203 protein-coding genes, 3 tRNA genes and 2 pseudogenes (2 of these 208 cut by a window edge) are annotated in these 227,036 nt (G+C 73.1%); 87 read left to right on the forward strand and 121 right to left on the reverse strand.

Translation table 11 applies throughout. From position 1 onward, the window contains the following. The 4 genes from ACQEU6_RS21675 to ACQEU6_RS21690 all read left to right on the forward strand — a co-directional run. On the forward strand, window positions 1–126 hold the 3' portion of the coding sequence (locus tag ACQEU6_RS21675; protein WP_499334405.1) for a hypothetical protein. The gene continues 1,350 nt to the left of window position 1, outside the view; only the last 126 of its 1,476 coding nucleotides appear in the window; its start codon lies off the left edge, out of view; its stop codon occupies window positions 124–126. Between the two features lie 74 nt (window positions 127–200). Then, the gene (locus ACQEU6_RS21680) at window positions 201–4,001 is read left to right on the forward strand and encodes a hypothetical protein (RefSeq protein WP_499334407.1); all 3,801 of its coding nucleotides are present in this window, start codon (window positions 201–203) and stop codon (window positions 3,999–4,001) included. Continuing rightward, on the forward strand, window positions 3,985–5,304 hold the full coding sequence (locus ACQEU6_RS21685; protein WP_499334409.1) for a ParB N-terminal domain-containing protein: 1,320 nt from the start codon (window positions 3,985–3,987) through the stop codon (window positions 5,302–5,304). The genes ACQEU6_RS21680 and ACQEU6_RS21685 overlap by 17 nt, the downstream gene beginning before the upstream one ends. After that, complete coding sequence (locus tag ACQEU6_RS21690) at window positions 5,301–6,623, forward strand: RCC1-like domain-containing protein (protein WP_499334411.1); 1,323 nt, start codon at window positions 5,301–5,303, stop codon at window positions 6,621–6,623. Before ACQEU6_RS21685 ends, ACQEU6_RS21690 begins: the two co-directional genes overlap by 4 nt. Before the next feature lie 15 nt (window positions 6,624–6,638). Here ACQEU6_RS21690 and ACQEU6_RS21695 read toward each other — a convergent pair whose 3' ends face one another. From ACQEU6_RS21695 to ACQEU6_RS21745, 11 genes are all read right to left on the reverse strand, one after another. After that, window positions 6,639–7,514 (reverse strand): hypothetical protein, encoded by an 876-nt coding sequence (locus tag ACQEU6_RS21695; protein ID WP_499334413.1) that lies wholly within the window; start codon window positions 7,512–7,514, stop codon window positions 6,639–6,641. Between the two features lie 92 nt (window positions 7,515–7,606). Next, entirely contained in the window at window positions 7,607–8,503 is an 897-nt protein-coding gene (locus tag ACQEU6_RS21700) for a glycosyltransferase family 2 protein (protein WP_499334415.1), read from the reverse strand. 110 nt (window positions 8,504–8,613) lie between these two features. After that, a complete protein-coding gene (locus ACQEU6_RS21705) occupies window positions 8,614–9,876 on the reverse strand; it encodes a sulfate adenylyltransferase subunit 1 (RefSeq protein WP_499340295.1) in 1,263 nt (420 codons plus the stop codon). A 62-nt stretch (window positions 9,877–9,938) separates the two neighbouring features. Then, entirely contained in the window at window positions 9,939–10,856 is a 918-nt protein-coding gene (gene cysD, locus ACQEU6_RS21710; RefSeq protein WP_499334417.1) for a sulfate adenylyltransferase subunit CysD, read from the reverse strand. A 126-nt stretch (window positions 10,857–10,982) separates the two neighbouring features. After that, the gene (locus ACQEU6_RS21715) at window positions 10,983–11,927 is read right to left on the reverse strand and encodes a 3'(2'),5'-bisphosphate nucleotidase CysQ (RefSeq protein ID WP_499334418.1); all 945 of its coding nucleotides are present in this window, start codon (window positions 11,925–11,927) and stop codon (window positions 10,983–10,985) included. Window positions 11,928–12,116: 189 nt separating this feature from the next. Beyond that, on the reverse strand, window positions 12,117–13,592 hold the full coding sequence (locus tag ACQEU6_RS21720) for a sugar transferase (protein ID WP_499334420.1): 1,476 nt from the start codon (window positions 13,590–13,592) through the stop codon (window positions 12,117–12,119). A 423-nt stretch (window positions 13,593–14,015) separates the two neighbouring features. Further along, window positions 14,016–14,591, reverse strand: coding sequence for an aminoacyl-tRNA hydrolase (pth, locus tag ACQEU6_RS21725; protein WP_499334422.1), 576 nt, complete (start codon window positions 14,589–14,591; stop codon window positions 14,016–14,018). A 125-nt stretch (window positions 14,592–14,716) separates the two neighbouring features. Continuing rightward, window positions 14,717–15,346 (reverse strand): 50S ribosomal protein L25/general stress protein Ctc, encoded by a 630-nt coding sequence (locus ACQEU6_RS21730; RefSeq protein WP_499334424.1) that lies wholly within the window; start codon window positions 15,344–15,346, stop codon window positions 14,717–14,719. Window positions 15,347–15,633: 287 nt separating this feature from the next. Further along, a complete protein-coding gene (locus ACQEU6_RS21735) occupies window positions 15,634–16,614 on the reverse strand; it encodes a ribose-phosphate diphosphokinase (protein WP_499334425.1) in 981 nt (326 codons plus the stop codon). Window positions 16,615–16,808: 194 nt separating this feature from the next. Next, window positions 16,809–18,254: a bifunctional UDP-N-acetylglucosamine diphosphorylase/glucosamine-1-phosphate N-acetyltransferase GlmU gene (glmU, locus tag ACQEU6_RS21740; protein WP_499334426.1), complete on the reverse strand. Its 1,446-nt coding sequence runs from the start codon at window positions 18,252–18,254 to the stop codon at window positions 16,809–16,811. Between the two features lie 166 nt (window positions 18,255–18,420). Further along, window positions 18,421–18,492: transfer RNA gene (locus ACQEU6_RS21745), tRNA-Gln, on the reverse strand. Between the two features lie 372 nt (window positions 18,493–18,864). Between ACQEU6_RS21745 and ACQEU6_RS21750 the strand changes: the two genes are divergently transcribed. Then, a complete protein-coding gene (locus ACQEU6_RS21750; protein WP_499334427.1) occupies window positions 18,865–19,818 on the forward strand; it encodes an acyl-CoA desaturase in 954 nt (317 codons plus the stop codon). A 17-nt stretch (window positions 19,819–19,835) separates the two neighbouring features. Then, on the forward strand, window positions 19,836–20,618 hold the full coding sequence (locus ACQEU6_RS21755; RefSeq protein WP_499334428.1) for a TetR/AcrR family transcriptional regulator: 783 nt from the start codon (window positions 19,836–19,838) through the stop codon (window positions 20,616–20,618). Here the strand turns inward: ACQEU6_RS21755 and ACQEU6_RS21760 are convergent. Both ACQEU6_RS21760 and ACQEU6_RS21765 read right to left on the reverse strand, forming a co-directional pair. Further along, complete coding sequence (locus ACQEU6_RS21760) at window positions 20,610–20,762, reverse strand: hypothetical protein (RefSeq protein WP_499334429.1); 153 nt, start codon at window positions 20,760–20,762, stop codon at window positions 20,610–20,612. The genes ACQEU6_RS21755 and ACQEU6_RS21760 overlap by 9 nt on opposite strands. A 152-nt stretch (window positions 20,763–20,914) precedes the next feature. Next, window positions 20,915–21,703, reverse strand: coding sequence for a trans-aconitate 2-methyltransferase (locus ACQEU6_RS21765; protein WP_499334431.1), 789 nt, complete (start codon window positions 21,701–21,703; stop codon window positions 20,915–20,917). Between the two features lie 295 nt (window positions 21,704–21,998). On the opposite strand from ACQEU6_RS21765, the gene ACQEU6_RS21770 reads away from it, so the two are divergent. After that, entirely contained in the window at window positions 21,999–22,802 is an 804-nt protein-coding gene (locus tag ACQEU6_RS21770; protein ID WP_499334433.1) for a patatin-like phospholipase family protein, read from the forward strand. A gap of 44 nt (window positions 22,803–22,846) precedes the next feature. Continuing rightward, entirely contained in the window at window positions 22,847–23,335 is a 489-nt protein-coding gene (locus tag ACQEU6_RS21775) for a MarR family winged helix-turn-helix transcriptional regulator (RefSeq protein WP_499334435.1), read from the forward strand. Window positions 23,336–23,569: 234 nt separating this feature from the next. Here the strand turns inward: ACQEU6_RS21775 and ACQEU6_RS21780 are convergent, their stop codons facing one another. The 10 genes from ACQEU6_RS21780 to metG form a co-directional block, all read right to left on the reverse strand. Further along, complete coding sequence (locus tag ACQEU6_RS21780) at window positions 23,570–24,688, reverse strand: amidase (RefSeq protein ID WP_499334437.1); 1,119 nt, start codon at window positions 24,686–24,688, stop codon at window positions 23,570–23,572. Between the two features lie 46 nt (window positions 24,689–24,734). Continuing rightward, entirely contained in the window at window positions 24,735–26,498 is a 1,764-nt protein-coding gene (locus tag ACQEU6_RS21785; protein ID WP_499334439.1) for an ABC-F family ATP-binding cassette domain-containing protein, read from the reverse strand. 61 nt (window positions 26,499–26,559) lie between these two features. Further along, window positions 26,560–26,994: a hypothetical protein gene (locus ACQEU6_RS21790; protein WP_499334440.1), complete on the reverse strand. Its 435-nt coding sequence runs from the start codon at window positions 26,992–26,994 to the stop codon at window positions 26,560–26,562. 87 nt (window positions 26,995–27,081) lie between these two features. Further along, window positions 27,082–27,309: a hypothetical protein gene (locus ACQEU6_RS21795; protein WP_499334442.1), complete on the reverse strand. Its 228-nt coding sequence runs from the start codon at window positions 27,307–27,309 to the stop codon at window positions 27,082–27,084. Window positions 27,310–27,437: 128 nt separating this feature from the next. After that, window positions 27,438–28,367 carry a 4-(cytidine 5'-diphospho)-2-C-methyl-D-erythritol kinase gene (locus ACQEU6_RS21800; protein WP_499334443.1) on the reverse strand — a complete coding sequence of 310 codons (930 nt, stop codon included), beginning with the start codon at window positions 28,365–28,367 and terminating at the stop codon, window positions 27,438–27,440. A 21-nt stretch (window positions 28,368–28,388) separates the two neighbouring features. After that, a complete protein-coding gene (locus ACQEU6_RS21805; RefSeq protein ID WP_499334444.1) occupies window positions 28,389–29,567 on the reverse strand; it encodes a glycoside hydrolase family 26 protein in 1,179 nt (392 codons plus the stop codon). Next, a complete protein-coding gene (rsmA, locus tag ACQEU6_RS21810) occupies window positions 29,564–30,469 on the reverse strand; it encodes a 16S rRNA (adenine(1518)-N(6)/adenine(1519)-N(6))-dimethyltransferase RsmA (RefSeq protein WP_499334446.1) in 906 nt (301 codons plus the stop codon). Before rsmA ends, ACQEU6_RS21805 begins: the two co-directional genes overlap by 4 nt. A gap of 57 nt (window positions 30,470–30,526) precedes the next feature. After that, window positions 30,527–31,351 carry a resuscitation-promoting factor gene (locus ACQEU6_RS21815; RefSeq protein ID WP_499334448.1) on the reverse strand — a complete coding sequence of 275 codons (825 nt, stop codon included), beginning with the start codon at window positions 31,349–31,351 and terminating at the stop codon, window positions 30,527–30,529. Between the two features lie 155 nt (window positions 31,352–31,506). Further along, window positions 31,507–32,328, reverse strand: a complete 822-nt coding sequence (locus ACQEU6_RS21820; RefSeq protein WP_499334450.1) for a TatD family hydrolase — start codon at window positions 32,326–32,328, stop codon at window positions 31,507–31,509. Further along, window positions 32,325–34,121 (reverse strand): methionine--tRNA ligase, encoded by a 1,797-nt coding sequence (gene metG, locus ACQEU6_RS21825; RefSeq protein ID WP_499334452.1) that lies wholly within the window; start codon window positions 34,119–34,121, stop codon window positions 32,325–32,327. Before metG ends, ACQEU6_RS21820 begins: the two co-directional genes overlap by 4 nt. Before the next feature lie 93 nt (window positions 34,122–34,214). On the opposite strand from metG, the gene ACQEU6_RS21830 reads away from it, so the two are divergent. Beyond that, entirely contained in the window at window positions 34,215–35,831 is a 1,617-nt protein-coding gene (locus tag ACQEU6_RS21830) for an ArnT family glycosyltransferase (protein ID WP_499334454.1), read from the forward strand. Between the two features lie 144 nt (window positions 35,832–35,975). On the opposite strand, the gene ACQEU6_RS21835 is transcribed toward ACQEU6_RS21830, so the two are convergent. Beyond that, window positions 35,976–37,823, reverse strand: a complete 1,848-nt coding sequence (locus ACQEU6_RS21835) for a hypothetical protein (protein ID WP_499334455.1) — start codon at window positions 37,821–37,823, stop codon at window positions 35,976–35,978. Window positions 37,824–37,926: 103 nt separating this feature from the next. After that, entirely contained in the window at window positions 37,927–39,333 is a 1,407-nt protein-coding gene (locus ACQEU6_RS21840; RefSeq protein WP_499334457.1) for a glycosyltransferase family 2 protein, read from the reverse strand. A gap of 780 nt (window positions 39,334–40,113) precedes the next feature. Here ACQEU6_RS21840 and ACQEU6_RS21845 point away from each other — a divergent pair. Beyond that, entirely contained in the window at window positions 40,114–41,562 is a 1,449-nt protein-coding gene (locus tag ACQEU6_RS21845) for a hypothetical protein (RefSeq protein WP_499334458.1), read from the forward strand. A 10-nt stretch (window positions 41,563–41,572) separates the two neighbouring features. On the opposite strand, the gene ACQEU6_RS21850 is transcribed toward ACQEU6_RS21845, so the two are convergent. Beyond that, window positions 41,573–41,875 carry a hypothetical protein gene (locus tag ACQEU6_RS21850; RefSeq protein WP_499334460.1) on the reverse strand — a complete coding sequence of 101 codons (303 nt, stop codon included), beginning with the start codon at window positions 41,873–41,875 and terminating at the stop codon, window positions 41,573–41,575. A 137-nt stretch (window positions 41,876–42,012) separates the two neighbouring features. Further along, a complete protein-coding gene (gene rsmI, locus ACQEU6_RS21855) occupies window positions 42,013–42,870 on the reverse strand; it encodes a 16S rRNA (cytidine(1402)-2'-O)-methyltransferase (protein WP_499334462.1) in 858 nt (285 codons plus the stop codon). 85 nt (window positions 42,871–42,955) lie between these two features. Here rsmI and ACQEU6_RS21860 point away from each other — a divergent pair, with 85 nt between their 5' ends. Continuing rightward, the gene (locus ACQEU6_RS21860; RefSeq protein WP_499334463.1) at window positions 42,956–44,734 is read left to right on the forward strand and encodes a dolichyl-phosphate-mannose--protein mannosyltransferase; all 1,779 of its coding nucleotides are present in this window, start codon (window positions 42,956–42,958) and stop codon (window positions 44,732–44,734) included. A 33-nt stretch (window positions 44,735–44,767) separates the two neighbouring features. On the opposite strand, the gene ACQEU6_RS21865 is transcribed toward ACQEU6_RS21860, so the two are convergent. Further along, window positions 44,768–45,976, reverse strand: a complete 1,209-nt coding sequence (locus tag ACQEU6_RS21865) for an MFS transporter (protein ID WP_499334465.1) — start codon at window positions 45,974–45,976, stop codon at window positions 44,768–44,770. Window positions 45,977–46,097: 121 nt separating this feature from the next. Here ACQEU6_RS21865 and ACQEU6_RS21870 point away from each other — a divergent pair, with 121 nt between their 5' ends. The 3 genes from ACQEU6_RS21870 to bla all read left to right on the forward strand — a co-directional run bounded on the left by ACQEU6_RS21870 (window position 46,098) and on the right by bla (window position 49,264). Further along, window positions 46,098–47,111, forward strand: a complete 1,014-nt coding sequence (locus tag ACQEU6_RS21870) for a LacI family DNA-binding transcriptional regulator (protein ID WP_499334466.1) — start codon at window positions 46,098–46,100, stop codon at window positions 47,109–47,111. Window positions 47,112–47,168: 57 nt separating this feature from the next. Then, window positions 47,169–48,203, forward strand: a complete 1,035-nt coding sequence (locus ACQEU6_RS21875) for a magnesium transporter CorA family protein (RefSeq protein WP_499334467.1) — start codon at window positions 47,169–47,171, stop codon at window positions 48,201–48,203. Window positions 48,204–48,310: 107 nt separating this feature from the next. Beyond that, on the forward strand, window positions 48,311–49,264 hold the full coding sequence (bla, locus tag ACQEU6_RS21880; RefSeq protein WP_499334468.1) for a class A beta-lactamase: 954 nt from the start codon (window positions 48,311–48,313) through the stop codon (window positions 49,262–49,264). An 83-nt stretch (window positions 49,265–49,347) separates the two neighbouring features. On the opposite strand, the gene ACQEU6_RS21885 is transcribed toward bla, so the two are convergent. Next, complete coding sequence (locus ACQEU6_RS21885; RefSeq protein ID WP_499334469.1) at window positions 49,348–50,997, reverse strand: penicillin-binding transpeptidase domain-containing protein; 1,650 nt, start codon at window positions 50,995–50,997, stop codon at window positions 49,348–49,350. A 152-nt stretch (window positions 50,998–51,149) separates the two neighbouring features. Between ACQEU6_RS21885 and ACQEU6_RS21890 the strand changes: the two genes are divergently transcribed. From ACQEU6_RS21890 to ACQEU6_RS21900, 3 genes are all read left to right on the forward strand, one after another. After that, entirely contained in the window at window positions 51,150–52,121 is a 972-nt protein-coding gene (locus ACQEU6_RS21890; protein WP_499334470.1) for a LysR family transcriptional regulator, read from the forward strand. Then, window positions 52,118–53,023, forward strand: a complete 906-nt coding sequence (locus tag ACQEU6_RS21895) for a serine hydrolase (RefSeq protein WP_499334472.1) — start codon at window positions 52,118–52,120, stop codon at window positions 53,021–53,023. Before ACQEU6_RS21890 ends, ACQEU6_RS21895 begins: the two co-directional genes overlap by 4 nt. A 100-nt stretch (window positions 53,024–53,123) precedes the next feature. After that, window positions 53,124–55,871 (forward strand): AAA family ATPase, encoded by a 2,748-nt coding sequence (locus ACQEU6_RS21900; protein ID WP_499334474.1) that lies wholly within the window; start codon window positions 53,124–53,126, stop codon window positions 55,869–55,871. Window positions 55,872–56,091: 220 nt separating this feature from the next. Here ACQEU6_RS21900 and ACQEU6_RS21905 read toward each other — a convergent pair whose 3' ends face one another. Beyond that, complete coding sequence (locus ACQEU6_RS21905; RefSeq protein ID WP_499334476.1) at window positions 56,092–57,420, reverse strand: amidase; 1,329 nt, start codon at window positions 57,418–57,420, stop codon at window positions 56,092–56,094. A 541-nt stretch (window positions 57,421–57,961) separates the two neighbouring features. On the opposite strand from ACQEU6_RS21905, the gene ACQEU6_RS21910 reads away from it, so the two are divergent. From ACQEU6_RS21910 to ACQEU6_RS21920, 3 genes are read left to right on the forward strand one after another with little or no spacing between them, the layout of a single operon-like run. After that, complete coding sequence (locus tag ACQEU6_RS21910) at window positions 57,962–60,322, forward strand: phosphoketolase family protein (RefSeq protein WP_499334477.1); 2,361 nt, start codon at window positions 57,962–57,964, stop codon at window positions 60,320–60,322. Next, window positions 60,322–61,416 (forward strand): acetate/propionate family kinase, encoded by a 1,095-nt coding sequence (locus ACQEU6_RS21915; RefSeq protein ID WP_499340297.1) that lies wholly within the window; start codon window positions 60,322–60,324, stop codon window positions 61,414–61,416. Before ACQEU6_RS21910 ends, ACQEU6_RS21915 begins: the two co-directional genes overlap by 1 nt. Before the next feature lie 16 nt (window positions 61,417–61,432). Further along, window positions 61,433–62,665, forward strand: coding sequence for a PP2C family protein-serine/threonine phosphatase (locus ACQEU6_RS21920; protein ID WP_499334479.1), 1,233 nt, complete (start codon window positions 61,433–61,435; stop codon window positions 62,663–62,665). Window positions 62,666–62,679: 14 nt separating this feature from the next. Here ACQEU6_RS21920 and ACQEU6_RS21925 read toward each other — a convergent pair whose 3' ends face one another. After that, the gene (locus ACQEU6_RS21925) at window positions 62,680–63,180 is read right to left on the reverse strand and encodes an Lrp/AsnC family transcriptional regulator (RefSeq protein ID WP_499334481.1); all 501 of its coding nucleotides are present in this window, start codon (window positions 63,178–63,180) and stop codon (window positions 62,680–62,682) included. Window positions 63,181–63,283: 103 nt separating this feature from the next. On the opposite strand from ACQEU6_RS21925, the gene ACQEU6_RS21930 reads away from it, so the two are divergent. After that, the gene (locus ACQEU6_RS21930; RefSeq protein ID WP_499334482.1) at window positions 63,284–66,787 is read left to right on the forward strand and encodes an indolepyruvate ferredoxin oxidoreductase family protein; all 3,504 of its coding nucleotides are present in this window, start codon (window positions 63,284–63,286) and stop codon (window positions 66,785–66,787) included. Here ACQEU6_RS21930 and ACQEU6_RS21935 read toward each other — a convergent pair. Continuing rightward, window positions 66,688–67,242 (reverse strand): hypothetical protein, encoded by a 555-nt coding sequence (locus tag ACQEU6_RS21935; RefSeq protein ID WP_499334484.1) that lies wholly within the window; start codon window positions 67,240–67,242, stop codon window positions 66,688–66,690. The genes ACQEU6_RS21930 and ACQEU6_RS21935 overlap by 100 nt on opposite strands. 215 nt (window positions 67,243–67,457) lie before the next feature. On the opposite strand from ACQEU6_RS21935, the gene ACQEU6_RS21940 reads away from it, so the two are divergent. Beyond that, a complete protein-coding gene (locus tag ACQEU6_RS21940; protein WP_499334485.1) occupies window positions 67,458–68,669 on the forward strand; it encodes a protein kinase family protein in 1,212 nt (403 codons plus the stop codon). A gap of 13 nt (window positions 68,670–68,682) precedes the next feature. Here ACQEU6_RS21940 and ACQEU6_RS21945 read toward each other — a convergent pair whose 3' ends face one another. After that, window positions 68,683–69,891, reverse strand: a complete 1,209-nt coding sequence (locus ACQEU6_RS21945) for an RNA-guided endonuclease InsQ/TnpB family protein (protein ID WP_499334487.1) — start codon at window positions 69,889–69,891, stop codon at window positions 68,683–68,685. Between the two features lie 137 nt (window positions 69,892–70,028). On the opposite strand from ACQEU6_RS21945, the gene ACQEU6_RS21950 reads away from it, so the two are divergent. The 3 genes from ACQEU6_RS21950 to ACQEU6_RS21960 all read left to right on the forward strand — a co-directional run bounded on the left by ACQEU6_RS21950 (window position 70,029) and on the right by ACQEU6_RS21960 (window position 71,515). After that, window positions 70,029–70,568 (forward strand): hypothetical protein, encoded by a 540-nt coding sequence (locus ACQEU6_RS21950; RefSeq protein WP_499334488.1) that lies wholly within the window; start codon window positions 70,029–70,031, stop codon window positions 70,566–70,568. Between the two features lie 117 nt (window positions 70,569–70,685). Then, window positions 70,686–71,291, forward strand: a complete 606-nt coding sequence (locus ACQEU6_RS21955; protein ID WP_499334490.1) for a DUF2975 domain-containing protein — start codon at window positions 70,686–70,688, stop codon at window positions 71,289–71,291. Then, window positions 71,291–71,515 (forward strand): helix-turn-helix domain-containing protein, encoded by a 225-nt coding sequence (locus ACQEU6_RS21960; RefSeq protein WP_499334491.1) that lies wholly within the window; start codon window positions 71,291–71,293, stop codon window positions 71,513–71,515. The genes ACQEU6_RS21955 and ACQEU6_RS21960 overlap by 1 nt, the downstream gene beginning before the upstream one ends. 393 nt (window positions 71,516–71,908) lie before the next feature. Here ACQEU6_RS21960 and ACQEU6_RS21965 read toward each other — a convergent pair whose 3' ends face one another. Next, window positions 71,909–73,345, reverse strand: coding sequence for an MFS transporter (locus tag ACQEU6_RS21965; RefSeq protein ID WP_499334492.1), 1,437 nt, complete (start codon window positions 73,343–73,345; stop codon window positions 71,909–71,911). A 65-nt stretch (window positions 73,346–73,410) separates the two neighbouring features. Between ACQEU6_RS21965 and ACQEU6_RS21970 the strand changes: the two genes are divergently transcribed. Further along, a complete protein-coding gene (locus ACQEU6_RS21970) occupies window positions 73,411–73,917 on the forward strand; it encodes a winged helix-turn-helix transcriptional regulator (protein ID WP_499334494.1) in 507 nt (168 codons plus the stop codon). Between the two features lie 42 nt (window positions 73,918–73,959). On the opposite strand, the gene ACQEU6_RS21975 is transcribed toward ACQEU6_RS21970, so the two are convergent. The 31 genes from ACQEU6_RS21975 to ACQEU6_RS22125 form a co-directional block, all read right to left on the reverse strand. Then, window positions 73,960–74,592, reverse strand: coding sequence for a GTP-binding protein (locus ACQEU6_RS21975; RefSeq protein WP_499334496.1), 633 nt, complete (start codon window positions 74,590–74,592; stop codon window positions 73,960–73,962). Then, window positions 74,573–75,019, reverse strand: coding sequence for a DUF742 domain-containing protein (locus ACQEU6_RS21980; RefSeq protein WP_499334498.1), 447 nt, complete (start codon window positions 75,017–75,019; stop codon window positions 74,573–74,575). Before ACQEU6_RS21980 ends, ACQEU6_RS21975 begins: the two co-directional genes overlap by 20 nt. A gap of 6 nt (window positions 75,020–75,025) precedes the next feature. Beyond that, a complete protein-coding gene (locus ACQEU6_RS21985) occupies window positions 75,026–75,445 on the reverse strand; it encodes a roadblock/LC7 domain-containing protein (RefSeq protein WP_179832628.1) in 420 nt (139 codons plus the stop codon). Continuing rightward, window positions 75,442–78,222 carry a sensor histidine kinase gene (locus ACQEU6_RS21990; RefSeq protein ID WP_499334500.1) on the reverse strand — a complete coding sequence of 927 codons (2,781 nt, stop codon included), beginning with the start codon at window positions 78,220–78,222 and terminating at the stop codon, window positions 75,442–75,444. The genes ACQEU6_RS21985 and ACQEU6_RS21990 overlap by 4 nt, the downstream gene beginning before the upstream one ends. A gap of 85 nt (window positions 78,223–78,307) precedes the next feature. Next, window positions 78,308–78,865 carry a hypothetical protein gene (locus ACQEU6_RS21995; RefSeq protein ID WP_499334502.1) on the reverse strand — a complete coding sequence of 186 codons (558 nt, stop codon included), beginning with the start codon at window positions 78,863–78,865 and terminating at the stop codon, window positions 78,308–78,310. 39 nt (window positions 78,866–78,904) lie between these two features. Beyond that, window positions 78,905–79,447 carry an ATP-binding protein gene (locus tag ACQEU6_RS22000; protein WP_499334503.1) on the reverse strand — a complete coding sequence of 181 codons (543 nt, stop codon included), beginning with the start codon at window positions 79,445–79,447 and terminating at the stop codon, window positions 78,905–78,907. 138 nt (window positions 79,448–79,585) lie between these two features. Beyond that, window positions 79,586–80,167, reverse strand: coding sequence for a PadR family transcriptional regulator (locus ACQEU6_RS22005; protein ID WP_499334505.1), 582 nt, complete (start codon window positions 80,165–80,167; stop codon window positions 79,586–79,588). Between the two features lie 76 nt (window positions 80,168–80,243). Beyond that, window positions 80,244–82,133 (reverse strand): fatty acyl-AMP ligase, encoded by a 1,890-nt coding sequence (locus tag ACQEU6_RS22010; RefSeq protein WP_499334507.1) that lies wholly within the window; start codon window positions 82,131–82,133, stop codon window positions 80,244–80,246. A gap of 5 nt (window positions 82,134–82,138) precedes the next feature. Beyond that, window positions 82,139–84,097, reverse strand: coding sequence for an acyl-CoA dehydrogenase family protein (locus tag ACQEU6_RS22015; RefSeq protein ID WP_499334509.1), 1,959 nt, complete (start codon window positions 84,095–84,097; stop codon window positions 82,139–82,141). A 70-nt stretch (window positions 84,098–84,167) separates the two neighbouring features. Next, window positions 84,168–84,620 carry a nuclear transport factor 2-like protein gene (locus tag ACQEU6_RS22020; RefSeq protein WP_499334511.1) on the reverse strand — a complete coding sequence of 151 codons (453 nt, stop codon included), beginning with the start codon at window positions 84,618–84,620 and terminating at the stop codon, window positions 84,168–84,170. A gap of 29 nt (window positions 84,621–84,649) precedes the next feature. Next, complete coding sequence (locus ACQEU6_RS22025; protein WP_499334512.1) at window positions 84,650–85,510, reverse strand: SGNH/GDSL hydrolase family protein; 861 nt, start codon at window positions 85,508–85,510, stop codon at window positions 84,650–84,652. A 34-nt stretch (window positions 85,511–85,544) separates the two neighbouring features. Further along, window positions 85,545–86,189: an SGNH/GDSL hydrolase family protein gene (locus ACQEU6_RS22030; protein WP_499334513.1), complete on the reverse strand. Its 645-nt coding sequence runs from the start codon at window positions 86,187–86,189 to the stop codon at window positions 85,545–85,547. Further along, window positions 86,189–86,446 (reverse strand): acyl carrier protein, encoded by a 258-nt coding sequence (locus ACQEU6_RS22035; protein WP_179278766.1) that lies wholly within the window; start codon window positions 86,444–86,446, stop codon window positions 86,189–86,191. The genes ACQEU6_RS22030 and ACQEU6_RS22035 overlap by 1 nt, the downstream gene beginning before the upstream one ends. Window positions 86,447–86,910: 464 nt before the next feature. Beyond that, entirely contained in the window at window positions 86,911–87,915 is a 1,005-nt protein-coding gene (locus tag ACQEU6_RS22040; RefSeq protein ID WP_499334515.1) for a sulfotransferase family protein, read from the reverse strand. A 393-nt stretch (window positions 87,916–88,308) separates the two neighbouring features. After that, the gene (locus ACQEU6_RS22045; protein ID WP_499340299.1) at window positions 88,309–88,881 is read right to left on the reverse strand and encodes a LysR substrate-binding domain-containing protein; all 573 of its coding nucleotides are present in this window, start codon (window positions 88,879–88,881) and stop codon (window positions 88,309–88,311) included. A gap of 89 nt (window positions 88,882–88,970) precedes the next feature. Further along, window positions 88,971–90,038: a hydrogenase expression/formation protein HypE gene (hypE, locus tag ACQEU6_RS22050; RefSeq protein WP_499334517.1), complete on the reverse strand. Its 1,068-nt coding sequence runs from the start codon at window positions 90,036–90,038 to the stop codon at window positions 88,971–88,973. Continuing rightward, entirely contained in the window at window positions 90,035–91,213 is a 1,179-nt protein-coding gene (gene hypD, locus ACQEU6_RS22055; RefSeq protein ID WP_499334519.1) for a hydrogenase formation protein HypD, read from the reverse strand. The genes hypE and hypD overlap by 4 nt, the downstream gene beginning before the upstream one ends. Next, window positions 91,213–91,482, reverse strand: coding sequence for a HypC/HybG/HupF family hydrogenase formation chaperone (locus tag ACQEU6_RS22060; protein WP_499334521.1), 270 nt, complete (start codon window positions 91,480–91,482; stop codon window positions 91,213–91,215). Before ACQEU6_RS22060 ends, hypD begins: the two co-directional genes overlap by 1 nt. Next, window positions 91,482–92,120 (reverse strand): D-sedoheptulose-7-phosphate isomerase, encoded by a 639-nt coding sequence (locus ACQEU6_RS22065; RefSeq protein WP_499340301.1) that lies wholly within the window; start codon window positions 92,118–92,120, stop codon window positions 91,482–91,484. The genes ACQEU6_RS22060 and ACQEU6_RS22065 overlap by 1 nt, the downstream gene beginning before the upstream one ends. A gap of 5 nt (window positions 92,121–92,125) precedes the next feature. After that, window positions 92,126–92,332, reverse strand: a complete 207-nt coding sequence (locus ACQEU6_RS22070) for a HypC/HybG/HupF family hydrogenase formation chaperone (protein WP_499334523.1) — start codon at window positions 92,330–92,332, stop codon at window positions 92,126–92,128. Next, window positions 92,329–92,925 (reverse strand): D-sedoheptulose-7-phosphate isomerase, encoded by a 597-nt coding sequence (locus ACQEU6_RS22075; protein WP_499334525.1) that lies wholly within the window; start codon window positions 92,923–92,925, stop codon window positions 92,329–92,331. The genes ACQEU6_RS22070 and ACQEU6_RS22075 overlap by 4 nt, the downstream gene beginning before the upstream one ends. After that, complete coding sequence (locus tag ACQEU6_RS22080) at window positions 92,922–93,422, reverse strand: DUF892 family protein (RefSeq protein ID WP_499334527.1); 501 nt, start codon at window positions 93,420–93,422, stop codon at window positions 92,922–92,924. Before ACQEU6_RS22080 ends, ACQEU6_RS22075 begins: the two co-directional genes overlap by 4 nt. Before the next feature lie 23 nt (window positions 93,423–93,445). Then, window positions 93,446–93,577 (reverse strand): DUF6893 family small protein, encoded by a 132-nt coding sequence (locus tag ACQEU6_RS22085; protein ID WP_499334529.1) that lies wholly within the window; start codon window positions 93,575–93,577, stop codon window positions 93,446–93,448. Then, a complete protein-coding gene (locus ACQEU6_RS22090) occupies window positions 93,574–94,365 on the reverse strand; it encodes a hydrogenase maturation protease (protein WP_499334532.1) in 792 nt (263 codons plus the stop codon). The genes ACQEU6_RS22085 and ACQEU6_RS22090 overlap by 4 nt, the downstream gene beginning before the upstream one ends. Next, entirely contained in the window at window positions 94,362–95,354 is a 993-nt protein-coding gene (locus ACQEU6_RS22095) for a hypothetical protein (protein WP_499334536.1), read from the reverse strand. The genes ACQEU6_RS22090 and ACQEU6_RS22095 overlap by 4 nt, the downstream gene beginning before the upstream one ends. After that, window positions 95,342–96,013 (reverse strand): DUF6084 family protein, encoded by a 672-nt coding sequence (locus ACQEU6_RS22100; protein ID WP_499334539.1) that lies wholly within the window; start codon window positions 96,011–96,013, stop codon window positions 95,342–95,344. The genes ACQEU6_RS22095 and ACQEU6_RS22100 overlap by 13 nt, the downstream gene beginning before the upstream one ends. 125 nt (window positions 96,014–96,138) lie before the next feature. Continuing rightward, window positions 96,139–96,342, reverse strand: coding sequence for a hypothetical protein (locus ACQEU6_RS22105; protein ID WP_499334542.1), 204 nt, complete (start codon window positions 96,340–96,342; stop codon window positions 96,139–96,141). Window positions 96,343–96,352: 10 nt separating this feature from the next. Further along, on the reverse strand, window positions 96,353–96,994 hold the full coding sequence (locus ACQEU6_RS22110; RefSeq protein WP_499334544.1) for a DUF5947 family protein: 642 nt from the start codon (window positions 96,992–96,994) through the stop codon (window positions 96,353–96,355). Further along, on the reverse strand, window positions 96,991–97,482 hold the full coding sequence (locus tag ACQEU6_RS22115; RefSeq protein WP_499334547.1) for a NifU-related iron-sulfur-binding protein: 492 nt from the start codon (window positions 97,480–97,482) through the stop codon (window positions 96,991–96,993). The genes ACQEU6_RS22110 and ACQEU6_RS22115 overlap by 4 nt, the downstream gene beginning before the upstream one ends. Continuing rightward, window positions 97,482–99,287 (reverse strand): nickel-dependent hydrogenase large subunit, encoded by a 1,806-nt coding sequence (locus tag ACQEU6_RS22120; RefSeq protein ID WP_499334549.1) that lies wholly within the window; start codon window positions 99,285–99,287, stop codon window positions 97,482–97,484. The genes ACQEU6_RS22115 and ACQEU6_RS22120 overlap by 1 nt, the downstream gene beginning before the upstream one ends. A 134-nt stretch (window positions 99,288–99,421) precedes the next feature. After that, a complete protein-coding gene (locus ACQEU6_RS22125) occupies window positions 99,422–100,471 on the reverse strand; it encodes an NADH-quinone oxidoreductase subunit B family protein (protein WP_499334552.1) in 1,050 nt (349 codons plus the stop codon). A 182-nt stretch (window positions 100,472–100,653) separates the two neighbouring features. Here ACQEU6_RS22125 and ACQEU6_RS22130 point away from each other — a divergent pair, with 182 nt between their 5' ends. From ACQEU6_RS22130 to ACQEU6_RS22140, 3 genes are read left to right on the forward strand one after another with little or no spacing between them, the layout of a single operon-like run. Then, a complete protein-coding gene (locus ACQEU6_RS22130; protein ID WP_499334555.1) occupies window positions 100,654–100,992 on the forward strand; it encodes a hydrogenase maturation nickel metallochaperone HypA/HybF in 339 nt (112 codons plus the stop codon). Beyond that, a complete protein-coding gene (gene hypB / locus ACQEU6_RS22135; RefSeq protein ID WP_499334556.1) occupies window positions 100,985–101,773 on the forward strand; it encodes a hydrogenase nickel incorporation protein HypB in 789 nt (262 codons plus the stop codon). Before ACQEU6_RS22130 ends, hypB begins: the two co-directional genes overlap by 8 nt. 56 nt (window positions 101,774–101,829) lie before the next feature. Then, window positions 101,830–102,867: an aldo/keto reductase gene (locus ACQEU6_RS22140; protein WP_499334558.1), complete on the forward strand. Its 1,038-nt coding sequence runs from the start codon at window positions 101,830–101,832 to the stop codon at window positions 102,865–102,867. A 48-nt stretch (window positions 102,868–102,915) separates the two neighbouring features. Here ACQEU6_RS22140 and ACQEU6_RS22145 read toward each other — a convergent pair whose 3' ends face one another. Next, entirely contained in the window at window positions 102,916–105,069 is a 2,154-nt protein-coding gene (locus ACQEU6_RS22145; protein WP_499334559.1) for an acyl-CoA dehydrogenase family protein, read from the reverse strand. A 121-nt stretch (window positions 105,070–105,190) separates the two neighbouring features. Beyond that, window positions 105,191–106,195, reverse strand: coding sequence for an oxygenase MpaB family protein (locus ACQEU6_RS22150; RefSeq protein WP_499334562.1), 1,005 nt, complete (start codon window positions 106,193–106,195; stop codon window positions 105,191–105,193). Between the two features lie 109 nt (window positions 106,196–106,304). Here ACQEU6_RS22150 and ACQEU6_RS22155 point away from each other — a divergent pair, with 109 nt between their 5' ends. Beyond that, the gene (locus ACQEU6_RS22155) at window positions 106,305–106,943 is read left to right on the forward strand and encodes a TetR/AcrR family transcriptional regulator (protein ID WP_499334564.1); all 639 of its coding nucleotides are present in this window, start codon (window positions 106,305–106,307) and stop codon (window positions 106,941–106,943) included. Between the two features lie 19 nt (window positions 106,944–106,962). On the opposite strand, the gene ACQEU6_RS22160 is transcribed toward ACQEU6_RS22155, so the two are convergent. Continuing rightward, window positions 106,963–107,376, reverse strand: coding sequence for a MerR family transcriptional regulator (locus ACQEU6_RS22160; RefSeq protein WP_499334566.1), 414 nt, complete (start codon window positions 107,374–107,376; stop codon window positions 106,963–106,965). Window positions 107,377–107,459: 83 nt separating this feature from the next. On the opposite strand from ACQEU6_RS22160, the gene ACQEU6_RS22165 reads away from it, so the two are divergent. Continuing rightward, window positions 107,460–109,067 (forward strand): peptide chain release factor 3, encoded by a 1,608-nt coding sequence (locus ACQEU6_RS22165; protein ID WP_499334567.1) that lies wholly within the window; start codon window positions 107,460–107,462, stop codon window positions 109,065–109,067. 14 nt (window positions 109,068–109,081) lie between these two features. On the opposite strand, the gene ACQEU6_RS22170 is transcribed toward ACQEU6_RS22165, so the two are convergent. Further along, a complete protein-coding gene (locus ACQEU6_RS22170) occupies window positions 109,082–109,711 on the reverse strand; it encodes a TetR/AcrR family transcriptional regulator (RefSeq protein ID WP_499334569.1) in 630 nt (209 codons plus the stop codon). A 107-nt stretch (window positions 109,712–109,818) separates the two neighbouring features. Here ACQEU6_RS22170 and ACQEU6_RS22175 point away from each other — a divergent pair, with 107 nt between their 5' ends. From ACQEU6_RS22175 to ACQEU6_RS22195, 5 genes are all read left to right on the forward strand, one after another. After that, entirely contained in the window at window positions 109,819–111,234 is a 1,416-nt protein-coding gene (locus ACQEU6_RS22175; protein WP_499334572.1) for an MFS transporter, read from the forward strand. 473 nt (window positions 111,235–111,707) lie between these two features. After that, window positions 111,708–112,121 (forward strand): COG4315 family predicted lipoprotein, encoded by a 414-nt coding sequence (locus tag ACQEU6_RS22180; RefSeq protein ID WP_499334574.1) that lies wholly within the window; start codon window positions 111,708–111,710, stop codon window positions 112,119–112,121. Then, window positions 112,108–112,617, forward strand: coding sequence for a COG4315 family predicted lipoprotein (locus ACQEU6_RS22185; RefSeq protein WP_499334576.1), 510 nt, complete (start codon window positions 112,108–112,110; stop codon window positions 112,615–112,617). The genes ACQEU6_RS22180 and ACQEU6_RS22185 overlap by 14 nt, the downstream gene beginning before the upstream one ends. Beyond that, window positions 112,614–113,054: a hypothetical protein gene (locus ACQEU6_RS22190; protein WP_499334579.1), complete on the forward strand. Its 441-nt coding sequence runs from the start codon at window positions 112,614–112,616 to the stop codon at window positions 113,052–113,054. Before ACQEU6_RS22185 ends, ACQEU6_RS22190 begins: the two co-directional genes overlap by 4 nt. Before the next feature lie 283 nt (window positions 113,055–113,337). After that, complete coding sequence (locus ACQEU6_RS22195) at window positions 113,338–114,261, forward strand: DMT family transporter (RefSeq protein ID WP_499334581.1); 924 nt, start codon at window positions 113,338–113,340, stop codon at window positions 114,259–114,261. Between the two features lie 153 nt (window positions 114,262–114,414). Here the strand turns inward: ACQEU6_RS22195 and ACQEU6_RS22200 are convergent, their stop codons facing one another. The 5 genes from ACQEU6_RS22200 to ACQEU6_RS22220 form a co-directional block, all read right to left on the reverse strand. Then, window positions 114,415–115,410, reverse strand: a complete 996-nt coding sequence (locus ACQEU6_RS22200) for a hypothetical protein (protein ID WP_499334583.1) — start codon at window positions 115,408–115,410, stop codon at window positions 114,415–114,417. Between the two features lie 411 nt (window positions 115,411–115,821). Beyond that, window positions 115,822–116,571, reverse strand: coding sequence for an amino acid ABC transporter ATP-binding protein (locus tag ACQEU6_RS22205; protein WP_499334585.1), 750 nt, complete (start codon window positions 116,569–116,571; stop codon window positions 115,822–115,824). Then, entirely contained in the window at window positions 116,568–117,440 is an 873-nt protein-coding gene (locus tag ACQEU6_RS22210; protein WP_499334587.1) for an amino acid ABC transporter permease, read from the reverse strand. Before ACQEU6_RS22210 ends, ACQEU6_RS22205 begins: the two co-directional genes overlap by 4 nt. Further along, window positions 117,437–118,291, reverse strand: a complete 855-nt coding sequence (locus tag ACQEU6_RS22215; protein ID WP_499334589.1) for an ABC transporter substrate-binding protein — start codon at window positions 118,289–118,291, stop codon at window positions 117,437–117,439. Before ACQEU6_RS22215 ends, ACQEU6_RS22210 begins: the two co-directional genes overlap by 4 nt. A gap of 50 nt (window positions 118,292–118,341) precedes the next feature. Continuing rightward, window positions 118,342–119,172 (reverse strand): SAM hydrolase/SAM-dependent halogenase family protein, encoded by an 831-nt coding sequence (locus ACQEU6_RS22220; protein WP_499334591.1) that lies wholly within the window; start codon window positions 119,170–119,172, stop codon window positions 118,342–118,344. Window positions 119,173–119,486: 314 nt separating this feature from the next. Here ACQEU6_RS22220 and ACQEU6_RS22225 point away from each other — a divergent pair, with 314 nt between their 5' ends. After that, a complete protein-coding gene (locus ACQEU6_RS22225; RefSeq protein ID WP_499334593.1) occupies window positions 119,487–120,437 on the forward strand; it encodes a DMT family transporter in 951 nt (316 codons plus the stop codon). 260 nt (window positions 120,438–120,697) lie between these two features. Here the strand turns inward: ACQEU6_RS22225 and ACQEU6_RS22230 are convergent, their stop codons facing one another. Then, on the reverse strand, window positions 120,698–121,117 hold the full coding sequence (locus ACQEU6_RS22230) for a hypothetical protein (protein ID WP_499334595.1): 420 nt from the start codon (window positions 121,115–121,117) through the stop codon (window positions 120,698–120,700). A gap of 113 nt (window positions 121,118–121,230) precedes the next feature. Between ACQEU6_RS22230 and ACQEU6_RS22235 the strand changes: the two genes are divergently transcribed. Both ACQEU6_RS22235 and folP read left to right on the forward strand, forming a co-directional pair. Further along, the gene (locus ACQEU6_RS22235) at window positions 121,231–122,388 is read left to right on the forward strand and encodes a hypothetical protein (protein WP_499334597.1); all 1,158 of its coding nucleotides are present in this window, start codon (window positions 121,231–121,233) and stop codon (window positions 122,386–122,388) included. Window positions 122,389–122,535: 147 nt separating this feature from the next. Beyond that, complete coding sequence (gene folP, locus ACQEU6_RS22240) at window positions 122,536–123,342, forward strand: dihydropteroate synthase (RefSeq protein ID WP_499334599.1); 807 nt, start codon at window positions 122,536–122,538, stop codon at window positions 123,340–123,342. Here folP and ACQEU6_RS22245 read toward each other — a convergent pair. Beyond that, the gene (locus tag ACQEU6_RS22245; protein ID WP_499334601.1) at window positions 123,339–123,995 is read right to left on the reverse strand and encodes a dihydrofolate reductase family protein; all 657 of its coding nucleotides are present in this window, start codon (window positions 123,993–123,995) and stop codon (window positions 123,339–123,341) included. The two genes, folP and ACQEU6_RS22245, sit on opposite strands and share 4 nt — an antisense overlap. A gap of 96 nt (window positions 123,996–124,091) precedes the next feature. Here ACQEU6_RS22245 and ACQEU6_RS22250 point away from each other — a divergent pair, with 96 nt between their 5' ends. Beyond that, complete coding sequence (locus tag ACQEU6_RS22250; protein WP_499334603.1) at window positions 124,092–124,865, forward strand: glycosyltransferase; 774 nt, start codon at window positions 124,092–124,094, stop codon at window positions 124,863–124,865. On the opposite strand, the gene ACQEU6_RS22255 is transcribed toward ACQEU6_RS22250, so the two are convergent. The 5 genes from ACQEU6_RS22255 to nagA all read right to left on the reverse strand — a co-directional run bounded on the left by ACQEU6_RS22255 (window position 124,837) and on the right by nagA (window position 128,053). Beyond that, window positions 124,837–125,229, reverse strand: a complete 393-nt coding sequence (locus ACQEU6_RS22255) for a VOC family protein (RefSeq protein WP_499334604.1) — start codon at window positions 125,227–125,229, stop codon at window positions 124,837–124,839. The two genes, ACQEU6_RS22250 and ACQEU6_RS22255, sit on opposite strands and share 29 nt — an antisense overlap. Before the next feature lie 90 nt (window positions 125,230–125,319). After that, window positions 125,320–125,393: transfer RNA gene (locus tag ACQEU6_RS22260), tRNA-Ala, on the reverse strand. A 47-nt stretch (window positions 125,394–125,440) separates the two neighbouring features. Then, window positions 125,441–125,992, reverse strand: coding sequence for a divisome protein SepX/GlpR (gene sepX / locus ACQEU6_RS22265; protein ID WP_499334607.1), 552 nt, complete (start codon window positions 125,990–125,992; stop codon window positions 125,441–125,443). Window positions 125,993–126,207: 215 nt separating this feature from the next. Next, entirely contained in the window at window positions 126,208–126,837 is a 630-nt protein-coding gene (locus ACQEU6_RS22270; protein ID WP_499340303.1) for a GNAT family N-acetyltransferase, read from the reverse strand. 82 nt (window positions 126,838–126,919) lie between these two features. After that, entirely contained in the window at window positions 126,920–128,053 is a 1,134-nt protein-coding gene (gene nagA / locus ACQEU6_RS22275) for an N-acetylglucosamine-6-phosphate deacetylase (RefSeq protein ID WP_499334610.1), read from the reverse strand. A gap of 95 nt (window positions 128,054–128,148) precedes the next feature. Between nagA and ACQEU6_RS22280 the strand changes: the two genes are divergently transcribed. Beyond that, window positions 128,149–128,982: a DeoR/GlpR family DNA-binding transcription regulator gene (locus tag ACQEU6_RS22280; protein WP_499334612.1), complete on the forward strand. Its 834-nt coding sequence runs from the start codon at window positions 128,149–128,151 to the stop codon at window positions 128,980–128,982. A gap of 15 nt (window positions 128,983–128,997) precedes the next feature. Here the strand turns inward: ACQEU6_RS22280 and ACQEU6_RS22285 are convergent, their stop codons facing one another. From ACQEU6_RS22285 to galU, 4 genes are read right to left on the reverse strand one after another with little or no spacing between them, the layout of a single operon-like run. After that, window positions 128,998–129,471, reverse strand: a complete 474-nt coding sequence (locus ACQEU6_RS22285) for a MogA/MoaB family molybdenum cofactor biosynthesis protein (RefSeq protein WP_499340305.1) — start codon at window positions 129,469–129,471, stop codon at window positions 128,998–129,000. Window positions 129,472–129,479: 8 nt separating this feature from the next. Next, a complete protein-coding gene (gene moaC / locus ACQEU6_RS22290; RefSeq protein WP_499340307.1) occupies window positions 129,480–129,950 on the reverse strand; it encodes a cyclic pyranopterin monophosphate synthase MoaC in 471 nt (156 codons plus the stop codon). A 5-nt stretch (window positions 129,951–129,955) separates the two neighbouring features. Further along, window positions 129,956–131,164 (reverse strand): molybdotransferase-like divisome protein Glp, encoded by a 1,209-nt coding sequence (gene glp, locus ACQEU6_RS22295; protein WP_499340309.1) that lies wholly within the window; start codon window positions 131,162–131,164, stop codon window positions 129,956–129,958. A gap of 26 nt (window positions 131,165–131,190) precedes the next feature. Next, window positions 131,191–132,117, reverse strand: a complete 927-nt coding sequence (gene galU, locus ACQEU6_RS22300) for a UTP--glucose-1-phosphate uridylyltransferase GalU (RefSeq protein WP_499334614.1) — start codon at window positions 132,115–132,117, stop codon at window positions 131,191–131,193. Between the two features lie 34 nt (window positions 132,118–132,151). On the opposite strand from galU, the gene ACQEU6_RS22305 reads away from it, so the two are divergent. From ACQEU6_RS22305 to ACQEU6_RS22320, 4 genes are all read left to right on the forward strand, one after another. Beyond that, window positions 132,152–132,733 (forward strand): 5-formyltetrahydrofolate cyclo-ligase, encoded by a 582-nt coding sequence (locus tag ACQEU6_RS22305; protein ID WP_499334616.1) that lies wholly within the window; start codon window positions 132,152–132,154, stop codon window positions 132,731–132,733. Window positions 132,734–132,826: 93 nt separating this feature from the next. After that, window positions 132,827–133,816, forward strand: a complete 990-nt coding sequence (locus ACQEU6_RS22310; protein WP_499334617.1) for an NAD(P)-dependent oxidoreductase — start codon at window positions 132,827–132,829, stop codon at window positions 133,814–133,816. A gap of 103 nt (window positions 133,817–133,919) precedes the next feature. After that, window positions 133,920–135,404: a potassium/proton antiporter gene (locus ACQEU6_RS22315; protein WP_499334619.1), complete on the forward strand. Its 1,485-nt coding sequence runs from the start codon at window positions 133,920–133,922 to the stop codon at window positions 135,402–135,404. A gap of 167 nt (window positions 135,405–135,571) precedes the next feature. Then, window positions 135,572–135,949, forward strand: coding sequence for an FmdB family zinc ribbon protein (locus ACQEU6_RS22320; protein WP_499334621.1), 378 nt, complete (start codon window positions 135,572–135,574; stop codon window positions 135,947–135,949). Window positions 135,950–136,347: 398 nt separating this feature from the next. On the opposite strand, the gene ACQEU6_RS22325 is transcribed toward ACQEU6_RS22320, so the two are convergent. After that, window positions 136,348–137,547: an IS110 family RNA-guided transposase gene (locus tag ACQEU6_RS22325; RefSeq protein ID WP_499328410.1), complete on the reverse strand. Its 1,200-nt coding sequence runs from the start codon at window positions 137,545–137,547 to the stop codon at window positions 136,348–136,350. A gap of 240 nt (window positions 137,548–137,787) precedes the next feature. On the opposite strand from ACQEU6_RS22325, the gene ACQEU6_RS22330 reads away from it, so the two are divergent. The 4 genes from ACQEU6_RS22330 to mscL all read left to right on the forward strand — a co-directional run bounded on the left by ACQEU6_RS22330 (window position 137,788) and on the right by mscL (window position 142,446). Next, a complete protein-coding gene (locus ACQEU6_RS22330) occupies window positions 137,788–139,914 on the forward strand; it encodes an MMPL family transporter (protein ID WP_499334623.1) in 2,127 nt (708 codons plus the stop codon). A 120-nt stretch (window positions 139,915–140,034) separates the two neighbouring features. Continuing rightward, a complete protein-coding gene (locus ACQEU6_RS22335; protein WP_499334625.1) occupies window positions 140,035–140,862 on the forward strand; it encodes an S-methyl-5'-thioadenosine phosphorylase in 828 nt (275 codons plus the stop codon). Further along, entirely contained in the window at window positions 140,859–141,482 is a 624-nt protein-coding gene (locus tag ACQEU6_RS22340) for an RcpC/CpaB family pilus assembly protein (protein WP_499334628.1), read from the forward strand. The genes ACQEU6_RS22335 and ACQEU6_RS22340 overlap by 4 nt, the downstream gene beginning before the upstream one ends. A gap of 544 nt (window positions 141,483–142,026) precedes the next feature. Continuing rightward, window positions 142,027–142,446: a large conductance mechanosensitive channel protein MscL gene (gene mscL / locus ACQEU6_RS22345; protein ID WP_499334631.1), complete on the forward strand. Its 420-nt coding sequence runs from the start codon at window positions 142,027–142,029 to the stop codon at window positions 142,444–142,446. Window positions 142,447–142,461: 15 nt separating this feature from the next. Here mscL and ACQEU6_RS22350 read toward each other — a convergent pair whose 3' ends face one another. Further along, window positions 142,462–143,496, reverse strand: a complete 1,035-nt coding sequence (locus ACQEU6_RS22350; protein WP_499334632.1) for a D-alanyl-D-alanine carboxypeptidase family protein — start codon at window positions 143,494–143,496, stop codon at window positions 142,462–142,464. An 82-nt stretch (window positions 143,497–143,578) separates the two neighbouring features. Further along, complete coding sequence (locus ACQEU6_RS22355; RefSeq protein ID WP_499334634.1) at window positions 143,579–143,956, reverse strand: hypothetical protein; 378 nt, start codon at window positions 143,954–143,956, stop codon at window positions 143,579–143,581. Window positions 143,957–144,383: 427 nt separating this feature from the next. Between ACQEU6_RS22355 and ACQEU6_RS22360 the strand changes: the two genes are divergently transcribed. From ACQEU6_RS22360 to ACQEU6_RS22370, 3 genes and pseudogenes are all read left to right on the forward strand, one after another. Beyond that, window positions 144,384–144,456: transfer RNA gene (locus ACQEU6_RS22360), tRNA-Arg, on the forward strand. A gap of 540 nt (window positions 144,457–144,996) precedes the next feature. Next, window positions 144,997–145,710, forward strand: a complete 714-nt coding sequence (locus ACQEU6_RS22365; protein WP_499328613.1) for a hypothetical protein — start codon at window positions 144,997–144,999, stop codon at window positions 145,708–145,710. Between the two features lie 115 nt (window positions 145,711–145,825). After that, window positions 145,826–146,938, forward strand: a pseudogene (locus ACQEU6_RS22370) (IS701 family transposase); the annotation flags it as partial. A gap of 341 nt (window positions 146,939–147,279) precedes the next feature. Here ACQEU6_RS22370 and ACQEU6_RS22375 read toward each other — a convergent pair. Further along, on the reverse strand, window positions 147,280–147,519 hold the full coding sequence (locus tag ACQEU6_RS22375; protein ID WP_499334635.1) for a hypothetical protein: 240 nt from the start codon (window positions 147,517–147,519) through the stop codon (window positions 147,280–147,282). Between the two features lie 1,058 nt (window positions 147,520–148,577). Further along, a complete protein-coding gene (locus tag ACQEU6_RS22380) occupies window positions 148,578–149,243 on the reverse strand; it encodes a TetR/AcrR family transcriptional regulator (protein WP_499340310.1) in 666 nt (221 codons plus the stop codon). Window positions 149,244–149,431: 188 nt separating this feature from the next. On the opposite strand from ACQEU6_RS22380, the gene ACQEU6_RS22385 reads away from it, so the two are divergent. Together ACQEU6_RS22385 and ACQEU6_RS22390 are read left to right on the forward strand one after the other, a co-directional pair. Beyond that, the gene (locus ACQEU6_RS22385) at window positions 149,432–150,673 is read left to right on the forward strand and encodes an oxygenase MpaB family protein (RefSeq protein ID WP_499334637.1); all 1,242 of its coding nucleotides are present in this window, start codon (window positions 149,432–149,434) and stop codon (window positions 150,671–150,673) included. A gap of 306 nt (window positions 150,674–150,979) precedes the next feature. Then, window positions 150,980–151,498 (forward strand): GNAT family N-acetyltransferase, encoded by a 519-nt coding sequence (locus tag ACQEU6_RS22390; protein WP_499334639.1) that lies wholly within the window; start codon window positions 150,980–150,982, stop codon window positions 151,496–151,498. 66 nt (window positions 151,499–151,564) lie between these two features. Here ACQEU6_RS22390 and ACQEU6_RS22395 read toward each other — a convergent pair whose 3' ends face one another. Beyond that, window positions 151,565–153,010, reverse strand: a complete 1,446-nt coding sequence (locus ACQEU6_RS22395) for a M1 family metallopeptidase (RefSeq protein ID WP_499334641.1) — start codon at window positions 153,008–153,010, stop codon at window positions 151,565–151,567. 310 nt (window positions 153,011–153,320) lie between these two features. On the opposite strand from ACQEU6_RS22395, the gene ACQEU6_RS22400 reads away from it, so the two are divergent. Continuing rightward, entirely contained in the window at window positions 153,321–153,644 is a 324-nt protein-coding gene (locus ACQEU6_RS22400) for a YchJ family protein (protein ID WP_499334643.1), read from the forward strand. 112 nt (window positions 153,645–153,756) lie between these two features. Then, window positions 153,757–154,410, forward strand: coding sequence for a hypothetical protein (locus tag ACQEU6_RS22405; protein ID WP_499334645.1), 654 nt, complete (start codon window positions 153,757–153,759; stop codon window positions 154,408–154,410). A 188-nt stretch (window positions 154,411–154,598) separates the two neighbouring features. Here ACQEU6_RS22405 and ACQEU6_RS22410 read toward each other — a convergent pair whose 3' ends face one another. Continuing rightward, window positions 154,599–155,870: an MFS transporter gene (locus ACQEU6_RS22410; protein ID WP_499334646.1), complete on the reverse strand. Its 1,272-nt coding sequence runs from the start codon at window positions 155,868–155,870 to the stop codon at window positions 154,599–154,601. A 59-nt stretch (window positions 155,871–155,929) separates the two neighbouring features. On the opposite strand from ACQEU6_RS22410, the gene ACQEU6_RS22415 reads away from it, so the two are divergent. Then, a complete protein-coding gene (locus tag ACQEU6_RS22415) occupies window positions 155,930–157,099 on the forward strand; it encodes an ROK family protein (protein WP_499334648.1) in 1,170 nt (389 codons plus the stop codon). 63 nt (window positions 157,100–157,162) lie between these two features. On the opposite strand, the gene ACQEU6_RS22420 is transcribed toward ACQEU6_RS22415, so the two are convergent. The 8 genes from ACQEU6_RS22420 to ACQEU6_RS22455 form a co-directional block, all read right to left on the reverse strand. Further along, window positions 157,163–157,570 (reverse strand): cupin domain-containing protein, encoded by a 408-nt coding sequence (locus tag ACQEU6_RS22420; RefSeq protein ID WP_499334652.1) that lies wholly within the window; start codon window positions 157,568–157,570, stop codon window positions 157,163–157,165. Next, complete coding sequence (locus ACQEU6_RS22425) at window positions 157,570–158,391, reverse strand: phosphoenolpyruvate hydrolase family protein (RefSeq protein ID WP_499334653.1); 822 nt, start codon at window positions 158,389–158,391, stop codon at window positions 157,570–157,572. The genes ACQEU6_RS22420 and ACQEU6_RS22425 overlap by 1 nt, the downstream gene beginning before the upstream one ends. Then, on the reverse strand, window positions 158,388–159,596 hold the full coding sequence (locus ACQEU6_RS22430) for a Tm-1-like ATP-binding domain-containing protein (RefSeq protein ID WP_499334657.1): 1,209 nt from the start codon (window positions 159,594–159,596) through the stop codon (window positions 158,388–158,390). The genes ACQEU6_RS22425 and ACQEU6_RS22430 overlap by 4 nt, the downstream gene beginning before the upstream one ends. 148 nt (window positions 159,597–159,744) lie before the next feature. Continuing rightward, window positions 159,745–160,437, reverse strand: coding sequence for an ABC transporter ATP-binding protein (locus ACQEU6_RS22435; protein WP_499334658.1), 693 nt, complete (start codon window positions 160,435–160,437; stop codon window positions 159,745–159,747). Continuing rightward, window positions 160,434–161,366 carry an ABC transporter ATP-binding protein gene (locus ACQEU6_RS22440; RefSeq protein ID WP_499334660.1) on the reverse strand — a complete coding sequence of 311 codons (933 nt, stop codon included), beginning with the start codon at window positions 161,364–161,366 and terminating at the stop codon, window positions 160,434–160,436. The genes ACQEU6_RS22435 and ACQEU6_RS22440 overlap by 4 nt, the downstream gene beginning before the upstream one ends. Continuing rightward, a complete protein-coding gene (gene cas5, locus ACQEU6_RS22445) occupies window positions 161,363–163,954 on the reverse strand; it encodes a CRISPR-associated protein Cas5 (RefSeq protein WP_499334663.1) in 2,592 nt (863 codons plus the stop codon). The genes ACQEU6_RS22440 and cas5 overlap by 4 nt, the downstream gene beginning before the upstream one ends. Then, window positions 163,951–167,289 carry an ABC transporter permease gene (locus ACQEU6_RS22450; RefSeq protein ID WP_499334665.1) on the reverse strand — a complete coding sequence of 1,113 codons (3,339 nt, stop codon included), beginning with the start codon at window positions 167,287–167,289 and terminating at the stop codon, window positions 163,951–163,953. The genes cas5 and ACQEU6_RS22450 overlap by 4 nt, the downstream gene beginning before the upstream one ends. A gap of 131 nt (window positions 167,290–167,420) precedes the next feature. After that, window positions 167,421–170,633, reverse strand: a complete 3,213-nt coding sequence (locus ACQEU6_RS22455; protein ID WP_499334667.1) for an AfsR/SARP family transcriptional regulator — start codon at window positions 170,631–170,633, stop codon at window positions 167,421–167,423. Window positions 170,634–170,772: 139 nt separating this feature from the next. Here ACQEU6_RS22455 and ACQEU6_RS22460 point away from each other — a divergent pair, with 139 nt between their 5' ends. Continuing rightward, complete coding sequence (locus ACQEU6_RS22460) at window positions 170,773–171,333, forward strand: dihydrofolate reductase family protein (RefSeq protein ID WP_499334668.1); 561 nt, start codon at window positions 170,773–170,775, stop codon at window positions 171,331–171,333. 30 nt (window positions 171,334–171,363) lie between these two features. Here ACQEU6_RS22460 and ACQEU6_RS22465 read toward each other — a convergent pair whose 3' ends face one another. After that, window positions 171,364–172,269 carry a Sco1979 family transcriptional regulator gene (locus ACQEU6_RS22465; RefSeq protein WP_499334669.1) on the reverse strand — a complete coding sequence of 302 codons (906 nt, stop codon included), beginning with the start codon at window positions 172,267–172,269 and terminating at the stop codon, window positions 171,364–171,366. 367 nt (window positions 172,270–172,636) lie between these two features. On the opposite strand from ACQEU6_RS22465, the gene ACQEU6_RS22470 reads away from it, so the two are divergent. Further along, window positions 172,637–172,990, forward strand: coding sequence for a YciI family protein (locus ACQEU6_RS22470; protein ID WP_258944075.1), 354 nt, complete (start codon window positions 172,637–172,639; stop codon window positions 172,988–172,990). A 189-nt stretch (window positions 172,991–173,179) separates the two neighbouring features. After that, window positions 173,180–174,373: an RNA polymerase sigma factor gene (locus tag ACQEU6_RS22475; protein WP_499340312.1), complete on the forward strand. Its 1,194-nt coding sequence runs from the start codon at window positions 173,180–173,182 to the stop codon at window positions 174,371–174,373. Here ACQEU6_RS22475 and ACQEU6_RS22480 read toward each other — a convergent pair. Continuing rightward, window positions 174,345–175,508, reverse strand: coding sequence for an FAD-dependent monooxygenase (locus tag ACQEU6_RS22480; RefSeq protein ID WP_499334671.1), 1,164 nt, complete (start codon window positions 175,506–175,508; stop codon window positions 174,345–174,347). The two genes, ACQEU6_RS22475 and ACQEU6_RS22480, sit on opposite strands and share 29 nt — an antisense overlap. A gap of 385 nt (window positions 175,509–175,893) precedes the next feature. Between ACQEU6_RS22480 and ACQEU6_RS22485 the strand changes: the two genes are divergently transcribed. After that, window positions 175,894–176,835 carry a threonine/serine dehydratase gene (locus tag ACQEU6_RS22485; protein ID WP_499334672.1) on the forward strand — a complete coding sequence of 314 codons (942 nt, stop codon included), beginning with the start codon at window positions 175,894–175,896 and terminating at the stop codon, window positions 176,833–176,835. A gap of 24 nt (window positions 176,836–176,859) precedes the next feature. On the opposite strand, the gene ACQEU6_RS22490 is transcribed toward ACQEU6_RS22485, so the two are convergent. Both ACQEU6_RS22490 and ACQEU6_RS22495 read right to left on the reverse strand, forming a co-directional pair. After that, window positions 176,860–178,188: a serine hydrolase domain-containing protein gene (locus ACQEU6_RS22490; RefSeq protein WP_499334673.1), complete on the reverse strand. Its 1,329-nt coding sequence runs from the start codon at window positions 178,186–178,188 to the stop codon at window positions 176,860–176,862. A 218-nt stretch (window positions 178,189–178,406) separates the two neighbouring features. Beyond that, window positions 178,407–179,321, reverse strand: coding sequence for an RNA polymerase sigma factor (locus ACQEU6_RS22495; RefSeq protein WP_499334675.1), 915 nt, complete (start codon window positions 179,319–179,321; stop codon window positions 178,407–178,409). Window positions 179,322–179,504: 183 nt separating this feature from the next. On the opposite strand from ACQEU6_RS22495, the gene ACQEU6_RS22500 reads away from it, so the two are divergent. Together ACQEU6_RS22500 and ACQEU6_RS22505 are read left to right on the forward strand one after the other, a co-directional pair. Continuing rightward, on the forward strand, window positions 179,505–180,140 hold the full coding sequence (locus tag ACQEU6_RS22500; protein ID WP_499334676.1) for a TetR/AcrR family transcriptional regulator: 636 nt from the start codon (window positions 179,505–179,507) through the stop codon (window positions 180,138–180,140). Window positions 180,141–180,213: 73 nt separating this feature from the next. After that, window positions 180,214–181,113, forward strand: a complete 900-nt coding sequence (locus ACQEU6_RS22505) for a transposase (RefSeq protein WP_499328793.1) — start codon at window positions 180,214–180,216, stop codon at window positions 181,111–181,113. Window positions 181,114–181,143: 30 nt separating this feature from the next. On the opposite strand, the gene ACQEU6_RS22510 is transcribed toward ACQEU6_RS22505, so the two are convergent. From ACQEU6_RS22510 to ACQEU6_RS22525, 4 genes are all read right to left on the reverse strand, one after another. After that, window positions 181,144–184,524 carry a pyruvate carboxylase gene (locus tag ACQEU6_RS22510; protein WP_499334678.1) on the reverse strand — a complete coding sequence of 1,127 codons (3,381 nt, stop codon included), beginning with the start codon at window positions 184,522–184,524 and terminating at the stop codon, window positions 181,144–181,146. 237 nt (window positions 184,525–184,761) lie between these two features. Continuing rightward, the gene (locus ACQEU6_RS22515) at window positions 184,762–185,502 is read right to left on the reverse strand and encodes a hypothetical protein (RefSeq protein ID WP_499334680.1); all 741 of its coding nucleotides are present in this window, start codon (window positions 185,500–185,502) and stop codon (window positions 184,762–184,764) included. Beyond that, entirely contained in the window at window positions 185,499–185,837 is a 339-nt protein-coding gene (locus tag ACQEU6_RS22520; RefSeq protein WP_499340314.1) for a PadR family transcriptional regulator, read from the reverse strand. Before ACQEU6_RS22520 ends, ACQEU6_RS22515 begins: the two co-directional genes overlap by 4 nt. Window positions 185,838–186,403: 566 nt before the next feature. Beyond that, window positions 186,404–187,042 carry a TetR/AcrR family transcriptional regulator gene (locus ACQEU6_RS22525; protein ID WP_499334682.1) on the reverse strand — a complete coding sequence of 213 codons (639 nt, stop codon included), beginning with the start codon at window positions 187,040–187,042 and terminating at the stop codon, window positions 186,404–186,406. Between the two features lie 154 nt (window positions 187,043–187,196). Between ACQEU6_RS22525 and ACQEU6_RS22530 the strand changes: the two genes are divergently transcribed. Next, entirely contained in the window at window positions 187,197–188,996 is a 1,800-nt protein-coding gene (locus ACQEU6_RS22530) for a serine/threonine protein kinase (protein ID WP_499334683.1), read from the forward strand. Window positions 188,997–189,119: 123 nt separating this feature from the next. Here the strand turns inward: ACQEU6_RS22530 and ACQEU6_RS22535 are convergent, their stop codons facing one another. Further along, a complete protein-coding gene (locus tag ACQEU6_RS22535) occupies window positions 189,120–189,374 on the reverse strand; it encodes a DUF397 domain-containing protein (RefSeq protein WP_396085292.1) in 255 nt (84 codons plus the stop codon). Then, the gene (locus ACQEU6_RS22540; protein WP_179844140.1) at window positions 189,371–190,237 is read right to left on the reverse strand and encodes a Sco1979 family transcriptional regulator; all 867 of its coding nucleotides are present in this window, start codon (window positions 190,235–190,237) and stop codon (window positions 189,371–189,373) included. Before ACQEU6_RS22540 ends, ACQEU6_RS22535 begins: the two co-directional genes overlap by 4 nt. 226 nt (window positions 190,238–190,463) lie before the next feature. Here ACQEU6_RS22540 and ACQEU6_RS22545 point away from each other — a divergent pair, with 226 nt between their 5' ends. The 4 genes from ACQEU6_RS22545 to ACQEU6_RS22560 all read left to right on the forward strand — a co-directional run bounded on the left by ACQEU6_RS22545 (window position 190,464) and on the right by ACQEU6_RS22560 (window position 194,374). Beyond that, a complete protein-coding gene (locus ACQEU6_RS22545) occupies window positions 190,464–191,081 on the forward strand; it encodes an ATP-binding protein (RefSeq protein WP_499334685.1) in 618 nt (205 codons plus the stop codon). A 121-nt stretch (window positions 191,082–191,202) separates the two neighbouring features. Beyond that, window positions 191,203–191,556, forward strand: a complete 354-nt coding sequence (locus ACQEU6_RS22550; RefSeq protein WP_499334687.1) for an STAS domain-containing protein — start codon at window positions 191,203–191,205, stop codon at window positions 191,554–191,556. Window positions 191,557–191,756: 200 nt separating this feature from the next. Beyond that, window positions 191,757–193,013, forward strand: a complete 1,257-nt coding sequence (locus ACQEU6_RS22555) for a M16 family metallopeptidase (RefSeq protein WP_499334688.1) — start codon at window positions 191,757–191,759, stop codon at window positions 193,011–193,013. Next, on the forward strand, window positions 193,010–194,374 hold the full coding sequence (locus ACQEU6_RS22560) for a M16 family metallopeptidase (RefSeq protein WP_499334689.1): 1,365 nt from the start codon (window positions 193,010–193,012) through the stop codon (window positions 194,372–194,374). Before ACQEU6_RS22555 ends, ACQEU6_RS22560 begins: the two co-directional genes overlap by 4 nt. Window positions 194,375–194,502: 128 nt before the next feature. Here the strand turns inward: ACQEU6_RS22560 and ACQEU6_RS22565 are convergent. Next, window positions 194,503–195,078, reverse strand: a pseudogene (locus ACQEU6_RS22565) (IS5 family transposase); the annotation flags it as partial. Between the two features lie 155 nt (window positions 195,079–195,233). Between ACQEU6_RS22565 and ACQEU6_RS22570 the strand changes: the two are divergent. Continuing rightward, on the forward strand, window positions 195,234–196,973 hold the full coding sequence (locus ACQEU6_RS22570; protein WP_499334691.1) for a sporulation protein: 1,740 nt from the start codon (window positions 195,234–195,236) through the stop codon (window positions 196,971–196,973). 131 nt (window positions 196,974–197,104) lie between these two features. Then, a complete protein-coding gene (locus ACQEU6_RS22575) occupies window positions 197,105–197,986 on the forward strand; it encodes a hypothetical protein (RefSeq protein ID WP_499334693.1) in 882 nt (293 codons plus the stop codon). Here ACQEU6_RS22575 and ACQEU6_RS22580 read toward each other — a convergent pair whose 3' ends face one another. The 3 genes from ACQEU6_RS22580 to ACQEU6_RS22590 all read right to left on the reverse strand — a co-directional run bounded on the left by ACQEU6_RS22580 (window position 197,987) and on the right by ACQEU6_RS22590 (window position 202,698). Further along, a complete protein-coding gene (locus tag ACQEU6_RS22580; RefSeq protein ID WP_499334695.1) occupies window positions 197,987–199,255 on the reverse strand; it encodes a hypothetical protein in 1,269 nt (422 codons plus the stop codon). Between the two features lie 39 nt (window positions 199,256–199,294). Further along, window positions 199,295–200,167: a hypothetical protein gene (locus tag ACQEU6_RS22585; protein WP_499334697.1), complete on the reverse strand. Its 873-nt coding sequence runs from the start codon at window positions 200,165–200,167 to the stop codon at window positions 199,295–199,297. Between the two features lie 125 nt (window positions 200,168–200,292). Then, the gene (locus ACQEU6_RS22590; RefSeq protein WP_499334701.1) at window positions 200,293–202,698 is read right to left on the reverse strand and encodes an ATP-binding SpoIIE family protein phosphatase; all 2,406 of its coding nucleotides are present in this window, start codon (window positions 202,696–202,698) and stop codon (window positions 200,293–200,295) included. Window positions 202,699–202,899: 201 nt separating this feature from the next. On the opposite strand from ACQEU6_RS22590, the gene ACQEU6_RS22595 reads away from it, so the two are divergent. The 3 genes from ACQEU6_RS22595 (at window position 202,900) to ACQEU6_RS22605 (ending at window position 207,914) form a co-directional block, all read left to right on the forward strand. Then, entirely contained in the window at window positions 202,900–203,601 is a 702-nt protein-coding gene (locus tag ACQEU6_RS22595; protein WP_499334703.1) for a TetR/AcrR family transcriptional regulator, read from the forward strand. 108 nt (window positions 203,602–203,709) lie between these two features. Beyond that, entirely contained in the window at window positions 203,710–206,880 is a 3,171-nt protein-coding gene (locus ACQEU6_RS22600; protein WP_499334705.1) for a M14 family metallopeptidase, read from the forward strand. A gap of 419 nt (window positions 206,881–207,299) precedes the next feature. Further along, entirely contained in the window at window positions 207,300–207,914 is a 615-nt protein-coding gene (locus ACQEU6_RS22605; RefSeq protein WP_499334706.1) for a sigma-70 family RNA polymerase sigma factor, read from the forward strand. Window positions 207,915–208,344: 430 nt separating this feature from the next. On the opposite strand, the gene ACQEU6_RS22610 is transcribed toward ACQEU6_RS22605, so the two are convergent. Continuing rightward, complete coding sequence (locus ACQEU6_RS22610; protein ID WP_499334708.1) at window positions 208,345–208,812, reverse strand: GtrA family protein; 468 nt, start codon at window positions 208,810–208,812, stop codon at window positions 208,345–208,347. Between the two features lie 187 nt (window positions 208,813–208,999). On the opposite strand from ACQEU6_RS22610, the gene ACQEU6_RS22615 reads away from it, so the two are divergent. The 5 genes from ACQEU6_RS22615 (at window position 209,000) to ACQEU6_RS22635 (ending at window position 213,465) form a co-directional block, all read left to right on the forward strand. Continuing rightward, window positions 209,000–209,374: an SSI family serine proteinase inhibitor gene (locus tag ACQEU6_RS22615; protein ID WP_499334710.1), complete on the forward strand. Its 375-nt coding sequence runs from the start codon at window positions 209,000–209,002 to the stop codon at window positions 209,372–209,374. 116 nt (window positions 209,375–209,490) lie between these two features. Further along, entirely contained in the window at window positions 209,491–209,913 is a 423-nt protein-coding gene (locus ACQEU6_RS22620) for a CBS domain-containing protein (protein WP_499334712.1), read from the forward strand. Between the two features lie 81 nt (window positions 209,914–209,994). Then, window positions 209,995–210,813: an ANTAR domain-containing response regulator gene (locus tag ACQEU6_RS22625; protein WP_499334714.1), complete on the forward strand. Its 819-nt coding sequence runs from the start codon at window positions 209,995–209,997 to the stop codon at window positions 210,811–210,813. 112 nt (window positions 210,814–210,925) lie between these two features. Beyond that, window positions 210,926–212,908: a SpoIIE family protein phosphatase gene (locus ACQEU6_RS22630; protein WP_499334716.1), complete on the forward strand. Its 1,983-nt coding sequence runs from the start codon at window positions 210,926–210,928 to the stop codon at window positions 212,906–212,908. A 50-nt stretch (window positions 212,909–212,958) separates the two neighbouring features. Then, window positions 212,959–213,465, forward strand: a complete 507-nt coding sequence (locus ACQEU6_RS22635) for a DUF6328 family protein (RefSeq protein ID WP_499334718.1) — start codon at window positions 212,959–212,961, stop codon at window positions 213,463–213,465. A gap of 42 nt (window positions 213,466–213,507) precedes the next feature. Here the strand turns inward: ACQEU6_RS22635 and ACQEU6_RS22640 are convergent, their stop codons facing one another. The 3 genes from ACQEU6_RS22640 to proS form a co-directional block, all read right to left on the reverse strand. Next, complete coding sequence (locus tag ACQEU6_RS22640; RefSeq protein WP_499334720.1) at window positions 213,508–213,660, reverse strand: hypothetical protein; 153 nt, start codon at window positions 213,658–213,660, stop codon at window positions 213,508–213,510. Continuing rightward, entirely contained in the window at window positions 213,657–213,863 is a 207-nt protein-coding gene (locus tag ACQEU6_RS22645; RefSeq protein WP_499334722.1) for a hypothetical protein, read from the reverse strand. Before ACQEU6_RS22645 ends, ACQEU6_RS22640 begins: the two co-directional genes overlap by 4 nt. A 315-nt stretch (window positions 213,864–214,178) precedes the next feature. Further along, window positions 214,179–215,627: a proline--tRNA ligase gene (gene proS, locus ACQEU6_RS22650; protein WP_499334723.1), complete on the reverse strand. Its 1,449-nt coding sequence runs from the start codon at window positions 215,625–215,627 to the stop codon at window positions 214,179–214,181. 57 nt (window positions 215,628–215,684) lie between these two features. On the opposite strand from proS, the gene ACQEU6_RS22655 reads away from it, so the two are divergent. After that, window positions 215,685–217,379 carry a proline--tRNA ligase gene (locus ACQEU6_RS22655; RefSeq protein ID WP_499334725.1) on the forward strand — a complete coding sequence of 565 codons (1,695 nt, stop codon included), beginning with the start codon at window positions 215,685–215,687 and terminating at the stop codon, window positions 217,377–217,379. Between the two features lie 75 nt (window positions 217,380–217,454). On the opposite strand, the gene ACQEU6_RS22660 is transcribed toward ACQEU6_RS22655, so the two are convergent. Beyond that, window positions 217,455–217,892, reverse strand: a complete 438-nt coding sequence (locus tag ACQEU6_RS22660) for a hypothetical protein (RefSeq protein ID WP_499334726.1) — start codon at window positions 217,890–217,892, stop codon at window positions 217,455–217,457. Window positions 217,893–218,154: 262 nt separating this feature from the next. On the opposite strand from ACQEU6_RS22660, the gene ACQEU6_RS22665 reads away from it, so the two are divergent. Together ACQEU6_RS22665 and ACQEU6_RS22670 are read left to right on the forward strand one after the other, a co-directional pair. Continuing rightward, entirely contained in the window at window positions 218,155–218,889 is a 735-nt protein-coding gene (locus tag ACQEU6_RS22665; RefSeq protein WP_499334727.1) for a hypothetical protein, read from the forward strand. Between the two features lie 171 nt (window positions 218,890–219,060). After that, the gene (locus tag ACQEU6_RS22670; RefSeq protein WP_499334729.1) at window positions 219,061–220,704 is read left to right on the forward strand and encodes an ABC-F family ATP-binding cassette domain-containing protein; all 1,644 of its coding nucleotides are present in this window, start codon (window positions 219,061–219,063) and stop codon (window positions 220,702–220,704) included. Between the two features lie 39 nt (window positions 220,705–220,743). Here the strand turns inward: ACQEU6_RS22670 and ACQEU6_RS22675 are convergent, their stop codons facing one another. Then, window positions 220,744–221,982: a phospholipase D-like domain-containing protein gene (locus ACQEU6_RS22675; protein WP_499334731.1), complete on the reverse strand. Its 1,239-nt coding sequence runs from the start codon at window positions 221,980–221,982 to the stop codon at window positions 220,744–220,746. A gap of 156 nt (window positions 221,983–222,138) precedes the next feature. Then, the gene (locus ACQEU6_RS22680; protein ID WP_499334732.1) at window positions 222,139–223,182 is read right to left on the reverse strand and encodes a GlxA family transcriptional regulator; all 1,044 of its coding nucleotides are present in this window, start codon (window positions 223,180–223,182) and stop codon (window positions 222,139–222,141) included. A 212-nt stretch (window positions 223,183–223,394) separates the two neighbouring features. Between ACQEU6_RS22680 and ACQEU6_RS22685 the strand changes: the two genes are divergently transcribed. The 6 genes from ACQEU6_RS22685 to ACQEU6_RS22710 form a co-directional block, all read left to right on the forward strand. Then, on the forward strand, window positions 223,395–223,586 hold the full coding sequence (locus tag ACQEU6_RS22685) for a hypothetical protein (protein ID WP_499334734.1): 192 nt from the start codon (window positions 223,395–223,397) through the stop codon (window positions 223,584–223,586). Between the two features lie 184 nt (window positions 223,587–223,770). Then, window positions 223,771–224,742: an NAD-dependent epimerase/dehydratase family protein gene (locus tag ACQEU6_RS22690; RefSeq protein WP_499334736.1), complete on the forward strand. Its 972-nt coding sequence runs from the start codon at window positions 223,771–223,773 to the stop codon at window positions 224,740–224,742. A 26-nt stretch (window positions 224,743–224,768) separates the two neighbouring features. Continuing rightward, window positions 224,769–225,944 (forward strand): glycosyltransferase family 4 protein, encoded by a 1,176-nt coding sequence (locus ACQEU6_RS22695; RefSeq protein ID WP_499334738.1) that lies wholly within the window; start codon window positions 224,769–224,771, stop codon window positions 225,942–225,944. A gap of 257 nt (window positions 225,945–226,201) precedes the next feature. Beyond that, complete coding sequence (locus ACQEU6_RS22700; protein WP_499334739.1) at window positions 226,202–226,684, forward strand: hypothetical protein; 483 nt, start codon at window positions 226,202–226,204, stop codon at window positions 226,682–226,684. Beyond that, the gene (locus ACQEU6_RS22705) at window positions 226,681–227,034 is read left to right on the forward strand and encodes a hypothetical protein (RefSeq protein ID WP_499334741.1); all 354 of its coding nucleotides are present in this window, start codon (window positions 226,681–226,683) and stop codon (window positions 227,032–227,034) included. Before ACQEU6_RS22700 ends, ACQEU6_RS22705 begins: the two co-directional genes overlap by 4 nt. After that, window positions 227,034–227,036, forward strand: the 5' portion of a protein-coding gene (locus ACQEU6_RS22710) for a glycosyltransferase family 4 protein (RefSeq protein WP_499334742.1). 1,113 nt of this gene lie beyond the right edge of the window; the window shows 3 of its 1,116 coding nt (coding positions 1–3); it begins with the start codon at window positions 227,034–227,036; the stop codon falls past the right edge of the window. Before ACQEU6_RS22705 ends, ACQEU6_RS22710 begins: the two co-directional genes overlap by 1 nt.

The raw sequence follows: 227,036 nt of genomic DNA on the forward strand, positions 1-227,036 counted from the left end.
CAGGCCGCCAGGCCCGCGCGCGTGATCGTGCTGACCGCGCCCGTCCTGCGCGGGCCCGCGCCCCCGGCGCCGCGGCGCGCCGCCCACCGGTCCCCGGTCGGGGTCGCCGCTCCTGGACAAGGTTGAGATGAACAGAACCGTCTTCTTGCAACGCGCGGTTAAAGTCGAAATGAACACTCCGCCAAGCACGATTCTGATCGATGAGGGAGATCGTCGTGGGAGCTGACCAGACGGCCGACGCCCAGGGAGGACAGCTGCTCGCCCTGGTCCGGCGCTATCTGGGGGCGCTGATCGGGCTCGCCGTGCTCGGCACCGCGGCAGGCGTCGTCCTGGAGATGGCCGTGCCGCCGCCGTTCAAGGCGACCGCGACCGTGCTGGTCAGCCCGCTGGAAGGCAACCCGTACTCGCCGGAGGGCCGCGGCGACGACCTGGTGAACCTGCAGACGGAGGCGCAGCTGGTCGCCACCGACAGCGTCGCCAAGATCGTCGAGAGGAGGCTCAGGCACGAGGCGGAGGGCGACATCGGGGTCACGGTCCCGCCCAACACCCAGGTCCTCAACCTGACCTACACCGCGAGCAGCTCCGGCAACGCCCGCGCGGGCGCGCAGGCCTTCGCCGACGCCTACCTGGAGTACCGCACGCAGCGCGCGCAGGGCGTGGTGAACAACCAGCTCGCCAAGCTGAAGGCGCAGTCGGCCAGGGTCGAGCGCCTGCTCCAGCGGGCGAACAACGAGCTGGCCGCCTCCTCCGGCTCCCGGCGCTCCACCCTCCAGCAGCGCGTCACCGCCTACACCAACCAGCTCGGCGTCATCGACGAGCAGTCCAACGACATCGCCAGCACCCCCCTCGACCCCGGCCAGGTCATCACCCCGGCGGACGCGCCGGCCGGGCCCGGCATCATGCGGCCCGCGATGTACGGCGCGGGCGGGCTGGTGCTCGGCCTGATCGCCGGACTGGTGATCATGCTGCTGCGGGAGCGGCTCAACCAGCGGCTGCGCAACGCCGAGTCGATCGAGGGGCTCGGCGTCCGGACGCTGTCCACCATCCCCACGGGCGGCCCGTCCGGCGACACGCTGGCCTTGGTCAGCGCGCCCAAGAGCCCGGCCGGCGAGGCGTACCGGCGGCTGCGCGCCGCGGTCGTGGCGACCGCGCCGCAGACCCCGGTGGCGCTGCTGATCAGCAACGCCACCCCGGGGGGCAGCGCCCGCATGGCGAGCGCCAACCTCGCGGTCTCGCTCGCCTTCGCCGGCGCCAAGACCATCATGATCGACGCGACCACCGAGGACGCCGACGTCAGCACCCTGTTCGGCGCGCGGCCCGGCGGCAAGGGGCTGTCGGACACCCTGCTCAGCGGCACGGACCCGGCGACCCTGCTGATCCACACCGACTCGCAGCTGCGGCTGCTGCCCCGCGGCCCGCGCGCCCGCGAGGCCGCGCACCGGTTCAGCGGCCCGCGGATGCGCGAGACCGTCAAGGTCCTGCGCCGCCGCAGCGAGTACCTCATCGTGAACGCGGCGAGCCTGCACGACGCGGACGCGCAGGCCCTGTGCACCTTCGTGGACGCGGTCGTCCTCGTGATCAACCAGGGCGTCACGACCCGCGAGGAGCTGCGGCAGGCGTACGTGGAGGCCGAGCGCGCCGGCGTCACCGTGCTCGGCGCCCTGCTGGAGCCGCCGGAGCCGCGGGGAGGGCGCGCGGCGCGGCAGGGTCCGCCCGCCCGCCAGTCCCGCCCCCGCAGGGCGGCGACCAGCGTCCGCCGCAGGGCGGCGACGTCCGCGGCGGCGCCGAGCCGCGCCTTCCGGAATCGCGTGCCGGCAAGCGCCGCGCCCCGGAGCCGCCGCTCGCGTGGGCCGAGGAGCCGCCGCGCCCGCAGGACGAGCCCGACGACGCCCCGGCCGACTCCCCGTCCCTGGTCACCCAGGCGCTGCCGCAGGTCAAGCAGCCGCCCCGGGGCGAGGCGCGCCCGGCGCCGACCGGGCGGCGCGCCGCACCGCAGCCCGAGCCGCGCCGGCGCCCCCTCCCGCCCGCGCTCGACCCCCCGGCCGGGCCGGGCAAGCCCGTCGCCCCGAGGCCGGTCTCCCCGACGGAGGTCACCCAGGGCACGGGAGCGGTGCGCCCGCGCCCGGCCGCGCCCTCCGACGGCGCCCCCTCCGAGCCGGCCGACGGCGAGACCGAGAACGCGCTGGAATCGGCCGCGACGCGGACGCAGGAGGACATCTCCAAGTTCATGCCGCCGGACCTGCCCGATGACGGCGCGGACGGCGCGCCCCCGGCCAAGCCGAAGGACGGCGCCCCGGACGTCGCGCCCCGCTACGGCAAGAAGCCGCACAAGGCCGGCCGGCATGCCGGCCCCTGAACCCGGCGCGGACACGGCGGACGAAGCGAAGCCGCCCGGCCCGGGCGGGCCGAACCTGAACAGGCTGGCCAGGGGCGGCGCCCTGAACCTCGTCGGCGCCGCCGTCGCGGGCGTCCAGGGCCTCGCGCTCGTCTTCCTCGTCGCGCACCTGTACTCGCAGCGGATCGCGGGCACCTTCTTCGCGGCGACGTCGCTGTTCATCATCCTGCAGGCCGTGTCGGGGCTCGGCACGGACGCGGGCCTGCTGCGCTGGCTGCCCCGCCATCTGGCGCTCGGCGACCGCGCCGCGGCGCGGCGGACGGTGCCGGTGGCGCTCGTCCCGGTCGCGGCGACCGCGCTGGCCGCCGGGCTCGTGCTGGCCCTCGCCGCGCCGTGGACGGCGGGCCACATCGGCGCCGACGACCCCGGCCAGGCCGTCGGCATGGTGCGGGTGCTGGCCCTGTTCCTGCCCCTCGCCGGGGCGCACGACGCGCTGCTCGCGGCCACCCGCGGCCACGGCTCGATGCGGCCGACCGTCCTCGTCGACAAGATCATGCGGCAGACGCTCCAGGTCGCCGGGGTCGTCGCGGCGGCGCTGCTGACCGACGACGCGGTATGGCTCGCGCTGGCGTGGGCGGCCCCCTACCTGCCGTGCCTGGTCGCCGCCCTGCTCTGGTACCTGAAGATCAGCCGCGGCGCCCGCGCCGGGGCGCCGGTCACCGCGGAGCCCGGGGCCCCGTCCGGCTGGCGTCCCCTCGCCGGCGACTTCTGGCGCTTCACGGCGCCGCGCGCGTTCGCGCAGATCTGCCAGACGGCGTTCCAGCGCGCCGACATCGTGCTCGTCGCGGCGCTCAGCTCGCCCCGCGAGGCGGCGATCTACACCGCCGCGACCCGGTTCATCGTGATCAGCCAGCTCGTCACCCAGGCCGTGCAGAACGTCATGCAGCCCGCGGTGAGCCGGCTGATGGCGCTCGCCGACCGCGCGGGCGCGCAGCGGGTGTTCGCGGTGTGCGCGTCCTGGAACCTCGCGCTCGCCTGGCCGGTGCACCTGTCGATCGCGGTCGGCGCGCCGGTGTACGTCGGCTCCTTCGGCGACGGCTACCGCGGGACCGGCGAGGTCGTCACGGTCGTCCTGGCGATGGCGATGCTGGTGGCGACCGCGACCGGCGCCCGCGACGTGATGCTGCTGATGGCGGGCCGCAGCGGGCTCAGCCTGGTCAACCAGAGCGCCGCGCTCGGGGTGAACCTGGTCCTGAACGTGCTGCTCATCCCGCCGTTCGGGATCGCCGGGGCGGCGGTCGCGCGGGCCTGCGGGCTGCTCGTGCGGACGCTGCTGGCCCTGGTCCAGGTCCGCCGGATCCTCGACATGACCCCGGCGAGCGCCGGGCTGTTCTGGGCGGGCGGCTCGGCACTGGTCAGCTTCGCGGCGGTGCCGCTGGCCGTCCGGCTGGCCGCCGGCTCCAGCGAGGCCGCCCTCGCCGGCGGGCTGGTCCCGGGCGCGATGCTGTACCTCGCCCTGCTCTGGGCCGGCCGCGAGCGGCTGTCCCTCACCGCCTTCGCCTCCCTGCTGCCGGGGAGACGCGGCCGCGCCGCACCCGCGGGCGCCGCCGCCTCGCCCGCCACCGAAACGACATCTGCCAGGAGCATGCATGCCCACGGGAATTGACCAAGTGCGCCGTAAGTCCCGCGCGGTGCTGCGCAAGAGCGGGCTCGCCCCGAGCGGCCCGGTGTACGGGCGGCTGGTCGACGCCGGGCGCTCGCTGCCGATCCCGGCCGCGGCGCGCGTCGCGGTGTCCACCGCCGTGCTGCGGCGCCCGTGGAAGGTGCCGGTCCGGTTCGACCGGCTGCTCGTCGGCGCGCAGGGCGGCTGGACGGCCCGCGAGTTCGCCGACCGCACCGACGACCTGCTGTGGCCGTCCACGCCCTTCCTTGACGGCCCGCACGTCGGGCTGCTCCGGCTGGCCGACGAGCAGGCGGACCTGGCCGACGCCGAGATCCTGTCCAGCGCCTACGGCAGGCTCGGACTGCGCTGCATCGAGGCGGGCGGCAACTACTTCGGCGCCACCGACGAGGCCGGCGTCCTCGCGGCCGCCCGCGCCTTCGTCGCCCGGTACCGCGGCGAGGAGGCGCCCGGCGCGGCGCCCCGCCCGCAGCAGAGCGGGCCGCAGGACCCGGTGCTCGTCGCGCCCGTCCGCGGCTCCGACCAGTACCAGATCCTCGACGGCCACCACCGGCTCGCCATCGCGGCGATGAGCGGCGCCGACGGCGCCGACGTGGTCGCCAAGTGGCTGCCGGTCACCACCCCCCTCCAGGACCTCCTGCTGAAGATGAGCTGGCTCGACGGCACCCACGAGCTCTACCAGCCGATCGACGCGCCCGAGCTGAGGACCGGCTGGACGACCGTCCGGCAGTGCACCGACCGGCTCGCGAAGATGGACGCGTTCCTCGGCGAGCGCGGCCTGTCCGGGGGGCGCTACCTGGACGTCGCGAGCTGCTACGGCTGGTTCGTCGCGAACATGGCCGAGCGCGGCTTCGACGCCGAGGGCATCGAGCGCGACCCGCTGGCCGTCCCGCTCGGCAAGGCCGTCTACGGGCTCGCGGACGGCGCCGTCTCCACCGGCGACTGCGTGGAGTTCCTCGGCGGGCGCGACGCCGGCCGCTGGGACGTGGTGTCGTGCTTCAGCCTCCTGCACCACTTCGTCCTCGGCCGCGGCTCGGTGAGCGCCGAGGAGCTGATCCGGCTGCTGGACCGCGCCACCGGCCGGGTGCTGTTCTTCGACACCGGCCAGGACAACGAGGCGTGGTTCGCCGACTCGCTGCGCGGCTGGGACCCCGCCCGCGTCGCCGCCTTCCTGCGGGAGAACACCGGCTTCGACGAGATCGTCGACCTCGGCCCCGACGAGGACGCCCGGCCGCCCTACGAGGACAACTACAGCCGGCACCTGTTCGCCTGCGTCCGCACGGCGTGACCTCGCGCCGCCCGATCGCCGCGCTCGTCGCCCTCCCGGTGCTCCTGGCGGCGGCGGCGTGCGGCGGGTCGGCCGCGCCCGCGAGCGCGCCCCGGCCCTCGCCTCCGCCCGCCGCGGGCTCGGCCGGCGCGGGCGGCACCGTGTGGACGAGCGGTTTCAACGCCGCCGGGCAGCTCGGGCGGGCGGGGGCGGCCGCCGATCCCCGGCTCGGCCCCGTCACCGGCGTCGGCGGGCGGGGGCGGCTCGACCGCGCGGTCGCCGTCGCCGGAGGCGGCCGCCACTCGCTGGCCGTGCTCGACGGCGGGCGGGTCGTGTCGTGGGGAGCGGGCGACGACGGCCAGCTCGGCGACGGCACCACCCGCGACAGCGGCGTCCCCGTCCGCGTCCGCGCACCGGACGGGCGGCCCGGCCGGCTGGACGACGCCGTCGCGGTCGCCGCCAACAACGACTTCTCCATGGCGCTGCGCCGCGACGGCACCGTCGTGACCTGGGGCGCGGGATCGTCCGGGCAGCGCGGCACCGGCAAGCGCACCGCCCCCCTCGTCCCGACGACCGTGCGGGCGCCGGACGGGCGCGGGGCGCTCACCGGCGTGACGGCGATCGCCGCGGACGGGCACACCGAGCTGGTGCTGCGCGGCGACGGGCAGGTGTTCGCGTGGGGCGCCAACGCCCACGGCATGGTCGGCGACGGCACCCGCGAGGACCGGTCCCTCCCCGTGCCGGTGCGCGGCCTGGACGGCGCGGCGCGGCTGGACGGCGTCGTCCGCATCGCGGTCGGCGGCCAGCACGGGCTGGCGCTGCTGCGGGACGGGCGGGTCGCGTCGTGGGGTCACAACGAGCTCGGCCAGCTCGGGGACGGAACGCGCCGGGACCGGCTCACGCCCGCCCTCGTCTCGGGAGTGGGCGGCAAGGGCGTCCTCGACGGCGTCGCCGCGGTCGCCGCCGCGGAGAAGCACAACTACGCGCTCCGCGGGGACGGCAGCATCGTCGCCTGGGGCAACAACACGGCGGGCCAGCTGGGGGACGGCACGGTGAAGCCGCGTACCGCCCCGGTGAACGTCGTCGGGCGCAGCGCGCCGAAGCTGCGCGGCGCCACCCGCGTGTTCGCCGGGGAGGCCTACGGCGCGGCGATCCTGACCGACGGGACGCTGCTCACCTGGGGCGCGGGCGGCAGCGGCCAGCTCGGCTCCGGGAAGAGGGCGCCCCGCAGCCGTCCCGGCACGACGCTGACCGTCGAGGGCGCGGTGCCGGCCCACGCCCTGTCGGTGGGCGTGGGCGAGCGCCACCTGATCCTGCTGCTGAGGCCGGGAGCGCCGTAGCCCTCCCGGAGACCCTCAGGACTCCTTGGGCGGCTCCGGCCTGGCGTCACCGGGCGTGGGGCCGTTCGCCGGGGGCTGGGCCGCGGGAGGCGGAGTCCCGGGCGCCGGAGGCGTCCCAGGCGCCGGAGGCGGTGCCGCGGCGGCGCCCGGCGCCGGGGCGCCGGTCCCGCCGGCGGGAGCCGGAGTCGCGGAGCGGCGGCGCCACAGCAGGAACCCGGCCCCGGCGGCCACCACGACCACCGCGCCGCCCCCGAGCACGTACGGCAGGACCGACCCGTCGTCCTCGGGGGCCTCGTATCCGGTGGCGCGGCCGGTCGGCTGCGACTGGGCGAGCGTGCGCTCGTCCTGCTCCTGCTCCTGCTTCTTCTGGACCGACGCCTCCGGCGCGGGCTTGCCGTTGTTGCCGGGCCTGCCGGACTTCGGCGGGGCGTACTTCGACTCCGGGAGCGTCTGCACGAAGCGCAGCAGCGCCAGGTCGGGCTTGCCCTTGCTGCTCTGCACGGCCCCGTCGTAGATCGTCTTCACCCGGGCGCCCGGCAGCGCCGTGGAGGACACCCGGAGCTGGTCGCCGGCCAGCACCGCGTAGGTGCCCTTGCGCTTCATCAGGCCCGGCAGCTGCCGGAGGACCTGCCCGGGGTCGTTCCCGGGCGGCAGGATCGCGATGAAGACCGCGACGGACCGGCCCTGCGCCGTGCGGAGCAGCTCCTGCGCGCCGTCCGACTGGTAGTACTTGGCGTGGGAGTCGACGTAGTAGCCGCTCTCGCCGATGCCCTCGGCGACCGCGTCGAGGTCGACGCCCGCGAAGGCGGGCGCGGCGGTCATTCCGAACGCCGGCACGAGGGCCAGCGCCAGCGTCCCGGACGCGACGATGCGGCGGGAGAAGTGGTTCACGGAAGAGGCTCCTTCAGCGCTGGAATGGCCATCGACATTACCGGCGCGACTTGGGGAAAGGTGGCCAAAGACGGGGAATCGGCATCGGTCCGTCAAATGCCTCGGCCCCGGGTGTGCAGGGCGAGCAGAACGCGCTTGCCGGAGACGAATCCCGACGCCACCGCCAGCGCGAACGGGACGCGCCGCTCGGCCGGATTCGCCCTGAGCGCGCGGGCCGACCACCGCAGGGCGTCCTTGCGCCGGCCCACGGTCGCGCAGCCGAAGGCGAGCTGCCCGTAGACCCGCCCGGCCGCGCCCGGCTCCCTGCCGATCTCCGGGTAGTGCTCCAGGAACCACTCCAGCGCGGCGACCTTCGTCTCCCACGCCTGCGCGTAGTAGGACGTCAGCCCCCACAGGACCCGGACGTACGGCTCGTCCACGTTCACCACCGGGTGGCGGCGGGCGGCGCGGAGCGCGAGGTCCCAGTCCTCGCCCTGGCTGCCGGGGATCGTCTCGTCCACCATGCCGATCTCGATCAGCGGTTCGCGGCGCGCCACGTAGGTGGAGGAGTGGACGCTCATCATCCGGTCGCGGATCAGGGCGTCGTAGGTGACCCGGTCCGTCCCGGCCAGCCGGGGCAGTTCCCGCCCGTCGAAGTCGATCATGATTCCGGAGCTGCACAGCACGGCGTCCGGCTCGCCCTCCAGCGCCGCCGCCTGCGCGGCGAGCTTGCCGGGCAGCCACAGGTCGTCGTCGTCGCAGAAGGCGACCAGGTCGGTGCCGAGGGCGAGGACCCCGGAGTTGCGCGCGCCCGCGAGGCCCGGCGCCCGGGTGTTGCGGATCACCTCGACGCGGTCCCCCGCCAGGGACGTGTCGGGCTCGGCCCGGTCGAAGACGACGACCGCGCGCACCTCGCCCGCGTAGTCCTGGGCCAGCACCGACTCCAACGCGCGGCGCAGCAGCTCCGGCCGGTTGTGCGTGGGGAGCACGACTCCGACGGATGGGGGCATCCAGGGCCTGCCTTGTCGTAGGGGGTCGGGAGGGACAGGTCGGTCGGGGGGCGCGGCCGGTGGGGGCGCGGACCGGCCGCCGCGGGGCCGGCGGGCCCCGCGGCGCCGGGTCAGCGCGCGCCGGTGATCATGCCGGCGGCGACGGTGTTGTTGGTGGCCTCGTCGATCAGGATGAAGCCGCCGGTGAGGCGGTTGCGGTTGTAGTCGTCGACGAACAGCGGCTGCGTCACCCGCAGCGAGATGCGGCCGATCTCGTTCAGGCCGAGCGAGTCCGCCTGGTCGTCGCGGTGCAGCGTGTTGACGTCCAGCCGGTAGTGCAGCTGCTTCACCATCGCCTTCGCGGTGCGGGTCGTGTGCTTGATGACCAGCTTCGAGCGCGGGGCGAGGGCGCGGTCCGGGGTCATCCAGCAGACCATCGCGTCGATGTCCTGCGCGGCCTCGGGCCGGTTGTTCGGCCGGGCGATCATGTCGCCGCGGGAGATGTCGATGTCGTCGGCGAGGCGCAGCGTCACCGACATCGGCGCGAACGCCTCCTCGACCGGCCCGCCCGGCCCGTCGATGTGGGTGATCGTGGTGGTCAGGCCGGACGGCAGGTGCACCACCTCGTCGCCCGGCTTCAGCACGCCGCCCGCGACCTGGCCCGCGTAGCCGCGGTAGTCGTGCAGGTCGGGGTCCGTGGACGCGTGCGGGCGCACCACGTACTGCACCGGGAACCGCACGTCGATCAGGTTGCGGTCGGAGGCGATGTGCACGTGCTCCAGGTGGTGCAGCAGCGACGAGCCCTCGTACCACGGCATGCTCACGCTGCGCTCGACGACGTTGTCGCCGTGCAGCGCCGAGATCGGGATGAACGTCAGGTCCGTGACCTCCAGCTTGGAGGCGAACGCCGTGAACTCGTCCACGATCCGCTCGTACACGCCCCGGTCGTAGTCGACCAGGTCCATCTTGTTGATCGCCACGACCAGGTGCGGGACCTGAAGGAGCGTGGTGAGGAACGCGTGCCGGCGCGACTGCTCCAGGATGCCCTTCCGGGCGTCCACGAGGATGATCGCCAGGTCGGCGGTGGAGGCGCCGGTCACCATGTTCCGGGTGTACTGGATGTGCCCCGGGGTGTCGGCGATGATGAACTTGCGGCGCGGCGTCGCGAAGTACCGGTACGCCACGTCGATGGTGATGCCCTGCTCCCGCTCGGCCCGCAGGCCGTCGGTCAGCAGCGCCAGGTTCGTGTACTCCTCGCCGCGGTCGGCGCTGGTCTTCTCGACCGACTCCAGCTGGTCCTCGAAGATCGACTTGGAGTCGAACAGCAGCCGGCCGATCAGCGTGGACTTGCCGTCGTCGACGCTTCCGGCGGTGGCGAACCTCAGGAGGTCCATCTGCTTGGCCGGCCGGGTCTCGGCCGGCCGGTCCCCGGCGAGCCGGTCGTTCGCGCTGGCCATCAGAAGTAGCCCTCCTTCTTGCGGTCCTCCATCGCGGCCTCGCTGGTGCGGTCGTCGGCGCGGGTCTGGCCGCGCTCGGTGATCCGCGTGGCCGCGATCTCCTCGATCACCTCGTCGAGCGTCACCGCGTTCGACTTCACCGCGCCCGTGCAGGACGCGTCGCCGACCGTCCGGTACCGGACGGTCGCCGCGAACTCGGGCTCGTCGTCGCCGCGGTTCGCGAAGCCCGTCTCGGCGTCCAGCAGCAGCCCGTCGCGCTCGAACACCTGGCGGGTGTGCGCGAAGTAGATCGGCGGGAGTTCGAGCTCCTCGCGGCGGACGTAGTCCCAGATGTCGAGCTCGGTCCAGTTCGACAGCGGGAACACCCGGACGTGCTCACCCTGCACGATCTTGGTGTTGAACAGGTTCCACAGCTCCGGGCGCTGGTTCTTGGGGTCCCACTGCCCGAACTCGTCCCGGAAGGAGACCACCCGCTCCTTGGCGCGGGCCTTCTCCTCGTCGCGGCGGGCGCCGCCGAACGCCGCGTCGAACTGGTGCTCCTCGATGGCGTCGAGCAGCGGGGTGATCTGGAGCCGGTTCCGGGACGCGCGGCGGCCCTTCTGCTCCACCACCCGGCCGCTGTCGATCGCGTCCTGCACCGACGCCACGAGCAGCCGGACGCCGAGCTCGGCCGCCCGGCGGTCCCGGAACTCGATCACCTCCGGGAAGTTGTGGCCGGTGTCGACGTGCATGACCGGGAACGGGATCGGGGCGGGCCAGAACGCCTTCTGGGCCAGGCGCAGCATGACGATGCTGTCCTTGCCGCCGGAGAACAGCAGCACCGGCCGCTCGAACTCGGCCGCCACCTCCCGGAAGATGTGGATCGACTCGGCTTCGAGGACGTCTAGCTGGGACAGCAGATAATCGCAACGCTGCATGGTCTGGAGCTCTTTCCACGCTGTTCTGGCAGATGCAACCGGTGGCACGGAGACGGGCGCATGCCTTCCCCACCGGGTCGAAACGCCGGCGCGCGCCGTTCAGTCCCGCCCTGGGGGGCGGACTGGTCACGGCAGCGCGCCGCTCACCTCCCGGATGCCGGTCAGCAGCGTTGACGCCGACATGGGATGGCACACCAGGATATCCGGGAGCCGGGGGTCCTCACGGTTGTAGCGCAGCGGCGACCCGTCGACCCGGGACGCGTGCGCCCCGGCGCCGAGCGCCACGGCCGCCGGGGCCGCCGAGTCCCACTCGAACTGGCCGCCCGCGTGGACGTAGGCGTCCACCTCGCCGAGCAGCACCGCGGAGATCTTCGCTCCCGCCGACCCGATCGGCACGAGCTCCACCTCCGGCTCGATCGCCTCCGCCAGCCGCCGGACGAACTCCGGCGGCCGCGTGCGGCTCACGGCGACGCGCAGCTTCCCCGCGTCCGGCGCCGGGACGTGCAGCGGCACCTCGCGGGGCGGCGGCGCCCCGGCGGGCCCGCGCCCGGCCGTGACGGGGTCGGGGTCGGAGAGGTCGGTCCGGACGAGCGAGGCGCCGCCCACCGCGTCCGTGCGGAGCGTCAGGCCCTGGGCCGGCAGCGCGACGGCGCCGGCCGCCAGGCGGCCCGCGCCGGACGCGTCCCGCTCCCACAGCGCCACGTGCACGGCCCAGTCGCGGCGGCCCTCCTCGGAGAACTCGCGGGTCCCGTCCAGGGGGTCGACGATCCACACGCGGGAGGCCGTGAGCCGCTCCGCGTCGGCGGTGTTGCGGGTCGGCGCGCGATCGTCGCCCCGGGACCGCTTCCCGGCGACCGAGGACCGCCCCTCCTCGGACAGGACGGCGTCACCCGGACAGCGCTCGGCCAGCGCCGCCATCAGGTACTCGTGCGCCCGCAGGTCGCCGGTGTCCTTGAGGGCCCCCGCGTCGGCGAAGCCCGTCTCGTCCCGGACGCCCAGCAGCAGCCGTCCCGCCGTCCCGGCGAGCTCGGCCGCGAGCGAATGATCGTCTGCCGCCCCTGCCTCGGTCATCTGAGATCACATTCCCGACTCGACTGGTCTGCTCGGTCTACTTTCTCATGCGGCCCGCACGGGCCACGGGACGAGGTCCCGCTCAACGGCTCGCCCGCCAGTGTTCCGCCGGCGCCGCGCCGCGGGCAGCACGGTGTCGTGTTCTCGCCGGGGCCCGTCGCGGCCCCGCCCGGCCCGGCGGCGGGCCGCTCAGTACGCGCCGGAGCCGCGGAAGACGGCCGACCAGGTCTTCCACATGATCTGCAGGTCCAGCGCGAGGGTCCAGTTGTCCACGTACCGCAGGTCGAGGCGGACCGACTCCTCCCACGACAGGTCCGAGCGGCCGCTCACCTGCCACAGCCCGGTCAGGCCCGGCTTGACCACCAGCCGGCGGTAGACGTCCCCGCCGTACTGGGCCACCTCGTCCGGCAGCGGCGGGCGCGGCCCCACCAGCGACATCTCGCCCCGCAGCACGTTGAACAGCTGCGGCAGCTCGTCCAGCGAGTACCGGCGCAGCCGGCGCCCCACCCGCGTCACCCGCGGGTCCTGCCGGATCTTGAACAGCACCCCGTCGTTGTCGTTGGCGGCCAGCAGCGCCGTCCGGCGCGCCTCGGCGTCGGCGACCATCGTGCGGAACTTCAGCACGGTGAACTCCCGGCCCCCGCGCCCGACGCGCGTCTGCCGGAACAGCACCGGGCCCTCCCCGGACATCTTGATCAGGACGGCGATGAGCAGCAGCAGCGGGCTCAGCGCCACGATCCCGGCGAGCGCCGCCACCCGGTCGACCAGGCCCTTGAGGACCTTGCGGCCGCCGTCCAGCTCCGGGTGCTCCACGTGCAGCAGCGGCAGGCCCGACACCGGGCGGATCGAGATCCGCGGCCCGGTCACGTCCATCAGCGCGGGCGCCACGACCAGCTCGACGTCGTTGCGCTCGATCTGCCATGCCAGCCGGCGCAGCGCCACCCCGTCCATCTCGGGGCACGCCAGCACGGCCACCGAGTCGGCGCCGATCCGGTCGGCGACCGCCGCCGCCTGGCCGAAGTCGCCCAGCACCGGGACGCCCTCCACCTCGGCGACCGCGTCCTCGCCCGCGGCGAGCGCCGGCGGCAGGCACACGGCCACGATGTCCATCCCGTGGTACCGCTTCTTCTGCAGCAGCCGGATCAGGTCGGACACCGACGTCCGGTGCCCGACCGCGACGACCCGGCGCATGCACTCGCCGTGCCACCGCTTCTTGTGCAGCCACTTGCGCAGCCGGTAGCGCGCCAGGAGCGCCAGGAACGTCCCGAGGGGCAGCGCCATGACCACGTAGCCGCGCGCGACGTCGGTCTTGGTGGCGTACGCGCCGATCGCGAGCACCGCCATCAGGATGAACCCGGCGCGCAGCACCCGGTGGAACTCCTCGTACCCGACGCCCACGTACCGCGGCTGGTAGGCGCGGCACAGCATCAGCGCCGGGACCCACACCACCGGCAGGGCCACGGTCAGGACCACGTACGGCGCGTCGAGCTCCGTCGGGACGCCCGGAAACCTGAGCACGAACGCGATCACACCGGCCATCAGCATGCTGGTGAAGTCGAGAACCCGCGCCATCCGCCGGTAGGAGCGGCTCCAGTTCTGCGAGGCCGCGCGCTCGTGCTCATGGCGGATCGATGACTCGGCCTGAACCTTGTCAACGACGGCCATAAATCACTCACCAATCCCCTGTAACGCGCGCCACGTCAGCGCGATTCACACCGAAGACGGCTGAACGTCGCCCGAGGTTCACATTGAACCTGAACCTCGATCGGCCTGCATCTTACGGTCGCTTCGCCGTGGTCACGCGTGGAACGCGCCTATCACTTGGACATCGCGCCCGAACCAGCCCAGGCGCACACGAAAATGACGCCGCATCGCCTTGATCACGGCTGCTCTCCACCCCACGAGGCCGGATCCGGTCACCCGAATGAATGCGCCCGGTCACCCCGGGTGAACGGAATTCGGGGGCACCGTCAGTAATGTCACAGTGACCCGCCCAGAAGGGCTCGAAAAAGGCATGTCGTGGGCGATTGATCCTCTCTGCACAGCGATTCGAACGGTTTTTCCCCGTCCGCCGACCGGCGGATGCGATCAACCGGCGTGGAACGCGTTCTGCGCCGCGGCGAGCCCGCCGGTCAGCAGCGCCTCGACCGCGTCCGCCGCCCGGTCCACTTCGAGGTCGAGCTCCTTGCGCTCCGCCGCGGAGAAGTCCTTCAGCACGAACGCCGCCGCGTCCATCCGCCCCGGAGGCCGCCCCACCCCGAACCGCACGCGCGGATACTCCTTCGAGCCCAGCGACTTGGTGATCGACCGCAGCCCGTTGTGGCCGTTGTCACCGCCGCCCTGCTTCAACCGCACCGCTCCGAAGGGGATGTCCAGCTCGTCGTGGACGGCGACCACCCGCTCCACCGGCACCTTGTAGAAGTCCCGCAGCCCCTTCACGGGGCCGCCCGACTCGTTCATGAAGGAGCGCGGCTTGGCCAGCACCACCCGCGCTCCCGCGAGGCGGCCCTCCAGCACGTCCGCCCGCGCCCGGTGCGACTTGAACCGGCCCCCGGCGCGCGCGGCGAGGACGTCCAGCACCATGAACCCCGCGTTGTGCCGGTTCTTCGCATACGACGGCCCCGGGTTGCCCAGCCCCACCACGAGCCAGAGATCCGCGTCCACCCGCACTCCTCACACGCGAGCACGGCCCCCGCGAGTGCGCGCACCCGCGGGGGCCGTGGAAGTACCCTGCGGCCCGCCGTCCGGCACGGCCGCGCACCGGGCGGCGAGGCCCGGCGGCAGCGCCGTCACTCGGCGGCGGCCTCGCCCTCGCCCTCGGCGGCCTCGCCCTCGGCGGCCGCGGCGGCCTCCGGCTCCGCCTCGGTCGCGCCGGCCGACACGGTCGCGTCGGCGATCTGCAGGACGAGGGCCTCCCCGTCGATCTGCAGCGTGACGCCCGACGGCAGCTTCAGGTCGGCGGCGAGCACCTGGGTCCCGACCGCAAGGCCCTCGATGGTCAGGTCCACGGCCTCGGGGATGTGCGTCGCCTCCGCCTCGACCGACACCTGCACCAGCTCCTGCTGGATGAGGCCGCCCGCGACGACGTCGCCGACCAGGTTGACGGGCAGGTCCACGACGACCTTCTCGCCGCGCTTCACCAGCAGCAGGTCGACGTGCTCCAGGAAGCCCTTGACCGGGTCGCGCTGGACGTCCTTCGGCAGCGCCAGCTCGGCGCCGCCGGAGAGGCCGTCGATGGTCAGCAGCACGTTCGGGGTCTTCAGGGCCAGCATCAGGTCGTGGCCCGGCAGCGCGATGTGCTGCGGGTCGGTGCCGTGACCGTAGAGGACGGCGGGCACCTTGCCGGCCCGGCGGGTGCGCCGCGCGGCACCCTTACCGAACTCGGTGCGCGGCTCGGCGGCAATGCGTACCTCGGACACGGCGAAAACTCCTCGTTGTTGCTTCCACGGCCGTCCGCCATCGGACGTCCGCTACGGACGATGCGTTGCGTTCCTCGCGCGCCGTCGAAGGGCGGGCGCGCTGAAAGATTCGTTTGCGTTCCCCGGGGAGTGCGGCCCCTGCGCGGGCACCGCACTTGAACGTCCTGGGGCATACGCGGTTGCACAAGTCTAGCCCAATACGGCAACGCCCAACGCCAAGGCCCTGCCGTCGCCATGGCCTCCGCCACGGCGACCGGCTCGCGCCGCGCCGCGCCCGAGGCGGAGGTTCAGCTGTGGCCGTCGAACAGGCTCGTGACCGAGCCGTCGGAGAACACCTCGTTGATCGCACGTGCGACCAGCGGCGCGATCGACAGCACGGTGAGCTTGTCGAACTGCTTGTCCTCCGGGATCGGCAGCGTGTTGGTCAGCACGACCTCGGAGATCCGGGAGTTCTTCAGCCGGTCCACCGCCGGGCCCGACAGCACGCCGTGCGTCGCCGCGACGACGACCTTCGTCGCGCCCTGGTCGAACAGGGCGTCCGCCGCCTTCACGATCGTCCCGCCGGTGTCGATCATGTCGTCCACCACGACGCAGGTGCGGCCGGCGACCTCGCCGACCACGTCGAACACCTTGACCTCGTTGGCCACGTCCGGGTCGCGCTTCTTGTGGATGATCGCCATCGGGACGCCGCCCAGCCGGTCGCTCCAGCGCTCGGTGACCCGCACCCGGCCCGCGTCCGGCGCGACCACGGTGACCTGCGAGGTGTCCAGCCGGCTCTCGAAGTGCCTGGCCAGCAGGTCCAGCGCGAACAGGTGGTCCACCGGGCCGTCGAAGAAGCCCTGGATCTGCGCGGTGTGCAGGTCCACGGTGATCAGCCGGTCGGCGCCCGCCGTCTTGAACAGGTCGGCCATCAGCCGCGCCGAGATCGGCTCGCGGCCGCGGTGCTTCTTGTCCTGCCGGGCGTAGCCGAAGAACGGCGCGACCACCGTGATCCGCTTGGCCGACGCGCGCTTCAGCGCGTCCACCATGATCAGCTGCTCCATGATCCACTGATTGATGGGAGCCGTGTGACTCTGGACCACGAAGGCGTCGGAGCCGCGGACCGACTCCAGGAACCGCACGAACGTCTCGCCGTTGGCGAAGTCGTAGGCGGACGTCGGCGTCAGCTCGACCTGGAGGTTGTCGGCTACTTCCCTGGCCAGGTCAGGGTGGGCTCGGCCGGTGAAGAGCATCAGCTTCTTCTGGCCGCTCGTCTTTATCCCACTCACCTCTGACAACTCCCCCTCATTGGAACTGTGCCCTGCATGTGGGTTGTCGTCCCCACCTCCCGCACGCCAAAGACTCGGCGCGCGGGTCGTCTTGTCGTCGAGCCGCTCTCCGGTCGGGCGGCTCTGTGTTGTTCTGGAAGACGCCGTCGTCCTCCACCTCCCCGCCCTGAGGCGGGGCAGTCCTCATCGGCGCGCTAGGGCGCGCTCTCCTCGCCGGCCCTGGCCCTCCGGGCCGCCTCGGCGGCCGGCGTCCCCGGCCGCTTCCGCTCGACCCAGCCCTCGACGTTGCGCTGCCGCCCTCGCGCGACCGCCATCGCCCCGGCCGGGACGTCCTGGATGATCACCGAGCCGGCCGCGGTGTAGGCGCCGTCCCCGATCGTGACCGGCGCCACGATCATGTTGTCGCTGCCGACCTTCACATGCGACCCGATGACGCTGCGGTGCTTCTGCACACCGTCGTAGTTGACGAACACCGAGCTCGCGCCGATGTTGGAGCCGGCGCCGATCTCGGCGTCGCCCACGTAGGTCAGATGCGGCACCTTGGTGCCCTCGCCGATGTCGGCGTTCTTGGTCTCGACGTACGTCCCGACCTTGGCCCCGGCGGCGAGCCGCGTCCCGGGCCGCAGGTAGGCGTAGGGCCCGACCGAGGCCTCCGGCCCGATCTCCGCGCCCGCGCACACCGCGTTGGCCACCGAGGCTCCGGCGCCCACCGTCGTGTCGGTCAGCGTGCAGCCGGGCCCGACCCGGGCGCCCTCGCCCAGGTGCGTCGCCCCGTGCAGCTGCGTCCCCGGGAGGATCTCCGCGTCCGGCTCGGCGGTCACGTGCACGTCGACCCACGTGGAGGCGGGGTCGACGACGGTGACCCCGGCCCGCATGTGCGCTTCGAGGATCCGGTCGTTCAGCTGCCTGCGCGCCTGCGCGAGCTGGACCTTGTCGTTGACGCCCTGGGTCTCCACCCAGTCGGCGGCCAGGTGCGCGCCCGCCCGGTGGCCGTCGCCGCGCAGGATGGCGACCACGTCGGTGAGGTACTCCTCGCCGCCCGCGTTGTCGGTCGTCACCCGCTTCAGCGCGTCCGCCAGGAGCGCGCCGTCGAACGCGTACATCCCGACGTTGATCTCGGTGATCGCGCGCTGCTCCTCGGTGGCGTCCTTGTGCTCGACGATCGCCTCGGCGCTGCCGTCCGCCGCCCGGACCATGCGCCCGTAGCCGGTCGCGTCGGGCATCTCGGTCGTCAGCACGGTGACGGCGTTGCCCTCGTCCTCGTGCGCCCGGACGAGCGCCCGCAGCGTCTCGCCCCGCAGCAGCGGGTGGTCGCCGTTCGTCACGACGACCGTCCCGTCCAGCGCGCCGGTCTGCTCCAGCGCCATCCGCACGGCGTGGCCCGTTCCGCCCTGCCGCTCCTGGACGGCGGACTCGGCGTCCGGGGCGTGCTCGGTGAGATGCCCGACGACCTGCTCGCGCCGGTGCCCGACGACCACGACGAGCCGCTCGGGCTCCAGTTCGCGGGCGGCGGCCAGCACGTGGCCGAGCATGCTGCGCCCGCAGATCTCGTGCAGCACCTTCACGGTACGGGACTTCATCCGGGTGCCCTCGCCTGCGGCGAGGACGATGACGGCGGCCGGGCGGCTCGCGGCACTCACAAGGAGGCTCCTCGGCATCGCGGACGGGAATCGGTCGCGGGCCCGCCCACCTGCGAACTCACCGCACGGCAGGCCGGGGCGAACCCGACACCGGCAGGATACCGCCCACCCCGCTCCTGTCACCCCATCGCCCACCCCGGGCCACCCGATCGGGCATCGCAGACAGCTCCGGCGCAAGGACTCGAACCTTGTCTAAGGGCACCAAAAACCCTTGTGCTGCCGATTACACCACGCCGGATCAGAACAGACGGATCTCCGGACAGAGCCGGGAACCGACCGGCCCCCACGATACCGACACACGCGCGGGAGAGCCCACCTCGAACGGCCATCCGCACGGCCGCGGCCTCCCGGGGACACCATGGTCGTTTTGTCCGGATCGGTTTAGAACGTGCGGTACCGAGCAAGCCAACCACGAGCCGGTCGACCAGGGCGGCCGGCGGCGCACCGGTCTCCACGGAGCGTGGCCACCGGTCTCCCAGTGGCACACGAGAGTTATGTGACCAAAGAGGCAGTTTCCCCCTGATTTTACTGTTCGACTCTGCACAACCTACGGACACGTAGGTTACGTTGGCGTAGGTAGGCTGCCCCGAATCACGGGAAGTGATGACGCATGACGACAGCTCCGGCCATGGATCCACCCCGCCCGCAGCGGCGTCCCGAACTCGCGCCCCAGCAACGCGGCAACGCGGAACGGGCGCTGGTCGCCGCGTTCACCGCGCTGCCCTTCCTGGCACTGTTCGCCGCCGTCCCGCTGGCCTGGGGGCGGTTCCTCGGCTGGACGGACGTCGCGCTCACGGCGGTCTTCTACCTGGTGTCCGCGGGAGGCATCACGGTCGGGTACCACCGGTACTTCACCCACGGGTCCTTCAAGGCCGCGCGCGGCCTGAAGATCTTCCTGGCGCTGGCCGGGAGCCTGGCCATCGAGGGCCCGGTGATCACGTGGGTGGCCGACCACCGGCGGCACCACAAGCACTCGGACAAGGAGTTCGACCCGCACTCGCCGTGGCGGTTCGGCGACGACTGGAAGGCGCTGGCCAAGGGGCTCGCCTGGGCGCACTACGGCTGGCTGTTCGACGCCAACCGGACCTCCAAGCCGCGGTTCGCCAAGGACCTTCTGAACGACCGCGACATCAGGCGCATCCACCTGGCCTTCCCCGGCCTGGTCGCCGTGTCGTTCCTGCTCCCGGCCGTGATCGGCGGCCTGGTCTCCATGTCGTGGACGGGTTTCCTCACCGCGCTGTTCTGGGCCGGGTTCGTCCGGATCACGCTGGTGCACCACGTGACGTGGTCCATCAACTCGATCTGCCACACCTTCGGCAAGGAGGAGTTCGAGGTCCGCGACAAGTCGCGCAACGTGTGGTGGCTGGCCATCCCGTCGCTGGGCGAGTCGTGGCACAACCTGCACCACTCGGACCCGACCTGCGCGCGGCACGGCGTGCTGAAGGGGCAGGTCGACATCAGCGCGCGCATCATCTGGGCGTTCGAGAAGATGCGGCTGGCCCGCGACGTCCGGTGGCCGAACCCCGACCGGCTTGCCGCCAAGCGCACGAAGCAGGCGGTTTGACCGCCACAATTGATCCTGTGACAGATCCCGCTCCCCGGACCCGCAGAAAGCGGATGACCGGCAAGGAACGCCGCGAGCAGCTCCTCGACATCGGCCGGACGCTGTTCGCCGAGCGCGGGCTGGACGGAACCTCGGTGGAGGAGATCGCGTCTGCCGCCGGGGTGTCCAAGCCGGTGGTGTACGAGCACTTCGGCGGCAAGGAGGGGCTCTACGCGGTCGTCGTCGACCGGGAGTTCGAGCGGCTGCTGAGCCTCGTCAAAGACTCGCTGGACTCGGCCGTCCACTACCGGGGCAAGCTGGAGAAGGCGGCGCTGGGGCTGCTGGAGTACATCGAGGAGCACCCCGACGGGTTCCGCATCCTCGTCCGCGACTCGCACGGCGGGACGGGCACGGGCAGCTACGCCAGCCTGCTGAGCGAGATCGCCGGCGAGGTGGAGTACATCCTGGCGCAGGAGTTCGACCGGCACGGGTACGACGACAAGTTCGCGCCGCTGTACGCGCAGAGCCTGGTCGGCATGGTCGCGCTGACGGGCCAGTGGTGGCTGGACGTCCGCAGGCCGCGCCGGGAGGAGGTGGCCGCGCACATCGTGAACCTGGCGTGGAACGGCCTGTCCGGCCTGGAGCCGAGGCCGTCGCTGGACCCGCGCCAGCGCCGCAAGGAGATGGAGCGGCAGGAGAAGCGCGCGGAGAAGGCCGCCGCCAAGGCCGGGCGCGCCGAGGAGAAGGCGGCGGCGAAGGCCGAGAAGGCCCAGCGCCGGGCGCTGCGCGAGTTCGACGAGATCGCCGACCCGTCAGCCTGAGGGCTCCAGGAACTCCAGCCGGTTCCCGGCGGGGTGGCCGAGGAGGCCGCCGTGGAAGGCGCGAGGCCCCTCCTCGACGCCGGGCGGGGCGGCGAGCCGGACGTGGCGGACGCCAGTGATCGTGGTTGCCTCCGGACATGACACCGGCGGCCTTCCGGAGTTCGTCCGGAAGGCCGCCGGCAGGGGTCGCCGGCTCGGGTCGCGAGCCGGGTTCTGCGCGGACGCCGCCCGCCCGTCGGAGAGGGCACACCGCAGGGGAACGAGTCGCTCCCTCCGGCGGACGGGCGGCATCCCGTCTAGGGGGAGGTGGCGATCACGAAGATCCTCCGGAACGGGAAGACGGTGCCGTAGGGGGCGGCGGGGTAGGCGCGCCTGAGCCTCTCCCCGTACTCGGCGAGGAACTCCTCCGCCTCGGCGGGCGAGAGGGCGGTGAGGACGGGCCGCAGCGCGCTCCCCTTCACCCATTCGAGGACGGGGTCCTCGCCGTGGAGGACCTGCGCGTAGGTGGTCTCCCAGGCGTCGACGGCGCAGCCGAGACGCGCCAGGAGGTCCACGTACCCGGCGGCGTCCAGGACGGGGGCGTCGCTTTGCAGGTGGGCGAGCTTGCCGGCCCACCGTTCGGAGCGGCCCATCTCGCGGAGCAGGACGTGGCTGGGCGCGCCGAAGTTGCCGGGCACCTGGAAGGCCAGCCGGCCGCCCGGGGCGAGCGCGCGGATCCAGCGGGGCAGCAGGTCGAGGTGCTCGGGGACCCACTGCAGGACGGCGTTGGAGATCACGAGGTCGAGGGGCCGCCCGGGCTCCCAGGAGGCGACGTCGGCGACGCGGAAGGCGAGCCGCCCCGGGATCTCGTGCGCGCGGGCCGCCGCGATCATCTCCGGCGAGGCGTCGAGGGCGTCGATGACGGCGTCCGGCCAGCGGGCGGCGAGCGTGGCGGTGAGCTCGCCGCTGCCGCAGCCGAGGTCGGCGACGCGGGCGGGCGGGTCGCCGCCGAGCCGTCCGGCGAGTTCGGTGAAGGGCCTGGCGCGCTCGTCGCCGAAGACCCCGTACTGCGCGGGGTCCCACACGGCCGCGGTTTGTCTCGACATCAAGAAACATCATGCCCGGCGCATATCTTGATGTCAAGAGTCTTGGCGGCGAGCCGCATCCGTCAGGCGACCGGTCGCCTGACGGATGCGCCCCTCCCGCCGCGCTCCTAGGCTGTGTTCCACAGTCCCGGCCCGCTTCGCTCGCCTGGCGGCCCGCTACGCGACCGGGCCTGGGCGAACGCGGCATCGCTTCGCGATCCGCCCGGTTCCGCTCGCCTCCGGCATCGCGGCACCGGGCAGCCCACGCGTTCGCGCGCATGGCCGAAGCCACTTCGAAACCCCTGGGAGCACCGGCATGACGGACGGTGAGAACGGATGGGCCCTGGCGCTCGGCCCCGGCGGGCCGGTCGGGACGGCGTGGCTGATCGGGCTGGCGGCGGGGCTGCGCGAGGCGGGCGTGGACCCGGCGGGCGCGGGCCTGGTCGTCGGGACGTCGGCGGGCGCCATCGCCGGCGCGGCGATCACCGCGGGCCGGGACCTCGCGGCGCTGGAGGAGCTGCCGCCGCGCGGCGACCCGCCGCCGCCCGCGGACGGCTCGGTGATGCCGCGGGTGTTCGAGGTGGCCGGCACCCCCGGACTGGAACCCGGCGAGATCAGGCGGCGCATCGGGCGGCTCGCCCTGGACGCCCCGGCGATGCCCGCGGAACGCCACCGGGCGAGCATGCGGTACCTGGTCGGCACGGACACGTGGCCGGGCACCCGGCTGCTGATCACCGGGGTGGACGCCGAGTCGGGCGAGCCGGCGCTGTGGGACGCCTCCAGCGGCGTCCCGCTGTCCCTGGCGGTGGCCGCGAGCAGCGCCGCCCCCGGCTTCGCCGAGCCGGTGCCGATCGGCGGGCGCCGCTACCTGGACGGCGCGTTCGCCGGATGGTCGGCGGCGGAGCTGGCGGAAGGGGCCGGACCGCTCGTCGCGCTGGAGCCGATGCCCCACATGCGCGGCGGCGAAGCCGTCCGGATCCTCCCGGACGCGCGGGCGCTGGACGCGTTCGGACAGAGCCTCGGGGACCGGTCGCGCTGGACGCCCGTCTACCGGGAGGGCCTCCGGCAGGCGCCCGAGGCGGCCGAGCGGATCATCGCCGCGCTGGCCGCCCGACGCTGATCGCGCCCCGTCTTTCTCGATATCAAGACAGGTAGGGTGTCGGCATGCGCGATGAGGTCGACCGGCTTGTCGAGGCGTGGAACACCGAGCGTCCGGACCTGGACGTCCGGCCGCTGCAGGTCCTCAGCCGCGTGTCCCGGCTCGCCCGGCACCTCGACCGCGCCCGGCGCGCCGTCTTCGCCGACCACGGCCTGGAGCCCTGGGAGTTCGACGTGCTCACCGCCCTGCGCCGGGCGGGCGCCCCCTACCGGCTGAGCCCCGGCCGCCTCCTGCACGCGACGCTGGTGACCTCCGGCACCATGACGAACCGCATCGACCGGCTGGCGGCGGCGGGCCTCGTCGAACGGCATCCCGACCCCCAGGACAAGCGCGGCGTGCAGGTCCGCCTCACCGACGCGGGCCTGACCCGCGTCGACGCCGCCTTCGCCGACCTGCTCGGCCGCGAGCAGGCGATCCTGGAAGCCCTCTCCCCCGACCAGCGCGAAGCCCTGGCCGACCTCCTGAGAACCCTCCTCATCCCCTTCGACGCGTGATCTCCCAGGGGGAGCGACCCCCTGGAACCCCCGTCACGAGCCGGGCGATCCTCACGCCACGGTGCGGTTTGCTGTGCCCGTACGGGTTTTCGTCGTGTCGCTGCGGTCGCCCGGCTCGACGGGCATGCGCGTTGCGCTCACTGCACTCGCTCCACGCGCCTGCCCGCGCCGCGGCTCAGGTCGGTCCAAGAGCGTTGGGGCGTGGGGCGTCCAAGAGCGCTGGTGGTGGCTGTTCTAGGGGGTCAGTGCGCTTTCCAGGGTGGCGGCCAGGGTGCAGAGGTGTTCTTCGGAGCCGGCGCGGCCTATGAGCTGGACGGACGTGGGCAGGTGCGAGCCGGGCAGCGGGACGGGCAGGGCGAACGCGGGGAGTCCGGCGACGTTGGCCTGGCCCACCAGCGTGGTGAGGATGAGGTCGGACTCGTCCGCCTCGTCGGGTTCCGGAGGCAGGCACGGGAGGGCCGGCAGGGCGATCGCGGCGTGCCTGGCGAGGATCGCGTCGAGTTCTGCCCTGAGCGCCGTGCGGACGCCGAGCGCCCAGTCGAGCATTCCTGCACCGGACACGTCGATCATCTGCTGGATGCGGCGCGCGATGCGGCCGCTCAGCTTGTCCGGCTCGGCGAGGAGGGGCCCGTTCCGGCGCGGGGCCTCGTCGCTGATGATGACGCCGTTGGCGGTGGCGCCGTGGGCGTAGTGCTCGGCCGTGACGTCGGTGACGGGGCCGAGCCGGCGCAGCGCGTCGTCGACGGCGGCGTCGATCGCCGGGTCCACGCCGTGCACGCGGAGGCGCGCGATGCTCGTGGGCCCGTCGTGGGGAGCGGGCGTGAAGCCCGGTTCGAGCAGGCGCATCCCGAGCACGACGGCGGCGACGTCGCGGCCCATCGGCCCGACGACGTCCAGCGTCGGCGACAGCGGGTACACGCCGTCCAGGGGGACGCGGCCGTTCGTGGTCTTCAGGCCGGCGATGCCGCAGCAGGCGGCGGGGATGCGGATCGACCCGGAGGTGTCGGTCCCGAAGGCGACGTCGGCCTCGCCGGTGGCGACGGCCACGGCGGAACCGCTGGACGAGCCGCCCGGCACCCGCGACGGATCGAGCGGGTTCACCGGCGTGCCCGACCAGGGGTTGACGCCGTCCGCGGCCATGCACAGCTCGTTCAGGTTGGTCTTCCCGGCGATCCGGGCGCCCTGGGCGCGGGCCGACGCGACGACGGGCGCGTCCGCGGCGGCGGGCCCGGCGCGCTCGGCGACGGCCCGGCAGCCCGCGGTCGTGGGCAGCCCGGCGACGTCGATCGCGTCCTTGACGGCGAGGCGCGGGCCGTCGCCCGGCCCGTCCGTCCTGATGATCCAGGTCGTCAACAAGGGATGATGCCCGCGGCGCCCGGGGACCGCCAGGGGCGTCCCGCTAACCGAGATCCTCGGCGAGCATGAGCCACTCCTCCTCGACGCCGGCGGCCTCCGCCTGGATCTCCTTGAGCCGGGCGTCCAACTCCTGGAGCTTGGCGTAGTCGGTGGCGTGCGCGGCGAGCTGCTCGTGGAGGGCGGCCTGCTGCGCGGCGAGCTTCTCCAGGCGGCGTTCGAGGCGGTCGAGCTCCTTGCGGGCCTTCCAGTCCTGGCCGCCCACCTTGGGCTTGGGGGGCGCCGGGGCGGGCTCGTCCCGGACGGAGCCGGGCTTGGGCGCGGTCCCGGCGGCGCGGCGTTCGAGGTACTCGTCGACGCCGCCGGGCAGCATCGACACGCGGCCGTCGCCGAGCAGCGCGACGACGTGGTCGGTGATGCGCTCCAGGAAGTACCGGTCGTGGCTGACGACGACGAGGGTTCCGGGCCAGCCGTCCAGGAGGTCCTCGACCTCGGTGAGGGTCTCGATGTCGAGGTCGTTCGTGGGCTCGTCCAGGAGGAGGACGTTGGGTTCGCCCATCAGGAGGCGCAGCAGTTGCAGGCGGCGGCGCTCACCGCCGGACAGGTCGCCGACGGGCGTCCACTGCCGGTCGCCCGCGAAGCCGAGCCGTTCGAGGAGCTGGCTCGCGGTCCATTCGCGCTTGCCGACCGTGATGCGGCGGCGGATCTCCTCGACCGACTCCAGGACGCGCCGGGCCGGGTCGAGGTCTTCCAGGTTCTGCGACAGGTGCGCGAGCTGGACGGTCTTGCCCTGCACCACCGTCCCGGAGGCCGCCTGGACGGAGCCGTCGAGGAGGCGCAGCAGGGTGCTCTTGCCGCTGCCGTTGACGCCGACGAGACCGACCCGGTCGCCCGGGCCGAGGCGCCACGTCATGCGCCGGAACAGCTCGCGGTCGCCGAGGCGGACGCCGACGTCCTCGATGTCGTAGACGGTCTTGCCGAGCCGCGCGGTCGCGAACCGGGTCAGCTCGACCGCGTCGCGCGCCGGCGGCTCGTCGGCGATGAGGGCCTGCGCGGCGTCCACCCGGAACTTGGGCTTGGACGTGCGGGCCTGCGGGCCGCGGCGCAGCCACGCCAGCTCCTTGCGGAGCAGGTTCTGCCGCTTGGCCTCGGTGGCGGCGGCGATGCGGGAGCGCTCGGCCTTGGCGAGGACGTAGGCGGAGTAGCCGCCCTCGTAGCGTTCGACGCGGCCGTCGACGACCTCCCACGTCCGGTCGGTGACCTCGTCGAGGAACCAGCGGTCGTGGGTGACGACGAGCAGCGCGACCTTACGGCCCCTGAGGTGCCGGGCCAGCCAGTCGATCGCCTCGATGTCGAGGTGGTTGGTGGGCTCGTCCAGCAGGATCAGGTCGGACTCGGGGACCAGGAGCCGGGCCAGCGCGACGCGGCGGCGCTCCCCGCCGGACATGCCGGCCAGCGGGGCGTCCAGGTCCAGGTCGGCGAGCAGGCCGCCGAGGATCTCGCGGGCGCGGACGTCGCCCGCCCACTCGTGCTCGGCGCGGTCGCCCAGCACCACGGACCGGACGGTCGCGCCCTCCGGGAACTCGTCCCGCTGGGTCAGGTAGCCGAGCCGGATCCCGCGCGCGTGGGTGACGCGCCCGTCGTCGGGTTCGGTCTCCCTGGCGAGGACGGACACGAGGGTGCTCTTGCCGCCGCCGTTGCGGCCGACGACGCCGACGCGGTCGCCCTCGTCCAGGCCGAGGGACACGGCGTCGAGCAGCGGTTTGGGCCCGTAGGCCTTGGCGACGTTCTCAAGATTGATCAGATTCACGGCGCCTTCAAGCGTAGGGCCCCGCGCGCACCGCTCGCACGGCGGCGCCCTGCCCGGACGATCAGTTCGGCGGCGGCGGGCCGCCCTCGGATCCTGGCTGACCGGGCTGACCGTACTGACCCGGCTGACCGTACTGACCGGGCTGGCCGTATTGGCCCGGCTGTCCGTACTGACCGGGCTGGCCGTATTGGCCGGGCTGGCCGTATTGGCCGGGCTGGCCGTACTGGCCGAGCTGGCCGTACTGGCCCGGCTGGCCGTACTGGCCCGGCTGGCCGTACTGGCCGGGCTGACCATACTGCTCCGGCTGGCCGTACTGGCCCGGTTGGCCGTACTGGCCCGGTTGGCCGGGCTGCGGCGGGTAGGGGGCGCCGGGCGGCCTGTACGCCGTGCCCTGGCCCCCGGACTTCGACGACTTCGCGGCGAGAACGACCACCAGGGCCACGACGCCCGCGACGACGAGCAGGAAAAGGATCACCAGGAGCAGCAGGATCGTCATGCCGTGGTCCGTTTCGCTCATGTCCGCCGATCTCGGAAGGGGCGAACCGGTGGGTCGGGACGGCCGCGTCCCGGCCGCGCGGCGAGCCTACTGCCCGCCCGCCTCGCCCGGCACCACGGAGCCGGGCGCCACGGGGCCCGGCACGGCGGGGCCCGGGGCGGCCGGGCCCGGCAGGGCGGCGCCGGCCGCGGCGGCGGCGACGACCTTGTCAGGGGCGTTGCGGCGGAGGTCCCGGTCGCGCCGCACCGCCAGCAGGATGAGCGTCGCCATCACGGCGATCGCCACGAGGCCCAGCATCCCGGACAGATACGTCATCGCTCCACCTCGCCGGTCGGGTCAGTCCCGGAGGAACCGGTGTCACGCATAGAAGACGCGCTCCGCTACCCCGGGGTTCGCTTGTGTGACGATGGCAGCTACCGGGACAGGACGATCCCACCGCCGCGTCAGACGAGTGTGGCCCCGGGGACCGGTCCGTGCGCCCGGACGATCTGCTCCGCGACGCCCGCGGAGTGCAGCGCGTCCGCGAGACCCGCGGCGTCCTCGTCGGTCTCGGCGAGGAACGCGCAGGTGGGGCCGGAGCCGGAGACGAGCGCCCCGATCGCGCCGAACTCGCGGCCGGTGTCGAGCGTGCGGCGCAGCGACGGGCGCAGCGAGAGCGCGGCGGGCTCCAGGTCGTTGGACAGCGCGGCGCCGAGGGCCTTGGCGTCCCCCGTGGCGAGCGCGGTCATCAGCGCCTCGGACACGGCCGGCCAGGCGGCCGCCTCCCCCGCCTCCAGGCGGAGCCGGTCGCACTCGCCGTAGACGGCGGGCGTGGACAGGCCGCCGTCGGCGGTGGCGAACACCCAGTGGAAGGTGCCGCGGGCGAGGGCGGGGGTGAGCCGCTCGCCGCGCCCGACGCCGACGGCCGTCCCGCCGAGGACGGCGAACGGGACGTCGCTGCCGAGGTCCCCGCCGAGTTCCATCAGGTCGTCGCGGGTGAGGACGGGCTCCTCCCGGTCGTCCCAGAGCCGGGCGCAGGCGACGAGCGCGGCGGCGGCGTCGGCGCTGCCGCCCGCCATGCCGCCCGCGACCGGGATCGCCTTGCGGATCGAGAGCCGCACGGCCGTCTCGACGCCGAGGCGCGCGGCGACGAGCCGGGCCGCCCGGGCGGCGAGGTTGTCCTCGCCGGTGGGGACGCCGCCGATCGCGACGCGCGCGTGCGGGGCTGCGCGGACCTCCACCGCGAGCCGCTCGGCGGGCTCGGCCGTCACCTCGTCGAACAGGGACACGGCGTGGAACACGTTGACGAGGTCGTGGTAACCGTCGTCGCGGATCGGCCCGACGCCCAACTGGAGGTTCACCTTGGCGGGGACCCGCACCGTCACTGCGCTCACTCGCGAAACCCTACGGGACCCTCAGCCGCCGCTTGTGACGGGGAGGTTGCGGGGGTTGAAGTACGGGGTCGTGGCGAGCTCGCGCAGCGCCGAGGTCGCGTGCCTGTCGCCGGTCACCGAGTAGGAGCGGCGCTTGTCGCGGGCGTTGGCCGCCTGCTCGTCGGAGTCGAAGTACACGACGGCCTTGACCTGCGGGTCCTGGAGGGTCGTGGCGGCCTCGCGGAGCCACTCGGCGCGGCGCGGGCCGTAGGACTTCGGCACCCCGAACTCGGCGATCATGATGGGCTTGTGCCGCCCCCGCGCCCACTCCGTGAACAGCTTCAGCGCCTCCGACAGGTCGCGGTAGTCGTAGTCGGCCCCGGGCTGGGCGTCGGCGCAGATCCAGTCGACCTGGTCGTCGCCCGGGTAGTACGAGCCCGCGTTCGCGCCGCTGAAGCCGCGGGCGGTGGGGCACCACACCCAGGCGACGTTGTCGACGTTCTCCCGCTTGAAGATCTCCCGCAGGTGCTTCCACGCGGCGACGAAGTCGGCCGCCGAGTGGACGCGCTTCTGGCCGGACGACTTGTCCATGTCCCGCGACCAGCGCAGGAACACGGGCTGGCCGAGGGCCTTCACCGCGCGGGCGCGCTTGGCGATCATTTCGTCGTGCTCACCCTGGACGATCTCGCGGGTGTCGCCGCCGTCCCAGGTCAGCAGCAGGTAGCGGTTCCCGTCCGCGACGGACTTCTCCAGCCCGCCGGGGAATTCGCTCTTCCAGCCGCGGTAGCTCTGCACGATGTCGAGCCGGCGGCCGAGCTTCTGCTCGAAGCCCACCACGGACGCCATGCCGGGCTTGCCCGCCTCCTTCCCGGAGGGCGACTCGGACGGCGAGCCGGACGGCGAGCCCGAGTCCGATGGCGAGTCCGAGTCCGATGGCGAGTCCGACGGCGACGCCGAGGCGGACGGGGACGGCGGCCCGCCCTCCGACGGGACCCACGCCCCGAAGTAGGCCCCCTGGGCCGGCGGGACCGGCGCCACGCCCGCCCGGGCCGTCGTGGTGATCTTGGGGGCCGCGCCGGCGCCGCCCCCGCACCCCGCCGCGACCGTGGCGATCACTCCCGCCATCGCGAGCAGCGCCGTCCCCACGATCGGCACCCGGGTCCGCGCCGCCCGCGAACGCGCCTTCACATCGACCTCCGGCTCGTACTGATGCTGGCTCATCCCCCGTGGGAGGCCCTGGTCTCGGGGTATCGATCGCGATCACCCCGGCGAGAAGGACCATACTCGGCAATCCGGGCAAATGCGGTCACGTCCAGCGCTTCGCCCCGGGTCCGCGGGTCCACGCCCGCGGCGCGCAGCGCCTCCTCGGCGGCGGCCGCCGACCCGGCCCAGCCCGCGAGCGCCGCGCGCAGCGTCTTGCGGCGCTGCGCGAACGCGGCGTCGACCACGGCGAACACCTCGCGCCGGGACGCCCCGGTCGGCGGCGGGTCGCGGCGGGTGAACGCCACGAGCCCGGAGTCGACGTTCGGCGCGGGCCAGAACACCGCGCGCCCGACGGGCCCGGCCCGCCGGGCGTCCCCGTACCAGGCGAGCTTCACCGACGGCACCCCGTAGATCTTGGAGCCGGGCGCGGCGACCATCCGGTCGGCGACCTCGGCCTGCACCATCACCAGCGCGGACCGCAGCGACGGCAGCGTGGCCAGCAGGTGCAGCACGACGGGGACGGCGACGTTGTAGGGCAGGTTCGCCACGAGCGCCGTCGGCGCCGGCCCCGGCACCTCCGTGATCCTCATCGCGTCGGCGCGCACGACCTCCAGGCGCCCCGCGAGGTCCGGCTCGCGGGCGGCGGCGGTGGCCGGCAGCTCGGCGGCGAGCACCGGGTCGATCTCCACGGCGACGACCCGCCGGGCCCGCGGCAGCAGCGCCAGCGTGAGCGACCCCAGCCCGGGACCCACCTCGATGACGACGTCATCGGGGTCCAGTTCGGCGGCCCGGACGATCCGCCGGACGGTGTTGGCGTCGATGACGAAGTTCTGCCCGAGCGTCTTGGTCGGCCTGATGCCGAGCCGCCCGGCCAGCTCCCGCACGTCCGCCGGCCCGAGCAGGCCCCTGGTGTCCCCCATGCGTCAAGTCTCTCCTGTCATCGCGCGGGCCCGTCCCCCCGGCCCCGCGGGCGCCGGTCAGGAGAACAGGAACTTCCCGCAGTTGGGCCACTGCCCCTGCCACCGGCCGTTCACCCGCTTGTAGAGCAGCTGGGCCCGGAAGGTCTGCTCGGCCGAGCCGGCGTCCGACGGCCTGCCCGAGCCGCCGACCGACGCCCACGACGCCAGGGAGAACTGGTAGAGACCGTAGTACCCGGCCGAGTTCACGGCCTTCGGGTTGTTGTGCGACTCGCAGTTGGCGAGGCCGTGCCAGTTCAGCCGCGTCACCGAGCCGGAGTTCGCCGCCTTCGGCCCCACCGCGATGATCTGCGCGACGGGCTTGCGCTTCACCTTCCGCGCGAGGACCTTCGTGACCTTGCGGCCCTTGCGGCGGACGTAGGCCACCTTGAGGAGCGTGACGCCGGGACGGCCCTTGCGCAGCTCCTTCTCGCTCCACGGCGGGACGGACGAGCTCTTCTTGCGGACGGTCGGCGCGGACGTCTTCACGACCTTGGTCACCGGCTCCGACAGCAACCGCACGATCTTGATGACGTCCCCGGCGGGCTTGTCGGCGGCGGGCTCGACCAGGTCGTGCGGGCCGAGCGCGATCTTCGCCTGCTCCAGCACCTGGCCGACGGTCGTGCCGGTCGTCATGGCCTCGGTCTTCTTCGCGTCGACCACGATGACGACCTTGCGCGGCGCGGGGGCGCTGGTGCGCGGCGCGTCCGCGACGGCGCCGTTCTTCGGGGCCGCCGATCCGCCGTCGCCGCCGCACGCCGAGGCGAGCAGCGCGGCCGCCAGCAGGACGGCGAGGGGCGCGGTCGCGCGGGGCGCGCGGGCGCACGGCGCGGATGGGGAAGGCACGGGGGATTCCTCCAGGGAGCCGGGCTCGGGGGACGCCCGTCCAACGGCCAGAGATTAGAGCCCCCCGCCCGTCTCCGCCACCGCAACACCACTACTCGCCCCATTTGCCCGATATGCACGCAACGGGGTCCGCGCCGCGGGCCGGCCCGCGCGGATCACCAGGGGCCGAAGGCGCGCTCCCCGTTCGCGGCGATCGCGGCGCACAGCTCCGCCAGGTCCACGCCCTTGACCTCCGCCATCGCCCGGACGGTGTGCGGGATCAGGTACGAGGCGTTCGGCTTGCCGCGGTGCGGGATCGGCGTCAGGAACGGCGCGTCGGTCTCCACGAGCAGCAGGTCGAGCGGCGCCGCGCGCAGCGCGTCCCGCAGGGGCTCGGCGTTCTTGAACGTGACGTTCCCGGCGAAGCTCATCAGGTAGCCGCGCTCGGCGCAGACCCGCGCCATGGCGGCGTCGCCCGAGTAGCAGTGGAACACCACCGTGCCGGGCGCGCCCTCCTCCTCCAGGATCGCCAGCACGTCGTCGTGCGCCTCCCGGTCGTGGACGACCAGGGCCTTGCCGGTGGTCTTGGCGATGTCGACGTGGGCGCGGAAGGAGCGGTGCTGGTCCTCCTTCGGCGCCCAGTCGCGGTAGTAGTCCAGGCCCGTCTCGCCGATCGCGCGGACCTTCGGGTGCGCGGCCAGCCGGGCGACGTCGGCCAGGACGGCGTCGCTGATGCCCGTCGTCTCGTTCGGGTGGATCGCGACCGCGGCGTACACGTCGTCGAACCCGCCGGCGGCCTCCACCGCGAACCGGGAGGACGGCAGGTCGCAGCCGATCGTGACGATCCGCGCGATGCCCGCCGCCCTCGCCGCCCTCAGCTGCTCGTCCACCGGCGTCTCGACGATGTCGAGATGGCAGTGGCTGTCGAAGACGTCGACGGGCAGGCGCTCGGGCAGCGGGGGGTAGGAACGGGACGCCTGCCCGTCCTCCTCCGTCACGCCTTCTTCTCCAGCCGGGCGAGCTCCTCGTCCACCACGGACGTCTCCAGCTTCTTGAACAGGGGCACCGGCTTGGCCAGCGGGACGCCCGGCTTGATCGGCACGGACTCCCAGCGGGCCTCGGTCTCGTAGTCGCCGGTGAGGACGCGGTAGTCGGGGCCGCCCTCCTCCGACACCGTCTCCAGCCGGGGCATGCCGCTCCACACGCCCTGCCCGCCCAGCATCTCGTAGACCTTCTGCGAGGAGTTCGGCAGGAACGGCGTCAGCAGCGTCTTGGCGTCGTCCACGACCTGCAGCGCGGTGTGCAGGATCGACTTGACGCGCTCGGGGTCGTCCTTCAGCTTCCAGGGCGCCTGGTCCGACAGGTACTTGTTGGCGTCGCGGACGACGTCCAGCGCCTCGGTGATCGAGTTCTTGAACCGCGACCGCCCCAGCTCGGCGCCCACCGCCCCGAACGCGGCGCGGCTGCGCTCCAGCAGCGCCCGGTCGGCGTCGGTGAGGTCGCCCGCCTCGGGGACCGCGCCGAAGTTCTTCGCCGCCATGTTCACCGAGCGGTTCACGAGGTTGCCCCACGCCGCCACCAGCTCGTCGTTGTTGCGGCGGACGAACTCGGACCACGTGAAGTCGGTGTCCTGGTTCTCGGGGCCGGCGACCGCGACGTAGTAGCGCAGCGCGTCCACGTCGTAGCGCTCCAGGAAGTCCTTCACGTAGATGACCACCTGGCGGGACGAGGAGAACTTGCGGCCCTCCATCGTCAGGAACTCCGACGAGACGACCTCCGTCGGGACGTTCAGCGCGCCCAGGGACCCGGGCGTGCCGCCCTTGTCGCCCTGGCCGCCGTAGCCGAGCAGCATCGCCGGCCAGATCTCGGCGTGGAAGACGATGTTGTCCTTGCCCATGAAGTAGTAGGACAGGGCCTCCGGGTCCTGCCACCAGGCGCGCCACGCCTCGGGGTCGCCGGAGCGCCGCGCCCACTCCACCGACGCGGAGAAGTAGCCGACGACGGCGTCGAACCACACGTAGAGCTTCTTGGCCGGGTTGTCGCGCCAGCCGTCCAGCGGGATGGGCACGCCCCAGTCGAGGTCGCGGCTGATCGCCCGCGGCTGCATGTCGTCCAGCAGGTTCAGCGCGAACTTGAGCACGTTCGGCCGCCATTGGCCCTGCTTGCCGCGCAGGTACCGGCCGAGGACCTCGGTGAACGCGGGCAGGTCGAGCATGAAGTGCTCGGTCTCGGTGAACTTCGGCGTCTCGCCGTTGATCCGCGACACCGGGTTGATCAGATCGATCGGGTCGAGCTGGTTGCCGCAGTTGTCGCACTGGTCGCCGCGCGCCCCGTCGTACCCGCAGATGGGGCAGGTGCCCTCGATGTAGCGGTCCGGGAGGGTCCGGCCGGTGGACGGCGAGATCGCGCCCATCGTCTTGGTCGGGAAGATGTAGCCGTTGTCGTACAGGCCCTTGAAGACCTCCTGCACGACCGCGTAGTGGTTCAGCGTCGTGGTCCGCGTGAACAGGTCGTAGGACATCCCGAGGCCGTGCAGGTCCTCGGCGATCACGGAGCTGTAGCGGTCGGCCAGCTCGCGGGCCGTCACGCCCTCGTGGTCGGCCTGCACCTGGATGGGGGTGCCGTGCTCGTCGGTGCCGCTGACCATCAGGACCTTGCTGCCCGCCATCCGCTGGTAGCGGCTGAACATGTCGGCGGGCAGCGCGAAACCGGAGACGTGCCCGATGTGACGGGGCCCGTTGGCGTACGGCCATGCGGGCGCGGTCAAGATATGACGGCTTGACGAGGACATGGAATCAAGGGTAGTCGCGTCACGGGGGCCGCGGCACGCGAGTAACCTGGCTCGGCGTCACAGCACGGACCAGCGGAGGCGGGAACCCAAGGCATGGCCCAGACCACGTCCGACCAGGCGGTCGCCCGGGAAGCCGGCGACGCGGGGCCGGAGACGCCCTCCCCGACCTCCCGCCTGCTGGGCCGAGTGCGGCGGATCCGGCGGGTGGTGTGGCTGTCGCTGCTGGTCGCGGCGTCCGCGGTGCTGGCCCAATGGGTGACCATGACACCGCCGCTGTACTTCGACCCGTACTACGTCTGGCTCGCCGCCCGCGACTGGCCGCACATCCCGCTCACCCAGTGGCCGTTCGACGAGGTCCCCCACCAGGTCACCCGGATCGGGCTGGTGCTCCCGGCGCGGCTCGTCCAGGAGGTCCTCGGGGACGGCCAGGCCGCCTACTTCACCGTCGCCGCCCTCGGCGGCGCCGCCTTCTTCGTCGGGACGTACCTGGTCGTCCGGTCCCTGTTCGGGGACGTGGCGGGCCTGGCGTCCGCGGCGGTCATGCTGGTCCACCCGTTCTTCACCATGACCAACCCGTTCGGCCACGAGATCACCTGGTCGACCGGGGTGATGCTGCCGGACATGCCGGGCGCCGGGCTGTTCACCCTCGGGATGGCGGGGCTCGTCGTCGCGAGCCGCAGGACCGGCCGTGCGCAGACGCGGATGCTGCTGGCCGCCGGGGTGCTCCTCGGCGCGTCGTTCCTCGTCCGGGAGTTCCTGGCCTTCCTCTTCCTCGCCATCCCCGCCTACCTGGCGCTGCTGCGGATCCCGTGGCGCCGCAACGTCACGGTCGGCGCGCCGATGCTGGCGATCCTGCTGCTCAACCTCCTCCACAACCAGCTGGTGTGGGGCAGCCCGCTCGCCGGGCTCATGTCGGCGGCCGAGCACGGCGGCCAGTCCCGCGACTACGTCACCCGCTCGCTCGCCGCGCGGTCGTTCCTGCGCGCGATGCACGAGTGGAACCCGCTCGGCCTCGTCTTCACCGCGGCGCTGGCCCTCACGATCGCCGGCTGGGCGCTCACCCGCGACCGGCGGCTCGCGCTGGTCCTGGTGTGGTTCTTCACGCTGGCGGTGCCGCTGACGCTGTTCTCCGGCGTCCTCGACCCGAACGACATCTCGCTGCGCGCCTGGCTCCAGCGGTACTGGTTCGCGGTGCTGCCCGCGCTGCTCGCCGGCGGCTCCGGCTCGCTGATCCTGATGTTCCGGATGCTGCCGTCCGGCCTGGTGTCGCGGCTGCGGCTGCGGACGGTCGTGGCGCCCGTCCTGGCGGTCGCGCTCGGCGCGACGTACGCGGTGGCGGCCGTCCGCGCCGTCCCGGAACTGCCGCGCGACAAGGCGTGGAGCGAGCTGCGCGGCTACCTCGGCGGCCACCGCGACATCACGCTGATCTGCGCCGACCGGCGGCTCGCGCAGACCCTCACCTTCTACACGCGCGACGTGTGGGGCCGCCCGGTCTGGCGCGGCGAGATCCGCGACTTCCCCCACTACCTGCCGGTCCCCCGCAACGCGACGGAGGGGCCGATGCTCTACACCCGCTGGCGCGGCATGGAGTCGCAGATCGGCGGCGGCTGGCGCCCCGACCCCGCCCAGGGCTGGACGCTCATGTGGCGCTCATCGGACGGGGTGCTCCAGCTCTGGAATCCCCCCGCCGGAGCAGCCGGGAGCCAGTAGGGCCTGTTTCGAAGTGGCTTCGGCCATGCGCGCGAACGCGTGGGCTGCCTGGTGGAGCGAAGCCGGAGGCGAGCGGAACCGGGCAGATCGCGAAGCGATGCCGCGTTCACCCAGGCCCGGTCACGTAGCGAGCCGCAAGGCGAGCTACGTGGGCCGGGACTTCGAAACACGGGCCCAGGCGACCCAGTCGCCCTCGGCGGTGCGGCGGCTGGCGACGACGCGCCAGCCGGGCGGGGCGCCCTTCGGCCACGACGCGGCGGGAGGAGCGTTCTTCGGCCAGGCCAGGACGACCATGTCGGCGTCCTGCGGTGGAGCGGTCCAGCGCGCGTCGAACACGCTGCCGTCGCTCCACCAGGCCCAGTAGTACTGGGAGAGCCGGATCGTCCACCAGATGTTCCAGTCGACGGCGATGGACCGCTGCCTCGTCAGGTCCACGGTGCCCCGCAGGTCGGTGTAGGCCGTTTCGGCGCGCACCAGCGGCTGCGCGATGCGTTCGGTCGCGGTGACGCACATGGCGAGCGCGACGGCGGCCAGCAGGCCCGCCAGCAGCAGCGGGCCGTTCGAGCGGCGCGGCCGCGGCAGGACGGCCGCCGCCGACAGCGCGAGCAGCAGCAGCCCGGCCGACGTGGCGCGCCAGAGGTGGAACGCCGTCCAGTCCCAGGTCAGGAGCGACGTCTCCGGGAAGTCGTAGGCCGTGTAGGTGTACCGGGTGAGCAGATCGCCCGCGTACCACTGGACGACGCACGCCGCGACGACCGTCAGCACGGCCGCCGCGCCCGCCGCCCAGAGCAGCGTCCGCCGCGAGGCGCGCGTCAGGACGGCGACGCCCACCGCGAACAGCGCCGGGGTGACGCTGGCCAGGTAGCGGCCGTACACGTAGTTGCCGATGCGGTACTCGACCGGCAGGGCCGCCGACGTGGCGAACGCGATGCCCGCCACGAGCGCGGCGACGGCGAGCGCCAGGGCCCGCACCGGCCCCGGGGTCGCGCGGCGGACGGCGAGGAACCCGACGGCGACGAGGCCGAGCGCCGCCACGCCGCCGGTAGCGACGGACTGGTACCAGACCTGGCCGGTGCCGAGCGAGAGCATCCAGCCCCACCCGTCCGGCGTGGTGAGGCGCTTCACGACGTTGCCGCCGAGGTCGTTGTCGCCCTGCGGGTACATGTGCGGCAGCAGCGACCGGTTCAGCAGCATCCCCGCGGCCGTCGCGGCGGCGAGGGCGAGCGTGGCGGCGGACACGGCGCGCCAGGACCGCCACCGGAGCACCAGCGCGGCGCCGAGCAGAGCGGCGTGCACGATCAGCAGGATCGCGCCGCGGGTGTGGCAGGCGTAGGCGTAGGCGACCAGCAGCGACGCGCCCGTCCCGGCCAGCGTCAGCCGGACGGACGAGCGGCGCCCGGCCGGGGGCGGGGCGGTCAGCCAGGTGTGCGCCAGGAGCAGCCAGCCGACCACGAGCACCGGCAGGATCGCGTCGGTCAGCACGAACCCGGAGTAGAACAGCACGCCCGGCAGCAGCGCCGTGACGTGCGCGAAGACGTACGACCAGCGCCGCCGCACCGCCAGCCGGCGCAGCAGCAGGTAGGCCAGCGGCAGCATCGCCGCGCTGACCAGCGCGTTGATCGCCAGGGCGGCCCGGTACACCCCGACCGGGCCCTCGCCGACCCAGAAGGCCGGCGTCAGCAGCAGCGGGTAGCCGCCGCGGTACACCGTCCCGAACGACATGTCGGCGTCGGGCCCGCCGGTCAGGACGCGGGCGGCGAACAGGTACCCGGACTCGTCCGGCGTCGCCACCGGCACCGTCTGGCCCGAGGCGAGCCAGAGGCGCACGGCGACCTGCGCGACCCAGCCGAGCGCGAACAGCCAGGCCCAGCGGCGGCGGTCGGCGCGCGGCGGTCCGGCGGCCGGGCCCGCCGGGAAGGCCGGCGGGCGGGCGGCGGCGCCTCCGGTCGGCGTGTCCGGGCGAGCGGCGCCCTGCGGAGTGTGCGTGTTCACCGGCGCGCGTCGCGCCGGGCGCGGGCTGCCGGGGGAAGAGGATCCATCGACGGTCAAGCCTGTCACAGTGCGGGCGGGGCGCCTGAGCCCGGCCCGGAGACGCTCAGCGACCGTCCTCGTCGCCGTCCTCGGACGCGGACGCGCCCGCCTTGGAGGCGGGGACCTTCTCGCGCCCGGCCGCGGTCGCGCCGGACTCCACGTCGGCCTTCACTCCGGCCTTCGCATCGGTCCCGATGTCGGTCTCGATGTCGGTCTCGGCCGCCTTCGCGGCGCGCTCGGCCTTCTCGGCCTCGTCCCTGGCGACCTTCTGCGCGGCGGCGTCGACGACGCCCGCGGCCTCCTCGGTCGGGTCCGTGAGCGGCGGGTGCTGGCGGCGGCGGATGCCGAGGATGCTGACGAACAGCGAGGCGAAGATGGCCTGGAAGCTCATCACCAGGGCGGTCGCGGCCGGGACGACGATGCGCAGGGAGTGCCGCGGGTCCAGCTCACCGAAGCTGTTCACCCGCCAGTGCAGCAGGGACGCGACGAGGCCGCCGAGGCCGGCGACCGCGAGCAGCCCGCCGAGCAGCAGGCCGCGCTCCAGGCTCCACCAGTCGATGACCTTCTGCACCCGGCGGTCGTGCGGGAGGAAGCCCTCCTGCATCGCGTAGACCTTCGTCAGCAGCGCGAACAGCACCGCCTGGAAGCCGATCACCAGCGCGGCGGAGGCGCCGACCAGCGTGTCGACGTCGAAGGCGATCTCCCCGACCGTCACCGGGCCGGTCGACAGCGCGATCCCGGCGACCAGGCCGAGCATCATGAAGACCAGGCCGGGGATGAGGAAGAGCCAGCGGGGGCTGTAGAGCATGAGGAAGCGCAGGTGGCGCCAGCCGTCGCGCCAGGTGTTGAGGTGCGGGGCGCGGGTCCGGCCGTCCGGCGACAGCGTGGTCGGCACCTCGCGGATGTCGTAGCCCTGCAGGGTGGCCTTGACGACCATCTCGCTGGCGAACTCCATGCCGCCGGTCTGGAGGCCGAGCCGCAGGATCGCGTCCTTGTCGAAGGCGCGCAGCCCGCAGTGGAAGTCGCCGATCTTGCTGCCGAAGAACAGCCGGCCGACGAAGCTGAGCACCGGGTTGCCGAGGTAGCGGTGCAGCGGCGGCATGGCGCCCTCGGCGATGCCGCCCTTGAACCGGTTGCCCATGACCAGGTCGGCGCCGTCGCGCAGCTCGTCCAGGAACGGGCCGAGGGTGGCGAAGTCGTAGGAGTCGTCGGCGTCGCCCATCGCGACGTACCGGCCGCGCGCGGACCGGATCCCGCCCATCAGGGCGTTGCCGTAGCCCTTGTCGACCACCGGCACGACGCGGGCGCCCGCGTCACGGGCCAGCTGCTGGCTGCCGTCGGTGCTGCCGTTGTCGGCGATGACCACCTCGCCGTCGATGCCGCTGTCCTCGAAGAAACCGATGGTCTTGCGGACGCAGGTCTCGACCGTCTCGGCCTCGTTCAGACATGGCATCACTACGGAGAGTTCCACGCGATCTCCTTCATTACCCCTGGTGGCGTCGTTACCCTTGGTGACCCTGTTACACCTGCTGACCGTCTGCGGCGTTTTCCACTAATCTCTGTTGTTCCGCGTGTTGTTCATCGGGACGGCCCGTCGGCGTTCATGATGCCCGCCGAGGGCGGGGCATGATGGCCGCTCTCGTCAAGAGCACCCGTATCGTGTTGCCCACTTGCAACCGGAAAACCCTATCCGGCACCGTCGCGGGCGGCATGTTAGGACGTCAAGCATACGGGCACGGCGGCCCGGAAAGGGTGGGCTGCTGTGACGCGCGCCGCACGACGCAGTGCCGTGAACGAACGTAGTGCCCTGGGCCGACGCAATGCCACCGGACCGGCGGCAGGACATCGAAGGGAAGGTGCGGCAGTGGCGGGGGAAACGCCGCGGGGCACCGCGCTCGACGGCTCGGCGCAGGGCGCGACCGCCCTCGCGACGGCGGCCGCGTCCGCCGCGGCGCCGGCCGCACCGGACGCCCGGGGAGACACGCCCGGGGACGCCGCGACCGTCCCGGATTCGGCCAAGTCTTCTTCAGGCACCGGCAACGCCGGGCTCGATTCCGGTACAAACAGCCCGAAATCCGGCATAACGGTCGCGGATGGCCGTGAGGCCATTAAGGACGGGCCGGAAACCGGAACGGCAACGCGTCCGGAATCGGCGGACACGCCGGACGACACGCCCGGAGAGAGTGCGGAGCCGGGCCGCGGGCGCGGACGCGGACTGTGGACGCTGGCGCGCCGCAACCCGGTCTTCAGTGTGATCATTGCCATAGCGGCGCTGCTCCGCCTGGTGGCGATGCTCGGCTACCAGCCGGTGATGTTCTTCAACGACAGCTTCGACTACCTGAACGTCGCGATGGACCCGTACCCGCACCCGCTGCGGCCCGACGGGTACTCGTTCCTGCTGCTCGTCCTCAGGCCGTTCCACAGCTTCGCGCTCGTCGCCGGGCTCCAGCACCTCATGGGCCTGGCCATGGGCGTGATGATCTACGCGCTGCTGCGGCGCCGGTTCGGGCTGCCCGGCTGGGGCGCCGCGCTCGCGGCGGCGCCGGTCCTGCTGGACGCCTACCAGCTCCAGCTCGAACACCTGGTGCTGTCGGACACGACGTTCACCTTCCTGGTGATGTGCGCGGTCACGCTGCTGCTGTGGCGCGACCAGCCGTCCTGGAAGATCGCCGCGGGGGTCGGGCTGATCGTCGGGATGGCGTGGCTGACCCGCTCGGTCGGGATGCCGGTGCTCCTCGGCGTGCTGGCGTACATGCTGGTCCGCCGCAGCGGCTGGCGGCTCATGGCCGTGACGCTGGTCGCCTGCCTGCTGCCGGTGCTGGGCTACATGGGCTGGTACAAGGCCGAGAGCGACAAGTTCGCGATCACCGAGAGCAACGGGATCTTCCTCTACGCCCGGGTCTACAAGTTCGCGGACTGCCACCGGATGGACGACCTGCCGGTCAGCGAGTACCCGCTGTGCACCGAGCCCGCGAACCGGCTGCCGAACTCGCAGGACGGCATCTGGAACGCGCGCTCCCCCCTCAACCGCTACACCGGCACGCGGTTCAGCCCCGAGAACAACAAGCTCGGCAACGACTTCGCCAAGCGGGCGATCACCGCCCAGCCGCTCGACTACGCGCGTGTCGTCGCGCACGACTTCTTCCGCGTCTTCCAGTGGAAGCGCACGGTGTTCCCCGACCCGGCGACGTACTCGCAGTACGAGTTCGAGAACAAGAGCAGGCCGCTGCCCGACTGGCACATGCCCGGCGGCGGGACGGCCGCCCAGGACGCGCGCGGCTACGAGCACGGCAACGCCCGCACGCAGGTCGTCGAGCCGTTCGCCGGGGCCGCCCGCGGCTACCAGGACGTCTTCTACCTGCGCGGCACCATGGTCGGCGGCATCCTGCTCCTCGGCCTGGCCGGGCTCGTCCCGCTGTGGCGCCGGTTCGGCGGCGAGGCCCTGCTGCCCTGGACGCTCGCCACCGGGCTGCTGCTCGCGCCCGCGGCCACCGCCGAGTTCGACTACCGGTACGTGCTGCCCGCCGTCCCGCTCGCGGCGCTCGCCGCCGGGCTGGCGTTCAGGCCCGAGGCCCGCGCGACGGCCGCCGGCTGGACGCGCCGCCTCACCGGCCGCGGCAAGGGCGGGGCGACCCCGCCGGCCGAGCCGGCCGAGCCGGTGACGCAGGACGCCCCTGGGGCCACCCGCGTCACCGCCTGACCCTCCCGCGCTACCAGGCGTGCATGCGCCGGAGGTGGAACACCATCGCCACGTCGCTGCCGCTGCGGGCGACCGGCACCTCGTCCTTCCGGCCGTGCGTCGCCGACAGCGCCTTGACGTTCTGGCTGCCGCAGGCGGGGCAGGACCGGTCCATCCAGGGCGTCGTGCAGGGCTGGCCCTGCCGCTCGTAGACGACGGCCGCGTTCCCGTGCCCGTCACCGGAGTGCCGGACGTGGAACTCCTCGTCCCAGGACCCCGCACAACTCAGACATTCGAAGACCCACACCTCGTGGCTCGTCCATGCCTCATGCACGGCACTCACCCCCTCACAGACCATCTTTCGCGCGTCACTTCGGCGCCCCTGGTCTGCTTCACTCGGATGCCCCGGCCGGAGGCCACCGGATCAGTTATGCCCAGGAGGAGCCGTTTGGACCGCTCTGGGGGCGGTGACTATTTCCTGGCCTTGACAACGGCGTCGTAGACGAGGCGCTTCTGGGCGCCGTTCTCCCGGGCGACCTCCGCGATGGCCTGCTTGCGGGGCGTCCCGGCGGCCTCCCGCGCGGCGACCGCCGCCGCCAGCTCCGCCGGGTCCGTCAGCCCCCGCGGCTCGGGCGCCCCGCCGACCACCACCGTGATCTCGCCGAGGACGCCGTCCCCCGCCCAGGCGGCGAGTTCGCCGAGCGTCCCCCGGCGGACCTCCTCGTAGGTCTTGGTCAGCTCGCGGCACACCGCGGCGGGACGGTCCGCGCCGAACGCCTCCGCCATCGCCGCGAGGGTGGCGGGCAGCCGGCGCGGCGACTCGAAGAACACCGTCGTGCGGGGCTCGGCCGCGAGCGACTCCAGGCGGCGGGCGCGCTCGCCCGGCCGGCGCGGCGGGAACCCCTCGAAGCAGAACCGGTCGGTGGGCAGCCCCGACACCGCCAGCGCGGTCGTGACGGCGGACGGCCCGGGCAGCACCGTGACCGGGACGCCCTCGGCGACGGCGGCGCGCACCAGCCGGTACCCGGGGTCCGACACGCCCGGCATTCCGGCGTCGGTGACGACCAGCACGTCCCGTCCGGCGAGCAGGTCCGCCACGAGGCCCGCGGCCCGCTCCCGCTCGTTCACGTCGTTGTAGGACACGACGCGCGCGGTCACCTCGACGCCGAGATCGCCCGCCAGCCGCCGCAGCCGCCGCGTGTCCTCCGCGGCGATGACCGGCGTCTCCGCGAGGGCGGCCCGCAACCGGGCCGATGCGTCCTCCGGCCTCCCGATCGGCGCCGCCGCGAGCCGCAGCGTTCCCGTCCCCGCCTCCATCACGGCCCCCATCCCGCTCGTCCCGTCACGCGGCTCATTGTCCCAGGAGAGGGGCCAAGGTCCTGAAGGAGGCGGGAAGTGCAAATAAACTCGCAGGATGTCGACGACGGATCTGGCTCCGGTCCCGGCCACGGCGTCCCGGCGCAGGCCCCCTCCGCTGCGGGAATGGCTCGCGCCGGCGATCCCCGGCAGCGCGCTGCTGTCCTGGCTGGGCCCGCTGCTGGTCACCGCGCTCGCCGCGTACCTGCGGTTCGACCGGCTGGGCACGCCGAGGGCGGTGGTGTTCGACGAGACCTACTACGCCAAGGACGCGCTCGCCCTGCTGCGGTTCGGCTGGGAGCACAACACCGTCGAGAACGCCGACAAGATGCTCATCGCCGACCCGGACGCCCATATCTGGGGCAGCGGGCCCGCGTTCGTCGCGCATCCGCCGTTCGGCAAGTGGATGATCGCGATCGGCGAGTGGATGTTCGGCGCGACGCCGTTCGGATGGCGGTTCATGCCCGCCCTGGTCGGGACGCTGTCGGTGCTGATCCTGTGCCGCCTCGCCCGCCGGATGACCGGCTCGACGCTGCTCGGCTGCGCCGCCGGGCTGCTGCTGGCGCTGGACGGCCTGGCGTTCGTGACCAGCCGGGCCGCGCTGCTGGACGTCTTCGTGATGTTCTGGGTCCTCGCCGGGTTCGCCTGCCTGGTGAACGACCGGGACCGGTCCCGCCGCGAGCTCGCCGAGCGGATCGAGCAGGGCCGGACCTCGGTGTACGGGCCGTTCCTCGCGCACGGCTGGCGGTGGGGCGCGGGCGTCTGCCTCGGCCTCGCCTGCGCCACCAAGTGGACGGGGGTCTTCTACGTCGCCGCGTTCGGGCTCATGACCGTCCTGTGGGACTACGGCGCCCGCCGCGCCGCCGGGGTGCGGGCCCCCTTCCAGGGGATGATGCTGCTGGAGGCCGTCCCCGCGTTCGTGCAGATCGTCGTGGCGGGGCTCGTCGCGTACCTGGCGACCTGGTGGGGGTGGATCTTCAGGCCGGGCGGCTGGGGGCGCGGCGAGGTCTCCGGCAACCCGCTGTGGCGGCCGTTCGAGGCGATGCCGAAGCTGTGGCGCTACCACTCGGAGATGCTCGGCTTCCACACCGGCCTGGACGCCAAGCACCCCTACCAGTCGTGGCCCTGGGACTGGCCGATCCTGCGCCGTCCGGTCGCGTTCTTCTACACCGAGCCGAAGGGCGCGTGCGGCGGCACGGCCCGCTGCTCGCGCGAGATCCTCGGAATCGGCACGCCCGCTCTGTGGTGGGGGGCGCTGGTCGCGCTGGTCGTGGTCGCGTTCATCTGGCTGATCCTGCGGGACTGGCGGGCCGGGGCGATCCTGCTCGGCTTCCTCGCGGGGTGGCTGACCTGGTTCCCGTCGGCGTTCGCCGACCGCACGATGTTCCTGTTCTACGCGACGCCGCTGATCCCGTTCATGGTGCTGGCGGTCGTCCTGGTGCTGGGATACCTGATAGGGCCCGCGTCCGCCGCGGCGGGCGCGCACGCGGCGCGTCCCGGCGAGAACGGCTACGGCGCGTCGCCCGCCCTCCTCGGCGAGCAGGCCCCGGCACCGGCCTACGGCGGGCAGGCGGCCGCGTATGACGACCAGGCCCCGTACGAAGGGGACGCGCCGTACGAAGGGGACGCGCCGTACGGCGAGCACGGGGCGCACGCGCCGCCGGCGCCCGTCCAGTCCCCGGCCGCCGGGGCCCGGCGGCTGGTCGGCGCCGCCGCCGCGGGGGCCTTCCTGCTGGTGGTGCTGGCCAACTTCGCGTACTTCCATCCGATCCTGTCGGCGCAGACGATCACCTACGACGACTGGCAGGCGCGGATGTGGTTCTCCCGCTGGGTCTGATCCGCGGCGGGACCGTCACAGCCGGGCGGACCGTCACAGCCGGGCGGGGGCGTCCGCGGTGACCGCGGGCCGCGCGGCGGGGCGCAGCGTCCGCGCGCCGAGCAGGCACAGGGCCAGGGCGAGCACGCCCCCGGCCCCGGCGCCCGCGAACGCGCCGGGCACGCCCGCGGCGTCCTGCCCGACGCCGGAGACGAACGAGCCGAGGGAGCTGCCCGCGCCGATCGCCGCGACGATCCAGGCGAACGCCTCGGTGACGGTCCCGGCCGGGGCGAGCCGGTCGACGAGGGTGAAGCTGCACGCCAGCACGGGCGCGAGGAACACGCCGGAGACGAACGCGAGCACCGACATGGCGGGCAGGCCCGGCGCGAGGACGAGCGGGAGGTACCCGGCGGCGAGCGCGGCCAGCAGCCAGGGCAGCCGCCGGTGCGGGGCGCCCGCCCACGAGCGGGCGCCGTAGGCGATCCCGCCGGTGAGGGCGCCGCCCGCCATGCAGGCCAGCAGCAGCCCGGAGGCGAGGTCGCGGCCGAGGTCCTCGGCGTAGGCGACGACGGCGACGGAGTAGACGCCGAGCGCGATCCCGGCGCAGGTGAGCGACAGCAGCAGGACCCGCAGGCCGGGCGAGCGCAGCGGCCCGGCCCAGTCGGAGGCGCGCGGCCGGCCCCGCCAGCGGCGGGACGGCCCGGACAGCGCGACCACCAGCGTCCCGGCGATGCCGAGGGCGCCGGTGATCAGCAGCGCGGTCTCGGTGTTCACGACCGCCGCGGCGACGACGAGCAGCGGTCCGACGGTGAACAGCAGCTCCTGCGCCGCGGCGTCGAGCGCGTAGGCGGCGTCGACCTGCTCCGGGCCGTCCAGGACGTCGGGCCACAGGGCGCGCAGCCCGGCTTCGAGCGGCGGGGTGGCGAACCCGGCGGCGAAGACGGCGGCGGCGGCCGCCGGGAGCGGGGCCGCGCCGACGGCGGCGAGCAGGGCGAACCCGGCCGCGGAGGCGCAGGCGGCGGGCAGCAGGACGCGGGGCTGGCCGAACCGGTCCATGGCGCGGCCGAGCACGGGCTGCCCGGCGGCGGTGGAGAGGCCGAGGACCGCGGCGAGGGTGCCGGCGAGCGGGTAGCCGCCGCCGTCGGCGCGGATGTGCAGGACGACGGCGAGCATGCCCATCCCGTTGGGCAGCCGGCCGAGGAGGGTGCCGCCGAGCAGCAGTCCCGCGTACGGCCTCCGCAGGAAGACGACATAGCCGCGCATCGATGGCCCCCGGGTCCCGTCTCAATTGTCAGTCATACGTATTACCTCCGTCATACGTACCACTTCCGGGTCCTCCCGTTCTAGTCTGATTCGTGTTGAACCATCCGCCAGGGAGGCGCAGGTGCCGGCGATCAGCCGCCCCACCGGCAGGGACGTGGCTCAGGAGGCCGGGGTCTCGCAGTCCACGGTCTCGCTCGTGCTGGGCGGCAAGTGGAGCGGGCGCGTCTCCCCCGCGACCGCGCGCAGCGTGCGGGGCGCCGCCGAGCGTCTCGGCTACCGGCCCAACCAGGCGGCCCGGAACCTGCGGCTCGGGACGACGCGCACCGTCCTGCTGATGGTGCCGACCCTGACCGCGCCGTTCTTCGGCCCCGTCTACACGGGCGCCGCGCGGGTCGCGGCCCGGCACGGCTTCGGCGTCGTGGTCTCGACCTGGCCGGACGGCGCGGCGGGCCCCGCCGACGGCCCGTTCGCGGCGCCGGACGAGGCGATCGACGGAGTCCTCGCGTCCTCGACGGCCGCGGAGGCGCTCGGCGAGTTCGGCGAGACCCCCGTGGTGATGCTGGACAGCGGGCCGTCCGGCCCGTACGGCGCACCCGTCCCCACGGTCGACTTCGGCGTGGCCGACGGGATGCGGGCCGTCGCGGCGCACCTGGCGGGCCTCGGCCACCGCCGGATCGGGCACGTGGCCGCCGCCCTGGACCAGTGGACGTTCCACGCCCGCGCGGACGCCCTCGCCGGGGTCGTCGCGGGCCTGCCGGGCGGCGTCCTGACCCGCGCCGGCTGCGCGATCGACGTCGCCTCGGCCAAGGACGCCGCCACCCGGCTGCTCTCCGGCCCCGCCCCGCCGACCGCGCTGGTCTGCGACGACGACCTCATCGCGGCGGGCGCGTACAAGGCCGCCCGCGCGCTGGGCCTGGACGTCCCGTCCGACGTGTCGGTCACCGGCTTCGACGACGTGCTGCTGGCGACGGCGCTGGAACCCGAGCTGACGACCGTCCGGCTGCCGGCCGAGGAACTGGGCGCGCAGGGCATGACGGCGCTCCTCGACCTCCTCGACGGCCGCCGCCCGTCCCCCCGTGTCCTGCCCGGCGCGTTCGTCGTCCGCGGCTCGACGGCGCCCCCGCGCGCCCGGTGACCCGCCCGGCACGCCCCGTCTCCTCATTTCCCGGGAAAGCAGGGGTATAAGGTGCGCATGGGATCCCATCCGTCCGAGACCGACAGCGAAGAGGATCCGGGCAACCGGATCGGCACGGCGCCGCCCCGGACGCGGGCCTGGCGCGGCGGCGCGATCGAGGCCGAGGGCTTCCCCGTCGCGCGCCTGAGCGACTACCTGGAGCGCCCGGACGTCGTCGTCTGGCTCGACCTGTGCGCGCCCCGGGGCGGGGACCTGCACGTGGTCGGCGACGAGCTCGGCCTCGATCCCGTCGCCGTCGAGGACGCGGTGTCCCGGCACGAGCGGGCGAAGCTCGACCGCTACCAGGGGTACGCGTTCCTCAACGTCTACGTCCCGGTGGTGACCGGCGGCGAGCTGGCGATGCACGAGGTGTCGGCGTTCCTCAGCGAGCGGGCCCTCGTCACGGTGCGGCAGGACGACGGGTTCGACGTCGACGCGCTGATCAAGCGCTGGGACCAGACCCCGCACGCCGGGCTCGACGAGCCGAGCGCCGCGTTCCTGCTCTACGGGCTGCTCGACCTGGTCGTCGACCTGCAACTGGCGGCCGTCCAGGCGCTCGACGACGAGGCCGACGCGGTCGAGGACCTCGTCTTCGACGACGCGTTCCCGGTCAAGGAGATCCAGCGGCGCAGCTACCGGCTGCGCAAGAACCTGACCGCGCTGCGGCGGGTCGCGCTGCCGATGCGGGAGGTGCTCAACACGCTGCTGCGGCGCGACCTGGGGATCGTCCCGCCGGCGCTCGTCCCCTACTTCCAGGACGTCTACGACCACACCCTGCGCGTCGGGGAGTCGACCGACGGCCTGCGCGACCTCGTCGCCGACCTGCTGGAGACGCGGCTGGCGCTGCAGGGCAACCGGATGAACGAGGTGATGAAGAAGGTCACCAGCTGGGCGGCGATCATCGCGGTGCCGACCGCCGTCACCGGGTTCTACGGGCAGAACGTCCCCTATCCCGGGTTCTCCCAGCATTCGGGATTCATCGCCAGCACGGTCATCGTCGTCGCCTGCAGCGTCTCCCTCTACGTGATCTTCAAGATCCGCGACTGGCTCTGACCGCGGCGTCCGGCGAGGTCAGGACACCGCGATATGCGTGCGCATATCGAAACGCGCGCCATATCAATATTGGACATGGCGTTGGCGGCTCTGGTCTGCTCTCCCGCATGACGACCCACAGCATCCGCGACCGGCGGCTCGGCGCCGCCGCCCTCGCCCTGACGACGATCGCCGGCCTCGCCGGCTGCGGGTCCGGGGCGGACCCGGACGTGCGCAGCGCGGCGCCGCGCGGCGCCGCGTCCACGATCGCCGTCGATCCCGCGCAGGCGAAGGTCACCCGGCAGATCGGCCGTCTCGAAGCGACCCGCCACGCGCGCATCGGCGCCTTCGCGCTCGACACCGGCACCGGGCGCACCGTCTCCCACCGGCCGGACGAGCGGTTCGCGTTCGCCTCCACGTTCAAGGCGATGGCGTGCGGCGCCGTGCTGCGCAAGGCCCGGCGGTCCGACCCCGGCCTGCTCGACCGGGTGATCCACTACACGAAGGACGACCTGGTCGAGTACTCCCCCGTCACCGAGAAGCACGTGGACACCGGCATGACCGTCGCCGACCTGTGCCACGCCGCCATCACCCAGAGCGACAACACGGCCGGGAACCTCGTGCTGAGGCGGATCGGCGGGCCCGCCGGGCTCACCGCCTTCTTCCGCTCGCTCGGCGACACGGTGAGCCGCGGCGACCGCTGGGAGACCGACCTCAACGTCTGGAAGCCGGGCGAGCCCCGCGACACCACCGCGCCGCGTCCGTGGGCGGGGAACCTGCGGGCCCTCACCACGGGCGGCGCGCTGGTCCCGGCCGACCGCAGGCGGCTGGTCGGCTGGATGAAGGCGACCGTCACCGGCGACAGGCGCATCCGCGCCGGACTCCCCGAGAACTGGACGGTCGGCGACAAGACCGGCACCGGCGGGACCTACGGCACCGCGAACGACATCGCGATCGCCTGGCCGCCGTCCGGCGCCCCGCTGGTCATCGTGATCACCACGAACCGGCTCACCCCCGAGGCCGAGGCCGACGACGGGGCCGTCGCCCAGACCACCCGCATCCTGGCCGGCGCCCTCCGCTGAGCGCCCTCCGGCACGGCGGCCGCCCCCGGTTCCGGACGTCCACGCGTCCGGCGCCGGGGGCGGCGCGCGTCCCGCCCGCCGGCTCAGAGGGCCCTGAGGAACTTCGCGGCGATGGGGGCGGCGGCCTCGGCGCCGGTCCCGCCGCCCTCGACGATCACGGCGAAGGCGACGTCCTTGCGGTATCCGATGAACCAGGCGTGGGTCGGCGGGTTGTCGCCCTCGCCGAACTCCGCGGTGCCGGTCTTGCCCGCCGTGCCGGACGGGAAGTCGACGCCGGACGCGGTGCCCTCGCTCACGACGGCCGGCATGAGCGCGTGCAGCGCCTTCTCGACGGCGGGCTCCAGCGGCTTCGGCCGCTCGGGACTCCGGCCTCCGGCGTCGGCGGCCTGCGCGGCGAGGGAGGCCTCGACCAGGCGGGGCGAGCGCCAGGTGCCGTCGGCCGCGGCCGCGGCGACGCTCGCCATGTTGAGCGGGCTGGTCAGCACCTGGCCCTGCCCGAAGGACGCGGCGGCGAAGGCGGTGTCGTCCTTGTTGTCGGGGAACGCGGCGCGGGTGGCGGGCAGCCCCGCGATGATCGGGGAGTTGAACCCGAACTGGGCGGCGACCTGGGCGAGCCGCTTCTCGCCGAGCTTGTCCACGGCGAGGCGTGCGAACGTGGTGTTGCAGGAGTGCGCGAACGCCTCGCGGAGCGGGACCGTCCCGAAGTCCTCGTGCTTGTAGTTGTGGAACGACCGGCCGCCGACCGAGGTCGTCGCCGGGCAGGCGACGTTCGTCGCCGGGGACATGCCGCCCGCGACGAGCGCGGCCGCCGTGACGACCTTGAACGTCGAGCCGGGCGGGTACTGGCCCATCAGCGCGCGGTTGTAGCCGCCGGGCTGGTTCGCCACGGCGAGGATCTCCCCGGTGGACGGGCGCAGCGCCACCATGGACGCCGGCTTGCCCGCCCCGGCGACCGCCTGCCCGGCGGCGGCCTGCGCCTTCGGGTCGATGGTCGTCTTCACCGGCTCGCCCTCGGCGCCGCCGTACCGCTGCAGCGTCTTCACCGCGACGCCCTCGGCGTCCACGATCTGCACGGCGAGCGCGGGCTTGCCGGACAGCCGGCGCTCGTACTGCTTCTGCAGGCCGTCGGCCCCCGCCGGGTCGCCCTTGCGGTACGGGGCGCCGAGCTTGCCCGCCGCCTCGGCGGACACGGGGCCGACCTGACCGGCGAGCTGCCGGGCGGACCCGGACGGCGAGGACGCGAGGTCGCTGCCGTCCGCCGCGAGGACGGCGGCGCGGTCGGGCCAGGCGCGCGACGCGCGCAGCCGCTGCCCCTCCTTGAGCTCGGGGTACATGACCTGCGGCGACCAGCGGACGCGCCACTCGCCGTCCTTCTTGACCATCGGCAGCGACCCCTCGTACCTCCACGTCCGGTCACCGGCCAGCGTCAGCTCGGCGCTGTAGGCGCCGCCGACCGCGTCGCCCTTCGGGCGCCCCACGGAGGCGACCGTGTAGCGCTGCCTGACGACGCCGAGGTCGTCCCGCATCCGGGTGAACCGCGACTCGAAGTCGGCGGGCGGGGCGTCGGTCAGCCTCTTCATCGCGGCGGGATCGCCGCCGCTCCAGGCCGCGAGGTAGCGCCTCGCGGCGTCCCTCGGATCGTCACCGTCGCGCAGGAACCACACCGCCCCCGCCCCCACGATCACGACCGCCGCCACGACCGCGGCGACGGCGAGCACACGGGATCGGCGCATCGTCGAACTCCTTCCCCCTGGTAGGCCACCGGCCGGACGGCCCGCGGAGGGCACGGATGACCGGTGGAGGCACCAGAACACCAGGCGTCGCCCGAAAAGTCCAAGATTGATATCGATTCAGATGAATATCCGATTTGATATTATCGCTGGTCGTGAACCTGGTCGGGCATCTGCGGTGCTTCGTCGTCGTGGCCGAGGAACTGCACTTCGGCCGCGCGGCCGAGCGTCTCGGCATGGCGCAGCCGCCGCTGAGCCAGCGTATCCAGCGGCTGGAGAAGGAGCTCGGCGTGCGGTTGTTCGACCGGTCCAGCCGGCGGGTGCGGCTCACCGCGCCGGGCGGCCTCCTGCTGGAGGAGGCCCGTGACATCCTCACCCGCGTGGACCGCATCTACTCCGTCGCCGAGCGGGCCCGGCTCGGCGAGGTCGGGACGGTGCGCGCGGGCCTGCCGAGCGACCTCGGCGGCCGGGTCGTCGCCGCGCTGATCGCCGCGTTCCGGGAGCGCCGCCCGGACCTGCGGCTCGACCTGCGCGAGACGGGCACCGACCAGCAGATCCGCGCGCTCGCCGAGGGCGCGCTGGACGCCGGGGTGGTGCGGCACCCGTGCGACGCCCGCGGCCTGGAGCTCGGCCCGATGCTGGCGCAGCCCCTCGGCGTGCTGCTGCCCGCCGGCGACCCCGCGGCGCGGCCGGGCGCGCCCCCGGAGGTGCACCTGGCCGACCTCGGCGCCCGCGAGGTCGTCGTCCCGCCGCGCGAGGAGGCGCCCGGCGCCCACGACGAGGTGCTCGCGGCCTGCCGCCGGCACGGGTACGCGCCCGCGGCCGTCCACGAGGCACGGCATCCGGGGTTCGCGCTCGGGCTCGTCCTCGCGGGGACGGCCGTGGCGCTCGTCCCGCGCGCCGACGACACCGGCGGGGCGGTGTGGCGGCCGCTGGCGGGCGAGCCGCTCGCCTGGCGGACGTCGTGCGCCTGGCGGCGGGCGCGCGATCCGGAGCACGCCCGCGCCATCGCGGACTTCACCGCCGTCGCGACCGGGGTCCTGCGCGGCGAGGCCGGCATGACCCCGCTCGACCGCGCCCCCGCCCGCCGGGTCGTCCCGCGCCCGTCCTCCGGGTTCCTGGCATGAGCGGGGCGCCCGTCAGGAGGGCGGGTGCGGCCGAGCGGATCGAGGCGGCGTTCCGGTCCGCGGGCGTCACCGGGTTCCTGCACGTCGCCGACATGGACACCGGGCTGGACGTCGCGGTCGGCGCCGACGAGCCGGTGGTGCTCGCTTCGGTGTTCAAGGTGCCGCTGCTCGTCGCGTTCCACCGGCAGGCCGTCCGGGGCGTGCTGGACCCGGCCGAGCAGGTCACGCTGCGCCCGGACGACCGCACCGCCGGACCGACCGGCGTGTCGGCGCTGCTGGACGAGGTCCGCATGTCGCTGCGCGACCTCACCTGCCTGATGATCACTGTCAGCGACAACGCCGCCGCCGACGTCGTGATGGACCGGGTCGGCCTGGACGCGGTGAACGCGACGGCCGCCGACCTCGGCCTCCGCCGCACCGTCATCGAGGGCGACGGCCGCGACCTGCACGAGAGCCTGCTCGCCGACGCCGGGGCCGGCAGCGTCGCCGAGGTGTGGGCGCGCCTGGACGAGCCGGGCGTCCAGGGCCGGCTGCGCGCCCTCGACCCGCTGCGCACGAGCCGCAGCACGCCCCGCGACATGACCCGGCTGCTGTCGATGATCTGGCGGGACGAGGCCGCCCCGCCCGCCGAGTCGGCGGCGATGCGCCGCCTGTTCGGCCTCCAGGTCTGGCCGCACCGCCTGTCGTCCGGGTTCCCCTACGACGACGTCGTCGTCAGCGGCAAGACCGGCACCCTGCCGACCCTGCGCAACGAGGTGGGCGCGGTCGAGTACCCCGACGGGGCCCGCTACGCGGTGGCGGTCTTCACCAGGTCGACGCTTCCCGTGGCCGTCCTCCCGGAGGCCGACGCGGTCATCGGGACCGCCGCGCGGATCGCCGTGGAGTCGCTTCGCCGCCCTTGAGTGTGCGTGCGGCCGTCGAGTGCGGGGACACGGACGCCCCAGCACTCGCTTTGAAAACATAAGCTGTACCCCTGTTTTGGACGTTCTTGGGGAGTGTTCGTTGCGGCTGCCGGAGCATCTGGAGCTACTGCTCACCGACGAGCCGGTGCTCGACGTCTACTCGCACGGCCCGTGGCGCGTCCCGGACGGGCTGTTCGAGGAGATCTCGGCGCGGATCGACGGGCTGGCGGCCGACCCGCGGGCCGTGGAGCTGACCACCGACGAGCACAAGCTGCTGACGCTGCCCGCGTCGCTCGTCACCGCGGAGATCTTCGGCATGCTCGCGTTCCTGCCGGGCGGCGGCGCGATCAAGGCGGGCTCGTGGTCGCAGCTCCCGGAGCGGCTGCTGCACCGGCACCTGGTCAACCCCGGGCCGCTCAGCACCCGCATGACCCGCTGGGACGCGCCGGGCGGCCGGTGGCGGCCCCCGGTGGACTGGCTCATCGAGGCGCCCGACCGGGCGCTGGCGATCGAGCTGGCCCGCGACTGCCTGTCGGTGCTGGAGGGCATCGAGCCCCTGGAGGAGCGCCGCAAGGCGCTGCTGCGCCTCTACGACGACCCGCCCGTCTGCGACGTGAACCTGCCCAAGACCGAGCTGCGCGAGCACTGGCACGCGCACGCCGGCGACGACATCGTCGCGGCGGTGCCCGAACTGCTCGGCCCGGTCGGCTACCTGGAGTGGGTCTGCGCCGGTCTGCTCGCCTCCTTCGAGCACCTGACGGAGGCGGCGCCGCGCGAGGAGACCGCCGAGGTCCACCTGGCCCAGTTGCTGCTCCAGGGCAGCATGGAGCAGGTCCCCGCCGAACTCGCGGTCGCGCTCGGCGAGGACCGGTACGGCGAGCTGCTCCAGCGGTTCACCGCGGAGCGGCGCGGGTTCAAGGCGGGCGCGTGGCAGGAGCGGACCCGGGCGTGGCTCGTCCGGGCGCTCGTCGCGGGCGCCGCCGACGCGTGCCGCGGCTGGCTCGACATGGCGATGCGGTTCATCGCGATCGTGCAGGGCCTGCCGGGCGACCCGTGGTTCCCGAAGGCCGAGTGGATCCCGGTCGGCCAGTTCCAGACCGACCTGCGCCGCCTGTACGCGCCGCGCCGCCGCGTCGTGAACCCGCTCACCGAGACGCTGAAGAGCGTTCCCGCCGCCGGCGCCGCGCCGGGGGCGGCCGCGGGCGGGCGGGCGGAGATCGCCACGTCGCTGGTCGAGCAGCCCGAGGTGACCGCGGCGCTGGCCGAGCTGACCCGCGGCAGCGCGCCCGTCCGGCTGCTGATCAGCGGGCCGGACGGCACCGGCAAGCGCGACGCCGCGCAGGAGCTCGGCAAGGCGCTGGCGCTCGGCCGCGACCCGCACTGGGTCACCGACAACCTTTTCGCCGGGCAGCGGCTGTCGGACGCCGTCGCCAAGCTGCACGCCGACGCCCGCGACTGCGCCGGCGACCGGCTGCTGATCATCGAGGGCCTGGACGGGATCGTCGCCGACCCCGGCAACGGCGAGGCGCTGGCCGCCGAGCTGCACCGGCTCCTCGCCGTCCACCCGGACCTGAACCTGGTGGCGCTGTGCGACGCCGGCGGCGAGGAGCGGATCCGCGAGGTCAACCCCGTCCTGCCGCAGCGGTTCCGGATCGCCCGCACCGCGCCGTTCACGGCGGCGGGCCACGCCGAGCTGTTCCGCCGCGCGCTGGACGCCCGCGGCGCCCGCGGCACCCGTCCGGCGATCGAGGCGGCGGGCGCGCTGCTGGCCGCGACCCCGCCGACGCAGACGCTCCGCAACGCGCGCCTCGCGCCGCACCTCGCCGACCAGGTCGTCGCCGCCGCACGGGCCCGGCTCGACGCCGACGCGGCGGGCGGCACGCCGGTCGTCCGCAAGCAGGACGTCCCGGCCGCGCTCGACACCGCGCAGGCCGCCGGGGACCCGCTGGCCGAGCTGCGCGAGCTGACGGGCCTGGAGACCGTCAAGCACGAGATCGCGCTGCTCGTCGCGGGCACGCACGCGGCGCGGCTGCGCAGCGAGTCGGGCCTGCGGATCACCCCGCCGACCCGGCACATGGTGTTCACCGGCAACCCGGGCACCGGCAAGACGATGGTCGCCCGGCTGCTCGGCCGCATCTACAAGCGGCTCGGCGTCCTGTCGTCCGGGCACCTGGTGGAGGCGTCCCGCGCCCACCTCGTCGGCGAGTACATCGGGCAGACCGCGCCCCGCACCCGCCGCCTGGTGGAGCGCGCGGTCGGCGGCGTCCTGTTCATCGACGAGGCGTACACGCTGACGCAGTCGCCGCTGAAGGGCGACTACGGGCACGAGGCGATCGCCGAGCTGGTCAAGCTGATGGAGGACCACCGCGACGACCTCGTCGTGATCGTCGCCGGCTACCAGCAGGAGATGGCCGAGTTCCTCGCCGCCAACCCCGGCCTGGACTCCCGGTTCCCCAAGCAGATCCACTTCCCCGACTACGACGACGACGAGCTGATCACGGTGTTCGGCCAGCTCGCCGCCGCCGACGGCTTCGAGCTGGCGGGCGGCACCGAGGACGTCCTGCGCTCGATGCTGCGCCGCGCGCCCCGCGGCCCGTCCTTCGGCAACGGCCGCCTGATGCGCAACATGCTGGACGTGGCCGTCGCGAACCAGGCCGACCGCGTCGCCTCCGCCGCCGTCGCCCTCACGAAGGAGCCGGCGGGCGGGAAGGGCCTCGGCCGGGGCCGGGGCCGGGGCCGGGGCGGCGACCAGGCTCCCCCCACGCGGGAGGAGCTGGTCACACTGACCGCCGACGACCTGCCCCCGCTGCTGGACCACCCCGAGGAGTTCTTCGGCCTCTACCTGTAGGCAAGGCCCCGGCCCACTTCGCTCGCCTGGCGGCTGTGTATTCGAAGTCCCGGCCCACTTCGCTCGCCTGGCGGCTCGCTACGTGACCTGGCCTTGGCGAACGCGGCATCGCTTCGCGATCTGCCCGGCTCCGCGCGCCTTCGGCTTCGCTGCACCGGGCAGGTCACGCGTTCGCGCGCGTGGCCGAGGCCGTTCGAGACAGGCCCAGGCGCGGCCCGGGTCAGGGGGCGAGGTGCTCGGCGGCGGTGAACAGGAGGCTCTCCGCGCCGCGGCGGGTGACGAGTTGGGCTCCGATCGGCAGTTCGCCGCCCCCGCCGTCCGCCGGGACGGTTCCGGCGGGGACGGACAGGGCGGGCAGTCCCAGCACGTTCCACGGCGAGGTGAGGCTGACCAGCAGCGCGGTGAGCGGGCCGAGCCCGACCTCGGTCGCGCCGATCCGGGGCGCGGGGATCGGCATGGTGGGCATGGCCAGCAGGTCGTAGCGGTCCAGCAGCCCGGCGATCTCCTCCGCGTACCGGTCCCGCTCGCGCAGCGCCCGGACGAGCCGCCAGCCCGGCATCCGGCCCGCGTCCTCCAGGCGGGCGAGCGTCGCCGGCTGGTACGCGCCGGGCGCCTCGGCGACCCGCTCGGCGTGCACGTCGTACGCCTCGCTGTACTCGATCGCCAGGAACACCTGCCGCAGCCCGGCGAAGTCGATCCGCTCGGAGGGCGCGTCCGGGAACAGGGCGCGCACGCGGCGCTCCACCTCGGGGTCGCACGCCGGCGGCTCGATCCAGGCGACGCGCCCGTAGGGCGCGCCGCCGGACGGGCCGCCGCCGGACGGGCCGCCCAGAAGGGAGGGGACGGCCTCTGCCGGCCCGGTCAGCGCGTGGTAGGCGACGCGGCAGTCGTCCGCGGTGGCGGCGAGGACGCCCACGTGGTCGAGCGAGCGCGACAGGGGGAACACGCCGCCGGCCGGGATGGCGCCGTGCGGCGGCTTGAACCCGGCGATCCCGCAGAACGCCGACGGGATGCGCACCGACCCGCCCGTGTCGGTGCCGAGGGCGAGCGGGACCATGCCCGCGGCGACCGCGACGGCGCTTCCGCTGCTGGATCCGCCGGACATCCGGTCCCGGTCGTGGGGGTTGCGCACCGCCCCGTTCACCGACACGTCGCCGCTGCCGCCGAACGCGAACTCGTGCGTCCCGGTCTTGCCGACGATCACGGCGCCCGCCTCCCTCAGCATCGTCACGCAGGCCGCGTCGGCCTCGGCGACGTGCCCGGTGAAGTGGCCGGACCCCATGCCGGTGGGCAGCCCGGCGACGTCGATGATGTCCTTCACCGCGACCGGGACGCCGTGCAGCGGGCCCCGGTCGACACCGGACGCCAGCTCCTCGTCGGCCCGCCGGGCGGCGGCCTCGGCGCCCTCGTCGTCCAGGGTCACGAAGGCGTTCAGGTCCTTGTCGACCGACTCCAGGGCCCGCGCGACCAGGCCCCGCGCCGACTCCCGGCCCGCGCGCAGATCGCGCCCGATCCCGGTCAGCGTCCGTCCGGTGAAGAACCCGCCCATTCCGCCTCCTTGCCGCTTACCTGTGCTGATCTGCGTAGCATCTCAGACCGCCGCGGCCCCCTCCGCCCGCCCGTCGCCCCTTTCGTCGTGCACAATGTGGCGATCTGTCACCGACAGGTCGCTCACCGTCAACCGTTCGGCGCAGATTGCCCGCCGCTCGTCGACCCCACTCCCGGAAGCGCGAACCTACGCGCGGGTAGGCGGCAGGCTTCCAGCACCCCGAGGTGACGCTCCCGCCGGTTCGCTGGGGGGCGGGGCGGAGGCCGCGCGCCGTCGCGCCGGCATACCGCCCCTGTAACCGGAGACCGTCGCACCGAGGTTGGGGGGACGAGGTCACGGCCGGGCGCCGTGGCCTCGTTGTCGCCACGGGCTCGTGGTTCTCGCGGGCTCGTCTTCGCGGGCTCGTCGCCGCGGGGTCGTCCCGGGACGTTCGGCCCTAGGCCCGTGGGCGCAGGGCTGGTGGGCTCTCGGTGACGGTTGAGAACCCCGTTCGCGGGGACGGGATGTCCTCACGGCGGTCGAGAGAACCCGGAGGACGCGCATGACCCGGTCGGGCACCCTGAGCGATGACGAAGTCCAGCAGATCAACGCGTACTGGAGAGCCGCCAACTACCTGTCCGTGGGGCAGATCTACCTCCTGGACAACCCGCTGCTCCGCGAGCCGCTCGAACCGGGCGACCTCAAGCCGCGGCTGCTCGGGCACTGGGGCACCACCCCCGGACTGAACTTCTGCTACGCCCACCTCAACCGCGTGATCAGAGCCCGCGACCTCGACATGATCTACGTCATGGGCCCGGGGCACGGCGGGCCCGCGGCGGTCGCGAACGCCTGGCTCGAAGGCACCTACAGCGAGGTCTACCCGGACGTGTCGCAGGACGAGGCCGGCATGCGGCGGCTGTTCCGGCAGTTCTCCTTCCCCGGCGGCATCCCGAGCCACGTCGCGCCGGAGACCCCCGGCTCCGTCCACGAGGGCGGCGAGCTGGGCTACTCCCTCGCCCACGCCTTCGGGGCCGCCTTCGACAACCCCGGCCTCGTGGTCGCGTGCGTCGTCGGGGACGGCGAGGCGGAGACGGGCCCGCTGGCGGCGAGCTGGCACTCCACCAAGTTCCTCGACCCGGTGCGGGACGGCGCCGTCCTGCCGGTCCTGCACCTCAACGGCTACAAGATCGCGAACCCGACGGTGCTGGCGCGCATCCCCGAGGAGGAGCTCGTCCAGCTCCTGGACGGGTACGGCTACCGGCCGCTCCTGGTGAGCGGGGACGAGCCCGCGTCCATGCACCGCAAGATGGCCGCCGCCCTCGACCAGGCCCTCGACGAGATCGCCGACATCCAGCGCGCCGCCCGCGAGGGCCGGGCGTCGCAGCGGCGCCGCTGGCCCATGATCGTCCTGCGGTCCCCCAAGGGCTGGACGGGCCCGAAGGAGGTGGACGGCCTCCCCGTCGAGAACACCTGGCGGTCCCACCAGGTGCCGCTCTCCGGAGTGCGCGAGGACGCCGGGCACCGCGCGCAACTGGAGGAGTGGCTGCGCTCCTACCGGCCGGAGGAGCTGTTCGACGGGACGGGCCGCCCGGCGGCCGGGCTCCGGGCCCTCGCGCCCGCGGGCGACCGGCGGATGAGCGCGAACCCGCACGCCAACGGCGGGCTGCTGCTGAAGCCGCTCGCGCTGCCCGACTTCCGCGACTACGCCGTCGAGGTCGGCAAGCCCGGCACCACCACGACCGAGCCGACCCGGCGGCTCGGCGCGTTCCTGCGCGACGTCGTGCGGGCCAACCCGTCCAACTTCCGGATCATGGGCGCGGACGAGACGGCGTCCAACCGGCTCGGGGACGTCTTCCAGGCCACCGACCGCGTCTTCGAGGGCGACCTGCTGCCGACCGACGAGCACCAGGCCCGGTCCGGCCAGGTGATGGAGGTGCTGAGCGAGCACCTGTGCCAGGGCTGGCTGGAGGGCTACCTGCTCACCGGGCGGCACGGGCTGTTCAACAGCTACGAGGCGTTCGTGCACATCGTGGACGCCATGTTCAACCAGCACGCGAAGTGGCTGAAGGTCACCCGCGGCCTGCCGTGGCGGCGCCCGATCGCCTCGCTGAACTACCTGCTGTCCTCGCACGTGTGGCGGCAGGACCACAACGGCTTCACCCACCAGGACCCCGGCTTCCTCGACGTCGTGCTGAACAAGAAGCCGGAGATCGTCCGCGTGTACCTGCCGCCGGACGCCAACACCCTGCTGTCGGTCGGCGACCACTGCCTGCGCTCCCGCGACTACGTCAACGTCGTCGTCGCGGGGAAGCAGCCCGCCCTGAACTGGCTGCCGATGGACGCCGCGATCGCGCACTGCACCCGCGGCATCGGCATCTGGGAGTGGGCCTCCACCGACGGCGGCGCCGACCCCGACGTCGTCCTCGCCTGCGCGGGCGACATCCCGACGCTGGAGACGCTCGCGGCCGCCGACCTGCTCCGGCAGCTGTTCCCCGAGCTGCGCGTCCGGGTCGTCAACGTCGTCGACCTGATGCGGCTCCAGCCGTCCAGCGAGCACCCGCACGGCCTGACGGACCGCGAGTTCGACACCCTGTTCACCACCGACAAGCCCGTCATCTTCGCCTTCCACGGCTACCCGTACCTCATCCACCGGCTCACCTACCGGCGCACGGGGCACGGCAACCTGCACGTCCGCGGCTACAAGGAGGAGGGGACGACGACCACGCCGTTCGACATGGTCATGCTGAACGACCTCGACCGGTTCCACCTCGTCATGGACGTCGTCGACCGCGTCCCGTCCCTCGGCGCACGCGTCGCCCACGTCCGGCAGCGGATGGCCGACCAGCGCCTCTTCCTGCGCTCCTACACGCGCGAGCACGGCGAGGACGCCCCCGAGGTGCGCGACTGGACGTGGCCGTACTGATGCGGGTCCTGACGGTCAACCCCGGGTCGAGCAGCCTGAAGGTGAGCCTGCTCGACGCCGACGACACGGTCCTCGCCGCGGAGTCCGGCGAGGGCCACGAGATGGCCGGGCTGGCCGCGAGGCTGCCCCGGCCGGACGCCGTCGGCGTCCGGTTCGTCCACGGCGGTACCGACTTCACCGAGCCGGTGCGCGTCGACGGGAAGGTCACCGGGCGGCTCCGCGAGCTCGCCGACCTCGCGCCGCTGCACCAGCCCGCCTCCCTGCACGCCCTGGCCGAGATCACCGGTGCGCTGCCGGGGGTCCCGGCCGTGGCGTGCTTCGACACCGCCTTCCACGCCACCCTGCCGGACGCGGCCGCGACCTACGCGCTCCCCCGGGAGTGGCGCGAGCGGTTCGGGCTGCGCCGCTACGGCTTCCACGGCCTGTCGTTCTCCTACGCCGCGCGGCGCGCCCGGGAGATGATCGGCGGCGGCCCGGCCGCGCGGCGGATGGTGGTGTGCCACCTCGGCGCCGGCGCGTCCCTGTGCGCCGTGGCCGAGGGCCGGTCGGTCGACACCACCATGGGGTTCACGCCCCTCGAAGGGCTGGTCATGGCGTCGCGGGCGGGCAGCATCGACCCCGGCATCCCGCTCTGGCTGATCAAGCACGGCGTCCCGGCGGCGGAGGTGAACGGCGCGCTCGAACGCGACTCCGGGCTGCGCGGGCTGACCGGAACCGGCGACATGCGCCTCGTCCGCGAGCGGGCCGCCGGGCACGACCGGGACGCCCTCGCCGCCCTGGACGTCTACCACCACCGCCTCCGCGCCTGCGCCGCCGCCATGACCGCCTCCCTCGGCGGCCTCGACGCCCTCGTCTTCACCGGCGGGATCGGCGAGCACGATCCGGCGGTCCGCATGCGGCTGGCCGAGGACCTCGCCCACCTCGGGACCTCCGTCGATCCGGACCGCAACGCGGCCGCGGACGGCGACACCGACGTCACCGCCGCCGGCGCCGCCGTCCGGACGCTCGTGGTGACGGCCCGCGAGGACCTGGAGATCGCCACCGGTGTCCGCGGATGCCTGCGGCGCGATGCCCCGGCCGACGCCGCGGGGTAGTACATAAGGTGTGAAGGTGGAGTACACGGCGGGCGCTTCGGAGGGCGCGATCCGCAGGCTGGCGAACATCCAGGCGATCACCGATGAAGCGCTCGGCGCCAAGGACGTGGACGAGCTGCTCGACACCCTCCTCGACCGCGTGCGCGCCGTCCTCGGGGTCGACACCGCCGTGGTCCTCCTCCTGGACCGGGAGGAGCGGCTCCTCGTGGCGACGGCCGCGAAGGGCCTTGAGGAGGAGGTCGCCCAGGCCGCCCGCGTCCCGGTGGGCGAGGGGTTCGCCGGGCGCGTGGCCGCCGAACGGCGGCCGGTCTACGTCCCGGACGTGCGCGACGCCGGCGTGTTCAACCCGCTGCTCGTCGAGCGGGGCCTGCACTCGCTGCTCGGCGTTCCGCTCATCGGCGGCGGGAGGCTGGTCGGCGTCATGCACGTCGGCACGCTCACCCACCGCCGGTTCGCCGCCGAGGAGACCGAGTTCCTCCAGCTCGCGGCCTCCCGCGCGGCCCTGGCGGTGCAGTCCCTGCTCAGCCACGCCGAACGCGCGGGCGCGCTGGAACTGCAGCGCAGCCTCATCCCCACCGCGCCCCCGGAGGTCCCCGGGCTCGAACTGGCCGCCCGCTACCGTCCCGGCAAGGCGATCGTCGGCGGGGACTGGTACGACGTGTTCACGCTCCCCTCGGGAGAGGTCGGCATCGTCATGGGGGACGTGGCGGGCAACGGGCTCCCGGCGGCCGTCGTGATGGGCCGGATGCGCAGCGCGCTGCGCGCCTACGCGCTGGACAACGACGACCCGGCCGAGGTGCTCCGCAAGCTCAACCGGAAGATGCTGCACTTCGAACCCGAGGCGACGGCGACCGTCCTCTACGCGGTCCTCGATCCCGCGGAGGGCCGGGTCCGGGTGTCGTCGGCCGGACACCCTCCGCCGGTCCTCGCGCTGCCGGACGGCCCCGTCGAGTCGGTGGGCATGAAGTTCGACGTCCTGATCGGCCTCGGCGAGAACGTCCCCCGGCGGACCACGACCCTCGACCTCCCCTCCGGCGCCCTGCTCTGCTTCTACACCGACGGGCTGATCGAGCGGCGGGACCACTCGATCCTGCACGGGATCGCGCGGCTGTGCGAGGCCGCCTACGCGGGCCCTCCCGAGGCGGTCGGCGCGGCGGTGATGTCGGCGCTGATCGGCCGCGAGGCGGCCCCGGACGACGTCGCGCTCCTGCTCGCCCGCCGCGTCGCCGAGGAGCCCGGGAACGGCTGACGCGGGGCGGGGGGTCAGCCGGCCGGTTTGCGGGAGGCGGCCCGGGCGCGTTTCTCCTCGTCCTCCAGGAGGGGGCCGACGCGGAACGGGACCTGGTGGGTCAGGACGATCGAGGTGGTGCTGCGGCGGACGCCGGGGCAGGCCAGGATCGAGTCGATGACCTCGTGGAGCTGCTTGCCGTTGGGGGCGACCGCGCGGACGAGGAGGTCGCCCTGGCCGGTGATCCCGAGGACCTCCAGCACGCGCGGGATCGCGGAGAGCGCGACGGCGGCCTCGCGCAGCCGGCCCTGGGCCACCTCCAGGGTGACGAAGGCCGTCAGCTCGAAGCCGATGGCGCCGAGGTCGACCTCGCGGCCGCGGTGGCCGATGACGCCCTCGCGTTCGAGGCGCTCCACCCGGGCGTGCGCGGTGTTGCGGGCGATGCCGAGCTTGGCGGCCAGTTCCGTGACGCCGATCCGGGGCTGGTCGACGAGGCGGCGCAGGATCTGCAGATCGAGGAGAGTGGTACGGGTCACAACGCTCAGCTCCGGCGGGTAACTCTGTTCTGACTTGAGCAATCCGCTCAATTATCGCTCAGCCATCTTGCACTCCGCTCAGCGAGGACGGCTCAATGCAAGCATGAGCACCACCGTTTCTTCCTCCCCCCTCCGCGACCGGCTCGAACTGGAGCGCGGCCGGATCGCGATCGGCGGGGTGCACGCCCTCGTCCGGCTGCTCCTGGAGCAGCGGCGCGCGGACGCGCGGCGGGGGTGGCGGACCGCCGGGTTCGTGTCCGGGTACCGCGGATCCCCCCTCGGCGGCCTCGACCAGCAGCTGGCGCGCGACGCGAAGCTGCTGGACGGCCACGACATCCGGTTCGTGCCGGGCGTGAACGAGGAGCTGGCGGCGACGGCCGTGTACGGGTCGCAGCTCGCCGAGCACCTGCCGGGTCCCCGGTTCGAGGGCGTGTTCGGGCTCTGGTACGGCAAGGCGCCCGGGGTGGACCGGTCGCTGGACGCGTTCAAGCACGCGAACTGGCTCGGCACGTCGGAGCGCGGCGGGGTGCTCGCCGTGGTGGGCGACGACCCGTCCGCGAAGTCGTCCACGCTGCCGTCGGCGACGGAGGGCGCGCTCGCGGAGGCGTTCATGCCGGTGCTGGTGCCCGCGTCGGTGGGCGACGTGCTGCGCCTCGGGCGGCACGGCTTCGAGATGTCCCGGTTCAGCGGGGCGTGGACCGGGTTCAAGCTCGTGACGGACGTCGCCGACTCCCACGAGATCGTGGACGTCGAGCCGGTGCCGGATCCGGTGTACCCGGAGTTCGCGTGGCGCGGGCGGCCGTGGAAGCCGACGCGCAAGCCGGGCGTGGACCTCCAGGGCACGACCGCTCTCGAAACCGAGGTGCTCCAGGGCCGTCTGGAGGCGGCGACGGCCTACGCCGCGGCCAACGGCCTCGACCGGATCGAGGGCGCCGCGGGCGACGCGGCCGTCGGGCTGGTCGCCGCGGGCCGAGCCTACGTGGAGCTCCGCGAGGCGCTCGACCGCCTGGGACTGGACGACGCGGCCCTGGCCCGCCGGGGAGTCCGGCTCCTGCGCCTCGCCATGATCTACCCGCTGGACGCGGACCGGATCCGGGAGTTCGCCCGCGGCCTGCGCGAGATCGTCGTCGTGGAGGAGAAGCGGGCGTTCGTCGAGTCGCGGATCCGGGACGTCCTGTACGACCTGGCGGAGCGCCCCGCCGTGTACGGCAAGAACGGCCCGGACGGCGCCGGCCTCGTCCCGCTGGACGGGGGCCTGGACGCCGACCGGCTCGTCAGGGCCCTCGCCAGGCTCCTCGCGGACCGCGTCGGGGAGGAGCACGTGGACCTGCGCGACGCGGTGCTGAAGCCCCGCACGCCGCAGATCAACCTGCTCGCCCCCGCGCGCACCCCCTACTTCTGCTCGGGCTGCCCCCACAACCGGTCGACGGTCGTCCCGGACGGGTCGGTCGCGGCGAGCGGCATCGGCTGCCACGTGATGACGGTGTTCACCGACCGCGGCATCGGCACCACGCAGATGGGCGGCGAGGGCGCGATGTGGGTGGGCGCGGCGCCTTTCTCCGACACTCCGCACATGTTCCAGAACCTCGGCGACGGGACGTTCTTCCACTCCGGCAGCCTCGCGGTCCGGCAGGCCGTCGCGGCCGGCACCGGCATCACATTCAAGATCCTCTACAACGCGGCCGTGGCGATGACCGGCGGGCAGGACGCCGACGGCGGCTCCGACCCGGCGGCGATCACCCGGATGCTGCACGCCGAGGGCGTCGCGAAGATCGTGGTGGTGGCGGACGACCCGTCCCGCTACCCGCGCGGGACGGACTGGGCGCCCGGCGTCCGGGTCCGGCACCGCGACGACCTCGACGCCGTCCAGCGGGAGCTGCGCGAGATCCCGGGCGTCACCGTGCTGCTGTACGACCAGGCGTGCGCGGCCGAGACGCGGCGCAAGCGCAAGCGCGGCCTCGTCCCCGACCCGCAGACCCGGGTCCTGATCAACGAGGCCGTCTGCGAGGGGTGCGGCGACTGCGGCGCCAAGTCCAACTGCCTCAGCGTGGAGCCGGTCGAGACCGAGTTCGGCCGCAAGACCCAGATCAACCAGACGTCCTGCAACAAGGACTACTCCTGCGTGGACGGCGACTGCCCCTCGTTCGTCACCGTCCTGCCCGGCGGGAAGCCCGAGGCCGCGCGGACTCTGCCGCCGATCGGCGAGCTGGAGGAGCCCGGGACGCGGCCCGAGTCGGCGGACGTGCTGCTCGTCGGCATCGGCGGAACCGGCGTCGTGACGGTCAACCAGGTGCTGGCCACGGCGGCCCTCGTCGACGGCCGCCACGCCCGCGCGCTCGACCAGACCGGGCTCAGCCAGAAGGCCGGCGCGGTCGTGTCGCACCTGCGCATCGGGACCGCCGACCGGGACCGTCCGGGCATGGTCGGCGCGGGCGGCGCCGACGCCTACCTCGTGTTCGACTCGCTGGCCGGGTCGGCGGAGGCCAACCTGCGCCGCTGCGCGCCGGACCGGACCGCCGCGGTCGTGTCGACCAGCGAGGTGCCGACCGGGCGGATGATCGTGGACACCTCGGCGTCGCTGCCGCCGAGCGCGACGCTGGTCAAGCGGATCGCCGAGCGCACCCGGGCGGACCGGCTGGTCGCGCTGGACGCCCTCGCGCTCGCCGAGAACTGGTTCGGGGCCACGACCACGGCCAACTTCGTGGTGGTCGGCGCCGCCTACCAGGCGGGGCTGCTGCCGCTGTCGGCGAAGGCGATCGAGGAGGCCCTCACGCTGAACGGCGTGCAGGTGGAGGCGAACATCCAGGCGTTCCGCGCCGGGCGCCGCCTCGTGCTCGAACCCGAAGGCCGCGACGACGCCGCGGCGCCGGCCGCGCAGGTCGCGCCGCGCCCGCTGGACGCGACCGCGTCGGCCGCGATGGACCTGGTCGACGCGTCCGGCGCGGACGGCGAACTGGCCCGCGTCCTGCGGATCCGCGTGCCCGACCTCGCCGCGTACCAGAACCTGGCGCTCGCCCGGCGGTACCTAGACGCGGTCATGCGCGTCGCCCGGGCCGAGGAGTCGGCGGGCGCGGGCGGGCGGCGCCTCGCGGTCGCCGTGGCCCGCAACCTGTACAAGCTGATGGCCTACAAGGACGAGTACGAGGTGGCGCGCCTGCACCTGGACCCGGAGCTCGCCCGGCGCGTCGAGGAGCAGTTCGGGCCCGGCTCCACGGTCGCGTACATGCTGCACCCGCCGCTGCTGCGGGCCGTCGGGGTGGACCGGAAGATCGCCCTCGGCCGGACGGCCCGCCCCGCGTTCCGCGCGCTGCGCGCGATGCGGCGGCTGCGCGGCACCCCGCTCGACCCGTTCGGCGCCACCGCGCAGCGGCGCGCCGAGCGCCGCCTCGTCACCGGGTACGTCGCGGTCGTGAACGAGCTGGTGGCCGGGCTGGACGCGGGCGCCGCCGGGGACGGCCGGCACGAGGCCGCCGTCCGCATCGCCGAGCTGCCGGACATGATCCGCGGTTACGAGGACGTCAAGACCGCGAACGTCGCCCGGTACGAGGAGAGCCTGCGCGAGCTGCTCGCCGCGTGGCGGGCCGAGCGGTCGCCGAGCCCGGTGTGACGCTCAGGTGATCGCGCCGGCCACCGCCCGGTCGGCGCGATCACCACCGGCTCCAGCGCGAGCGGCTTGGCCGGCGGGCCCGGCGCGGGCCGGCTCGCGTAGCACCGCTCGACGGAGATCTTGAGCGTCGCCGATTCCTCTCCGAGGAGCCCGCGAAAGGTGTCGCCGCCGTTCAGGGTGATTTCGAGTTCGACGTCGCGGTCCGCGTAATCGGCACTTGTCCCGGACGGCGGACGGGCCTCGGCGGGAAACGGCGCGGGACGATTCTCCAGCCGCGCCAGAACGGCCGCGGCCGGCGACGAGAGCGTGAGGGAAAGCGCGAGGAAACAGCACACCGACCAGGCCGCCGCGAGCGGCGGGACCGCCGCGACGCCCTGGTCCAGGAAGCGGTGCGGGCCGGGCAGCACGGCCTGTCCCAGCATGCCCGGCAGGATCGACGTCACCGTCGTGACCACCGATCAGATCCTGTCAGTTGGACCGGGGAATCTCAATAACAGGACGACTGACTTCCGGTCCAATTGCCGTCCCTTTTCGAAGCCCTTCGAAAAGTCCCCGCCGCGCACCGCCGCCGCCGCGGGCGGGCCGCTCGAACCCGCCGGGCCGGCGGCGCGTACCTCCTGGCGAGCCGGGGACCGCGCCCGGCACCGGAGTGCGACGAAGGTGACGTCCAGTGGAAACGGGCCTGCGGCTGACGGAGCGCTACCGCCTCGTGGAACGCCTCGACCGCGGCGGGACGCTGGAGGTCTGGCGCGCCTGGGACGAGCTGCTGGGCCGTCCCGTCGCGGTCAAGGTCCTGACGCTCGCGGGCGCCGGTCCGCAGCGGGACTTCCGGCAGGGCGTGAACCGCGCCGCCGGGCTCTCCCACGCCGCGCTGGAGACGGTCTTCGACAGCGACCGGACCCGCGACGCGTCCGGGCGGCTCGCGTCCTTCGTCGTGACCGAGTTCCTGGCCGGCGAGTCCCTCGCCGACCGGCTGCGGCGCGGGCCGCTCGCCGCGCCGGAGGCGGCCGCCGTGTGCGGCCAGATCGCCGGGGCGCTGGAGGCCGCGCACGCCGCGGGCGTGACGCACGGCGGTCTCGGGCCGGAGAGGGTCGTGCTCGCCCACGGCGACGCCGGCCTCGACGTGAAGGTCGTCGACACCGGCATCGGCGGCATCGTCCGCGCGCCGGCGGGCGGCGACGCCGAGACCACCGGCACCAAGGCCGCCGACGTGCGCGCCCTCGGCGCCGTCATCGCCGGCTGCCTCGCTCCGGGGACGTCGGAGGACCTGTCCGCGCTCGCCGCCCGCTGCACGGGCCCGGACGTCCCGTCCGCCGCCGAGGTCGCCGCCCTCCTCGGCCGTGACGAGGGGCCGCCGAACGCCGTCTCCATCGCCGGGGGCACGGCCCCGCCCGGCGGTCTCCGGACCCGCGCCCTGCCCCCGCCCCCGCCGCCCCCACCGGCGCGCCGCGGGAGCACCCGCCTCGCCGCGCTGGCCCTGGTCGTGGCCATCCCGGTCACGGCCGCCGCGGCGGTCCTGCTGTCGGCGCCGCGATCCCCGGTCGCCGTTCCGGCCCCGGCGCGGACGAGCGCCGCACCGCCCGCCCCGGCTCCCTGGACGCCGCCCCCGGCGACGGCCTCCCGCGCGACCGACGCGCTGGGGCGGCTGCGCCCCATCGTCAGCCGCGGCTACGCCGCCGGGGAGATCCGCTCCGACGTCGCGATCGACCTCGACAACGTCATCACGAACCTGGAGAACGACCTCACCGCCGACCGGAACGTCGACGTCGGCGGCCGGATCGCCGAACTGCGCGACAAGATCGTCACGCGGCGGAGGGAGCGCGGCCTGTCCCCCGGGCTCGCCGACGAACTGAACCGCGTCCTCGCCACCGTCCAGGCTTGACTTCCTCTCCCGCCTAAAGGCGGGCGATTCCAGCGGTCGCCCGCTGGGTTTCCTGCTTCACCGACGACCGCCCCGTCCGGGAGGAGTCCCGTTGAGGTCTTGCACCGTCTCCACAGGCGGTCACCGCCAGCCCGGCGGCCAGGATGTTGCGCGCGGCGTTCACGTCGCGGTCATGCACGGCGCCGCACTCGCACGTCCACTCCCGGACGTTCAGCGGCAGCGTCCTGAGGACCGTGCCGCAGGTCCCGCACAGCTTGGTGGAGGGGAACCAGCGGTCGACCACCACGAGTTCGCGGCCGTACCAGGCGCACTTGTACTCCAGCATCGCGCGCAGTTCTGCCCACGCCGCATCGGAGATGGCGCGGGCGAGCCTGCCGTTCTTCACGAGGTTGCGGACTGCGAGGTCCTCGATCACGACCGTTTGGTTCTCACGGACGAGACGCGTCGACAGCTTGTGCAGGAAGTCGCGGCGCCGGTCGGCGATCCGCGCGTGCACGCGGGCGACCTTGCGGCGGGCCTTGTCCCGGTTCGCCGAACCTGGGGTCTTACGCGACAGGTTCCGCTGCGCCCTGGCCAGGCAGACGCGGTCGCGGCGCTCGGGCCGGGGACTGGCGATCTTCTCCCCGGACGACAGGACCACCAGCGAAGTGAGCCCGGCGTCGACCCCGACCGCCCTGTCCGTGGCGGGGGCCGCAAGGATGGTGTCCTGGCACAGCAGGGAGACGAACCAGCGTCCGGCGCCGTCGCGGGAGACGGTCACCGTGGTCGGCTCGGCCCCCTGGGGAAGCGGACGCGACCAGCGGATATCCAGGGGTTCGGTCATTTTGGCCAGTGTGAGGTGACCGTCGCGCCAGGTGAAGGCACTGCGGGTGTACTCGGCCGAGGCACGGGACCTTTTGCGCGACTTGTAGCGCGGGTAGGCGGCCCGCTTGGCGAAGAAGTTGGTGAACGCGGTCTGCAGATGGCGCAGCGCCTGCTGCAGAGGGACGCAGGACACCTCGGTGAGGAAGGCCAGCTCTTCGATCTTCTTCCACTGCGTCAGCAAGGCCGACGACTGCGAGTAGGAAATGCGGCGCCGCTCGCTGGCCCAAGCTTGGGTGCGTTCCTCCAGCGCCTTGTTGTACACCAGCCGGACGCACCCGAACGTGCGCGACAGCTCAGCCGCCTGCTCACCGGTCGGGTAGAAGCGGTACTTGAACGCCCGCCTGACCTGCCGCGCCATGCCCCTCAACCTATCGGCTCGGGTGCGAGCGGAGACACCGAATCACCCCGGAGGCGACTCGCCTCTCCCTGCCCTGTTCGGCAGAAACTTCGTTTCTTCCCCGGCCGGAAGGCCGGGGCATCCACGCAGTGGAACCGATGACGGAGCGGGAGGCCGCGAAGTGGCGGCGCGAGGACCTGCCCCGCGCGCCGCACGCCGCCCGCTTCCCCTGGCTCGCGCTGGCCGGCGTCGCCGCCACGATCGCGGCGGCGACCGTGCTGGTCCTCGGGATCGGCGACACCCTCTCCAGCCGGGACGATTCCGCCGACCGGCTGCTCCCGCTCCAGGCGGCGTCCCCGCCCACGCCGCCTCCGCCCGAGCCGTCCAGCCCGGAGCCGCCCTGGCCACCGCCCGTATCGACCGCCCCCGAACCGCCCCCGCCGCAGACGCCGAGCGTGGAGGAGGTCCTGGTGAGGCTGCGGTACGCCGTGGACGAGGGGGTGGCCGCCGGGGACGTCCGCGACGACGTCGGCCTCGACCTCGGCAACGTGATCGAGCGGATGCTCGACCACGGGGAGCGGAGCCGCGCGGACGTCGCCTCGCTGCGACACAAGATCGCCACGCGCGCCCGCGAGGGCGCCATCACCGGCGGCCGCGCCGAGCGGCTCCGCATGATCCTCGACGGCGCGGTCCCCTGACCGCTTCTCCTCGGCGCCCACGGGCGCCCGGCCGCGAGCCGGGGCCGGGGACTTGACGACATATCGTTTATCGTTATTATCGAAAAACGATATGCCACACCCCCCAAGGAGACACCCATGACCCCGGCGACGCGCTGGACCCGGATCGACAGCCATGTCCTGGAACTGGTCATCGGCCTCGGCCTGCTGCTGGTCGGGCTCTTCCAGGCCCTCTTCCCGATCCTCGGCGTGACCGGGCCCTTCCCGCCGATCGACACCCGCGACGTCGGCCTTCGTTCCACCGCTCAGGTGCCGGACCTCGCCTCCGGCGGGACGACCCTGCGCGGCACCCGCCACGCCGAACTGGCCGTCCACGACCCCGGGCTGGCGGACCGCCTGCTGCTCGCCGCCCCCGAGATCGCCCGCGCCGCGCTGATCCTCGTGATCCTGTCGATCCTGATGCGGATGGCCGCGACGCTCCGCACCGGCGACGTCTTCGTCCCGGCGAACGTCCGGCGCCTCTTCGCGATCTCCATCGCCGTCCTGCTGCTCGGCACCGCCGCCCCCGCCCTCGACATGCTCACCACGAACGCGCTGGTCGGGGGGACCCCGCTCGAAGGCGCGGTCGAGATCGGCTTCACGGTGCAGGCCTCCACCATCCTGCTGGCGGTCCTGGTCGCCGCGCTGGCCGGGGCGTTCGGGCACGGCGCCCGCCTGCGCGCCGACACCGAGGGGCTGGTCTGATGCCGCCCGAGGACCCCCACCAGATCACCGTCCACCTGGACGCGATCCTCGCCGACCGGGGCATCACCCTGGTCGAGCTGGCCGAACGCGTGGGCGTGACCCCCGTGAACCTCTCCATCCTGAAGAACGGCCGCGCCAAAGCGATCCGCTTCACCACTCTGAGCGCCCTCTGCCGCGAGCTCGATTGCCAGCCCGGCGACATCCTCTCCCGAGCCGAGGAATGACGGCGACAAAGCGCACCCATAGGACGCGAAGACCGCAACCGTGGGACGCGAAGACCGCAACCGTCGGACGCAACGACCGCAACCGTGGGGCGCAACGACCCCAGCCACCACAGCAACCACCAACAAGCCAAACAATCGCGATTGCGAGCGAAGCCGGGTTCGAGCCTGCGAGAACCTGATCGCCGAGTGAGCCGCCAGGCGAACCGAGGCGATGCAGCAATCGCACGTGCTTTTTGGGGCGGTCGGCGCCCCCAAGGCGCCGACCGCCCCAAAAAACACAATAAATACAGCAGGCACCTCTCCGGATGAGGTGCCTGCTGTGCGGGGTACGGGCGAACCGGGCCTCGCGGTCCGGGTCAAGGCTTCGCCCGTTTCCCGTGTCAAGGAGGGGTGTCAGGCGCGGGCGATCACTTCCGTTTCTGGCTCGGGGACAGGACGGGACGGCCGGAGCCGGCGCGGGGTCATGCCAAGGGCGGCGATCGCAGCGATCACCATGAACGCGCCGACCATCAGCCAGGCGTGGACGTAGGCGGTGTGAGCGTCGGTGTAGCCGCGCGGGGTGCCGAGGACCGCGACGGCGAGGCTGACGCCGAGCACGGCGCCGATCTGCCGGCTCATGTTCACCACGGCGCTGCCCGTCGCGTAGCGGTGGGGCGGCAGCTCGACCGCGGCGGCGGACAGGATGGTGGGCAGGGCGAGCCCGACGCCCGTCCCGCCGACGAGCCAGCCCGGCAGCATCTCGGCGGCGTAGGCCGGCGCCGGGCCCAGGCTCATCGCGATCATGACGACGCCGAACGCGCACAGCGTGCACCCGACGGCGGTGATCAGCCCGACCGGGACGCGCGCGGCGAGGCGTCCGGCGATGAGCGCCATCACGGGGACCATGAGGGGGCCGGGCGCGACGGCGAGCCCGGTGCGGATCGGCGAGTAGTGCCAGACCTGCTGCATCCACAGCACGCCGAGCAGCAGGTTGGCGGCGAACGCGACGGTGAACAGCAGCACCGCGGCGTTGGACCAGAAGAAGGTGCGGACGGCCAGCAGCGCGGGCTCGATGACCGGCGCGGGGTGGCGCAGGGAGCGCAGCCAGAACCAGGCGAGGCCGAGCAGCGCGGCGGCGACGACCATGACGGTCCGCTCGCCCGGCCAGGCGTTGATCTTCACCACGCCGAGCGCCAGCGCCGCGATCGACGCGGTCGCCACGGCGGTGCCGACCGGGTCGGGGACGCGGGCCGTCACGCCCTCGCGCGAGTCGGGGACGAGGCGGGCCGCGAGCAGCACCGCCGCGATCCCGATGGGGACGTTGACCTCGAACACCCAGCGCCAGGAGGCGTCCACCAGGACGCCGCCGACCGCCGGCCCGGCCGCGGCGGCGATCGCCGAGGCCGCCGACCAGATCCGCACCGCGCCGCCGCGCCGCTCCGCCGGGAACGCCGACAGCAGCAGCCCGAGGCTGGTGGGGATGAGCGCCGCGGCGCCCGCGGCCTGCACGACGCGGAAGGCGACGAGCCACCACAGCGACGGGGCGGCGGCGCACGCCTGCGAGGCGAGGGTGAAGACGGTCAGGCCGAGCAGGAGGCCCGCCTTGCGTCCGTAGCGGTCGGCGAGCCGGCCGAGCGGTACCAGCAGGGCGGCGAACACGATCGCGTAGCCGTTGAGCACCCACGACAGGTCGGCCATCGACTCCCCGGCGAAGTCGCGGCCGATGTCGGTGAACGCCACGTTGACGATGAACAGGTCGAGGCCCGCCATGAAGGAGGCGACGGAGAGCACCGCGAGCACCGGTCCCCTGCGGACCCGGCCCGCGCCGCGCACCTGACTTTGTTCCACCATAGTCAGGGAGGCTAGCGAGCCCCCTGACTTTGGTCAAGCAAAGTCAGCAGGTTTATAGTGGAAGGGTGACAATCTCACTGGAAGGGCACTTCGCCGACCGCGACGCCTGGTCGATGCAGAACTGCCCGGTCGCGAGGACGCTCGCCGCGCTCGGCCCGCCGTCGGCGGTGCTGGTGCTCAGCGAGGCCTTCTTCGGGACGAACCGTTTCGGCGACTTCGTGCGCAACCTCGGCATGACCGAGTCGGCCGTCACCGCCCGGCTGCGCCACCTCGTCGACGCCGGCCTGCTCACCAGGGAGCCCTACCAGGAGCCGGGGCAGCGCACGCGGTACGAGTACCACCTGACGAAGATGGGCCTGGACCTCGCGCCCACCCTCGTCAGCCTCATGGAGTGGGGCGAGACCTACCTGCCCCACGAGGAGGGGCGCCAGGTCATGCTGACGCACGCCCGCTGCGGCGAGCGCGTGACGGCGCAGGTCAGATGCGCGGACGGCCACGACGTCGCGGTCGACGAGATCGTGATGGGCCCGCCGGGCGCGGCGGACGAGGACCAGGGGGCCGGCGGGGGCTGACGGGCGGCGGCGGGTCCTGCGCCGGCCGCGGGGCCCGCCCGGTCACGCGTGCCGGGTGCCGCCCGCGAGCCGCAGCGCGTGCTCGACCAGCGAGACGAGCACCTGCTTCGCCGACACCGTCCGGCGGGCGTCGCACAGCAGGACGGGGACGTGGGGGTCGATGTCCAGGGCCGTGCGGATCTCGGGCGCCTCGTACCGGTCGGCGTCGTCGAAGCAGTTGACGGCGACGACGAACGGCGTGCCCTTGCGCTCGAAGTAGTCGATCGAGGCGAAGCTCGCCATCAGCCGGCGCGTGTCGGCGAGCACGACCGCGCCGAGCGCGCCGCGCGACAACTCGTTCCACATGAACCAGAACCGCTCCTGCCCGGGCGTCCCGAACAGGTAGATGGCGACGCCGTCGCGCAGCGTGATGCGGCCGAAGTCCATCGCCACCGTCGTGGTGGTCTTGGCGGCCACGCCGTCGAGGTCGTCGACGCCGACGCTCACGTCGGTCAGCGCCTCCTCGGTGCGCAGCGGGCGGATCTCGCTGACCGCGCCGACCAGCGTCGTCTTCCCGACGCCGAACCCTCCGGCGACGAGGATCTTCAGCGCGACGCGCGGGCCGTCCGCCCGGTCGTCGGGCTCGTCCGGTTCCACGGCTGCGGGGGGCGGGGCGTCAGAGCGCGCGGAGTTCATCGAGCACCCTCCTGAGCAGGTTCGGGTCGTTGTGCGGCTGGAGCGCGGTCGCCACCGGGCCGAACGGCCCGGACGGGGACGGCGCCGGGGACCATCGCTGGACTTCCAGGAGGCCGGAGTCGAGCAGGTCGCCGGCCAGCACCCGGATCACCCCGAACGGCAGGCTCAGGTCCGAGGCGAGGTCGGCGAGGGCGTGCGGTCGCCGGCACAGCGCCAGCAGCCGGCGCTGCTGGCGCGAGAGCCGGCCGGGCTCGGGCGGCGGCCGCCCGGTCGCGACGAGGATCGCCACGATGTCGAGCGGCTCGCCGTTCGGCCGGGTGCGGCCGCGCGTCACCGCGTAGGGCCGGACGATCGGCCCGGCGGCGGCGTCGAGCCACCGTTCCCTGCCGGGACCCCGGGGAGCACCGGGCCCGTCACTGGGGTCCATCGCGGGTCACCGGTGTCCGGGTCCGGGCGCGCCCTGCCTGAGTCCGGTGGACAGCTGCCTGCCGACCCTCTTGACCAGCATCGTCATCTCGTAGGCGACGAGGCCCGCGTTGGCGCCGACCTCGCTGAGCAGCGCGAGGCAGCTGTTGGCCCCGGCCGGGACGACGAAGAACAGGCCCTTGTCCATCTCGACGAGCGTCTGCCGGATCTCGCCGGAGTCCAGTTGCGGCCGCGCCCCGACGGCGAGGCTGTGGAACCCGGCGGCGAGGGCCGCGAGGTACTCGGAGTCCTCGCGCGCGACGCCGCGCGACATGCCCATGACGAGCCCGTCCCGGGACAGCACGACCACCTTCCGGATCTGCGGGACCCGGTCGACCAGGTCGTCGAGGAGGAAGTTCAGCTCGGCGGCCACTCCCTGATACGTCATGTTCTTCCCTCCATGCCGTCCGCGGGTCCTTCCGGCGCCTCGTCCTCGTCCCGGCCGCGCAGCCAGCCCGCCTGCAGCGACGCGAACAGGTCCCGGGACGCCTCCGCCGACCGCTCCTCCCAGGCGGCGACGGCGTCGCCGGTGGCGGCGGGTTCTTCTCCGTACGGGCCGGTCTCCTCGTGGGGACCGGTGTCTTCGTAGGCGCCGGCGTCGCGCAGCTGCGGCGCGAGGCTCCCGCCGCGCACCCGGCGCGGCAGCGGGGCCCGCCCGCCGCCGGCCACCCGCGCGTCCCCGAACGGCGCGCCGCCGAACGGGGACTCGCCGAACTGTGTCTCACCGAACTGGGTCTCACCGAACTGGGTCTCCCCGAACGAGGCGGGCGCCGCGTACCGGCCGGCCTCCCCGCCGTAGGAACCGCCGCCGTAGCCGGGCGCGCGGGGTCCGGCGGCCCGGAACGGCCGCCGGGCGTCGGTCGGCGGCGGCGGCGGGCCGTGCGGCGGTGGGGTCGCGAACGACGTCGGGGTCTGGTCACCGTCGTCGAACCCCACCGCCGCGCTCTGGTCCGGCTTCTCCTCGCTCGTCCACTCGGGGAGGGTCGCCGGCGTCTCCGGCGGCGCCGCTTCACCGGCCGGCCACACGGTGTCGGGCACCGCCCTGTTGGGCGCCGTGTCGGTCGACGCCAGGTCCTGGACGGGCGCGATGTCGTACACCGGCGCGTTGAGCGTCGCGGTGGACGACGGCGCCGGAGGCGTGGGCCAGGCGCGCGTCGACCCGTTCACCGCAGCCGCGCCCCGCGGCTGGACGGAGCCGGCCTGGGCCCCGCCGTCCTCGTCCTCGGGCTGGTCGACGTCCACGATCAGCCGGCGCGGGATCAGCACGACGGCGCTGACGCCTCCGTACAGGGACGGCTGGAGCGCGACCCTGATGCCGTGCCGGCCGGCGAGCCGGCCGACGACGAACAGCCCGAGCCGGTCGGTGACGGCCAGGTCGAACTCCGGCGGCCGCGCCAGCCGCAGGTTCAGCGCGTCCAGCTCGGACTGGTCGAGCCCGATGCCGCGGTCGATGATGTCGACGGCGAACCCGTTGGCGCCCATCTCGCCGCGGACGAGCACCTCGGTCGGCGCGGGCGAGAACACCGTGGCGTTCTCGATCAGCTCGGCGAGCAGGTGGATGATGTCGGCGACGGCCTCGCCGATCACCGCGGCCTGCCCGGACACCACGACGATCTCGACACGCGTGTAGTCCTCGACCTCGGCGACCGCGGCGCGCAGCACGTCCTCGACGTGCACCGGCCGGCTCCAGCCCCGCCCCGGGGACGTCCCGGACAGGATGACCAGGCCCTCGGCGTGCCGGCGCATGCGGGTGGTGAGGTGGTCGAGGCGGAACAGGTCCTCCAGCACCTTGGGGTCGGAGGCGTCGCGCTCCATCTCGTCCAGCATCCGCAGCTGGCGGTGCAGCAGCGACTGGCTGCGCCACGCGACGTTGAGGAACACGCGGCTGATGCCCTGCCGCAGGTAGGACTCCCGCACGGCGGTCTCGATCGCGGTGTGCTGGACCTTGGTGAAGGCGTCGCCGACGCGGGCGACCTCCCGGGATCTGCCGATGACGAGCGGCGGCGCCTCCGCGTCCACGTCCACCTCCTCGCCGCGCCGCAGCCGGGCGACGACGCCGGGCAGCCGGTCCTCGGCGAGCCTCAGCGCGGCGCGCTGGAGCCCCCGCAGCTCCCGCGAGAGGCTCCGCGCGGCCAGCAGCGACAGCACGATCGACGCGATCACCGCGAGCAGCCCGAAGCCGCCCGCCAGGACGAGCCGCATGATGATCCGCTCACCGATCGGCTTGGCCATCTCGTTGAGCGCGAGGCTCGCCTCGGTGACCTTCTGCGCCCACGCCTGCGACAGCAGCTGCGTGGTGGCCTGCCAGTCCGCCGCCTCGGGCGGCAGCCGGTCGCCGCGCGCGTTGACGATCGCGTCCTCGGCCGCCCGGTACCGCTGGAACTCGGCGGACGCGGCGAGCCTGCCGAGCGGCCCGCGGATCCGCTGGTTGAGGTCGGCGAGCCCGGCATCGAACTCGCGCCGCCCCTCCGCGGCCCACTGGACGAACGCGGTGTGCTCGGCGGGGGTGAGCCGCCCGTTGCGCGCCATCGCCGCGGTGACGAGCGAGTCCTCCCGGAGCATGTAGGCGCGGGCGTTGCCGATGCCGATCAGCGCCCGGCCCTGGGTGAAGATGGCGACGTCGTTGACGGTCACCAGGCCGTCGAAGACCTTGATGACCTGGTCGAGCAGGACGCTGTAGGAGTTGATGACCTCCAGCGGCTGGACCCGGCCCGAGTCGACCCTCGCGCGCAGCTGCGGCAGCCGGTCCAGCGCCCTGACCGCGTCGGCGAGCCGCCGCTTGGTCTCCGGCTGGGCCGCGTCCCTCGCCTCGGGCGACAGCGCGGTCGAGCGGAACGCCTTGTCCACGGCGCTCACCCGGGCGCGCTGGCCGCCCAGCTTCTGCCGGTCCGCGGCGTCGCGCGTGCTGAGCGCGACGACGCTGAGGGAACGCTCCGCCTGGAGCTGGTTCACCAGGTAGATGCCGGGAAGGCCGACCTTCTCGTAGGTGGTGGAGAAGTCGTACTTGTCGAACGCGTCGCCGAGCGTGATGTTCGCGGCGAACGCCCACAGGGTGATGAGGGACACCAGCGGGACCAGCAGCAGCGCCGTGATCCGCAACCGGATGGGACGCCTGCGCCTGGGCCTGCGGCCGGACGCGTCGTCGCGGGGTGTTCTGCGGGACATCGAGATCACTACCTCTAGCCGGGTGCGGGCCGCGTGTTCCGGCCCGTGTGTCGGAGGTGGCCCGTTCGTCTGGGGGGGTGCGGGGTCAGGGGTGGGCCTCGTCCAGGGCCGCGCGGGCGACCAGGCCGCGCAGCCGACTGGTGATCATGGCGACGGCCTGGGCGTGCCCGCGCAGGGCCTTGTCCCGCGCGGTGTACTGCCCGATGTCGGCGTGCATCGCGTGGTCGGACACGATCGTCTGCCACAGCAGCGGCCTTCCGTTCGCCGCGATGCCGAGATCGATCACGGTGAACCAGGTCGAGACGACCACGACGACGGCCCCGACGCGGATGACGTCCTGCGCGAGCAGGCGTCCCCGCACGTCGAGCAGCAGCCGCTGGGCCTCCTCGGCCGTGGCGCGCCTCCCGTCCTCCCGGTAGAAGTCGGGGGGACGGCGGGGATCGGCGGGCCGCCGGCCGGCGGCCTCGCCCGGGGGCCGGTGGTCACCGGGCCCCGGGTCGGCGGGCCTCCGGTCGACCGGCCCCCGGTCGGCGGTCCGCCGGTCGGCGGGCCGCGGCTCGACGGGGCTCTGTCCAGCGGTCCCCCGGCCGGGGGACCGCTGATCGGCGGGCCGCCTGTCGGCGGGCATGGCGTCAGCAGGCATGGCATCTCCCATCGCCTTACCGGGGTGCGCGGGAGACGCTCAGCGGCCGGGGCGCTCGTCCCGCGGCCAGGCGCGCACCTCGCACCAGACCGCCTTGCCGGAGGCGGTGTGGTCGGTGCCGTGCCCGTCGGCCATGACCGCGACGAGGAACCAGCCGCGCCCCGTCTCCTCCATGAGGTCGACCGGCCGCGCCGTCGGGACGGCGGCGCTCTGGTCGTGCACCTCGATGCGGAGCCGGGTGCCGGCGCGCAGCAGCCGCAGGCACAGCGCGGCGCCGGCGACCGGCGCGTGCCGGACGGCGTTGGTGACCAGTTCGGACACCAGGACCTCGGCGTCGTCGGCGATGTGCCCGATGCCGGACGCGGTGCTGACGGACCTGCTGAAGCGCCGCGCCGCCGGCACGGACTCCCGCTCGGCGGGCAGCGTCAGCTCGCCCAGCAGGACCGCCGGGGGCTCGTCGAGGCCCCGCAGCCCGTTCGGCGCCGCGCCGTTCGGTTCCGCGACCTGCGCCGCGGCGGTGGTCAGGTGGCTCGGGAGTGGTGTGCTAGGGAGTTCGATGGTGTGGTGGTCGCCCGACATCATGAACGCCTCCTTGACTAAGGCGTGCCGCCCGATTCCAGCCCGGCCGGGGTGCGAGGCTGAGGTGGGCGTGGGGGGTTGGTGCCGGTGCCGCCGCTGTCCGGGCAGGCGGTGGCACGGCGTGCGAGGGACGCGGCCGCCTCATGGCGGGGCGCTCCCCTCGGACTGGGTGCCCGCCCGGGCGCGCAGCAGCCGGGCGGTGCTGGTGAACCACGCGTAGTTCTCCTGCTCGAAGCGTCGTCCGCGCAGGCACGTGAGGTAGGGCCCGAGAGGGGTCCCGGTGCGCAGGAAGGACTCCTCGTCCAGATCGCCGCGCAGGTGCTTGAGAGTGCGTTCGAAGACCTCGACCTTGGCCGCCGAGGCCACCGCCCGGTCTTCCAGTTGCGCGATGACGGAGTCGGCGCAGATGTGGTCCACGGCCTGGACCATGACGAGCAGGTTCTCGCGGATGATGCCTGGCTTGGCAGGGGTCACGGCGAACCGTTCGAGCTCGTCGACGCCGGCCTGGGTGACGGTGTACACGCGCTTGTTGGGACGGTCGTGCTGGATGATCTGCCGCCCGCTGATCAGACCTTCCGTCTCCAACCTCGACAGCTCCGAGTAGAGCTGCTGCGGTACGGCGTGCCAGAAGTTGGAGACCGACAAATCGAAGATCTTTGCCAGCTGGTAGCCGCTGTACTCGCCGTCGAGCAGCGCCGCCAGCACAGCGTGACGTAGCGCCATCGGCCTTCTCTCCCCGCCTTGACTCAGGGTGATGCCCGACGTTAGCAGACAACGACATGATTAGTCATCATGTTGACTAGGATTGGTCAGCGTCAATTCGCGCGCACGCCGCCCGGAGGCCGGCGACGCCCGGTTCGAGATCGGCCGCGAGCTCGTTGATCTTTCCGGCCAGGAACGCCTCGCGGGTCAGCCGGCGCTGCATCTTCCCGCTGGTCGTCCGCCTGACCGAGCCCCGCGCGGCCAGCACGACGCTGACGGCGGGCAGCTCGAAGGTGCGGGCGACCCGGGCCTTGACGGCGGCGGCCACCTCCTCCAGGGGCGTCCCGGCGGCGGCGCGGGTACTGATCTCCTGGACGATGACGACCTGCTCCCGGCTCGCGTCGACGGCCTCGCCGCCGCCGGGCGGGCCCGGGCCGAGGTCGGGGTCGGGGTCGGGGTCGAGGTCGGGGTCGATGGCGGCGTCGATCGCGAAGGCGGCGCCGAGCAGGGCGGCCGGATGGGATGCACGTGCCACTTCTTCGATGTCGTGCGCGTGGATGTTGCGGCCGTTGACGATGATCAGGTCCTTGATCCGCCCGGTGACGTAGAGCTCGCCGTCGGCGGTGAAGCCGAGGTCGCCCGTGCGCAGGAACGGGCCCTCGCCCGCGGACGTGCGGGCCCGGAACGTCGCCTCGGTTTGCTCGGGGCTGTCCCAGTAGCCGCGGGCGACGCTCCCGCCCCGCACCCAGATCTCCCCCACGCGCCGCTCCGGCCGCTCGGCGCGGGTCTCGGGGTCGACGACGCGGACGTCGAGGGTGACGGGACGGCCGCTGCTGACGAGCCGCCTGACCCCGCCGCGAGCAGGGGCCCCGGCCGCAACCGCGGCCTCGGCGGCGGGGACGGCCTCGTTCCGCGCGAGGGCCCCGGCGTCGAAGTCGCGGACGACGGGGCCGCCGCCGAGGGGCGCGCCCGTGATGAGCAGGGTCGTCTCGGCCATCCCGTAGCACGGCATCCACATCGAGGGCCGGAACCCGACCGGGGAGAGCCGCTCGGCCAGCGCCTCCAGCGTCGCGGCCCGCACGGGCTCGGCGCCGTTCTTCACGACGGTCAGCGACGACAGGTCCAGCCCCTCCAGCTGCCGGTCGGTGACGCGACGCAGCACCAGCTCGTACCCGAAGTTGGGCGCCACGGTGATGGTCCCCCGGTACCGGGTGATCAGTTCCAGCCACAGCACGGGGCGCTTGATGAACGTGATCGGCGAGGTGAACACGTACCGGCAGCCGAGGTAGAGCGGCTGGAGGAACTGACCGACCAGGCCCATGTCGTGGTAGTGCGGCACCCAGCCGACGCCGACCGTGGCGTGCGACCCCTCGATGCGGCGCCTGATCTCCTCGCCGTTGGCCAGCAGGTTGCCGTGGGTGACCATGACGCCCTTCGGCTCGCTGGTCGACCCGGAGGTGTACTGGAGGAACGCGACGGTGTCCGGCCCGGAGCGCGGAGGGGACCAGTCGCCGGCGTCGGCGTCCTTGCCCGCCTGGGTGTCGAGGCAGTGGACGCGCCCCTTCAGCCCGGCGGCCGACAGCCACGCGTCGAGGGTGTCGCGGTGCGCGGTGTCGGTGAGGATCAGCGCGACGTCGGCGTCCTCGATGATCCGGCGGGTGCGGCCGAAGCGGCCCGCGTCCAGGTCCGGAAGCGGGGCCGGGACGGCGATGACGCGCGCGTACAGGCAGCCGAGGAACGCCGCCAGGAACTCCAGCCCCTCCGGGTAGAGCAGCAGGACGGCCCGGTCCCGCAGGCCGCGCGCCTCCAGGCGGCAGCCGAGCGCGCGGGCCTTGCGGTCCAGGTCGGCGAAGCCGAGCACGTTCTCCTTGTACCTGCGTCCCGGTTCCTCGCTGATGAAGGTGAAGGAGCGGGTGTCGCCGTGCGTCCGGATGTTCTTCCGGACGAGCGACACGAAGTCTCTCGTCGTCTCCGGTGGCCCGGTCATGGGTGTCACCCGTCCTCTGCGGAGATGAGCAGCGAGGGTGGGAGCGGGGAGAGGGAGAGCAGGGAGAACCAGGGCCGGTCGCCCGTGCCGCGGAACATCGCCTCCTCCAGCGGCGGGAGGAAGTCCTCGGACAGGACGGTGTCGGGCTGCGCCCGCTGGAGCAGCCGCTGGAGGCACAGGACGAGCCACTGGCCGTCCTCGAACGCCCCGCCGAACACCTGCCGGTTGTGGAGCCAGGTGAGCATGCACGACGCCATCGCGTGCAGCTCGCAGTACCGCCTGGCCCGTGTCAGCGCCGCCACCGAGGAGGTGTCGCCCTCGTTCGCGCGGATCCCCTCCTCGATCCGGGCGCGCAGGGTCCCGATGGCGGACAGCAGGTCCTTCAGCTCGGCCGCGACACCGGGCGCGGCGTGCGCGTTCGCCGCCGCCAGGACCTCCTCGGAGATCTCCTCGAACCGCTGGCCGACCTCGTCGCGCCCCTCGTTGGTGAGCTGGAGCAGGCGTCCGTCGGGTTCCCAGGCGGGCGGCGTCCGCGTCCAGCAGAACAGGTCGGCGAGCAGCTCGTCCTCGCGGCCCGTCTCCTCCTGCGGGTCGATCAGGAAGGGCAGCTGGCCGGCGACGTTGGCGAGGTTCACGTGCGTGGTGCCCTCGAAGATGCTCGCGATCGCGTGGTCGCGCTGGAGCTTCTGGAACACCCCGTGCGCCACGCCCTCGCGCAGGTAGCCTCGGGCGGCGAGTACGGTCCCGATGCTGGCCACGACCTCCTCGCCGAGGACGGGCACGAAGTACTTCACGATCGAGGACCACAGGCTGAGCCGTCCGGGCGCGACCGTCAGGCAGCGCGCCACCGGGATCGCCACGCACTCGGCGATCAGGAGGTCCAGGTGCGCCTTGACCAGATGGTCGCGGATCACCGGGATCCGGTAGATGTCCGAGCCGTACAGGGTGCGCTGGCGCGCGTACTCCATCCCGATGCGCACCACCGCGTCCATCGTGCCGACCGACAGCGCCGCGATCGCGGTCCGGGTGATCTGCAGGGTCTTCAGCGTCTGGACGAGCCCGGAGCCGCGCCGCCCGATCACCCGCTCGGCGGGGAGCCGCGCCCCGGAGAACGCGACGCCGGACAGGTCGTGGCCGCGCAGCCCGACCGTCCGGACGGGCGGCAGCGTCGACCACGCCGCCGGCTCCAGCTCCCGCTTGTCCACGAGGATGAGGGAGAAGTCGCGCGGCCCCGTCCTGGCGTAGGTGGTGACGAAGCGTCCGCGGGTGGCGTTGCCGACCGGCCATTTCACACCGGTCAGCACCAGCTCGTCCCCCTGGATGTCGGCCTCCGACTCCGACGCCATCACGTCGCTGCCGTGGTCGGCCTCGGAGACGCCGAAGCAGGCCAGGTCGCCGCGCAGCACCCCGTCCGCCACGGTCCTGCGCTGCCACGCGTCGCCCCACAGCCAGACCGGGTTGACCGCCAGCAACCCGGACCCGTACATGACCGCGACGGTGACGCTGCGGCGGGAGATGCCGCGGGTGACGAAGAACAGCTCCTCCAGCGTCGTCAGGCGCCCGCCCAGCCCGCTCGGCACCAGGTACTTCGGGAAGCCCCACGCCCGGACGGCGTCCACCGCGCCCGGGGGGAGCTCGTCGCGCTCCTCCGCCTCCACGATGGCCTTGTAGGAGAAGGGCCCGGCCTCGTCGTCCATCGGGTCGCCGAGGTAGCCGTCGAGGTCGGCGGCGATCCGGTGCGCCGGCGCCAGCCTCGCGCGCGGGTGCCGTCCGGGCGCGGAACCCTCGGAGGCGGTTCGCCCGGTCGCGGGGCTCTCGGCGGTGGAGCCCCCCGTGGGGGGATTCTCGGAATGGCCAGGGTGAACGGAATGCGCGGGATGGACGGAACTCTCAGCGTGGGCCCCGGGGGCGGAGTGACCGGGGCGGACGGGGTGCACGGGGTGTGCGGGGACCTTGCTATCCATTTCCTTCGACTCCCTTGTGTGGGTCGCGCCTTCCGGTTCGCGGGCCGCGACTCCTGTGCGGGTCGGCTCCCTATGGCTGCGCGGTGTCGCCGGACGGGCCCCCCGCGTCGTCGGCGTTCGTCGGATCCTCCATGCGCCTGCCGACCACCCGGGCGAGCGTCATCGCCGCTGGCAGCGGGCGGACCATGACGGTCAGGCCGGTGACGAGCCCGGTGTCGCCGAACCTGAGCAGGTCCAGCCCCTGGACGTCCTTGCCCAGCACCCGGGCGCTGAAGATCAGCGCCTGTGCCGGGGGTCCTGCGCCGTTCGTCCCGCCCAGGGGGACGCCCACCAGCTCGTCGGTGTAGTGGAAGTCCTCGAAGACCTCCAGCAGGACGCCGAGCAGGGCGGCGACGGCGTCGCGCCCCAGGTAGGGCTTCACCATCACCGGGCTGCGGAACTCGATGCCGGGGTCCAGGGCACCGGTGATGGCGGCGAGGTCCTTGGCCTCCACCGCCGATCGGAACGTTCCGGGAACCGTCATCCGAGCTGCTCCCTTCGCTTGCCGTACGGTCAGTCGGCCGTCCTCGGCGGGACGGCTCCGGCGGGGGGCGAATCCTCTGGCGGGCCGCCGGGTCCGGCGGCGGGAGCGGCGGCGGGTCCGGCGGCAGGTCCGGCGGCGGTGGCGGGGAAGGCGGCGCGGGCGAGGTCGCGCGCCCAGTGCCGGTAGCCCGCGGCCGACGGGTGGAAGCCGTCGGACGCGAAGAGCCGCCGGTCGCGGGCCATCGCCTCGTCCATGGGAGCGTGGACGGCCCCGCCCGCGACGGCCGCGTCCCGCGTGATCCGGTCCATGGCGCGCGCCCGCGCGCCGAGGACCGAGCGCAGCGGCCGCGGCAGGGCCGGGAACCGGTGCACGGGCGGCATCCCGGCGACGAGCACGGTCGCCTCCGGGAACCGGCCGCGCAGCAGGGCGACGAGCTCGGTCACGTCCGCCGCCCACCGGCGCAGCGGGCGCCGCCTGAGCAGGTCGTTGATGCCCGTGGTGACGACCACCAGGTTCGGCGCGGAGCCGTTCGCGGGCGGGACGAGCCCGCCGATGATGCGCCGGGCCGTCGCGCCGTTCTGCCCGGAGACCGACCAGGCCACGCTGCGCCGCAGCCGCTCGCCCAGCTCCTCCGCCAGGAAGCCGGGCAGCGCCTCGGCGTGCCGGGACGCGCCGACGCCCACGGCGGTGGACTCGCCGATCACCACGACCCGGAAGGCCGCGGCCCGCCCGGGGTCGGCGCCGGCGACGAAGCCCTGCTCGTCCCCGGTGGCCGGGTCCAGCCGCGGTGTCCGCCGCACCGTCCGCCATGCCTGCACGACCAGTACGGGAGCGAGGAACAGCAGCATCGGCGAACGGAACGCACGGGCGACGGAATGTGCTCTTTTCATCAGTCTCCCAGACTGCTGGAACGGCCCCCGGTAGTCATTTCACCCGCTCGCCGAGCAGGCTCGCCGCGATCTGCCCCATCACCTCCGCGACATAGGCGTGCCCATCCGGGTTCAGATGGATTCCGTCGGCGCTCCACATCGCGGGGTCGGCGACCCTCGCCACCGTTTCCGACTCGGGGAAGGCCATTCCGAAATCGCGCGACACCCGGTCGAGTTCGGCGTTGAAATCGTGAATGCGCTGCACCGTGCGTTTCTTGCGGAACTGCGACATCGGCGTGATGTCCAGCAGCGGCGGCCGCGGGACCGGGATCGCGAGGACGACCGCGCCGCGCCCGCGGGCCCAGCCGAACAGCTCCGCCAGCCGGCGCGCCGCGGGCTCCCGCTCGAAGCCGCGCAGCGCGTCGTTCATGCCGCAGCCGAGCACGACCAGCCGCGGCGACAGCTCGCGCACGGCGGGCAGCTGGTCGCGGACGACGTCCTCGACCGTCGCCCCCGGGTCGGAGGCGTTGAGCATCCCCTCGCGGGGAATTCCCAGGTGAAGGGCCAGTCGTCCGGCCCAGCCGAGCCACCCGCCGGCCGGGTCCGGATCGTCCTGGCCCTCGGCCACGCTGTCGCCGAGCACCACCATGGCGGGCCCGGCGGCGCCGTCGCCGCCCGCCTCAGGCGGCCGGCCGGCCATCACGCGACGAGGTCGAGCAGGTAGTCGGTGAGGTCGGCCACCGTCTCCCGGCGCCGCGCCTCGGCCACGTCGACCTCCACCTGCAGGTGGTCCTCGATGTCGCTGATGATGCTGATCGCGTACACCGAGTCGACCCCGTAACGGGCGAGTTCGACCCCGGGATCGATGTTTTCCACAGGCCTGTCGAGGTAGAAGGCGATCTTGTCAAGAAGCCACGATTGCAGCTCGTCGTGGGAAATTATTTCCGATCGGGCCACCGCAACTCCTCCTTATGTCAGAGGATCATCGAAACAATCGCGATTGGTAACGGAAGACGAGCAACACGCAAGATACAGCCAAATGGTTGGCGTGTCTCGATCCGGGTGTGAACGATCGGACACGGAGGTGTCTCCGTCCTGTAAACCCAGTCAGTGGTACGGTAAAAACGGCGATAAGTTACTTACCAGTAACCACTTCCGATAAGGGCCCAACGCACGCGGGCCGGGCACGCCGTCCCCCCGCGCCCCACCGATACGTCCTCCCCCGCGGGACTCGCGGCGGCACGCTACCTGCGCCGTTCCACAGTCAGCCCCGTCCGGGCACGTCCCGGCGCCGGCCGCGAACCGGGCACGTTCCAGGAGAGTTTCGGACAACCCTTCGGCCGGGTGCCGCGCCGCCCGGCCGAGATCGCCTTACCCGAAGGCAAGGTTCATCTATCTCTTCAGTCGCGGCCCTCAGTCTGTCAGGCCACGCTTACAGGACCGTTCAGCCACGAGACGACGGGGTTGGGCTCGCGCTCCTCCGCGAGCCGCTCGCGGACGGCCCGCGCGTGCCGCGCCCGCCAGCGGTGCGCCGCGAGCCGGTGGAAATTGACGAGCGGCGCCGCCGCCGGACGCGCCCCCTCCGTGATCGCGTAGCCGTGGTGCCGCAGCCGGGACGCCAGCACGTGCTGGACGAGGTCCGCCTCCCACCCCTCCAGGCGGTCGCGCCAGGCGCCGACGTGGCGGCCGTTGACGGCCTCGTGCGTGCCCAGGTGCCACTTGCGCGTGGACGGCACCGTCCGCCGCGCGTGCCGGTACGCCGTCGTCATCGCGGGGTCGTACTCCTCGCCGAGGAACGCGCACAGCCCCGTCAGGGCGTCCTCGGGCTCGGCGACCAGGTCCTCGTAGCGGAACTCGTAGAAGGTGTCCGGGCCAAGGCCGGCCCTCAGGCGAGCGCCCGTGTCGACCGCCTCCCGCCACGTCAGCGCGGCGGCGCAGATGTCGCCGTCGAACCACGGCATCCGCGTCAGGGAGCTCACCGCGTCCCGGCCGTCCCTGACGAGATGGACGAACTGGGCGTCGGGGAACATCCGCCGGAGCATCGGCACCCGGCGGAAGTAGCTCGGCCGCTTGTCCCCCCAGCGCGGCTTGCCGTGCCGGCCCGCGTAGGCGCGGAACACGGCGGCGATCGCCGACCCGAGCGTCGGCGGCCCCTGCGCGATCTCCTCGACCACCGCGGCGGCGTCCAGCCGCAGCACGCCGAACTTGGTGCCCTCGCCGCCGGTGATCCATTCGGCCAGCGCGCGGCGGTTCTCCGGCAGCTCCAGGTCCCCGAACCGGTGCCGGATGTCGTAGGAAACGTGCACGAACCGCGTCTCCGAGGGAAACGCGATGTGCCGGTGCGAATGCAGCATCTGCTGGAGCAGCGTCGTCCCCGAGCGCGGGCATCCGAGCACGAAGACGGGCCTGCACGACTCCCCTGTCATGGCCCGCGAACGTACCCGCGGCCTCTGGGACGAAGCTCAAACGAACCTCAACAGAGCCTGAAAACCACAGGTCACAACAATCCCACAGGTCTCGGAGGCCCCGGGCGCCCCGCTCGGTCGGACTCGCTTCGCCCGGCGCCGGCGGCGTGTCGCCCCCGGCGTCGACCCGGCCCGCTCGTTTACCCGGAGGCCGGACGCACCCCTAGTCGTTGAACGTTCGAGTGCTTTCAATGGACCGAAGGGCGGTATCGCGTCGTCCGGTAGATGTCGTGGGCGCCGCCGTCGCCGAGCACCGACGCCCTTCCTGAGTAATGCTCGATGGACGGATTCCCCGTCCGCCGATAGAGCGGCGAGATATGCGCCGCCCGCAGGGGCGGGCGCTTCCCGAGTGGCTCACGGCCCGGCGTCCGCCGGCGCCCCGTCCTTTTCCCCCGGCGACGTTTCCGGCGCCGCACCGCGAGGTGGCGCGGTCGCCGCCGGAACGTCCGGTGTCTCCAGAAAGGCGCCGGCGGCCGGAGACGGCCCCAGGCGGCTCCAGACCAGGTGCTCGACCCGGGCGGGCGGATCACGGAGTTCGACGACGCGCAGGTCGGCGAGCCCGGTGACGAAGGCCGCGGGCAGCATGCCGATGCCGAGACCCAGCCGGACCAGCCGCACCACGAGGTCCGGGGTCGTCACCTCGAAGGCGACGTCACGTCCGATCCCGGCCGCGGCGAACGCCTCGTCCGCGAGCCGGCGCAGGCCGACGTCCGCCGCGTCGGCCAGCGGGTGCCCGGGGGCGACCACCGCCACCAACTCGCCGTGCGCCAGGACGCGGCCGTGCACGCCCTTCGGCCGGGCGCTGCGCGGCAGCCCGAGGAACGCGACGTCCAGCGTTCCCTGCCGCACCCGCTCGGCCAGTTCCGCGCTCCCGCCGACGCGCAGCGTGACCCGCACCCGCGGATGGCGGACGTGGAAGTCCCTCAGCGCGTCAGAGCGTCCTCTGGTTCGGCGCGGCGCTGACGGCGGCGTCGCTGCTCGTCACGCTCGCCGGCGTCCGGCGGGGCCGCCCGGCGTCAGCAGATCCGCGGTAGCGGGTCGCCGACCAGGAGGTCGACGATGCGGGTGCCGCCGAAGGCCGTCTTCAGCAGCACGAGCCCGGACGGGTCGTCGGTCACGCGGCCGATGACGGCGGCCTCCTCGCCCAGCGGGTGCGCCCGCAGCGCCGCCAGCGCGGCCGGCTCGCACTCGGGCGCGACCACGACCACGGCGCGGCCCTCGCACGCGACGTACATCGGGTCGATTCCGAGCAGCTCGCACGCGCCCCGGACGGCGGGCCGCACCGGGATCGCGTCCTCCTCCACCACCACCGCCGTCCCGGCGTCCGACGCCAGCTCGTTGAGGACGGTCGCCACGCCGCCCCGCGTCGCGTCCCGCATCCGGCGCAGGCCGCCCGGGCACGCGTCGGCGAGGTCGGCGAGCAGGCAGGTCAGCGGCGCGGTGTCCGACACGACGTCGGCCTCCAGCTCCAGCTCGCCGCGCGCCAGCATGATCGTGACGCCGTGCTCGCCGATCGGCCCCGTCACCAGCACCGCGTCCCCGGGGCGGATCTCCCCCGTGAGCCGGGACCGCACGACCCCGACGCCGGCCGTCGTGACGAAGCAGCCGTCGGCCTTCCCGCGCTCGACGACCTTGGTGTCGCCGGTGACGATGTCGACGCCCGCCGCGTCCGCCGCGCGCCGCATCGACTCGGTGACGCGCCGCAGGTCGGCGACGGGGAAGCCCTCTTCGAGGATGAACCCGGCCGACAGGTGCAGCGGCCTCGCGCCGCAGACGGCGAGGTCGTTGACCGTCCCGTTGACGGCCAGGTCGCCGATGTCCCCGCCGGGGAAGAACAGCGGCGACACGACGTGGCAGTCGGTGGTGAAGGCGAGGTCGGCGCCGTTCACCATGAACCGCGCCGAGTCGTCCATCCGGTCCAGGAGCGGGTTGGCGAACGCCTCCCGGAACACCGCCTCGACCAGCGTGCGGGTGGCCTTGCCGCCCGCACCGTGCGCGAGCGTGATCGTGTCCTCGCGGAGCCTGGCCTTGCGGGCCCGCGCGCGCTCGATGCGCTCCAGCACCTGCTCCTCGCGGACGGTCATCGCACCGTCTCCCCCACCCGTCCGGCGTCCCGCGCCGGATCCGCCCCGCCGGCCCGGCCGACCTCGCTGATCCGCTCGCGGGTGAAGCGGCCGAAGTTGTAGTACGCGGCGCACGCGCCCTCGGACGAGACCATGCACGTCCCGATCGGCGTCTCCGGCGTGCAGGCCGTCCCGAAGACCTTGCACTCCCACGGTTTCAGCACGCCCTTGAGCACCTCGCCGCACTGGCACGCCTTCGGATCGGCGACCCGCCCGCCCGGGATGTCGAAGACGCGCTCGGCGTCGAAGGCGGCGTACTCCTCCCTCATCCGGAGCGCGGAGTGCGAGATGAAGCCGAGGCCGCGCCACTCGAAGTACGGCCGCGGCTCCATGACCCTGGAGATCGCCTCCAGCGCCCGGGGATTGCCGTCCCACGGGACGACCCGGCCGTACTGGTTCTCGACCTCCGAGCGGCCCCCGGCGAGCTGGGCCAGCAGCATGTGCACCGACTGCAGGATGTCCAGCGGCTCGAACCCCGCGACGACCAGCGGTTTCCCGTAGTCGTCCGTGATGAACCCGTAGGGCCGGCAGCCGATCACGGTCGACACGTGGCCCGGACCGAGGAAGCCGTCCAGGCGCAGGTCCGGCGAGTCCAGGATCGCCTTGATCGCCGGAAGGATCGTCACGTGGTTGCAGAACACCGAGAAGTTCCCGACCCCCGCCGCGGCCGCCCGCAGCACCGTCATGGCGGTGGACGGCGCGGTCGTCTCGAACCCGATCCCCATGAACACCACGCGCCGCGACGGGTTCCGCTCGGCGATCTTCAGCGCGTCCAGCGGCGAGTACACCATCCGGATGTCGGCGCCGGCGGCCTTGGCGTCCAGGAACGCCCCCCGCCCGCCCGGCACCCGCATCATGTCCCCGAACGACGTCATGATGACGTCCGGCTGCGACGCGATGTGGATCGCGTCGTCCACCCGGCCCATCGGGATCACGCACACCGGGCAGCCCGGCCCGTGCACGAGCGAGACGCTCTCCGGCAGGTAGTCCTCCAGGCCGTGCTTGTAGATGGTGTGGGTATGGCCGCCGCACACCTCCATGAACTGGTAGTTCCGCCCGGGCTCGCACAGCGCGGCGATCGAGGCGGCGAGCGCCCGCGCCCGCTCCGCGTCCCGGTACTCGTCGACGAAGCGCATCAGTCGATCCTCGATTCCCGCAGCGCGTCGATCTCGTCGTCGTAGGCCTCGCCGAGGCCCTCCAGCAGCGCCAGCGTCGCCCTCGCCTCGTCCTCGTCGATCTTGGACATGGCGAACCCGACGTGGATGAGCACCCAGTCGCCGGCGGCGAGCCGCTCCCCGTCGAGCAGGGCGATGTTCACCGCCCGCCGGACGCCGGTCACGTCCACCTTCGCCACCGGGCGGTCCGCCATGATCTCCACGATCTCGCCCGGTATCGCCAGGCACATCAGAAAGCCTCCCCCGCCAGTTCGAGCTGCGTCAGTTCCCAGAGCGCGTGGTAGATCGTCGTCTGCGCCTCCTGGACGCGGTGCACCGACGACGACGGCACGGTGAACAGGTGGTGCAGGCCCGGCGTCTCCGCCATTTGCCCCCCGGTGTATCCGGCGAGCCCGACCACCGTCATCCCGCGCCGCGCCGCCTCCCGCAGCGCGGCGATCAGGTTGTCGGAGTTCCCGCTGGTGGACAGCGCCAGCGCGATGTCGCCCGGACGCCCGAACGCGGCGAGCTGCCGCGCGAACACCACCTCGAACCCGATGTCGTTGGACAGCGCGGTGACCACGGCGACGTCGGTCGTCAGCGCCAGCGCCGGCAGCGGCCGCGCGGACCCGCCCGGGTTGAGGAACAGCGCGGCGACGTCCTGCGCGTCCGTCGAGCTGCCGCCGTTGCCGAACGCGAAAAGCCGGCCGCCGGAGCGGAACGCGCCCGCCATCCGCGCGGCGCACGCCGCGAGCTCCTCGCCGTACCGCTCCAGGACGGCCTCGCGCAACCGGACGATCTCCTCCGCCTTCTCGCGGGTCGAGCTGCGCACGTCCTCCAGCAGGGTGTCCAGCCCCGAGCCGCCCGCGTACAGGAAGGGGTAGAGCATGTCGGTCACGTCGTCACGACCCCGATCGCCTCCTTGGCGTGGACGAGCACGGTGTCGCCGACCCCGGCGTCCACCAGCGCCACGCTGACCCGTTCGAGCCGCCCGCCGCCGACGTCGACGTCCGCGAGGCCGTCGCCGAGCAGCCGCGCGACGACGACCGGGACGGCCTCGTCCGCGCAGGTCACGCAGTGGTCGCCGGCGCACCCGGTCACGCGGTCACCTCCTGGCCGAGCACGCCCGGCTGCTCCAGGAACACGTGTACCAGCTCCCACAGCACGTGGTACGCGGTGACGTGCACCTCCTTCACGACGCGCGGGTCGCCGGAAGGCACGGTGACCAGGTGGTCGACCGTCCCGGCGAGCGCTCCCCCGTCGCCGCCCGCCAGCGCGACCGTCAGCATGCCGCGGTCCCGGGCGGACTCCATGCCGCGCAGCACGCTGCGGCAGCGGCCGTCCGGCGAGATCCCGAACGCGATGTCGTCCGGGCCGCCGAAGCAGCGGACCTGGTGGGCGAACACGTCGTCGAAGCCCGCGCCGGCGCAGACGCCGGTGAGCGTCGCGACGTCGCCGGTGAGCGACAGCGCGGGCAGCGCCCGCTTGCCGACGATCACCGGGTGCACGAACTCGACCGCGACGTGCTGGGCGTCGGTCGCGGCGGCGCCGGTCCCGAAGGTGAGCAGGCGCCCCCCGCCGTGGAACCGGGCCGCCATCGCGTGGCAGGCCGCCGCGATGGCGCCGGCCTCCTCGGCGAGCGCGGCGCCCGGCTCCGCCCGGCGGCGGAACACCTCCGCCACGGCGGCGGTCACCGGCCGGCCCCCGCGGGCGGCGGGGCGTGCAGCGACATGTCCACGGCGAGGTCCCAGCGGTCCGACAGCTCGTGCGACATCGCGTGGGCGTCCTCGCACATCGCCGCCGCGACGGCCGCCGTCTCGCCGTCCCCGGCGCGGTCGGCGACCCGCCGCAGCGTCTCGCCCGCCGCGATCTGCAGGTGGACGGCGACGTAGGCGTCCCGCATGTGCTTGACGGGGTCGCGGTGGCCGCGGCCGAGACCGCCCTCCAGGACGGACGCGAGCAGCGTCCCGGCGTCGCGCGCGATGCTCGGGGACGCCCCGTGCGCGTGCAGCCGCGCCTCGACCGCCCTCGTGTACGCCCGCGACCGCTCGGCGTAGTGGCCGAGCGGCCGGCACAGCTCCGGCTCGTCGGCCGCCGCGGTGAGCATCTCGCTCAGCGCGGCCTCGGCGTGCTCCTGGAGCGCGTGCGCGTCCTTCAGGTGGCCGACGAGCCGCCGCTCGATCGTCGTCATGAGCGTGCGCTCCGCGTCTCCGGTCACATCGACTCGGCTTTGAGGTACCGGCGCAGCGCCGGCATCTCCTTGACGAGCATCGCGATCGCGCCGACCGCGACCAGTCCGATCACCAGCCGGGCGACGCCCGAGCCGGCGCAGATTCCCTTCCTCATCCCCCCGCTCCCTCCTGTGCGAGTTCCCGCGTGAATTCCTCCGCCAGCAGCCGCTCGACCAGCGCGGCGGCCTCCTCGACCGCCGCGCCGACCGGCGCGCTGAGCCTCATCTCCCAGGTGGCGTCCGTGGTCCGCGCCGACGGCTCGCACGCGACGAGCAGGATGCGCGGCGGGACCGGGCCGTTGTCCCGGGCCAGCCGCAGCACCTGCGCGGGGTCGAGGCCGTGCGCGTCGACGGCGACGCCGCCGAAGTCGTCCGGGCCGGGCTCGACCAGCGTCACGGTGCCGGGGGCGTGGCCGCGCTCGGCCGCGTCGACCAGGACCGCGGCCGCGTAGCCGTCGCCGAGCGCGTACATGAGGTCGATGCCGCGGATGCCGAAGTCGACGACGTCCACGCCGCGCGGCAGCGAGCGGGTCGCCAGCCGCCGGACGACCTCCACGCCGAACCCGTCGTCGCCGTGGAAGACGTTCCCGATCCCCGCGACGAGCACCCTCCGGGACGGCGCCTCCCCGGGCAGCGGCTCGACCTCGTCCGGGCGGACGAAGAAGCGGTGCCCGAGCTGGTTGTAGGGGCCGAGGTCGCGGCCCGGGTCGTCGTCCAAAGCGACGACCAGGTGCACCCCGCCCTCCATGTCCTCCTCGACGCGCTCGACGACGGCGGTGCGCCCGACGAGCGCCAGGTCGAAGATGTCCGCGCCCCCGCGGGGACGCAGCCGGACCCGGCTCCCCGGAGCCGTCTCCCGCCCGCCCGCGCCCGCGTCCTGCCCGCTCACGTCGTCCCCGGTCACCAGACGTCCCTCCGCGGATCCCTCAATGTGCCGTGCAGCGCGAGCAGTTCCCCGTGCGACAGGGCGCCGCACCGCTCCAGGATCCGCCGCGCCTTCGGGTCGGTCGCCGCCACCTCGCGCCGCTCGTCCTCGGTGAGGCTGAGCACGCTGAGGATCAGCAGCTGGTCGATCTCCGTGCCGTCGAACAGGTCGCCCGGGCTCTCCGGCGCCACCTGCGGCCAGTCGTAGAGGACGATCGGCGCCGCGAGGACGGTGTCGCGGCTGCCCGGCTCCCCCGCGAGGACCGGCCACAGCCCGTCCCTTCCGCACGCGGCCGCCGCCTCCGCGAGCGGCTCCGGCGGATCCGTGAGCGACACGAACGCGCCGCCGCCGGTGCGCGCCACGACGTGCGCGCACAGCATCCCGGCGCGGACGGCGTCCTCGCGCTCCTCGGCGGCGCCGGTGTTGACGACCTCCGCGCGCAGCCGCACCACGCCGTCCGCGACGGGCACGGCCGAGATCTCGACCCGCCCGTCCACCCGCTCCCACGACCGGACGAACCGCACGCCGCCGCCGCTGCACGACGCCTTGCCGTCCACCGGCTCCTCTTCGGCGCCCCCGGCCACCTCGACCGGGACGCGGACGGGAGCGCCCACGAGGCGCTCGACCGCGATCGGGCCGCTGGTGAGCTCGCGTTCGCGGGCCTCCTGCCAGGTGAGGTAGGTCTCGCCCCCGGCACTGATCTCGTCCACGGGACTGTCGCCGTGCATCACCTGGCGGTGCACCGCGTGCAGGAACCGCAGCGTGACCTCGACGTGGGCCCCGGGCCCGGCTTCGAGGAGGAACTCGGCGTGGACCCTCCAGCGGTCGCCGTCGCGTTCGGCGTAGCCGCGCGGGTAGACGCCCCCGATCGTCCAGCGCTGCCGGTTCTTCAAGGCGGACCGGCGGTACGGCCAGAGGAGGTACCCCTCGTAGAGGACGGTGTCCGCGATCGCCCTCAAGCGGTCCACTCTTCCTCCTCGCGTCGCTTCTCCGCCTGGCGCAGCAGTTCGTCGACCGTGTCGTCGAACGAGGAGTGCGCGCGGCGGGCCCGGTAGGCCGACAGGCGGCCGAAGCAGTCGTCGTCCAGCCGCAGCCAGCGGGCGGTGCCGTAGTAGCGGCCCATCAGGTCCCGCCACACCTGGAGGGGCAGGTCGCCGGTGACCTCGTGGTGCCACGGGATCTGCCCGGTGCGCAGCGCGCCGTCCTCCCCGGGGTAGAAGACCGTGCCGTTGAAGGCCAGGTCGAGCGGGACGTCGCCGCCGCCGAGCGCGTGCAGGTAACGGTCGGCCGCGACCTGCATGTCGTGCCCGCACGGCAGGGAGAGCGCCGCCTCCGTCCCGCCGCGGAACGTCGGCACGGTCGCGCCGACGCGCGCCCAGGTCAGGCCGCGCAGCGACCGGTCCCACATCTCCGGCGGGCCGAACACCCCGGCGAGACGGTCGCGCTCGGCGTCGTCGTAGCCGCGGCGCGCCGCCGCGATCGTCACCGTCGTCGTGAGCAGGACGCACTGGACGGGTCCGCCGTCCAGCCGCCGCAGCCCGATCCGCAGGCTCAGCGTCGGCGTCGCCGCGAACGCCTCCGGCTCGATGCCGAGCAGGTCGAGCCCGAGCTCCGGTGTCCCGGTCATGCCCTGCCTCCGCTCATGCTCTGCTCCTTCGAGGGGGGACGACCCCCCACGCCCCCCGGTTCGCCGCGCTCATGCTCTGCTCCTTCGAGGGGGGACGACCCCCCACGCCCCCCGGTTCGCTGCGCTCATGCCGGTGACAGATTCGGCATGGAGTCGAGGATCGGTCCGTGACCGTCCGGGTTGATCCCCGTCGAGCGGGCCGCGGTGGACGTGCCGTCGGGCAGGTGCCCGACCTGCTTGTCGTAGTTGCCCGTCGCGTTGCCCTCCCGGACGCCCTTCGTGTGCGCGGGCTTGTCGGGAGTGACGTCGGGCTTCCCCACTCTGATCATCGTGATCCCCTCATCTCGCCGGCGGCCGCCCGGGCCGCCCCAACTCGGTGAAGAACGCGCCGATGTGATGCCAGACCGCGTCGCCGCCGGTGAAGCCCGTCCAGTGCTCGCGCAGCAGGGCGGTGAGGCGGTAGCAGTCGTCGACCGGGAGGATCCAGTGCTCGGCCGCGTCCCGCGCCCGGTGCACGACGAGCGCCTCCACGTCCGGGCGCAGCTCCGCCAGGACGGGGTTGGCCTCGGCCAGGCGCCGCCAGCTCGCGGCGTGGACGGCCGCGTGCAGCGCCCCCGCCGGACTCGGATAGCGGGCGGTCACCTCGCCCGTGTCCGAGACGGAGAAGAAGGCCAGGTCGACCGGGACGCCGAGGGCGGACCACAGCGGGCCGTCCAGGCGGAACCCGGTCAGCTCGCGCCGCCGGTCCGGGACGAGCCGGTAGTGCCGCCCGCCCGCCGCCTGGCCGTCGAACAGGACGGCGCACGCCCCGCACGCGCACAGCAGCTCGCCCTTCTCCAGGTCGAGCAGGTGCCGGTGCGCGTCGTGCACCGGTTCGGCGCACAGCTCGCACCGCTCCACGGCCCCGGCCGGCGGCGGCGCCGGTCGCGGCGGAGCCGAGGCCAGCGCGGCCAGCCTCGGTGTGGAGAGCTGCGGCGTCATGCGCGGCTCCGCACCTGGTCCAGGGTGATCAGCACCTTCTCCGGCGCGGGCGCCTCGACCTCGACGTCGACGCGCTCCAGTTCCGGCGCCGCGGCGAGGGCCGCCCGCTTCACGGCGTCCAGCACCGGGCGGGGCGGGGCGGCGCGCCCCTCGGCCGCCGCCCTCAGGCGCACCGCGTTTCCGTCGACCCCGGTCAGCTCCACGGACGTGCGGTGCTTGGCCAGGAACCCCTCCAGCGCGGCGAGGGCCCTCCGGACCCGCGCCTCCGGCGTCTCGGGGTGCAGGCCGTGCATCGCCAGCATGTGGCAGACCAGCTCGTCCCCGGCCAGCTTCGCGGCGTCCGCGGAGAGCCGCACGATCCGGTCCAGGGCCTCCCCGTACAGCTCCACCAGCGCCTGGACGGCCTGGTGCGCCCCGGGGTCGAGCCCGTCGAGCAGCCCTTCGAGGCGCAGGACGTGCTCGCGGACGCGCTCGTCGTCCCAGCCCATCACTGGCCTTCCTGTGCGCCGAACATCGGGGAGTGCCGCTTCTGGACCGTCCGGCCGTTGCCGACGTACATGTGCACGCCGCACGGCAGGCACGGGTCGAAGCTGCGGACCGTCCGCATGATGTCGATGCCCTTGAAGTCGTCCGGGCCGTTCTCCTCGAAGATCGGCTGCCCCTGGACGGCGTCCTCGTAGGGGCCGGGCGTGCCGTAGGAGTCGCGCGGGCTGGCGTTCCACGGCGTCGGCGGGTAGGGGTGGTAGTTGGCGATCTTGCCGTCGCGGATGACGAGGTGGTGCGACAGCACGCCGCGGACCGCCTCGTGGAAGCCGCAGCCGATCGCCTCGTCCGGGACGTCGAAGTCGGTGAACACCTTCGTCCGCCCGGACCGGACCTCGTCGAGGGCCTTCTCCGCGAAGTGCAGCGCCATCCCCGCCGCGTAGGCGATGAAGTAGGCGCGGGCCCGGTCGCGCTCGATGGTGTTGGCGTACTGCGGCGGCTTCCACTCCAGGTTGACCTCCGGCATGCCGGGGGTCTTCGGCAGGTCGATCTGGACGCTGTGCCCGGTGGAGCGGACGTACGGGGTGTCCACCTCGCCGGCGAGCGCGGTCGCCCACAGCCGGGCGAGCGGACCGCCTCCGGTGTCGAGCGCGAGGTGGTCGCCGCTCTCGGGGTGGCGCCAGCGCGGGCTCATCACCCAGCTGTACTTGCCGCCGTCGAGGTCGCGCTTCTGCGGGTTCGGCAGCGTGGTCTGGTTCCACGGGTGCCGCTGGTCGATCGGGTTGCCGAGCGGGTCCTCCTTGACGAAGGTCTCCTCGTTGGCCCAGTCGTCGTAGTAGGAGCTGCCGAGCAGGATCCGCATGCCGAGGTTGATGTCGACCAGGTCCGTCGTGACGAGCTGCCCGTCCACGACGACGCCCGGGGTGACGTAGGCGGCCCGCCCCCACTCCGACATGTGCCGGTAGTCGTAGTCGCACACGTCGGGGTTCTGGAAGGCGCCCCAGCAGCCGAGCAGCGTCCGCCGCCGGCCCACCTGGTCGTAGCCGGGCAGCGCCTCCAGGAAGAAGTCGAAGATGTCGTCGTTCATCGCGACGGCCCGCTTGACGAAGTCGAGGCAGCGCGTCAGCCGGACGAGGTAGTCGGTGAACACCTGCGGCGTCGCGACCGTCCCCACGCCGCCCGGGTACAGCGTGGACGGGTGGACGTGGCGCCCCTCCATCAGGCAGATCATCTCGCGGGTGATGCGGCTGAGCTGGAGGGCCTCCTTGTAGACCGAGCCCTCGAACGGGTTGAACGCCGTCATGATGTCGGCGATCTTGCGGAACCCGTGGACGGAGCCGCGCGGCGCGTCGGTGTTCTTGGCCGTGGCGAGCAGGCCCGGGTTCGTCTCGGCGACCATCCGCTCGCAGAAGTCGACGAAGACCAGGTTGTCCTGGAAGAGCGTGTGGTCGAACATGTACTCGGCGGCCTCGCCGAGGTTGATGATCCACTCGGCGAGCGGCGGCGGCTTGATCCCGTACGCCATGTTCTGGGCGTAGATCGAGCAGACCGCGTGGTTGTCGCCGCAGATGCCGCAGATCCGGCTGGTGATGAAGTGCGCGTCGCGGGGGTCCTTGCCCTTCATGAACACGCTGTAGCCGCGGAAGATGGACGAGGTGCTCCGGCACTCGGCCACCTGCCCGTTCGCAAAGTCGATCTTGGTGTAGATGCCGAGGTTGCCGACGATCCGGGTGATCGGGTCGAACGCCACCTCGACGAGCCCCGTCTGCGCGGCCGCCCGTTCGCCCCGCGTCCGCGTCCCCTGCTTCATGACTCGCCCCGCTTCATCGCTCGCCCCTGTTCCATCGCCCGGCCGCCGTCCGTCGGCGCGGCCGTCCTGCGCTCGTGTCGTTCCTGGTCAGGCCGTGCCGCGCCGGCGGGTCCGCCCGCCGGCGCGGTCCTCGCTCACTGGTGCGGCCAGCGGGGCCGGTAGCCGCTGGTCAGCCTCTCCCGGTTGTGGCGCCACTTCGGCTCCCGGTTCGCGCTCTTGTTGGTGATCGACCGCATTTTCCGGATGAACGGCCCATAAGACCGCAGCAGCGTCGTGGAGAGGCTCGCCCCCGGCGGCTCGTCCATGAACGGCATGAACTTGTCCGGGAAGCCGGGCATCGTGCAGCCGATGCAGATTCCACCCACGTTGGGGCAGCCGCCGACGCCGTCCATCCAGCCGCGCTTGGTGACGTTGCAGTTCACGACCGGGCCCCAGCAGCCGACCTTCACCTGGCACTTCGGCGAGTTGTAGTCGCGCGCGAAGTCGGCCTGCTCGTAGTAGGCGGCGCGGTCGCATCCCTCGTGGACGGTCTTGCCGAACAGCCACGTCGGGCGCAGCTTGTCGTCCAGCGGGATGACCGGCGCCTGCCCGGCCGCCTGGTGCAGCACCCAGAGCAGCGTCTCCATGAAGTTGTCCGGCTGCACGGGGCAGCCCGGCACGTTCACGATCGGCAGCCCGCCCGCGGAGCGGAAGTCCCAGCCGAGGTAGTCGGCGAGGCCCATGCAGCCGGTCGGGTTGCCCGCCATGGCGTGGATGCCGCCGTAGGCCGCGCACGTGCCGATCGCCACGACCGCCCACGCCTTCGGCGCGAGCCGGTCGATCCACTCGTTCACCGTGATCGGCTCGCCGGTCTCGGGGTCGTTGCCCATCGACGTCCAGTAGCCGTCCCCGTTGATGTTCTCGTTGGGGATCGACCCCTCGACGACGAGGACGAAGGGCGCCAGCTCGCCGCGCGCGGCCTGCCGGAACGCCTCCATGAACTCGTCGCCGTTCTCGTAGGCGAGCACCTTGTTGTGCAGGTGGACCTTCGGCAGGCCCGGTATCGCGCCGAGGACGACGTCCTCGATGCTCGGCAGCGAGGCCGCGGTCACCGAGACCGTGTCCCCGTCGCAGCTCATTCCCTCGGAGGTCCACAGAATGTGGATCTCCTCCGTCAGCGGTTCCGCCGGAGCGGCGCTCGTCATCGCTTCCCCCCTCGGCCGGCAGAGGTCATCACCCCATGCGGTTGCCCCGCGGGAACGGCGCGAAACACCGCCCGAAAAGCCCCTCAAGCCGTTTCCCCGATTCGGTAAACACACCGTTTGAGCTGGGAAGATCGAGGGCAGCAGAACGGCGCTGGGACAATGGAAGCGGGCCGGGAGGGCGCGTGCACGAATTGGCCGTGACGGAGAGTGTCATCGCGGCAATTTCTACCCAATTGCCCGATTCGCGGGTGGTGGTGGTCCACCTCGAAATAGGGAGACTTTCCGGAGTCATGCCGGACGCGGTGCGTTTCTGCTTCGAACTGGCCGGCGAGGGGACGTGCGTCGAGGGCGCGCGCCTCGACATCACCGAGCCGGAGGGCGTCGGCGACTGCACCGCCTGCGGGGCCTCGTTCCCCGCGCGCGATCCGCTGGCGCTGTGCCCGTGCGGCAGCGCCGACGTGGTGATCAGCGGCGGCGCCGACCTGACGATCAAAGCGGTGGAGGTCCTCGACGATGTGTGAGACCTGCGGCTGCGACGGCGGGGACGCCGCGCGCCTGACGACCCTGACGGCCCCGGGGGACGGCCCCGGGCACCCCGCCGGGCACGTTCACGTCCACGAGCCCGTCCACGGGCACGGGCACGAGGACGGGCACGTCATGACGCTGGGCCAGAAGGTGCTGGCCCGCAACGACGACCTGGCCGGCCGGAACCGGGCGTGGCTCGCCGAACGCGGCATCGCCGCGCTCAACGTGATGAGCTCCCCCGGCTCGGGGAAGACGACGCTGCTGGAGCGCACCGTCGCCGACCTGAGCCCGGACCGCCCCGTCTCGGTGATCGAGGGCGACCAGGAGACGCTGCTGGACGCGCGGCGCCTCGCCGCCGCCGGGGCCCGGACCGTCCAGGTCAACACGGGCGCCGGCTGCCACCTCGACGCCGCGATGGTGGCCGGCGCGCTGGCCGCGCTGGCGCCGCCGGACGGCTCCACGGTGTTCGTCGAGAACGTCGGCAACCTCGTCTGCCCGGCGCTGTTCGACCTCGGCGAGCGGGCCCGCGTGGTGCTCATGTCGGTCACCGAGGGCGACGACAAGCCGCTGAAGTACCCGCACATGTTCCGCGGCGCCGACGTCCTGCTGCTCAACAAGACCGACCTGCTGCCGCACGTCGACTTCGACGTGGACGCCTGCCGGGACGCGGCCCGCCGGCTGTGCCCCGGGCTGCGCGTCCTGCCCGTCTCGGCGACCCGCGGCGACGGCCTGGACGCCTGGTACGACTGGCTCGACGAGGCGACGGCCGGGCCTTGACCTGGAGCGCGCTCCAGCACCTAGCGTTCTGCGCGAGCGACTGACGAGGAGCACGCATGCAGTACCGCAAGCTCGGCCGTACCGGCGTCGAGGTCAGCACCCAGACCCTCGGCGCGATGATGTTCGGCGCCGTCGGCAACCCCGACCACGCCGAGTCCGAGCGCATCATCCACCGGGCGCTGGACGCCGGGATCAACTTCATCGACACCGCCGACATGTACTCGGCCGGTGAGAGCGAGGAGATCGTCGGGAAGGCCCTCCAGGGCCGCCGGGACGACGTCGTCCTCGCCTCCAAGTTCTTCTTCCCGCTCGGCGAGGAGCGCAACGCGCGGGGCGGCTCGCGGCGGTACATCGTCCGCGCCGTGGAGGCCAGTCTGCGCCGCCTCGGCACCGACCGCATCGACCTGTACCAGATGCACCGCCGCGACTGGGGAACCGACCTGGAGGAGACCCTCGACGCCCTGACCGACCTCGTCCGCCAGGGCAAGGTCCTCTACGTCGGGTCGTCGTCCTTCCCCGCCGACTGGATCATCGAGGCGCAGTGGGCCGCCGAGCGCCGGGGCGGCGTCCGGTTCGTCTGCGAGCAGCCGCAGTACTCGATCTTCTCGCGGTCGATCGAGGAGTCGATGCTGCCCGCGGCGCGACGGCACGGCATGGGCGTCATCCCGTGGAGCCCGCTCGCCGGCGGCTGGCTCACCGGCAAGTACCGGCGCGACGAGCAGGCCCCCGCGGGCTCGCGCTTCGCGCCCTCGGACGACTCGCCGTGGGCGGGCCGCACCGTCGACACCGACCCCAGCGCCTCGGCCCGCTACGACGCCGTGGAGCGCCTCACCAAGATCGCCGAGGGGGCGGGCCTGTCGCTGACCCACCTGGCCCTCGGGTTCGTGGCCGAGCACCCGGCCATCACCTCGACGATCATCGGGCCGAAGACGATGGCGCAGCTGGAGGACCTGCTCGGCGCCGCCGACGTGCGGCTCGACGCCGCCACCCTCGACGCCGTCGACGAGGTCGTCCCGCCGGGCACCGACATGGCCGGCATCCGGCACGGGACCGGCAACCCGTCCCTGGACGCGGACCACCGCCGCCGGTCCTGAGCCGGCGGCCGTGACCCGGGCGCGGTCGCGCCGGGGCCCGGGCCGCCCCTACCGGATCAGCGGGTCGCGCGGCAGGCCGAGGATGCGCTCGGCGATCTGGTTGCGGGTGATCTCGGAGGTGCCGCCCGCGATGGACATGCCGCGCGACCCGAGGCGCATCAGCCCCGCGAACTGGCCGAGGCCCTCGGTGAACGCGGTCTCGGGACCGGCGAACTCGGCGAGCAGCGCGGCGGTGGCGTGGCCGTGCTCGGCGAGGACGAGCTTGGTGATGTTGCCCTCGGGGCCCGGCTCGCCGCCCGCGACCGCGCGCTCGGCGGACCGCAGGTTGAGCAGGCGCAGGGCCTGCTCCTCGGCGGCGTACGCGCCGACGCGCTCGGCCGCCGCCGGGACGCGGTCGCCGCGCTCGGCGTAGAGCCGGAACACGTCGGGGCCCGGCGGGCCGCCGACGCCGCCGCCGATGCTGACCCGCTCGTTGCCGAGGGTGGCGCGGGCGACCGTCCACCCCCGGTCGGGCTCTCCGACGACGTCGGCGTCGGGGACGAAGACGTCGGAGAAGAACACCTCGTTGAAGTCGGAGGTGCCGGTCGTCTGGCGCAGCGGCCGGACCTCCACGCCGGGGTGGTGCATGTCGACGACGACCATCGTGACGCCGGAGTGCTTCGGCGCGTCGGGGTCGGTGCGGACGGTGGCGAAGCCCCACCGGCAGTACTGGGCGCCGCTCGTCCACACCTTCTGGCCGTTGACGAGCCAGCCGCCGTCCACCTTGACGGCGCGGGTCCTGACGGCGGCCGCGTCCGACCCGGCTTCGGGCTCGCTGAACAGCTGGCACCAGACCTCCTCGCCGGTCAGCGCCGGGCGCACCCACCGGTCGACCTGGTCCTGCGTGCCGTGCTGGACGAGCGTGAGGATCACCCAGCCGGTGATGCCGAGCTGGGGGCGCTTCACGCCCGCCGCGCGGAACTCGTCCTCGATGACCAGTTGCAGCCCGGCGCTCGCCTCCAGGCCCCAGGGGCGCGGCCAGTGCGGCTGCACGTAGCCGGTCTCGATGAGCCTCTCGCGCTGCTCGGCCGCGGGCAGCGCGGCGATCTCCCGGGCCAGCCCGCGGATCTCCGCGCGCCGCGCCTCGGCCTCGGGCGGCAGGTCCAGGCTCGCCTCCCGGACGGCCCCGGCCGCCCCCAGCCGGGTCACGTCCCGCTCCGCGGCGTGCGGGCCGGCGACGGCCTCCAGCGTCGCGGCCCGGCGCAGCAGCAGGTGCGCGTCGTGCTCCCAGGTGAAGCCGATGCCGCCGTGCACCTGGATGTTCAGGCCCGCGTTGGAGGTGAAGGCGGGCAGGGCGAGCGCCGCCGCCACGGCCGCGGCCAGCTCGAACTGGTCGGACGGGCCGGACGCCGCCCGGGCCGCGTCCCACACCGCGGCGGTGGCCAGCTCGGCGGCGACGAGCATGTTCGCGCAGTGGTGCTTGACGGCCTGGAACGTCGCGATCGGCCACCCGAACTGCTGCCGCACCTTGGCGTAGGCGGTGGCGGCGTCGACGCATTCCAGCGCGCCGCCGACCGCCTCGGCGGACAGCAGCGTCCGGGCGGCGGCGGTCGCGTGCGCGCGGGCCCCGGCGAGGACCTCCACGGCCGCGCCGTCCAGCCGCACGCGCGCGGAGCGGCGGGACGGGTCCAGGTTGCCGGGCACCTCGACCGCGACGCCCGGCGCGCCGGTCCGCACGACGACCATGTCGTCGCCGGCGGGCAGGACGAGCAGTTCCGCGAGGCCGCCGCCGAGGACGACGCCGGCGTCCCCGGTGGCGGCGCCGCCGGTGACGGTGACCGCGCCGTCCAGCCCGAGGGCCGCCGGCGTCGCGCCCGACGCGAGGCCCGGCAGGAGCCGGGCCCGCTGCTCCCCGTCCCCCGACGCGGCGACCGCGGCGGACGCGATCATCGTCGGGAGCATCGGGCCGGGCGCGGCGGCGCGGCCGAGTTCCTCGGCGACCACGACCAGCTCCGGCAGGCCCGCTCCGCCGCCGCCGCCGTGCTCCTCGGGAAGGTGCAGCCCGAGCAGTCCCAGCGCGGCGAACTCCGCCCAGAAGGCGGGCAGGGCCTCCTTGTCGGCGTCCAGCAGGGCGCGGTTCGCCGCCCGCGCCTCCTGGTCCCGCAGGAACGAGCGCGCCGTCCGTGCCAGCTCGCGGTGTTCGTCGCTGATGGCGATCGCCATGGCCCCTCCAAGCTTCCGTCCCGGCCAGAACACCAGAATGTCATTCGGTTACCGTCCGGGGCGAGGGGGGAGACCCGATCGGTCCTCCCCGTGCGCCCCCCCGATCAACCGGCGGCACGGGTCAGGCGGTGGCCTCCACCTCCGCGCGCGACAGCACCGGATCCGGCGCGTCCGGCGCGGTGGAGGCGACCGGGGCCGACACGCCCGCCGCGACCCGCTCCCGCGCCTGGCGGAACTCCGGCAGCGGGCCGGTCGCGTCGTGCAGGGCGTTGAGGACGGCCCACAGCGTCGTCCGGCGCAGCCGCAGCGCCACCGGGTTGGGCGGCTGGTAGAGGGCGAGCTTGCGCGCCCACTCCGGCAGCATGTCGCGGGCCGCCCAGTCCATGAACGGGCTGCCGGGCTCCCACGGCCTGGTCTTGCTGTCGCGCAGGTTGGGCCCCGTCCCGAACGCCTTGATCGGGGTGATCGCGAGGCGCGGCAGATAGGACTCCAGGCACTCGGCGACCTCCGCCTTGGTGGCGGGCAGGTCCGTCCCGCCGAGGGCCTCGCCGACGCGGACGAACTCGCGGTAGTAGCGCTCCAGGCCGTCGCCCTTGAGCGGGCGGCGGTGGTAGCGCTCGTGCGCGGTCGCCAGCCCCCACACCACGGTCGCGTAGTTCCAGCGCAGCCACTCGGGGTCGTCGGCGTCGTACGCCAGCCCGTCCGGGCGGGTGCCCTTCACCGTGTGGTGCATGGCGCGGACGGTCCGGGCGAGGCGCTCGGCCGTCGCGGTCGAGCCGTAGGCCGTCCCGATGAAGAACGAGAGGGAGTGCCCGAGCCGCACGGCCGCGCCCTCGGGGTCGATGCCGCCGGTCGGGACGCCGTCGACGCGCTCGGGGATGCGGGAGTGGTCGTAGGCCATCCAGCTGATGCTCGGGTCCAGGCCCTCGATGTAGGCGGCCCCGACCAGCCCGAGCAGCAGCGTCGGCAGGTGCGAGTGGACGTACCAGACCGCGCTGCCGGGCCCGAACCAGCCGGGGTCCCCCTCCGGACCCGCGAACTCCAGCCCGCGGAAGAACCTGGAGCGGATCTCGGCGTCGAAGGCCCGCTCGAACCGCGCCGCGATGATGTTGGTCCTCGATGGCATGCCGCACTCCCGGCCAATTCTGGTGACAACTGTATCCAGAGTAAGTGTATGGGTACACCCGTGTCCAGACTTCGGGGAGCCCGCGGCCCGCCGGGGTAGGGTGGCCGGCATGGCGAGCACGCGCACGGCCGCGTCCACGCGGTGGGCCGGCGTCCCCGCGAGCCGGCGCCGCGACGAGCGGCGCGCCATGCTCGTCCGGGCCGCGTTCCGGCTGTTCGGCGAGGAGGGCGAGGCCGCCCTCACCGTCCGCGCCGTGTGCCGCGAGGCCGAGCTGCACACGCGCTACTTCTACGAGAACTTCACCGGCACCGGCGAGCTGCTCGCCGCCGTCTACGACCGGGAGGCCGCCGCCCTCGGCGAGGTCCTGGCCCGCGCCCTGGACGAGGCGGGCCCCCACCCGGGCGTCCGCACCCGCGCCGGCATCCGCGGCGTGCTGAGCTTCATCAGCGACGACCCCCGCCGGGGACGCGTCCTGTTCGCCGAGGCGCACGGCAACGAGGTGCTGGCCGAGCGCCGCCGCGCCGCGCAGACCGCCCTGCTGGAGGGCGTCCTCGCGATGAGCCGCGCCGAGAGCCCGCCGCTCCCCGTCGTCGTCGCCGCGACGATGTTCACCGGCGCGATGACCGAGCTCGCCCAGCAGTGGGCCGACGGACGCCTGGGCGGCGACCTCGACGCCGTCGTCGACAGCGCGGTCGAACTCTCCCTCGCGCTGCACGCCACGGCCGCTCCCCGCCTCTCCGGCGGGTAGCGGCGCCGGCGCGGTCCCGTCAGGCGTGCCGGCGCAGTTCCGCCGAGAGCTCGGTGGAGAACCGCTCGGCGTCCGACAGCCGCGTGCGGATCTTGTCGCAGCGCTCCTCGACCAGGGAGCGGTAGAGGGCCAGGCGCCCGGTGAGCTCGGCGCGCACCGCGTCGCCGCCGTCGCCGCCGTCGCCGCCGTCGCCGGAGCGGAGCCGGTCCAGGACGGTCAGCAGGTCGCGCATCTCCTCAAGGGTGAAGTCGAGCGGCTTCATCCGCTTGATGACCAGCAGGCGCGCGACGTCCTCGTCGGTGTAGAGGCGGAATCCCCCCTGGGAGCGCGCCGTGGGGAGCGCGAGGCCGACCTCCTCGTAGTGGCGGATGGTGCGCAGGCTCAGTCCGGTCCGGTCCGCGACCTCGCCGATCTGCATGTGCCTGCCGCCCATCGGGCTCCTTCCCACCTCACCGGTCAACCTACTCTTACGTGAGGTTAGAGTATGCGGGGACGGTCGTCGGAGAGGGGAGCGCGGTGAGCGCCGGAATCGGCACGGCGGAGGACGTTGCGGCGGAGGCGGCGCGGCGCCGGACGTTCGCGGTCATCAGCCACCCGGACGCGGGCAAGTCCACGCTGACCGAGGCCCTGGCCCTGCACGCGCAGGCGATCGAGCAGGCGGGCGCGGTGCACGGCAAGGCCGGCCGGCGGGGCGTGCGGTCGGACTGGATGGACATGGAGCGCTCGCGCGGCATCTCCATCACCTCCTCGGTGCTGCGGTTCGAGTTCGGCGACGCCCTGCTGAACCTGCTCGACACCCCGGGCCACGCGGACTTCTCCGAGGACACCTACCGCGTGCTCGCCGCCGTCGACGGGGCGATCATGCTGCTGGACTCGGCCAAGGGCCTGGAGGCGCAGACGCTCAAGCTGTTCGACGTGTGCCGCCACCGCGGCATCCCCGTCATCACGTTCGTCAACAAGTGGGACCGGCCGGGCCGCGAGCCGCTGGAACTGCTGGACGAGGTCGAGCAGCGCATCGGCCTGCACCCGGCGCCGCTGAACTGGCCGGTCGGGATCGCCGGCGACTTCCGCGGCCTGATCGACCGCGCCGACGGCGCCTACACCCGGTTCCGGCGCACCCCCGGCGGCGCCACCCGCGCGGCCGCCGAACGCGTCCCGGCCGAGCGGGCCGCCGCCGAGGAGGGCCCGGCCTGGGCGACCGCGAACGAGGAACTGGCGCTGCTGGAGGAGATCGGCGCCGTCCTCGACATGGACGCCTTCGCCGCCGGCTCCTGCACCCCCGTCCTGTTCGGCGCCGCGCTGCCCAACTTCGGCGTGAGCGCGCTGCTGGAGACCGTCCGCCGCCTGGCGCCCGCGCCGTCCGCCCGCACCGACGCCGGCGGGCACGCGCGCCCGGTGACGGCGCCGTTCTCCGGGCAGGTGTTCAAGGTGCAGGCGGGCATGGACCGGGCGCACCGCGACCGGCTGGCCTTCATCCGGGTCTGCTCGGGCCGGTTCGAGCGCGGCGCGACCCTCACGCACGCCCCGACCGGGCGTCCGCTGGCGACCAAGTACGCCCAGACCGTCTTCGGCCGCGACCGCTCCACCCTGGACGCCGCCTACCCCGGGGACGTGATCGGCCTGCCCAACGCCTCGGGCCTGACCGTCGGCGACACCCTCTACGTCAAGACCCCCGTGACCTTCCCGCCGATCCCGGCGTTCGCCCCCGAGTACTTCATGGTGGCGCGGGTCAAGGACAACAGCCGGGCCAAGCAGTTCCGCCGCGGCATCGACCAGCTCGACGGCGAGGGCGTCGTGCAGGTGCTGCGCAGCGACCTGCGCGGCGACCAGGCCCCCGTCCTGGCCGCGGTCGGCCCGCTCCAGTTCGACGTGTTCACCGCGCGGATGGCCGACGAGTTCGGCGCGCCGGTCGAGCTGTCCCGCCTCGACTACACGACGGCCCGCATCACCGACAAGGAGTCCGCCGAGACGCTCGACGGTCGCCGCGGCGTCGAGGTGCTCACCCGCACCCTCGACGGGTCCCACGTCGCGGTCTTCGTCGACAAGTGGCGGGTGCGCGCCATCGAACGCGAACACCCCGGCCTCACCCTCACCCCCATGCTCGCCGCGGGGGTCCCCGACTGACCTCCGGCGCGGCGCTACCCGCGTCCGGGAGGCGCCGGGTAGAGGGCGGCGATCGCGGAGACGACGCGGTCGCGCGCCGCCTCCGGCGCGATGATCCCGATCAGGACGTAGTAGGCCAGGCCCTCGGCGAGCGCGACCAGGTCGACCCCCGCGCCGCCCGGCTCCACCCGCCCCGGCAGGAGCCCGGCCTCCCGGTCCCGGCGCAGAAGCCCGGCGACCTGCCCGTGGAAGCGCTCGTAGTCCGCCCGCATGCGCCGCGCGATCCCGTCGTCGGTGAGGGCCAGGGCGGTGAAGGACTGGCGGACGCGCATGTGCGCCCGCGTCTCGGCGTCGTGGGCGATGAGCTCGGTCAGGACGGCGGTGAGCACCGCGCGCGGCGCGGCGCCTTCGAGGTCCTCGCCCACGAGTGACCTGATGCGGGCGCTGCTCAGCTCGTTGCCGCGCTCGAACGCGGCCTCGACGAGCTCGCGCCTGGTGGGGAAGTAGTGCTGGACGCGTCCCGCCGACACCCCCGCCCGCGCCGCGACCTCGGTCAGCGACACGGCCGGCAGCCCGCGCTCGGCGACGACCGCCAGCACCGCGTCGGCGATCTCCCGCCGCCGCACCTCGTGCCGCGCCCCCGGCCCGCGGGTCCGCCGCTCCATCGCCTCACCTTTTCAATGTGGACACATCGAATTGACGTCCCAGTCTAGCCGACCTAGCCTGACGCCGAGCAGAACAATGCGGTCACATTGATTTGGTGGGAGTCGGCATGGCACGAGCCCGACCGGAGGACGTCCTCACGACCTCCGTGACCCCGGCCGCGTCCCGGGTGATCCTCTCCCTGGCCTGCGCCGCCCAGTTCATGGTCGTGCTGGACGTCTCCGTGGTGAACGTCGCGCTGCCCTCGATCCGGGCATCGCTGGGCTTCACGGCCGGCAGCCTCCCGTGGGTCGCGGGCGCCTACTCCCTCGCCTTCGCCGGGTTCCTGCTGCCGGGCGGCCGCCTGGCCGACCTCTACGGGACGGGACGCGTCTTCGCCGCCGGCCTCGTCCTGTTCGCCGTCCCCAGCCTGGCCGGCGGGCTCGCGACCGCCCCGGCCCCGCTGATCGCGGCGCGCGCGGCGCAGGGTCTCGGCGCCGCCGTCCTCGCTCCGGCGACGCTGACCGTCCTCACCACCACGTTTCCCGAGGGCCCCCGGCGCACCCGCGCCCTCGCCGTCTGGACGGCGGTGAGCCTGGCGGGCGGCGCGGCGGGCAACCTCGTCGGCGGCGTCCTCACGCAGTCGCTGTCCTGGCGCTGGATCCTGCTGATCAACGTCCCGGTCGGCACGGCCGCGCTCGCCCTGACCGGCCGCGTTCCGCGGCCGCCCCGCAGGGCCGGGCACGCCGCGCGCCTCGACCTGCCGGGCGCCGCGTCGGTCACCGCGGGGCTCGCCATGCTCGCCTACGGCGTCATGCAGGCCGAACCGCGCGGCTGGGACGATCCCGTGACCGTGGCCGTCCTCGCCGGCGCGGTCCTCCTGCTCGGCGCCTTCGTCCTCATCGAGACCCGGCTGGCCCGCGACCCGCTGATCCCACCGCGGCTGCTCCGCCTGCGGGCCGTCTCCGCCGGCAACGCGATCATGCTGCCGGCCGGCGCCTGCTTCCAGGTGCCGATGTGGTACTTCCTGACCCTCTACATGCAGGACGTCCTGCACTACACCGCGCTCCAGACCGGCCTCGGGTTCCTCCCCCACACCCTGCTCACGATGGCCGTCGGCCTGCGCGTCACGCCGTGGCTCATGAAGCGCGCCGACGACCGGGCCCTCGTCATCGCCGGCGCCCTGGTCGCCGCCGCCGGCTTCCTCTGGCAGAGCCGCGTCCCCGCCGACGGCGACTACCTCTCCGCCGTGCTCGGCCCGGCGGTCCTGGTCTCCCTCGGTGCCGGGCTGCTGAACACCCCCCTGACCGCCACCGTCACCTCGGGCGTCTCCCGAAGCGACGCCGGCGCGGCCTCCGGCCTGACGAACACCGCCAAGCAGGTCGGCGGCACCCTCGGCCTGGCCGCCCTCACCGCCGCCACCGCGCCGTCCGCGGCCGACCCCTGCGGCGACGCCTTCCTGATCATGTCGATCACGCTGCTGGCCGTCGCCGCCGCCTCCCTGGCCCTCCCGCGCAGGCGCGACGCCGCCGGACCCGGCGCGTGAGCCGTCGATCCGCGCCCCCAATGCCCGGGCAGCGGGACGCCAATCGCCTCGGCCGCCGTTTCCCCCGCCGCCATGGGCATGCCAATGGTCGTTCAGCAGGGGAAAAGACCAGCTCATGGCGCAGGTAAGGGCAGTTCGCTCCCCCAGCGCGCCGGGTATGCGCCGCCAAAGGGAGGTGACCGGCCCGTCCGGCACCTCGCTCCGAAAGGAGGGCACGCATGTTCAGGAAGAATCCGGCCGACGTCCGTTCCCCCGCACAGGCCGCGGTCCAGCGGCGCCGTCGAGCGCGAACCGCGGTCCCGCTGGCCGCCTGCGCGGCCGCCGCAGCCGCGGCCGCGGTCGCCGGGTGCGGCACCGGGGCGAGCGGCTCCAGTTCGACGACGTCGCCCACGGCTCCGACGACGTCACCCCCGACCTCGGCCCCTACCTCCACCGGCAGTCCTACGGGCGGCGCCGGCGGAGGCGCCGGCGGCATGATCAAGACGGCGAGCGTGGGGCAGCTGGGACAGATCGTGGTCGACGGCCAGTCCCGGACGGTGTACATGTTCCAGAAGGACACGGGGACCACCTCGACCTGCTCCGGGTCGTGCGCGGCGGTGTGGCCGGCCGTCACGACCAGCGGGAAGCCCCAGGCCGGTTCGGGAGTGAACGCGTCGAAGCTGGGCACCACCACGCGGAGCGACGGCACGACCGAGGTCACCTACGCCGGGCATCCTCTGTACTACTACGCGCCTGACGGCACCACGAGCGGCAGCGCGAAGGGACAGGGGCTCAACCAGTTCGGCGCCAAGTGGTACGTGCTGTCCCCGTCCGGCACTCCGGTGACGAAGCAGGCGTCGCCGTCGCCGTCGCCGTCGCCGACGGGTGGCGGTGGTGGCGGTTACTGAGACGCGCCGTCCCCACCGGACGGCGCGCTACGGCAGGGGGCTGCTCGCCGCTTCGCTGGCGGCGTCGGCCCTCGCCGGCTGCTCGACCGCGACCAACTCGCAGGATCCCGGCCGGACGCAGATCCGGTCGGCCGAGACGCCGCGCCTCGGGCAGATCCTGGTGAACCAGAAGGGGCGAACGCTGTACCTGTTCGTCGCCGACCCGCCGAACCGGTCGACCTGCTCGGGGGCATGCGCGAGCATCTGGCCGCCGGTGACCACCCAGGGCGTCCCGACCACGGCCGGAGGCGCCCAGCAGTCGCAGATCAGCACGATCAACCGCTCCGACGGCCCCCCGCAGATCGTCTACGGGGGCCACCCGCTGTACTACTTCCAGGCCGACACCGGACCCGGCGACACCCACGGCCAGGCCCTCACCCAGTTCGGCGCCGAATGGTACGCCGTCTCACCTCAGGGCCAGCAGGTCCAGAGCGGAACGAGCGCGGGAGCGCCATGAACAACATGCTGCGCTATCTGGGCGTGCTGCTGCTGTTCGGCATCGGCGGCGTCCATCTCTACGAGTACCTCGCGGACCACTACCGCGTCATCCCGATCATCGGCGTGCTGTTCCTGCTCAACTTCATCGGCGCGGTGCTGCTGGGGCTCTCCCTGGCCGTCCCGTTGGGGTCCCTGCCCGGCGTCGCGTCCGTGCCGGTCGCCGGCCGCGCGCCGCACGCTTTCGTGGCGCTCGGCGCGATCGTGTTCTCGCTGGGCACCCTCGCCGGCCTTCTGATCAGCGAGCAGAGCGCCCTGTTCGGCTTCCACGAGTACGGCTACCGAACCACCGTCTACCTCGCGCTCGGCCTGGAATCCGGCGTCGTCGTCGTGCTCACCGCCTACCTGGCCCTCGAAAGGCCGGCGATGGCGAACCGTGCGCCGAGGGGCGCCCGGTGACGCTCCGTGCCGGTGGGCCGCACGCGCTGTTCGAGCGCGGGGGGGGTAGATTGAGGGCGCAACCAACAAACTGAAGAGCCGTCCCGGCTTTTGAGTTGCTCCGCGAATGCGGGTGCGACGAGGAGCCGGGGCGACGATCTCGGGATCCTTCGCGCGCCCCGCGAACCAAGGGGATCTCGTGAATCGACGAACAGGGCGCCTGCGAGGTTTTGTCGCAGGGCCCCACAAGAATATGGGATCGCCGCCAGGCGATCCCCGTACCAGTGACAGGAAAGTGCTCGCGATGGCCGTGGCGGCCAATGCGGCGGGCGCGATCAACGGCTACTTCCTGGTGGCCGTCGGCGTGACCGAACATGTCGGGCCGGTGACGACGGCCTTCGTCTTCGTCCTCGCCGGCACATCGGTCTTCTGGCTCGTGTACCGGCCGTCGGTGCGGAGCCCCTGGCCCGTCTGGAAGCAGGCCGTCCAACTGGGCACCGCCCTGGGAACGAACCACGTGGCTTTCCAGTTCGTCCTGCGGTGGGTCCGGCTGCAGGTCATGGAGTCGCTGGCGTTCCTGTTCACTGCGACTTTCATGCTCGGCGCTGATGTCGTCCGAGACGTCCGACGGAAGACCTACTCGACCGTTCTGTGGCCGATCGCGGCGGGGCTGGGCATCTGGGCCCTGACGCGGGATACGGTCGAGGGCGCGGGCGAAGGGGTCTTCTCGGACGCCGTCCCGCGAATCCGCGTGGTGGATCTGCAGATTCCCGGCTGGGTTCTGGGGGTGGGCGCGCTGGCCGTCACGGCGGCCACCTACGCCTTCGCCCAGAAACGCCTGGAAATTCTCGACGTGGAGATCAAGGGAAAGGCCAACACCCTTTCCGGATTTCCCACGCTCGCCATCCTCGCGGTCACCGCGTGGACCATGGAGGGCGGTTGGAAGGGCATGACCGCCGACTACTGGCCCTACCTGCTGTACTGCGTGGCGAGCGGCCTGTTCGGCGCGCTCTGCGGCGGCATCGTCCGGGTGAAGGCCTACGAGCGGGGGCTCCGGGCGTCCACGGACGCGATGCTCCTGCCGCTGCGGACCCTCCTCGGAACCTCGGTGGGGATGCTCGTGGCGGGAGTGGCCCCCGGCCCTTCGGGACTGGGGGCGATCGGCCTGATCCTCGCCGCCTCCTACGGGGCCGCGAAGATCCAGAGCCGGAAGTCCGGCTCTGACTGATCCGACGGCGGGGAGGCTCACCTCCCCGCCGTTCGCGCGCCCGGCCGCAGCCGGAACGACGATGGGGAGGGGCCGCGGCCCCTCCCCACTGGTGGTGCTTGCTCCGGGCGGGCCGCGGCGCGTGCGCCGCGGCCCGCTCGGCCGGTGTGCCCGTCAGGCGGGCTCGTCCCCGACCTCGAAGGTGGAGCCGTCGCTCGACGGCACCAGCTTCGGGATCGGGCGCTTGCAGGCGACGATCGCGGCTATCACGACCACGACCATCCCGCCCCAGCCCCAGGCATCGGGGATCTGCTCCTCGCCCAGCAGACCGATGCTGGCGCCCGCGAGGCCGATCAGGCACGCGATCGGGCTGTCGAACAGGTAGAGCAGGCTCGACAGCGACAACGAGAGCTTGTCGGCCACCCAGGCGCCCATGAGCGTCGGCAGCGCGAAGGACAGGATGCCCGCGACGGAGCCGAGGCCGAGCACCTTCCACGACAACTCGGAGAACCCGCCTCCGAGCGGGACGCTCATCCCCCACACCGCGAGGGCGGTGAAGGGAATCGCGACCAGGTCGGCCACCGCCAGGATCCTGAGCCGCTCCACCTTCGAGTAGCTCACGTCGTAGAGGCAGCTGAGGTAGTTCCAGAAGCTCCAGGCCCCGAGAAGGCCGATGGCGATCCCGAAGAGCATCTCCCAGCGGAAGTGCCCGAACTCGGCCCAGGGCTTGTTGAGAACCGTCACGGCCGCGAACGCGACCACGCGAACCGCGACGTTCAGAGCCGCGAGCCGAAGGACCCTCTTCGTCATCCTCTCGCGATGGCGCCAGATCTTCCACAGGTTGCTGCAGTTGATGCACAGCGGACCCGCCGCGGACATCGTGACGATGGCCCCGAGTCCCACGGTCTGGATGCCGTAGGGGTACAGCGCGTTGAGGATCAGGATCCCCGCCCCGAGGCGAGCGACGACCCAGCGGTCGTGGGTCGTGAGCGACCGCAGGGGAAGGGGCCTTCGCGTCAGGCAGACCACGACGGCACCGAAGACGACGCCACCGACCACGGAGGTGACGAGCCCGCTGGCGAGCGGATCCTCCACAGCGTTGAAGCCCCAGCCGATCCCTTGAATCGTGATTTCCAGCAGTACGAAACAGCAGAGGCCGAATACCAGCACTGCCTCTCTCCTTTGTGACGACCTCCGCCCTGAGGACGGAGGTGGCTGTGATCCCGTGGACCACGGCGTGCTCTGGCCGATCGGGCCAGGACACGCCGGGATTCCGCAGAATCCGGACATGCCCCGGCGTGATGGCCGGAACAGTGATGACCGTGTGGAGAAAGCCGGCAGGCGCAGCGCGGCCGGCGAAGAGACGACGCAGATCACACGACCCGCGCGGGCTGGTGCCGATGCCTCCGATGGGCATTGGAACGGGGCGTCACCGCCGGGGGAGAAGAACGTCTCCGAGGCGGGCCGGCCCGGGGGCGTGAACGCGAAAAGGCGGCACCCTCGTTCACACGAGGGTGCCGCCTGATGCGGGATGGCGGCCGGGCGCCCGGATCCGCCGCGCCCGTTCCGGGCGCCGCCCGGTCAGAGCCGGCGCGACTCCAGGACGCGGCTGAGGAACTCGCGGGTGCGCGGCTCGGTGGGCTCCTCGAAGATCTGCTCGGCCGGGCCGCGCTCCAGCAGGACGCCGTCGTGCAGGAAGCAGACGGTGTCGGCGATGTCGCGGGCGAACCCCATCTCGTGCGTCGCCAGGACCATGGTCATGCCGGAGTCCTTGAGCTCCCGGATGATGCCCATGACCTCGGTGACGAGTTCGGGGTCGAGCGCGGAGGTCACCTCGTCCAGCAGGAGCAGGCTCGGCCGGGTGGCCATGGCCCGGATGATCGCGACGCGCTGCTGCTGCCCGCCCGACAGCCGGTCGGGGTACTCGCCGGCCTTGTCCGCCAGGCCGAACCGCTTGAGCAGCTCGTGCGCCTGTTCGGTGGCCTCCGCCTTCGCCCGCTTGTGGACGCGGAGAGGGGCGAGGGTGATGTTGTCCAGCACCGACATGTGCGGGAACAGGTTGTAGGACTGGAACACCATCCCGATCCGCTTGCGGACCTCGTCGGGGTCCGCGCCGGGGTCGGTGATGTCGTCGTCCTCCAGGAAGATCGCGCCGTCGTCGACGGTCTCCAGGACGTTCACGCACCGCAGCAGCGTCGACTTGCCCGAACCGGACGCGCCGATGAGGCAGACCACCTCGTGCGGCGCGACGTCCAGGTCGACGCCGCGCAGCACGGGATGGGCGTGGTAGGTCTTCCAGACGCCCTCGATGCGCAGCAGCGGGGTGCTCATCGGCCGCCTCCGGGAGCGCGGCGGCGTTCGGCGCGCGCCGCGAGATGGTCGGTGAACCGGGCCATCGGCACCGTCAGCGCGACGAACAGCACCGCCGTGGCCAGGTAGGGGGTGTAGTTGAAGGTGTCGGCCGAGTGGATCTGCGCCTGCCGCAGCGCCTCCAGCGGTCCGAGCACCGCGACCAGCGCGGTGTCCTTCTGCAGCGAGGCGAAGTCGTTGAGCAGCGGCGGGACGACCCGGCGCACCGCCTGCGGCAGGACCACGTACCGCAGGCTCTGCCCCTTGCTGAGGCCCAGCGAGCGGGCCGCGGCGCGCTGGCTGGGGTGGATGGAGTCGATGCCCGCCCGGAACACCTCCGCGACGTACGCCCCGTAGGAGAGGACGAGCGCGAACCCGCCCAGCACCGCCGGGCTTTCGGGGACGCCCTGCAACCGCAGCGCCGGGAGCCCGAACCCGACCAGGTACACCAGCAGGATCGTCGGGATGCCGCGGAACACGTCGGTGTAGGCGACGGCCAGCGCCCGCAGCGGGAACAGCAGCGGGGTCCGCAGCCCCCGCGCGAGCGCGACCAGCAGTCCCAGCACCAGGATCGCCACTTCGGCGATCAGGAAGATCCGCACGTTCAGCCAGAAGCCGCTCAGCACGTCCGGGAACGCGCCGGTGAGCTCGCCCCAGTTGAAGAACGTCTCGCGGACGCGCGGCCAGCCCGGCGACCCGACCACCACGACCAGCGCGACCGCGACGCACAGCACCGTCGACGCGGCGGCCACCGACCCGGACCGGACGTCGGCCCGGCGCCGGCGCCGCTCCCGTTCGATCTGCCGCTCGCTCTTGACCCAGGCGGTCTGCCCGCTTGCCTGCGCGGTCACTTCAGGACGGGGGCGCCGGCCGACGCGGTCAGCCACTGCTGCTGGATCTTCTCCAGCTCACCGGAGGACTTCAGCTGCCCGATCGCCTGGTCGAGGCAGCCGGCGAGCCCGCTGCCCCGCTCCATGAGCAGCCCGAAGTGCTCGGCGGAGCCGCCCTGCGACTGCGGCAGCTGACCGACGATCTTGGAGTCGTCGATCTGCGCGGCGGTGACGTAGAAGGCGGTCGGCAGGTCGAGCACCAGCACGTCCACCTGCTTGTTCTTCAGCGCGTTCACCGCGTCGATCTGCGTGTTGAAGATCTTCGGCTCGTCGCCGGGCTTGATCTGGTTCTTCACCGCCTGCAGCGCCGTCGTCCCGACCTGGACCGCGATGCGCGCCTTGCCCAGCTCCGCGACGGACTTCGCGTCCGCGAACTTGCCGTCCTTGAGCGTCACGACGCCCTGCCGCACGTCGTAGTAGCCGGCGCTGAACGCCACCGCCTTCTCGCGCGCGGGGGTGACCGAGATCTGGTTGATGTCGAAGTCGAAGGTCTTGGGCCCCGGCGCGTACGACGACTCGAACGACTGGGTCTTCCACACCACCTGGTCCTTGGCGAAGCCGAGCTTGCCGGCGACCGCGTAGGCGACGGCGCCCTCGAAGCCCTGCCCGTTGGACGGGTCGTCGTCCTTGAACCACGGTTCGAACGCCGGCTTGTCGGTCGCGACGGTGAGCTTGCCGGGCGACTTCAGCGGCAGCTTGTCCTTGGCGCAGGAGGCGGGGCTCTTGCTCGCCGAGGCGCCCGAGTCCTCATCCTGAGGAGCGCATGCGCTGACGGCGAGGGCTAGCGCGGCGGCGCCGGCGAGCGTTGCCACGAGGGGACGGCGGATCACGGGAGATGCCTCCGGCGGTGAGGGTTTACGGATCATGGATGCGGCACCGCGCGCAGGGTGAGGGTCCGCGCGCCTGCCAGGCCGAGTACTTCGACGGCGCGCCCCTGGTTGACACCCAGGGCGAGCCATCCGGACGAGTCGGTCCACAGCAGCGGCTCCCCGACCGCCACGCTGCCGAAGGTGCGCTGGAACGGGACGCGGACCGTCCGGGACGGTCCGTCTGCAACGTTCCATCGCACGTCAAGGGGGGTGCCGGGCTCCAGCGTCCCGAACGCCGCCGCCAGGTCGCCGGGCTCCGCGCCCAGCACCTGGCTGCCGAACCGGTCGGTGTACAGCACGGGAACGGTCAGCTCGCCCGGCCGGACCACCGTGGGCGGGACGTCCAGCGGAAGCGGGTCGACGGCCGCACCGAGGTCGGCCGCGTCCGCGCCCGCCGCGACGTGCGCGGCGGCGGGAGCGAAGACGTCGCGCCCGTGGAACGAGGTCGAGACCCGCGGCAGCCGGTAGGTCGGGTTCTCCAGCGCGTACGCCCCGGTGATCCCGCCCAGCGCCTCCGCCGCCGGCACCAGCAGCCCGTTGTCCGGCCCGACCAGCACGTCGCCGCGCCCGGTCGCGATCGCCAGGGGCCGGCGCGACGTCCCGACCCCCGGGTCCACGATCCCGACGTGCACGCCCACCGGCAGGTACGGCAGCGCCTGCCGCAGCAGCATCGCCCCCTCCCGCACGTCGAACGGCGTGATCTCGTCGCTGAGCACCAGCACGTTCGCGTCCGGGGCGATCCCGTACACCACCCCCGCGCAGATCGCCGTGTACGCCGCTCCGAAGTCGGTCGCCAGGCTGACGAACGGACGACTCTGCGGCATGGGCGACCTCATGAAACGAAAGGGATGCGTGGTACAGGAGTGGAAATCCTACCAAGTCGATAGATTAGCCAGCCCCGCCGCCCCTGTCCGGCAAGCGCCGATCACCGTCCCACGATGCGAGACGGCCGTCTTGCCGTCTCGCTCACAACCGTCCGGCACTCGCCGCGCATCCTCGCCTCCGTCTCCGGAACCGGACGATGTGATGGCGATAACAGTTGTCATTTTCAGTAACGCCGACACGGTCCGTACCGCAGGCGGAAGCCGCCTGCCTCCCGGTTCTCCGGGAGAAGAACCAAACGAAAGGTCGTTGCCTCATGTCCAAAGTGAGGTTGATCGGACGGAAGACGTTCCTGGGGGTCGGTGTCGGCCTGCTGGGACTGCTGTTCTGTGTCACCGGAGACGCCTTCTCCGCGCTGGGCGCCGAAGACCAGGAGCGATTCCCCTTCGCCCCCGGTGCGCTCGGGGCGATCTTCGGCGGGCTGTTCCTCGCGGGCTACGCCGCCGTCCTGTTCGCGCGGGACGTGCGGTCGTCCAAGGACAACAGCGCCGCCAAGGAGTTCCGGAGGGTGCGCGCCTCGGCCAAGTCGGTCCTCTGGCCGATCGTGTGCCTGGGGATCTCCGGAATCTTCTACCTGCCGCTGCTGGTCGCCGCGAGTCAGCGGATCAGCAGCTTCCCCACGGTGATCGCGATCGCGTTCTGCGGCCCGCTGAGCGTGGCGGTCTGGGGAGCGGTCCGCGAGGCCCGCCTGCTCGCGGCGTTCTGGCCCGTCCTGGCCCTCGCGGGTCTGTGGATCATGTCGCTGCAGGAGGAGGCGCACGCCGACCTGCTCGGCTACGTCTTCGCCGCCGCGGCCGCGGTCTGCTTCGCCGTGAACGTCAGTGCGGTCGAGAAGCTGGAGGACCGGGGAGCCGAGACGATCGGACTGGCCCTGGCCGGCCTGCTCACCATCCCGGGCGCGGCCTGCTGGCTGGTGGCGGGGGGCCTGGACTGGTTCCAGCCCCGGATCCTCCTGCTGGCCACGCTGACCGGCCTGTTCACTGCGTGCGTGGCTCCGGTCCTGGAGGCGCGTTCCATCGGCTTCCTGGGCAAGGAGAAGTTCGGCGTCCTCGCCGCCGGTGAGCCGATCATGAGCCTGCCGGTCGGACTGCTGCTGCTCGGGGAGGTCCCCGGCTGGTTCATGGCGGTCGGCATGGTGGCCATCGTGGTGGCCATCGTGGCGAACACCGTCGAACTGGACAGGCTGCTCCTGCGCCGTCGGCGGTAGCACGGCCGACGACTCGGAGCCGGCAGACGGCCGCCGGGCCCACCCAGGGCCCAGGGCGGCCGAACCGCCGGGCGGCGCGCGAACCGCGCCGCCCGGCAGCACCGCGGGGCCCGACGGCCCCGCACCCACGGTGGGGAGGCACAGCCTCCCCACCGTTCTGCTTTCCGGGATGCACCCCGGCGGCGTCCTCGTCCGCAGCCTCGACACGTGCGAGGAGAAGGCGCGGTCCCCGACGCGCTTCTCGGTCGCCTCACAGGCGGCTAGTCCTTGCCCGGCGCGGCCGTGTGGTGCGGGTGGCCGTGGGTGCGCCGCTCTTCCTTGAGCCGAGCCTCGTGGAGGTGCCGCCTGCCGGCGGTCAACGCCTCTCGCACACGCGACTCGTAGCGTTTGAGCGGCTCGTAGTAGGTTCCCTCGTACTCCTCGACCGCCTGGAAGCTCCAGCGGTCCGGGAGGACGTTGCGGCCGACGAGTTCGCGCGACAGTTCGTCGGCGAGGTCCCGGTGCCCGGCCTCGGCGAGCAACTCGGCCGCGTCGCCCAGTTCGAAGTCCGCCTTGCCGGTGAGCTGGTGCCACGAGTAGAGGTGACCTCTGGCGCGCTCGACGCTCTCCAGGGCCTCGCTCAGCTTGCCCACGGCTCGCACGGTCGCCTCGTCGGGCTCGGGACTGCTGCCAGCGATCATGCGGCCTTACCTTCCCCTCCGACCTCCGATGATGCGCTCCAGGGTGCCTCCGCGCTGACCGGCGGCCTAGACTGCTGGGCCGGTTCAGGTCGCTTCGGACGGCAAGGGGTCTCATGGAGAACGGCGTCCCGCCTCAACGGCAGAGCCCGGAGAGCGACCGGCTCTCGGAGCGCATGGGGGCGGCGTCAGACGCGGAGAAGGCGTCGATCCTTGTCGACCACTTCGCGGCGGCCACCGCCGGCCCCCTGTCGGCATGGGTGGACGACTTCGTCTCCCGGGTCGAGGAGTTCGGGCTTCCCGTGCAGCAGATCCGGCGGGCCGCCACAGACCTCGCCTGGCTGGCTCGGAAGAACGGTCAGGGCTACCTGGACGAGGCCGACCGGGCGCGCATCCTGGCGGCGGGCAACACGCGTACCGCCCGGCTGTGCCTGGCCTACATCCATGGCCAGCGGTTGCGCTTCGACTTCAAGTTCGCGCAGATCCACCGGCTTTGTGTCGACTGGCTGGCGGAATTCGAAGATGACGCTCTCGTACGGAGCCTCGCGGCCTTCGCCGCGCTCGGCACGCGCGCCACGAACGGGCTCGGCATGTTCCGGCGGGCGGTCGACGCCCCCGACGCGGACGACAAGACCAACCAGGTGCTCCTCACGGGCATCAATTTCGCCGATCACTTGCCGGAGCAGCCGCAGATGATGCTGGATCTGTCCGACGAGATGATGGCGCGCGGCCAGGAAAACTCCATCGTCTATTACCGGCGCGCGACGGCATATCGGAAGCTGGGCCGTTTCGACGACGGGCTCCACGAGATAGACCGCGCGATAGACGCCCTCGGCCCCGGCGATGTTCTGGTGCACGAGCAGTTCACGCAAGAGCGTCGCTCGATCATTCTGGCCCAGGATCTGCAGAATCAGATCGAACGCAACACCCAGGCCGTCGCGGACTCCATCGCCGCCCAGGTGGACGAGAGGATCGCGGCGGCCTCGGCCGAACTCGAACAACGGCTCGACGAGGCATCGCTGAGGCTCACGCAGCGTATCGACGTGGCGCAGGAGATGGTCTCGTCCGGCCTGCTCAAGATGGTGGAGATACTCGGCCTCTTCGTCGCTCTCGTCGGTTTCGTCGCCGGGTCCGGGGCCATAGTGATCAAGTCGCACGGCCTCCAGGAGCGGGCGCTCTCCATGCTCCTGGTGGTCGGCGGGGCTTTGGTCTTCTTCTCCCTCCTGCGGCTCGTCACAACCGTGGGGCGGCGGCGGCCGCGAGCGGAGAGGTAGCCGACCGGCGCCTTGCTATGCTGACGCCCAAGTTCAACTTAGGCGGCCAATGTGAGCGAAAAGAACGCTATCTACTACCCTGAGATTATCTGCCCCGAACGGACGATCGGGCGGCGCACGTTTGATTTCTCGCGGCAGGTCGCCGTGATGGCGATAATCAACCGCACCCCCGATTCATTCCACGACCGGGGCCGCACCTTCGCCCTCGACAAGGCATTGGACGCGGCAGAGAACGCGCTCGCCCACGGGGCCGACTGGCTGGACATCGGCGGCGTCCCCTTCGCTCCCGGGCCCGCCGTGGGCATCGAGGAGGAGATCGACCGCGTGGTGCCGGTCATCGAGGGGGCCCGCTCCCGCACGGACGCGGTGATCTCCGTCGAGACGTACCGGCCCGAGGTCGCCCGCGCCGCCTTCGCCGCCGGCGCCGACGTCCTGAACAACACGAGCGGACTCCACGACCCCGCCCTCGCCGACGTGGTCGCGGAGGCCGGCGCGACCCTCATCATCACGCACAGCCTCGCCGACCCGCGGACCCCCTACCCCCGGCCGCGGTACGACGACGTCGTCACCGAGGTCGCCGAGTTCCTTCGCCGGCGGGTCGCCCTGGCCGGGAAGCGCGGCGTGCCGGCCGACCGGATCATCATCGATCCCGGGCACGACCTGAACAAGAACACCCGCCACTCGCTCGAACTGACCCGCCGCCTCCCGGAGATCGCAGAGCTCGGCCACCCGCTTCTCGTCGCGGTCTCGAACAAGGACTTCATCGGCGAGACCCTGGAACGGGACCAGCAGGACCGTGTCGAGGGCACCCTCGCCACGCTCGTCGTCTCCATCCTGGGCGGCGCACGCATCGTGCGGGTCCACGACGTCGCGGAGGCGAGGCAGGCGGTGAACATGGTCGAGAGCATCCTCGGCTGGCGTCCGCCCGCCTACGTGCGCCACAACGTCGTCTAGCGCTGGGCCATGCGGTACCGCAGGTAGAGATAGCCCTCGTCCTGGATCGCGTGGCACAGCTCCATGCGCTGCAGATCGATGACCGGCCCGTCGAGAACGCGGGCGGCGTCGCCCGCGGTGATGACCGGGCTCAACGTCAGGCACAGCTCGTGCAGCCAGCCCGCGGCCGCGATCTGCGCGAGCACGACCGGGCCTCCCTCGCAGAGCTGGCGCCGGTGACCCTGGTCGGCCAGCTGCCGCAACGCCGCGCCCATGTCCGTGGATTCGGCGCCGCAGACCATGACCTCAGCGTGCTTCTCGGCTTCGCGCAGACGCCCGGCCGGCGCGGCGCCGCACGTGATGACGACCGGCGGCACGGGCGCCTCGGCGAACAGCGGCCCGTCGAAGTCGAGCCGCAGGCTCCGCGACACGATCGCCAGCTTCGACGCCACCGCCGGATACTCCCCGTACTCCCGGACGGTCGTGGCGCCCATGATCACGACGTCGGCCAGCGTCCTGAGCCGCCGCATCAGCGCCCAGTCCCCCGCGTACCCGAGCGCACTGGTGCTCCCCCGGTACTGGATCCCCCCGTCGAGCGACGCGATCATGTTCGCCCGCAGCCACGGCGCCGTCTCCGGATAGGCGTACCGCTCAAGCATCGCGCTCACGTCCATCCGAGCACTGTAGAGGCTGCCGTCTCCCCGCCCCCGCCCCGGACCATGTGATGATCGGGGCCGTGCGTCCGGTCCCCGCGCATGAACAGGAGTGCCATGCCGCTGATCTCGATCATCACCGCCGTACGGGAGCCGATCCCCGGCTACCTGCGGCAGGCCGCCGCCGCCGTCGCGGCGCAGCGCCTCCCGCCCGGCTGGGACCTGGAATGGCTCGTCCAGGAGGACGGGGGCGCACCGGCGGCCGGCGACCTGTGCCCGGGTGCGCTCTACGAGGCGAACGGAGCCCAGCTCGGCACAGGGACGACCCGCAACTTCGCCCTGAGCCGGGCACGCGGCGAGCTGGTCGCGGTGCTCGACTACGACGACGTCCTCCTCCCCGACGGCCTCGCGACGCTCATCCCCGCCTTCGACGAGCACCCCGGCATCGGCTGGACGATCGGCCAGGCGGACGACCTGATCGACGGACAACGCGTGCGCTACCCCCTGGCCTACCCCTGCGGCATGGTGCCCGCGGGCACGATCGGCCGCCTGTACGAGGAAACGGGCCTATGCCAAGCGGCCTGCGCCGGCCTCGTGGCCCCCACCGACCTGGTCCGCGCCTTCGGCGGCTGGGGGGCACTTCCCCGCGCCCAGGACGTGGCCCTCTTCATAGCACTCAGCGAAGTCTTCGACGGCTACCAGGAACCCTCCGTGACCTGGCTCTACCGAAAGCACCCAGACCAGAGCACCCACCCCACCAAACCCGATACCTGGGGCGAGCACCAGGACCGCTTCATCCGCCACCGCCTCAACGCCGTCCGCGCCGGCAACCTGCTCACTCCCGCCGCCGCCGCGGGCCTGGTCACCGGTGGCAGACGACCTCCAGAGTGACGCCGTCGAAGCCCTCCCAGAACGTGGCGTAGTAGGCGGGCCCGTACTGAGGGAACGCCTGGGGCTCGTACAGCACGTTCGCACCACGCTCGACCGCCCACTCATGCAGGCGATCCACGTCCTGGCGGGTCTCCACCATGAACGCCAGGTGCTGGAGGCCTGAGCGATGGCGAGAGTAGTCGCCCTCCTCCAGCGCGGGATAGAAGAAGAGGTACGTCCCGGGCTTGCCGCCCGCAGGACGGTAGGAGAACTCCTCCTCGGTGGCGAAAAAGCTCTCGAAGCCCACCAGGGGCATGAACTCGTCGTAGTACGCCCTGGCACGCGCAAGGTCCCCGACGTTGACGCCAATATGACCGAGAGGCATCCAGCGATCATAGGCAGCAGCCCCAGACCACGCCCGGCAAAAGAAAAGCCGCTTACCTGCGCTAACGCTGGTGAGCGGCTTCATCCTGGGTGGAGCTGAGGGGATTTGAACCCCTGACCCCCTCGATGCGAACGAGGTGCGCTACCGGACTGCGCCACAGCCCCGAGGACTCCGTAAGGTTAGCAAACATCGGGGAGTGCTCGCGCACCCGTTATTCGCCCACGGCGCGGCGGTCGTCGGCGTACTGGTCGAAGACCTCGTCGGGGGTGACGAGCTCGATGACCTCGGCGGTTTCGGCGGCCTCGGCGGCCTCGGCGGCGCGGCGGGCCTCCAGGGCACGGGCGCGGGCCGCGGCGCGGGCCTGGACGGCGGCGCGGCGGCGGGCGGTGTCCATGCCCACGGCGACGCGCAGGAGCGCCAGGTGGCCGGACAGGAGCAGGACCGGGGGCGCGACGATCCACCAGGGCACGAGGCCGGAGGCGGCGACCGCCGCGGAGGTGAGGAGCAGCGCGGCGAGGCCGGAGGTGCGGCGGCGGCGCCGGGCGATGACCGTGGCGCGGCTCACCGGGCGGCGCGGTGCGGGGCTCTCCTCATCGCGGAGGGGCTCCTCGACGTCTCCGTCGTCCTCGGCGGCGGGCTCGTCGGGACGTTTGTGGAGGAGGCGGGAGATTCCCGTGGTCTCGGTGTCGCGGCGCAGCCACATGGGTACCAGGACGACGGCCCAGACGGCGACGATCGCGAGGTAAAGGACGGCGCTGCTCATCGGCCCCACCGTTCCAGGGCACGCTCGCCAGGCGGGCCGACTTTCGGCGCGCGAACGTGCAATGGGAGCAGGGTCACGCCCCGCACGGTACGAGGGGCTGTCAGAGGTTGACGAGCATAAGGGGCGGTGTGTCGCGAGATCGATCTCGCCGTTACTCTCCGTTTGCCGGGACTTCTCGATCGCAGGATTCTTACGGCGGGAAAGTCATGGGCCGCTCAGGTGCGCCGGGGAAATGCCTGTTTCCGGTCTGCCAGCCAGCGGGCGCGCAGGCCACCGGGCACGTCCTCGACGGTGAGGGCGTAGCAGATGTGGTCGCGCCAGGCTCCGTCGATGTGCAGATGGCGGCGCCGAATTCCCTCTTCGCGGAATCCGAGTTTTTCGACGACGCGACGGCTCGCCGTGTTCTCCGGCCGGATATTCGCTTCGAGGCGGTGCAGGCCGACGGTGAAGAAACAGTGGTCGACGGCGAGGGCGACGGCGGTGGGAATGACGCCGCGGCCGGCGACGCGCCTGTCGACCCAGTAGCCGATCTGCGCGGACCGCGCCGAACCCCAGACGATCGCGCCGATGGTGAGCTGACCGGCGAAATCGCTCTCGTGGGTGACGACCCAGGGGAGGGCGAGGCCGTGGCGGGCCTCGCGGCGCATGGTGTGGACCATGCTGATGTACGGCCCGAGACCGCTGCGGAACAGCGGCGTCTCCGGGTTGGTGGGCTCCCAGGGGCGAAGCCAGTCGGCGTTGCGGACCCGCAGATCGCGCCAGACGGCGGCGTCGCGGTGCCGCAGCGGGCGCAGCCCGACAGGGCCCTCGGTCAGGGTGACCGGCCATCCCCGCAAACGTTCCACGGTTCCATGATTCCCTGGTCGGATGTCCGAACGCCATATTGTCCCCGAGAAATCGGGCACGCGGGACGTTCGGCCACGGCCGTCACACGCGCCGGCCGCGCTTCATCACCCAGTCGACGCGCAGGTCGGCGTCCAGGACGACCAGGTCGGCGTCCTTTCCGGGCTCCAGTGACCCGACGCGGGCGTCGATGCCGAGGGCGCGCGCCGGGACGAGGGACGCGGCCGCGGCGGCGCGCTCGATCGGCAGGCCGACGTCGGCGACGGCGCGGCGGAACGCGTCCGCCATGGTGATCGTGCTGCCCGCGATGGACGTCCCGCCCGCGAGGGTGGCGCGGCCGTCGCGGACCTCGACGTCCATCACGCCGAGGCGGTAGTCGCCGTCGCCCATCCCGGCGGCGGCCATCGCGTCGGTGATGAGCGCGGCGCGGGGCGTGGCGGCGAACACCAGGCGCGCCACGGCGGGCTCCACGTGGACGCCGTCGTTGATCAGCTCCACGGTGACCCGGGGGTCGTTCAGGGCGGCGGCGACGGGCCCGCCCTCGCGGTGGTGCAGCGGGCGCATCGCGTTGAACAGGTGCGTCGCGACGCGCGCGCCCGCGTCGAACGCCGCCCGCGCGGCCTCGCCGGTGCCGTCGGTGTGGCCGACGGCCGCGATCACGCCCGCGTCCGCCGCCTCCCGGACGAGGTCGAGGGCGCCCGGCAGCTCGGGCGCGAGGGTGATCATGCGGACGTGCCCGCGGCCGAGGCGGACGAGGCGGCGGAACTCGGCGGGGTCCGGGTCGCGCAGCAGGGCCGGGTCGTGCGCGCCGCAGCGCGTGCGGGCCAGGTAGGGGCCCTCCAGGTGGACGCCCGCGATCACGCCGTCGGCGGCGAGGCCGGCCAGGCCCTCGACGGCGCCGGCCAGTTCCTCCGGGTCTCCGGTGACGAGGCTCGCCATCGTGGTGGTGGTGCCGTGCGCGAGGTGGAAGGAGGCGGCCCGGTGCGCCTCGTCCGGGCGGCCGAGCTGGTAGGAGGCGCCCGCGCCGCCGTGGACGTGCATGTCGACGAAGCCGGGCACGACGTGCCGCCCGGCGAGGTCGATCACTTCGGCGCCGGGGCCGGGGCCGGCCGCGAGCGTGCCGCCGGCGATGTGGAGGGCGCCGTCGCGGACACCGTCCGGGAGGACGATCCGCGCGTTGGTCAAGGAAACGGCGCCGTCATCGCCCGGCTTCGCCATGGAATCCCCTTCATGCACGCATATGATCGATGCTGATTGTTCCATGGCCGCAACGCTCAGGTAAGTCCAGGGGCGCGCACGGCTAGAATCCGCGGATGACCACCTCCCCGGACTCCCGTCCACCCGCAGGAAAGGGGGCCGGTGTGACCCGGCACGAGCGCTGGAACGCGCTGCTCGAACTGCTCGCGGACGCCGGGCGGCTGACCGTCGAGGAGGCGTCCCTGCGCATGGGGGTGTCGGCCGCGACGATCCGCCGCGACTTCGACCAGCTCGCGCAGCAGCAGATGCTGACCCGCACCCGCGGCGGCGCCGTCGCGCAGAGCGTCAGCTACGACCTGCCGCTGCGGTACAAGGCGGCGCGGAACGCGTCGGAGAAGCAGCGGATCGCGGCGGCGACCGCGGAGCTGGCCGAACCGGGGTCGATCATCGGGCTGAACGGCGGGACGACGACCTCGGAGGTCGCCCGGGTGCTCGCCACGCGCGCCGACCTGCACGCCGAGGGGCCGACCCCGGCGATCACGATCGTGACGAACGCGCTGAACATCGGCAACGAGCTGGCCGTCCGGCCGCATGTGAAGATCGTCCTGACGGGCGGGGTGCCGCGGCCGCAGTCCTACGAGCTGACCGGGCCGCTCGCCACCGGCGTCTTCGACCACGTGACGCTGGACGTCGCGGTCCTCGGGGTGAACGGGCTGACCGCGCGGCACGGCGCGACCTGCCACAACGAGGGCGAGGCGGTCGTGAACCGGCTGATGGCCGAGCGCGCCGACCGGGTGGTCGTGGTGGCGGACGGCTCCAAGATCGGCCACCGCGCGTTCGCCCGCATCTGCGGCACCGACGAGATCGACGTCCTGGTGACGGACGCGACGGCGCCCGAGTCCGACCTCGCCGCCTTCGCCGAGGCCGGCGTCCGCGTCATCCGGGCGTAGCCGGCCCGGCGCGGGCTAGGCCGGCGGGCGGGGGTGGTCGCCGCCGTTGATCTGGTCGATCGCGTGGGGCAGGACACGGGCGAGGACGGCCATGCCGTCGCGGACGCCGCCGGTGGAGCCGGGCAGGTTGACGATGAGCGTGCGGCCGGCGAGGCCGGCGAGGCCCCGCGAAAGGATCGCGGCGGGGACCTTCTCGCGGCCCTCCAGCCGGATCGCCTCGGCGATGCCCGGGACCTCCCGTTCGATGACCGGCCGGGTCATCTCGGGGGTCTGGTCGGTCGGGGTGAGGCCGGTCCCGCCGGAGGTGACGACGACGTCGTAGCCGGCGGCGACCGCGTCGCGCAGGACGCCGGTGACCGGTTCGCCGTCCGGGACGACCACGGGGCCGTCCACCTGGCAGCCGAGGTCCTCCAGCAGCTCGACCAGCACCGGGCCGGACCTGTCCGCGTAGACGCCCGCCGCGGCGCGGTTGGAGACGGTGACCGCCATCGCCCTGATCACCGGCGCCACACCCCGGTCTTGCCGCCGGTCTTCTCCTCGACCCGGACGTCGGTGATCACGGCGGCGGGGTCGACGGCCTTCACCATGTCGACCAGCGCGAGCGCGGCGACGGCGACGGAGGTGAGCGCCTCCATCTCCACGCCGGTGCGGTCGGCGGTGCGGGTGACGGCCGTGATCGCGACGCCGTCGTCGTCGACGGCGAGGTCGACGGTGACGCCGTGCAGCGCGATCGGGTGGCACAGCGGGACGAGGTCGGGGACGCGCTTGGCCCCCATGATCCCGGCGATGCGGGCGACGGACAGGGCGTCGCCCTTGGGGATGTCGCCCGCGCGCAGGAGAGCGATGCATTCAGGCGAAAGGCGGACGAACCCCGTCGCCGTCGCCGTCCGGGACGAGACGTCCTTCGACGACACGTCGACCATGCGGGCCGACCCCTCGTCGTCCAGATGGGTGAACTCGGACCCCATGGCGCTCATGACGGCAACCTCATGACCTCGACGTGCGAACCGGCGGGCATGGCTTCGACGTCCTCCGGGATCTCGATGAGCGCGTTCGCGGACGACAGGGACCCGAGCTGGTGCGAGCCCTGAACGCCCGCCGCGGTGACCGTGTAGAAGCCGCGGGTGAACGAGAGCCTGCCCCGCAGGAAGTGGCGGATCCCCGCGGGGGACTTGATGTCCTCGGCGACGACGGCGCTCACGGTGGGGAACGGTTCGGGCGGCAGCCCCTGCATGACGCGTAGGGCGGGACGGACGAACACCTGGAACGACACGTACGCGCTCACGGGATTGCCGGGAAGGGTGAAGACGGGAGTGCCTTCCAGGAGGCCGAACCCCTGTGGCTTGCCTGGACGCATCCGCACCTTGTGGAAGCCCACGGTCCCGGTTCCGGTGAGCACTTCCTTGACGACGTCCCTGGTGCCCATGGAGACGCCCCCGGTGGTGACGATGGCGTCGGCCCGGACGAGCTGGTCGTGGAGCATCTCCAAGACCTTGGCGGGTTCGTCCTGCACGGTGGCCTGCCGGAAACCCGTTCCGCCCGCCTCGACCACGGCGGCGGTGAGCATGAAGCTGTTGGACTCCCAGATCTGGCCGGGCGCCAGGGCGGCGCCGGGCTCGCGCAGTTCGTCGCCCGTGGAGACGACCACGATGCGCGGTTTCGGTCGGACGGTCACCCGGGACCGTCCGACCGCGGCGAGCATGCCGATCTGCGGGGCCGCGAGCCGGGTGCCGGCTTCGAGGACGACCTGCCCGGCGAGCACGTCCTCGCCCGCCCGGCGGATGTAGTTGCCCGGCGGGGCGGCGCGCGAGATCCGGACGGTGGCGTTGCCGCCGTCCGTCCACTCGACGGGGATGACGGCGTCGGCGCCGGCCGGCAGGGGCGCGCCCGTCATGATCCGGGCGGTCAGGCCCGGCCGGATCGCCGACACGCCGGAGTCGCCCGCGACGATGTCGCCGACGACGGGCAGCGCGACGGGCCCCGCCTCGGTGGCCTCCGCGATGTCGGCCGCGACGACGGCGTAGCCGTCCATCGCGGAGTTGTCGAACGGCGGCAGCGGGACCGGCGCCGACACGGACTCGGCGAGCACCGTGCCCTGCGCCTCCAGGAGCGCGAGGTCGAGCGGCGGCAGCGGCGCCACGCTGCCGAGGATCTCCGTCAGATGCTCGTCGACCGTTCTCATAGCCACGGCCCCAGTCTGGCGCGTCGTCACGAATCCGCTGTGTCGCCCACGCCGTCCTGCGTCCGGACGAATTCCCGCAGCCACGGGAGGAACTCCGGCGCCAGGTCGGGCCGTTCCGCCGCGAACTGGACGACCGTCCGCAGGTACTCCAGCTTGTTGCCGGTGTCGTAGCGGCGGCCCCGGAACTTGACCCCGTAGACGCCGCCGCCCTGGTCGGCGGGCATGTCGGCGAGGGTGCGCAGCGCGTCGGTCAGCTGGATCTCGCCGCCGCGGCCGGGCGGGGTCTTCTCCAGGACGTCGAACACCGCGGGGTCGCAGACGTAGCGGCCGATGATGATCCAGTTGCTGGGGGCCTCCTCGGCGGCGGGCTTCTCCACGAGGTCGGAGATGCGGACGACGTCGTCCTCGTCCGTCGCCTCGATGGCCGCGCACCCGTACGCCGACACCTGGTCGGGCTCGACCTCCATCAGCGCGACGACGCTGCCGCCGTGCTGGCCGCGCACCTCGATCATGCGCTGCAGCAGCTGGTCGCGGGCGTCGATCATGTCGTCGCCGAGCAGCACCGCGAACGGCTCGCGGCCGACGTGCTGGCGGGCGCAGTGCACCGCGTGCCCGAGGCCGCGCGGCTCGCCCTGCCGGACGTAGTGCATGATCGCCAGATCGCTGGACTCGTGCACGGCCTCCAGGCGCTCGTCGTCGCCCTTGGCGCGCAGGGCCTCCTCCAGCTCGTACGCTCGGTCGAAGTGGTCCTCGATGGAGCGCTTGCTGCGTCCGGTGACCATCAGGACGTCGGTCAGCCCGGCGTCGACCGCCTCCTCGACGACGTACTGGATCGCCGGTTTGTCGACGATGGGCAGCATTTCCTTGGGAGTCGCCTTGGTCGCGGGCAAGAATCGGGTACCGAGGCCGGCCGCCGGGACGACCGCTTTGAGCACTGGTGCAATGTCGGCCATATACACGACCCTAGCCATCCACGAGGACCACAGCGTGCACCCCATCGCCACGAAGACAGCCCTCCGGGCCGAACTGCTCGCACGACGTGCGGCGATGCCGCCCGAGACGCGCTCCGGCGCGGCGCGCCCCCTCCGGGACGCGCTGCTGTCGGTCCCGGAGGTGGAGATGGCCGGGACCATCGCGGCATATATCTCCATAGGCGACGAGCCGGACACCCGGAGCCTGCTGTTCGCGCTGTGGAAGCGCGGGACGTACGTGCTGGTCCCCCGGCTGCTCCCGGACGGCGACCTCGACTGGGCGTCCTACGAGGGGCCCGACTCGCTCGTCCCCGGGGCCCGCGGGTGCCTGGAGTCGTCCGAGCCGCCGCGCGGCCCCGGCGCGGTGGCCAGCGCCGACGTCGTGCTGGTGCCCGCGGTGGCGGTCGACCGGACCGGCCTGCGCCTCGGCCGCGGCGGCGGCTCCTACGACCGGGCGCTCGCGCGGGTGGGCCCGGCGATCCTGACCGCGGCGCTGCTGTACGACGGGGAGCTGCTGGACGGCGTGCCGGGCGAGCCGCACGACCAGCGCGTCCGGGCGGCGGTGACGCCGTCCGAGGGGCTGGTCCGGCTGGGCTGACCTGCCCGCCGGCGAGGTCCTCCTCGTAGAGTGAGGAGGCCGAAGATCGTGGATGGGGGGACGCGGTCGAGCACGCCTGACGGGAGGTACGAGATGACGGCGCCGTGGCGGATCCTTTCCCTGCCCCCGATCGCTGACGAGATCGTCCGGGGGTTGTTCGCGCCGCTGGGGGACGCCGCCGAGGTGGCGTTCCCGAAGACCAGGGACCGGGCGGGCCTGCTCGCCGCGCTCGCCGGCGCCGACCTGGTGATCGGCGACTTCGCCGGCCGGCTGGCTCTGGACGCCGGGGCCGTGGCGGCGGCGGGGCGGGTGTCGTTCGTCCAGATGCCCGCGGTCGGGGTCGACAGCATCGACGTCGCCGCGTGGGCCGCCGCGGGCGTGCCGGTGGCGAACGCGGCGGGCTTCAACGCGCGCGGAGTCGCCGAGTGGGCGGTCGGCGCGGCGTTCGCGCTGTGCCGCAACCTGGCGCGGGGCGACCGGGCCGTCCGCGCGGGCGGATGGCCGCAGATGGAGATGGCGGCGCTCGGCCCGCGCGAGATCCACACGCAGCGGGTCGGCGTGGCCGGGTTCGGCGCGATCGGCGCCGAGGCGGCGCGCCTGTTCGCGGCCCTGGGCTGCCCCGTCTCGTACTGGACGAGGCGGCGGCGTCCCGAGGCGGCGGCGACGTACCGGGAGCTGGACGACCTCGTGGCGACGTCCGACGTCCTCGTCCTCGCCCTGCCGCTGACGGAGGAGACAAGGGGGCTGATCGGTCCGGAGCGTCTCGCCCTGCTGCCGGACAGGGCGCTGCTGGTGAACGTGGCCCGCGGCGGCATCGCGCCCGACGACGCCGTCCTCGCCGCGCTGGAATCGGGACGTCTCGCCGGGGCGGCCCTGGACGTGTTCGAGCAGGAGCCCCTCCCGGAGGAGCACCCGCTGCGTTCGCGCGAGGACGTCCTGCTGTCGCCGCACACGGCGGGGGCGTCGGTCCAGTCGCAGCTGAACCTGCTCGGGACGGTGCGCGACAACGTCACCGCGGCCGTGCAGGGACGAGACGTACAGAACGTAGTGAACGGGCTCAAACCGCAGGTCATCCGGCGATAGCGGCCATCTCAGACACGCCATCCCTCAACTGTAAATATGCGATTCGCCCGTGAATCTGTAGGATTCCTAAACGATCAACTTTGACGACCCCGAAGGGTGGGATGTGCACCTCGACATCTGGCTACTCCTCGGGGCCGTGCTCGTACTCAGCGCCATCATCGCGGTCCGGCTGTCGCACAAGGCAGGCCTTCCCACGCTGCTGGCGTACATGGGCCTCGGCCTTCTCATCGGCGAGTCCGGCCCCCTCCACATCCGGTTCGACAACGCGGAGCTGGCCGAGACGCTCGGCCTCGCGGCCCTCGTGCTCATCCTCGCCGAGGGCGGCGTCACCACCAGCTGGCGGCGCGTGCGGCCCTCGGTGCCGGCCGCGCTCAGCGTCTCCACCCTCGGCACCCTGATCAGCATCGTCGTCGTGGCGCTCGCCGCCATGTGGCTCGTCGGCATGGAGTGGCGCCCGGCGTTCCTGCTCGCCGCCGTCCTCGCCCCCACCGACGCGGCCGCGGTGTTCTCGGTGCTGCGGCGGCTGCCCCTGCCGTCCCGGCTGACCGGCCTGCTGGAGGCCGAGTCCGGCTTCAACGACGCCCCCGTCGTGATCATCGTGGTGACGCTCAGCGCCCACACCGCCGCCCCCAACATGGCCGAACTGCTCGGCGTCATGGTCTACGAGCTGGTCGCGGGCGGCATCGTCGGCGTCGCCATCGGCTGGCTGGGCGCGCAGGCGCTGCGGCGCGTCGCGCTGCCCGCGTCCGGCCTCTACCCCATCGCCGTCCTGTCGCTGTCCATCGGCTCCTACGGCGCCGCCTCCCTGATGCACGCCAGCGGGTTCCTCGCCGTCTACGTCAGCGCCCTCGTCCTCGGGAACGCGCGGCTGCCGCACCGGCCCGCCACCCGGGGCTTCGCCGAGGGCGTCGGATGGCTCGCGCAGATCGGCCTGTTCGTGATGCTGGGCCTGCTGGCCGACCCCGGCGACCTCCCGGGCCAGATCCTGCCGGCGCTCATCATCGGCTTCATCCTGCTGCTGGTGGCCCGCCCCCTGTCGGTCGTGATCTCCACGATCGGGTTCCGGCTGTCGTGGGGCGAGAAGCTGTTCGCGTCGTGGGCGGGGCTGCGGGGCGCCGTCCCGATCGTCCTGGCCACCATCCCGATGGTCGCGGACGTGGAGCACGCCGACCGGCTCTTCGCGATCGTCTTCAACATCGTCGTCGTGTTCACCCTGCTCCAGGGGCCGACGCTGCCGCTGGCCTCGCGGCTGTGCGGCCTGACGAGCGACGAGCAGACCCGCGAGCTGGACGTCGAGGCCGCGCCGCTGGAGGAGCTGCACGCCGACCTGCTGGAGGTGCGGATCCCCGCCGACTCGATGCTGAGCGGGGTGGAGATCTTCGAGCTGCGGCTGCCGCCCGGCGCCTCCATCACCCTCGTCGTGCGGGACGGCGCGAGCTTCGTGCCCGAGCCCACCACGCCGCTCCAGGCGGGCGACACGCTGCTGGTCGTGACCACCGCCGAGGTGCGCGAGGCCACCGAGCGCAGGCTGCGCGCGGTCAGCCGCAAGGGCAGGCTGGCGGGCTGGTTCGGCGAGAAGGGCCAGTGACCCGGGATCCGGGGCGCGCCGGGACCTCGCGGCGCGCGCGGGTCCCGCAGGACGCCGCCGGGGAACATCCCGGGGGCGAATCCTGTTCGACGCATGGGTACCATTAGCAGTCGTCTAGAGTGAGTGCCAGTCCGGCCTGTGCCGGGTTGAGTCAGCGAGGAGGAACCGTGCCGACGTATCAGTACGTTTGCACCGAGTGCGGCGAGCCTCTAGAGGTCGTGCAGAAGTTCAGCGACGACGCGCTGACCGACTGCCCGGCGTGCAGCGGCAGGCTCCGCAAGGTCTTCTCCGCCGCGGGGATCATCTTCAAGGGCTCGGGCTTCTACCGCACCGACAGCCGCGGCTCCGGCAAGTCGCCCTCGACCGCGGGGGCCTCGTCCAACGGCTCGTCGAACGGGTCGTCCGGCGGCTCCTCCGGGGACTCGGGCGGTTCCTCGGGCGACTCCGCCAAGTCGGACTCGTCCGCGAAGTCCTCCGACTCGTCGTCGTCCTCGACCGGCAAGTCGTCGACCGGCAAGTCGTCGTCCTCCGAAAAGGTCGCCTGACCTTCTAGGCATCTCCGCAGCGCACCGGGGGATCCGGCCGGGTCCCCCGGCTTTCGTCATGCCCGGAAGCCGTCGCCTACATCTCCAGGCGTAGGCGGCGGCTTTCGTTTGCCTCGAAAGACGTAGCGCAGGTCCGTCCCAACGCCGGAGGCGCGGCCGCATCCCTTTCGCGACCATGGAGGAGACAGGGAGCGCCCCCCGGCCCGGAGGACCCCTCCCGTCGCACGGCCCGATTGCCCGAAGCGACGCTTCCCTGATTTCGCGATATTACTTGACACCTCTCGCTCAACGAGAGACTCTGACGGCGAACGCGACATATCTCGATTTTCGCCCGGTGCACACAGGAGAGGATTCCCAATGAGGTTGTCAACCCGACGCCGTAACCGATCGTGAGCGGTTCAGGCTGCTGTGGTCAGTTTCAGGGTGGGTGCAGCCATGTAGACGCGTCCGTCTCTGAGCATCGCCCACAGCACGTTGACTCTGCGGCGGGCCAACGCGAGCACGGCCTGGATGTGCTTCTTGCCCTCGGCCCTCTTGCGCTCGTAGAACGCTTTGGAGGCGGGACAGCAGCGGATGCTGACCATGGCGGACATGTAGAACACTCGCAGCAGGCGGCGGCTGTAGCGCCGGGGCCGGCGCAGGTTGCCGCTGATCTTGCCCGAGTCCCGGGGTACCGGCGCGAGTCCCGAGACACCGGCCAGCCGGTCCGCGCTGCCGAACGCGGCCATGTCGCCGCCGGTGGCGGCGATGAACTCCGCGCCCAGGAGGGGGCCGATGCCGGGCAGGCTGGTGATCACCGCGGCGTGTTCGTGCTCGCGAAACCGGGCCTGGATGGCCGCGTCGGTCTCGGCGAGTTCGGCATCCAGGGCGATCACCTCCTCGGCCAGGCGCTCGACCACGGCGGCGGCGGTCTTCTCGCCCGTGACCGTGGTGTGCTGGGCCTGGGCGGCCTCGATCGCGGCCAGGGCCACGCGGGCAGGGTTGCGGACCTTGCGGGCCCGCAGCCATGTCTCCAGCCGGGCCTGGCCGATCTTGCGCAGCGAGGTGGGGGTGCGGTAGCCGGTGAGCAGTGTCAGGGCGGCCTTGCTGTTGCTGTAGTCGAAGGCGCGCTCCAGGGCGGGAAAGTAGCCCAGGAGCTGGTCGCGCAGCCGGTTGATGGTCCGGGTGCGATCGCAGGCCAGGTCGGTACGGCGGCCGGTGAGGATGCGCAGGTCCGTGGCGATCTCGTCGAAGGACGCGATCGGGTGCAGGTCCCGGCGCATGCGGGCCTGGTCGGCGATGATGAAGGCGTCCTTTGCGTCGGTCTTGCCGCCGCCCCGGTAGGCGCCGGAGGCGTGGTGGACGGTGCGCCCCGGGATGTAGACCAGGTCCTGGCCGTGGCCGAGCAGCAGGGTGATGAGCAGGGCCCCTCCACCGCTGTTGAGGTCGATCGCCCACCGCAGGTCTTCACCCAAGGCGTTGGCCTCGGCGATGAGGCCCAGGATCTCGGCTTCGTCGTTGACCACCTTCCTGGACAGCAGCCGGTTGCCGTCGGGGTCGATCACGGTGCAGTGGTGGTGGGTCTTACCCGCGTCCACACCTGCCCAAATGCGTGGCATCGGGCTCCTCCGTCGTCGCAGCTCACATGGGGGTCCCGCAGACGACCGCGCCGTCGTGTCCTTACACAGCGATCTGTTCGCGCATCCCAATCAGCGGTCGGGTCGTCTTGGAGCGCCAGGCGGCCAATCCTCTCAAGCCACCCAGGTGGCAAACCCATGAAAGCCATACCTGGCGCTCCCGGGGTCCTCCCAACCCTACGGACGGTCAGGAACGAACACCCAGGAAGAAGGTAAGGAACCATGAGCGCACCTAGCCCGGCTCCCCCGAGGCCGCGGACACACCGCCTGGCCGGACTGATCGCCGGACGGCGCACCAAGTGGGCCGTCCTGGCCCTGTGGGTCGTCCTGCTGGCCGCTCTCGGCCCCCTCGCCGGCAAGCTCGGCGACGTCGAGAAGAACGACGCGGCGTCCTGGCTGCCCGCCGGAGCCGAGTCCACCCGGGTCGTGGAACTGGAGGAGCGGTTCCGCAAGGACGAGACGATGCTCGCCGTCGTCGTCTACGAGCGGTCCGGCGGGATCACCGCGCAGGACAAGGCCAAGGCCGAGTCCGACGTGGCCGCCTTCCAGAAGCTGCCCGGCGCGCAGAAGGCGCAGGGGCCGTTCCCGTCCAAGGACGGCAAGGCCCTGCAGACCCTCGTGCCCCTGACGGACGAGGACCTCACCGCCGCCGTCGACCAGGCGCGCGACCTCGCCGAGCGCGGACCCCCCGGACTGGCCTCGCACGTCACCGGCCCCGCCGGCGGCGGCGCCGACCAGTTCGAGGTCTTCCAGAGCCTGGACGGCTTCCTGCTCATGGCCGCCGGTCTCGTCGTCATCGTCCTGCTGCTGTTCATCTACCGCAGCCCCGTCCTGTGGTTCGTCCCCGTGCTGAGCGCCGTGTTCGCCCTGGGGCTCGCCCAGTCGACCGTGTATCTGCTCGCCAAGTACGCGGACCTCACCGTCAACGGCCAGAGCGCCGGCATCCTCACCGTCCTCGTCTTCGGTGTCGCCACCGACTACGCCCTGCTGCTCGTCGCCCGCTACAGGGAGGAACTCCACCGGCACGAGGACCGGCACGAGGCCATGGCCTACGCGCTGCACCGCGCCGCGCCCGCCGTCATCGCCTCCGCCGCCACCGTGGCCGTCGGCCTGCTGTGCCTGCTGCTCGCCGACATGAACTCCACCGCCGGCATGGGCCCGGTGGCCGCCGCGGGCGTCCTCACCGCGCTCGCCGCCATGACGACCCTCCTGCCCGCCCTCCTGGTCATCTGCGGCCGCTGGCTGTTCTGGCCGCTGATCCCCCGCTACGACGCCAAGTACCTCAAGCCCGAGGCGTACGAGGCCGAGCACGGCGTCTGGAGCCGCGTGGCAGGGATGGTCGGCAAGCGCCCGCGCGCGCTCTGGGCCGTGACCATGCTGGGCCTCATCGTCCTCACGCTCGGACTGGGCTCGCTCAAGGCGGACGGCCTGTCCGACGCCGGCCAGTTCACCGGCAAGCCCGACTCGGTGAAGGGCTCCGAGGTCCTCGCACGGCACTACGCCGCCGGTTCGGGCTCCCCGGCCCTCGTCATCGGCAGGGCCCCGGCGTCCGACCAGATCGCCCAGGCCGTGGGCCGGACGCGAGGCGTCGCCGAGGTCAGCGCCCCCGTCACGGTGGGCGGCCTGGTCAAGTACGAGGCGACGCTGAAGGACTCCGCCGACAGCGCCGCCGCGCGCGCGACCATCGACCGGCTGCGGACCGCGGTGCACGCCGTTCCGTCCGCGGACGCCAAGGTCGGCGGAACGACCGCGACCTACCTGGACATCAAACGCGCCTCCACCCGCGACAACAAGGTCATCATCCCGATCGTGCTGGCCGTGGTCCTGCTCATCCTCATCGCGCTGCTGCGCGCCGTCGTCGCGCCGCTGCTGATGATGGGCACCGTGGTGCTGTCGTTCCTCGCCTCGCTCGGCGCCTGCGCGGTGATCTTCGAGCACGTCTTCGGGTTCGAGGGCACCGACTCCGGCTTCCCGCTGCTGGCCTTCATCTTCCTGGTCGCGCTGGGGGTCGACTACAACATCTTCCTGATGCACCGCGTCCGGGAGGAGTCGCAGGCCCTCGGCACGCGGCGCGGCATCCAGCGCGGCCTCACCGTCACCGGCGGTGTGATCACCTCGGCCGGGCTCGTCCTCGCGGCCACCTTCGCGTCCATGGTCACGCTGCCGCTGGTGTTCATGGTCGAGATGGGCTTCGCGGTCGCGTTCGGCGTCCTGCTCGACACCCTCGTCGTCCGGTCCCTGCTGCTGCCAGCCCTGTCGTACGACATCGGTCGGCGGATCTGGACGCCGGGACGGCTCGCGAAGGAGGCGCCCGCCTCGCCGCCCAAGGTCCTGGACCCGGTCGGCTGACGTCGGAGAACGCCAGAAGGGCCCGGCTCCGGCCGGGCCCTTCACCGTGCGGGGCGGGAGTTATCCACAATCGGTGGACGGTCTGCCGGGGACGGCGCCCGGGTGGCTAGTGTCGGCGGCATGTCCACTTCGGCTTCCGCGTCCCAGCCCACCGCCGAGATCGGGGTCATCGGCGGCTCCGGGTTCTACTCGTTCCTCGACGACGTCGAGGAGGTGCGGGTCGACACCCCCTACGGCCCGCCCAGCGACCCCATCGCCGTCGGCGAGCTGGCGGGCCGCCGCGTCGCCTTCGTCCCCCGGCACGGCCGCGACCACCGCTTCCCCCCGCACAAGATCCCCTACCGGGCCAACCTGTGGGCGCTGCGGTCCCTCGGCGTCCGCCAGGTGCTGGCGCCGTGCGCGGTCGGCTCCCTCGCCCCCGACCTCGGGCCCGGCACCCTGGCCGTCCCCGACCAGCTCGCCGACCGGACGTCCGGGCGCGACCAGACCTACTACGACCAGGGCGCCGCCGTCCACGTCTCGTTCTCCGACCCGTACTGCCCGACGGGCCGCCGCGCCGCCGTCGAGTCGGCGCGCGCCTCCGGCTGGGAGCCGGTCGACCGCGGCACGCTCGTCGTCATCGAGGGCCCCCGCTTCTCGACCCGGGCCGAGTCCCGCTGGTTCGCCTCCCAAGGGTGGACGCTGATCGGCATGACCGGCCACCCGGAGGCCGTCCTCGCCCGCGAGCTGGCGCTCTGCTACACCTCGCTCTGCCTCGTCACCGACCTCGACGCGGGCATCGAGGAGGGCGAGGGCGTCACGATGGAGGAGGTCCTGCGCGTCTTCGGCGAGAACATCGACCGGCTCCGCGGCGTCGTCGCCGACGTCGTCAAGGCGCTGCCCACCGAGCGCACCTGCGCCTGCTCCACCGCCCTCGACGGCATCAAGCTCCCCCTGGAGCTGCCGTGAGCGGCCGCTTATCCCGCCTGCGGCGGCCGCTGGCGGCGCTGTTCGCCGCGGCCGCCGCGGGGCTGGCTCTCCTGGCGCTGCGTCCCGGCCCGCCGCCGTCCGTCCGCGTCCTCGCCGCCGCCCGCGACCTGCCCGGCGGAACGCCCCTCGCCCCTTCCGACCTGCGCCGCCTCGACCTGCCGCCGTCCGCCGTGCCGGCGGGGGCGCTCCGCGCGGGCGGCGCCGGCCGCGTCCTCGCCGGCCCCATGCGCCGCGGCGAACCCCTCACCGACGCCCGCGTCGTCGGCGCCGGGCTCCTGCGCGGCTACGGCCCCGGCACGGTCGCCGCACCGGTCCGCCTCGCCGACGCGGGCGCCGCCCGCCTCGTCCACCCCGGCGACCGCGTCGACGTCCTGGCCGTCCCCTCCGGGGCCACCCCCGCCAACGGCCCGCCCAACACCCGCCCCCACTGGGACGCCGCCCGCGTGGTGGTCTCCGAGGTACCGGTCATAGCGATCCCACCCCCCGACGAAAACGACCCCAGCGACGGCGCCCTGATCGTCCTGGCGACCGACCACCCCCAAGCACTAGCCCTGGCCGCGGCCGCCACGCCCCTAGCCGTAACGATCACAGCCCCCTGAGACCCGCCAAACCCGCCACCCCAACCACCAAGCCCCGCCCACGGCCGGAGCGCGCCTGCTGCCGCCGTGTCGCAGCCCAACCTGGCGTTCGGCGGCGAACCGGCGGCACCCCAGACCCGCACGACCCTCGCAGCACCTAGAGCGGCAGAGGCACCGCGCAGGGCCTGAGCAGAAGCGCCGCGCAGGGCACTGAGCAGAGGCATTGGGCAGGACGCGGGGCAGAGGCACCGCGCAGGACGCCGGGCAGGAGCATTGGGCAGGACGCCGGACAGAGGCACCGCTCAGGACCCGGGCTGAGGCGGCAGACGGAGTCATCAGACAGAGGCGCCAGGCAGGACGCCGGACACACAGGAACCGGGCGGGACGCCGGACAGAGGCGTACGCAGGGCGCGCGGGAGAGGTGTCGGGCGGGGTGTTGGGCAGGGGGTTGACCAGGGGTGGGAGATGTCGGCTTTGCGAATCGTGGATGACTTCATTACGATCCGTAACCGTTTCAGGCGCCCCGACAGCCAGGGGCGCGACCCCCGACACCACTGGAGCAGGCATGGGCGGATTCAAGAAGTTCCTCTTCCGGGGGAACCTGGTCGAACTCGCGGTGGCGTTCGTCGTCGGAGCGGCGTTCGCCGGGCTCGTGAAGGACTTCGCGAATTCCTTCATCACCCCGTTGATCGCGCTCATCGGCGGCAAGCCCGACTACACGCGCCTCGCCGTCACGATCGACGGGACGACGTTCCCGTACGGGGTCTTCGTGACCTCGGCGATCGCCTTCCTCATCACGGCCCTGATCGTCTACTTCCTGGTCGTGCTCCCGACGACCAAGCTGATCGAGCGGATGGACCGCGGCAAGGAGGCCACCGAGCGCGAGTGCCCGCAGTGCCTCAGCGACATCCCGCTGAAGGCCCGCCGCTGCCGCTACTGCACCGCGGAGGTCGTCCCCGCCAACGAGGTGCCGTCCTCCCGCTGAGCCGGGCGGCCCGGCTCACCCGTCCTCCGTCCCGAACTCCCAGTGCCAGGGCTCGAACGGGTTGCTGTAGGCCCAGGCCGGGTGGATCCATCCGTACTTCCCGGCGTGGGCCTCCATCCAGTTGAACTGGACGGAACCCGAGCTCTGCACACCACCGCACAGGTCCAGCGCCTGCCCCTTGCCGTGGTTGCTCGTCCCGGGGACGGCGGCGAAGCCGGGCCGCTGCGCGTAGACGCGATGCTGCTCGGACAGGCTCCGGTAGGCGTCCGTCACGCACATGTCGCGGCCGAAACTGCGCTTGTACGCCTCGTTCAGCTTGTAGAAGGCGAGCGCCGCGTCCGCCCGCAGCATGTGCCCGTTCTTCTGCGGCAGCGGGCACAGGTACTTCGACGGGATGAGCCCGTTCGGGAACTTCTTCGCGTCCCCCGCCAAGGACTTGTCACACCCGAGTTCGAGCCGCTTCTGCCGCGTCACCGCCAGCTTGTCGAGCATCGCGTTGAGCTGCTTGGTCAGCTGCGCCGACCGGCTCTTCAGCGCGTCCAGCTCCTGCTGGAGGCGGGTCTGCGCGACCGCGTTGCGCGACTGCAGCTCCTGCGCCGTCGAGGCGAGCCGCTTCCGCCGGTCCTGCAGCTCGTCGGCACGGTCCACAAGCGCCTGCTGCGACTTCGCCATCAGCGTCACGTCCGCCGTCGACCGCAGCGCCGTGCTCGGGTCGCCGCCCCCGAAGATCGACATCGAGCCGGCCGCACCGCTCTGCTGGTAGGAGCTGTTCGCGAGCCTGGCCAGCGGCTCGCGGATGCGGTTCAGGTCGGCCTCCGCCCCCGCGAGGTCCTTCAGGGTGGCGCGCAGCTTCACCTGCGACCCGGCGAGATCTTTCTTCCGGGTCTCCATCTGCTTCGTGGCCTTCTCCAGCTCGGTGCGCGCCTTCGATGCCTCGCGGCGCAGCGACTCGAGCGAGTCGGCCCCGGCCGCTTTCGCGGCGCCGTGCGGTGAGAGCGTCGTCACCACCAGGAAGACCGCGGTCAGCGCCGCCGACCGGGGGTTCGGCACGGTGGTTTTCCTCCTGATGCCCAAAAGCGGAACAGCGCGAGAACGCTACTACAGGTTCTACGATTACCTGTCCGTAACCGGTTCAGCGACTTCGGTGATGTTCGCACCACCGGCGCATCCACCAGACGTCCTCCCAGCCCGCGGGGCACGGCCGGCGTCCGCGCACGGTCGGGGAAGGCGCGGGAGCGGGCGTCGCCTTCCGCGGCGTCACCACCGGCCTGGGCGCCCGCTTCGGCGGCTTGGTCGCCACCTGCGGCTCCGCCTCCGGCGGCACGTACGCCCCGAACGTCGGCTCGCCCGCCGGCGCCGCGCTCCGCGCGGGCGTGCCCGCCGACTCCGGCCTCTCCCGGGCCGGCTGGTCCCGCAGCCCGAACGCGATCACGGAAGCCACCAGCACGGGCACCGCGAACGCCGCGGCGACGACCGCGATCCTCCTGCCGCGCGAAGACTCCCCGCCCACGAAGCCCTCAAAGCCCTCAGTGCTCCCGGCGCTCCCAACGCTCTCGACGTTCTCGGCGCCCACCGCGTTCTCAACGCTCTGGGAGCCCACCGCGCTCTGGGGGCCCGACGCACCCTCAGCACTCCCGGCGCCCACCGCGCTCTCAGTGCCCTCTGGGCCCTCTGGGCCCGCCGAGCCCTCGACGCCCTCAGTGCTCCCCGCGCCTACCGCGTCTTCGGGGCCCACCGCGCTCTCGGCGTCCTCGGCGCCCCGGTCCTTCGGCTGCCCACGATGCCGTCCCGTCACGGAACGGAAGCGTACCCACACCGCCCCCGCCCGGCCTAGGGCCCGGCGCGCATAACGGCGCGCTTAACGGGGAGCGCCCACCGCTCCCCTTCCCCTACCCTGTAGGTGCCGTCCGCTACGCTCTACGCGCGAGCGACGACACGCCTCCGTAGCTCAGGGGATAGAGCACCGCTCTCCTAAAGCGGGTGCCGCAGGTTCGAATCCTGCCGGAGGCGCCTACCCGGCCCATACGAAGGCCTTTGACCGGCAGGGATTCCGGTCAAAGGCCTTTGTCGTCCGCGCGGAAGGGCGCGGCTCGGCGAGGTTCGCCGCCCTCACGACGTGCCCGCGCGGCGCCTCTCGGCCGTCCTGCCCGATGGCGAGGTTCCGACGTCGAGCGGTCACCTCCCGAATCGAAAAAAGCGGTCCTTCTCCCGGAGGAGAAGGACCGCTTTGCAAGAAGACGCGCCAAAGCAGGACGGCGCGCCTCAAGTAGAAATCGACTCAGCCTGAGACTGGCGCTCGGCCGAGCCGATGAGGGTGTTGCGTCGGGCGCCGGTTCACACCGGGGCCGAAGGAGCCGGACGCCAGGCCGGCACCTTCTTCTTGATCATCCTAACGATGAGTCCGCGCAGGCCGGGGGCCTAGTAGGGCAGCCGCACTTGGTGATCTCGGTTCGGTGACGGAGCCGGATGTGAGGCGGCCACCTCTGTGATCAAGACGGTGTGCCCGCTAGCCTGATCCATCGCGGACCGGACCCTGAGATCCTGAGACATATGCCCCTGGAGAACGTGAACCTCGACTGGGCGCTCGCCGAGTTGAGGGCCCCGACCAGCAAGGACTCTTATCTGCGCGCGTTCGGCATCCTGCTGCACAGTGAGTACGTGAGCGAAGCCCTGGACGAATACCAGGACGCGGTGACGCGCAGTCGGTTTGCCGGGGGGAATCCGCTTGAGCCGTTCGCCGACGAGGTGCTTGTCGCCGCGCGGGGTATGCTCCGCCGCCTTCCGGCATCCAGCGAGGAGGGTGTCGACCACGTGCATGCCCTGCGTGCGATGATGAACCTGGCCGGGGCCGAGGACGCGGACCTGATCGCTGACGCTCTCGAAGGCGCCACTGACGTGAACGTGCGGGAAGCGGGTATCTTCGCGGCCTCCGCCGCGTTGCAGGACGGGCCCGTACCGAATCCGCGGCTGCTGGCGGTGGTCGGCGGCATGGTTTTCGATGAGACGCTCGACATCGCAGAGCGGTGTGACGCGCTTTCGGCTCTGAACGGGGTCGAGGCACCGGAGGTCGACGACCTGCTTGTCCGCGCGACCGAGTCGGACGAGTTGGAACTTCAGATCGGGGCCGCGCTTCACCTCGTTCTGCCGAGCCGGATCCAGGTCCACCGGGAGCGGGTGGAGCGTCTCGTGGCGTCCTGGCCGTCCACCACGGGCGGTTACGCCGACATCGTGCGCGAGTACCTCGCGGGCTTCCACACCGAATAGTCGGGCAGCCGCACTTGGCGATCTCGGTTCGGTGACGGAGCCGGACGTGAGACGGCCACCGCTGTGATCATGAAGATGTGCATGGACGACATGACCGGCGGAGGCCGTGACCGTAATGGAGATCGACCCGGCCGGGTGGGTACGGCGGCTGGATGAGCTGTTCGGCGAGGTGGTGGCCCCGGCGGTGTTCCGGCGGGAGCCCAGGTTGCGGGCCCGGGCGTATGTGCTGGGATTGCTGAGCGGGCTGGAGCATAAGAACGGGTGGTCGCTGGCGGAGTTCGCCGGGGACTCCACGCCGGATGGGATGCAGCGGTTGTTGAACGCTGCGGTGTGGGATGCCGATCGGGTGCGGGACGCGCTGCGTCGCGTGGTGGCCCGGCGGATCGGCTCGGCCGATGGGGTGCTGGCGGTCGATGACACCGGGTTTGAGAAGACCGGCCGCCGGTCGGCGGGGGTGCAGCGGCAGTACACCGGCACCGCGGGGAAGATCACCAACTGTCAGATCGGGGTGTTCTGCTCCTATGTCGATCCGGGCCGGCATCGGGTGCTGATCGACCGGGAGTTGTATGTGCCCAAGTCCTGGTATGCCGCCCCGGATCGGCTGGCCGATGCCGGAGTGGACGATGACCTGCGGTTTTCGACCAAGCCGGAGCTGGCGTGGGTGATGATCGAACGTGCCGCCGACGACCCGCTCTTCCTGTTCGGCTGGGTGACAGGGGACGAGGCCTACGGTGACAACGGGCCGCTGCGCACCAAGCTGGAGCGCCGCGGGCTGAACTACGTCATGGCGGTGTCGTGCGATCACCACCTCACCCTGGCCACCGGCAAGATGCGGGCCGATCATCTGGCCGCGGACCTGGCCGCCGACGCGTGGCAGCGGTACTCGTGCGGACCAGGTTCCAAGGGCGAAAGGTGGTACGACTGGGCCTGGATCCACCTGGACGAGCACCATCAACTGCTGGTGCGCCGCAGCGTGTCCGACCCCTCCGAGCTGGCCTTCTACCGCTGCTACAGCACCGGGCCGGTGACATTGGGCGAGCTGGTGCGGGTGGCCGGATCCAGGTGGAGCATCGAGGAATGTTTTCAGGCGACCAAGAACGAGGTCGGCCTCGATCACTACCAGGTCCGCAAGCGCCTGGCCTGGTATCGGCACATCACGCTGGCCATGGTCGCACATGCTCATCTGGCCCTCACCGCGGCGGCGGCGCAGGAAACCGAGCCGCCGCCCGGCCCTGATCCTGGTCTCGGCACCGAAACGGGCACTGACCAGGGCGAGCACGAGCTCGCCACACAGGGGGCCGGCAGCCTGTGGACAACGAAACGCCCCTCCGAATCCGCGTGACGAATCGCTCACCGTCGATCACCTCGGAGACGACGAGCTGATCCCGCTCACCGTCAACGAGATCCGCCGCCTGCACGCTCTGGCCCACCAACCCCAGCACTCCTGGAATCACCATCTGCGCTGGTCACACTGGCGACGCCGCCACCAACTCCGCGCCCGCCGATGCCATTACCGGCGACAACGAACCCGAGATCACTAACTGCGGCTGCCCTACTAGGGCGCGGTCGTCACACTCGCCACGCGACCGTGGAGGACCACTCGGTGAGCTCCACCAGGATGTACTCCCTCACGATGTAGCCCACCACCGTGTACTCCACGATGGTGATCCGCAGCACGGTGATGCGCAGCACGGTCACCCGCACCACGACGGTCGTCACCACGCTGACCCGCACCACGATGAACTCCGCCACGAAGACGCGCATCGTGATGATGTCCAGCACGGGGATCCGCACCACGGCGAACTCCACCCTTATCGACTCCACCAAGGTGACGTCGACCCTGGTGACTTCGACCTCCGTGAGACGAACCTGGCGGTGGTTCACGGGGCGGCGGCGGTTACCGTTCGAGATCATAAGATCACAGCCTTTCGGGGCTTTGGTCACGGACTGCACAAGGCAGAGGTCCTACCGAGCAGGACCTGATCAAGACCGTACGACGCCCGCGTCGAAAGGCAACCCGAGACGCCGATGCGATCTGAGTCACATTGCCTCCGGTGCGGCGACCAAAGACCACCGGGTGAACGTCCAAGCACAGAACAGAGAGAAGGGCCCGGCCGGTGCCGTTCTCCGAGCCAGGGCCCATTGACGTCCTGGCCGCCAAGGAGTGGTTCCGGGGAACACTTCGCCTTCCAGGACGGCCGAGCCTCGCCAAAGTGCGCAGCAAGTCTGATCCTCGGTCACCGGCTTCGTCATCGTCCTTGCCCCGAAACATCAGAAAGGCCGGTCAGGGCGTGAACACACCGAACGGCCTCCGACTGAAAAGTGCCCGGACCGTCTCCAAGCCCCACCGTCCCGGGGCACTCGTGGCCGCGAGCCTGCCGCAAGCCGACCTCAGCTTGCGTGCGGCGATTCGGCCGATTTCTCGACGAACGCCACTCTCGCCGTGTCGTCCTCACGCATATCGGCGCGCTCGTCTCCCACGCGGCGTCGTACGTGTCGCGGGGCCGGCGCCACAGCGTCCCGACCAGCCTCTGACGTGAACCGGAAAGGACCTCGGCGTTCAGGATGGACTACGAAATGACCGTCCCCTCAGGCCTTGCCGTTCAACTCAGCCACCATTACAGATACTTCTGTTCTGGTTACTTATTCGCGAACTCTTTACAAATGTCGCGATCTAGTCGTGGCGTTCGGCGTCAACCTCTCACCATAAACCGCCCTTCAGGGCGCGGAGCGCAAGCCGATCCGCCTTGGTGGCGTCGTCAAGCTCTTCCAAGACGGCGAGAAAAGGACCGGCGGCGGTTTTGGCGGTACGCGACGGTCGACCGCGGCCGCGCCGTCACCGGGTCCTGAGAGTCGGGTCCGGCCGGTCAGGGACGGTCGAGACGGGGCTCCCTCGGTTCCAGCATGGGGACGAGGAAGCGGCGGGCCAGGGCGGCCAGCTGGTCGTCGTCGTCGAGGTCGATGACGTGGCTGGGGACCGCCAGGAGGGAACCGGATATCCGGACCATCATCTCGGCGACGAAGTCGGTGTCCAGGTCGCCCGACACGTTGCCCGCGCGCTGCTCGCGGCGGAGCTGGTCGGCGACGAACCGCCGCACGGTGGCGAGGGTCCGGCCTCCGTCACCGGTCAGGGAGGGCAGGAGCAGGTCCGGCTCCGTGGCGATCAGACCGCCGATCAGCGGGTTGCCGCGGATGGCGCGCAGCGAGCTCACGAAACCGAGGACCACCCGGTCGGCGGCCGTCTCGGCCCGCTGGATGTCGATGAGGAACCGGTCGAAGTAGCGCCGGAACTCCCGCCGCACCACCTGTTCCACCAGGGCGTCCTTCGTCGCGAAGCGCCGGTAGACGGTGATCCGCGAGACGCCCGCCCGCCGGGCCACGTCGTCCATCGTGGAGCGCTGGATGCCCATCCGGCAGAACTGCGCGTACGCCGCGTCGAGGACGCGCGAACGGGTCTCGTCCACGTCGTCGACCTGCTCGACCGCCTCGACGTACACGCTTTCGAGCAGCGACACCGAGTCCGGCGACGCCATGAGGAACGACAACACAGGTTCCACGATCCCCTCCCGAGACACCGATTCTGCCCGAATCGTCCATGTACGTCACGAAGGGTCTTGTGACCTACGCCACAGTGTGCTCTCATGAAGCGAGACCCTGATACACAGAAGCACGTTATGTTTCATCGTACCAGGAGTCGCCGTCGGCCCGAGGAGGGAGAGGCATGGAACAACCCAGCAGGCGCAACGTGCTGATGACGGGCGGGGTGCTCGGGGCGCTCGGCGCGCTGAGCGTCGCGACGCCCGCGCAGGCCAGGCCGCTGTGGACGTGGTCGCCCAAGGGTTCGGTCGTGGGCGCCGGGAAGGGCGTCGACCCGCGGTGGGCCTGGGACGAGGAGGCCGACCCGCTGGTCGCCTCGCTCATCGACCGGGGCGACGTCCCCACGGTCAACAAGCTGCTCAAGGGCTGGACCAAGAACGGCCAGGCGCTGCCGGCCGGGCTGCCGGCGGACCTGAAGGCGTTCATCGAGAAGGCCCGCCAACTGCCGTCCTGGGCCGACCAGACGAAACTCGCCACCGCGTTCAAGTTCAACCAGAAGCGGGGCACCTACCTCGGCGTCAGCTACGGCTTCGCCAGCGGGATGATGAGCACGGTCATCCCGCACGAGGCGCGCGCGGTGTACTACTCCAAGGGCGGCGCGGACATGAAGGACCGCATCACCAAGACCGCCAAGCTCGGCTACGACGTCGGCACCCGGAACGCCTTCCTGCCCGACGGCGAGATGATCGTCACCTGCGTCAAGACGCGGCTGGCGCACGCGGGCGTCCGCCATCTGCTGCCCCAGTCCCCGAGCTGGGACGAGGTCGCCGACGAGCAGATCCCGATCAGCCAGGCCGACATGATGGTCACCTGGCACAGCCTGCCCACGACGGTCATGAAGCAGCTCACCAGGTGGAAGGTGCCGATCCCCGCCGACGAGTCCGCGGCGTTCCTGCACTCCTGGCAGCTGACCGCGCACATGCTGGGCATCCTGGACGAGTACATCCCCAACTCCTGGGACGAGGCCAACGCCCAGGCCGCACAGGTCCTCGACCCGGTCCTCGCCCCCACCCCCGAGGGCGTCAAGCTCGCCGACATCCTGCTCCACCTCGGCGTCACCATCGACGGCGGCATCCTCACCACGCACATCCTCGGGGCGCTCACCCGCTACATGCTCGGCGACCAGATCTGCGGCTGGCTGCAGATCCCGCGGGAACCGGTGTGGGACCCGGTCTTCTCGGCCTTCTGGCCGACGTTCGTCGCCATCAAGGAGGGCCTGCTCAAGATCACGGACGCTCCCCCCGGCCTGCTGCAGGTCTACTGGGCCTTCGACGAGATCATCCGTCTGGGGACCCTGCTCTTCCTGTCCGGGGGCGACCTCCCGATCAGCATCCAGATCCCCACCGCCAACAACCCGAACACCTGATCACGCCGGTCCCACCCCACGGACTCCCGAAAGGACGCGCGCGCCCCGCCCCCGACGCCGGAGGCGCCAGGCAGAACCGGGCTCGGAATCCACCGATTCCGAGCCCGCGGCGTTCCCGCCCTGCCGGGAGGGGCGAAGACGGCCCGCCGCGAGCCGGCCGCAGGCCGCGGACGGTCCGCCGCACGGGAAAGGTAATGGCCGGGGGCGGCGCCGTTACCGGCAGAGGGGGCGCTTCTTGCGGATTTGTGGAGTGGTTGTGGCGTTTAGTTTTAAATGGCGGGTATTGGCATCTGGCACACTGGGGGTGTGACGGCTACTGATCTGCTGATCCGGCTGGCACGTCCGGATGATGCGTCCGCCCTGGTGGAATTGCAGCACATTCTGGACAGCGAGACGGAGTTCATGCTTCTGGAGCCCGGCGAGCGGGAGCCGGACCTCGAACCGCTGAAGCTGCGCCTCGCCGCCCGTGCCGAGGGGCGCGACCTGTCGTACCTGGTCGTGGCGCTGGAGGGGCCCGCGGCGGTGGGCTACGTCGACGTGTCGGTGCTCCCCTTCGCCCGGGCCCGCCGCACCGGCTACGTCGTGGCCGGGGTGCGTTCCGGCCATGGCGGACGGGGGCTGGGCGGCTCGCTCATGCGGGCGGCGGTACAGGAGGCGCGGACGCGCGGGATGCGACGTCTGGAATTGACCGTTATGGAGCAAAATCGCCGTGCTCTTTCGCTTTACCTGAAATCTGGTTTCCAGGTGGAAGGGCTCCGGCGGGCGGCGCTGGAGGTCCAAGGGCACCGGATCGACGAGTACTACATGGGCCTGCTGCTGGACTGAGCCGAGCGAGAACGACGTCCGCACACCCGGGTGCCGGCGGGCGGGTCGCCGGCCCCCGGGCCGGGGTCACCAGGTGGTGGGCTTGGCGGGGCTGTGGAGCCAGACCTTGAAGAAGGCGTCCAGGTCCTGGCCGGAGACGCTCTCCGCCAGGCGCTCGAACTCGCCCGTGCTGCCGTTGCCGTACCGCCTGTCCGCCACCCAGGTGCGGACGAGGCGCAGGAACGGCCCGTCACCGATCTTGTGGCGGAGGGCCTGCAGGGTCATCGCCCCGCGGAAGTAGATCGCGCGGTGGAACAGCTGGTCGCGGGTCGGGTCGGCGACGACGACCTCCCAGAACGGGGGCCGGTCCGGCTGGATCGGCGGCGGGTCGTCGTAGGACTGCTGGAACGACAGCTGCGCGGGCTGGCCGCCGTGCTTCTCCGCCCAGTACCACTCGACCCACTTCGCGAAGCCCTCGTTCAGCCAGACGTCCTTCCAGTCGCGGACCGAGACGCTGTCGCCGAACCACTGGTGGCTGATCTCGTGCGCCACGCCCTTCTCGACGGGCGGGCTCTGGTAGGTGGGGCGGGTCTGGGTCTCCAGCGCGTTCTCGAGGTTGAGCGGCGGGACGTTGTCGTTCTCGACGATGGAACCGGTGCTGGTGAACGGGTAGTCGCCGAAGTAGCCGGCCAGCTCGTCGGTCACCCGCGTGGTGAGGCGCGGGGTGCTGAGCGCGCCGGGGTCGGAGGCGATCTCCGGGTCGACCGCGTCGAGCTGCGGGACGCCCTTGGGGGTGGTCGTCGTCGAGACGTCGAACCGTCCGATCGAGTTGGTCACCAGGTAGGTCGCCATGGGACGGTCGTCCCGCCACAGGAAGGTGTCCTTCCCGTGGGAGGTCCACTGCCGGACGAGGCGGCCGTTGCCGATCGCCTTGAGGCCGTGGGGCACGGTCGTCTCCAGCGTGACCAGCGCCTTGTCGCGCGGGTGGTCGTTCGCCGGGAACCAGGTGGACGCCCCGTCGGGCTCGCCCATGACCGTCGCGCCGTCCCTGGTCGGCAGGAATCCGTACGGGAGGTCGAAGAGGACCGGGCCGCCGAGGGGGCGGGGCACCCCGTCGTAGCGGACGGTGACGGTGAAGGCGCCGCCCTTCCGCAGCCCCCGGGGCGGGGTGATCTCCAGCTCGCGCTCGCCGGTGCGGGCGAACGTCGCGTCGCGGCCGTTCACGCGCACCGACCGCACGTTCATCTTGGAGAAGTCGAGGTTGAACCGGGAGAGGTTCTGGGTGGCGGTGGCCCTGATGGTGGTCGTGCCGGTGAGCTCGTCGGTGCCGGGGTCGTAGGCGGTCTTGAGGTGGTACCGGGCGACGTCGTATCCGCCGTTGCCGAGATCGGGGAAATAGGGGTCGCCGAGGCCGGGGGCGCCGGGCGTGTACCGGACGTCGGCGGCCGCGGCCGGCGCGAACAGCGCGAGCGTCACGGCGCCGGCCGCCGCGACCGCCGCCGGCCGCCGCCGGGCGGATCTGAGAGTCGCCATCGAGTCCCTCTCCATCGATGTCGGACGATCGCCTCACCGGCGATCGAACATGATCATTAACGTGCCCGCCAAAGAGGTCGGTCAAGCCTGACAAAACGATCTTGTCGGGCGGACCGGGCCTCCGGACGCCACGTCCAGGCGAGGCGTCCGGTCAGGGCTTGCGGGCGAGAGGCGTCGATCTCGGGTGGACGCTGTGCGGACATGGCGCTCATCGGCGCCGCGCGGTCACCGCCGAGCAGGGCAGAATCGCAGGGTGACGAAAAGATGTCCGTGCGGGGCAGGCCCCCGGTACCGGGACTGTTGCGGGCCGTTGCACCGAGGTGAGGACAGGGCCGCGACGGCCGTCCAGTTGATGCGGTCGCGGTTCAGCGCGTTCGCGGTGGAGGACGAGGCGTACCTGCTCGCGACCTGGCATCCGGCGACCCGGCCGGAGCGGATCGGGTTCGAGGACGGCGCGCGCTGGACGCGGCTGGAGATCGTCCGCACCGAGGGCGGCGGGCCGGACGACGACCGGGGCCTCGTGGAGTTCCGCGCCCATTACCTGACGGGGACGAAACCCGGAGAACTGCACGAGGTCAGCCGGTTCGTGCGGGATGACGATGCGTGGGTCTACGTGCGGGGCAAAGTGAGCTGACGCTCCGCCGCACGGGCGAGCTGCATCGCCCGTTTGGGGGAAGAACGGCCCCGGTGAGCGCTGAGAACGTGTGGATGCGGACGATGGACGTCCGCGGAAAAGGGGAATCCACATGTCACGGAAAAGGCGAGCCGTGGTCGCCGGAATGGCCTTGCTCTGCGCGGCCGGAGCGGTCGGGACCGGCAGCGCGATGGCGCAGGACAAGGGACCGCCCCCGAAGGAGTCCCACGTGACCGGGGACGCGTGGGTGAAGTATCCGGGCGACCCCGAGTACCCGTACCGGCGGTTCATCGTGGACGCGCACGGCGGGCCCTGGAAGTTCGTCGACGGCAAGATGGTCATGGGAGCGGCGCGCGGGACGGTCGAGTTCGACCACTACTCGCCCGACGAGCCCGGCGGGCCGTCCAAGCACCACTGGGGCTCGATCAAGGTCGACTACGTGATGGCGTCCGGACCGTTCGCGGTCGTGTCGGGAATCCGGCAGGACGACGAGCACGGCATCCCGCCGAACCAGAAGCGCGCGAACCTGACGTTCTACCAGTCGCCGCGCGGCCACAAGTTCGACCGGATGGGATTCTCCTGGGGAGTCGTCTACGCGCAGTGCCACCAGATGGGAGAAGGCCCGGCGCCGTTCAGCACCAACAGCTCCGGCCCGTTCGGGAAATGGCTGAAGGGCTACACGGTGAAGGACGCGCCCCTGCAGATCCCGGCCGGCGACTTCCAGCCACCGGACAACCCCGCCGACTGCTCCTTCGCCGACGACTAGCCAGGCACCTGGAGAACCGCCTCAACGCCGCCCTCGACACCCGTCCAAGCCCCCAAGCCCCCAGCCCCCAAGCCCCGGGCACTCCGCCACGGAACACCACCGGGGCCGAGACACTTCGCCAACGCAGCGCACAACGTCCTCGGCGAGCACCGCCGCGTTGTTCGCCTGGTCGGGCTTGGGTGGGGCGGTCACGTGGGCGTGCCTTGCGCGGCGGTCGTTCTGAGGCGGTGGCCGCAGCGGGCCAGCAGCACGAGCAGCAGGACGGGCGCGACGAACACGGCGGCGCGCAGGGTGGTGAGGTCGGCGAGCGCCCCGAGCAGGAGCGGGGCGACGCCGACCGCAACCCCGGACGCGAGCGCGCACCGCGCCGCGGCCCGCACCGGCTCGGACGGCCGCGCGGCGAGCGCCTGTCCAAGGATCACCGGATAGAGCAACGCCACCCCGAGCCCGGTCACCACCAGTCCGGCGACCGCGACCGGCGCGGGCGACGCCCACAGCACCGCGAACCCGCCGGCTCCGACGGCCGCCGTGACGGCGAGGAGCCGGTCCGGCCGTCCCCCGCGCCGCACGACCGGCCCCGCGACCGCACGCCCGACGGCCATCCCGAGGACGAATCCCGCCGACAGCGTGGCCGCGCTCCCCGGCCCCAGCCCCTTCACGCTCCCGAGGAAGTCCGCCGCCCAGAAGACCATGCAGAACTCCACCCCCACGGCCAGTACGAGATCAACCCACCGTCCCCAGAACCCCACCCCGGACGCACCCTCACTCGAAGCGGCCTCCACGGGAGCGGTGGTGGTGGGAGCGGCGTCAGTCGAGGCGGCGGGAGCGGCGGTGGGAGCGGCGGCGAGAACGGGGGTGGGGGTGGCCGGCGGGAGAGGGGTGGTGGGGACGGGGGCGGGAGATCGGTGTGGGCGGGTCAGCAGGAGGAGGGCGGCGGCCAGGAGGGGTGGGACGACGAAGGCGGTGCGCCAGCCGAGGTCGTGGGCCAGGGCGGCGCCGATGAGGATCGGGGAGAGGACGGACGCGGCGCTGGAGACCGCGTTGGCCTCGCCGATTTGGATCGTTCCATCACCCGGGTGCGCGGCACGCAGGGCCGCCGGGACGAGTTGGACGAGGCCCGCTCCGCCGAGGCCGAGGACCAGGGCGCCGGCGGCGGTGTCCAGGCGTCCGCCGGACGCGGCCAGGAGAGCCGCGCCACCGACGAGGGCGGTCAGGGCCACCGGGATCGCGCAGCGCCCGAGCCGGGCCGCCAGGCGGTGCCCGACCAGACCGACGATCACCAGCCCGAGCGCGAAGGCGGACGGATAGAGGGCGGCCTCGGCGCGGGGCAGCCCGCGCTCCTCCCGCAACTGGGGCAGGATCGCGCCGAGTGCGGTGAGCAGGTATCCGAGGCATCCCAAGGCGGCGTACAGCGCGAGCGTTCCCGCCGCCCGGGCCGGGGCCGTGTCGGCGGGCCTCATCGCGCCTCCCCATTAAACTCGTAGGTCGAGGATAAATCGGGCACGCCAGGATGTCACCCATGGAGCCGATGACCGCGCACTCCGCGCGCGCCCTGCGCAGCCAGGGGGCGCTGGCCGTGCTCCGCTACGTCCACGCGAACCCGTCCGCGAAGCGCGCGGACGCGGCGCGCGCGCTGGGGCTGAGCAGCGGGTCCGCCGCCGAGATCACGAGCCGGTTGAAGGCGTCCCGTCTGGTCGACGAGGAGGCCCCCGCCCTGACCGGCGGGCGCGGCCGCCCCTCCCCGGCGCTCGTGCCCCACCGCGACGGACCGCTGGTGTGCGTCGTCGACATCAGCCACGAGCGGTGGCGGGTGGCCTGCGTGGAACTGGGCGGCCGCGTCGTCACGCAGGAGGCGGGCGGCCATTCCGGCACCCCGGACATCCTCGGGACGCTCCGCGACCGTGTGTCCGCCCTGCACGCCCGCCACGGCGGCCGGCTCCGCGCGGTGTCCGCCTGCGTCGCGGGCACGGTCAGCGGGACCGCGATCGTCCAGGCGTCGGGCATGGGCTGGCGCGACGTCGACCTCGAACCGCTCCGGCCGCCCCGGGTCCCCCTGCTCGTCGGCAACGACGCCTCGCTCGCCGGGCTGGCGGAGGCGAGGCGCGGAGCGGGCGCGGGCGCGCGGGTCGTCCTGCACCTGACGGTCGAGGTGGGGGTCGGCGGCATCCTCGTCGTGGACGGACGGCCGGTGGACGGCGCCACGGGCGCGGGCGGCGAGTTCGGCCACATGCCGTTCGGCGACCCGTCGCTCCACTGCCCCTGCGGCGCCCGCGGCTGCTGGGACCTGGAGGTCGACGGCCGCGCCATGGCCCGCGCGCTCGGCCGTCCCGCCCCGCGCGACCCGCGCACGGCGGCCGGCGACGTGGTCGCCGCCGCGGCGTCCGACCCGGCGGCCCTCTCGGCCGTCGGCGCCGCCGCGCACGCGCTGGGACGGGGGATCGGCGCCCTCGCCAACGCCCTCGACCCCGGCGTCGTCACGCTCTCCGGCCTGGCCACCGACCTGGCCGCGACAGCGCCCACGGCCCTGGAGACCGGCTACACCACCGCCCTGATGCGCCACCGCCGCGCGGCGCCGCCGCCCATCCTGCCCTCGACGCTCGGCGCGCAGGGCCCCCTGACCGGAGCCGCGGACGCCGCCTTCGACGCCCTCCTCACCGAGGAGGGCCTGGCCGCCTGGCCCCGCCCCTGAGCCCCTGAGCCCCTGAAACCCCTCAAGCCCCGGCCGATGACTCGTGGGCGGGGTCGGCGGGGGTCAGGCGGGGCGCCATTCGGGGATGGCGCCCGGTTCGTGGAGGCAGTGGTCGGGGGCGGCTTCCAGGGCCTTCTCCTCGCCGCCGGGGGTGTAGGTGACGATCAGGCGCAGGGGGCGCCACGTCATGTTGTGGGTGGAGTGCCAGACGCCCTTCGGGATGTGGACGGCGTCGCCCTCGCGGATCAGGAAGGGCTCGCCGTCGTCCACCATCTGCGCGGCCTCGCCGGAGATCACGTAGATGACCTCCTCGGCGTCCGGATGGTGGTGGCGGGCGTGGCCCTTGCCGGGGTTGACGATCACCTCGCCGAGCGTGCTGCCCGCCCCGGGCACCGCGGACGGGGTGACGAACCATTTGATCGACCCCCAGTCGAAGGTCGCGGTCGCCACGTCACCGGGGTTCCTCAGCATCAGATCTCCAGGTTCTTGAAGGCCGCGACCTGCGCGGTGATGGCCTTCTCGGTCGGAAGGCGCTCGACGGAGGAGGCGCCGAAGAAGCCGACGACGCCCTCCGTCCGGGACAGGACGTAGGCGGCGTCGTCCGGTTCGGCGATGGGGCCGCCGTGGCACAGCACGAGGACGTCGGGACGGGCGGCGGCCGCGGCGTCGCGCATGGCCTGGACGCGCTCGACCGCCTCGTCCAGGGTGAGGGCCGTCCCGGCGCCGATGCTGCCCTTGGTGGTGAGGCCGACGTGCGGGACGAGGACGTCGGCGCCGGCCTCGGCCATCGCCCGCGCCTGGTCCTCGTCGAAGACGTAGGGGGCGGTGACGAGGCCGCGCTCGCGGGCGAGCCGCACCATCTCGATCTCCAGGTCGTACCCCATGCCGGTCTCTTCGAGGTTCTGCCGGAAGACGCCGTCGTAGAGGCCGACCGTCGGGAAGTTCTGCACGCCGGCGAAGCCCATGGCCTTGAGCCGGTCGAGGAAGACCGGCATCACGCGGAACGGGTCGGTGCCGCACACCCCGGCCAGGACGGGCGTGTCCCGGACGACGGGCAGCACCTCCGACGCCATCTCCACCACGATCTGGTTGGCGTCCCCGTAGGGCAGCAGGCCGGCCAGCGACCCGCGCCCGGCCATCCGGTAGCGGCCGGAGTTGTAGATGATGATCAGGTCGACGCCGCCCTCCTCGGCGCACTTGGCGGACAGCCCGGTGCCCGCCCCCGCGCCGATGACGGGCCTGCCCTCCTCGACGGCGCTCCGCAGCCGGAACAGGACGGTCTCGCGGTTCACCGCGCGCCCTCCGAGATCAGCCGGTGCAGCCGGTCGGCCATCGCCCGGCCGAACTCCGGATCGTTGATGTGCAGGTCGAGCATTTCCGTCTCCGTCGACTCCGCCGCCTCCTCCAGCGCCATGAAGCACGCCACGTCCGCCACCGGATCGTGGAACGGCATGCCGGGGGCGTCCAGCGCCGACACACCCTTGAGCGGGACGAACAGCACGGTCGGGCCGGTGGCGGCGGCCAGCTTGGACGCCATCCTGCGTCCCAGCTCGCCCATCTCCTCCGCCGTCGTCCGCATGAGCGTGACCGTGGGGTTGTGGACGTACAGCAGGCGCTCCCCGAACCGCTCGGGGACGGTGGCGCGCGGCCCGAAGTTGACCATGTCGAGGGCGCCGGGCGCCACGACCTGCGGGACGCCGTGGCGTCCGGCCGCCGTGAGGCGGTCGGGTCCCGCCGACAGGACGCCGCCCACGAGGTCGTCGGCCAGCTCGGTGGTGGTCAGGTCGAGCACACCGGCCAGCAGACCGCTCTCCACGAGCCCCTCCAGGGCCCGCCCCCCGGCGCCCGTCGCGTGGAAGACGAGCACCTCGTAGCCCAGTTCGCCCAGCCGTTCCCGGGCGGCGTCCACCGCCGGGGTCGTGACCCCGAACATGGACGCCCCGACGAGGGGCCGCTCGTCCACCGCGGGTTCCGGGACGGCGTGCGCCTTCGCCATCCCGGCCGCCGCGGCGGCGGCGTTCCCGAGGATGAGCCGCGACAGCCGGTTCACGCCCGCGATGTCGACGACGCTGTAGGTGATCGTGACGTCCTTGGCGCCCACGTAGGGCGCGACGTCCCCCGACGCCATCGTCGACACGATCAGTTTGGGCAGCCCGATGGGCAGGTCGCGGACGGCCCGCGCCGCGATCGACGATCCGCCGCTCCCGCCGACGGCGAGCACGGCGTCCACCCGGTCCAGCGCGGCGAGGACGACCGCCGCGCCCTCCCCCATCGCCGCGACGGCCGCGCCCCGGTCGCCCGCTTCCCGCAGGGCCGGAAGCGAGGCGCCCCCGGCCTGCGCGACGTCCTCGGCGGAGACGTCGGCCTCCACGTCGGACGGTCCCACGCCCACGTCCACCAGGACGGTGTCGCAGCCCAGCTCGCGGACCCGGTCGCGGAGCCATGCGTACTCCGCGCCCTTGGTGTCGAGCGTCCCCACCAGTACGACGGTCGCCATCGAACCTCCTGTTCCCCCGATACCGATTCCCCCGACGATCACCTCGCAAGCCTGTCCGCCAGGTGACCGGCACGCTCGTTGGAACGGGACAATTCGGACGCGCCCCAGGCCCGCGTCCACACGACCGGGGCGACGGCGCCGGGTGACGTCAGGCGGGGACGGACGCCTCGGTGACGGCGCCGTCCTCCAGGGTCAGGACGCGGTCGGCCTCCGCGAGGAGGGTCTGGTCGTGGGTCGCCACCAGGACGGTCACGCCCTCGCTGGAGACGACCGCCCGGAGCAGCGGCATGATGGCGGCGGCGGTCTCGGAGTCGAGCTGGCCCGTGGGCTCGTCGGCGAGGAGCAGGCGGGGGCGGTTGGCGAGGGCGCGGGCGATCGCCACGCGCTGGCGCTGGCCGCCGGAGAGCTCGTAGGGGCGCTGCAGCGCGTGGTCGGCCAGGCCGACGAGGCCGAGCAGGACGCGGACGCGCTCGTCCCGCTCGGCGTGCGGCGTGCGGACGAGGCGCAGCGGGACCTCGACGTTCTCGGCGGCCGACAGGACGGGGATCAGGCCGTGCGACTGGAACACGTAGCCGATGTCGTCGCGGCGCAGGGCGAGGAGGTCGTCCTCGGAGAGCGCGCCGACGTCGCGCCCGTCGACGTGGACGGTGCCGCCGTCGGGGCTGTCCAGGCCGCCGATCAGGTTGAGGAGCGTCGTCTTGCCGGAGCCCGAGCGGCCCCGCACGGCGACGAGCTCGCCGGGCGCGATCGTGAAGGACGCCCCGCGCAGGGCCGGAACCTCGATCCTGCCCGTCCGGAAGGTCCGGACCAGCCCCTCCACGGCCACCATCGGCGCGGTCATTCGCTCTCCTCCCGGTCGGGCCAGACGCCGACGTGGTCGTTCTCCAGGGCGAGGCGGACGCGGTCGCGCATGCCCAGGGCCTGGGTGAAGCCCTGGGGAAGCTGGACGCGGCCGACGCGGTCGAGGAGGGCGTGCTCCTCGACGACGCGGGTCCCGTCGTCCCCGGACCGGCGGCGGACCTCGACGCTGGTGCGGCCGTCGCGGATGCCGATGGTCCGGTCGACGCGCTCGGACACCTGCGCGTCGTGGGTGACGACCACGACGGTGGTGCCGAGCTCCTCGTTGACGCGGCGGAGGGAGGCGAACACCTTGGCGGCGGTGCCGGTGTCGAGCTCGCCGGTCGGCTCGTCGGCCAGCACGACCTGGGGTTCGTTGGCGACGGCCACGGCGATCGCCATGCGCTGCTGCTGGCCGCCGGACAGCTCCCCCGGGCGGCGGTCCGCGCAGTCGCCGACGTCCAGCATGCCGAGCAGCTCGGCGGCGCGGGTGGCGCGCTCGCGGCGCGACCGCCCGGCGAACTTCATGGGCAGCTCGACGTTCTGCGCGGCGGTCAGGTACGGCAGGAGGTTGCGGGACGTCTGCTGCCAGATGAACCCGACCTTCTCGCGCCGGAACTCCAGCCGCTCCTTGGACGCCATGGTCAGCAGGTCCGAGCCGGCGACGCGGGCGACGCCGGCGGTCGGCACGTCCAGGCCGGACAGGATGTTCAGCAGCGTCGACTTCCCCGAGCCGGACGCGCCCACGATGGCGACGAGCTCGCCGGGGTCGACGAGCAGGTCGAGTCCCTGGAGGGCGACGACCTCGACGCCGTCGGTCTTGTAGATGCGCACCAGGTTGTCGCAGACGATGTGGGCGCCCTCGCCGTAGACGGGGCCGCGCTCGGCGGCGCGGCGCTCCAGCTCGGCGAGGTCGGTCGTTTCGGTCATCATTCCCCCGTTCTCAGGGCGTTGCCGGGGTCGGTGTCGAAGGCGCGGTCGACCGCGACGGCGGCGGCGGCCGCCAGCAGCAGCGCGGCGAGCAGGCCGAGCAGCGCCGGCACTCCCGGGACGTGGGCGGTGACGGCGAAGCCGCCGGTGTAGGGGCGCAGGTCCACGACGGGCCCGGTGATCTCCGGCAGCAGGAGGCCGAGGACCCATCCGGCGCCGACCGCGCAGAGCAGGACGGGCGCGAGCTCGACGAGGGCGAGGCGGCGGCTCTGCCGGCGGCTCAGCCCGAGGGCGCGCAGGTGGGCGACCGTCCGGCCGCGGGCGCGGGCGCCCACGACGAGCATGAGCAGGACGGCGAGCATCCCGAACACGCCGCCGGCGAGGGCGCCGTTCCGGAAGGCGTCGTGGACGACCGGCACCAGCGGCTGTTCCGTCATGTCCCGCAGCACCCGCTGCCGCAGCACGACATCGCTCCCCGGGGCCGCGGCGCGCAGCGCCTTGGCGTCGATGTCGCCGCCGGTCACGAAGACCTGCGACGGGAAGCCCGTCGCGGTGGCGACCATCCGGTAGGGGACGATCACGAAGGCGCTGTTCTTCTCCTGGCCGGGGAAGCGCACGATCTGGGTGGACGGCCTGACGGTCACCGGGTCCATGCCCGCGCGGCCGAGCGTCACGGTGCCGGTGCTCGACGAGCCCAGCAGGGTGCGGGAGGCGAGGGGCGACACCAGCACGCCCGTGTCGGTGTCCGGGATGCCGGGCACGTCGGGCGCGAGCCTGCGGTAGGCGTCGAGGTCCACGCCGACCACGGTCAGGGGCGCCTGGTCGGTCGCGGACGAGGCCCGCGCGATGACCCGGACCCGGACGGCGCCGGTGACGCCGCGCACCGCGCGGATGCGGCGGAGCCCCGCCTCGTCCAGCGACCCGGCGTCGACGCGGGCGTCGCCGCCGGTCTCGGCCCACGAGGCGCGCTCCTGCCCGGCCCGCAGCCCCCTGTCCACGGTGGAGGTGAAGCCGGCGATGGTGGCGGCCAGCAGCAGGACGGCCAGCGGCAGCGCCCCGACGAGGTTCTGCCGGGACGCGCGGGCGAGGCCGATGAACGCGACGGCCCCGGTCCGCCGCCGCAGCAGCGGCCCGGCGGCCCGCAGCAGGTACGGGTAGGCCCGCAGGACGAGCACGCCGAGCGCCGCGCCGAGCAGGGCGGGGACGGCGGCGACCAGCGGATCGGTCCCGGCGGAGGCGCCGCGCCCGCGCAGCAGCACGACGCCGATCACGGCGAGCACCACCAGCAGGCCGTCCAGGACGAGCCGCCGCCGCGACGGGCGCGCCGCGACGAGGTCGTCGCGGCGGTCGGTGACCGAGCCGAGTCCGCCGCCGCGCTCCCGCAGGACCATGGCCGCCGGGACGCCCAGCACGGCCGCGACGAGCAGCCCGATCGCGTACAGCGAGGCGGCCTGCGGCGGGCCGGCGTCCAGGAGCCGTCCCGCCGCGTACCCGAGCGCGGCGGGCGGGACGACGGCGAGCGCGGTCAGTCCCAGGGCGGGCACGGCGATCTGGCGCAGCGAGGCGCCGCGGGCCCGCATCACGCCGAGGACCGGCCGGAGCCGCTCGCCGAGGAGCCCGGCGGCGAGCAGCAGCAGCCCGGCGGCGACGGCGACGAGGCCGCCGAAGGCCAGGCCGACGACGGACTGGGCGGTGTGGAGCCGTCCGGCGAACTCCTTCAGCTGCACGTCGAGGGGGGTGGAGACCTCGCAGGGGAAGATGTCGGCGCGCCCCTTGACGGCGGAGCGGAAGGCGTCGAGGTCGTCGGCCATGGCGCGGCCCTGGGCGGCGCTGACCGCGCCGTCGCGCACCGGGAACCGCCAGTCGTAGTTCAGCTTCAGGCCCGGGTCGCGCGTGAGGCGCGCGTACCCGGCGGGGTCGATCAGCGCCGTGCCCGCGTCGACCTCCAGGGTCGAGTTCGGGGGGAGCGTGATGATCTCGACGGTCGGGTGCAGGATCCGGGCGCGCGGCGCCCAGAACGGGTCGGCGGCGTTCACCGGCACGTAGAGGCCGCTGAGGCGGACGGTCCTGGAGCCGACCTCGATACGGTCGCCGATCTTGTAGCCGAGCCGGTCGGCGTAGGCCTTGGCGACCACCACGTTCATGTCGCCGCTCGTCTGGCCCGGCTTGTTCTCGGGGAAGCCGCCGGAGACGACGCGGATGCGCCGCCACGCGCCCGGTTCCCAGCCCAGGTACAGGAACCTCGGACGGGAGAAGGTCCCCGCGACCCTGGCGGCGGGCGAGGTGACCGAGGCCTCGGGCTCGCCGGTGACCTCGCTGAGGGACCGGGGCATCAGCTCCCGCCAGGTGAGGGCGTTGCCGTTCAGGGCCGCGTCGCCGGGGACGGCGGCGAAGGCGGCGGGGCCGCCCGCGGTGCCCTTCACGCGGACGGCGGCCCCGGGCCCGGCGGCCGCGGCCGCGGCGCGGTCGTATCCGGCGGTGGTCCGGGACGGGACGACGACGGCGAGCAGCGCCGACACCAGCGTCAGCACGGCCAGCGCGGTGAGCGGCGCCCACTGCGCGCGGGCGAGCCGCATCCCGGCACCTCTCATCGGTCCTCCCCCACGCGCAGGCCGGCGCCGAGATCCCGGCGCCGAAGCGTCCGGACGACGGGCGCGAGCACGAGCCCGAGCACCGCCGCCACCCCTCCGAGGACGGCCAGCACCACGGGCCACTGGACGACCAGCCCGGCGGGCGGGTACGGCTCGGCGGCCTGCACGCTCAGCACGATGTGCGGGACGACGAGCCGCGCCACGACCAGGCCGAGGACGGTCCCGCCGAGCAGCCCGAGCCCGACCAGGTAGGCCTGCTCGATCGCGAGCATCCCGGCGACCTGGCGGGGCGGCACGCCGAGCGCCCGGAGCACCGCGAACTCGCGGTACCGCTCGCCGGCGGTCACCGCCGCGTTCACCACGAACGCGATGACCGCGAACGCCAGCGCCGCGGCGAAGCCGATGACGAGCGCGCCCTGGAGCGCCGCGCCGAGCGGGGCGTCGCGGAGCCGGGAGCGCGTCTCGACGCGGTCGGCCGCGACCTCTCCCCAGGCGGGATGCCGGGCGAGGTCCCGGACGGCCGGGCCGGTGCGGCCGTCCCGCGCCGACGCCCACCACTCCCGGGGCGTGATCGTGTCGCCCGCGGCGCCCTCTGCGGCGAGCCGTGACTGGGTGAGGGTGGGCAGGTCGACCAGGACGGCCGGCAGGCCGGGCGCCACGCTCGGCAGCGCGGGCGCGATGCCCGCGACCTTGACGGGCTGGTCGCCGTCGAGGGTGTTCACGGTGACGGTGCCGCCGACGCCGACCTTGGCGCGACCCGCCATCTCCTTGGTGATGACGCCCGGCACGACCGGCAGCAGCTCGGTGTTCCGCCCGTCGTGCGAGGGCGGGTGGGGCGTGCCGAGCACCGCGTGGACGGCCGTGCCCGTCGCGTAGCCGTAGAAGCCCTGGCGGTCCGGGGCGGGCGACGAGGGGATCGTCAGCGTCGCCAGGGCGTCCTTCGCGGCGGAGACGCTCACCTTGATCGGGTGCTCGGGGTCCTGAGGTCTGGCGAAGGCGTCCCAGCGGCTCTGCGCGGGCCGCGCTGCCGGGCCGGTGCCCTCGCCCCTGACGCTCCGCAGCTCCAGTTCGAGCCTGCCCGAGATCTTGTTGTCGTCGTAGGCGAAGTGGAGGCCGCGGATCGTCAGGGGGTAGGACGGCACACCGTCCTCACCGGCGAGCTGGGCGGTGTCCAGGGCCAGGGTGTGCGCGTCGCCGTCCGCGTCGAGGCCGGGCAGGGTCACCTGCCGGGTCAGGCCGCGCGCGTCCACGACGGTCACCGCGAACCTGTAGCCGTCGCCGAACGGCGGCACGTAGTCGGGGGGCACTTCGGCGTCCGGGCCGGTGCGGCTGAGGCGCATGTCGAACAGCAGCCGCTTCGGCTCGCCGGGGACGGTCAGCGCCGGGACGGCCGGACGGGCCCGCGCCAGCTCGTCCAGCCGCAGGTCGCCGCGCAGGCCGGGAGAGACGCGCAGGAGCGGGGCGATCGCCCTGGCGTCCACGCCGAGCAGCGCGGCGGGTTCGGTGCCGAGGTCGGCGTCCATGCGCAGGACCCCGGTCGCGGCCGAGACGCCGGGCAGCGCCGCGAACCGTCCGGCGCGCCCGAGCGGTTCCGGGCCGCCCTCCCGGGACGAGGCGGACAGCCGCAGGTCGGCTCCGCTCTGGAAGTCGGCCTGGTCGGTCTGCGACCGCCGCCAGGTCGCCATCGTCGTGACCGACAGCACCCCGACGGCCATCGCCATCACCAGCAGCAGGACCGGGCCGGTGTAGCGGAGCTGGCGCCGCCCGACCTGCCGGGTGCCGAGGACGGCCACGAGCCCGCGCCTGCGGGTCGCGACCCGCTCGGCCGCGCGGGAGACGACCGGCACGAGGCGGAGCAGGAGCACCCCGCCGGCGAGCAGGGCCAGGGCGGGGCCGGACACGATGAACGGGTCGATGCCGCCCGTGCCGCCGCCGGAGGCGCCCGCGCCGTCCGCCCCGTACCGGGTGAGCTGCCAGATCGCGAGCCCGGCGACGAGCAGCAGGGCGAGGTCGGTGCCCGAGCCGCGCAGGCCGCCGCGGCCCTGCCGCCCGATGCCGGCCTGGGCCTCCACGAACGTCCGGTTCGCGCCCCGCAGCGTCGGGACCGTCAGGACGACGGCGCAGGCCAGCGCCGCCGGCACCGAGACGGTCCACAGCGGCAGGAGCGGCCCGGCGTCCAGCCGCAGCCCCGAGTCCCGCACCGCGGGCGCATGCCCGGCCAGGCGCAGCAGCGGACCGGCGAGCAGCGGGCCGAGCACCGCGGCGGGCAGCACGATCAGCAGGCCCTCGACGAGGCCGAGCCGGGCGAGCTGGCGCATGCCGAGGCCGCGGGTGCGCAGCAGCGCGACCTCGCCGCGCCGGTGGTCGGCGAGCAGCCGCGCGACCAGCAGCCACGCGCACCCGGCCAGCAGGATCAGCTGGATCACGGGGATGAGCATCGTGGACCGCGCCACCTGGAGGGCGGTGCGCAGCTGCGCGGTCAGGTCGGGCAGGTCCGTCGCGACGCTGAACCGCGTCCCGTGGCCGGCCTTCCTGAAGGCGTCGCCGCCGCCGGCGACCCGGTCGCCGAGGGGGCCGAGCTCACCGGGCTCGACGCCGCGCAGGTCCGGCATGACGGTGAAGCGGGCCTCGGAGCCCGTGCCGGTGAACCGGGCGGCGAACACCTCGGGCGGCACCACGAACGGCCCGTAGCTCGTGTAGTCGAGCCGTTCGACGCCGGTCGTGACGAGCTTGTCGTCCTGCCAGAAGTAGTTCCGCGGGTCGGGGACCTCGAAGAGCCCGACGACGCGCACCTTCACGACCGACTTCTTGTCGACGCGGCCGTGCAGCGTGAGGACGTCGTCCACGCCGGCGTGCATCGCGCGGGCGGCGGCGCCGGGCAGGGCCGCCTCGACCTCGCCGGAGCCCGTGCCGGAGGTCGCGGCGGGCCAGCGTCCCCCGGTGAGCCGCGCGTGCTTCTCGATCCCGGTGTAGGTCTCGAACGCCGTCAGGTCGGGGTGGTCGCTCTTCTCCTGGCCCGGGAGCGTGTAGGAGTCGCTGCGGACGCTCATCGAGACCGCCAGCGGGACGTCCCGGTAGATCTGCTTGAGCGTCCGGTCGACCTGCCCCTGCACCTCGGTGAGGCCGTTGGCCGGGACGTGCGTGCCGAGCCGCGTCCCGACGGACTCGAAGGTCGCGTCGGCCAGCGTGCGGCGCAGGCCCTCCCGCGTCACCGACCCGGTGTAGCCGACCAGCGCCGCGAGGACGGTCGTTGCGAACAGCGCGGTCGCGCAGGCGGCCAGCACCAGCGTCCGGTCGCCGCTGATCCGGCTGAGCACCAACCCCCGTCGTCCCACGAGGGGTCATGATCACCCTAGGTGAGGGGGGTCCACAAGGGGTCGTGATGATTCCGCGACCATTCGCAACCTTCTTGCAATAAGGGCGAATCACCAGATAGCCCCCTCCTCGGGAGGCGCCGCCGCCCGTCCTACCGGTCCGCCCACACGGACGCGCCCTCCGGAGGGACGGCCTCGGCGCGGCGCAGGATCTCCACCGGATCGAGGCCGGCGCCGGCGGCGAACGCGTCCGGACCGGCCGCGTCCCCGATCCGCGCGACGGCCCGGTCGACGTCGTCCTGCTCGACGGGCCCGGGCGGCACCCCGGCGGCCTCCCGGACCGCCGCCGCCTTCCCGAGCGCCTCCGCCGCGTCCCGGCGCCGTCCGCCGAGGGCCAGCGCGCAGGCCAGGCCCTCCAGGGCGCCCGCGAGGTCGCGCGGCGCGGCCAGCCTGATCGCGACGGCGAGCGCGTCCCGCTGGTACCGCACGGCGGACGCGGCGTCGCCCCGCGCCTCCGCCGCGCGCCCCAGCCCGGTCTGGATCATCGGCAGGTACAGGGGCGGGAACTCCTCCGGCGGGGCCGCGGCCAGCAGGGGCCGCAGCCTGTCCTCGGCGTCACCCGGCCGCCCCTCGCGTTCCGCCGCCAGCCCGAGGCCGATGTCGGCGAACATGACCGCGGGCGCGAACCCCTGCTCCACGGCGACCCGGCGCGCCCGCCCGAACAGCCGCCGCGCGGACGTCTGGTCGCGGCGCAGGTAGGCGACCCAGCCGCGCCACGCCATCCGCATGGCGACGTCCGGCCACATCCGCAGCTCCTCGGCCATCCGCTGCGCGTCGTGCTGGAGCCGCTCGGCCCGGTCGTAGTCGCCGGTCAGTTCCGCCAGACCGCCGAGCCACTCCACCGCCTGGAGGCGTCCCCAGCGGTCGCCGACCTCGGCGAACAGCGCGGCGGCCCGTTCGGCGTCGCGCTCCAGCGCGGCGGGATCGCCGCGGGCGTGGGCGTGCATGGCGCGCTGGGCGAGCGCCGCCGCCTCGCCCCACCGGTCGCCGGACGCGCGGAACCCCGCGAGCGCCTCCTCCAGCCTCGCGGCGCCCGCGCCGGTGTCGTCCAGTTCGGCGCGGGCGAACGTCAGGAACCAGCGCGCCCACGCCTTCAGCCGGTCGTCGCCGGTGGCGTCGACGAGGGCGAGGGCCTCGTCGCGGCGGGCCTTCCAGTCGCCGGGGGCGCCCTTGAGCACGGCCAGCCCCGCCCGCCACGCGAGCGCGCGGGCCCGGACGTCCGGCGACCCGCCGTCCCGCGCGAGGGCCGCCTCCAGCGACCGCAGCGCCTCGGTCAGCCGTCCGCGCAGGAACCAGTACCAGGCGAGCGCGTTGACCAGCCGCAACGCCTCGTCCGCCGACCCGGCGGCGTCGAGCGCGGCCCGCAGGTTCGCCGATTCGACGTCCAGCGTCGCCAGCCACCGCGCCTGCTCGGATCCGGTGAGACGGCCCGCCGCGCGCTCGGCCAGAGCCCGGTAGTGGCGGCTGTGCGCGGCCGCCGCGCGCCGCGTCTCCCCGGCCTCCGCCAGCCGCTCGGCCGCGTAGGCGGCGACGGATTCCAGCAGCCGGTACCGGGGGCCCTCGCCGGGACGCTCCGTCATCACGACCAGCGAGCGGTCGACCAGCCGGACCAGGACGTCGAGGACCTCCGCGTCCGGGACGTCCCCGCCCGCGCACACCGCCTCGGCCGAGCCGGCCGTGCAGCCGTCGGCGTGCACCGACAGCCGGCGCAGCACCGCGCGCTCCGGCCCGCCCAGCAGGTCCCAGCTCCAGTCGATCGTCGCGGTGAGCGTGCGCTGCCGGGCCGGGGCGCCGCGGTGCCCGGACGACAGCAACCGGAACCGGTCGTCGATCCGCTCGACGAGCCCCTCGACCCCGAGCGTCCGCACCCGGGTCGCGGCGAGCTCCAGGGCGAGCGGGATGCCGTCCAGCCTGCGGCACAGCTCCCCGACCCGCACGGCCGTGTCCCCGTCCAGCCGGAACCCCCGCGACGCCGCCCGCGCCCGCTCGGCGAACAGCCGGACCGCGCTCGACGCGGCCGGGTCGTCGCCGCGGCCCGGCACGTCCAGCGGCGGGACGGCCCACACGACCTCGCCCGGCAGGCCGAGCGGCTCCCGGCTCGTCGCCAGCACGCGCACGCCGGGCACCCCGCGCAGCAGCCGGTCCGCCAGCTCGGCGGCCTGCTCGACCACGTGCTCGCAGTTGTCCAGGACGAGCAGCAGCCTGCGGGCGCCGAGCGCCGCCGCCAGCCGGTCGAGCGCCGCGGCGGGCGCGCCCGGCGCGTCCCGGATGTCGAGGATCGCCGTCACGACCTCCGCGAGGTCGGGCACGGTCGAGCGCTCCAGCCCCGCCAGCTCCGCCATCCACACCCCGTCGCCGAACGCGTCCGCGAGCCCGGCCGCCGTCTCGATCGCCAGGCGCGTCTTGCCCACCCCGCCCGGTCCGGTCAGCGTGACCAGCCGGTCGGCGCCGATCCGCGCCCGGATCTCCCGGACGGCGCCGTCCCGGCCGATCAGCCCGGTCGCCGGGACGGGCAGGTTCGACCGCGGGCGCCGCGGCGCCGGGGCCGCGGGCCCGTCCAGCCCGGGGTCCTGCCGCAGGACGGCCCGCTGGAGCGCGGCCAGCTCGGAGCCGGGGTCCAGGCCCAGCTCGTCGGCGAGCAGCACCCGGTACCTCTCGTAGCCCTCCAGCGCCTCGTTCTGCCGTCCGGACCGGTAGAGGGCCCGCATGTGCGCGGCCCTCAGCCGCTCGCGCAGCGGGTGACGCTCGACGGCGCCGGCGAGCTCGCCCGCCAGGGCGCCGTGCTCGCCGAGCACCAGCCGCACCTCGGCGTGCTCCTCCAGCGCGGTCAGCCGCAGCTCTTCGAGCCTCGCCGCCGCCGCGCGCGTGAACTCCTCGTCCCGGAAGTCGGCGAGCGCGGTCCCGCGCCACCGCCCGAGCGCCTCGGCCAGCAGCGCCGCCCTCTCCTTCGGCTCCGCCGCGCCGCGCGCCCGCTCGACCAGCGCCTCGAAGCACCGGGCGTCCACCCGCTCGTCGGCGGCGCCCAGCAGGTATCCGGCCGGGCGCGACTCCACCAGCGCCCGCGCTCCCGACTCGGCGTCCTCCAGGACGCGGCGCAGCTGCGACACCTTCGCCGACAGCGCCCCCATCGGGTTCCCGGGCGGCGCGTCGCCCCACAGGTCGTCGATCAGCCGGTCGGCGGGGACCGGACGCCCCTCGTGCACGAGCAGGTCCGCCAGCAGCGCCCGCACCTTCAACCCCGGCACGGGGACGAGCCCGCCGTCGTCGGTCCAGACCGCGAGCGGCCCGAGCAGCCCGAATCGCATCTTTCGACCCTAATGCGAACTCGCGCCCCGGCACGTCGGGGCGGCTGCGGGAAAGGAAGCGTAAGGATGCGGTAAACGCTCTCGGGCAGAGTGGTCCCACCGCGCCGGAAGGCGAACGATCACACCGACGGAGGAGACCATGCGCAAGATCATCAACTCGACGTACGTGTCGCTCGACGGCGTCATCGAGAACCCGCAGAACTGGACCTCGGCCTACTTCCAGGACGAGGCCGCCGCCTACGCCAGGGAGCTGCTGTTCTCCTGCGGCGCCGTGCTGATGGGGCGCAAGACGTTCGACGGGTTCTCGCAGGCGTGGCCGGCCATGGAGGAGGCCACCGGCGACTTCGGCGTCCGGATGAACACCCTGCCCCACTACGTCGTGTCCGACTCGCTGCGCAAGCCCGGCTGGGGCGACACGACCGCGATCCGGCGGGCGGACGCCGTCGCCGAGATCACCAGGCTGAGGGAGCGGGACGGCCAGGACATCCTGCAGTACGGCTTCGGCCCGGTGACGCGGACGCTCATCGAGCACGGCCTGCTGGACGAGCTGCGCCTGTGGATCCACCCGGTGCTGGTCGGCCCCCGCGAGACCGGCGAGCTGCTGAACGCCGACGCGTTCTCGTCCGCGTTCGAGCTCGCCGGCACCGAGGTCTTCAAGACCGGCGTCATCATCGCCACCTACGTGCCCGCCGCGCGTTAGGGCCGCCCGCCGCGCGGCCCCGCGCGGCGGCTAGCCGAGCCGGGCCAGGGCCTCGCGAAGGATCGCGGGGGTGCGGTCCGGGGGCTCGGCCTGGACGCCGATGCGGTTCAGGGCGTCGCGGTAGCGGGCGATGTCGGACGCCCGGTCCGGGTAGAGCGCGCAGGTGAGGTGCTCCAGGTAGACCACGTCGGGCAGCTCCGGCTCGGCGAACCGCAGCAGCGTCATCGGGCCGCCCTCCGCCGTGTGCCCGCCCGAGGCGAACGGGACGATCTGCACGGTGACGTTCGGCCGCGCCGCCATCTCGACCAGGTGCTCGATCTGGGCGCGCATCGTGGCGGGGCCGCCGACGGTCCGGCGGAGCGTCGCCTCGTCCAGCACCGCCCACAGCCGCAGCGGATTCGGGCGCTCGAACACGCGGCGGCGGCGCATCCGCAGCTCCACCCGCCGCTCGATCTCCTCGGGCTCCGCCTCCGTACAGCGGGCCGCGATGAGGGCGCGGGCGTAGTCCCTGGTCTGCAGCAGCTCCGGGATGTCCTGGACCTCGTACACGCGGACGAGCACCGCGCCCTGCTCCAGCCCGAGATAGGGCTCGAACCAGGACGGGACCACGTCGCCGAACGGCTGCCACCAGCCCGGCGCGCTGGCGTGCTCGGCCAGCTCCAGCAGCGGCCCGCGCAGCGACGGGTCGGTCACGCCGTAGAGGGTCAGCAGGTCGGCGACGTCGCGCTCCTTGAAGCCGACGCGGCCCAGCTCCATCCGGCTGATCTTGGAGTGCGAGCCGCGGATCTCGTATCCGGCGGCCTCGGTGGACAGGCCGGCGGCCTCCCGGTAGCGGCGCAGCTGCGCGCCGACCAGCATCCGCAGCACCGTCGGGCCCGCCGTCCGGTGGTCCTGGGCGACCCGCGCGGGACCGCCCGCGGGCTCGGCGGCGCTCATGGGGCCCCGCACTTCGCGGCGCGACACCGCTCGCGCGCCGCCGGGCCTCCCGCCCCCGGCGCGGACGGCCCACCGGACACCGGTGCCGGAACTCCCATGGGACGTCCTCCTCGACGCGCGAAAAAACTTTCCACCGGATGAAGTTACTCGTTGGAGACTCACTTGCCCACTAGTCCGGAATGTCCTCTTCGATGGACATCTCGGCGGACGCTCGGGAGAATCCGGCTCGATTCCCCCATGACCTGGCACGATACGAGGCAGAAAAATTCTTTGGAAGATTTCGGCCAGGGATGTCGATCCGGTCACACCCTCTTCGACGCGTTCGTGAGCGGCCGGGAGGGACCGGCCGGTGAACGGAGGAGACGACATGCGGTTCCTGATGATGACGACGGACGACGGTTCCGCCCCCGCCGGGCCGCCGGACGAGAAGCTGCAGACGGAGATGGGCAGGTTCATCGAGGAGATGTCCCGGAGCGGGGTGCTGCTCGCGACCGGCGGGCTGGAGCCCGGCGGCACCCGGATCAAGTCGTCCGGCGGGAAGGTCACCGTCCTCGACGGCCCGTTCGCCGAGGCGAAGGAGACGGTCGTCGGGTTCGCGCTCATCGAGGTGGGCACCCGCGAGGAGGCGATCGAGCTGTCCAAGCGGTTCTGGGCGATCGTCGGCGACGGCGAGGGCGTCATCCAGCAGGTCTTCGGGCCGGAGGACATCCCCGGCGCGTGAGCCCGCCGCGCCCGGCGGGCGTGCCGCTGAGCTTGCGCGGCGGCCGGTGCGGGTGCTCTCATCGGCAGCGTGACGGCAACGGACGAGCCCGGGGCGCGGGAGGCGCCCGCGCGGGGCACCGGCGTGCACGCGACCGTCGACGCGGTGTGGCGGCTGGAGGCCGCGCGCATCATCGCCGGTCTCGCCCGCATGGTGCACGACATCGGGCTCGCCGAGGAACTCGCGCAGGACGCGCTGGTCGCCGCGCTCGAACAGTGGCCCGAGTCGGGCGTCCCGGATAACCCGGGCGCCTGGCTCATGGCCGTCGGCAAGCGCCGCGCCGTCGACCGGATCCGGCGGCTGCGGCGGCTCGACGACAAGATCGAGGAGATGGGCCGCGACCTGGAGACCCAGGCGCCGCCCGAGGAGTTCGACGTCCCGGACGACGACCGCATCGAGGACGACGTCCTCCGGCTGGTCTTCACCGCCTGCCACCCCGTGCTGTCCGCGCAGGCGCGGGTCGCGCTGACGCTGCGCATGCTCGGCGGCCTCACCACCGAGGAGATCGCGCACGCGTTCCTCGTCCCCGAGGCCACCGTGGCGCAGCGGATCGTCCGGGCGAAACGGACGCTGTCGGAGGCGAACGTCCCGTTCGAGGTGCCCCAGGGGCCGGGCCGCGCGGCCCGGCTGGCCTCCGTCCTGGAGGTCGTCTACCTCGTCTTCAACGAGGGCTACGCCGCCAGCGCGGGCGACGCGTGGGTGCGGGCGGACCTGTGCCGCGAGGCGCTGCGCCTCGGCCGCATCCTCGCCGAGCTGGCCCCCGGCGAACCCGAGGTGCACGGGCTCGCCGCGCTGATGGAGATCCAGGCGTCCCGCACCCGGGCGCGCACCGGGCCGTCCGGGGAGCCCGTCCCGCTCCCGGAGCAGGACCGCGGCCGGTGGGACCGCCTCCTCATCCACCGCGGGTTCGAGGCGCTGCTGCGCGCGAAGAAGATCGGCGAGCCGCCCGGCCCCTACGTCCTGCAGGCCGCGATCGCCGCCTGCCACGCGCAGGCGCTCACCGCCGAGGACACCGACTGGGCGCGGATCGCCGCCCTCTACGAGATCCTCGCCCGCGTCGCGCCGTCCCCCGTCGTGGAGCTGAACCGGGCCGTGGCGGTCGGCATGGCGGACGGCCCCGAGAAGGGCCTGGAGCTCGCCGACGCGCTGGTGGACGAGCCCGTCCTGCGCGGCTACCACCTGCTGCCGAGCGTCCGCGGCGACCTGCTCGCCCGCCTCGGCCGCCGGGAGGAGGCCCGGGCGCAGTTCGAGCGCGCCGCGGAACTCACCCGCAACGCGCCCGAACGCAGGGTCCTGCTGGACCGCGCCGCCTCGCTCAGTAGTCCCGCACCGCGAACGAGCTGACGATCTCCCCGAAGTCCTGGAAGTCGACGACCTCGGTCTCGGCGCCCGTCTCGGCGTTGCGCTGCGCCTCCACCCGCGCCTTGTTGGTCAGCGCCAGCTCCTGGTTGGCGGCGACGTACCCGCGCAGCTCCTTCTCGTAGTTCGCGAACGCGGCGCGGTGGTCGCCGCCCGCCGCCTTCAGCTCCCCGGCCAGCACGTACGCGCCGACCATGGCCATGCTCGTGCCCTGCCCGGACAGCGGCGACCCGCAGTAGCCCGCGTCGCCGAGCAGGACGACCCGCCCCTTCGACCAGGAGTCCATGTGGATCTGCGCCATCGAGTCGAAGTGGAAGTCGGGCGCGTCCCACATGGTCTCCAGCAGCTCGGGCAGCACCCAGCCGCCGCCGGCCAGCGCGTCCGCCATGATCTTCTTCTGCGCGGCGGTGTCGCGGTGGTCGTACTCGATCGGCCGCTCGGACTCGAACCCCAGGTAGACGCGGACCTCGTCGTTGCCGCGGACGCTCATCACGCCGCCGCCCCAGCTGCTGCCCGGCACCTGGTGGAACACCTGCCAGCGGTCCAGGCCGAGGAAGTTCGGGGCCGTCCACACCGACAGGTAGGTGCCGAGGTGGGTGAGGTAGTCCTTCTCCGGCCCGAACACCAGCCGGCGGGTGTTGGAATGCGCGCCGTCCGCGCCGACGACCAGGTCGAACGTGCGGATCAGCCCGCTCTGGAAGATCACCCGGACGCCGTCCTCATCCTGCTCCAGCCCGGCGATCGAGTCGCCGTACAGGTACTCGACGCCGTCGCCGGCCGCGTCCGCCAGGATCATGGACAGGTCGTCCCGCAGGATCTCCACGTCGGCGCTGCTCAGGTCGCCGCCGGTGACCGTGTACTCCTCGCTGCGGTACAGCTCGTTGCCGTCCCCGTCCACCATGGACATGCCACGCATCTCGACACGCTGCTCGCGGATCCGGTCGAGGACGCCCATCCGCTCGGCGACCTCCAGCGCCGGACCGCGCACGTCGATCGCCTGCCCGCCGGCCCGCGGCCCGGGCGCCGCCTCCACGACCGTCACGCCGAACCCGTACTGCCGCAGCCAGTACGCCAGCGCGGGGCCGCCGATGCTCGCACCCGAGATGAGGACGTTCTTCATGGGGACCTCCCTAGTCGGGCGGGACGTGTTTCCCGCGCCGAGCAAGAGACTCGCCGCCCTCGCTGACCAAACCCGCACGAGTCGCTGACCGGCGTCCGGAGCGCAGCGGAGGACGCCGGTCAGCAGCCCCTGCCGGGGGGGTTGGGGGGTCGCCCCCCAACCGTGACCCAGCCCGGCGTCCGGAGCGCAGCGGAGGACACCGGTCAGCAGCCCCTGCCGGGGGGGTTGGGGGGTCGCCCCCCAACCGTGACCCAGCCCGGCGTCCGGAGCGCAGCGGAGGACACCGGTCAGCAGCCCCTGCCGGGCGGGGTGGGGGCGGGGGTGGTCCTATCGGGGGTCATGTCCCAAACTGGGTTGGGTGCTGATGGCTCGGAAGGGGAGACCTGTGGTCGATCGCTCGGACGTCCAGGCCGCGGCGGAGCGTGTCGCGGGCCATGTCCGCCGCACGCCGGTGGTCGAGGTCGAGCCGGGGCCGCTCGCGCCCGCCGGGCGGATGTGGCTGAAGCTCGAACTGACGCAGCACACGGGGTCGTTCAAGGCGCGCGGCGCGTTCAACCACATCCTGGCCGCGCGGGAGGAGGGGCGGCTCCCGGAGACCGGGGTCGTCGCGGCGTCCGGCGGGAACGCGGGGCTGGCCTTCGCGTACGCGGCGGCGCGGGCGGGCGTCCCGGCCGAGGTGTACGTGCCGGAGACGGCGCCCGCGGTGAAGGTCGCGCGGCTGCGGGCCCTCGGCGCCGCGGTCGTGCGGGTCGGCACCCGGTACGCCGAGGCGCAGGACGCCGCCGTCAAACGCGCCGCCGACACCGGCGCGCTGTTCTGCCACGCCTACGACCTGCCGGAGGTGTGCGCGGGCCAGGGCACGCTCGGCCTGGAGATCCTGGAGCAGACCGGCGGCGAGGCCGACACGGTCCTGCTGGCGGTCGGCGGCGGCGGGCTGATGGCGGGCGTCGCCGCCGCGGTCGAAGGGCGGGCGCGCGTCGTCGGCGTCGAGCCCGTGACGATCCCGACCCTCGAACGCGCCCTGCACGCCGGACGCCCCGTGGACGTGGACGTGTCGGGGGTCGCCGCGGACTCCCTCGGCGCGACCCGGCTGGGTGAGATCGCGTTCGCGGTCGCGTCCCGGACCGGGGTGCGCCCCGTGCTGGTCACCGACGAGGCGATCGTCGAGGCCCGCCGGTTCGTGTGGGAGGAGTACCGCCTGGTCGTCGAGCACGGCACGGCCGCCGCCGTGGCCGCGCTCCGCGGCGGCGCCTACCGGCCGTCCCCCGGGGAGCGGGTCGTGGTCGTCCTGTGCGGCGCCAACACCGACCCGTCCGACCTGGCCTGACGCCCGTCGCCGATCAGCCGCGGCTCATCCGGAGGCGCGCAGGGCCTGGAGCGGCAGCAGCCGCACCTGCGCCGCGGGACGGGCCGTGCCGGTCGCGGGCCGGCTGCCGCACAGGGCCTCCACCACGTGCGCGGCCAGCGCGTTGTCGATCGGGTGCGGGACGGGCGTGCCGCCGGCGCTGAGCTGCTGGTACTTCGTCAGGTTGAAGGCCAGCGAGATCTGCCGCTCGCCCCCGGCCGACGACAGCGACTGGGTCCCGGCGCCGAAGACCGCGCCGTCGTGGCCCCAGAACGTCCCGCACGGCAGGTCGACGGAGTAGAGCCCGAGACCGTAGTTCATCAGGACGTTGCCGTCCGCGTCCTTCACCGGGACGGTCCGCTGCATCTGCGCCAGAGCGTCCGGTCCGATGAGGTCGCCGCTGAGGAGCCCGCGGTAGAAGCGGTTGAGATCGTCCGTGGTGGACACCAGCGCGCCCGCCGTCCAGGCCCAGCTCATGTCGATGGTGCTGTAGTCGCGGGGCGGCTTCACATGCTGGTACAGCGACTCGTACATCCGCGGGTGCGGGCCCGCGATCCAGGGCGAGGACGGGAAGTAGGTGTGCTTCAGCCCGGCCTTGCGGATGACGTTCCGGGTGATGTACCGCTCCGCCTTGGTCCCGGTCACCTTCTCCAGGATTTCCCCAGCGATGACGTAGTTGGTGTTGGAGTACGACCAGCGCTCGCCCGGCTCTCCCGTGCGCGGCGCCCGCAGCCCCCAGGCGAGGAGCTGCGCGGGACGGACGTCGCGGAACCGGTACTCGTCCAGGCTGCCGGCCGACAGCTCCCGTAGTGAGGGGAACGCCGGGAAGATGTAGTCGCCGATGCCGCTCGTGTGGTCGAGCAGCATCCGTACGGTCGTCTGCTCGCCGTAGCGGCCGGGGATGAGGCCGGGCAGGTAGCGGGCGACCGGGGCGTCGAGATCGACGCGGCCCCGCTCCACCTGCTGGAGGATCGCGGCGGCGACGAACGACTTGGTGACGCTGCCGATCCGCTGGCGCATGTCCGGGGTCACCGGCCGCCCCGTGCGCACGTCCGCGACGCCGGCCGCGCCGCCCCACGTCGTGCGGCCGTCCCGGACCGCGGAGAAGAGCCCGTACATCCCGGCGTCGTGCGTGGCGTCCAGGGTGGCCCGCAGCTTCGCGGGATCGAACGGGACGGTGGGCGGCAGCGCCGTGGCGATCGCGGAGGGGCCGACGTCCGGCCCGGCCGCCGCGGCCGTGACCTGCGCCGTCGCCATGGTCAGCACGAGCGCCGCGCCTGCGGCCGCCCCCCTGAGGATGCCGCGCCCCGCCAGCCGTCCCAGCCCTCTGGACATCGTTCCCGTCTCTTCCGCGCCGACCGCGTTCCCGAAGGAGCCTTTTCTAGATCATCTACCCTCTCATCCCTGGGCGGAAAGCGGTCCGGCAGCCACCAATACGGAGCGGTCGCGACACCTCCGACTGCACGGTCGCGGCCGGAGGGCGGTCGGGCATCGACGCGGCGGCCGGGCGGCCCGGCTTCCCCGCGGGAGGCGCGCGGGGGCCGGGCGGCGGGTCAGCCGAGCAGGTCCGCGAGGGTCTCGCGGCGGGACGGGTGGCGCAGCTTGTGCATGCCCTTGGACTCGATCTGCCGGATGCGCTCGCGCGTCACCCCGTAGACCTTGCCGACCTCCTCCAGGGTCTTGGGCTCGCCGCCCGACAGCCCGAACCGCAGCGAGATCACGCCGGCCTCGCGCTCGGTGAGCGTCTCCAGGACGGCGTCGAGCCGCCCGCGCAGCATCGAGGTCGCCACGACGTCGGCGGGGTCGCCGCCGTCGGGGTCCTCGATGACGTCGGCGAGCTCGCCGTCGCCGTCCTCGCCGAGCGGGGTGTGCAGCGACAGCGGCTCGCGGGCCTGCCGCCGCAGCCACTCGACCTTCTCGGGCGTGACGTCGAGCTCGACGGCCAGCTCCTGCGAGTTCGGCTCGCGGCCGAGGTCCTGCATCATCCGCCGCCGGACGCGCGTCATCCGGTTGAGCACCTCGACGACGTGCACCGGGATGCGGATGGTGCGGCTCTGGTCGGCCAGCGCGCGGCTGATCGCCTGCTTGATCCACCAGACGGCGTAGGTGGAGAACTTCAGGCCGCGGCGGTACTCGAACTTCTCCACGGCGCGGATCAGTCCGAGGTTGCCCTCCTGCACGAGGTCGTTCAGGGGGAGGCCGTGGCCCATGTAGCGCTTGGCGAGCGACACGACGAGGCGCAGGTTCGCCTCGACCATGTGCTCCTTGGCGCGGGCGCCGTCGTCGGCGATCCACTCCAGGTCCTGCTTGTCCTGGAGGCTCAGTTCGTCGCCCAGGGTGATGAGGCGCTCTCGGGCGAACAGGCCGGCCTCGATGCGCTTGGCCAGGTCGACCTCCTGCTCGGCGGTGAGCAGCGCGGTGCGCCCGATGCGGGACAGGTAGTCCTTCATCGGGTCGACGAGGTTCACGGTGGAGCGGGGGGATGCGCTCGGCGCGTGGCTGGCGTTCAGGGCGATGTCCTTTGCTCGTCCGGCGGCCGGGAGGGAACGGTCACCCGATCTCGGTACCCGTCCGGCCCGGGGGCCAAACTTAGATCCGACCTAAATATGTGTCAAGTACGAACTTAGGTCGAATTATGAGAGGATGGCGGCATGGGACTGCGGGAGTTGAAGAAGCAGCAGACGCGCCAGAGCATCTCGAACCAGGCGACCCGCCTGTTCCTGCGGCACGGCTTCGACCGGGTGACGATCGCCGACGTCGCGGCGGCGGCCCAGGTGGCGAAGATGACCGTCACCAACTACTTCCCCCGGAAGGAGGACCTGGCGCTCGACCTGCACGAGGTCTTCGTGGCCTCGCTGGCGCGCACGGTCGCCGAGCGGGCGCCCGGCGAGTCGGCGGCGGCCGCCCTGCGCCGGGGCTTCCTGGAGGCCGCCCGGCGGCACGACGCCGTGATCGGCTTCTCCGGCCCCGCCTTCGCCCGGATGATCACCGAGAGCCCGGCCCTGGTGGCGCGGCTCCGCGAGTTCCACGAGGAGCGCGAGGACGCCCTCGCCGCCGTCCTCGCCGAGGAGACCGGCGCGGGCCCGGGCGACGTCCTCCCCCGCCTCGTCGCCGCGCAGCTCGGCGGCGTCCACCGCGTCCTGTTCCAGGAGGCCCTGCGCCGGAACGTGCGGGGAGAGTCCCACGAACAGATCGAGGCGGCCCTCACGGAGTCCGCGAAGACCGCCTTCGACCTGCTCGAACCCTCCCTTGGCGGCTACGCGGCGCGGCCGGCGCCCGAGGGGTAGAGCGCGGCCTAGATCGTTGATGGGGGTTTGCTGAACCGCTGCGGGCATGACGAAGGGCGCCCATGATCAGTGTGTGAAGACAAACCTGGACGCCCTTCTGACCGCACTCTACGTCCATCTGGACGATCACGTCCTGCGGTCGGCCGACCGCACCCGCAGACGCGGCCCCGACCGCACCCTCAACGACGCTGAACTGGTGTGCGTCGCTGTGGCCCAGGTCCTGCTCGGCTGCGATTCCGAGCGGCGGTGGCTGCGGACCGCGCCCGGCAGGATCGGGCACCTGTTCCCGCGGCTGCCCGGTCAGTCCGAGTACAACCGGCACCTGCGCGATGCCGCGCCCGCTCTGTTCGCCGCTTCGATGTGGCTGGTCCGCCAGACGCCCTCCTGGCAGGAGCGGCTGCGGCTGATGGACGGCACTCCGCTGCGCTGCGGCGCCTCACGCACCACCGTGCACCGCTCGGCCCTGGGCGAGATCGCCGGCTACGGCATGGACAAGTCCCACCACGCCTTCTACTGGGGCGCCAAACTGATGCTGATCACCACCGCCGAAGGCGCGGTGTGCTCCTTCAGCCTGGCCCACCCCAAAGAGCTGGACGAACGCAAACAGGCCGTGCACCTGCTGCACGTCCAGCAGGCCGCGCCGGGACCGTGCCCGATCGTGTGCGACAAGGGATTCGCCGGAGCCGGGGTGGAAAAGGCCGCCGCCGACCTGGGCCATATCCTGATCCGCCCCGTCCGCGACGACGAGCCCGAACCCGCCGTGAAGGTGTTCCCCAGCTGGCTGCGCCAGCGTATCGAGGCGGTGATCTGGACACTGAAGAACCAACTCGGGCTGGAACGCCACGCCGCCCGCACCACCGAAGGCCTGTGGACGCGCCTGTGCCAGCGCATCTGCGCCCTCAACGCCGCGATCTGGCACAACTGGCTCATCGACGCCCCAACCAAGCGATCACTTACCGCCTACGACCACTAACCAGAGCACTCAACAACCCCCATCAACGATCTAGGCGCCGTCCCGGATGACCAGGAGGAGGTCGCCGGCCTGGACGGGCGTCGCCTCGGGGACGGCCAGCCGGGCGACGGCGCCCGCGACCGGCGCGGTGATCGCGGCCTCCATCTTCATGGCCTCGATGGTGGCGACCACGTCCCCCGCCGCGACCTCGTCGCCCTTGGCCACCCGCAGCGTCACCGAGCCGTCGAACGGGGCGGCGACGTGACCGGGTTCGGCCGGATCGGCGCGCTCGACCGGCGGCGCATCGGACTTGACGGACTTGTCGCGGACGGAGAGTGTCCGGAGCTGGCCGTTCACCGAGCAGATGACCTGCCGGACCCCCGCCTCGTCGACGTCGCCGACGGCCTCCAGCCCGGCCAGGACGCGGACGCCGGGTTCGAGGTCGAACGCGACCTCGTGGCCCGCGCGGAGCCCGTACAGGAACGGGCCGGTCGGCAGGACGGAGATGTCGCCGTAGGCGGCGCGCGCCTCGCGGTAGTCCTTGGCAGGTCCTGGGAAGAGCAGACGGTCGAGCGTGTCGCGAACCTCTGGACCGGCCAGGGCCTTCTCTTCGGCGCCGTCCAGTTCGGCTCGGGCGGGCGTGTACTGGCGCCCCGCGAGGGCCTTGGTGCGGAACGGCTCGGGCCAGCCGCCGGGCGGGTCGCCCAGTTCGCCGCTCAGGAACCCGATGACGCTGTCGGGGATGTCGTAGCGGTCCGGGTTCTCGGCGAAGTCGTCCGGGTCGGCGCCCGCCGCGACGAGGTGCAGGGCCAGGTCGCCGACGACCTTGCTGGACGGGGTGACCTTCACGAGCCGCCCGAGGATCGCGTCGGCGGCGGCGTAGAGGCGCTCGATCTCCTCGAAGCGGTCGCCGAGGCCGAGGGCGACGGCCTGCTGCCGCAGGTTGGACAGCTGCCCGCCCGGGATCTCGTGCCGGTAGACGCGTCCGGTCGGCGACGGGAGCCCCATCTCGAACGGCGCGTAGAGCTTCCGGACGGCCTCCCAGTAGGGCTCCATGACGGTGAGCGCGTCCAGGTCGATCCCGGTGGCGTGCTCGGTGAAGTCGGTCGCGGCCACGATCGCCTGGAGCGGCGGCTGGCTCGTGGTGCCCGAGAGCGGCGCGGCGGCGCCGTCGACGGCGTCGACGCCCGCTTCGATGGCGGCGATGTAGGTGCCGATCTGCCCGCCGGCCGTGTCGTGGGTGTGCAGGTGGACGGGCAGGTCGAACCGCTCGCGGAGGGCCCCGACGAGGGTGCGCGCCGCGGGCGCCCGGAGCAGGCCGGCCATGTCCTTGACGCAGAGGATGTGGACCCCCGCGTTGACGAGTTCTTCCGCCAGCCGCAGGTAGTGGTCGAGGGTGTAGAGCCGTTCGCCCGGAGAGGACAGGTCGCCGGTGTAGCAGAGCGTGCCCTCGACCAGCGCATGGGTCTGGAGGGCCGCGTCGATGGCCGGCCGCATGCGGTCCACGTCGTTCAGGGCGTCGAACACACGGAAGATGTCGACTCCCGTACTGGCGGCCTCCTTGACGAAGGCCCGAGCCACCGAGTCGGGGTACGGCGTGTAGCCGACGGTGTTGCGACCGCGCAGAAGCATCTGGATGCACAGGTTGGGGGCGGCCTCGCGGATCGCGGCCAGCCTGTCCCAGGGCGACTCGCCCAGGAACCGGAGCGCGACGTCGTACGTTGCCCCGCCCCATGCCTCGACAGAAAGCAGCTGCGGCGTCATCCGGGCGAGGTAGGGCGCGGCTGACAGCAGGTCGTAGGTGCGTACTCGCGTGGCCAGGAGCGACTGATGCGCGTCGCGGAACGTCGTGTCTGTGACGGCCAGGGCGTCCTGGTTACGGAGCTGCTCGGCGAACGCGCGCGCGCCGAGCGCCAGCAGCCGGTCGCGCGACCCCTCGGGGAACGGCCCGTCGAGGTCGAGCGGCGGCAGTTTCGTCGCCGGGTCCAGGTCGGTGGGCGCCTCGCCGTGCGGCTTGTTGACCGTGACGTCCGCCAGGTACCGGACGAGCCGCGTCGCGCGGTCTCCGCTGGAACGGGCCGTGAGCAGCTCGGGATGGTCCGCGATGTAGGACGTGGTGACGCCGCCCGCGCGGAAGTCGGGCTCCTCCAGCAGCGCCTGGAGGAACGGGATGTTCGACGCGACGCCCCTGATGCGGAACTCGGCGACGGCCCGGTGCGCCCGCCGCACCGCGTCCTCGAACGTCCGTCCGCGGCACGTCAGCTTCACCAGCAGCGAGTCGAAGTGCGGCGACACGATCGCGCCGCCGTAGGCCGTGCCGGTGTCGAGCCGCACCCCGGCGCCGCCCGGCGACCGGTACGCCGAGATCTTCCCGGTGTCGGGGCGGAATCCGTTCGCCGGGTCCTCGGTCGTGATGCGGCACTGCACGGCGAACCCGCTCACGCCGACCTCGTCCTGCGCGATGCCGAGGTCGGCGAGCGTCTCGCCGCCCGCGATGCGCAGCTGGCTCTGCACCAGGTCGATGCCCGTGACCTCTTCGGTGACGGTGTGCTCGACCTGGATGCGGGGGTTCATCTCGATGAACACGTGCTCGCCTCGGTCGTTCACAAGGAACTCGACCGTTCCCGCGTTCTCGTAGCCGATCTCTTGGGCGAACCTGACCGCGTCGTCGCAGAGCCGCCGGGCCGCCTCGGGGTCCAGCCCGGGCGCGGGCGCGATCTCGACGACCTTCTGGTGGCGGCGCTGCACCGAGCAGTCGCGCTCGCGCAGGTGGACGATGTGCCCGGCGCCGTCCGCGAGGATCTGCACCTCGATGTGGCGGGGGCGGTCCACCGCCTGCTCCAGGAACACCGTGGCGTCGCCGAACGCGCTCTCGGCCTCGCGGCGCGCCGTGTCCACGGCGGCCTCCAGGTCCTCGCGGTGGTCGACGCGGCGCAGCCCGCGCCCGCCGCCACCCGCCGCGGCCTTCACGAACAGCGGGAAGCCGACCTCGTCGGCCGCCTCCAGCTCCCGTCCCGGCGCGGGCGTCGCCGAGCGCAGCACCGGCAGCCCCGCGCGCCGCGCCGCCGCGACCGCCTCGATCTTGTTGCCCGCCAGGCTCAGCACCCGCGACGGCGGGCCGACGAACTTGATCCCGTCGCGCTCGCAGGCCGCCGCCAGCTCGGGGCTCTCCGACAGGAACCCGTACCCGGGGTAGACCGCGTCGGCGCCGACCCGCAGGGCCGTCTCCACGATCCCGTCCACGTCCAGGTAGGCGCGGACGGGGTGGCCGTGCTGCCCGATCTCGTACGCCTCGTCCGCCTTCTGCCGGTGCAGGGACAGGCGGTCCTCGTGCGCGTACACGGCGACGCTGGCGATGCCGAGTTCGTACGCCGCGCGGAAGGCCCGCACGGCGATCTCACCACGGTTGGCGACGAGCAGCTTACTGATCACGTGTTCTCCCAGGAGTGGTTCGGGCGCGTCCGGCCGCGCCCGACGGCCTCCTGGGCTCCACGCTGAGCCGCTCACGGCGGGACGAACCCGCGGGCGAACCGGATCCTGGGATACCTACCCAGTGAGGCGGTTCGGACGGCCTCGCCCGGCAGGGAGAACAAAGGGACAGATGATACGTAAAGTGAAAAGAGGGGAAAATTTTCCCCCATCCTGGCGCGTGCCTCCCGACGGGCCCGCTCAGGAGGCGCGGCGGCGGTGATCGAGCCAGACGCGGCCCGCGACCAGGGCCAACACGATCAGGGCGCCCATGAGGAAGCCGGTGAGGAGGCCGGTGAGCGAGCCGTCCGGGGCGAAGGCGGCGCAGGCGACGCAGACGGCGGCGACGAAGAGGCCGTAGCCGGCGATGAAGGCGTAGAAGCGCCTGCTCCAGAAGTTCCGGCCGGACGGCGTCCGGGGGACGGCGTGCAGTTCCGCCTCGGGGCCGACGGAGGCCGCCTTGGGCCGCTTGAAGTACTCGAAGCAGATCCAGGTGCCGCAGGGCTCCCAGCCGTCCGGCGCGAGTCGGCCGGTGACGGCGTTGCGGCGGCCTGGCAGGACGGTCTCGCGGCGATACTCCCAGCGCTGCGGGTCGTCCGGGTCGCGGCGGCTGACGAAGCGGCCCGTGTTGTCGACCCGTTCCACCTCCCAGCCCTCGTCGCCGTAGCGGTTGAGGACGTCGCGCTCGTGGAAGGCGTCGGCCCTCCATTTCCAGGTCTCGCCCGCGTCCGGCGGGACGGGTCCGCCGGGGACGTCCGCCCTCGCCTCGTCCGGGGCGACCTGGGAGGCGAAGTCGGCGGGCGCGCCGAACTCCTGCACCGGGTCGGTGCCGGACTCGGCCGCGAAGGCGGCGAGGTCGTCGACGGTGCGGGACACCTCGTCCTCGGGGAGGCCGCGGGCGCGCAGCCGCTCCGCCAGTTCGTCGAAATAGGGGTTCGTCATCGTCCCGCTCCATCGGTGAGCATCGTGCGCACGGACTCGTCGAAGTCGAGCCACAGGCCGCTCTGCTCGGCGAGCGTCACGCGGCCGACGTCGGTGAGGTGGTAGTAGCGGCGCCCCGGGCCCCGGTCGGCCGCGCGGAACTCCGCGGAGACCAGCCCGGCCTCTTCGAGGCGGTTGAGGACCGGATACAGGGTGCCGCCCTTGATCTGCCCGAGGCCCGCGTCGGCGAGCCTCTTGGCGATCTCGTAGCCGTAGCTCTCGCCCCCGGTCAGGCTGGCGAGGACCAGCAGGTCGAGGACGCCCTTGAGCCAGCTGGCGCGGCGGTCGGCGGGCACGGCGGTCACCTCCTGCGGCGGATCGGCGGGCGGGCCGCGCTGTCAGGCCTGACGGTCATCGTTCGTCACCTCTACTTAGTTTGCCCAGCGAGCTAAACCGTACGGCAACCTAGTTAGATATGCAACCTAGATGGCGGACACGAGCCTCCGGGCGCGGTCCGGATCCGGTCACCCGCCAAACGGAACGATCACTCGGAATAGCCGGAAGGATCTTGCGGTTGCAACTACCGTGCGAGAGCCCGCCAGCCGGGTAGCACCCATGTCAGCGACCTACGGAGGTGAACCGTGCCGAGCAGCATCCCCAGCACCCGTTCCACCAGTGAGCGCAAACACGTGAGAACCACGTCGCTCCGCGCCCTCGCGGTCGCCGCGCAGCTGGAACGCAACCATGCCCCGGAGGGTCCACCGGGCAACGCGAAGGGCCGGGCGGAGACCCGCCGCCGTCGGCGGACACCCGACCCGGCCTGACACGCTTCAGCCCGGCCGCACCTCCGGTCAGGCATGAGAAAGCCCCCCGCGATGCGGGGGGCTTTCGTGTTCCCGCGCCTGGCCGGCCCCAGGTCCGGCTAGGCGCGGGCCATGTCGAAGAACTTGTGGACGGTGGCACGCGTGCGCTCCGTACCGACGCTCTCCACCATCGCCGTCAGGTGCTCCGCGCCGAGGACGGCCAGGAGCGCGTGCGCGCCCGCTTCGCCGTCCGGAGCGGCGTCCCCGCACTGGTCGAGCAGGATCGTCAGGTGCCGATGCCAGAAGCCGTAGGCGCCGATCCGGTAGCGAGCCCCCGGCGAGGCGGTCTCGGACATGCGCACCAGCGAAAGATGGTCGAGCGCGTAGCCGAGATAGGCGTCGGCGAAGGCGCGCAGGCGTTCGGACGGAGGCACGACCGTGCCGCCGTCGCCCGGCCCCAGCGGAGACGGGCCGGACAGGATCGCGTCCTGGAGCTCGCGTTCACGCTCGTTCAGGAGCGCCACGGCGAGGCCCGCCTTGTCGCCGAAACGGCGGAAGAGCGTGCCCTTGCCGACGCCGGCCTCGGCGGCCACGGCGTCCATCGAGACCGCCTCCACCCCGTGCCGGGCGAAGAGCGCCGCGGCGGCGTCCAGCACCTTCACGCGGTTGCGGGCGGCGTCGGCGCGCTCCTTGGGCGGCGGCGTCCGCATCAACTCCAGATCGACGCGCTTCCCCCCGGACGGGCGACGGTCCATCATCGCTTCCTCCCCTGACGTACAACCGGACTATAGTCCTATTAAGTGGCCGCGGCCACCACCCCTTGATCAGCTGCTTTGCCGACCGAATACCCTCGTTGGCCATAGTCTTGCGGAACGGTTCTGGGACGAAGCGGAACAACGGGGAGCGAGTGGTGTGACGGACAGGACGATGCCGGATGCCCATCCACTGGAGTCAGGGGACCCGGATGAGCTCGGCGGATACGAGATCCTAGGCCGCCTCGGCGAGGGCGGGCAGGGCGCCGTCTTCCTGGGGCGTCCGCGCGGCCGGGCCAGGACCGACCGCCCCGACGACCACGTCGCGATCAAGTTGCTGCACGGCAGGCTCGCCGGGGACGAGTCCGCCCGCGCGCGCTTTGTCCGCGAACTGGAGGTCGCCAAGCGCGTCGCGCGCTTCTGCACCGCGCAGGTCCTGGACGCCGACGTGGCGGGCGACCAGCCCTACATCGTCAGCGAATACGTGCCCGGGCTGTCGCTGTTCCACATCGTGCGCGCGGAAGGCCCGCGGACGGGCGGCGCCCTGGAGCGGCTCGCGGTAGGCACCCTCACCGCGCTCACGGCGATCCACCAGGCCGGGATCGTGCACCGCGACTTCAAACCCCGCAACGTCATGATGGGCCCGGACGGCCCGCGCGTCATCGACTTCGGCGTGGCGCGCGCGCTGGGCGCCGCCGGTGAGACGCAGAACGTCGGCACTCCTGCCTACATGGCCCCGGAGCACTTCACCGGCGACCAGGTCGGCCCCGCGGCGGACATGTTCGCCTGGGGCACGACCATGGCGTTCGCCGCCACGGGACGTCCCGCGTTCGGCAACGACGAGATGGCCGCGGTCATGAAGCGGATCCTGACGGGCGAGCCGGATCTGGGCGACCTGCCCAGCCCGATGCGCGAACTCGTCCTCGCGTGCATGTCCAAGGACTCCGCTCAGCGCCCGACCGCTCGCGAGGCCCAGGAGCGGCTGGTCGGCGCGGCCAGCGGCCTGCCCTCGATCGTGTCCTCCGTCCCGCCGCTGCCCGCCGTCCCCAGGCTGCCCGCCGTCCCCGGGCTCCCCGCCGAGATCCCCGCTCCCCCGCGCGCGTCCGCGCCGCCTCCCGAGCACGCCACGGACCCGTCCGGCATCGGTCACGGCACGGCTCCGCAGCCGCGTCCGTTCGCCGAGGAGACGCCGCCTCCACCCGGCCACGCCCACGGCGCGCCCGGGCTGCCTCCGCCCGGTCCTCCTGCGCCGCCCCACGGCGATGTGTCAGACGGCAAGGGGCGCGGGCGCCTCGCAATACCGATCGCGGCGGCCGCGGCGGTGGCCCTGGTCATCGCGGGCGGCGCCGCGTGGGCCGCGACAAGGCCGAGCGGCGACAAGGGCCGTTCGGTCTCGGCGTCCGACGAGAACCACGGCGTGGGGGGCGACTCGGGCTCCGCGAACGGCGCGGCAGGCGGCCCCCAGAACCCGGCGAAGCCGAAACCAGGGCAGCCGAAGCCTGGAAAGAGCGGGGCCTCCGCGACCCCCAGTACGCCCCAGAAACCGGGGTCGCCGCAGCAGCCCGGTGGATCATCGACCCCCACGAGAGGCACTGGCGGGGGCACGGGCAACTCCACGCCCCCCAAGGAGCCGCCCAACAAGTACACGCCGCAGTCCGCGTGCAACAGCGGCGGCAAGGGAAGCGGGTACTACGTGCTGCGCTCCATGGGCGTGTCCGGCGGCACCGCCTACCTGCTCTACAGCAACTCGACCAAGTACAACTGCGCCGTCACCATCAAGTCCAAGCACGTCGGCACGAAGTCGCAGGTCTCCGCCTGGGTCCAGAAGAAGGGCGCGGGCACCGTCAGCGACAGCGGCTCGTTCGCCTGGTACGCGGGGCCGGTCTATGTGAGCGCGCCTGGGGCGTGCGTCCGCTTCGGCGGCAACGGCAGCACCGCCCCCTACGGCAACTGCGGCTGACTCTCCGGGGTCCCTGGGCCGGAACGAACAAGGCCACCCTCGCGCCTGGGGGGTGGCCTGTGTCTCCTGCGGAGGTCGGGTCGACGTTCGGAAAGCACCGGTGCCGACCCGGCCGCTGCTGGATCAGTTACGGGAGGCGATGAGATGGTCGAAGTCGCCGTCCTTGGCTCCAAGGATGAGCGCTTCTATCTCGGGGCGGGTGTAGATGAGGGCCGGGCCCTCGGGATGGCGGGAGTTGCGCATCGCCACCTGCCCACCGGGCAGTTCGGCGATTTCGACACAGTTCCCCTGGGAGTTGCTTCTCCGGGACTTCAGCCATCGTGCTCCGAGGAGCTCGGCGGCCGGCATCCCGTTGTCGTAATCGGTCTGGAGCATCATGTCTCTCTGAGAAGATCACCGAGAAGCTCGACGGTGCGCTCCGGGGTCGCACTGTCGACACACAGGCGTTCCATCGCCTGCAGGTAGGTGTCGACGTCGTCGCGCTTGTCCAGGTACATCGCGCCGGTGAGGTTCTCGACGTAAACCACGTCCGGCAGATCCTGCTCGGGAAAGCGCAGGATCGTGAAGGCGCCCCCCTCGGCCGCGTGGCCTCCGAACCTGAACGGCATGATCTGGATGGTGACGTTGGGCAGCTTCGACATCTCGATGAGGTGCTCGAACTGGCCCCGCATCACCTCAGGTCCGCCGATGGGGCGCCGCAGCGCCCCCTCGTCCACCACGGCCCACAGGCGCGGGGCCTCCGCGCCCGTGAGGCGTTCCTGACGCTGCAGGCGCAGCTCCACGCGCTGGTCGATCTCGTGTTCGGCGGCCCCGGCGTTGCCCAGGCGAATCACCGCACGCGCATACCCCTCCGACTGCAGAAGTCCCGGGACGAACTGCAGCTCATAGGTGCGGATCAGCGCCGCCGACTCCTCCAGACCCACATAGGTCTGGAACCAGCCGGGCAACACGTCGTTGTACCGGTGCCACCAACCGGGGGTGTTGGCCTCCCGCGCAAGCTGCAGCAGCGCCTCGCGTTCCGTCTTGTCGCCGACGCCGTACAACGTGAGCAGGTCGTCCACGTCTCGTTCTTTGAAGCTGACCCTGCCGAGCTCAAGACGGCTGATCTTCGACTCCGACGCGCGGATGACGTAGCCGGCGTCCTGACGGGTCACGCCCTTCTGCTCGCGCAGACGGCGAAGCTGCGACCCGAGCAGGATCCGACGAACCGTCGACCCGCTTCCCGGCGTCTCTGGAGTCACGCCCAACCTCCCGGCTATTCGGCGGACAGCGAACCTAGTGTGCCACTGGCCTCAGCGTCCTGCGGTTACCTCCGATCTCCCTCGTGCGATCCGCGCCGCCCCACACCCTCACGGCACGGATGCACGTGCATTGGGCCTTGCATTCGCACGCTACGATGCGCAGGATAACGCACGAGACTTCCGAGCCACGGCTGCACAACGAGATCACTCTGCGGGGTCCGGTGGAATGACGTCACGCCACGCGCACGACGACACGCGTTGGGAGCTCGGCCCTCTCGCGGGGCCGGACGACCCACGGGCCCGTGCTGGGCACTCGACGCCCGTCCCTGAGTCCTTCGACCTGCCTCCGCGTCTGGACAGGGCCGTCACGGCGCTGACGGATCTGCGCGGGTCCACCGTCTCGTTCACCGTCGAACCCGATCCGGAATCGGTCACCGAGGCCCGGCACTTCGCGGTCTCCAGGCTCGCCGACTGGAGCCTGTCCGAACTCGTCGACGACGTCGGCCTCGTCGTCTCCGAGCTCGTCACGAACGCGCTGCGACACAGCGGGAGGACGGCCGGCGGGCGGCCGGGTCACGACGTGCACCGCGAGGGCGTGTACGGCGACCCGGCCGACCCGCTCGGCTCCGCGCCGTCGGCCATCCGGCTCCGCCTCGGGCACGAGTCGCAGTGGCTGCTCTGCGGGATCATGGACGCCAGCCGGACGGCGCCCCGCCGCAAGGAACCCGACTACATCGCCGAGACCGGGCGCGGCCTGCATCTCGTCGAGTCGTTCAGCGTCCGGTGGGGGTGGCGCACCCTCGCGCACGGAAAGGTCGTCTGGGCCCTCTTCCGGTCCCCCTGACGGACGCGACCGGCTCGACGGGCGTAACAACGCGCGACCGGGGTAACAATTGAGTTCCCCCCGCGAGGCCCTAGAACTTCCTCCAGGGTTGGACGAGACGAGGGGCCAGAGAGGAGCACCGGTGGACTTCGCCGTCGAACATCGCGTCGAGAAGGGCCTCACGGTCGTCAAGATCAGCGGTGAGATCGACGTCTTCACCAGCCCCCGCCTGCGCGAGGCCCTGCTCGAGATCATCGACAACGGCGGCGAGCACCTGGTCATCGACCTCGGCGAGGTGACGTTCCTGGACTCCACCGGGCTCGGCGTGCTCGTCGGGATCTACCACCGGCTGCGGGCGCGGGACGGATCGATGTCGTTCATGGGCGTCAACGACCGGGTGCGGCGCGTCTTCCACGTCACCCAGCTCACCAAGATCTTCGTGCTGCACCGGTCGCTGGAGGACGCGATCGCCGCGCACGAGTCCGCGGCGACCTGAGCCCCGCGCTCCCGGAACCCCCTCCTCACGTCCCGCTTCGCCCGCCCCCGCACCTCGGCCGGAGCGAGTTGTCCACAGTTTCCGCCGACGCTCCCCCCACCGGGCGCACCCGGTACGGTGAGACCGAGATCAAGCCCGCCGCCTGGGAAGCCTCCCGACGCGCGGTGCTGGCCGGCCCATCGAACGGACGGGAGCGCTCCGTGGCAGAACAGCCGCTGCATGAGCACACGCTCGGCAATGGCCTGCGCGTGGTGGTCTGCGAAGACCACGTCGTACCACTGGCCGCCGTGAACATCTGGTACGGAGTGGGCTCGCGGCATGAGCGGTCCGGCCGCACCGGCCTCGCGCACCTCTTCGAGCACCTGATGTTCCAGGGCTCGGCGAACGTCGCCGAGGGCGAGCACGCCGCGCTGATGGAGAGCGCCGGCGCCGCCTTCAACGCCAGCACGGCCTTCGAGCGCACCAACTACTACGAGACGGTGCCGGTCAGCCACCTGGAGCTCGCCCTCTGGCTGGAGGCCGACCGGATGGGCACGCTCCCGGCCGCGCTGACCCAGGCCAACCTCGACAACCAGCGCGACGTGGTGAAGAACGAGCGGCGCCAGCGCTACGACAACCAGCCCTACGGGACGGCCTTCGAGCGCCTGTGCGCGCTGACGTTCCCGACAGGCCACCCCTACGCGCACACACCCATCGGCTCCATGGAAGACCTGGACGCCACCACCCTCGACGACTGCGCCGACTTCTTCGCCACCTGGTACGCGCCGGGCAACGCCGTCCTGTCCGTCGTGGGCGACGTCGACCCGGAGAAGACCCTGGAGGCGGTCGAGCGCTACTTCGGCGGCCTGCCGTCCGGGCCGGAGCAGCCCGCCGCGCGCCCCGGCGAGCTCGGGCCGCTGACCGGCGTCCGCGGCGAGAGCGTCGACGAGGAGGTCCCCTCCCCCGCCTACTTCGCGATGTTCCCGCTCCCCGCCGACGGCGGCGACGACATCGAGGCCGCCGAGCTCGCGGTCGAGATCCTCGGCGGCGGCTCCGGCTCCCGCCTCTACGACCGCATGGTGCGGCGCGACCAGATCGCGACCGAGGTGTGGGCCGGGGTCACGCGCCTCGCGTCCGGGCAGTCCCTGGCGATCGTGGACGCCGTCGGCCCGGACCCCGAGAAGATCGCGGCCGTGCTGGACGAGGAGCTCGAACGGTTCGCCGCGCACGGCCCCGACGCCGACGAGACCGCCCGCGCCACCGCCCAGGCCGAGCGCGGCTTCCTGGAGCGGACCGAGACGGTGACGGGCCTCGCCGACGCGCTGTCGCAGAACGCGACGCAGTTCGACGACCCGGCCCGGGTCTTCACCGCCCCGGGCCGCGCCGCCGCGGTCACCGGCGACGCGATCAAGGAGATGGCGGGCCGCTGGCTGGCCCCCGGCGCCCGCACCGTCCTGACCTACGGAGGCACCTCGTGAGCAGCGGCCTTGCACTGCAGCCTCGTCCCGTCCCCGGGCCCGTCCCGGCCTGGGCGTTCCCGGCCGGCACCCCGGGCCGCGTCCCGGCCGGGCCCGCGACTCTGCGCTGCGACCTGCCCGGCCGCCGGCTCGCCGCCGTCCGCCTCGTCCTGCACGCGGGGGCCGGCCGCGAGCCGTCCGGCCTCGACGGCGTCGCGACGCTGGCCTCCCGCGCCCTGCTGGAGGGCACCGAGCCCGGCGGCGGCACCGCGCTCACCGCCGCGTTCGAGCGGCTCGGCGCCAGCCTCTACGCGCACGCCGACCTGACCGCCCTGCGCATCGCGCTGGACGTCCCGACCACGCGGCTCGGCGCGGCCCTGGAGCTGTTCTCCTCGGTGGTCCGCCGCCCGGCCCTCGACGACGCCGACGTGCGGCGCCTCGTCCGCGAGCGCCTGGAGGAGATCGCCCAGGAGGACGCCGACCCCGGCACGCGCGCCATGCGCGAGCTGCGCGCCGTCATCTTCCCGTCGCAGGCCCGGGTCTCCCGCCCGACCGGCGGCACCCCCGGCTCGGTCGACGCGCTGCGCGGCTCGGACGTCCGCGACTTCTACGGTTCCGTGGTCCCCGCCGAGGCGACCGCGGTCGTCGCGGGCGACCTGGCCGGAACCGACGCCGACGGCGCCCTCACCGCCGCGCTGGAAGGCTGGGCGGGCTCCGCCGCGCCGCTCCCGACCGCCGACCGGATCACGCCCGAGTCCGCCGCCCGGATCGTCGTGGTCGACCGCCCCGGCTCCGTGCAGACCTACCTCAACTTCGGCCACGGCGTCCCCGACCGCTCGCACCACGACTGGCCGTCCCTGATGGTCGCGTCGCACGTCCTCGGCGGCGGCCTCACGTCGCGCCTCAACGCCGTCCTGCGCGAGGAGAAGGGCTACACCTACGGCATGCGCGCCGGCCTGCTCCGCATGCGGCACTGCGGCCTGTTCATCGCGCAGGGCGCCGTCCACACCGAGGTCACCGCCGACGCGGTCGCCGACGCCCTCACCGAGCTGCGCGGCATCGTGTCCCGCGGCATCGACGCCGAGGAGCACGGCTCGTCCGTCCGCTCCCTGGCCGACCGCGCGCCCGCCGAGTACGAGACGGCCCGCGCCGTGGCCGCCGAGTTGGCCGACGTGTCCGCCAACGGCCTGGGCGCCGACTACCCGAGCGCCTACCTGGCCGCGGTCCGCGCCTCCACCCCCGACGGCGTGGCCCGCGCCTACCGCAAGCACATCGACCCCGAGGCCCTCACCATCATCGCCGTGGGCGACGCCGCCCAAATCCGCGAGCCCTTGGAAAAACTCGCCTACGCCCCCGTGACCGTCACCACCAAGGAAACCTGACCCCACCAGACGCGCCGCGCGTGCGGGCCCCACCACTCCGCACGCGCCCCCAAGCGCGCCGACCGCCCCACCACCGGGCCCCAACAAACACAAATCGGCACACACGGGCCTAAGAGGTCGTACCAGAATCAGCGGACGAGGCGTCGCCGGCAGATGATGGCTGCGGCGAGGGTCATGAAGCCTTCGTGGATGTCGTCGCGGATCTCCCAGCGGATGCGTAAGCGGCGGAACCAGTGCGGCAGGCCGATGGTGCGCTCGACGACGTAGCGGTGGACGCCCAGGCCGGAGCCGTGCGGGGATCCACGACGGGCGATGACCGGTTTGATGCCCTTGGCCCAGACCAGGCGCCGGTATTCGTCGTGGTCGCAGCCGCGGTCGGCCAGCAGCCGCCGGGGTCTTCGCCGAGGCCGGCCGACCCGGCCCCGGACGGGCGGCACCGCCTCCAGCAGCGGCATCAACTGAGTGACGTCGCCCGCGGTTCCCGCCGGTCAGCGACAGGGCGAGCGGGGTGCCGTGCCCGTCGGTCAGCACATGGTGTTTGGAGCCCGGCCGGCCACGGTCGACCGGGCTCGGCTCGGTTCTTGGCCGCCCTTCAAAGCCCGGACGTGAGAGCTGTCGATCAGCGCCCTGGACCAGTCCAGCCGCCCGGCGGCGTGCAGTTCCTCCAGCAGAAGACGGCGCAGCCGCTCCCATACGCCCGTCTGGCGTGCCAATGGTTGGTGGGAAATTGTGGGATTGATCCCGGCGGGGTGAACCGGTGGCATGGTGGAGGGGGTCTAAGTTTCCGGTGCGTGCCGTCCGGGCCGTGCGGGTGGTGGGCGCGGGGTTTTCGCCTCGCGGCGGGAGAGGGGAACGGCCGGTGTCCTACGGGCAGATGGCGGGCGGTGGACCGTCCGTCGACACGATCCTTGCTGAGCCGAACTGCAAACCCGGCGGGGTCGTGGCGGGCAAGGTGCATCTGCGCGGCGGGACCGGGCCCGCGGAGATCCGGCAGGTGACGCTCGCGCTGATGCCGCGCATGCGGGACCACGGCGGGGAGACGGCGGGGCGCGAGGTGTACCGGGGCGCCCTCACCCGGGGGTTCCGCCTGGACGCCGGAGGGCAGCGCGACCTGGCGTTCTCCATCCCGCTGCCGTACGAGCTGCCGTTCACGACGGTCCTCGGCCACGAGCTCCCGGGCTTCACCATCGGGATGTGCACCGAGATCGACGTCGCGGGGCAGCCCGATCCGGGCGACATCGACCCGATCTCGGTGGAGCCGCTGGAGTCCCAGCAGTGGGTCCTCGCCTCGATCGCCCGGCTCGGCTTCCAGATCACGAACGTGACGTTCGAGTCGTCCAAGCTGCGGGGCGTGTCCCAGCAGCTGCCGTTCCACCAGGAGATCCACCTCAACCCGCCGTCGTCGCACCAGGGGCGGATCGAGAAGGTCGGGCTGAGCTTCGTCGCCAGCCCGCGCGCCATGGCCTTCGTCCTGCGCGCCGAGGACCGCGACACCCCGCAGGACGAGTCGTTCGGCGTCTTCACGGTGCCGCACGCCGAGGCCGCCGAGACCGACTGGAACGCGAAGATCAGCCAGTGGCTGGAGGCGGCGGTGGCGCTGCCCCGGTCGTCCCGGCCCGGGTCGGCGGCTCCGGGCGGGCCCCCGGCGCCTCCCGGTCAGGCGCCGCTGCCGCCGCCCGGCGGCCAGTCGGCGTTCCCGCCGCCACCGCCGCAGGCCGCGGCCTATGGCGGGCCCGGCGAGTACGGGTCGCACGGCAACCACCAGTTCCCGCCTCCGGCGCCGGCTCCCGGACAGCAGCAGCCCGCGCCCATGGCCAATCCCGGTTACGCGCCGGCCGCGTCCGGCATGCCCCCGGCGCCCGGGCACGGCTTCCCGCCGCCCGCGCATTCGCCGATGCCCGCTCACGGGATGCCGTCGCACGGTGCACCGGCCCATGCGGCGCCGCCTCCGGGCCCCCATGGAGCGCCGCCTCCCGCACCTCAGCACGGAATGCCCTCGCATGGCACGCCGCCTCCCGCACCTCAGCACGGAATGCCCTCGCATGGCACGCCGCCTCCCGCACCTCAGCACGGAATGCCGTCGCATGGCACGCCGCCTCCCGCACCTCAGCACGGAATGCCGTCGCATGGCACGCCGCCTCCCGCACCGCCGGGGCCGGCGCCGTACGCACCCGCCGCCCACGCCGGGCCGCCCCCGCCCGCGCCGCCGGGGCCCGCGCCGTACTCGCCCCACGGGCACCCGCCGCCGGCGCACGTCCATCACGGTCCGCCCGGCTACCACGGGCACCGTCACCTCGGGCACGGCGTCGCCGCGGCCGGCCTGGTCGGCGGCGTCGCCGCGGCGGGAGTCGCGGGCGGCATGGCCTTGGGCGCGGTGGACGCGGCCGGATACGCGCAGAACGTCGCGGGCTACGTGGCCGGCGCCCCGGTGGACGCCTTCGGCAACGCCGTCGTCGGGTACGCGGGCAACGTCGCCGGCAACGTGATCGCGGACGCGGCGGGCGGCATCGCCGGGGACATCGCGGGCGACGTGGCGGGCGAACTGGCGGGAGGCGCCGCCGAGATCCTGGGCGGTCTCCTGGGCGGCCTCTTCGGGTGATCCCGGGGGTAGCCGAGAGGCCCGCGGGGTAGAGGAAAAAGGGGCGTTTCGGACGGGATCCGCTGCGCACTCGGCCAACCCGGCCGGGGGTGGTTATCGTCGTGAGCGCAGCCTGCTTCCCGAGGAGTCACATGACCACCGTGATCCTGGTTCTGCTCTGCCTCGCGATCGCCGGACGCGAGCTCTACCTGGCGTCCGACAAACGGCTACCGCAAGCCCAGGCGGAGCTGCGCAACCTGCGGAAACAGCTGAACGAGCTCGCGCGTGACCACGACGGGCTCAAACGGGTGGTGGACGAGGCGACCGAGCCGGTCGGCATCCCCATCCCGCCGCCGCAGGCCGAGGGGCCGCCCTCCGACGTCACGGAGCGGCTGGAGTCCGTCACCGAGCGGGTGGAGCGGCTGGAGAAGCAGGTCGGCGACCTGTCCGACGAGCTGGCGGGCCTCGACCTCGACCGCGACTCCCAGCGCGCGCTGGCGCGGACGCTCGACGCGGTGGAGCAGGACGTCCAGGAACTGCACCGCGAGATGCTCGACCGGCTCGACCGGGAGGAGGGCGTGGTCACCGGGGTGCTGCTGAGCGAGGAGGGGGAGGGCGAGGCGCTGCTCGCGGAGTCCTACGAGCAGTGCGCCGCCGAGTGCGGGCTGCGCGTCCGGCTGCGCGACCAGCGCTCGGAGCAGGCCACCGGCACCTACTGGGGCACCGTGTACCAGATGTCCGGACGGCGGCCCGACGTCCTCGCCGAAGACCTGTTCTCCTACGTGCGCGGCGTCTACGACCCGAAGGACTCGGCCGCGGTGACCGTGCTGCTCACCGAACTGGCGTCGCTGCGGGGCGGCGGCGTCGCGCGGTTCGGGCCGTTCGTCGCGGTCAGCACGCAGAGCGCGGTGCTGTGCGGGGTGCTGCCGGACGAGGGCGCGCCGCCGACCGAGCCGTGGCGGCTCGTCGAGCACATCCGCGAACTGCCCGCCGACCGGCAGCGCGACCTCACCTGGCTGCGTTCGGACGACTGATCAGGGGCGGACGAAGCGGGGGGCGCCGTCCGTCCGGTCCACCCTGAACGCCAGAAGGCACCGCGGGACGCGCGCGGCGTCGATCTGGAGGCACAGGCCGAGCCCGAGGTCCGGGTCGACGACCACCACGCGCCGCAGGGCCCGCAGCGCCCGGCGCGCCCGGATCCGCGTCTCCGGACGGCCCGCCTCGCGCACCGTGCCGGCGACCACCCGGCCCGCGTAGCGCCAGAGGGCCACCGAGTCGAGCACGCGCACGCCCGCCGACGTCAGGTTCGCGACGATCACGACGCCGCTGTCGTCGTCCTCGGACGCGGACGGGGCCTGCAGCGCCCCCTCCCCCGGCAGGTCGCGCGGCGCGCGGGGGCCGCCGACCGCGCGGTGGTAGCGCAGCGGGTCGAGCGTGTCGATGACGAACGCCCCCGCGTACGGCCGGGACGCGCGGGGCGGGCGCGACGTTCCGTGCCTCGGCGCCCGTGCCGCCCGCACGCCGAGGCGGGCGCTGAGGTCGAGCACGATCCCCGCGTCGTCCAGCCACGCGGGCACTCCGAGCCGGGCGGCGGACGCCCGGTCGAGGGCGTCCATGGTCTGCCACAGCTCGTCGGTGCGGCGCGACAGCGTCGAGGCCATGCCGAGTCCGGGGAACGCGCTCTCCAGCACGGCCAGCGTCGCCTGCCACGTGGTGCTGCCCACGAACTCCGCCACGAACGCGTCCGCCATCGCCCTGCGCCGCTCGGGGTCGGCCATGGGGCCGGGCCGCGGAGGCGTCCACTGCGGCGCCGGGATGTCCGGCGCGGTCACCGAGGGCGGCTCGGCGGCCAGCCCCTTCCCCGGCAGGAACGGCTCGTCGTCACTGCGCGCGTGCCGCCCCGTGGGGGCGGGGCCGGTCTCCCGGGGCGTCCAGGGCTCGCCCGGCGACGTCTCGCCCAGGCCGAACCCGGACGGCGTCTCGCGCGTCGCCCACAGCGGCTCCTCCCGGGTCGCGGGCGCCTCGACGGGCGGCGGCGGGGCCGGGGGCGGCACCGGGGCGTGGGGGGTCCAGGGCTCGTTGCCGGGTTCCGGCGTGGACTGGACGGGGACCCAGTCGGACGGGGGCTCCTCGGCCGCCGGGTCCGGGGCCTGGTCCGGGGCCGGGTCCGGGGCGGTGCCCTTGCCCGCCACGTGGACGTCCTCGGGGTAGGGGCCTGGGCGCGGGGTGGTCTCGGGTCCGGCCTCCTCGGGTCCGGGCTCTTCGGGCTGCGGGGTGCGACGGTCACGCGGGCCGAATCTCACGTTGTCGATCCTGCGCTCAGATCACGGTCGTAGGCAAGCTCATCGGGCCCCGAAGAGCGTGGCGCACAGGGAGCGGAGGGGATCCGGGCCGTCCTCGGCGGGCGCCACGGTGAGGACGGGGTCCGGGGACGCGTCGTGGCGCAGCCGCACCGGGACCTCGCGGCGCGCCGGCTCGTCGGCGCCCTGAGCGGCGGCGATGTCCTGGAGGCCGACGGAGACGACTTCGGGGATCTCGACGACGAGGGGCTGCTCGCCGGCGGGCAGCTCGTCCAGCCAGAGGTCCAGGACGTGGTGGGCGAGACCGTTCAGCAGGCGCCCCCAGGGCTCGACGAGGCCCGGCGGGACGTGCTCGGTCTGGAGTTCGGGCAGGCCGAACCTGGCGAGCCCCCTGGTGGTGATGTAGGAGCCGCGCGGGCCGGCGGTGTGGGGCAGGAGCATCCAGTCGGTGAGCCGGACGGCGCCGCCCGGGTCCGGCAGGGAGCGCAAGAGCCGGTCGTGCGCCAGGATCTGCGGGGTGAAGACGTCGATCACCGGGGCGGACGCGGCCGCGCCGACGGCGCCAGCGACGGCGCGTGCCGCCCACTCGTGGGCGGGCGGCCGCCCCGGCCGGTAGGCGGCGCGGACGGCGAGGACGTGCGCCGCGGCGGCGACCGCCGCCACGTCGGGCGGGGAGCCGCCGTACACGGCGAGCAGGTCGGCGGGCAGCGGCGGGAAGCCCCCCGCCGGACGCTGGTCGAGGGTGAGCATGGGGCTGCCGAGCATGCCGAGGACGAGGTCGCGGAGCGGCGGCGGGGTGCGCCGCACCAGCTGCTCGCGGGCGAGGGCCGCCGGGTCGCGGATCGGTTCGGCGAGCGCCACGGCGTAGGTGCCGTAGAGCGTCTCGGGGACCGGCAGTGTCAGCGTCTCACCCAACTCGTCTCCCGGCGGCCTCGGAGAACGGCGTCACCTCGATCAGAGCCAAGCGGACGTGGGAAAGTATCTGGCGCGAACGGGACAATTCCCTCCCATGGCCGCGAGCCGCGCCCACGACCTCGCCGTCAGCCCGGGGGGACTCGCTGCTCGAACCAGACGACCTTGCCGCCTTCGGTGCGGTGGGTGCCCCAGCGGACGGCCAGATGGCTGACGAGCTGGAGGCCGCGGCCCGACTCGTCGGTGGCCTCGGCGTGCCGCAGGTGCGGCACGTCGGCGCCGTCGTCGTGCACCTCGCAGAGCAGCGTGCGCCCTCTGATCAGGCGGAGGCCCACGGATCCGGCGCCGTGCACGAGGGCGTTGGTGACGAGCTCGCTGACGAGCAGCCGCGCGGTCTCGGCGAGGTCGTGCAGGCCCCAGCCGGCGAGCCGCTCCCCGACCTGCGCGCGGATCCACGGGACGCTGCCGGGCGCGGCTTCGAGCTGCCAGGTGACGACGTCGTCGAGGGGGATGCCGTCGAACCCGACCGCGACGATGGCGATGTCGTCGGCGGGGGTGGGCCCGGCGAGCCGGTCGAGCAGGTCGTCGCACGTGCCGTCGAGGTCGGCGGACGTCTCGGCCAGGCGGGCGCGCAGCTCCTCCAGACCCGTGTCGAGGTCGCGGTCGCGGCGTTCCAGGAGGCCGTCGGTGCACAGCACGAGCCGGGCCCCGTCCTCGACCTTGAACTCCACCGTCTCGAACGGCTCGCCGCCGACCCCGATGGGCACGCCCGGCGGGACCGGCAGCACGCGGCTCTCCCCGTCCGCCGTGACGAGGACGGGCGGCACGTGCCCGGCGCTGGCGACCGTGCAGCGCCGCTCGACCGGGTCGTAGACGGCGAACAGGCAGGTGGCGAGGTAGTCCTCGCCGAGTCGGCGGGCGAGGCCGTCGAGCTGGCGCAGCAGCCGGTCGGGACGCATGTCCTCGGCGGCCAGGGTGCGGACGGCGGTGCGCAGCTGACCCATGATCGCGGCGGAGGTGAGGCCGTGCCCCATGACGTCGCCGACGACGATGCCGAGCCGGCAGCCGGGCAGCGGGATGGCGTCGAACCAGTCCCCGCCGACCTGGGCGGCCTGCTCGGCGGGCCGGTAGCGGTAGCGGACGCGGGCCCCGGCGACGTCCGGCGGGTCGTCGGGGAGCATGCTGCGCTGCAGCTCCTCGGCGACCTGGACCTCGCGCCGGTAGAGCCGCCCGTTGTCGACGCAGAGCGCGGCGCGCCGGGCCAGCTCGTCGACCATGGCGAGGTCGAGCTCGTCGAACGCGTGCCGGTCGGGCTTGCGCAGCAGCATGAAGGTGCCGAGCACCCGGCCCCGTGCGATCAGCGGGACGACCAGCAGCGCACGGCCGGTGAACAGGGGCCGCAGGTCGCGGGCGCCGAACGCGTCGGCGAGCCGGGCGGCCCTCGGCTCGTCGACGCACGGGATGCGCACGGGCCGCCCGGTCCGCATGGCCTGGACGAACGGGGTGCGGGCCGGCAGGGACAGCGGCTCGTCCTCGGGGACGGCCTCGTCCCAGCGTCCGGGCTCGTCGTTGTGGGCGACGGCGACGCGGCGCATCGGCGTGGTCTCGTCGACCTCGTCGGCGGGCGGCGCGGAGTCGGCGACGACGCTTTCGAGCAGTTCGACGGCGGCGAAGTCGGCGAGCCGCGGCACGATGACCTCCGCGAGCGTCCGGGCGGCCTGCAGGTGGTCGAGCGAGCTGCCGATCTGCTCGCCGGCCGCGCCGAGGAAGGCGAGCGGCTCCAGCGCGTGGGAGAGGTTCCGGCGGGCGCGCGGCGGCTGCGGCGCCGGGGCCCGCGTCACCGGACGGGGCATCGGGACGGTCGGCGCGGGGGCCGGGGCGGCCTCGGTGTGGGGGACGATCGGCAGCCGGATGGTCAGGCCCAGCGACACCGCCGGGCAGCCGAGGCCGAGGATCTGCGAGGCGATCCTCCCGAAGGCGAGGGGGCCGAGCGGGGGCAGCAGCTCGGCGAGGCGGTCGGCGAACGGGCCCGCGAACGGGTCGGGCCCGTCCGGCGAGGGGGCCGCGAGCGTGGGCTCGACCCGCAGCAGGCGGACGGCGGCCGGACGGAGGGCGGCGGCGCCGGCCGGGCCGGGCTCGCCGGGCGGGGCGAGCAGGAGGTCGCCGACGGTGATGCCGATCCCGTCGCGGCGGAGCCTGCGCAGGTCGGCGGCGAGCGCCAGGACCCTGACGCCGTGGTCGCCCGGGGCCCCGTCGATGGGGTAGATCCACCAGCCGACCTCGGCGGGCGCCCCGTTGTCGGCCCGCCGCAGGGTGCAGGCGCCGCACCAGACGTGCCCGAAGGCCTCCGGCTCGAAGGCGCCGCGGTGCTCCCTGGGGAGCCGCAGGAGGTCGCCGGGCGGGCGGCCGAGGGCCTGCGAGCGCGCGGCGCCGAACAGGTCGGCGGCGGTGTCGTCCCAGTGGCTGATGCGCCCGCGGTCGTTGACCGTGATGGCCGTCATCCTCGTGACGCCCAGCAGATCCGCGATCACCATGCGGTCCCCCTCCCCCCGAGTGGAACGACGCTCGGAAGCCATTTCGGCAACTCACGGTGAAAGTGACGCTACATGCTGTGAGCGCGCTTCGCTCAAGATCCGCCGAATGACTCCGGGTGAGCACTCACTCATTGCCTCCCGCCCGTGCTAACGTCCAGCGGGGAAGCGAGGTGGGGCGGGTTGGCGACACGGACGGAACCCATGCGGGACCGGATCCTGGCCGCGGCGGTCACGGTCATCCAGGCGCGCGGGATCACGGCCGCGACCACCAAGGAGATCGCCCGCACCGCGGGCGTGTCCGAGGGCAGCCTCTACAACCACTTCGCGAACAAGACCGCGCTGTTCGCGGCGGCGCTGGCCGACGTGACCGGGACGGCGCGCACCGCGATGACCGACCTGCTCGCATCGGTCGGGCAGAGCACGGTGGAGGAGAACCTCACCCGCCTGGCGGCGGAGATGGTCCGCTTCTACGGCGAACTGCTGCCGATGACCGGGCCCGTCCTGGCCGACCCGGAGCTGATCGCGTGGCTGCGGAGCGACGGCCCCGGGGCAGCACAGAACGAGGTCGCCGCCAAGTCGCGCGCGCGGACCAAAGTCGGCCAGACCGGCGAGCGGCCGCCTCCCGGCGGCCCGCCGGCGGGGCCGGCGACGGGTCCGGTGATGGGCCATGCCGCCCTCATCGGATATCTGGAGGCCGAGCGGAAGCGCGGGCGGCTGGCGGACGGCGCGCCCCTGCCCTTCATCGCCGCGGCCCTGCTGGGGGGCTGCCAGCAGCACGCCTTCCTGACCCGGCTCGCGGGCGCGGAGACGGTGGCGGCGGGCGCCGGGCTCCCGGCGGCGCCCGAGGAGTTCGCGGCCCGGCTGGTCCCGGCCGTCCTGGCGGGCCACCTCACCCCACCCTGACCGAAAGCGGGCATAAGCGGATATAAGGAACTATCGCCCCGTTGACACCCTTTGCCCCCGGGCAGACGATCGCGCAACCCCCGGTCGTGATCCCTGTCAGGAGGCGCAATGCCGCGCACGCTCCTACCTCGCACGCTTTTCCGGCCGCGCAGGCCGTCCTCGCGACGAAGACTCACCCCCGCCCTCGCCGCGGCCGCGCTCCTCGTCGGAACGCTCACGGCCTTCCCCGCGCACGCGGCCCCGAAGGCGTCGCCGTCCGGCGCGGCCGTGGACGTCTACGCCGCCGAGCTCACCGCCGACCAGGTGCGGCTGCTGACCCGCTCCGCGCTCGACCGGGAGGACGTCCGCCTCTCCAAGAGCGCGCAGAAGGACCGCGTCCACGTCGAGGCCGTCATGAGCGGCACCGAGGCGGCGGCGCTGAACGAGCAGGGCCTGGCCCTCTCGGTCAGGAAGGTCAACGGCAAGGACGCACGGCAGCGGGCCTTGGCCGCGCCCAAGGTCTTCCGCCCCTACAGCGGCCCGGGCAACATCCGCGAGGAGCTCCTGAAGGTCGCCGCCGACCATCCGTCCATCGCCACGGCCGTGGACGTCGGGACGTCCGGCCAGGGGCGGCCGATCACGGCGGTGCGCGTCAGCAAGGGCGTGCGCGGGCTCAAGGACGGCACGCGTCCCGTCGTCGTCTACCAGGCCGCCCAGCACGCCCGCGAGTGGATCACCCCGGAGATGGTCCGGCGGCTGCTGCACCACTACGTGGACGGCTACGGCGCGGACGCCGCGCTGACGAAGATCATTGACACCACGGACCTGTGGTTCGTGCCGGTCGTGAACGTGGACGGCTACGACCTGACGTTCAGGGACGGCTTCCGGCTCTGGCGCAAGAACACCCGCGACAACGACGGCGACGGCCGGATCACCGGCGCGGACGGCGTCGACCTCAACCGCAACTTCCCCTACCGGTGGGGATACGACAACGAGGGCTCGTCGGACCAGCCCGCGAACCAGACCTACCGCGGGAAGGCGCCGGGATCCGAGCCCGAGACGAAGGCGCAGCTCGGGCTGTACAAGCGGCTCCGCCCCACCTACCTGGTCAACTACCACTCCGCCGCCGAACTGCTCCTGCACGGCGTCGGCTGGCAGGCGCTCACCCGCAGCCCCGACGACGCGATCCACGACGCGCTGCTCGGCGACATCGACCACCCGGCCGTCGCCGGCTACACGCCCGAACTCGGCGCCCAGCTCTACACCACGAACGGCGACACCGACGGCCAGGCCGACAACGTCCACGGCGCCCTGTCGATCACGCCGGAGATGGCGACCTGCACGACGGCCGCGAACGAGGACCCGGACGACGCGTGGGAGCCGGGCGGCTGCGCCAGCGACTTCGAGTTCCCGGACGACGAGGCCCTGATCGCCCGCGAGTTCCAGAAGAACCTGCCGTTCGCGCTGTCGGTCGGCAAGTCCGCGCGCACGCCCGACGAGCCCGTCTCCTCGGTGGGACGCACCGCGCCCGACTTCGAGACCGACGCGTTCGGCACGTCGTACGGCCCCTCCCAGGAGGTCGCCGCGGTGATCCGCCGGTCGCTGGGGGCCAAGGAGCTGCGCTACCGGATCGGCGGCGGCCGGGTCCAGCGCGCCCGCGTGGGCGAATGGCGCGGCGGCGAGCGGTTCGCCGGCGAGAACGACCTCTACTACGCCGAGTTCCGCGGCAGGATCGCGCGGCAGCGGCCCGGGGACAGGGTCGAGGTCTGGTTCACCGGCAGGAAGGGCCACAAGCAGGTCGAGAGCAAGCACTTCACCTACACGGTGCGCGACCAGCAGAAGGCCGACGTCCTGGTCATCGCGGACGAGGACTACACCGGCGTCAACCCGGCCTATCCCGCCGGAACCAGCAAGCCCCGGTACGCCGCGCAGTACGCCGACCTCGTCAGGACCGCCAAGCACCGGCCCCTCGTCTGGGACGTCGACCGGGACGGCGTCCCGCACGACCTCGGCGTCCTGAAGCACTTCAAGGCGGTCGTCTGGTACCTCGGCGACAACCGGCTCACGCAGGACGCGGCCGACGACCCGGTGAAGACCTTCCTCGGCGACGCCCACGACTCGCAGGTCGCCGACCGGGAGAAGGACCTGCTGCTGTCCATCCGCTCCTACCTGAACGAGGGCGGCAAGCTGCTCCACACCGGTGAGACGACCGGCTACTACGGCCCGATCAGCCGGCTCAACGGCGGCGGCATCTACTTCGGCCTGAAGGGCCACCCCGAGAAGCCCTGCGTGGTCACGGGCAACTTCCGAGACGACTGCGAGCTGCTGTCAGACGACTTCTTCCAGTACTACCTGGGCGCCTACGACAGGCAGCGCGTCGGCGCGCCGACCGGGTTCGCCGGGACGGGCCCGCCCTTCGAAGGGGTCACGTCCAAGCTCACCGGCACCGCCACCAACCCGGTCGACGAGGCCGGCGGGTTCCAGGTCACCTCGACCGTCCTGCCCAAGGCGGGCTTCCCCCAGTTCACCAGTTGGAAGGCCGGCGACTACACCGGCGCCGCCGCGCCCACCGAACCCGTCGAGGGCCAGTGGTACGTCGCGGGACCGCACCAGGACGGCGCCTACCGGAGGCTGACCCGCACGATCGACCTGTCCTCGGTCACCGCCGCCCAGGCCCCGAGCTTGCAGGCGCGGCTCTCCTACAGCACCGAGACGGGCTTCGACAACGTCATCGTCGAGGCGCACACCGCCGGCGCCGACGACTGGACCACCCTGCCCGACAGGAACGGCCGGACGAGCACGGCCGTCCCGGAACAGTGCGAGCAGGGCTACCTCATCGACATGCATCCGTTCCTCACCCACTACCTCACCCGAGGCAACCCCTGCGGAGGCACCGGGACGTCCGGCAGCTGGAACGCCTTCACGGGCAACTCCGACGGCTGGGTCCCCGCCGCGTTCGACCTGGCCGCCTACGCGGGCAAGAAGGTCGAGGTGTCGATCTCCTACGTCAGCGACCCCGCCACCGGCGGGACCGGGCTGTTCGTCGACGACACCCGGCTCACCACCACCGGCGGGCCGATCGACGCCGAAGGCTTCGAGACGGGCCTCGGCCCCTGGGCCGTCCAGGGCGCCCCGGCCGGAAGCCCCGGCAACGGGACCGAGTTCGTCCGGTCGCAGGCCCTGATCGACTCCGTCTCCTCGGTGGCGACCAGGGACACCGTCCTCCTCGGCTTCGGCCTGGAGCAGACCCCGGACGCGCGGGCCCTGGCCGCACGCGCCCTGAACCACCTGCTCGGCTGACCCCCGTCCCGGTCCCCGGGCGCCCGCGCGTGGCGGGCGCCCGGGGACCGGACTGTATACCGGCTGATCAGTACCACTTTGACCAAGAAACGACTCGATGTGATGGAGGCCACGTGAATCCTGGCAACCATTTGGCGCGTTCCATGCGTCTTACAGGGCAGGAAGACCCACCGGCGGATGGAAGCGCTCGACCGGGCAACGCCCGCGACGTCCCTGAACGGGGTCGCTCTGGCAACGCCGATCGCGCCGAACCCTCGGCCCACCCTCCAAGCGAGGCCGAGGCCACACCGAACCCGCCGGGAACGGTGGCACGTACCACTTGACGGGGGGCGGTTCGACCGCCCGGCCCGCGCGTGCCCCCGACCACGCGCCAGGCAACCGTCCCCGTCCACCGGGGACACGACCAACGGGGAGCGACGATGACCGCTGTCACCACGCCCGTCCACCGCAACACCAAGGGCGACAACGGCCGCGACGCCGACGGCACCGCAACGCCCGACAACGCGCGCCGCTACGAGCGCGACGTGCTGCCCCTCGCCGACCCGCTCTACATCAGCGCCGTCCGCATGACCCGCAACAGCGCCGACGCCGAGGACCTCGTCCAGGAGACGCTGGCCAAGGCCTACGTGAACTTCCACCAGTTCCAGGAAGGCACGAACCTCAAGGCGTGGCTGCACCGCATCCTCACCAACAACTTCATCAACACCTACCGCAAGAAGCAGCGCGAGCCCCAGCGCGCCGGCTCCGAGGAGCTGGAGGAATGGCAGATCGCGCAGGCCGAGGCCCACGCCTCCGGCTTCCGCTCCGCCGAGTCCGAAGCCCTCGACCGCATCCCCGACTCCCAGGTGGTCGCCGCCCTGCGCGCCCTCCCCAAGGACTTCCGGGACGCCGTCTACCTCGCCGACGTCGAGGGCTACCCCTACAAGGAGATCGCCGACATGATGGGCACCCCCATCGGCACCGTCATGTCCCGCCTCCACCGAGGCCGCAAGCAGCTCCGCCAGTCCCTCAGCGACCATATTCTTGCTGCTTAGGCTTTTTCTCCTCCTTCGGGCCTGGCGGCCCTCCATCGTCGATAAAGCCGGGCGATCGCTGGCATCGCTCCGGCTCGCCTAGCGGCTCACTGCGCGATCAGATTCTTGCTTCGCTCGAACCTGCCTTCGGACGCGATCGCGGCCCTCAGGTTGTCGCGGGGTTGTTGTGTTTATTACAGCGCTCTCCTCCTTCGGGCCTGGCGGCCCTCCAACGTCGGGCACTGCGGCGATCGCTGGCATCGCTCCGGCTCGCCTAGCGGCTCACTGCGCGATCAGATTCTTGCTTCGCTCGAACCTGCCTTCGGACGCGATCGCGGCCCTCAGGGTTGTCGCGGGGTTGTTGTGGTGGCTGAGGTCAGCGAAATGCCGCTTCCACCGCCTCGCGGTCCTGCTTGAGGGTGCCCGCGATCGGGAGCTTGGCATTGTCGTGCTAGGGCACGGTTTGGGGTTCTGGGGAGTCTGTCAGCGGCTGTTCCGCGGGAGCGTTGCGCTTCTTGTTGAAGACCCAGCCGTCTAGCAGGACGAAACGGACGACGGTGGCCAGGCCGTAGGAACCGAGCATCGCTCCGATCTCGACGGCCGGGGAGGCGTCCGGCGCCAGCGCATGGACGAGGCTCAGGCCGCCGCTGCTCAGCGCGAGGCCGACCAGGAACACCACGCCGCCCTCCAGTTGATGCCGCAGCGCACCCTCCGACCCGACCACCTGGTAGGTGAACCTGCGGTTCGCCGCCGTGTTCGCCACCGTGGTGATCACAAGCGAGAGGGCGTTGGCGGCCAGCGGCGGCATCGCGATCCGGAAGAGGAGGTACAGCACCAGCCAGGCGAGAGTGCACAGCACACCGATCACCGCGAACGCGGATATGCGACCCAGGAAAGCGCGGGGGCGGGAGGTAGCCATGAGGCTGACCGTCCCAGACTTCTTGAGACCGCAACCACCTTTTCACGGAGTGAGATCGCGGGGCGTTGGGTGTGGTGGACGGGTGGGACTGTGGTTGCTCGGTGGTTACAGGGTGGGCGTTCTCCTGCACGCACTGTCATCAGTCGGATACTTTGTGCGACGTCCCTTCGGTAGTTGGGAGTCGCTCATGCCGAATCTCTTCAGTGCGGCCGTCGTGGGGGCGGTGGTGGCTCTGATGCCCGCCGCGCCTTCCGGGGCGGAGACGTCGTTGCGGCTCTCCGTCACGCATCCGGGGAGTAGTACGTCCGGGAGCAGGACGGTCACGCTGCGTTGCGATCCGCCAGGGGGGCGGCACCCCGACGCGGCGCGGGCCTGCCTGGAGCTGGACGGGGCGGGCGGGCGGTTCGAGCACCGGCCGGACGGGCGGATGTGCACCGCCGTCCATGCGCCCGTGGTCGCCCGCGCCGAAGGACGGTGGAAGGGCCGGCCCGCCCGTTTCCGGGCCGAGTACGGCAACGACTGCGCCATGCTGTCGCGCACGGGGAACATCTTCGCGTTCTGACCCGGCGCAGGTCGGCGGCCGATTCACAAACCGTCCGAATAGGGCCGCCGACCGTGGGTAAGGCGCGCACACATGGGCCGCGCGAGGCGTCGGCTAATCGGGAGGATGTGCGCGTTATGTCATCAAGGGTCAGCGACGTGATGACGGCGGCGCCCCAGTCCCTGCCGCTCGACGCGACGCTGTACGAGGCGGCCCGCGTCATGCGGGACGAGGGCATCGGCGACGTGCTGGTCACCTACGCCGGGCGGCTCTGCGGCCTGGTGACCGACCGTGACATCGTGATCCGCGCGGTGGCCGAGAGCCGCGACACCTCGCTCACCCCGCTCGGCGACGTGTGCACGGCCGAGCTGACCACCGTCCACCCCGAGGACGACACCGACACGGTGGCGCGGCTGATGAGCGAGCACGCCGTCCGGCGCCTGCCGGTCGTGGACGCCCAGCACCACCCCGTCGGGATCGTGTGCATCGGCGATCTGGCCCTGGCGAACGGCGATTCCGGGCCGCTTCCGGAGATCAGCAAGGCGCCGCCCAACAACTAGGACTCCCCCATGAGGCACCAGGGCCGCCCGGCCGAACAGCTCCCGCCTGCGCATTCCTCGGGGCAGGCTACTCTCGGAAAGGTGACGCCCACCGAAACGGTCCTGACGGACCAGCTCGCGCTGGAGATCGCCCGGTTGGGCATGGTCGGGGAGTCCTCCGACGTGGGCACCCTGCACCGTGTGACCGAGCTCGCGGCGCGCGCCGTGCCCGGGTGCGCGGGCGCGGCGAGCGTGCGGTGGGCGCTGCCGGGCGGGCACGGCGACGCGGGCCGCACGGCCGGGCCGCCCGAGCGGGCGAGCGGCATGCCGGACATGCCCCTCCAGGACGGGCGCGCCGCCGCCTCGGACGAGAGCCGCCCCGAACCGCTGGCCGCCGCGGCCAGCCATCCCGACCTCGCCGAGGTGACCGACCGGCAGCTGTCCCGCGGGCACGGGCCGTTGTTCGACGTGGTGGCCGACCGCCGGGCGCTGACCTCCGACGACATCCTCGCCGAGACCCGCTGGCCCGAGGCGATGTCGGACATGCTGCGCCGCGGGGTGCGCTGCTTCGCCACGTCCCCGCACGCGAGCCCGCGGGTCCTCGTCACGCTCACCCTGTACGGGGTGACGCCGAAGGCGCTCGGGCACGAGCGGCACGCGATCGCGTCCCTGCTGGTCGCGCAGGGCACCGCGGCCTTCTCCAACAGCCAGCAGTACGACGACGTGCACCGCACCGCCGTCCAGCTCCGGGCGGCCGTCGAGGCGCGAGCGGTGGTCGACCAGGCCAAGGGAATCCTCATGCACGCGCTCGGCTGCGACGCGGACGAGGCATTCGCCGAGATGCGCCGCATCTCACAGACGCGCCACGTGAAGCTCACCGCGCTGGCCCAGCGTATCGTCGGTCATCAGGGCCTGCCCTAGGTGCGGCCGGGGAGCATAGGCTGCGTGAAGCGGCCCCGTAGAACGGTGTCCGGCCCGGGACGGGCGGGAGTCGCCTGGTTCCACCGTGGTGACGCGGACGAAAGGAGACCAGATGCACGATCGGCCTGACCAGCTCGAGCCCGAGTCCCTGCTGCGGGAGATCTCGGACCTCGAAGGACGCATCGGCGAGCTGCGCCAGGCCGCCGGCGTGCCCGAGCCCGACCTGCGCGCCACGCTCGACGCTGCGCTGGTCGAGCTGGAGCTGGCGCTGACCGTGCTGCGCACGATGGGCGGCGAGCAGTCCGGGGAGCCGGGCGGGTCCGCCGCCGCCGAGAACGAGCGGCGCGTGCTGCGCACGGTCTTCCAGGACGCGCCCGTGCCGCTGTTCCTGCTCGACCGGACGACGAACGTCCGCCGCGTCAACCGGCAGGCGGCCATGCTGCTCGGCACGTCGGCGGGATACGTGTCGGGCAAGCAGTTCACGGCGTTCTGCGACATGGCGACCCGGGCGGCGGTCCGGTCGCAGCTGGCGGCGGCGATCCGGACGGGGCAGCGGCGCCGCGTCAATGTCCGGTTCCTCGGCCGCGACCACCCGATCGACGCCGTGCTGACGGTCGCGCGGGTGTGGATCCGCGGCGAGCCCGACCCGATGGTCGTGGTGGCCGCCGACCCGACGACCACCCCCGCCGACGACGGCGGGTCCGCGGCGTCCCGGCCGCAGGCGGGCGGCGCCCGGGTGCGGGCCGCCGACGGCGGGCAGGGCGACGACGAGGCCGTCGCCACGATCGTGCACCGGATGGACGTCCTCGCCACCGCGAGCGAGCTGCTGCTGGACGAGCCGGTCTTCAACGAGACGGTGGCCGTCCGGCGCTGCGCCCGGCTGCTGGCCGCGGAGCTGGCGGACTGGGCGTTCATCGACCTGACCGGCCCCGCGAGCGGCGGCCCGCCGGCGGGCGCGCAGGCCGGCGCGACCAGGGCGGGCGCGGCGCCCGTGCTGCGCCGCCAGGTCGTGATGGGCCCCGAGGACGAGCGGTCCGTGGAGGCCGCGAGGATGCTGGAAGAGGTGGACCCCGCCGAGGACACCCTCCCCCACGACGTGTTCGTCACCCGGCAGAGCGCGCTGCGCCCGCACGTGGAGAACCTCGACGTGCTCGGCATGTGCCCGGACGGGCTGCCGGTGTGCGGCAAGATCGGCGTGACGTCGGTGCTCAGCGTCCCGATCGAGGACGGCGACCGCGCCATCGGCACGATCACGCTGGCGGCCAGCGGCGAGTACGGCCCGTTCGACCTCATGGACCTCGGGGTCGTGCAGCGGCTCGGCCGCTACCTGGCCCTGGTGATCCGGGCGGCGCGGCTCTACCGGCGCCGCGCCGAGGTGGCGGACACGCTGCAGGCGGGGCTGCTGCCGAAGACGCTCCCGTCCATCCCCGGGGTGAGCGTGGCCGCCCGCTACCTGACGTCCACGCACGGTTCGGAGGTCGGCGGCGACTTCTACGACGTGTTCCGCACCGAGAACGGGTGGGGGCTCGTCCTCGGCGACGTGTGCGGCAAGGGCGAGGACGCGGCGGCCGTGACGTCGACCGCCCGGCACTGCGTCCGGCTCGCGTCGCGGTGGAAGGCCCGTCCCGGCGACGTCCTCGGGACCGTGAACGAGGCCCTGCTGGACGAGGACCGGTTCGTCACCGCCGTGATGGCGAGCCTGACGCTGGAGACCGAGCGGATCACCGTGTCGCTCGGCACCGCGGGCCACCCCCCGGCGATCGTCGTCCGCGCCGACGGGGTGATCAGGTCGGCGTCGCGCGGCGGCGTTCCGCTCGGCCTGTTCGAGGACTTCGAGGCCGGGCTCGACACGATCGACCTGGCCGTGGGCGACACGCTGATCCTGCATTCGGACGGGGTCCTGGAGGCGTGCGACATGACGCGGCAGGAGTTCGGCCAGGAGCGCCTGCTGGAGGCGCTCGCCGGGCACGCCGGGAAGCCGCCGGAGGAGATGCTCGCCGGGGTGGAGCGGGCGCTGCTCGACTACTGCGACGGCGACCTGCGCGACGACGTGTCCATGCTGGCGCTGCGGGTGGAGCCGCCGACGCTCGGCTAGAACGACCCGGCCGCGCGACTGACGGGTGTTTTGCCGGGTAAACGGCATTCATGAGTGTCGACCCCTCACGGAAGCCTCGCCACGAGACGGAGCACGAACGGCTGGACCGGCAGCTGATGGAACTCCTCCAGGGCTTCCGGGTGGCGACGACGGGCGTGCAGGTGCTGTTCGCGTTCCTGCTGACCGTCCCGTTCTCGGCGAGCTTCGACACGAAGGTCGGCGACGTGGGCCGGGCGCTGTTCTACGTCGCGCTGTTCGGGGCGGGGCTCGCGTCCGTCTGCTTCATCGCGCCCGTCATCCAGCACCGGATCCTGTTCCGGCTCGGGCAGAAGGCGCTGCTGATCCGGCGCGCGAACCGGTTCGGGATCGCCGGCGCCTTCGCGCTGGGCGTGTCGATGACGGCGGCGACCACGCTGGTCGTCCAGGCGCTGTCGGACGAGGCGGCCGCCGCCGTCGCCACGGTCGTCGTCGCGGTGCTCCTGTGCGGGTGGGCGTGGTTCGTCCAGCCGTACCTGACCCGGCGCCGCGCGGAGAGCCGCGCGTCCGAGGACGCCTGACGCGGGGGCAGAACCCGGCAAGGAGTCCTCGGAAGCCGACCGTCAACCAGTGGTCTTGGTCGACGGAGTTTCAGGGAAGAGGCAGTGCAGGTAGAGCTGCCCCTTCTGACAGTCGCCGGGGTTCTGCCGGTCCACCAGCTTCGTCACGGCGAAGCCGTCGCCCTCAACGCGCACGTAGCGGTGCGAGCGGATCACCTGCTGGTAGAGACCGAGCCGCTGGGGTCCTTGATGGGAACCCAGCACCCCGGCTGGTCCAGGTGCTCGACGATGACGCCGTGGGCCGGCACCGCCGCCCCGGTGTCCCAGGACGAAACCTTCGTCCCGTTCGGGCAGGTGCCCCAGTCCTTCACCTGGACCCGGTTGACGTCGTGGGCGGCCAGGAAACCGCCCGCGGCCACCAGGAAGGCCGAGGATCAAGGCCGCCCAGCGATATTTTCGGAATGAATCCATGAGACTTCCTCGGATGCGTTGAGATCTGCTCTGCGGCTCAACGCCGCAGCGCTGGCCACCTTTTCGTCATCTCTCCGAGAAGCCAAATCGAAGGCGGAAGACCTGTTACAGGATCCGGGGGACGCTGGGAGATCGAAAGCGCACCGCGAGACGGATGCGCCTTGCCCCGTCGATGCTGCTGGTCTTACCTGGACCGACAAAGGATCCGAAACTTTCGGGGCCCCGGGCGGGCCCGCGCTCCGCGGGACCGCCCGGGGGTGCGCTCAGTAGGCGCGGCCGAAGATGACGCGCTTGCCGTAGGCGGAGGGGCGGCCGCACTTCACGCAGACGCCGGTCTCCTCGGGCGCGTCGGCCGCGATGACGCGCGGGGTCGCGGCCGTCTCGGCCTTGATGTCGTCCTCGCAGGCGGTGTCGCCGCAGTGGAACGCGCGGGCCCAGCCGGTGGCGACCTGCGCGGCGAACGCGTCCCAGCCGTCCACGACGGCGGTGTTGTCCTCGCGGAACCTCTCGGCCCTGGCCAGCAGGAACGACTGGAAGTCGGCGAGCATCCCGGGCAGCACCTCGGGCACCTTGTCGAGCGGGATCTGCTCCTTGCCCTGCCCCTCGACGGTCGGGAGCCGACGGACGACGGTGGCGACGCCGCCCTCGATGTCGCGCTTGCCCAGCTCGATGCGGATCGGGACGCCGCGCATCTCCCACTCGTTGAACTTGAAGCCGGGCGACAGCTGCGGGCGGTTGTCGTCGACGTGCACCCGGATGCCCATCGACTTGATCGCCGCGCCGAGCCGGCGGGCCTCCGCGGCGGCCTGCTCGCCCTGCTCCTTGCGGCCGATCGGCACGATCACGACCTGGTAGGGCGCGAGGCGCGGCGGCATCACCAGGCCCTTGTCGTCCCCGTGCGTCATGATCACACCGCCGATCATGCGGGTGCTCATGCCCCAGGACGTCGTGTGGGCCAGCGTGAGTTTGCCCTCCTCGTCCTGGTACTGGATCTCGAACGCCTTGGCGAAGTTGGTGCCGAGGTAGTGGGACGTGCCGGACTGCAGGGCCCGGCCGTCGCGCATCATCGCCTCGATCGTGTAGGTGCGGACGGCGCCGGCGAACCGCTCACCGGGCGTCTTCTCACCCGACACGACCGGGATCGCCGCCAGGTCGCGCGCGACGCTCGCGTAGGCGTCCAGCGCCCACATCGTCTCGCGCATCGCGTCGTCCTCGTCGGCGTGCGCGGTGTGGCCCTCCTGCCAGAGGAACTCGGTGGTGCGCAGGAACATCCGGGGGCGCATCTCCCACCGGACGACGTTGGCCCACTGGTTCAGCAGCAGCGGCAGGTCGCGGTGCGAGTCGATCCACTTGGCCATGTACTCGCCGATGACCGTCTCGGAGGTCGGCCGCACGATCAGCGGCTCCTCCAGGTCCTTGCCGCCGGCGTGCGTGACGACGGCCAGCTCCGGGGAGAAGCCCTCGACGTGCTCGGCCTCGCGCTTGAGGTAGGACTCCGGGATGAACATCGGGAAGCAGGCGTTGTCGTGCCCGGCCTCCTTGATGCGCCGGTCCAGGTCGGCCTGGAGCAGCTCCCACACCCGGTAACCGTACGGGCGGATGACCATCGTGCCGCGAACCGGTCCGCGGTCGACGAGCTGGGCCTGCACCACCAGCTCGTTGTACCAGGCGGAGAAATCCTCGCTCTGCGGCGTCACACCTTCTCGACTCACGGCCACAAGGGTACTGACCATCGGCGTTGGTCAGGGCCCCTTCGCTACCCTCGCACGATGCGCTGGTCCCAGATGTTCGCGCCCACGCTGCGGGAAGACCCGGCCGAGGCCGACGCGCCGAGCCACCGGCTGCTGCTGCGCGCGGGGTACGTCCGCCGCCTGACGGCGGGCCACTACTCGCTGCTGCCGCTGGCCGTCCGCGTCCGATCGAAGATCATCCAAATCGTCCGCGAGGAGATGGACGGCATCGGCGCGCAGGAGATGCTGCTGCCGGCGATGCACCCGGCCGAGCCGTGGCGGCGGTCGGGGCGCTGGGACCTGATCGGCCAGGAGCTGTTCCGGCTGCGCGACCGGCGCGGCGCCGAGCACGCCCTCGGGCTGACGCACGAGGAGATCTTCGCGACGGTCGCCCGCGAGCTGGACTCCTACCGGCGGCTGCCGCAGCAGTGGTACCAGTTCCAGACGAAGTTCCGGGACGAGCCGCGCCCCAAGGGCGGCCTCCTGCGGACCCGCGAGTTCACCATGAAGGACGCCTACAGCTTCGACGTCGACCAGGCAGGCCTGGACGCCTCGTTCGAGGCCTACCTCGGCGCCTACACGCGGATCTTCGAGCGGCTCGGCCTGCCTGCGCTGGCGTGCGAGGCGTCCAACGGCACCATGGGCGGCTCGGGCTCCACCGAGTTCATGTGCCCGGCGGAGGCCGGCGAGGACGTCGTCGTCCGCTGCCCGGCCTGCGGGTACGCGGCGAACGTCGAGCGGGCGACGTCGGCGCTGCCCGCCGCGCAGGACGGGCCGGGGCCGGACGCGCCGGAGCGCTTCGACACGCCGGGCGTCCGCACGATCGAGGACCTGCTGGCCTACGGCGCGCCCGCCGACCGGCAGATCAAGACGCTCGTCCACGTCCTGGACGGCACGCCGACCCTCGTCCTGCTGCGCGGCGACCACCCGCTCAACGAGCAGAAGCTCGCGGACGCGACGGGCGCCGCCGGGATCCGGGCCGCCGAGCCCGCCGAGATCCGGGACGCCCTCGGCGCGCTCCCCGGCAGCCTCGGCGCGGTCGGCGCGGCCCTCCCGGTGGTCGCGGACGAGGCGCTGCGCGGCCGCCGCGACATGTTCACCGGCGCCAACACCGACGACGTCCACCTGCGCGGCGTCGACGTCGGGCGCGACATCGAGGTCGGCGCCTGGGCCGACCTGCGCGAGGTCGCGCGGGGGGAGCCCTGCGCGCGGTGCGGGGGTCCGCTGGAGGCGCTGCGGGCGATCGAGGTCGGGCACATCTTCAAGCTGGGCGACCGCTACTCCCGCGCGCTCGGCGTCGAGGTGACGGACTCCGCCGGACGCCCCGTCCCGGTGGTCATGGGGAGCTACGGCATAGGGATCGAGCGCGCGATGGCCGCGCTCGTCGAGACCCACCACGACGAGCGCGGGATCGTGTGGCCGGTGGCGGTCGCGCCCTTCCAGGTCGCCGTCGTGACCGCCCAGTCCGACGACGCCGGCGTGGCCGCGGCGGCGGAGGAGCTCTACGCGGCCCTGTCCGCCGCGGGCGTCGAGGTGGTGATCGACGACCGCGCCGAGCGCGCGGGCGTGAAGTTCCGGGACGCGGAGCTGACCGGCATCCCGTTCCGCGTGACCGTCGGACGGCGCGGCCTCGCCGAGGGCGTCGCCGAGGTCACGCCCCGCGCGACGGGCGACACATCCAAGATCGCCCTGGGTTCCGTGGCGGACCACGTCCGGTCCCTGCTCGTGCCGTGAGACGCCCGAAAAGGTAGGACCGGCTTCGCAGAGCGAAGCCGGTCCCGGGTCGAGCCGCCCGCGGGAAGCGGGAGACTACTTGTCGGACTGCCGGCCGGCGACGGCGAGGACCGCGTCGTGGTCCCTGCCCTCCTGCCGGAGACGGGTGTACTCGAACGGCCGCACACCTGCCTCATCGGCGCTCAGGATGTCGGCGTGCGCCAGGTCGGCCTTGCGGCCGCAGTTGTAGCCGAAGAGGAACTCGTCGGTGCGGCGGCGCTCCCGCGCGGCCGTCCAGACCTCCTCGGCCTCCTCGGCCGTGGCCACCTCGCGCACGGCGGCGAAGGCGTACAGGGGCCACGGGGCCTTCTGCGTCTGCGAGCCCACGAACTCCTCGTGCGAGACGTCCGGGCACTGCTGCCGGTAGGCGTCGTACCCCGCGCGGTCCACACCGCCGCTGACGCGCGTCAGCTCCGTGTACTGCTCGTCGGTGAGGGGGGCGAGAGGGGCGAGGTTGCTGGTGCCATCGGTCATGGCGAATGCTCCTTCGAGATCTTATTTGGTGCATCCTCGTGGCGATCATTCTGGGATCGCGCACACCGTGAACCGTATCGCTTTGATGATCAATGGCAAGTGATCTCATCCCGCCCCGCACACGGGAAGCACCGGGGCGCGCCGTGCCTCGGTGGCCGTATTCGCCATCGGCGGTACGGTCCCCCTAAGCGAGCACCGGACACCGGTGTCGTCAGGCTCTCGGAGCCGCCAAGGATCTGGACTCAACGAAAAGGAGCGAACCATGGCGAAGCATGGCGCGCAGAAGATCACCAACGCTCACCTGAGCAACCTGAATTTCCCGTTCGTCCCCTTCGAGGGCATCCCAACGCCGGAGGCGCTCGACAAGGAGCTTGAGCGCGTGACCCACCTGCTCATCGTCCGGGAGTTCGAGACGGGACAGCGCCCGTCCGTGCACCTGGTGACCGAGTCGGGCGTGCTCGACCTCGAAGATCTCAGAGAGATGAGGTCACTGCACGGGAACGGAATGGGTCTCGGTTCGGAGGAACGCTACCGCCGGCCGCTCAACGAGCTGTCCTGGTACGCCCGGTGGAGGATCCTGCACCGGGACTTCCGCGGGTGTGAACGCGGAGTAGAGCCGGAGGAGTTCGAACGGCTCCGCAAGTCCTCCGGGACCTGCGGGCTGAGCCTGAACGAGCTCGCTGCACTCCGCAAGGTCATCGACCGGTTCCGTCGTCGCGGCGAGAACCTGGAAGAGCTGCTGCACAAGGACTTCGGATGGCAGGGCCGGGGGGAGTTCCTGGCGTACTTCAGCTCCTGCTGCCTGCGGTCGAAGACCCGGCGCCCGGTCACCGTCGGCGAACGGGGGCTGGCCGTGACTCTGATGGTCCTTCGGGTTCTGCTGAAGCTGCGGCTGCCCGTCGGCCTCCTGAAGTGCGACGTCGAGGACTTTCTGTGCCGCGAGGTCGTGGCCGCGAGCATGAGCAGGACCGAAGCGGCCCCCGAGGTCAAGGAATAAGGACCCCGGGGCACCCACCCCTGGGCGTCAAGGCGCCCAGGGCCCCACACCGACAGCCTCGCCCATCCCGGGCGAGGCTGTCTGCTCCTGAGTTGCGCGCGCTTCTGCTGCCGCTGGGCGCCGGGCAAAAGCATTTGACGGTGTGGCGGGGGGTTCTCGACACTCGGCTGCATGGGACACGTCGAGGTGGGCCACGTCGGCCATGTGCTGCCGGACGGCCGGATGCTGCTCGACGACATCTCCTTCCGGGTCGGCGACGGTGTCACGGCCGCCCTGGTGGGCCCCAACGGCGCGGGCAAGACGACGCTTCTGCGGTTGATCGCCGGTGATCTCGCGCCGCAGTCCGGGACCGTCGCGCACAGCGGCGGCGTCGGGGTCATGCGCCAGTTCATCGGCAGTGTGCGGGACGGGTCGAGCGTGCACGACCTCCTGCTGTCGCTGGCGCCGCCCCGGGTGCGGGAGGCGGCGGCCGCGGTGGAGGCGGCCGAGCTGGTGATGATGGAGCGCGACGACGAGCCCGCTCAGCTCCGCTACGCCACGGCACTGGCGGGCTGGGGCGACGCGGGCGGCTACGAGGCCGAGGTGCTGTGGGACGCGTGCTGCGTCGCGGCCCTCGGCGTCCCCTACGACTCGTGCCGGTGGCGGGAGGTCCGCACCCTGTCGGGCGGCGAGCAGAAGCGGCTCGCGCTCGAGGCCCTGCTCCGCGGGCCCGACGAGGTCCTCCTCCTGGACGAGCCCGACAACTACCTGGACGTCCCGGGCAAGCGGTGGCTGGAGGAGCGGCTGCGGGAGACGCCGAAGACCGTCCTGCTGGTGTCGCACGACCGCGAGCTGCTCGACCGCTCCGCCGACCGGATCGTCACCGTCGAGGCGTCCCGGGTGTGGATCCACGGCGGCCGGTTCTCCACCTACGCCGCCGCCCGCCGCGACCGCAACGAGCGCCTGGAGGAACTGCGGCGCCGCTGGGACGAGGAGCACGCGAAGCTCAAGGAGCTGGTCAACGCCCTGCGCACCAAGGCCACGGTGAACGACGGCTTCGCGTCCCGCTACCGCGCGGCGCAGACCCGGCTGCGCAAGTTCGAGGAGGCGGGGCCGCCCGAGGTCCCGCCCCGCGACCAGAACCTGAAGATGCGCCTGCGCGGCGGCAGGACCGGCAAGCGCGCGGTGGTCTGCGAGGACCTCGAACTGACGGGGCTGATGAAGCCGTTCGGCACCGAGGTCTGGTACGGCGAGCGCGTGGCGGTCCTCGGCTCCAACGGCTCCGGGAAGTCGCATTTCCTGCGTCTCCTCGCGGCCGTCGCCGAGGCGCTTCCGCGCGGCGCGGTGCCGGCGGGGCCCGTCGCGCACACCGGCGTGGCCCGCCTGGGCGCGCGGGTGGTCCCGGGGCTGTTCGCGCAGACGCACGCCCGTCCCGACCTGGCCGGACGCACCCCGTGCGAGATCGTCATGACCGAGCACGCGCGGCTGCGCAACGACGCGATGAGCGCGCTCACGCGCTACGAGCTGAACGTGTGCGCCGAGCAGCCCTTCGAGACGCTGTCCGGGGGCCAGCAGGCCCGCCTGCAGATCCTGCTGCTGGAGCTGGGCGGCGCCACCCTGCTCCTGCTGGACGAGCCCACCGACAACCTCGACCTCGCCAGCGCCGAAGCGCTCCAGGAGGGCCTGGAGCGCTTCGAGGGCACGGTCGTCGCGGTGACCCACGACCGCTGGTTCGCCCGCGCCTTCGACCGCCACCTGGTCTTCGGGTCCGACGGCTCGGTCTACGAGTCCGCCGAACCCGTCTGGGACGAGACCCGCGTGGCCCGCCCCCGCTGAGCCACGCGGGCGCCCTCACGAGCGACGCGTCAGAGCGGGCTACCCCTGCGGATAGGCGCGCCCGCAGTCATCGGCGCTCTCGATCTGGAAGCCCTGTCCGGAGGTCTCGGCGTGGTTCGTGATCCGGTTGAAGTTGTTCACGAACTGGGTGTAGACGTTGTTGTTGTTCATGATCCTGATGGAGTTCTCGTCGTTGTTCTCCAGGGAGTCGTGGTTCAGGTTGGCGCTGCCGGTGAACACGACCGCGGCCAGCTTCGTGGTGTTGGGGTAGCCCGCCTCGATCATCATGTCCTTGGTGTGGACGTAGTTCGGGGCGTCGTCCTCGTTCTGCTTGTACGCCCACATCCGCACCCGGGCGCCTTCGTTCATGGCCTTCGCCAGCGGTTCGCAGACCGATTTGTGGATCTTGCGGGCGACGACGTCGACGCTGCACCCCTCGCGGGCCTTCTTGACCAGTTCCTTGGCGATCGCGCTCCTGGTGACCGACCAGTTCGCGATGCGGATCCTGCCGGGGCAGCTGGTCGCCTGCAGGGTGTGCACGGTGGTGTCGTTCGCGGCCGGGTCGCCGTCCACGATCGCCCGCGGGTAGAAGTAGCTCTTGATGTTGCCGGTGATCACCGGCGGGTTCTCGTTGTAGTAGTCGGGCCGCCCCTCCATCCTCTGGAGGTCCTCGAAGTAGCCGGCGTAGCGGTTGTACAGGTCGGCGTCCCCGACGTGCGTGTACCAGCTGTTCCAGGCGTCGCTGCCGGAGGATCTCCTCATGTTCGCCGAGCCCGTGGAGACCACGTTGGACGCGCCCTTGGTACCGGAGAACAGGACGAACTTGTTGTGCATCGCGTTCGTCCCCTGGCAGGAGGGCGGGGGACCACCGAGCACCTTCTGGCAGTAACGCGCCCAGGTCTCGTCATTCCCGTCCTCGTCGAGAGCCGTCTTGAGCTGGGTGAACACCTCGTGTTCGGCCTCGGGCGCCCCGCCGTCGACCAGGAGCTGGACCTTCACGCCACGCGCCTTCGACGCGAGGAGCAGCGCCTGGGCGATGACCGGCTCCTCGAACCGGAACGCGGTGAACATGATCGTCGAACCCTGGTCGGCGTTCTGGATCAGGTCCAGCAGGTGGGTGAGGATCTCGTTGCCGGGCGGGGTGTTGAAGGTGGCGGTGTCACTGAGGACGCTGGCGGATCGCCCGGTGTCCGCGGGTGCGGCGGCGGACGCGGGCACGGCCAGGCCGGCGCCCGCCAGGAGCGCGGCGGCGGCGAGTGTGAAACCTCGGGAGCGCATGGGCGTGGGGGTTCCCTTCTGTTCATGCGGGGGTTCCGTCGGCTTGCTCGCGGGGTCCGGCGGCCTGACGCACGTCGGCGAAGGCTCCGGTGATCCCGATTCTCATCCGCCGCGCGCTCGGCCCGTGAGATCAAATCCGGCCGGAGGGCAACGGTTTCAGGACAAACCGTGGCTCTCGGCGGGGTGGGCGAACGTCTCGCGGTAGGCGGTGGGGGTGACCCCGACGTCCTGCCGGAAACGCGCGCGCAGCGCCGCGGCCGAGGGGAACCCGGAGCGCCGGGCGACCTCGTCGACCGGCATGTCGCTCGTCTCCAGCAGCTGCTGCGCGCGGATGACGCGCTGGTGGACGAGCCACCGCGCGGGCGCGGAGCCGGTGATCTCCCGGAACCGGCGGTCGTAGTTGCGCCTGCTCATGTGCGCCCGGCGGGCCAGGACGGACACGGGCAGCGCCGCGTCCAGGCGTTCGAGCGCCCAGCCGATGGTCTCGGCCACCGGGTCCGCTGCGTCGAGTTCGGGGACCGGCGCCTCGACGTACTGGGCCTGGCCGCCGGGCCGGTGCGGCGGCACCACCATCGCCCTGGCCACCCGGTTGGCGTTCGAGGGGCCCAGCATGGAGCGGATCAGGTGCAGCCCGAGGTCCATTCCCGCGGCGCCGCCGCCGGCGGTCAGCACGTCCCCGTCGTCGATGTAGAGGACCGACGCGTCGACCCGGACCGCCGGGTGGAGTTCGGCCAGCCGCGGCGCGACCGACCAGTGCGTCGTCGCCGGGCGGCCGTCCAGCAGGCCGGCGGCCGCGAGCACGAACGTGCCGCTGCACAGGCCCGCCACCCGCGCGCCCCGCGCGTGCGCGGCGCGCAGGGCGTCCAGCACCGGTCCGGGCGGGCGCTCGGCCGTCGGCTGGGGCAGGTTCGGGACGACGATCAGGTCCGCGGCCCGGACCGCCTCCAGATCGTGCGGGACGGCGCACGACAGTCCCCCGCCGATGATCGCGGCGCCGGGCTCGCCCGCGACGATCCGCAGGTCCATGCCGGGCAGTGAGCCGTAGTGCGCGGCGATGTCGAACACTCCGCAGGCGAAGGACATGCTTCCCATCAGCGCGCCGTCGAAGACCACCACGACCAGCCGCCGCGGGACGCGCTCCGCCTCCGGGCCGCCGCGCGGGCCGGTCCGGAACGCCTCGCCCAGCGGTTCGGTGCCCACCCCCATCGCCCCTGCACCACCTGCCCTGGCCGCGAGTGCGGCGCCGGTACGAAGTAAGCCGCCCGGTCTGGATATCACACCGCCGCGCGGCCGAAAAGGCGGCGAACACACGCTTCGAGATATTTAGAATGTCCGGCGACCCGGTCACCGAAGGCCGGGCCGCCTCGCGACGCGAGGCGAGCTGAAACCAGACACCCGAGGTTGTGATCTGCATGAGCGACACCCACGACGCCGGCCTGTGGCGGGCCGGTGTGGACATGACCGAGAGCAGCGACCCGAAAGTCCGCGCCGCGGGCTTCGAGGCACTGAGCCTCGCCGAGAACAACACGGACGGCACCTCCCCCGGGGGTGGCGTCAAGCCCGCGGGCGGCACCAATCCCGCGGGGGGCACGAGCCAGGTCTGACCGGAATCGCCGCTGACGCGGTGAGGACGGTTCTTCGGGTGGCCGGACGACAGTCCGGCCACCTTTCTCGTTGTGCGCCGGTGGGCCCCGGCCCTCAGCGAGGCCCGTGTCCCGGCGGGGAGTCCCATGTGAGCAGGGACGCGAGCCCTGTCCCCCTTCGGGGGATGGTGGATAGGGTGCCCGGGTGCGGGTGGCGGTGACTGGTGCGGCGGGGTTCATCGGGAGCCATGTCGTCGACGCGTTCTCGGGGGCGGGGCACGAGGTGCTGGCCGTCGACGCGCCCGCGCGCTCCCTGAGTCCCGGCGTCGCGCGGCGGACGTGGGCGAGGGTCGCGACCAGGCCGGGGGTCGTCGCCGCGGAGCTCGACCTGGTGGTGGACGATCTCACCGCCGTCGCGGCCGCGGACGCGGTCGTGCATCTGGCGGGGCGTCCCGGAGTACGCGACTCGTGGGGGCCGGGCAAGGCGGTCGTGGAGCGGGACAACGTGGCGGCGACGCGGCGGCTGCTCGCGGCCTGCGTGCAGCGGCCGCCCCGGTCGAGACCGAAGGTCGTCGTCGCGTCGAGTTCGTCGGTGTACGGGTCGGCGGGGCCGCGGCCGAACCGGGAGGACGACCCGCTGAGGCCGGCCAGCCCGTACGCGGAGAGCAAGGCGAGGGCGGAGCGGCTCGCGCGGACGGCCGCCGGGAGCGGGCTGCGGACGGTGCTGCTCCGGTACTTCTCGGTCTACGGCCCCCGGCAGCGGCCCGACATGGCGTTCCACCGGTTCGTCGAGGCGGCGCTGGAGGGCCGCCCGCTGCCGGTGTTCGGGGACGGGCGCAGCTCCAGGAGCTTCACGCACGTGCGGGACGTCGTCGCGGCCACGCTGGCGGCGGCGGCCGAGGACCTGGTGCCCGGCGTCGCCGTCAACGTGGGGCACGCCGAGCACGTGGCGGTCCGCGACGCGATCGCGATGCTCACCGGCGCGCTGGGCGTCCCGGCGCAGATCCGGCGCGAGACGCCCGTGGCCGGGGACGCGACGCGCACCTGGGCCGACACGTCCCGCGCGCGGGAGCTGCTCGGCTGGACGGCCGCGACGGGCCTGGCCGAGGGGCTCGCGGACCAGATCGCCTGGCACCGCGCGCTGCGGACCGTGCCGGAGGGGGCGGCGGTCGGATGAGCCACGATGTCCTGCCGGACGGTCCCATGAGCCGCGGTCCCATGCGGCACAGGGCGGCGTACGTCGCCTTCGACCGGTTCCCGTCCAGCAAGGGGTCGGCGGTCCACATCGCGCAGATGGCCGACGAGCTGTTCGCGCGCTTCGATGGCGGGCTGCTCGCCGCGATCGGCGGCGGGGACCTGCCGCGCTACCAGCGGGAGGGGACGCGGGAGGTCGCGCGGTTCGACGCGGCGGTCCCCAACCTGATCGACCGGGCCGAGGCGTTCTCCGGCTGGGTCGCGGCGCACCTGCGGCCGCACTGGGAGACGCTGGAGGTCTGCCACGTGCGCGACCCGTGGAGCGCGCTCCCCGCGGTCGCGGACGGGCGGCGCCACGCGGTCGTGTACGAGGTCAACGGGCTGCCGTCCATCGAGATGAGCCACACCTGGCCCTGGGCCGCGCCCGCCACGCTCGCCAAGATCCGCGAGCTGGAGCGGTTCTGCCTGGAGCGCAGCGACGCGGTCGTGGTGCCGTCGGGGGTGATCGGCGACGCCGTCCGGGGCCTCGGCGTGCCGGAGGGGCGGATCCACCTGGTCCCCAACGGCGCCGACGTCCGCGACATCCCGGAACGTCCCGCGGGCGCGCCCGAGCGGTATCTCGTCTACGTCGGCGCGCTCCAGCCGTGGCAGGGCCTGGACGTGCTGATGCGGGCGTTCGCGAGGCTCGCGGACCTGCCCCGCCTGCGGCTGGTGGTGTGCGCGTCCGTCCCGGAGCGGCGGGCCAAGCCGGTGCGGCGGCTGGCCGAGCGCCTCGGCGTCGCCGAGCGCGTCGACTGGCGGTTCGCGCTGCCGCACCACGAGGTCGCCGCGTGGCTGGCGCACGCCGAGGTGTCGGTGGCGCCGCTGACGGGCTGCGCCCGCAACCTGGACCAGGGGTGCGCGCCGCTGAAGGTGATCGAGTCCATGGCGGCGGGCGTCCCGGTGGTCGCCTCGGACCTGCCCGCCGTCCGCGAGCTGATGGCGGACGGGCGGCACGGGCGGCTGGTGCCGGCGGACCGTCCCGCCGAGCTGGCCCGGGCCGTCCGGATCCTGCTGGAGTACCCGCGGGAAGCCGAGGCCATGGGGCGGAGGGGGCGCGCGCACATCGAGGAGAACCTGACCTGGGCGCGGTCGCGCGCCCGGCTGGCCGAGGTCTACCGCACGACGACGACACGGGGTCGATAGGTGGTTCGTCATGTTCTGGCGTAAGCAGAAGGCCGCCATCGAGCGGTTCCATCCGCTGCACAGGGCGCTGACCCTGGAGGAGGGCTTCTCCGTCTCGCTGCGGCGGGACGACTGGGAGCCGTTGATCCAGAGCCTGGCGCAGCACGGGACGCAGGTGCGGCGGGGCAGATGGCGGCTGCACGGGCGCGTCCCGGGCGTGCTCGTGCCGCTGCTGCGGGTGCTGTCGGCCGACATGCCCCCCCGACGGGGTGCTGTCGGTGTCCGCGGACATGCGCGGGTCGAACGTCCCGGGGAAGGTCGGCCCCCAGCAGTCGCTGCCGTCCCGGCACCCGGTCTCGAAGCTCAGGCAGTGGTACGCGGTCGACCCGTGGCTGCGGATGCGGGCGGAGCTGCGCGACGGCAGCGTCGTCGAGCTCACGGTCACCGACCGGGTGCGGCACCGCAAGTACCGCAAGAGGAACCCGCGCGGCAAGATCAAGTACAAGAGCAAGTCGAAGACGGTGCAGCTCGTGCGGGTCACCCGGCGGCTGGCCAAGGACGCGGCCGTCCGGCCGCCCGCCTCGCCGCCGCCCCGCTGGGTCAGGGTGCGGGTGAAGGAGGGCCGGCGGCTGGTGATCCGGGCGAGCGGGAAGTTCCCCGGGCCGGTGGAGGACAGGGTCATGGTGGACCGGATCCTGCAGGTGTCGACGGAGCCGTTCCGGTGGACGCCGCCCGGCACGGCCGCGAGGAGGAGCACGTGAACCGCTGCACCGTGACCACCGGGTTCTTCGTGCTCGGGCGCTGCGGCCAGGCCGCGGTGGCCGCGTGCCCGCAGTGCGGCCGGCCCGTCTGCACCGCGCACGCCGGACCGAACGCCCTGTGCCCCGAATGCGCCGGCGCGCAGGGGTACCGGACGCAGGACCCGCACGACCCGGGCTGGGCGCACGGGTACCGGCGCGAGTACTACCAGGGCAGCTCGCAGACCTACAGCGACGGCTCCTGGTACTCCTCGTTCGACGAGTACGACCGCGGCGCGTTCAACCCGGGCGACGACTACTCCCACGGCGGCGACTGGGGACCGGACGACGACACCGGCTTCGTGGACAGCTGATG

This window comes from Spirillospora sp. CA-108201 (assembly GCF_050936235.1).
Lineage (GTDB): Bacteria > Actinomycetota > Actinomycetes > Streptosporangiales > Streptosporangiaceae > Spirillospora.

Excerpts from the sequence above, each read along its gene's own strand:
- ACQEU6_RS22330 (WP_499334623.1), top strand. The coding sequence starts at position 137,788 with ATGAGCGCACCTAGCCCGGCTCCCCCGAGGCCGCGGACACACCGCCTG.
- ACQEU6_RS22145 (WP_499334559.1), bottom strand. The coding sequence starts at position 105,069 with ATGGCGATCGCCATCAGCGACGAACACCGCGAGCTGGCACGGACGGCG.
- rsmA (WP_499334446.1), bottom strand. The coding sequence starts at position 30,469 with ATGGGGGACACCAGGGGCCTGCTCGGGCCGGCGGACGTGCGGGAGCTG.
- glp (WP_499340309.1), bottom strand. The coding sequence starts at position 131,164 with ATGAGAACGGTCGACGAGCATCTGACGGAGATCCTCGGCAGCGTGGCG.
- ACQEU6_RS22600 (WP_499334705.1), top strand. The coding sequence starts at position 203,710 with ATGCCGCGCACGCTCCTACCTCGCACGCTTTTCCGGCCGCGCAGGCCG.
- ACQEU6_RS22025 (WP_499334512.1), bottom strand. The coding sequence starts at position 85,510 with ATGAAAAGAGCACATTCCGTCGCCCGTGCGTTCCGTTCGCCGATGCTG.
- ACQEU6_RS22420 (WP_499334652.1), bottom strand. The coding sequence starts at position 157,570 with ATGCTGAGGAACCCCGGTGACGTGGCGACCGCGACCTTCGACTGGGGG.
- ACQEU6_RS22595 (WP_499334703.1), top strand. The coding sequence starts at position 202,900 with ATGCGGGACCGGATCCTGGCCGCGGCGGTCACGGTCATCCAGGCGCGC.
- ACQEU6_RS22225 (WP_499334593.1), top strand. The coding sequence starts at position 119,487 with ATGTCCAAAGTGAGGTTGATCGGACGGAAGACGTTCCTGGGGGTCGGT.
- ACQEU6_RS21950 (WP_499334488.1), top strand. The coding sequence starts at position 70,029 with ATGACGGAGCGGGAGGCCGCGAAGTGGCGGCGCGAGGACCTGCCCCGC.
- rsmI (WP_499334462.1), bottom strand. The coding sequence starts at position 42,870 with ATGGGGGCCGTGATGGAGGCGGGGACGGGAACGCTGCGGCTCGCGGCG.
- ACQEU6_RS22430 (WP_499334657.1), bottom strand. The coding sequence starts at position 159,596 with ATGGCGACCGTCGTACTGGTGGGGACGCTCGACACCAAGGGCGCGGAG.
- ACQEU6_RS21865 (WP_499334465.1), bottom strand. The coding sequence starts at position 45,976 with ATGCGCGGCTATGTCGTCTTCCTGCGGAGGCCGTACGCGGGACTGCTG.
- ACQEU6_RS22120 (WP_499334549.1), bottom strand. The coding sequence starts at position 99,287 with ATGAAGCAGGGGACGCGGACGCGGGGCGAACGGGCGGCCGCGCAGACG.
- ACQEU6_RS22535 (WP_396085292.1), bottom strand. The coding sequence starts at position 189,374 with ATGATGCTCCAGACCGATTACGACAACGGGATGCCGGCCGCCGAGCTC.
- ACQEU6_RS21990 (WP_499334500.1), bottom strand. The coding sequence starts at position 78,222 with ATGTCCCGCAGAACACCCCGCGACGACGCGTCCGGCCGCAGGCCCAGG.
- ACQEU6_RS21910 (WP_499334477.1), top strand. The coding sequence starts at position 57,962 with ATGACCCGGTCGGGCACCCTGAGCGATGACGAAGTCCAGCAGATCAAC.
- ACQEU6_RS22170 (WP_499334569.1), bottom strand. The coding sequence starts at position 109,711 with ATGGAGCGGCGGACCCGCGGGCCGGGGGCGCGGCACGAGGTGCGGCGG.
- ACQEU6_RS22310 (WP_499334617.1), top strand. The coding sequence starts at position 132,827 with ATGACGGCGCCGTGGCGGATCCTTTCCCTGCCCCCGATCGCTGACGAG.
- ACQEU6_RS22175 (WP_499334572.1), top strand. The coding sequence starts at position 109,819 with ATGGCACGAGCCCGACCGGAGGACGTCCTCACGACCTCCGTGACCCCG.
- ACQEU6_RS22000 (WP_499334503.1), bottom strand. The coding sequence starts at position 79,447 with ATGATGTCGGGCGACCACCACACCATCGAACTCCCTAGCACACCACTC.
- folP (WP_499334599.1), top strand. The coding sequence starts at position 122,536 with ATGGCGATAATCAACCGCACCCCCGATTCATTCCACGACCGGGGCCGC.
- ACQEU6_RS22660 (WP_499334726.1), bottom strand. The coding sequence starts at position 217,892 with ATGACCGATGGCACCAGCAACCTCGCCCCTCTCGCCCCCCTCACCGAC.
- ACQEU6_RS22630 (WP_499334716.1), top strand. The coding sequence starts at position 210,926 with ATGCACGATCGGCCTGACCAGCTCGAGCCCGAGTCCCTGCTGCGGGAG.
- ACQEU6_RS22100 (WP_499334539.1), bottom strand. The coding sequence starts at position 96,013 with ATGACCGGGACACCGGAGCTCGGGCTCGACCTGCTCGGCATCGAGCCG.
- ACQEU6_RS21915 (WP_499340297.1), top strand. The coding sequence starts at position 60,322 with ATGCGGGTCCTGACGGTCAACCCCGGGTCGAGCAGCCTGAAGGTGAGC.
- ACQEU6_RS22150 (WP_499334562.1), bottom strand. The coding sequence starts at position 106,195 with ATGCCATCGAGGACCAACATCATCGCGGCGCGGTTCGAGCGGGCCTTC.
- ACQEU6_RS21830 (WP_499334454.1), top strand. The coding sequence starts at position 34,215 with ATGGCCCAGACCACGTCCGACCAGGCGGTCGCCCGGGAAGCCGGCGAC.
- ACQEU6_RS22205 (WP_499334585.1), bottom strand. The coding sequence starts at position 116,571 with ATGAGCACCCCGCTGCTGCGCATCGAGGGCGTCTGGAAGACCTACCAC.
- nagA (WP_499334610.1), bottom strand. The coding sequence starts at position 128,053 with ATGGCGAAGCCGGGCGATGACGGCGCCGTTTCCTTGACCAACGCGCGG.
- ACQEU6_RS21705 (WP_499340295.1), bottom strand. The coding sequence starts at position 9,876 with ATGGACCTCCTGAGGTTCGCCACCGCCGGAAGCGTCGACGACGGCAAG.
- ACQEU6_RS22110 (WP_499334544.1), bottom strand. The coding sequence starts at position 96,994 with ATGACGCCGCAGCTCTCCACACCGAGGCTGGCCGCGCTGGCCTCGGCT.
- ACQEU6_RS21775 (WP_499334435.1), top strand. The coding sequence starts at position 22,847 with ATGCGCGATGAGGTCGACCGGCTTGTCGAGGCGTGGAACACCGAGCGT.
- mscL (WP_499334631.1), top strand. The coding sequence starts at position 142,027 with ATGGGCGGATTCAAGAAGTTCCTCTTCCGGGGGAACCTGGTCGAACTC.
- ACQEU6_RS22065 (WP_499340301.1), bottom strand. The coding sequence starts at position 92,120 with ATGCTCTACCCCTTCCTGTACGCGGGCGGCTCGGGGCTGGACACCCTG.
- ACQEU6_RS22695 (WP_499334738.1), top strand. The coding sequence starts at position 224,769 with ATGAGCCGCGGTCCCATGCGGCACAGGGCGGCGTACGTCGCCTTCGAC.
- ACQEU6_RS22005 (WP_499334505.1), bottom strand. The coding sequence starts at position 80,167 with ATGGCGCTACGTCACGCTGTGCTGGCGGCGCTGCTCGACGGCGAGTAC.
- metG (WP_499334452.1), bottom strand. The coding sequence starts at position 34,121 with ATGTCCTCGTCAAGCCGTCATATCTTGACCGCGCCCGCATGGCCGTAC.
- ACQEU6_RS22675 (WP_499334731.1), bottom strand. The coding sequence starts at position 221,982 with ATGCGCTCCCGAGGTTTCACACTCGCCGCCGCCGCGCTCCTGGCGGGC.
- ACQEU6_RS22030 (WP_499334513.1), bottom strand. The coding sequence starts at position 86,189 with ATGGCCGGCCGGCCGCCTGAGGCGGGCGGCGACGGCGCCGCCGGGCCC.
- ACQEU6_RS22245 (WP_499334601.1), bottom strand. The coding sequence starts at position 123,995 with ATGGACGTGAGCGCGATGCTTGAGCGGTACGCCTATCCGGAGACGGCG.
- ACQEU6_RS22080 (WP_499334527.1), bottom strand. The coding sequence starts at position 93,422 with ATGACGACGATCGAGCGGCGGCTCGTCGGCCACCTGAAGGACGCGCAC.
- galU (WP_499334614.1), bottom strand. The coding sequence starts at position 132,117 with ATGGCCGACATTGCACCAGTGCTCAAAGCGGTCGTCCCGGCGGCCGGC.
- ACQEU6_RS22620 (WP_499334712.1), top strand. The coding sequence starts at position 209,491 with ATGTCATCAAGGGTCAGCGACGTGATGACGGCGGCGCCCCAGTCCCTG.
- moaC (WP_499340307.1), bottom strand. The coding sequence starts at position 129,950 with ATGGGGTCCGAGTTCACCCATCTGGACGACGAGGGGTCGGCCCGCATG.
- ACQEU6_RS21795 (WP_499334442.1), bottom strand. The coding sequence starts at position 27,309 with ATGACGTATCTGTCCGGGATGCTGGGCCTCGTGGCGATCGCCGTGATG.
- ACQEU6_RS22515 (WP_499334680.1), bottom strand. The coding sequence starts at position 185,502 with ATGACGAACCCCTATTTCGACGAACTGGCGGAGCGGCTGCGCGCCCGC.
- ACQEU6_RS22160 (WP_499334566.1), bottom strand. The coding sequence starts at position 107,376 with ATGGGCGGCAGGCACATGCAGATCGGCGAGGTCGCGGACCGGACCGGA.
- ACQEU6_RS22280 (WP_499334612.1), top strand. The coding sequence starts at position 128,149 with ATGACCACCTCCCCGGACTCCCGTCCACCCGCAGGAAAGGGGGCCGGT.
- ACQEU6_RS22475 (WP_499340312.1), top strand. The coding sequence starts at position 173,180 with ATGGTGCACGACATCGGGCTCGCCGAGGAACTCGCGCAGGACGCGCTG.
- ACQEU6_RS22435 (WP_499334658.1), bottom strand. The coding sequence starts at position 160,437 with ATGACCGCGCCGATGGTGGCCGTGGAGGGGCTGGTCCGGACCTTCCGG.
- ACQEU6_RS21895 (WP_499334472.1), top strand. The coding sequence starts at position 52,118 with ATGAGCGGGGCGCCCGTCAGGAGGGCGGGTGCGGCCGAGCGGATCGAG.
- ACQEU6_RS22670 (WP_499334729.1), top strand. The coding sequence starts at position 219,061 with ATGGGACACGTCGAGGTGGGCCACGTCGGCCATGTGCTGCCGGACGGC.
- ACQEU6_RS22455 (WP_499334667.1), bottom strand. The coding sequence starts at position 170,633 with ATGCGATTCGGGCTGCTCGGGCCGCTCGCGGTCTGGACCGACGACGGC.
- ACQEU6_RS22115 (WP_499334547.1), bottom strand. The coding sequence starts at position 97,482 with ATGGGCTGGGACGACGAGCGCGTCCGCGAGCACGTCCTGCGCCTCGAA.
- ACQEU6_RS22610 (WP_499334708.1), bottom strand. The coding sequence starts at position 208,812 with ATGGCTACCTCCCGCCCCCGCGCTTTCCTGGGTCGCATATCCGCGTTC.
- ACQEU6_RS22015 (WP_499334509.1), bottom strand. The coding sequence starts at position 84,097 with ATGGATAGCAAGGTCCCCGCACACCCCGTGCACCCCGTCCGCCCCGGT.
- ACQEU6_RS21860 (WP_499334463.1), top strand. The coding sequence starts at position 42,956 with ATGTCGACGACGGATCTGGCTCCGGTCCCGGCCACGGCGTCCCGGCGC.
- ACQEU6_RS22125 (WP_499334552.1), bottom strand. The coding sequence starts at position 100,471 with ATGACGAGCGCCGCTCCGGCGGAACCGCTGACGGAGGAGATCCACATT.
- ACQEU6_RS21750 (WP_499334427.1), top strand. The coding sequence starts at position 18,865 with ATGACGACAGCTCCGGCCATGGATCCACCCCGCCCGCAGCGGCGTCCC.
- ACQEU6_RS21885 (WP_499334469.1), bottom strand. The coding sequence starts at position 50,997 with ATGCGCCGATCCCGTGTGCTCGCCGTCGCCGCGGTCGTGGCGGCGGTC.
- ACQEU6_RS22410 (WP_499334646.1), bottom strand. The coding sequence starts at position 155,870 with ATGAGGCCCGCCGACACGGCCCCGGCCCGGGCGGCGGGAACGCTCGCG.
- ACQEU6_RS22655 (WP_499334725.1), top strand. The coding sequence starts at position 215,685 with ATGCGCTGGTCCCAGATGTTCGCGCCCACGCTGCGGGAAGACCCGGCC.
- ACQEU6_RS22405 (WP_499334645.1), top strand. The coding sequence starts at position 153,757 with ATGTCACGGAAAAGGCGAGCCGTGGTCGCCGGAATGGCCTTGCTCTGC.
- ACQEU6_RS22480 (WP_499334671.1), bottom strand. The coding sequence starts at position 175,508 with ATGAAGAACGTCCTCATCTCGGGTGCGAGCATCGGCGGCCCCGCGCTG.
- ACQEU6_RS22665 (WP_499334727.1), top strand. The coding sequence starts at position 218,155 with ATGGCGAAGCATGGCGCGCAGAAGATCACCAACGCTCACCTGAGCAAC.
- hypB (WP_499334556.1), top strand. The coding sequence starts at position 100,985 with ATGTGTGAGACCTGCGGCTGCGACGGCGGGGACGCCGCGCGCCTGACG.
- ACQEU6_RS21960 (WP_499334491.1), top strand. The coding sequence starts at position 71,291 with ATGCCGCCCGAGGACCCCCACCAGATCACCGTCCACCTGGACGCGATC.
- hypE (WP_499334517.1), bottom strand. The coding sequence starts at position 90,038 with ATGACCGTCCGCGAGGAGCAGGTGCTGGAGCGCATCGAGCGCGCGCGG.
- ACQEU6_RS22230 (WP_499334595.1), bottom strand. The coding sequence starts at position 121,117 with ATGATCGCTGGCAGCAGTCCCGAGCCCGACGAGGCGACCGTGCGAGCC.
- cas5 (WP_499334663.1), bottom strand. The coding sequence starts at position 163,954 with ATGAGAGGTGCCGGGATGCGGCTCGCCCGCGCGCAGTGGGCGCCGCTC.
- ACQEU6_RS21700 (WP_499334415.1), bottom strand. The coding sequence starts at position 8,503 with ATGCCCCCATCCGTCGGAGTCGTGCTCCCCACGCACAACCGGCCGGAG.
- ACQEU6_RS21985 (WP_179832628.1), bottom strand. The coding sequence starts at position 75,445 with ATGACGTATCAGGGAGTGGCCGCCGAGCTGAACTTCCTCCTCGACGAC.
- cysD (WP_499334417.1), bottom strand. The coding sequence starts at position 10,856 with ATGCAGCGTTGCGATTATCTGCTGTCCCAGCTAGACGTCCTCGAAGCC.
- ACQEU6_RS22255 (WP_499334604.1), bottom strand. The coding sequence starts at position 125,229 with ATGCCTCTCGGTCATATTGGCGTCAACGTCGGGGACCTTGCGCGTGCC.
- ACQEU6_RS22285 (WP_499340305.1), bottom strand. The coding sequence starts at position 129,471 with ATGGCGGTCACCGTCTCCAACCGCGCCGCGGCGGGCGTCTACGCGGAC.
- ACQEU6_RS21980 (WP_499334498.1), bottom strand. The coding sequence starts at position 75,019 with ATGGACCCCAGTGACGGGCCCGGTGCTCCCCGGGGTCCCGGCAGGGAA.
- ACQEU6_RS22190 (WP_499334579.1), top strand. The coding sequence starts at position 112,614 with ATGAACAACATGCTGCGCTATCTGGGCGTGCTGCTGCTGTTCGGCATC.
- ACQEU6_RS22155 (WP_499334564.1), top strand. The coding sequence starts at position 106,305 with ATGGCGAGCACGCGCACGGCCGCGTCCACGCGGTGGGCCGGCGTCCCC.
- ACQEU6_RS22365 (WP_499328613.1), top strand. The coding sequence starts at position 144,997 with ATGCCCCTGGAGAACGTGAACCTCGACTGGGCGCTCGCCGAGTTGAGG.
- ACQEU6_RS22525 (WP_499334682.1), bottom strand. The coding sequence starts at position 187,042 with ATGATGGACCGTCGCCCGTCCGGGGGGAAGCGCGTCGATCTGGAGTTG.
- ACQEU6_RS21965 (WP_499334492.1), bottom strand. The coding sequence starts at position 73,345 with ATGGTGGAACAAAGTCAGGTGCGCGGCGCGGGCCGGGTCCGCAGGGGA.
- ACQEU6_RS22440 (WP_499334660.1), bottom strand. The coding sequence starts at position 161,366 with ATGATGACCGAAACGACCGACCTCGCCGAGCTGGAGCGCCGCGCCGCC.
- ACQEU6_RS22590 (WP_499334701.1), bottom strand. The coding sequence starts at position 202,698 with ATGGTGATCGCGGATCTGCTGGGCGTCACGAGGATGACGGCCATCACG.
- ACQEU6_RS21905 (WP_499334476.1), bottom strand. The coding sequence starts at position 57,420 with ATGGGCGGGTTCTTCACCGGACGGACGCTGACCGGGATCGGGCGCGAT.
- ACQEU6_RS22235 (WP_499334597.1), top strand. The coding sequence starts at position 121,231 with ATGGAGAACGGCGTCCCGCCTCAACGGCAGAGCCCGGAGAGCGACCGG.
- ACQEU6_RS22250 (WP_499334603.1), top strand. The coding sequence starts at position 124,092 with ATGCCGCTGATCTCGATCATCACCGCCGTACGGGAGCCGATCCCCGGC.
- ACQEU6_RS22605 (WP_499334706.1), top strand. The coding sequence starts at position 207,300 with ATGACCGCTGTCACCACGCCCGTCCACCGCAACACCAAGGGCGACAAC.
- ACQEU6_RS21685 (WP_499334409.1), top strand. The coding sequence starts at position 3,985 with ATGCCCACGGGAATTGACCAAGTGCGCCGTAAGTCCCGCGCGGTGCTG.
- ACQEU6_RS21955 (WP_499334490.1), top strand. The coding sequence starts at position 70,686 with ATGACCCCGGCGACGCGCTGGACCCGGATCGACAGCCATGTCCTGGAA.
- ACQEU6_RS22140 (WP_499334558.1), top strand. The coding sequence starts at position 101,830 with ATGCAGTACCGCAAGCTCGGCCGTACCGGCGTCGAGGTCAGCACCCAG.
- ACQEU6_RS21770 (WP_499334433.1), top strand. The coding sequence starts at position 21,999 with ATGACGGACGGTGAGAACGGATGGGCCCTGGCGCTCGGCCCCGGCGGG.
- ACQEU6_RS21720 (WP_499334420.1), bottom strand. The coding sequence starts at position 13,592 with ATGGCCGTCGTTGACAAGGTTCAGGCCGAGTCATCGATCCGCCATGAG.
- ACQEU6_RS22575 (WP_499334693.1), top strand. The coding sequence starts at position 197,105 with ATGACCACCGTGATCCTGGTTCTGCTCTGCCTCGCGATCGCCGGACGC.
- ACQEU6_RS21680 (WP_499334407.1), top strand. The coding sequence starts at position 201 with ATGAGGGAGATCGTCGTGGGAGCTGACCAGACGGCCGACGCCCAGGGA.
- ACQEU6_RS21715 (WP_499334418.1), bottom strand. The coding sequence starts at position 11,927 with ATGACCGAGGCAGGGGCGGCAGACGATCATTCGCTCGCGGCCGAGCTC.
- ACQEU6_RS22415 (WP_499334648.1), top strand. The coding sequence starts at position 155,930 with ATGGAGCCGATGACCGCGCACTCCGCGCGCGCCCTGCGCAGCCAGGGG.
- ACQEU6_RS22180 (WP_499334574.1), top strand. The coding sequence starts at position 111,708 with ATGATCAAGACGGCGAGCGTGGGGCAGCTGGGACAGATCGTGGTCGAC.
- ACQEU6_RS22500 (WP_499334676.1), top strand. The coding sequence starts at position 179,505 with ATGGGACTGCGGGAGTTGAAGAAGCAGCAGACGCGCCAGAGCATCTCG.
- hypD (WP_499334519.1), bottom strand. The coding sequence starts at position 91,213 with ATGCGCTTCGTCGACGAGTACCGGGACGCGGAGCGGGCGCGGGCGCTC.
- ACQEU6_RS21975 (WP_499334496.1), bottom strand. The coding sequence starts at position 74,592 with ATGAACTCCGCGCGCTCTGACGCCCCGCCCCCCGCAGCCGTGGAACCG.
- ACQEU6_RS21805 (WP_499334444.1), bottom strand. The coding sequence starts at position 29,567 with ATGAGCCAGCATCAGTACGAGCCGGAGGTCGATGTGAAGGCGCGTTCG.
- ACQEU6_RS22060 (WP_499334521.1), bottom strand. The coding sequence starts at position 91,482 with ATGTGCCTGGCGATACCGGGCGAGATCGTGGAGATCATGGCGGACCGC.
- ACQEU6_RS21945 (WP_499334487.1), bottom strand. The coding sequence starts at position 69,891 with ATGGCGCGGCAGGTCAGGCGGGCGTTCAAGTACCGCTTCTACCCGACC.
- ACQEU6_RS22545 (WP_499334685.1), top strand. The coding sequence starts at position 190,464 with ATGACGTCACGCCACGCGCACGACGACACGCGTTGGGAGCTCGGCCCT.
- ACQEU6_RS22685 (WP_499334734.1), top strand. The coding sequence starts at position 223,395 with ATGAGCGACACCCACGACGCCGGCCTGTGGCGGGCCGGTGTGGACATG.
- ACQEU6_RS22220 (WP_499334591.1), bottom strand. The coding sequence starts at position 119,172 with ATGCCGCAGAGTCGTCCGTTCGTCAGCCTGGCGACCGACTTCGGAGCG.
- ACQEU6_RS22040 (WP_499334515.1), bottom strand. The coding sequence starts at position 87,915 with ATGACAGGGGAGTCGTGCAGGCCCGTCTTCGTGCTCGGATGCCCGCGC.
- ACQEU6_RS22465 (WP_499334669.1), bottom strand. The coding sequence starts at position 172,269 with ATGAGCGCCGCCGAGCCCGCGGGCGGTCCCGCGCGGGTCGCCCAGGAC.
- ACQEU6_RS22105 (WP_499334542.1), bottom strand. The coding sequence starts at position 96,342 with ATGATCAGAGTGGGGAAGCCCGACGTCACTCCCGACAAGCCCGCGCAC.
- sepX (WP_499334607.1), bottom strand. The coding sequence starts at position 125,992 with ATGAGCAGCGCCGTCCTTTACCTCGCGATCGTCGCCGTCTGGGCCGTC.
- ACQEU6_RS22020 (WP_499334511.1), bottom strand. The coding sequence starts at position 84,620 with ATGACGGTTCCCGGAACGTTCCGATCGGCGGTGGAGGCCAAGGACCTC.
- ACQEU6_RS21995 (WP_499334502.1), bottom strand. The coding sequence starts at position 78,865 with ATGCCTGCTGACGCCATGCCCGCCGACAGGCGGCCCGCCGATCAGCGG.
- ACQEU6_RS22010 (WP_499334507.1), bottom strand. The coding sequence starts at position 82,133 with ATGACCGGGCCACCGGAGACGACGAGAGACTTCGTGTCGCTCGTCCGG.
- ACQEU6_RS22380 (WP_499340310.1), bottom strand. The coding sequence starts at position 149,243 with ATGGCGTCGCCGGACTCGGTGTCGCTGCTCGAAAGCGTGTACGTCGAG.
- ACQEU6_RS22085 (WP_499334529.1), bottom strand. The coding sequence starts at position 93,577 with ATGAGGAAGGGAATCTGCGCCGGCTCGGGCGTCGCCCGGCTGGTGATC.
- ACQEU6_RS22195 (WP_499334581.1), top strand. The coding sequence starts at position 113,338 with ATGGCCGTGGCGGCCAATGCGGCGGGCGCGATCAACGGCTACTTCCTG.
- ACQEU6_RS21790 (WP_499334440.1), bottom strand. The coding sequence starts at position 26,994 with ATGACGATCCTGCTGCTCCTGGTGATCCTTTTCCTGCTCGTCGTCGCG.
- ACQEU6_RS22335 (WP_499334625.1), top strand. The coding sequence starts at position 140,035 with ATGTCCACTTCGGCTTCCGCGTCCCAGCCCACCGCCGAGATCGGGGTC.
- ACQEU6_RS22460 (WP_499334668.1), top strand. The coding sequence starts at position 170,773 with ATGCGCAAGATCATCAACTCGACGTACGTGTCGCTCGACGGCGTCATC.
- ACQEU6_RS22470 (WP_258944075.1), top strand. The coding sequence starts at position 172,637 with ATGCGGTTCCTGATGATGACGACGGACGACGGTTCCGCCCCCGCCGGG.
- ACQEU6_RS22635 (WP_499334718.1), top strand. The coding sequence starts at position 212,959 with ATGAGTGTCGACCCCTCACGGAAGCCTCGCCACGAGACGGAGCACGAA.
- ACQEU6_RS22325 (WP_499328410.1), bottom strand. The coding sequence starts at position 137,547 with ATGCCACGCATTTGGGCAGGTGTGGACGCGGGTAAGACCCACCACCAC.
- ACQEU6_RS21875 (WP_499334467.1), top strand. The coding sequence starts at position 47,169 with ATGGGATCCCATCCGTCCGAGACCGACAGCGAAGAGGATCCGGGCAAC.
- bla (WP_499334468.1), top strand. The coding sequence starts at position 48,311 with ATGACGACCCACAGCATCCGCGACCGGCGGCTCGGCGCCGCCGCCCTC.
- ACQEU6_RS22490 (WP_499334673.1), bottom strand. The coding sequence starts at position 178,188 with ATGTCCAGAGGGCTGGGACGGCTGGCGGGGCGCGGCATCCTCAGGGGG.
- ACQEU6_RS22385 (WP_499334637.1), top strand. The coding sequence starts at position 149,432 with ATGGAACAACCCAGCAGGCGCAACGTGCTGATGACGGGCGGGGTGCTC.
- ACQEU6_RS22395 (WP_499334641.1), bottom strand. The coding sequence starts at position 153,010 with ATGGCGACTCTCAGATCCGCCCGGCGGCGGCCGGCGGCGGTCGCGGCG.
- ACQEU6_RS21765 (WP_499334431.1), bottom strand. The coding sequence starts at position 21,703 with ATGTCGAGACAAACCGCGGCCGTGTGGGACCCCGCGCAGTACGGGGTC.
- ACQEU6_RS21930 (WP_499334482.1), top strand. The coding sequence starts at position 63,284 with ATGAGCACCACCGTTTCTTCCTCCCCCCTCCGCGACCGGCTCGAACTG.
- ACQEU6_RS22615 (WP_499334710.1), top strand. The coding sequence starts at position 209,000 with ATGCCGAATCTCTTCAGTGCGGCCGTCGTGGGGGCGGTGGTGGCTCTG.